A 180,000-nucleotide genomic window follows, 5' to 3' on the forward strand; every position below is an offset into this window, starting at 1 on the left:
CAATCATTTTAGCAAAACTACAAACAATTATCCACCCGATGGACATCTCTCTTACTAGAAAAAAGTGCCAATCGCTATTGACACTGCAAAGGTAAGAGTTGTAATCTTCTTATATCTGGATTCTGTTTTCAAACATAAGCATAAATTGATTCATAATAAAGCCCCAGTTTGAAATAGGCATTGTCCATTTCTTTTCAATCTCCATAAGCGAAAGATATACGGTCTTTTTTACGGCATCGTCCGAAGGGAATGAAAGCTTTGATTTCGTGTACTTTCTGATTTTTCCGTTCAGGTTCTCAATGAGATTTGTGGTATAGATTATTTTTCTGATTTCCAGCGGAAACTGGAAGAAAACAGTCAGGTCATCCCAATTGTTCCTCCATGAACGTATGGCGTATGGATACTTTCCTCCCCATTTCTTTTCCAGATTGTCAAGTTCTGCGGCAGCAACCTCTTTGTTGGGTGCTTATAGATATTCTGGCTGTGTCCATAATATTGTGTAAACGAGGAATACGGAACTAATTTTAGAATCCCGTATTCCTTCGTTTACACAAAACTTTCGATAGTGCCATAAAAAAGTCGATATACCTGTAAACCACCGTAACATATTTACATTATCGGATTTCTTCATCGTTAATTACCGTACCCCCGTTATTTTATATACATTCCGCTTCCTTTTGTCCAAAAAGATGTATCTTTGTAGACTTTCCGTTATTTACTAATTATTATTTACATAATTACAGAATTAAAACATTTAGCGACAAAAGAATTTTTATGATGAGAAAAGACTTCAAAACCGCCGCAGCCATATTCGTCATGGCAACCACTGCGCTTACGGCAACAGCACAGATACCGGCCGGATATTATGCCTCACTGAAAGGCAAGAAAGGCGCCGAACTGAAAAATGCAATACATGAGATAATCAAAAACGCCAAAGTTCTCGACTACGGAAACGGCAACGGAACGACATGGTACGGTTTTTACTCCACAGACCAAGCCGAAGACGGTATGGTCATAGACAGGTACAGCAACGACAAGCGTTACTTCGGAGCAAAAGGAAGCGCTGTCAGCGGGATGAACATCGAGCACTCTTTCCCCAAGAGCTGGTGGGGCGGAAGCAAAAACCAGGCATATAAAGATCTGTATAACCTCATGCCTTGCGAAGAAAAGATCAATTCGAGCAAGCAGAACTATCCCATGGGAAAGGTAACGACCGTCACGACAGACAACGGATGCACCCGGATTGGCACGGGAACCAACGGTTATCAGCTGTGGGAACCGGCCGACAAATGGAAAGGCGATTTCGCCAGAGGCTACATGTACATGGCAACCGCATACCAGAACATGACATGGAGCGGGACACAAGCCAACCAAATACTGACCCAAGGCTACTACCCTACTCTGAAAGAATGGGCATACACGCTATATATAGAGTGGGCGAAGACAGATATCGTGGATGAACTGGAGATCAAACGAAATAATGAGGTATCAAAAATACAAGGCAACCGCAACCCGTTTGTCGACTTCCCTAACCTTATGGAATATGTATGGGGTGACAGCATCACATACGCTTTCGACCCGGAAACCACTGTCAAAGCTGACGAATATATCGACGATGGTGGCGGCGACAATCCCGATCCGAACGAAGAAAATATACTTCAAGTGGATTTCACCACCGACGGAGGCGGCTTCACGCAGAATGCATCCACCCTTCCATACGAAGGTTTCAATGTATGGAGACGCGACAACCAGTACGGTTGGATAGCCACGGCATATTACGACAACAGCGGTCACGACTCCGACGCCTCTCTAATCTCGCCCGAGATAGACCTGACGGAATACGCAGGAGCAAGCCTTTCGTTCACGCACGCCGTCAACCACCGCAGCACCCATGCCCCACAAGATGTTCTTGACGTTGAAATCATCTGCGACGGGCAGGCCACCCCACTCACCGGTTTCACATGGCCGGCAGGAAACAGTTGGGCGTTCAACAACTCGGGAGACATCTCACTCGACGCTTTCGCCGGCAAGAAAATACGGGTGGCGTTCCACTACCGCAGCACCACGGCCGAGAACATGCAATGGGAAATTAAAAACATAAGCGTCAGCGGCACCGCGTCGACATCATCCATAGGCGATGTCACGGACAGAAATACCGGCATAGACTTCGACCGTAAATACGAAATGTATTCTCCCGACGGCCGCAAGCTCGACAAAACGATACCGCACAGCGGCATCATAATAATCAGGCAAGACGGCAAAACGATTAAAGCCGTGATGAGATAAAACGTTCGTGCGCGACTGCCAGGCAGTCGCGCACGAATCATCATGTAAGCCACCGGATATGCTGTCGCAAATCACAGGGAGCCCCACAGAAGAACGCTTACTGCTCCGGAGCCTTGTCTATCAAATCCATAAACTGGTCGAGTTTCGGAGTTATGATAATCTGTGTACGGCGATTACGCTGTTTTCCCATCTCTGTGGCATTGGTCGTCAGCGGATTATACTCGCCCCGGCCTCCTGCCGTGAGACGTTTCGGGTCTACACCATAATGGTCTTGCAGATACTGAACCACACTCGATGCTCTAAGACAACTCAGATCCCAGTTGTTGCGGATATTCTGCCGCGAGATAGGCACGTTGTCGGTGTTTCCTTCCACGAGCACGTCATAGTCCTTGTAGTCGGTTATGATCTTTGCTATTTTCGACAGCGTCTCTGCCGCACGGTCATTGATTTCATAACTGCCGCTCTTGTACAGCATGTTATCGGCCAGCGAGATGTACACCACACCTTTGAGCACCTGCACATCCACTTCTTTCATCTCTTCTCTCGACAGCGAGCGTGTCAGATTATTAGTCAGTACCATATTCAGCGAGTCGCTCTTGCTCTTGACCTCCACGAGGTGGCGTATATACTGGTTTGACTCGTTTATCTGATCAACAAGCTTAGAGATGTTCACGTTGTTCTGACTGGTAGACGTAAGACTCTTGTCGAGCGAACGTTGCAGAGCCGCATAGTCTCTCTTCTGCTGTGCGAGTTGACTTTCAAGACTTGCCACACGCGTCTTGCTCGCGGCCAACTCCTCGCGCGTATCCTGATACTTGCCCGTGAGCTCCTTATTCTCAGCGCGACAGCCTTCCAACTCCTTCTTGCTTGCGCAGCCCGTGGCGAGCATGCAGCCGGCAACAAGCGACATAATAACAATGTTCTTTTTCATATTATTCCCTTTCCTTTGTTTTATTGTTTTCCGTATATATTTATATCACATCCATATATTAAGGTATTACCTTAATTATATACAACACGCAATAATCTCTTTCCGCCCTGTCCACAATCCCGTAAAAGATCCGTCCTTGCCTCTATCCTGACATATATTTCCGTAATCTCGCCTTGCAAATTTATATATTTATGACGCAGGTGTAGAATAAACGTAACACATGTTTAATGTTTTTTAACTTCAAACACACCTCTATTCATTTCTTTAACGAAACCATTGTGTCTGAACCACCTCAGAGCCACGGCAGGAAAATGTAATAAAAACATCACGATTTTAACACTTTGTTTTTTCATGAAATAGAAAAACCGGCACTATACAATACACTATATACAATACGATAGTCCGGCCGATTTTCCGCAACGGGACGCTCGTTGGAAAGCGATTAGCGGCATATTGCAAAGCGTTTAGCAACTAAACGGAAGCCAACGGGCATCTAAATGCAAGGCAACGGGACGCCAATCGCATCATTTCCGCCTCCACAAAACAGAATATCCTGAGCCGCAATACGTTTAAAACGGCATACATCACTGATATACAACAAGTTACCCAAACAAGCCCAAAGCCCGCTTATTTGCGGCCACGGATTTTAAATTCCAAAACAATCGAAATATGAGAGGACTTTTGTAATGATTATTCCGAAACTTTAAGATTGTAATCAACACACGACAATACGGGAGGCTCAAACCACACGTACATTGTCTCGGTACATAAATGAAAAAGGAGATGGGATTTCTCTTACATAATCAATGCAAGTATAACAAAACGGATGTAAATTCATGGGATAAGAAACAAAAATATACCCGGAAAAGCATGAGAAAAAGCCAAACAGCATAATTGATTAAAAAAACTCATAAAATGTTTGTGGAAAAAGAAATAAATGTACTACATTTGCAGTGTAATATCAAAGTAGTACGCAAATGCACATTGTCATTTAAAATGCAATTATATCAATGCAAAGCGAAAAACAGCCCGGCGGGAGAGAATCACACTCCGCTAATCAGACTTGGGACAAAGCCGTCTGAATGCCGAACAGCACAACCCTGATATAAATATCATTGATAAACAAAACAAAAAAAACGCTGCATACATGCACACATTTCGTAAAATTAATATGCCATGAACACCGGCAAACGCCACAAGGCCAAACCGGCATGAGAGGGTGAACACAGCCTAAAGGTGTAAGAAACACCACAAAACAAAGTCAGACAGAACGATAATAATAAAATTGACAAACCCATAAAATACAAATATATGATTGAAATCAAAAACATGAGTTTCAAATACGCCAACCACACCGGGTTGCCGTTTGTAAAGAAACAAAAGACACCGAACAACAGAAACGTGTTCAGCAAACTCAATCTCACGATTGAGAAAAACAGGATTTACGGACTGCTGGGTAAGAACGGTACCGGCAAGTCGACTCTGCTCTACCTCATCTGCGGACTGCTCCGCCCCACGGCCGGAACGGTGACGTTTGACGGCAATGAGACGAAGAAGCGACTGCCCGAGGCGTTGAGAGACATGTTCATCGTTCCCGAGGAATTTGACCTGCCGCCCGTGTCGCTCGACACTTTCATCAAACTGAACGCACCTTTCTACCCCAACTTCGACCGCAAGGTGCTCGACAGTTGCCTGCGCGATTTCGATATGCCTGCGTTCGCCCGTCTCGACGAACTGTCGATGGGCCAGAAGAAGAAAGTCTACGTGTCGTTCGCACTCGCCGCCGGCACCCGCCTGCTGCTGATGGACGAGCCGACAAACGGTCTCGACATTCCGTCGAAGAGCCAGTTCCGCCGGGTGGTGACAGGAAACATGAGCGATGACCGCACGATAGTAATCTCAACCCATCAGGTCCACGACGTGGAACAACTGCTCGACCACATCCTGATAGCCTCGCCCACAGGCATGCTGCTCGACAGCCCGGTGGCCGACATCTGCGAGAAATACACCTTCGAGTACCGCATGCCGGGCGAACAGGCCGACGACGTGATATACGCCGAGCCCACATTGCAGGGCAACGCCGTCATGGCGCGCAGAAAAGAGAACAGCCCGGAAACGTCCGTCAACCTCGAACTGCTCTTCAACGCCGTGACGAAAATGTGCAAAGAAAGCACTAATGCGTAAATCGGGAAAGACGTGTCTGCCCGTTACATGACAATCCGAGACAAAATACAAACAAAAGAAAAAAACAAAAGAAAATGAGAAATATAAATCTAAACCGCCTGCTGCTCACCATCAAGTGGGATTTGGTATCAAACTGGAAAGTGACCCTCCGCATGACACTGTCCATCATGTTCGGTATCCTGTGTTTCTTCGCCATCGACATATTGAGTACAAGAGGCGACACATACAGTCCGGAATATTCTACCGACAAAGCACAAGCACTGGCTGCGTCCTTGTCTTTCATAGCAGTACTGTTCATGTCCGTATGCGCATCGATGATATTCACCACGATGAAGACCAAGCAACAACGGATAAGCCTGCTGATGCAACCGGCCTCAAACATGGAAAAGTTCATTGTCAAGATACTCTACTCGTCGGTAGGTGCCTTTATCGTGTTTATCGCCGCACTGTTCGCCGCCGACCTGCTGAGAGCATTACTCGACTTCATACTGAACCAGCGCTACATCGGCATGGTATCGTTCTGGTTTCTGAAAAACATATTCTTTTTCTGTGATGGCATAGTTTTCTTCAACGCCGGCATAAGCCAACAGATAAACGACATGGCCACATGGCTGCTGGTTATCGAAATCATAGTCACCGGATACATGACATTCATTCTCGGAGGAACGCTCTTCCGCCAACATTCGTGGCTATGCACGATGGGCATGGTATTCATTATAGTATACACGGCGGGCTACATCCTCATCGAACTGGACTTCACGTCCTATGTACACAGGATATTCTTCCAGCACAATCCGATAAGCCCCACGACCCTATTCATACTCACCGACATGGCGCTTGCCGCATTGATAGCCTTCGAGCTGTGGGCTTCCTACAAACTGTTCTGCCGCATGCAAGTAATCAACAACAAATGGACAAACTTATGATTTTCAACAACGACAAAGCTATATACATCCAGATTGCCGACCGCCTGTGCGACGAAATCATTGCCGGAACCTATGGTGAAGACAGCCGCATACCGAGCGTTCGCGAATACGCAATGCTATTACAGGTGAACACCAACACGGCAGTGAAGGCTTACGACGAGCTTGCCCGCAAAGGAATAATATACAACAAACGGGGCATCGGATATTTCGTATCATCGGGAGCAAGGACGCACATTGCCGACACGCGCCGCACCGACTTCATGGAACGCACCCTGCCGACAATCTTCCACGACATGCGCCTTCTCGGGATTGGCATCGACGAGGTGACGAAAGCATGGAAGGAAAGCCGTGAATCCTGACCGTACATAAAACCCCAATCCATCGTCGGCCGACAGTAAGAAGTACCGTTTGTAAAAATCAACAAGCAGACACCGTTGCCTTAATTCACTTCATTTCCGCTCTGCACATCATACAACAAACTAATCTTCTTACGGTCGGCCGGCTGCAGGATTGACATCTGCACACGCAAATATCAACATACAATAAAAACACGGCGTTTTTACACTAATTTAAAATTATAAAATGCGTTTTGTTTTCACATTGCAACAAATCGGTTAACATTCCTTACACTTCTGTCCTAAATATCCTTATTATTGTCAATATTGTCCAATAAAGATAAAAAAGATGACTGCCGAATAGGAAAAAGTCGTATATTTGCATTAACCTTTTAACTAAAAAGTACCGCGTATGATAAACTCTTTGAACATGGAGAAAATCCAAAGTTGCCTTGACGACTATATGGTTCGTATAGGGAAAGTGGAAATCAACGAGATTGAGGCCAATCGCGAACTGGCCCGCACGGGTATCATGACAGACGACATGGTATCTCCAGGCAAGCCGTTGAGAAACTTTCTCAGAAAGCTCCGCGACACCAACCTGTTGCCCAAAAACATCCGTCAGATTAACTGCGCATGGTTCATCAAGCACTCAAAGCTGGTGACCAAGGTGCAACAAATATTACCTTTCCTATAACCTGCTTCCCCTGTCTGTGCCGTTCACAGAAAGGGGAAACTTGTTTTTGCTTACGCTTTACACAAGCAAAGGCCATTTAAAAGTAAAAAGGTAAAAAGCAAATAATACGATATAGACATTTTTTTGCTGGTGCATCATAAGTCCGGCGGGATGAGCCAGGACGACGGGTGCCGAGGGCATAAACGTGGCACCTCACCCAACACTTAAAGCCATTGTCATTCAACCTCCGAGCGAGTTTGCGAGCTATAACTTCCTTAACGCCTTTAATATCCCAAAGAAACAACCTTAATTCTCAAAAGAATTGCTTCATTGTTCCCAAGCAATTCTGCTTACTACATAAATACTTACTCCCCAACTCCTAAAAAGAATTACATAACTATTCACAAGCAATTCTACTTACTACATAAATACTTACCCCTAACTCCTAAAAAGAATTACATAACTATTCCCAAGCAATTCTACTTACTACACAAATACTTACCCCCAACTCCTAAAAAGAATTACATAACTATTCCCAAGCAATTCTACTTACTACACAAATACTTACCCCCAACTCCTAAAAAAAATCATGTCACGGTGTCACAAAACACCGCCATAATCGTTTTATTTATGAAAGCGATTATGAAGATAGAGACGTTCAACAGCATAACGACACCAATCAGACCAAGGCTCGTGGCACGGGCACGCACACTGACTGGAGATGACGACACCGCAGAAGACATAGTGCAGGAAGTCATGCTCCGCCTGTGGAACATGCGCGACAAACTCGAAAATCACGGCAACATAGAGGCTCTGGCAATGACAATCCTTCGCAACAAGACCATCGACTCGTGGCGCCGCAAGAGGTTTGAACAGGACAAGACAAATGCCTATGCCGAACCATACACGGAAGACAACACAGTGGAAGAGACCGACCAAGTGAGGCTGATAAGAGCCATCGTAGACCGGTTGCCGGCACTGCAAAGCACTATTTTCAGAATGAAAGAGATAGAAGGATATGAAAGCGGCGAGATAATGCAAATCACCGGATGCACAGCCGAGAGCCTGAGGCAAAGCCTGTCGAGGGCAAGACGCAAAGTAAGGGAAGAGTTCATAAGGATTTCCGCCATGCGTAGATAAAGCCCGCAAGCCTGCAAAAGCCACAGGCACATCACGGAAAAAGACATCTGACAAATAAAAGACAGAAGTGAGAGGAACAATATATGACACAAGAAAGCATCGCGAAACTAATAGAGAGATACATGGACGGAGACACCACCGGATCGGAGGAACAGGCTCTCAGAGAGTATTTCAATACGGCAGGCGACAGCATTCCGGACGAATGGGAGCCGCTACGGGCTATTTTCGCCTTCGTGACGGCAGAGCGGAAAGAAACCGCCACAAGCCAAACGGCACACCAACCGGAACGGCACAAACAGCAAGCCGAACGCACGTTACATCGCGTCATGATGTATGTCTGCCCAGCGGCGGCAGCGGCAATGCTCGTTTTCGGCATCGTCAGGCATCGACCCGCGACAGCGATAAACCATGTGGTGATAGACGGTATCGAATATACGGACAACGACCTTGCCATACAAGAAGCCGAACAAGCACTCAAACTCGTATCAAGCACGGACGACGACCCGTTTGAAGCACTGAAAATGATGAGCAGATGATGATTGACAGGACATCACCCGCAAGAAAGGCAACAAGCATACTCATTTTCACTAAAATATGATATAGAGAATATAAACATTTTAAAGAAACAAAAAAAACGACATAACATGAGACAACGCAACATCTTCAAAAGACTGTCAATGCTCCTGTTGATGGCTGTCATGGCTACAGCGACCGCACTGGCACAAGGCGATCTGAAAACAGGAAAGGCCTTTGAACAATATGGTCACGCCAAAGGTTGCAAAATGGTGGAACTGCACGACACCCGACTGAAAGGCTACAAGCTCAAAGTCTACAAGAGCCTCACCTACAAAAAATATGGGGAAAATATCGCCACGCTGCTCAAAGAAGACCGCAAACGGGCCAAGAAAATCCGCGAAGTGGTGGAAAACGGACGCATCGTAAGCGGATACTACATGATGCCGGCGGAAGAAAAAAACATCAACCGGTACATCCTTTTCAGCAATACCGACAGTAACCGCGGTGCGGTAATATACATAGAGGGCAAACTTTCGCCACAGGACATCATGAGCATCTGCTACTCAAAATGACAATAAACATACAGAAAACCCAAAGAACAAATATAATGAAAAAAACAACTCTTTACTTTAATAGCCGCCGCTGTAATGGCCATAGGCGCACAAGCAAACGACAGCATAGCCACAACGACAGTGAAAACAGACACGGTGGTGAATACGAAAGACAGGAAGATAGTAGTGTCGGAAGACGGGGATATGATAAAAGTAAGCGTCTTCAAGAACGACAGTACAGGCATGAGGATGGTCAAGGAGACGACATTCGCCGACGGACAGGAAGTGGAACAGGTATATGTATCGTCGCCGTTTCTGCCCAACACGTGGAACGCGCGAGGAAAAAACAAGTTCAACGTGCATCTGCCCGACTTCTTCTTCAACTCCGCGTTGTGGAACGACAGCCGCCTGTCGTTCGGCAACTCAAACGCGCTTCACACAAGAAACACCAAGTCATACGAAATAGGATTTACGCTGATTAACGCCAACATATCGTTCAACGCCTCAAAAACATTCGGCATAGGCATGGGAGTGCAGTATGTATTCACCCACCACCACCTCGACAAAGGCTGGACAATGACATTCGACGGCAACCGCAGCGAGCTCGTGCCGATAAAAGAAGGAGAAGTGAAAAACAGCTACATAAGCTATCAGAAGATCAAGCTGCCTGTCGTATTGGAGTGGCAGACCCGGCTGGGGACAAGCAATCACGAAATGTATATCGGTGCGGGAGCGTCCTTGGAAGCGCGCTTCAACGAGCTAAGCAGATACAAAACGGAGCAAGGAACGGTGACACCGTCAAAGAACTTGAAAATGAATCCGATGGGCGTCAACGCCGAGCTCTATGCCGGCTACAACAACCTGATGGTTACCATGAGCGTAGGACTCACTCCACTGTTCAAAAAAGGGAATGCGCCAGAGTGCTACACGACGTCTGTCGGCCTCGGAGTGATACTGTAAGCAGGACGGGGCAACCCACCGGACGCCGGACAAAAAGGCGCCAACCGGAGATAAATGGCAACATAACCATAATCAAAACCAAAACGCAGGCCATGCCGGCATAAACGCTTTAGCATGACAAGCGGCAAACAAACAACAGACAATGAGAAGTATTATCATAGCCATCGTAGCATTACTGCCATGCACAATGAACGCCACCGAGGCGACAGACACCACGGTAAACTATCAAGGACGGAAGTTCGTCATCGGCTCAAACGACACCGAGACAAAGATAACCGTATACCAAAATGACACGAACAAGATAAAAGAAAGCGTGTTTGTAAACGGCAACAACGTCGTAAGGACATACGTAAGCTCGCCTTTCTCGGGCGAGAACGAGTTGCAGACAATGGGCGTGAAAGGGATGTTGCCCACCGTATGGGTCGGCATCAACAAACTTACCGATGGAATTGGAAGTAGCGGCAACCCCATGGGCAGCAACATGTGGGGCTCGTTTGAGGCGGGCGTCACACCGCTGCGGACAGCCGTCTCGCTCGACAGGGCCAAGACATTCGGACTGATATCGGGCCTGCAACTCGTGTTCTCCCGATACCGCTTCGACCACAATTACGGCATGAGAATGAACAACGGACTTGTGGAACGCATCGGATGCGACGCCACAACGGCAAACAATATGTTCTTCGGTTCGGTGAGAGTACCGCTCCTCTTCACCCTGCAAGAGCCTCAAATGCCGGGCGCCATGTCGTTAGGCGTGTCGTTCGAGGCACGCACCAACGCCAAGTATAACTTCAAAGCGTCGGACAACACAACCGGGATGTCCGACGGATTGAAACTCAACCGCTTCGGAGTAAACTTGGAAATGTATATCAACTACGGCCCCGTGTACCTCGGATTGAAAACCGGTCTCACACCGATATTCAAGACAACAGACGGCGTGAAGGCCAACATGACCTCGATAAGCATAGGCACCGATATAGACAAGGTATTCAAACTGTTCAAGAAGAAATAACCCATATCTTGGAACGAAACAACCCATACATTAAAAGCAAACGACCCATATATAAAAAACAAACGACCCATATCATGACAAACAAGATACTCACAGCACTGCTTTGCCTTGCCGCCATTGCGGCACAGGCAGAAGAAACCAACGACACCACCGTCATTTACAAAGGCAAGAGAATAGTAATCGGCGAGCGGGGAGGTGAGCCTGACTTCAAGGTATTCGACCGAAAGGACAACTATCTGACCAAAACGAAAGAGAGTGTGTTCACCGACGGTACCGAAGAGGAATGCGTATTCTCCGGCATGGCGATGACGGGCATCAAGGATTTAGACAAGCGGAAGTTCGACCCGGGCATGCCGACGGTATGGTACGGCTTCGGAAGTATGGTCACAAAACCGCTCGGCAGCAGTTACGACGGCACACGGGCACACCGCACCGGGTCGCTCGAAATAGGCCTGACACCCTACTCCGTCGCTTTCGCCATGAACAAATCGAAGACCATCGGCATATCGGCCGGCGTGCAACTGGTATACTCACGGTACAGTTTCGACAAGAACCATGCCATGAGTCACGAGGGCGACATGGTGAAACGCACGGACAACCCCGCGACAACGGAGAACAACATACACTTCGGTTCGTTGCGGCTGCCGGTGATGTTCCGCATCCAAAGCATCGACGACATATACTCCTGCAACATCGGTCTGTCGTTAGAGGCTCGCACAAACGCCAAGTATAACTTCAAGTCGACCGACGCAACGGACGGCGTGACCGACTACCTGCGGCTCAACCGCTTCGGCATGAACATGGAACTGGACATGCAGTTTGGCGTGCTGAACGTCGGAACGACTATCGGACTGACACCCCTCTTCAAGACCACAGACGGTATCAAGCCGTCGGTATGCACCGTGAAAGTGGGTGTCGACCTTTTGAAAACATACCGTTTGGCAGCCAAACGCAAGGCTAAAGGCAACTGAACGCGATACAAAAAAGACCTTTTAATATTTTGCTCTCTCCTTATTTTGATGTAACTTTGCGGGCAAATACGTATTTTTCCCCTAATTATAAAATATAAGGCATGATTCTTTTTTTCAAGACTCCGCAGAAGAGCGTAATAGCGACCGAGACAGACCATCGGTTGAACAGCGACGAAATCAATGAGCTTTGCTGGCTGTACGGCAACGCCGAGCCGGTAGAGGGCGACAGTATGGAAGGATTTTTCATCGGTCCGCGCCGCGAAATGATAACACCATGGAGCACGAATGCCGTAGAGATTACACAGAACATGAATCTCAACGGCATTTCTCGTATAGAAGAGTTCTTCCCCGTGGAATCGAAAGAGGCCGAACATGACCCGATGTTGCAACGCATGTACGACGGACTCGACCAGTCGGTGTTCACCGTCGACCTCGCCCCGCAGCCCATCAAGCATGTGGACAACCTCGAAGAGTACAACGAGCAGGAAGGACTTGCGCTCTCGAAAGAGGAAATAGAGTATCTACACAAGATAGAGAAAGAGCTCGGCCGGCCACTCACCGACTCCGAGATATTCGGTTTCGCGCAGATAAACTCCGAGCACTGCCGCCACAAGATTTTCGGCGGCACGTTCATCATCGACGGCAAAGAGATGGAGTCGAGCCTCTTCGCTATGATTAAAAAGACAACACAGGAAAACCCGAACAAGATATTATCGGCATATAAAGACAACGTGGCCTTCGCCCAAGGACCGGTCGTCGAGCAGTTCGCTCCCGCCGACCAGACTACCAGCGACTACTTCACCGTCAAGGACGTGGAGAGCGTTATATCCCTGAAAGCCGAGACACACAACTTCCCCACCACCGTGGAGCCTTTCAACGGTGCCGCTACCGGTACGGGAGGAGAAATCCGCGACCGCATGGGCGGCGGAACAGGCTCATGGCCAATCGCCGGAACAGCCGTATACATGACTTCTTATCCGAGACTCGCGGAAGACGAGCTCTCGGGCGACCGTGACAGAGACTGGGAAGACATACTGCCGGTACGCAAATGGCTCTACCAGACACCGGAGCAGATTCTGATCAAAGCCTCCAACGGAGCGAGCGACTTCGGCAACAAGTTCGGCCAACCGCTGATATGCGGTTCGCTGCTCACATTCGAGCACTGCGAGGGCAACGAGAAGTACGCTTACGACAAAGTGATAATGCTCGCTGGCGGAGTAGGCTACGGAACGAAGCGCGACTGCCTCAAAAAGGAGCCGCAGAAAGGCAACAAGGTGGTTGTCGTGGGCGGCGACAACTACCGCATCGGACTGGGCGGCGGCTCGGTATCGTCGGTAGATACGGGCCGATACTCAAACGGAATAGAGCTTAACGCCGTGCAGCGTGCCAACCCGGAGATGCAGAAACGCGCCTACAACCTCGTCAGAGCATTGTGCGAAGGCGATGTCAACCCGGTGGTCAGCATCCACGACCACGGTTCAGCCGGTCACCTCAACTGCCTCAGCGAGCTTGTCGAGGAGTGCGGCGGACGGATAGACATGGCCAAACTGCCTATCGGCGACAAGACCCTCAGCTCCAAAGAGATTATCGCCAACGAGAGTCAGGAACGCATGGGACTGCTCATCGACGAGAAACACATAGACGACGTGCGTAAGATTGCCGAGCGGGAGCGTGCCCCTATGTACGTGGTCGGCGAGACTACGGGCGACGCCCACTTCTCATTCGAGCAGGGCGACGGCATCAGACCGTTCGACCTCGATGTGGCCCAGATGTTCGGCCACTCACCGAAAACCATTATGAAAGACAACACGGTGCGGCGCAACTACGCTCGGCTGGCTTATGACAACTGCACGGACAAGACACAGGCGGACAACGGTTGCCAACAGGCAGCCGGACACACGCAACTGGACACTTACGTGTCTCGCGTGTTACAGCTCGAAGCCGTGGCCTGCAAAGACTGGCTGACGAACAAAGTCGACCGCTCGGTTACGGGCAAGATAGCCCGCCAGCAGTGCCAGGGCGAGATACAGTTGCCGCTTAGCGACTGCGGCGTGGTGGCTCTCGACTACCGTGGGCGCAAGGGTATCGCCACCGCTCTGGGCCACGCCCCGCAGGCAGGCCTGGCTTCGCCCGAGGCAGGCAGCGTGCTATCCGTGGCCGAGGCTCTTACCAACATCGTGTGGGCACCGCTCCCGGAAGGCATGGACAGCCTCAGCCTCTCGGCCAACTGGATGTGGCCCTGCCGCTCGCAGGAGGGCGAGGACGCCCGCCTTTACAGTGCTGTCAAGGCCCTTTCCGACTTCTGCTGCGCCATACAGGTGAATGTGCCTACCGGTAAAGACTCGCTCTCCATGACCCAGCAATATCCCGACGGCAACAAGATCATTGCCCCGGGAACGGTCATCGTGAGTGCCGGCGGCGAGGTAAGCGACATCCGCAAGGTGGTATCGCCCGTAATGGTGAACGACAAGAACGCATCCATCTACCACATAGACTTCTCTTTCGACGAGCAGCGCCTCGGCGGAAGCGCATTCGCACAAAGTCTCGGCAAGGTGGGCGACGATGTCCCCACGGTGAAAAATCCCGAGTATTTCCGCGACGCCTTCCACGCCGTTCAGGAGTTGATAAACCGCGGTTGGATAATGGCAGGTCACGACATCAGCGCCGGCGGACTGATAACCACACTGCTCGAAATGTGCTTTGCCAACACTAAGGGCGGCATGCACATCAACCTGCACGACCTGTGTACCGACGGAGACATCGTAAAGACACTCTTCGCCGAAAACCCGGGAGTGATAATCGAAGTATCAGACGAGCATAAAGAGGAGTTCCGCACATTCATGGACGAGCACGGAACAGGCTTTGCCAAGATCGGCTACTCAACGCCAGACGACCGCAACATCACAGTGAAATGCGGCGACTTCGAGCATAAGTTCGACATCGACGCACTGCGCGACACATGGTACAAGACATCATACCTGCTCGACCGCAAACAGAGCATGAACGGCTGCGCGGCCGAGAGATACGCCAACTATAAGAACCAGCCTTTGGAGATGAAGTTCAACAAATACTTCACCGGCCGGCTGTCGCAATACGGCATCGACCCCGACCGCCGCACACCATCCGGCATCAAAGCCGCCATCATACGTGAGAAAGGCACCAACGGCGAGCGTGAGATGGCATACTCGCTCTACCTTGCCGGATTCGACGTGAAAGACGTGATGATGACCGACCTCATCAGCGGCCGCGAGACACTCGAAGACATCAACATGATCGTGTTCTGCGGAGGCTTCTCAAACAGCGACGTGCTCGGCTCGGCAAAAGGTTGGGCAGGCGCGTTCCTCTTCAACCCGAAGGCCAAAGAGGCGCTCGAAAAGTTCTATGCACGCGAAGACACCCTGTCGCTGGGTATATGCAACGGCTGCCAGCTCATGGTAGAGCTTGGACTGCTCGATGGCAAACCGACTTCCGACATCAAGCAAATACAGATGAAACACAACGACTCGCACAAGTTCGAGAGTTCTTTCGTGAGTCTCGCCATACCGGAGAACGACAGTGTGATGCTCCGTTCACTGGCCGGAAACAGACTCGGTATCTGGGTTGCTCACGGCGAGGGCAGGTTCTCCCTGCCCGGAGACGAGAGCCAATACAACATAGTGGCTAAGTATAACCGTGCCGAATATCCCGGAAACCCGAACGGAAGCGACTTCGCCGTGGCGGGAATATGCAGCGCCGACGGTCGTCATCTGGCCATGATGCCCCACCTGGAGCGCGCCATCTTCCCATGGCAGAACGCATGGTATCCTGCCGACCGCCGTGCAGACGATGTCACCCCTTGGATAGAAGCGTTCGTGAACGCCAGGGAATGGGTAAAAGCAAGACAATAATTTTTTAGAAACCAGAGGAGCTAAGGGAGTTATGCAGGCCACCGCCTGTGGGGTTAAAGACAAATGCTTAAAGTTGTATCAAGTTCATATAACAGCTATATATATTATAATCAGTATTGTCCTTAACCCCACAGGCGGTGGCCTGCATAACTCCCTTAGCTCCTTTAACTCCTAAAAAAGCCTCTCCTAAAAAAACATGCTCTTACAATCCTTTAAGACGTTCTTCAAGATAGGACTGTTCACCCTTGGCGGCGGCTACGCCATGATACCGCTGATCGAAAAAGAGATAGTGGACCGCCACCGGTGGATGGCCCGCGAGGAACTTATGGACGTGATCGCCATAGCACAGAGTTGTCCCGGCGTGTTCGCAATCAACGTAAGCACCTTCGTGGGATATCGTCTGCGCAAGACACGCGGAGCCGTGTGCACCACACTCGGCACCGCCCTGCCCTCATTCGTCATCATACTTCTCATCGCCATGTTCTTCCGCCGTTTCCAAGACAACGCCATCGTGGCGGCAATGTTCAGAGGCATACGCCCGGCCGTGGTGGCGCTAATCGCGGTGCCCACGTTCAACATGGCCCGCAGCGCACGGATAAGCATCACCAACTGCTGGATTCCGATAGTGTCGGCACTCGCAATATGGGCACTCGGCGTGTCGCCGATAGCCGTCATCATCATAGCAGGAACCGGCGGATGGATATACGGCAGATACATCTGCCGGACCAAAGAGAAAGACGGCAAGCACACCGGAACAGACAGCCCGCACACTGACGGCACACACGACAAAACCGCAAGATCATGATTTTCACAGACCTATTCGTCACCTTCTTCTTCATCGGCCTTTTCGGTTTCGGCGGCGGCTACGGCATGCTGTCTCTCATACAGGCCGAAGTGGTGCACAACCATGGTTGGATGACCACGAGCGAGTTTACCGACATCGTGGCAATCAGCCAGATGACACCCGGCCCGATAGGCATCAACAGCGCCACATACTGCGGATATACCGCCGTACACAACGCCGGACTTGGCGAGCCGCTCGCCATCCTCGGCAGTCTCACTGCCACGGCGGCCCTCGTTCTACCATCGCTCATACTGATGATCGTCATCAGCCGAATGTTCCTCAAATACATGCATACCCCGACGGTACAGTCTGTATTCGCCGGACTGCGCCCCGCCGTGGTGGGACTTCTCGGGGCGGCCACTCTGTTGCTCATAACCCCCGACAACTTCTCCACACCCTCGGAAAACCCGTGGCGGTTTTTCATCAGCACAGCATTGTTCGCGGCCACCTTCGCCGGAACCATGTTTTTCAAAATCAATCCCATACACATGATCGCATACAGCGCCGCGGCCGGAGCCTTACTGCTATATTAAGAATATACATACATGAGACAAACCGCACTATCCCTATTCGCACTGATCGCCGCAACGGCAACCGCACAGCAGAGCATACAGACATGCAATCCGATGGTACACGACCCGGTAATGGCCGTGCAAGACGGCACATACTACATGATGAGCACAGGACACGGCTTGCAGTTGGCTACATCTGCAGACATGAAAGAATGGACGGTGTGGAGCCGCACCCCCGTACTCGGGTCCATTCCCGGGTGGACGCACGACTCCGTGCCCGGATTCAGAGACCACGTGTGGGCACCCGACATCATCCGGTTCCGGGGCCGCTGGTGGCTGGCATACAGTTGCTCCACATTCGGAAAGAACACGTCGGCCATAGGACTGGCCTCGGCCGAAAGGCTCGTGGCACCCGACGGCAGAGGAGACGGAGGCACACAATGGAAAGACGAAGGCGCACTGGTGTGCTCGCGCGGCGGGCGCGACAACTGGAACGCCATAGACCCCAACTTCATCATCGACGAGAATGGCCGTCCATGGATTGCGTTCGGTTCTTTCTGGGACGGCATACAGCTCGCCCCGCTCGACTCTACCATGCACATAGCGAGCCGTGACAGCATCCGCACGATAGCCCGCCGCAAGACCGGCGGCCGTGAAAATCCCGTGGAGGCTCCGTTCATCTTCCGCCACGGAGAATATTTCTATCTCTTTGTGTCGTGGGACTACTGCTGCCGCGGAACGGAAAGCACATATAAGGTGGCGGTGGGTCGCAGCCGCAACGTGGCCGGCCCGTATCTCGACCGGGATGGACGAGACATGCGCGATGGTGGCGGCACCGTCGTCATCGAGGGAGACAAACGCCTGTTTGAGGCTGTGGGACACAGTGCGGCGTATCATTTCGGAGACAAGGACATATTCATCTGCCACGGATACAGCACCACCGACAAAGGAGCGCCGGTGCTCGTTCGCCGCAATATGGAGTGGACGGCAGACGGGTGGCCGCTGGTCTCCGGGCAGTAAACATACCGGGCAACAACATCCCGCCATGACATCACCTATCGCCTTACCAACTCCCGACACAAAAAGGCGATAGCAGGACAGAACCTATGTATGTAAGAATAAAGTCACGAAATTAACACTTTGTTTTTCCACGAAATAGAAAATAAAAAGCGCCCGACTTGTCGTTGCAAGACCGGAAACACGGCATTTTTTTGCAACGGGATACTCGTTGCTCCATGATTAGATACCCGTTGCATTGCGTTTGGATACCCGTTGTGTCGCAACGGGTATCCAAACGCGACCCAAAACCATATATAAACACACCCGACGGGGTGCCCTTCACACGGTAAAATACTGTCAAAACATGTCCACATAAACATAATCACCTGACTGACAGGCCGTTGCCGAAATCGCAAAATACTGTGATATTTCAGCCCACAGGCTTTTAATTTCAAAAAAATCGAAATATAAACGACCTTTTGTAAACATTATTCACGACAATCACCGGCAACGCACCGCACCAGGCCGATAGCGATAAACTATATCAAACGGCCGCAAAATATATTCCACCGGCAAAACCGACACACGAGACACATCAACCCTGATAAACACACAACCCGACGCTGAAAGTATATTTGTATCGCAAAAAAGGTTAAAAGAACCCTCTGTTGAAATATTTTCACATCTGTTTTTTTTGAATATTATTAACTATCTTTGTTCGCGAAATTAAATTGACATAATATAAATCTATTAACAAATTAAAATGAAAAGAATACTGAGTTTATTAATGCTCATTGCATGCGGAATCGGCATGGGATGGGCACAGACAACAACTATCGGACTTACGCAGAGTCTTGATGACACAAACAAAACCGTAGGTGAAAAGACATGGACAAGCATGGAGAATGTTACCATTGAAAGTGTTATTGGTGCGAATATAAAAAACATCACGAACGACACTAAATCAAGAAAGGTAAGTCTCAACGGCACGCAATATGAAGCTAAGAATTCATGCTGGAGGAAAGGTGTTGCCAGTGTATATACCGACCAACACCCACGGTAAATGCTATGTCTTTCAACAATCAGGATGCAGATAAAGTTGATACAAAAGCAAAGACCTTGACATACACATATACAGGAACAGAAAACACACTTACCATTACTGACAACGGACAGGTCCTCTATCCAAGCATGATAGCAGTAAAATATCCTCATACTACCAAAAGCTACACCCTCACCACCACCGATACAGACTTCTACAGCCTCTATCTCGACTATAACGCCACTATCCCCGCCGGCGTGACGGCATACAGGGGCGAGTTAAGTGCCGACGAGACGACATTGACCGTGAGCGAAATCACGCTCGATTTCATCCCGGCGAATTACGGCGTGCTCGTGAAAAGTAATGAGGCAGGTGAGTTCACATTCGAAGAAGCGACATCAACAGGCGTCATGGTAAGCGACCTCAAAGGCGTGACCGAAGACACAGACATAACCGTACTTGCCGCCGAGCCGGGTAAGACCGTGCTCACTCTCGGAATGAAAGACGGAGTAGCCGGATTCCGCCAACCAGCCGGCACTCAGATTAAGGCCAACAGGGCGTATCTGCTCGTCAGCGGCACGAACGCAGCCAAAGGCGTGAAGATTGCTTTCGACGGTGAGACGACAGGCATCAGCGACATCAACGCTGCCAAATACGAGGCCGACGCACCGGTATACGACCTCACGGGTCGCCGTGTTTCGGCAGATGCCAAAGGGCTGCTGATAAAGAACGGCAAGAAGTTTATCAACAAAAAATCAAATCATCAACAAACAAATACAACGAAAAGACATGAAAAAGTATATCAAACCATCAACATACGTGCTCAACATAGAAATTTCACCAATACTCGCCGCAAGCGCATTATTGGATGTAGACCCGTCAGGCAACAATGACACCGACCGCTCGAAAGACCATGCTTTCGGAAGTTTCGACGTATGGGGCATGGACGAGGAAGACTAAGGATACGGTTGATGACAATAATCCGTCACGCACGGCAGTAAACGGCCGGCACGCCAACGAATGTTTATAAGAAGCGTGAGGCGGGGCGGAAGGGAAATGATTAAAACATTTCGTTTTAATTAATGTGGTGAATACCACTTTTACATTAGGTCGAACGCCGCCGCTTGTGAAAGCGGCGGCGTTTTATTTGTAGCTGGCACCGAATATCAGCGCATCGCATACCGGCAAAGACACGGGATCCAATCCACAAACAATAAAACGCATATCGCTTTATTGAAGAAATAGCGCCAAACAATCATGCTACTTTCGAGAAATAACACTATCTTTGCAAACACAATCACAATGACAATGAGAGTACTGACAGTCAACACGAGTGAATGCACCGGCGGAGCGGCCGTGGCGGCCAGACGGCTGACCGAGGCACTGAACAACAACGGCATAAAGGCACGCATGCTGGTGGCAAAAAAACAGACTGGCGCACTATATGTGGCGCAATGCGGCGGCGGAATGAGGCACAAGGCGGCATTCCTGTACGAGCGGCTGGTCATCTGGGCCAATAATCTGTTCAGCCGGAAGAACCTCTTCGCTGTGTCGACGGCCGACGCCGGAATGGACATCACGCGGACGGCGGAGTTCAAAGAGGCCGACATCATACACCTGCACTGGATAAACCAGGGCATGCTGTCGCTGAAAAGCATCCGCAAGATACTGTCGGCAGGCAAGCCCGTGGTATGGACAATGCACGACATGTGGGAGTGTACGGCCATCTGCCATCACGCACACACATGCGGCAAATACACCACAGAATGCCGAGAATGCCCGATGCTGAGGTTTCCGGGCACCAAGGATTTGGCTTACAGGACATTCATACGCAAACGGGACCTGCTCGAAGGAGCACGCATAAATTTCGTGGCCGTAAGCGGGTGGCTGGCAGACAGGGCACGCTCGAGCGCGCTATTGCATGGCCAACCGGTAGATACGATTCCCAACTCGCTGCCCCTTTCAAAATTCAAACCGCTCGACCGGAAAACATCACGCACAGCGCTGGGTATCGCCCAAAAACATGTCATAGCATTCGGAGCCGCCCGAATAGATACACCCATCAAAGGATTTCATTTCCTGAAAGAGGCACTGGCATGCCTCGTGAAGCGCCACGGATATGCAAGGACAGACGTATGCCTGCTGCTTTTCGGAGCGATAAGAGACAAAAGCATACTCGACGACATGCCCGTGGAATACAAACACACAGGATCCGTGAGCGACGAGGACACGCTGTCGAAGATTTATTCGGCTGCCGACACGCTTGTGTCATCATCACTTTATGAGACATTCGGGCAGACACTGATAGAAGCGCAAGCCTGCGGCTGCCTTCCAGTATCGTTCGACAACAGCGGACAGACAGACATAATAAGACACAAAAAGAACGGCTATCTCGCCAAATACCAATCTACGGACGACCTCGCGGCCGGCATTGACTGGTGCATAAAGACGGACATCCGGAGAGAAGAACTCCGCAACGAGGTGCAGAGAAGGTTTTCAGAGAGTGCCGTGGCAAACAGATATATAGAGATATACAACCGACTAATAAACGACAAAGCCTGAAACCGTATGATAAGACTAAGCATCATAACCGTCACTTATAATGCACAGGAGACGTTGCCACGCACTTTAAAGAGCGTGCTCACACAGAATTATCACAACATCGAGCATATCATCGTAGACGGAGCGTCGACAGACGGAACCGTAAAAATGACCAAAGAATACAAGCGAGACAGCTATACTATACACAACAGGCGCAGGGTAATAATCGTGTCGGAACCGGACAATGGACTTTATGACGCTATGAACAAAGGATTGACAATGGCCACCGGCGACTACATCGTATTCATGAACGCCGGAGATTTCTACCCCGAAGCCTCAACCGTATCGTCAATCATAAGAAAAGCAAAGGCTAAAAAAGCGGCTATTGGCAAACTGCCCGCCGTATTGTATGGCGATACGGACATCGTGGACAGCAACGGGGTGTTTCTGCGCCGCCGGCGACTGACACCGCCGAAACGACTCACATGGCGATCGTTCAGGCACGGAATGCTCGTGTGCCATCAGGCTTTCTACGCAAGAAAGGACATAGCCAGAGGCATCGCTTACGACCTGCGATACCGCTATTCGGCCGATGTAGACTGGTGCATCAGAGTGATGAAAGAGGCTGAAAGCAGGCAACTGCCGCTCCTCAACGTACAGGCCACGATAGCAAACTACACCGAGGAGGGCCTGTCGACGAAGCATCGCCGCAGTTCCCTGAAAGAGCGTTACCGCATAATGGAAGCCCATTACGGCAGGTTCGTCACTTTGGCGATGCACTGTTGGTTTGCCGTAAGAGCGGTGATGAGGGTATGACACACGACCGGAGGCCGACTTTTGAAGATTAGCGGAATGCGGCTTTCACCATTTCGACGGCTTACACTCTCTTTTAACTCCCTTATCTTTATATTCTCATTTTTATTCACTAACTTTGCAAATTGCTGCGCACACTACCGAAAACAGCATATCTACAATATAAAATAACATAACAAACAAAGAACATAATGACATGAAAAAGTTATTGATGACACTGTCGTTCATCGCCACGGCAACACTTGCCATGGCCGTTCCGGCACAGCGCGGCATCTGGAAAACCGTGCGGCTGGCTGATGGAAGGGAAGTGAGAGTGGAACTGAAAGGCGACGAATTCGGACACTATTGGCAGGCGGCCGACGGAACCGGATACGTAAAGAAACAAGGAACCGAGGTTTACGAGATTGCCAACAAAACCATGATAGCCGAAAGGGCGATGGAGCTGAGAAAGGAAGCCAATACAAAACGTATGTTGGCAAAAGCCGGACAAGGCCAGATGAAAGCGACTATCGGAGGAGACCACCCCGCATATACAGGTACGAAGAAAGGTCTGATAATACTCGTGGAGTTTGCCGACACCAAGTTTAAACCCGGCCACGACCAGGCACTGTACGACAGAATAGCCAACGAGGAAGGGTTCACGAGCAACGACGGATTCGTGGGCAGCGTAAAAGACTATTTCCGTGACCAGAGTGAAGGACAGTTCACACTCGACTTCGATGTGGTTGGTCCGATGACGATGCCAAAGGGATATGCCTATTACGGTGCCAACGGATACAACGGAGCCATTGACCTTAACGTGCGCAGCATGGTTGTCGAAGCCTGCCAACAAGCAGACAGCCAGGTGAACTTTGCCGATTACGACTGGGATGGCGACGGTGCCGTGGATCAGGTGTTCATCCTCTATGCCGGACGCGGCGAGGCAACAGGCGGCGACGAGAACACCATCTGGCCCCACGAGTCGCAACTCGGCTACGGAATAAAGCTCGACGGAGTCGTCATAAACACATACGCATGCAGCAACGAGATGCGCAGCGACACGCAGCCGGAAGGTATCGGAGTGATCTGCCACGAGTTTTCACACTGCATGGGACTGCCCGACATGTACGACACTCAGTACGGCGGTAACTTCGGCATGGGAGTGTGGGACATCATGGACTCGGGCAGCCATCTCGACAATGGTTTCACACCGCCGTCATACACAAGCTACGAGCGGATGTACTGCGGATGGAAACAGCCGATAGAGATTACCGGCGACACCGTCATCACCGACATGAAAGCAATCGGCGAAGGCGGCGATACTTACATAATGTACAATCAAGGAAATAAAAACGAGTATTACCTGTTTGAAAACAGGCAACAGACCGGATGGGACAGCGAGCTTTACGGTTCGGGACTGCTCGTGCTGCACGTGGACTTCAACAAATCCGTATGGAGTTACAACATGGTTAACTGCACCACAAACCCATATATCAACGATCACCAAAGGTGCACCATCATCCATGCGGACAACAAAGACGGAAGCACATCGGCAGCTGATTTTGCCGGCGACCCGTTCCCTTACGGCTCGGTAAACTGCATCACGGCTACCACCACACCGTCAACCATGTTATACAACAAAAACACTGACGGTACTTACTATATGGACAAATCCATTCTCAACATTGCCCGTCATAACAATGGAACGGTATCGTTTGAGGTGAAAAAGAACGAAAATCAGAATATAAACAAACCTGATGAAGCCATTTTCTATGAGTCGTTCAGTATGTGTAGTGGAGCCGGAGGAAATGACAACATATGGAGCGGAGAGAATGTAGGCAACAATTCTTTCATTCCAGACAACACTGGATGGACAACAACAGTCATGGCTGGAGCCGACAAATGTGCTTTGTTCGGAAACAGTTCGCGAAACGGAGAAGTTACCACACCGGAATTTGAAATAGACGGAGAGACAACCCTCATGTTTAAAGCCGCGCCATGGACCGGTGACGGAACAACAATCGTATTATCAGTAAGCGATGGAAACGCGAAATTGGCAAAAACATCTTTTAGGTTGGAACAAAATCAATGGAACGATTGTAACACTATCATTACAGGTAGTGGAAAAATTAAATTAACTCTCAGATCCATCCGGCGCCGTTTCTTCCTTGATGAGGTTCTTGTGACGCCTACCGACATCAACGGCATAGAAGACATCAAAACGACCGCAACCGAATACCGGAACGGACATATATACACAATTGACGGACGGTACATGGGAACAGATATAAACAAAGTGGGCAAGGGTATATACATTGTCGACGGACACAAGTTTGTCAAATAACCCGCTTTTTACGTATTCTATAAAATGTTAACGGCGCAAAGTCTGACGATCAGACTTTGCGCCGTTAACATTTTAAATACACTTTATATATGCCTCACAGTTGTTTTACATACGCCTCACATTCGCAAATGTTACCGACCGGACAATACCAGTGACGGCAATTCGCTAATGTGCGACAACCTGACAATCCGCTCATGGGCATATTCCTCCGTCTTTTCCAACTGCCATGTGACGTGAAACGGGATATGAACAGCACGGGCGCCGATAGCCACCGCAGGAGCTATATCGCTGCGAAACGAGTTGCCAACCATGAGAACACGCCCAGAAACGACGCCGAGACGATCGCACAGAGCGGCATGCTCACGCTCGGTCTTGTCAGAAACAATCTCAACATGCTCGAAAAAACCGGCCAGTCCCGAACGGCGCAACTTATTTTCCTGATCGAGAAGCTCGCCCTTGGTGAACACTGCCATACGGTAACCGGACAGTCGGGCCAACGCATCGTAAACTCCGGGAAGCGGCACTGCCGGCATGGACAACAGCGACTTACCCATCCTCACAATCTCTCCGACCACATCACCGGACACCTTTCCACCACTGACCCGCACTGCATTTTCTATGAGCGACAGCGTGAAAGCCTTGGTGCCATAGCCGAGCAGAGCCATGTTATCCCGCTCTGTACGAAACAATTCGCCGGCCACCGTCTTCTCATCACCATACGACGAGAGCAACTCGCAGTAGCGGCGCTCTACCTTCTCGAAATGCGACTGACAGTCCCAAAGCGTATCATCGGCATCAAACACGATGACCTCTATACCATCCGAAAACATATTATCCATTCCTATACTTTTGATTTTACAGGAAGACAAAATTACTTAAAATATAATTAAAAGACAAATAAATACCTCCTTATATACCATTTACCGATAGCCGCTATTCACAATAACGCATCCAAATCATTTTCCGCCCGACAATCATGCCGTAACTTTGCCGGATGAATATAAAAAACGATAAGTTATGACAACAGCTATATTACTATCCTACGAAGCGCTGCCAATATACGGATGCCTCATTTTCGTGGCTTTCGTGGCATTCGGCGACACAGTGTGCAAAAAATTAAACTCACTGAACAAGAAACACCATCTCATATCATGGGACAACGACACCATATATTCAACAGACGATGACGACAATTAAACACACAACCACCGACAGGCATGAGCTTGAAACATTCCTGTGCGACTATGCCGCGACACTGCTTGAATGCGGAGCCACTACGGTAAGGATAGAGAAAAACGTTCTACGCATGGCAGAGGCATACGGCAGCGAGACGGAAGTGAACATCTATCCGCGCCACGTGGAAGTAGTGGTAAAAGACGAGGCGGCAGGCAGCATCATCGTCAGGAGCAAGGCTACATGCCTATGCGCCGTGAACTATTCCACAGTGAAAGCGCTAAGCAAACTAAGCCTCCACTGCCGTGAGCGACATCTGCCGCTCGGCACGGCAATCATGCTATACCGAAAAGTGACAGGCACGCCAAGAATACCTTTTCCGGCAGTGACCGCCCTCACTTCGCTCGCCAATGCATCGTTCTGCCGCCTGTTCGGAGGCGACGGCATGGCAATGCTCATAGTGCTCGTTGCCACGGCCTGCGGTTTTTACGTCAAAGACGCCTTGCACAGAAAGTGGCATATCGACCCACGCCTATCCATCATAGCCGCAAGCTGCATATCTGCCGTAATGTCGTGTTCCGCACGTGTTTTCAGTTGGAGCGACACTCCAGATACAGCACTGGCCACAAGTGTGCTCTACCTCGTGCCGGGAATACATTACATGAATGCCGTGAGCGACCTGATCAACGGTCACCACATCTGCGCCATGAGCCGGTTCATCACAGCCTCGATCACCACCATTTGCCTGTCTGCCGGGTTATACCTCTGCTTATTGATAATGAACATCAACATCATGTAAACAAACATAAGGATGACATACATTTTAGAAGATTGCATCTTTGCGGCGATTGCCGCCATCGGTTTCGGCAGTATAAGCAATGTGCCTGTCAGAAACTTTTCAGACTGCGCCCTGCTTGCCGCCGCAGGCCACGGCACGAGAACACTGCTGACCGACAGGCTCGACATGTCCGTCATTACGGCAAGTTTTATCGGCAGCCTCGTTATCGGCCTGCTGGCCGTGCCTCTATCATCACACAGGAAAGCCCCGGCCGAGAGCATCTCGTTTCCGGCTTTGCTGCCAATGATTCCCGGCATGTACGCTTACCGCACGATACAAGCTTTCCTGCTCTGCATACGCCACGCTTCGGAAAACGACTTCATGCACCACCTATATCAACTGAACTACAACGGCTTTCTATGCTGCTGCATCATCGTACTTATGTTCATCGGAGTGACCGTGCCCATATTCTGCATCGGCAAATATTCCCCACAGGACACAAAGTTAAAATGACATTATAAATGCCGGACGAAAGTTTTTTTGAGCAAAACGATGTATCTTTGCACATAGAAAAACCTAAGAAACGACCATTAATACATGGAACTAAGACACCTGAAATCATTTATACAGGCGGCGAGAACACTGAATTTCTCTGAGGCCGCACGCGCCACATGCGTCACACAGAGCACTTTCTCGCAGACTATAAAGCAACTGGAAGACGAGCTCGGCTGCGCCCTGTTTTTCAGAAACTCGCACGAAGTGACACTCACCGAACCGGGAAAGGAACTGCTCCCATTTGCCGAGAGAGCCATACAGACAGCCGACGACTGCGCCAACCGCATGGAAGATCTGAAAAACATGAAATGCGGTACATTGAACATCGGAGTGACACACTCGTTCAACATGGTGATGCACGAGACCATAAAAGACTTCATCAAACGCTATCCGGAGATACGCCTGAATGTGGTATACATGCCCATGGCCGAACTGATAGAAAGACTGTCGAAGAGAGAACTGGACTTCGTGCTGTCTTTCCGGCCGCAAGGCCACTATCCGCAGATAGAATCGCATATCCTTTTTGAAGACCGCCTGTCTGTGATCGCACGGAAGGACCATCCTCTGGCCAGAAAAGAAAGCATATCGCTCACCGACCTTTCCGACTATCCGATAGCATTGCCGGCCAAAGGACTGCAAGCGCGCAAAGTGTTGGAGAGCATATTGCCCGATGGCAACGCCGAGCTTAACGTGCATATAGAGATGAACGAGGTGACACCGCTTCTGCGCATTGTCCGCAACACCGGTATATGCACAATACTATCCGGCTCGGCCACCGAAGACGCGGAAGACCTTAAAGCCATTCCAATCTGTCACGAACGATGCAGGATGGAAGGTTCCGTGCAGACATTGAAAGGATGTTACAGAAAGGCGGCCGCCAAAGAATTCATACGTATTCTCAGTGAGACCTCATTGGTAAGAAAACGTATCAGCGAATGGCTTGCATGACAACCGTCCGCCATAGACAACAATAAAGCCACGTATACCGACACCTTCATTTTATCGAGACCGGATATTTGCCTTCCACAATGATTATTCACCGCTTATTTCTGCGTTTTGAGAAAAAACAAGTAACTTTGTAGCCTTGATATCGTTATGAACGGTTGAATTATAAATATTACTAATAAAAAGGATCATATTTAAATCATGAGAAGAAAATTCTTTGGCATGGTCGCTGCTGTCTTTGCGGCATGGTGTGGAAATAGCAATGCCGCACCGCTGACAGTATGTGACTTCGAGAACTACGCAGTAGGCACGGAATGGGTATTATGGCGAAACGGCGACGGAGAGATCGCGTCGACGGCAAAAGTGGAAACAGACCCGGCAAACCCGAACAACAAGGTACTGCACGTCGTGTTGAAAGACTGGGGATGCCATCCCGAATTCATATTGCCCACAGAGCTGAGGGGCAAAGCGCTTACAGACCGCTACCAGACAGTGAGATACGACCTCTACCGCAGCACCGAAGAGGTTGACGACTGGAAACAGTTTGCCGCCTTCATCGGTACGCAAGAGGTATACCGTGACGAAGGTTACCCGCACCAAGGCGACAAGGGGAAATGGCAGACCAAGGCATATACTCTGAAAGAAGTGGCCGAAGACAATAACTCTGGCGTAATCCGCCTCGGCATACACCACAACAATTCAGACTTCTACATAGACAACATACAACTGGTGGGAGAGCTGGACGACTACATCACCCCGGAAGACGGAGAGACACTCGATTATTGCGTCAAAAACTCGTCAAGCTCCTACAAGAACATATCGGACAACATATACATCCCTGTCGGGCAGACGGCCAACGTCCGCACATCCCGTTACTCGGAGTGGACCGGCAAAGTGGCAGGTGGCGGAACGCTGAACATCTATGCCGGAGGCGAACGCTCATACATAGGAACGGCTAACAGCAAAGGCGCCACATATCCAGAGTGGAATGCCATGACTGGCGACATACACGTGTTCCCATACAAAGGAATGGAAGCAAACTGCGGTTTCTACGGCTTGCTGCTGAGCAGCGGAACATTCCAACCCGACAATATCGAGGCTTCTCGCGGCAACACCATATTCGCCGACAAGAAAGTGGTGCTGCACAATGGAGCGACAATAGCCGTGGAGTCGGGCACAAGAGGCATCAGAATAGGTGAGCTGAACACGGAAGAGGGAAGCGTGCTCGACGGATATTATAAGAAAAGCTCGGCCAACTCCTACTACGTTATCGGCGCAAACAATACCGATGCCGTTCTCGCAGGAAAGATATATGCGTCAAACGAGGGCAACAAGATAGGACTGATAAAGGAAGGCAAGGGTACATACACCATCACCGGCAACGACAATAACATCAGTGCCGGAATACGCCTGCTCGACGGAACATTGGTTATCGACAACGACGCGGCGGCGGCACAATCCGGCAAAAAGAGCGGAGCCGTGGGCGGCAGCGGCACTGTGTTCGTGTTCAAGGGTACTACACTGGCCGGCAACGGAAACGTGGCCGCACAGACAGAGGTATACGGCAATGTAGCTCCCGGCACCAAGAATCCGGGCACTCTGCACATCGCCAACTACGCGGCGGCATCAGACGTAAACATAACCCTACACCCGGAGGCAAACATCATTTGCAGAGTCAAGAACACCGAAGAGCACGACCTGCTCGACATAAAGGGTACACTGGCATACAACAACAAGACACAGGACTTCGAGACATCGGAGAAAATGCCACGCCTGACAATAGCGCTCACAGAAGATGCCAAACTGACGGTGAACGATGAGATTACACTGCTCACCGCAACGAAGAAACAGGGTAACGACTGGGGCTTCCGGTTCAGATATCCGAAAGACTACACATGGGTCGTGGAGCAGCGCGAGAATACCGACGGCTCTTACAGCGTGGTGGCAAAGGTGACCTCGCTGGATTACAGCGGCCAGGGCGAAGTGGAAGATGATGACGACGACACAGGTAACAAAGGCGAGTATCCGGATGACGACTGGACGGCAGACATGACTGACGACACCCCGCTGCGCACATACGCACAGAAGCTCGGCAAGAACATCGGTATGGCCGTGGCAAGCTATCGCTACGATTGCAGCCGCGACGACGGTGAAGCCGGACTGGCGGGCAGGGAGTTCAACATCATCGTAGGTGAGAACGAGATGAAATTCGACGCCACGGAACCGAGTCAGGGCAACTTCAACTACGGAGGTTCTGACGCGGTGATGTGGGTGGCCGACCGATTCGACCAGGAAGTGAGAGGGCACACACTGGCATGGCACCAGCAGGTTCCCACATGGCTGAGCAAAGACGGAAAGAAGAACGACCATAACTTCACCAAACGCGAGTTGCTTGACATACTGAAGAACCATATCTTCAACGTGGTGGGCAACTACAAGGGAAGAATCCGCGAATGGGACGTATGCAACGAAGTGCTCGACGACGACCAGAGCATCGTGCGCACAGACCCCGACGCATACAAGCTCAGACCATCAATATGGGCGACATACATCGGCGAGGAGTTCATCGACTCGGCATTCGTATGGGCGCATCAGGCCGACCCGCAGGCAAAGCTTTACATCAACGAATACGGCGCCGAGTTCATGGGCGGCACGAAAACCGAGGCATACTTCAACCTCGTGAAGAGACTGAAAGCGTCGAAACTGCCGATAGACGGTGTCGGACTGCAATGCCACCTGACTACCGGAGAGCTTGACACGCTAAAACTGGAAAAGAACATCAGACGTTACGCCGACATCGACATGAAGTGCATCATCACCGAACTTGACATTGCACTGGCCAATCCATACGCGTCGGACGCTCTCGACATACAGGCAAAAGAATACGGAGCCATCACGCGAGTATTCCTCAGAAACGAGAACTGCCCGTCGATGCTGATATGGGGTATATCGGACAATCACTCATGGAGACAGAACCAACCGCTGATGTTCGACAGCAACCTGAAAGCCAAACCTGCATATTACAACGTGCACGCACAACTGAGACTCGCTGCGGAGAAGATGCAGGAAGACAGCATCGGACAAATATCCGACAATGACAAAGCGGGCATTCCGGTTTCCGTCATCCGCATGAATGCAAACGGACAAATCGTGAACACGGCCAAAGGGCTCGTAATCGAGAAGCGTATCTACTCTGACGGCAGCTGCAAAGTGGAGAAGAAGATATACAAATAAAAAAAACGACATAAAAAAATGCGGGCGTACTAATAATCGGTACGCCCGCATTTTTATGTCAAACGTTCATCATGCAACGGTCGGACACCGCGTTCACAGGGTTGTAAGCTCACCCGTGGTAGAGTCCATTATATAACCGGCCACGCGAATATCGGCCGCCATCAACGGATGATTGGCTATAAGATCGACGGTTTCAAGCACGGCATCGGCACTGTTTTCAAATCCGTGAAGCCATCCGTCAAGGTCAATACCGCAATGGCGCATCAAAGTGATATGCTCCTCACTGATGCCTCGCTCACGCATAAGGTCAAGCATCTCGGCTGCGTTCATACCCTGCACTCCGCATCCGGTATGCCCTATCACCATTATCTCGTTTACTCCGAGTTCATATACGGCCACCAGAAGCGACCGCATCGTAGAGTCAAACGGATTGACAATCGTACCTCCGGCGTTCTTTATTATCTTCACATCGCCGTTGCGAAGCCCCAATGCCGCCGGCAACAGTTCCACGAGCCGGGTATCCATGCAAGTGACGATGGCAATACGCTTGTCCGGATATTTCGACGTGACAAACCTCTCATACCCCTTTGAGGCGACAAACTCCCTGTTGTAATTCAAAATCTCGTCTATCATAAATTAATGTAATGTCAGCTATGTTATCGGAAAACAAAATTACGCAAAATATCCCATACACCAAATGACTGCCGCCTGTTTTTTATTACCGACCTGCAATATAAATGCTTAAAACGGTCAAGGGCCTATCACTACCATGATGAGGCAATTTTTACCAGGCAATACAGGCTGTGCCTTACATCACAAAAAACATCGTCATAAAGTAATATGGCTTCATGTTATATCGTAACGAAATGGCCGCATGACGATAAAAAACGAATTAAACAGGCAATAATAAGCCAGCTTTTGAGTAACTTTGCCTAAAAGGTCATATTTTATAAAAACAATGTCTTCTACAACAATAACAATTACGGGAATAATCGTTCTTGTGTGCCTGAATACATGGAACATTATGATTTATCATCAGACACTCACCGATTGGACACCCATTCTCGCCATTGCGACAGCGGGCACGGCGCTCCTGTGGCTACCGACAAAAAAAATATGGAAACGCATGTTCCCATCAACAAAGACATGGGTACGGGCCACGGCGCATGCCATCACGGCGGCCAGCCTCATCGTCTTTGTCATATTGGCGGGAAATTACTATATTGAAGACGCTTCGTCCGAACACCGGGAAGAAGTTACCGTGCAGCGGAAGTTCAGCAGGAAACGCCAACAGACACGACGCATACGTGGACGGGTATATTCAAGCGGAAAGACTTATTACGTGTATTACATGACAGTAAAGTTTGACAACGGCCGGACAAAAGAGATGCAAATAAGCCTGAAACAATATAACAGGATACGAACCGGAACACGATATCACCTGCAAATAGGTAAAGGCGCTTTCGGGCTGCCTATCATCAAGAGCAGGAACATAATGTGATTTTTCACAGTGGGAGCCATAATCAATTTGCAGGTATGCCATTTCCCGCAACTTTTCAAACAGTTTTTATCAATAAAGGCCCGACAGTATTAAAATAGAAAATTAAAAAGGCTTTCTTGCACGCCGTACATGGCTGTTTGGCAAATATAGATGATGTTTTAACTTTACGTATACAGGTGGGTGCCTACCGCAATGCCCACATGTATTAAACTTACACTCCCCTCTCTGCCCAGTCGCCCCTGTCGAGATTTCTATATCCGATGGCCTCGGCAAGGTGATGCGACAATACATCGGCCGACCCTTCGAGGTCTGCTATTGTCCGGGCCACTTTGAGTATCCGGCTGTACGCCCGGGCTGAGAGAGACAGCCTCTCCATTGCCATGCGGAGCATATCGAGCGACGACGCATCGGGTTCCGCATACCGATGAATCATGCGCTCGGTCATCTGTGCGTTGCAGTGTATGCCCTTAAAGTCTTTAAAGCGCCGCTCCTGAAGATGGCGCGCGGCAATGACGCGCTCGCGGATGTCGGCCGACGGTTCGCCCTGTTCTCCCTTCGATATGTCGCTGAACGGCACCGGCGTTATCTCCGTCTGTATGTCTATGCGGTCAAGCAACGGTCCGCTGATTTTGTTCATATATCGCTGTATCTGTCCGGGAGAGCACACGCAGCGGTGCGTCGGGTCGCCGTAATACCCGCACGGACAGGGATTCATCGAAGCCACGAACATAAACGAGCATGGATATTCCACCGTATATTTTGCCCTGCTTATTGTTATATGCCTGTCTTCAAGCGGTTGCCTCATGACTTCAAGCACCGTACGGTTGAACTCCGGCAACTCGTCGCAGAACAGCACACCGTTATGGGCAAGCGAAATTTCTCCCGGCTGGGGATTGTGCCCGCCACCGACAAGAGCAACCTGCGATATGGTATGATGAGGAGCGCGAAACGGCCTCTGGGTAATCAGGGACGTGTCACGGCTGAGCTTGCCGGCGACACTGTGTATCTGCGTTGTCTCAAGACTCTCCGAGAGAGACAGCGGCGGGAGTATCGACGGCAACCGTTTGGCCATCATCGACTTGCCGCTGCCCGGCGGGCCTATCATTATCAGGTTATGACCGCCGGCGGCGGCCACTTCAAGCGCCCGTTTCACGCTCTGCTGTCCACGGACATCGGCAAAATCAAGCTCAAAAGTACTCTGCCGCTCATAAAACTCCTTGCGGGTATCCGTCACGGTGGGCTCTACCGACGTGTCACCATTGAAGAATGCTATGACTTGGGTGATGTTTTCCATACCGTACACGTCGATATTGTTCACCACGGCCGCTTCCCGTATGTTCTGCTTCGGCACTATAAGCCCTTTGAAACGGTCGGCTCTGGCCTTTATGGCTATGGGCAACGCTCCGCGCACAGGCTGCAAGCGCCCGTCCAACCCCAGCTCCCCTATCATCATATAATCACCGAGCCGACAGGCGTCTATCTTCCCGTTGGCCGCCAATATGCCTATCGCCAACGGCAGGTCGTAGCCGCTTCCCTCCTTGCGGATGTCGGCCGGCGCCATGTTCACGGTTATATCAGCCACCGGAAACTTATATCCGTTGTTTTGAAGAGCCGCAACAATGCGGTCGTGACTCTCCCTGACAGCGACATCCGCAAGCCCCGTGAGGTGATACATCACCCCTCGTGACATGCAGACCTCTATGGTGACGGTTATGGCTTCAAGTCCGGGCACCGCCGCACAGTATGTTTTTACAAGCATTATCGTGTTTTATTTCAGTATCGATTCGGTTTTCTCTTCCAGTTCACGGGCGGTCAGGTTTGAGGCTATGACCTTGCCTTTGGCATCGAACACAATGTTGCCCGGCACGGTGGAAAGTCCCAGGCTGCTTATCACAGGGGAGTCCCACATACGGCCGTCGCAGATATTGGGCCAGTCTACGGAGTCTCTTTCAAGCGCGGCGTTGCAGTCAGCGGCCCGGGCATCGACGCTGATGCTCATCACAGACATGTCCGCCCCGTACTTCTTCTTCAATCCTTTTATCCGCCTCAACATCGCCTGACTGTCGTAATTCCACGACGCCCACAGGCAGACGATGTTCACTTTGCCGTCCATCATCGCCCTGTCCACTATCTTTCCGTCCGTATCCGTGGCACGGAAGTCGACCGGCCTGCCGCCTTTCCGCGCCGCTTGCAGGCTTTTCAACTGCTTGTTGAGCGCGGCCAGCCTACGGTTGGCGTTATTTGCCTTAATCATCAGGGCGGTCAGCTCATACGCTTTCCCGTAATCGGGCGTCCCTTTCATGATGATGTATCGCTCCACGGCATACATAGCGGCCGACGACAACGGATTTTCCCTTACGAATTCTTCCACGGCGGCGGTAATCTCCGGCGGTGACAACTTGTTAATCCGCATGCGCAAATCGGTCATCAACTCATTATCGGCCGTGCCCTCGATCTCCATTTCCTTCAAGTTTGACACGTCGCCGCTGATTGTAGCCGTGGCTCCCGGCTCTCCGAACACCGCCTGCTCCGAGAAATTGGGAAACACGATGACGAATGTGGCGGGTCTTTCGAGGTCCGTCTCATACGCAAAACGGCCGTCGGCGACTTTTATCGTGTCCATGCCGTCGGCCGCCCCGTCCCTGCTGTATACATAGAACTCACCCTGATTCAAGTTTCTGAACCGGCCTTCGATACGGAAACGTCCGCTCTCGGCACCGCATGAAACCAGTATCAGGGTGAGCAATAAAAATCCGGTAAACCGCATTTTTCCTTATTTGCTGATGTTCCTTAGTTCGAGATCAGCGGCCGCATACCTGGCCAGCGAGGCATCCTTTGCCACAGCAGTGCGCAGTGCGGCTGCCGCTTCGGTGTTATTGCCTTGGCGAGCGTTGAGCACCGCTTTAAGATACGATGTCATGGCGTCGGCATTCTTCACGTTGTTCAGCGTGGTGGCAGCGGCAGCGTAGTTCTTGTTCAGTATCTGCGCCAGTGCCGCACTGTTGGAGCTCACCTTGCCGAAGTCGCGCTCAGCCTGTGCATAGTTACCTTGCGCAAGATGCAGGTTACCGAGCGCCTCGGCATATCCGCTTGCTCCCGTGCCTTTTGCTATATATCCTTCGGCAGCGTTCAGGTCTCCTTCCTGCAAGGCCATGAGTCCGAGATTTATGTTAGCCTCGGCACTGTTGGCATTGATTGCCGTGGCCTTTGCTATGTATCTCTTTGCCTCCACGTTGTTACCCTTTGCCATTTCCATTGCCGCAATGTTGTTGTATGCACGGCAATCATTGGGATATATCTCAGTGGTCTTCTTGTAGATGGCTTCCTGCTCAGCGGGGTTTTCGGACAGAGTGGCGGCATAAAGCATCTCTTCCACGCTGAGTTGCTTGGCGTCTTTAGACAACTGTGCCATGATCTGCTCGTCATCACGACCTACAACCTCGTAATTGATTGTAAGGCGCGCGCGGCGCAACTGCGGCAGAATGCCGTCGGCAAGCTCACGGAACGCCTGGCTGATATTCTTTATCTGCTGTTCTCTCTCCTCGGGATCTTTATACATCGAGAGCACTCTCAGTATCACGTCCTTGTCCTGTATGTCAGACGCTTTGACCAGTTCCTGAAATCCTTCCCAGTCCTGTGCCGTATAGCCGCCGTCCACCGGAGCGTCAAGTTTGGCGCTCTTCAACTGCTGCTGCACATATTTCTCCGATGTCTGGCGACGCTTGTCGGCCAGTTTCTCGTTTAGTTTGAAGCCTCCGTCGGGCGACGCGTATGCCGATACCTCCACGTTGTTTAGAATGAGTCCCTCCTGATTGTCGTTTATATCCTTGAGCAGTCTGACAAACTCGGTCACCGAGTTGTTTTTCAGCTCGCTCTTGCGTAGTGTGGCCTGCTGGATGAGGAACTTGATGTTGGCCTCCTGCTTCTGCTGTGTCACACGCTGGAATGCGTCGGGAGCTATGCTGCTCTCGGCCGTGCGCACTGTCGTCTTGCACAGCTCTGACGTGGCTATGACACCTGTTGCCACCTTAACCGCAGGTACCTCTACCTCTTTCTTGCCCACACGGGCGTTGAAAGTGAGATACATGTCGCTCTTCTGCATTTCGGGAACGTACTTGAAACTGGTCTTCATCGTGTAGTTTCCGCCCACGAGATATGATATTGTCTGGTCGTTACCTTCCACTTTCTCGCCTTGGAACGTAGCGCTCGCGCCCCGGGCCACCATGCCGTCGGCATATCGCAACTCGGGCGTTACCGTCACCACAGCCTTTTTCTTCATGTACTTCTCGGGGAACATACCGTTTATCGTGGCAGGCACCTGACCGGAATGGGCTTCCAGCGGGTCGGGAACGACCTTGAAATTGTCTGCCGAAAGCGCCCCGAGCTTTGAGGAGCATGACGTTGAAAGCAGCATCATCGATGCCGCGGAAAGTAATAATAGATTATTCTTCTGCATATTTATTAATGTATTAAGTTATTCAACTGTTATGCAAAGATAAACATCTGCGATGATTAAGCACCCCTTTTAATGTTTTATTTTACTTTATTAGCACTTTTAAAGGTAAAAAAGTAAAAAGGGTAGAAAAGTAAAAAGGTAGAAAAGCTTTGGAGACGGCTTGTCCAACAGCATGCCGCACGGCTTTTTTACCTTTTTACTTTTTTACCCTTTTACCTTTACACACCGTGCCGCGAGCGGGACTCGAACCCGCACGGCCATCACTGGCCAAGGGATTTTAAGTCCCTCGTGTCTACCAATTCCACCATTGCGGCATCCATGTATCAGTGAGCGGAAAACGGGACTCGAACCCGCGACCCCGACCTTGGCAAGGTCGTGCTCTACCAACTGAGCTATTTCCGCATTCTTATTGCGGGTGCAAAGGTAGCGCTATTTATCGTAACGGCCAAACGTTTTTACAAAAAAAATCAGTTGTATACCGTCATCTCAACGCCGTTATAACCAATCTTGTATCGCATCAGCGGCCTGCCGCCAGTCTCCGTCGGCCGGCCGTCGTAGTTCAGCTCATAGCTCCGCTTGCATTTGCCGCACGTCACGGCCTGCCCGCCCCTCGTCCATGCCAGCAGGATACTCACTCCCGAGATGTCGCCGGTAACAATGCAGTTGGGACACTGGCTGTCGTAGGCACACGGTCCGTTAAACACCGAGCAGCCTACGATTATACTGTTTGCCGCCCCCACGTTTCCTATCCTGTAGTTTTCTCTGTCTGTGGTGATTGGCAGGTCTTCGGTATCGATGCCGTTGTTGGACGATATGGACAGCCTGTTTATACCCTGCGTCTTGCGCACGTCGACCCGCACGAACGAGCCGGGGTTGTCCATCACCCGCGTAAGCAGGCTCGTAGGGTGCAGCCGGGTGTCGAAAGCGAAAGCACACGGATAGTTGCTTCCGTATGTCTCCTCCGCTTTGTCGCACGAGCAGAGCGACGCGACGGCGAGCAGCACAGGAAGAACGGTATTGATGATTGTCTTGCGTATTGTCATTGCTGTTTTTATCTTGTAATGGTTCCGACAAGAATGTTTTTCCCGATCTTGTTTCTTAATGCCAAATCCCCGTGAAAGCGTACTCTCCCGCGACCCGGGAACCGGAAAGCTATCTCGAAAGCAGTGTTCGCTCCGCCTCCTCGGCCTTGTCGAAACCGAAGCCGGCCATCGTGCCGGCCATCATAGCCCTTATGCTGTCGTTCATCAGGTTGCCGATGCTCCCCTCATGCGTATGGCGGATATTGCGGTCGGGCACGAACGTGCCGGCCTCGATGTCCAGTCCCACCTTCTTATATGCGTCACGGAACGGCATTCCGGCGGCCGCGAGGCGGTTGACCTCCTCCACAGAGAACATCGGGTCATACATCTTGTCATCCAGCACACCCTCATTCACCTCGATACGGCTGATGATATACGCCGCCATGCGCAGACAGTCTTTCAGCTCGCCGAACGCAGGCAGAAACGTCTCCTTTATTATCTGCAAGTCACGGAAATAGCCGGTGGGCAGGTTGTTCATTATCAGCGTTATCTGTTGCGGCAGCGCCTGCAACTTGTTGCTCTTGGCACGTATAAGCTCAAACACATCGGGGTTTTTCTTGTGCGGCATTATCGAGCTGCCCGTGGTGCACTCCCGTGGCAACCTGACGAACCCGAAGTTCTGGCTGTTGAACATACATGCGTCATAAGCCAGCTTGGAAAGCGTGCCCGCTATCGAGGCCATGGCGAAAGCCACATTACGCTCCGTCTTGCCCCGACCCATCTGGGCGTATACCACGTTATAGTCCATCGAGTCAAACCCGAGCAGCTCGGTGGTCATCGTCCTGTTCAGCGGAAACGAGCTGCCATAGCCCGCAGCCGACCCGAGCGGATTGCGGTTTGCCATGCGGTAGGCCGCCTGCAAGAACAGCATATCATCGGCAAGGCTCTCGGCGTGCGCTCCGAACCACAACCCGAACGAGCTTGGCATCGCCACCTGCAAGTGTGTGTAGCCCGGCATGAGCACGTTCTTATACTCATCGCTTTTGGCCAACAGCTCGTCAAACAGGCCGCCGGTTGCCATGGCTATCTCTTTCAACTCGTGGCGGATGAACAGTTTGAGGTCTACCAGCACCTGGTCGTTCCGCGACCGCCCGCTGTGTATCTTCTTTCCCATATCGCCGAGACGGCGGGTGAGCATCAGTTCTACCTGTGAGTGCACGTCCTCAACACCATCCTCAATCACAAAACCGCCACGCTCGCACAAATCGTATATCCGCCGAAGCTCGGCCAGCAGTTCGGCCAGCTCGGCCTTTTCCAGCAGTCCTATGCTTTCGAGCATCTTGATGTGAGCCATGGAACCGAGCACATCGTACCGGGCGAGATAGATATCCATCTCGCGGTCGCGCCCCACAGTAAAGCGCTCTATCTCACTGTTTATCGCAAAATCCTTTTCCCAGAGTTTGTTTGCCATTGCCATTATTCTATAAAATATGTGTCGCCGACAGTGGCGACAACGGTTTCCGATTGCAAAAATAAGAAATAAAATCGAGACGGCGGGCAAAGGCAACAGCCTATTTTCAGGATTTGCCCCACGCCAATCACACATCGGGAAAAAACAACCGCAAAAGTCACAGCTCCGTTATCCCTCCGCCTGTCGACATGATTACTGTGCGCTTTATGTTCTCCGCGGTTGTACGAGAGGTACGTCACAGTGTCATGATTTTATCACTAATTTAACACTTTCTTTTTCCATGAAATAGAAAACGGAAACGATACCGATTGCGATATACAACACGATAGAGCGCCCGGCAGAAAACCGAAAATCCGTCTTTTTCCCGCAACGGGGCACCCGTTGGAAGCCGTTTGGCAGGTAATCGCGAGCCATTTAGATACTAAACGGAAGCCAACGGGATACTAAATGCAGACCAACGGGACGCTAATCGGATTGCACAAACCTTGAAAACGAAGAGTGCTTGACATGCGGACGAAACAAAATTCACGTATGACACTGACTATCAACCAATTGCGCAAAATATCAAAATACCGCGATATTTACGGCAACAGGATTTCCATTTTTAAACGGGCAAGTTTTGAACAGCGTTTTGTAAATATTATTACCAACGTCCATAAGAGTTTTTTACATCCCGCCACTTTTGTTTTTTATCAAACCATCATCCAACACAAGTTTATACAAGAGGCTTATACACTTTGTTAAAACGTCAAAATCCTTTTTTTAAAAATAAAATGCAATCTTTTGTCAACATGGAATAGTTCTTTGTGAGGTTCCATTTCCATCTACCAAGCTATTATTAAAATTGAAACAGAAGAAACAAACCTGCATTCAGATTACTTGTCGTATATGTTTTTCATATATCCAAACTATCCTCATCGAGCAGGAAATCAAATAGTCCGATAGTGAGTATTCCCTCCTCATTCCGGCGAGGCATAATGTGGTCTTTGACAACAATAATTTTCTTAAAAGAGTCATTGATGTTTATCAACGAACGAGATTCCTGTATCTCCTTTTCTCTATCAGGGATAGATAGAGCCGATTGCACATAATACTTCTTACTACCGAGAGTGGCGATAAAATCCACTTCCAGTTGGATGCGAAGCCACTTGCCGTCCTTATCAGGCTTCTTTATTTCCACCATTCCTACATCAACACTGTAACCACGGACAACCAATTCATTGTAGATGATATTTTCCATGATATGCGTTTCCTCCTGTTGACGCATATCAAGAATGGCATTTCTCAAACCAATGTCTGCGAAATAATACTTAGAAAGCGTGTTGATATACTTCTTTCCTTTTATATCATATCGCATTGCCTTATTCAAAAGAAACGATTCTGATAAGTAGATAAGATAATTAGAAATGGTCTGACTACCAATCTTTACATTTTTTACGCTCTTAAAAGTATTCGACAACTTTGTAGGATTACATGACGCACCTATACATGATGCCATTATAAGCACCAGCTCACGCATCTCATTCCCATTCTTTATTTTATGCCTCTCAATAATGTCTGACAAATAAACAGTCTCAAACAAATTCTTCAAATAGTTTATCTTCTTTTGTTCCGTATCAAAAGATTGAATGAGAGGCAAGCCGCCATAAGTATAATATTCTCGCCATACGTCTTGCTTATCCCCACCTACAGCAGAATAAAATTCTGAAAAAGAAAGAGGATTAACATGGATTGTCTCCCCTCGGCCACGAAACTCTGTCGGGATGTCGGATGATAAAAAGTGAGAGTTACTTCCTGTCACATATGTATCGGCGTTTTCGATATGGCGGAAACTGTTCAAAACATCAACGAATTCATCCATCAGTTGCACCTCATCTATAATGATATAGTAGAGTTCCCTGTCTTTAATTCTATCATGGACATAATGGAGCATCGTATCTGGATTCCTCAAATCCTTGTTCATTCGATCTTCAAGATCAACACGGATGATATGGTCATTTGTCACACCATTTTCCAACAGATAGTGATAAAACAAAACATTCAAGAGGTATGATTTGCCGCATCTGCGAATTCCCGTTATAATCTTGATGAATCCGTTTTGACGGCTTGCTATCAATTGCTGGAGATACCTATCTCTTTTTATTTCCATAACTTACATTAAATTTTTGCCAAGATTGGCGTTTTTACAACGCAAAGATATATAGAATTCATTGATTTGCACAAATTATTATAATAAAAAATCGCCAAAGTTGGCAGTTTTTATTTTTAAACGGGCAAGTTTTGAACAGCGTTTTGTAAATATTATTACCAACGTCCATAAGCGTTTCTTACATCCCGCATCTGTCATTTTTTTATATTATTCATATATCCGGAATCGCACTGATTGCATATCTGCAAGCTGTCGAATAAATTTACAACTGTACAAAAAAAAACACATATAATATTTCTGCGTTCGGAAAATATTTCGTATATTTGCCAACCGAAAACGAATAACTATTTAACTGCTGACAAGCATACCGATGAACAACTTTAAACCGTATACAGGCTGTCCGACGATTGTCGGTACAACCACCCTAAGCCATAGGGGTGGGATAAGAAGTTGTGACAACATTTCCAATTATGCCGCCAGCGGCAAACGAACCGACGGGTATGCACGCCACACAGAAAACCAAGCGTATTGCGCCGCAGACCCGAAAATAACCCGACAACACCGAAACACAAAGCATAGCGAAGCGAAAAGCTCCGCCCAACTGTCGTGTACGTACACCAGCGGCATACAAGACAGACACTCAACACTCAAAATTTATTCAATAACTAATAACTTAATCTTTATGAAAAGAAATTTACTTAAAACATTGCTCGTGGCCGTCGGATTGGCCATGGGGGTGACAAACATGTCTGCTGCATTAAAAACTGTATGGTCAATAGACTTTACAGAAATTGGCAAAAAATATTCAGACAAAACAGGCATTACCATTCTTACCGACAACACCATTAATGTCGGAAATACGGTATTAGGGACCTGCAAAGCAAATGAAGACGTTTTAGATACAAAATTTCTTTTGCAAACAGGAACGAACTGGTTACTAAGACAGTCAAACGGACTGTACCAAGCTAATAGTGGAGGTCGCGCATTCGGACTTTCCGACTGCAAAAAAGGCCAGAAAATAACCATAGAGGCAACAGGAGCACCAACCATTGGCTCCAATCTTACGGAAGAATCAAGCGGCAATACGTCTGTATTTACAGTACAAGAAGATGGAGCTGTCAAATTCAACTTCCCAAGATACCTATATATTAAAAGAATCATAGTAGAGGAAAATGAAATATCCGAAGATGCAAAACCAACAACTTATACAATCAAATTTGTAGATCAGAGCAACAATACAATAAAAGAAGATATACAAATAGAAAGTCACATCGGTGAAGAAGTAAGCGCAAGCGAATCTATGCTTAATTCATTTAATACGGATGACAAAAAGTACATATACGTAAGTGGTAATAATACTATCACATTGGTTGAGGATACCGAACAGAACATTATCACTCTCATTTTCCGTGAAGCTGCGACTTGGAACTATACCGTAAATACCGTTGTAGCAGGAAATACCAATAAAATCGCCGAAGGTTCTGACTTTGAAGAAGAGATTGCCTATGTAAACTATCCACGCTATTATAATATTGACGGAATCCTATATTCACATGAAGCCAAAGGTAACAACGGATATTATTCACATAGCTTCACGATAAAATCAAACAATCAAATAGAAAATATCAATGGATATCAAGCAGTAAAAGAGAATATAGTATATTATAATGAAGCTGAGTCTATCAACGGATTGACAATGTCTTCTGCCGCTAATTCAGACATCCGTTGCTCTAATGGAAAATGCGCTTACAACGCAAACGAGGAAGCTGTAGCAATCGTTACTCTACCAGCCGGCAAATATAGGCTTTATACTTCCATTTGGGGAAGTGCCGGAACTGAATTCATATTCAAAGCAAATGATGTAAAAATAGAATCTTCTTATATTTGTAGTGATAAAGATCCCGGTACAAGCGGATTGTTCGCAAGTAAAGGCTATATACAAGATTATGAAAGCAAAGAGTTTACACTCTCAACAGAGACAGCCATAACTCTTGAAACAACAACAGACGGAAGTCGTGGCATAGACTTTATCTATATCCAGAGAACAGGCGACGCCACAGAGACCGTATCAGTCACAGACGCAGGTATGGCTACATACTGCCCGGCAGTGGCATTGGATTTCACCGGCGCCACAAAGATTGCGGCATATAAGGCAAGTGTAAGCGGAAACACAGTGACACTGACTAAGGTCAGCACGGTGGCCGCAGGCGAGGGAGTGCTGCTCCGCGCGCTCAATGACGCTGCGACTACGGAAGACATCGTCATAGCTGCCGAGGCCGAACGCAATGCCGGAAACGACTTTACAGGCGTGCAAGCTGAGACCACACTGAACGAGACCGATGGAGAATACACCAACTATGTGCTCTCGAAAGAGGGTGAGACCGTGGGCTTCTTCAAAGCCAGACCCGAAGCAGACGGAGGTACAAAGCTCGCGGCAGGCAAGGCATACCTGAAAGTGCTCACGACAAACGCCGCCAAAGGCATAAAGGTAATCTTCGACGGAGAGACCACAGGCATCGGCACGATAAAGGACAACACCGCGAAAGACAACGCAATATACAACCTCAACGGACAGCGTGTAGCCTCTCCGTCGAAAGGCCTGTATATCATGAACGGCAAGAAGATTATAGTGAAATAAACGGCAAGCGTACAATATCGGAATATAAAATCAACAAACAACAAATAAAAACAAGCAATATGAAAAAGCAATATATGACACCCCTAACAGAGGTAATGACGATAGAGACTGAACAGATAATGGCAGCAAGCATAATGTTCGACGAGAGCGGAAACACCGGCTCGGCCATATTCGGCGACGGACACGCGAGCGGTGAGGGTCTGTCGAAAGACCATCTCGACCTCTGGGGAGATGACGAAGAATAAAACGTTTTTTTAAAAAGGTAGAGAGCTACCGGTTGGAGAATATGGTCTCGAGAGAGACTGGATTTAAAGAAAAACACAACGTTTGTTGTGATTAATTAAAAGTGAAAATAAAAATGCGGCTGCCCGTGATGGGCAGCCGCATTTTTATGTGCTATAAAACAATGTTTTCTCTCTCCACCGGCCTGTGGTATGGGAATGAGCCGCACGATTATTCGTAAGGCACCATCGCCAGCGCATCGGCGATCTTTTCAAGACCGTCGCGCAACGGCCCGGACACCATTCCCTTTATAAACGGGTTGATGTCGGCTTCGAGCGTTAACTTCATCTTGCTCGAAGTGTCGGTCACGGGCAGCACCTGTATCCACAGGTAGAAAGGGATTGGCGACTGTACGGCCTCAAACTTCACGCACTTCGGCTCCTCACGGCTTATTATCTGCATGCGCAACTCGCCCACGGGAGCCACGTTCACACTCACCGAGTCGTGGTCGAAACGGAAATCCTTGACCTTGTCTTCGGGCACGCGGTCGCGCACCTTCTCCAGATTTTCCAAGTTGCTGATACCATTGTACACCGCCGTTTGCGAATAAGGTATCTGCTTTATGCTGCTTTCAAATTTACTCATAGGACATGATTTTTAATTAACATAGTATTCCAGCCTGTCCGAGATATCTTACTTACGCCACTCGGCAGGATTGCTCCGCCACTCGTTAAGCACCTCTATGTCGGCATCGGCGATATAGCCTGTGGCCGCCGCGCGAGCCACCACATGCTCGTAGTCGGTAAGCGTCACGAGCTTCACACCGGCATCGGCAAACGCCTTCTCTGCCACCGGGAAGCCGTAAGTATAAGATGCCACCATGCCCACTACATCGCAACCATGCTTGCGCAGAGCCTCAACGGCTTTCAGGCTGCTGCCTCCCGTGGAGATGAGATCTTCCACGACAACCACTTTTGCGCCGGGTTCGAGATCGCCCTCGATAAGGTTTTCCATACCATGATCTTTCGGCTTGCTGCGCACGTAGGCAAAGGGCAGGTTCAGCTCGTCGGCCACCAGCGCCCCTTGGGCGATGGCGCCCGTCGCCACTCCGGCCACGGCCTCTACGCCGGGAAAGTTCTCCTGTATGGCATGGCACAGTTCGAGCTTCACGAAGGTGCGCAGGCCGGTATATGACAGAGTCTTGCGATTGTCGCAATAGAAAGGCGACTTCCATCCAGATGCCCATGTAAACGGATTACCGGGCTGCAACTTTATGGCTTTGATGTCGAGCAGTTTCGACGCGAAAATGTTTTTAATTGTATCCATATCTATTATATTTTGATGTTTATTTTCATTATCGTTCAGGCGGTGCGCATCGGTACATGCTTGCGGTCCGGAGCGCTGCCGCTTACGGACATCAACCGTATACGCATGCAAAATTACACAAAATATGCGAGATTAAGCATCGGCGGAGTGAAGAAAGGACAGACGTAGGAAAAAGAAAGGCTGTCTCTCAAATAGAGGAATACATACAACAGACCGCCAAAAGCCGGCTTCCTTGCTTCAAGCTGCCGTTCAACCATGTGAAAACGACAGCGCAAGCACACTGACAGTGACACCATCCGCCTCACTGACGGCACGGACACAAGACATCATCGTGGCTCCCGACGTTATGACATCGTCGACAAGCAGAACATGGCGGCCGGCTATACGCCCGGGGGCTTTCAACCGGAAGGTACCCTCCACGTTGTCCATTCTCTGCCCACGGCTCAGTTTTGTCTGGCTCACCGAGAACCCCTTGCGCTCAACAACGGCCGCATCAACAGGCAAACCGGCTACCTCCGCCACTCCACGGGCAAGTTCCTCACTCTGGTTGTAGCCTCTCGCACGGCGGCGCTTGCGGGTCAACGGTATGGGAACTATGATGTCGATACCGTCGAAAAAGCCGTCGGCCGCAAGCTCGGCCGCCATCATCCGCCCCATATACCGGCAGGCTCCCACATCTCCACGATACTTCATCTCATATACGATGGCGGCCGACTCTGCTTTCGGCCTGAAGAAAATAAACGCCGACGCTTTCATGACCGTCACCCGTCCCCAGAACAGCCGGGCCACAATATTGTCTTGCGGACGGGCATGATAACCGGTGCGCGGCAGATGAAGGACACACGACGAGCAGATAAAACGCTCCGAAGCCGCCAGCCGGGAGCCGCACACGGCACACGCACGGGGAGCGACCAGGTCGAGCAGACGGGTGAGAAAGCTTATACGCATCACTCCTCCGGGCAATCGACGCAATGCCTGATAATATCCATTGTAAAGCCGCGCCCCATGGCAAAACGCATCAGCTTCATGTTCATCTCATAGTCGCCCGACGCCTTTATGCCCTTGCGCTTGCTTTGAAGGAGAGATCGCAGCACGGCTATATACTCTCCGTCGTCGACCTCATCGAGCACCATGCGGCGTATATCGTCGTCTATCCGCTTCTGCCAGAGAGCCTGCTCTATCTTGCGCCGGCCCCACTTGCCGTATTTAATCTTGTCTGCCACAAAGGCACGGGCATAGCGCTCATCGTCCACGAACTTTCCGTCGGTGAGATATTCCATCACTCTTGCCTGCTCATCGTCCGTCAACTCCCAGCGGCGCATCTTCTCCCGCATCTCGTGGGCGCAGTGCTCACCCCGCGCACAGAGGCTCGTCAGCCTCAACAGAGCATCTTTTTCTGTAATCTTGGTCATTTGTCTTTATGGGGTTTGATGATATTTGATTCTTCGCCAACCGTCTTACATGCAACGGCGAAACGCTCCTTGCCGTACCCGTCTTCCACTATGCGCACACGGCCTAAGCCCATGCCGCGCAGCATGACAGCAAGCTCATCGGAATATATCGGGTTTATCTCAAAATACAGCCTGCCGCCCGGCTTGAGAGCCTTCACGGCATAGGCGGCGATAGAACGATAGAACAGCAGCGGATTGTCATCGGGCACAAAGAGCGCGGTATGAGGCTCGTGCTCAAGCACATTACGCTCCATTGACACACGCTCATTATCACATATATACGGCGGGTTGCTCACTATCACATTCCATTTGTCCGCATCGTCGGGCGGACTCAACGCGTCTTGAAGCGCAAAGAGCACATTCGCGCCAAGCCCACCGGCATTACGCTCCGCTATGGACAGCGCCTCGCCGGATATATCCCATGCCGTGACCGACGCTCCGGGAATATCGGCCGACAAAGTGACGGCTATACAACCGCTGCCCGTACCGATGTCGAGGACCGAAAATGGAGAAAAGGTGGACGGTCTGTCGTCAGCGCTATCACCCACCACCATCCTCACAAGCTCCTCCGTCTCCGGCCGCGGAATGAGCACGCCGGGAGCCACACGGAACGTGCGCCCGCAGAAATCGGCACAGCCGAGAACATACTGCACAGGCTCGGCGGCAGACAGGCGGACGATGATTTTCTCGAGTTCGAGACACTCGTCTGCGCTTAATTGTGTAACTTTGCCACAGTAAACATCGGTAGCCGACAAGCCGAAACGCATGTCGAGCACATACCTGACGATGGCTTTCGCCTCGCCTTGGGCATATATCGGAGTCAGCTTACGCCACAGTTCTTCGTATGTCATGATATGCAAAGGTAGTAAAAATATGCGCAACGGCGATGAAACGGATTGCCAAAAGCGACCGGACAGGCGGGAGAAGGCATCAAAAACAGGTTGCCGGCGACAACTGAAAGAGATAGAGAAGATAAGCGATGAGCAGAATAACGGAAGATGAAAGATACATGCGCCGATGCCTGCAACTGGCACGTTGCGGGCTGATGGAGGCGAGACCGAACCCAATGGTGGGCGCAGTGATAACGCACCGTGGAAGAATTATCGGTGAGGGCTACCACATAAGATGCGGCGAAGGACATGCCGAGGTGAACGCGTTCGCCTCGGTCAGACCGGCAGACGAACAGCTGCTGGCCGAAGCCACGATATACGTAAGCCTCGAACCGTGCGCCCACCACGGCAAGACACCGCCATGCGCCGAACTGATAATAAAGAAAGGCGTGCGACGGGTGGTGGTTGGATGCACCGATCCTTTCGCCCGCGTACAGGGCCGCGGCATCGAGATGATACGCCGTGCCGGGATTGAAGTGACGGTGGGAGTGCTCGAAAGCGAGTGTGCCGAGTTGAACAAACGCTTCATGACATACCACAGCGAGCACAGGCCTTACATCATACTCAAATGGGCACAGACATCAAACGGATATATAGACGACAACTTCCGGCCCACGGCCATATCCAATGCGTTCACCAGCATGCTCAGCCACAGACTGCGGGCTGAGAACGACGCCATTCTCGTGGGACGAACGACGGCCGAACGGGATCGCCCCGCACTGAACGTGCGGCACTGGACCGGGCGTGACCCAATGCGGATAACGCTCGGCCACGACACAGACCTGCACAGCCTGATGGACGACCTGCACGGCAAGAGCATACAGTCGCTGATCGTTGAGGGCGGAGCAAAAACGCACCGATCGTTCATCAGTGAGGGACTGTTCGACGAGATAAGGGTAGAGATATCGCCGGCAACAGTAACGGGAGGTACACACGCTCCCACCCTGCCAGACGGTATAAGGCTGTGTGAACAACGGCAATACGACGGAAACATAATTGCCACATACAGACGGACGGAATATAAAAACGGCAATACGACGGAAACGTAATTGCCACATACAGACGGACGGAACATGAAAAACCGTTGCAAAACCGATGTGAACGGTATTTTGCAACGGTTTTGCACGTTATCGTTATTTCCTTCCGAAGTCGGCGGGCACCTCGCCCCACTTCTTCGTTTCCCATTTTATTATCGGGTTGGTATAACTATGGGTAGCCAACCAATGCTCCGCACGCGCTATCACCCCGAACAGCTTTTCCGTATCGGCGTTGCGCTCGAGCTTTGTCTTACACTTACGCTTGCTCACCCACAGTATGGCATTATAGCTATCAGAATATATCGCCTTGTTTATTCCCTGCTGCCGCATAAGCGCCAAGGCATGAACAATGGCAAGAAACTCACCGATATTGTTCGTTCCGTGCACCGGGCCGTAGTGGAATACCTGTTGTCCGGTGGCAAGATCGATGCCTCTATACTCCATAGGTCCGGGATTACCGCTGCAAGCGGCATCCACGGCCCATGCGTCGGCACGCACGTCTAAATGAAGTGGCAGTACTGTGTCGTGCCGCCAGTCGGGCGGATTGATCGGCATGTCGGGCATATTGAATTCTATTTTATGAAGTTAAGGAATTAAGAAGTTAAGCCAAATGCTTTAAGTGTATGATTACGAACGATGAGCAAGAAGATGTCATGACCTCCAAATCTTAAAAGCTATGGCATCCCCCCTTGCTCCTCTAATTTCACATGACAAAGCATTTGGCTTAACTTATTAACTCCCAAACCTAATATATTAATTCCTAAAAAAACTACATCCTCTCAGGCACCTCAATACCCAACAGCGACATGCCGTTCTTTATAACCTTTGCCACATTGCGGGCGATAACGAGACGCATGAGTTTCTTGTTACCGTCTTCTTCTCTCAATATGCTGTAATCATGATAGAACTGGTTGAACTCTTTTGTCAACTCATAGCAATAGTTGGCAATGCCGCTCGGACTGTAATCCTTGCCGGCCTGAGCCACAACGGTGCCATAGTCGTTCATCTTCTGGATGAGGGCTATCTCCTTTTCATTCAGGTCTGTTGAGATACCGGCCGCAGAAATAGCCGAATCCAGACCGGCCGCGGCCGCCTTGCGCATGATACTGCGTATACGGGCGTATGTGTACTGAATGAAAGGCCCTGTGTTGCCGTTAAAGTCAATAGACTCCTCGGGATTGAAAAGCATGTTCTTACGGGCATCGACTTTCAGTATGAAGTATTTCAACGCTCCCATGCCCACAACGCGGGCAATCTCGGCACGCTCGCCCTCTGTCATGTCATCGAACTTGCCTGCCTCCTCACTTGTGCGGCGGGCATCGGCCACCATCAGTTCCATAAGGTCGTCGGCATCTACCACCGTGCCCTCGCGGCTCTTCATCTTACCGTTCGGCAGTTCCACCATTCCGTATGAGAAATGTACCAACTCGCGGCCCCACTTGAAGCCGAGACGGTCGAGCAGTATCGAAAGAACCTGGAAATGATAGTTCTGCTCGTTGCCAACCACGTATATCATCTTGTCTATCGGGAAATCCTTGAAACGCATCTCGGCAGTGCCGATGTCCTGGGTCATATACACGCTGGTGCCGTCGCTGCGCAGAAGGAGCTTCCGGTCGAGTCCCTCGTCGGTGAGGTCGGCCCACACGCTGTTGTCCTCGTGACGCTCGAAGAGACCTTTCGCAAGTCCCTCTTCCACTTTGGCCTTACCCTTAAGATATGTCTCGCTCTCGTAATATATCTTGTCGAAACCAACGCCCATGGCTTTGTATGTCTCGTCGAAGCCGGCATACACCCAGTCGTTCATCTTCTTCCACAAGGCGCGCACCTCGGGGTCGTTATTCTCCCACTTCACGAGCATGTCGTGAGCCTCCTTTATCAGCGGAGCCTCTTCCTTGGCTTTCTTCTCGGCCGCCTCGGCCTCCATGCCTTCCGTGAGATACTGTTCTTTAAGCGAGGCCACCTCCTTGCGATAATGTTTGTCGAAAGCCACATAATAGTCACCAATGAGATGGTCGCCTTTCTTACCGCTTGTCTCCGGTGTCTCACCGTTACCGTATTTCAGCCATGCCAGCATAGACTTGCAGATATGTATGCCACGGTCGTTTACGATGTTGGTCTTCACCACCCTGTTGCCGTTGGCCTCCATTATGCGGGCGAGACTCCAACCGAGCAGGTTGTTGCGCACGTGGCCGAGATGGAGCGGTTTGTTGGTGTTGGGAGACGAGTATTCAACCATCACGAGCGGCGAATCGGCCTTGACCTCACGGTGCCCGAAAGTGTCGGCCGAGTCGATGTCGGCCAGCAGGTCGAGCCATGCTCCGCATGCTATACATAGATTCAAGAAACCCTTCACCACATTGAACGACGCCACCGCCGGGCAGTGCCCGACAAGATACGCTCCAATCTCGGTGGCAGTATCCTCCGGCTTCTTCTTCGACATCTTCAAGAAAGGGAATACCACGAGAGTAAGATTGCCCTCAAACTCCTTCTTTGTCTTCTGCAACTGCACCATTGCCTCCGGCACTTCCTGGCCGTAGAGAGCCTTGACGGCTTCGAGCGCGGCTCCGCAAATTTGCTTTTCTATACTCATATTCTTATTTTATTATTGTCTTTTCTTTAATTCTGTAATCGAATGTTACGACTGCAAAGGTACTTAAAAAATATGACATACAAAAAGATGCACACAATAACCTACCGACCACAAGAAAACCGTTTATAAAAAATCATTTCACCAAACAGCCATGAATCAACATAACAGAAAACCGCCGAATACCCGATCACCTTGAGAATTGAAATCAGGCGGCCGAAGAAACACGGGGTCCAGAGCCTCCTGCGCAATGACTTTATTTTTACGTATTGCACCAAACCTGCCCGGTCCGGCCGACCCACAAAACTGCATACCGATTTACATGGCAATGACACGTAAGCCCCAAAAAGCATCGCAATAACGATGAGAACGGTTCAAAATGAACATTACGAAACCAACACACGAACAAATTGCAATGATTTTTCACAATTATTTCACAAAAAATTAAACTTTAAAAGAGAATTAATGTATATTTGTCACCGAAAATATGATTTAAAAGTGAAGAGTGAACCAACGGTATACTCGGAACGGAAACAAAAAAAACAACAATTATGAACAAAAAGACTACTATTGCGGCAGTTGCCATGCTGGCGATGGCAGGAGTCACGGCCACGGCACAGACACAGGTCGTGGTGACGAAGCACAGCGGCGAGCAACAGAAGTTCGAACTGGCTGACATCGGCAAGTTCTACTTCGACGAAAGCGCGATGAATGTTGTCACGCTGCCGGCAAAGACCGTAACGGCCTTGAACCTCGCCGACCTTGTCTGCATTAAGTTTGTGAACAAGACCGATGCCATCGACAACATCACCGGCAACGACAACCAAAACATCAGGTTTGCTTACGACGGCAACATGCTGTCGGCAAGCGGAATCAGCGAAACCGCCCAGGCCTCCATTTTCAGTGCAGACGGCAGGAAAATGATGGGTACGGAACACTGGGACGGCACACCCGTTGAAACATCCACCCTGCCCAAAGGCGTATATATATTCAAGGTAAACAACAACACATTTAAATTCATAAAGAAATGAAAAAATATATCTTACTACTCATTATGGCTCTCATAACACTGGCAGCCGACGCACAGACCGCAGAGCCGAACAGAATGATTGTCTTCAACAAGCAAGGACGGTTCAAGTCATGGAACATCAACGATATAGACAGCGTGGGATTCTTCAGGACAGAAGGCCGTGTGGCCGCCGACGTGAAAGTGAACAAATTCGCGAAAGGACAAGCCGGCCAGAGCGATACCCTGTGGATTGAGGCTATCAAGACCGAGGCATGCCGCACGTTCAAAATAACCGTGATACCGACAAACACCGCAAATACACTCACAACCGACCTGATAGCAGCAACATTCATAGAAGAGAACGGTGGCATCGGCCCATTTACGGATGACTTCCCCAACGGACAGATGACCGGTTTTGAGACACCTTTCAAGTCAGGAACGTCTTACACCGTGATGACAGTGGGTTACGATGGTTACGGAACGGCCTGTGAGGCTTCAAAGGCCGAATTTACAGTACCTCAAGTTCCGCTTATCGGCAATCCCGACGTGGCATACACTTTCACTGACATCACTCCAACCTCGTTCAAGTGCAAGTTCACCCCCAACGAAGACGTGGCCGCATACGCCATCTGCCAGTTCAATAAAGGCGATGCACAGAATCAGTTTGAGATGTGGGGACCGATGATGGGCTTCGACAATATGGGCGACATGATCAAGCAATTCAGCCAGGTATCGTTCGACGGTGAGTATGAGACTGAATGGAAGAATCTGAAACCAAACACCGACTACGAAGTCGCGATACAGGCATGGGACGCCAACGGCACATACGCCCCGATAATCTACGCATACGTGACAACAGCCTCACAGGGGGGACCGGGCGAGGCTAAGGTTGACATAACAATCGGTGAGTTCGGCCAAGAAGGAGGTGAATACTACCAATGGATCAAATTCACACCAAATGACCAGACTTTCGTTTACCACCTGGTAGTGGCCGAAAACAAAGAAGAAGACACAAGTGCCCAGGATCAGGAGATAGAAAACTATCTGAAAAACGAGAAAAATCCGAACTATCCCCCAATGTTTGACGATCCGAACTGGGATGTAATAGGAGAAGACAACGACCGTTGGGCACTTGAACCGAACAAGACCTACACCGCTTATGCAATAGCGATGAACGCCAATAAAGAGTGGGGACCGTTCACAAAGGTTAAGTTCACCACACCTGACGTGGCAAACGCTCCAAGCACAGCGAAAACCAAGAAAGCGGACAAGCACGCCACACGTTTCGGCAAAAAGATTGATACCGGACAGATGATGACTGCTCCCAAAATCATGTTACCGGCAAAGAAAACAGGCATGCGGTTGATTAACAAATAACCCAGACCGGCTGTTAAAGATACAGACAAACATGCAATAAAGCCGTTAAGCCGATGAAAAGGCACAACGGACATCAAAAAAAACGGGGCTCGCTTCATAGTATTGAAGTGAGCCCCGCTTTTATGATATAATAAATGTATTTGTCTGATTACATGCACATCCCGCTGCCGCTCCGAATGACTTACAAGAAAGCGGAACGGGCGGTGACATATATCGCGGCACTATCCCAACCGTTGCTTCAAGTCGGATATTTTTGCGATGCGGTCCATGTCGTATGTCTTATCATGCCTGTCTACAAACATGAAAAGGGCAAGAGCCTTGTCGAGCAGCATCCTGCGCATGGGGCCGGTCTTCAAGTCGGCCTCGACATAGTACAATCTGGCGAGCATCTCCATGCGCGGCAGTCGCTCGTCTTCAGGAAACTGCCCGAAGCTGTCCATGACATCTTCCAATGCCGCCGTGTGATAAAACTCATAAGGGCCTACATAGCCGTTATACATATGCTGTATTTCTTCCTGTTGCTTCCTCACACTCTTATTCAGCAGTAGAGCGACAGCCTCTCCAAACTCACGTACAAGGCGCATTATATAGTCTTTCTCCAGCATAACACCATCTTTCTTTACTTAAACACCGACGCTTTACTATGGCATAAACATACTTCCGCAAGCATCCACAGCTATTCGTATACGGCACAAAGATACGTTTTTTTATCCTTACAGCCTATCATTTTACTATTAAGTTTCATTTCATACTTCACGTTGGAACATAAAAAAGCGCAAAAAACATAATGTTTCCCGCGCCTTATGATTTTAGCTACAAAGACAAAAAATACCGAAAGTCAACAGTCTTTCGTTATCAAAGCCACAGCGTACGCACTTATTCCTTCCTCACGGCCGGTAAATCCGAGACGCTCGGTGGTAGTGGCCTTGATGGAAATACAGTCCTCATCCGTTCCCATGACCTCGGCAAGACATTTACACATCGCCGGTATATGCGGATTCATCTTCGGACGCTCGGCACATATCGTACAATCTATATTACCCACGGAGTAACCTTTGGATGCTATGAGACCGATTGTCTTGCGGAGCAATATCTTGCTGTCTATATTGAGAGTATCCTCCGATGTGTCGGGAAAATGGTAGCCGATGTCACGCATATTGGCCGCACCCAGCAGGGCATCGCACACGGCATGTATCAGCACATCGGCATCGCTGTGTCCGAGCAGGCCGTGAGTATGGCCAATCTTTATACCGCCCATCCAGAGTTCGCGGCCCTCTACGAGCTTGTGCACATCGAAACCGAAACCTATTCTGTAACCGTTCATAATCATATTGTTTACCGCCAACAGGCGAATTTCATTACCATTAAAATAACATTACCATTGTTTATAAGCGATATGATTATCACTCAAAAGCTACATGGCTGCCATACGGAAGTAAAATGACACTCAACATAAAACGGAATGATACTCATCCGAAGGCAAAATAATGTCCTGCCAGACGGGATATAACACCCGAATCCAAAGACTGACGTATCAGCATGTCCCGGTAAAAGGCATCTTACCGTCTGAAGAGGTCTTTAATGCCATCCATATCAAACGCCAGAGAAAAGCGCAGGGTCTGGTCGAGCGGGTTGCTCTGCGCCGTGGAAATCACATATCCCACGTCAAGCGAAAACACATTCATCCGGAAACCGCCTCCGAGAGTGAAATACTTCCTGTTTCCTTTACTCTCGCTCTCATGATGATAACCGGCACGCAGAGAGAACTGATCATGATAAACATATTCGGCTCCCACGCTCCACTGTATCTCCTCAAGTTCTTCCTTGAATCCGCCGGGAGCATCACCGAAACTCTTGAATATACCTGATATCGAACCGACATCACTATATTCGCGGATTACACGGTCCTGATAGTCAGACGCGCTCTCGCCTTCCATCTGCTTCGGCACCGTGGGCACGAGCAGTTTGTTGGCGTCCGCCGCTATGGTGAAACGGTTATACTCGTCTATCGGCACCATCAGCGCCGCTCCGATACGGAGGTTTGCAGGAATAAACTGGCTGCGGTCATCGCCGTAATAGGTTATCTTGCTACCGATATTGCTTATATTCATACCCAGACCGAGCTGACACTCACGGCTGCCAATGTTCAGATAGTTATTATAGTACATGGCAAGGTCGGCGGCAAAGGCTGACGCAGGCGAAGAATCTTCAGAATAGTCATAACGCAGGTCGGAGTAGATCCAGCGTATCGCGGCGGCTATCGAGAACTTCTCGCTCAGCATCAGCGAGTAAGCCACGTCCATAGACATCTCGTAAGGCTTGACACTCATATCGCCTTCACCGTCGGAACCTACGTCGGTGAACACCTCACCGAGAGAGAAATATCTGATAGAACCTGACACCGCACTGTAATCTCCGATACGATAATAGCCGGTAACATAGGCCAGATCGATGTCGCTCACAAGCTGACGCAGCCATGGGGTGTAATTGAGCGACACTCCGGCACGGCTGATACAGAACGGGTATTTGGCCGGGTTCCAGAACTGGGACGTCACATCCGGGTCGGTAGCCGCACCCACATCACCCATACCGGCCGCACGTGCGTCGGGGGCAATGGTCTGTGAAATCACGGCATGCTCCACCGGATTGAATTGTTGCAATTTATCGTCTTGCGCCTCTGCACAAAGGCAAATGAGCGTCAACGCCGAGAGTATGGATATTCTGAGTCTGCTGTTCATCTGTGATATTATGGTTTGTAATTTACGAAATGGTTTATTATTAAGATGCCGCACCGCCGATTATGAATTGCGAAACCGCCGATTATAAATTGTCGGATTTGCAGGGCATAAATCTCCTGATGATTGATTATAATTCATGAAATGTTCATAAACACTAATCTATAAACGTGGCGACAGGCCTATTTATTGCTTATTACAATCAATTTCTTGGCCTTTGAAGTGTAGGAGCTGCCATCGCCCGAGATATTCACCCGATACAGATATACCCCCGTACCAAGCGGCCGTCCGCCGTCGATGGTGAGGTCCCAGTCTATCGTCATCGTATTGTCTGCCTGCATTCCGTCTCTCGCATGCGTCCAAAGCAAGCGTCCCGACATGTCGAATATCTCTATCAACGCATTCACATGGCATCCCGCACGGTCATGCACTATGCGGAACGATGTGGACGTTGTGGCGGGATTGCGTGTGCAATCGACATTGATGATATTAGGACCAAGCCCTTCCACGACATTGAACGTAAGCTCTGCCACAGACGAATTGTTGAGGATATCCCACGCCCGGAAAAGCAATCTATGGCGCCCCGGCTCCAATCTGGGTATACTGTAACCGAGAGTTCCGTTCTTATAGCTTCCGAAATCGTATGTGAAACAATCGTTGAGATTATACGTTTTCGACATATCTCCGTCTATTATAAGTTCAAGATCATGGCCTATTCCGCCACCGGAAGAGTTTATTCCGCTCTCATCGTATATCTCGGCAAAGAAATGCGGCGTGGGATTGACATTATCACCGTTGGTAAACGCTGTCGAATTAAGATAACAATATATCGACGGGCCTATCGAGTCGGCGGCGGCCTCTACCGAGCCGTTGAGCATGAAGCCGTCGTTCGAGCCGTGAGCGGTCTTCGTCTTGTCGCCGTTTACGGCATAAATGATTATCTGCCCGTTTCCATTCTTGTATTTAATGTCTTTCGGAATGATAAAAGAGAATTCGATACGACCGTCTCTCACGCTATCCGCTCCATGAAAGATTATGCCGGTACGGTCTTCATACTTAAACGCCCTTGACGTGTTTCCGGTCTCATTGGCACGGCATACGATTGTCTCTTTGATGTCTTTCACCGTGGCGGCCATGACTCCCTTGAAGTCTGTCAGCGTATGTCCCTTGTCTTTCACATGGGCAATCACGGTCACGGCCTGGCCGGCCCTAAGGGTGACCGGCTCGCTGCCGTCGGCTTTCTTTCCTCCGATACTGTCTATCTCGACCGCGAATGTGGGCTTGCACAGTTTCAAGGCCGGGTCTCCCAAAAGCGCGAAATGCAGCTTATTGTCTGTGTAATCATTGGAGTATCCTCCCGAGGAAGGGCTTACCATGTCATTCTTGGCTCTGCGAAGGGCCTCTCCTATCGAGATGTTCTCATCCGCATTACCGAACATTTCGATGATGAACGCCTTGTTGAGATATTCGTTATAGTTGGCATATACCGTGCGTGTGGTGCCGATGAATGCCACGGCGCCACCGTTTCTGTTCAGCATTGCCGTCTCACCGATATTGCTTTCCTGCCCGTCGAACGGCATTATATCGCACGCGGCGGTAAACCATAAGGGCAGATTTGCTGTCGAAGTACTTGCGAAATCGTGCAGTTTCACCACCTGCTCATGCGACAACAGCACTGGCGAGCCGTGTCCAGTATAGTTAATCAGAAGCGCGCCATCCGTCATATACTGCCTTACGGCACGCTCAACATCAGGATATCTCGAGCCCGTCGATGATGTCTCACGCTTGTATGCGTCCCACATTATTTTCTTGATGTCAAAACTCTGAGTCCTTGCCTCCAACGTGCCGGCCGTTTTGTCCGCTCCGTCCATGTGTATGTTGTTGTCTCCGTCGTCGCCAAGAAAAACGGTCGTGTTCTGCCATGAGCCGGCTGTGCGGTTGCCGATATACGCCTCAATCTTGTCTATAATGACAGAAGCCTCTTCCGGGGTACGGACCGGCAACCGTCCGACAGCCACATCAGGCTTACCCCTGAAATTATACCGGTCGGCATCAGGATTTTCAACAGATTCCGTTTCCGTTCCGTTGAATATCCTTTCACCGTCATCGAGCAGGCAGAAGAAATCGTCGGAGATATAGCTGTGCGTCTTGCTCACCGAGTTCCTGCTCTGAAACGACAGCAGGAAATCATCGGGAGAGTAGTTACGCCATGTGGAAGTAAGCATCCTGTTGTCCCATGCCGCATCGCCAAAGAGCAACAGATACTTGGGCGCGTCATCATCGGTCGCCGCCCTGTCGTAGAGCATTTTCATATATCTGCGGTAAGCCGTGGCATCCGGCGTGCCGCTCGAAAACTCATTGTACAGCTCATCTGCCGGCACTATGCGCACCCTCATGCCGTCGTTAAGCTCATGTATGGCTTTCAAGCGCTCGGCTTGCGCACGCATCTTCTGTGTCGTCGGAATTATTATCACCATGTCGGCCGGGCCGTCCGCATGCAAATCCTGATTGGTGATGCGGTGCACATACTCCGGCACCGGCATGTTGTCTACCGCCGGATCGGGCACCGCCCTGGGCTTGTAGGTATGCAATGTCATATAGTCCAGACGCATGACACCGCCCCGTGTCTGCGTTATTGTAATCTTGTTGGCTGGTTTCAGGTTGAGCACGTCAAGCACCACACTGCCCCTATTGGCCAAGCCATTGGGGTCTTTGGTTGTCCCTACGGTAATCGTCCCGGCCAGGCTGTCGTTCACATGTATGGTGGCGGCAGACGACACATCGGCCGTCATCACCACCCTCAGCCTTCCGACAGCCGACGGTCCGGCTGCGTCAAGCGAATAATCATTAGGCGTGTTTACGGTAAACACCCGTGAATCATAAAGGTTGCGACCGCTGTGATACCACGAATAGTCGTCTACCTCATACAGCGTGTTATAGTCCTCGCCTGCCGGATAAAAACCGCCGAAAAAGGCCGCGCTGTCCGCAGTGAGTGCCTCGCCGTCGCTTTCGGTGATGAAATAATATCCGTAGTCCGAATAAGGATTGCGCTCACGGTCGTTACCATCAACCCATCGCACCGGGCCTCGGGCATAGAAAAAACGCTTGCCGCCGGCTGTATACGTAGCCACTTGCCGCAGGTCGTCCGTCGCCGCGAGATAATCACCGTCCAACCGCTCCGGCTGCATGTATCCGCCATATCCGTAAACCCTGATCTTCGACATGTCTGAAAATCCGGCCTGGCGTATAAGGGCATCCGAGAGATGATATACTCCGCTTGCCGGCACACGGATTTTCGCCCATGTCCCACTCCCGAGCACAGAGTGCCCGGCATATCTTTCTGCCGGATCGTTATAGCGCATTGACTTGCCTACCCCCCGAACGGCGTTCTTTGCGGGCAGCGCTTTAAAGGATAGCATGAAACTGACGAGCTTCTTGTATCTGCCGTCACGAAACACAAGCGGCACGAACGACACGTCGAGCGAACCGCGTTTGCGCGATACCGATACCGACACATTCACCTCAGGAAGCTCCGGAGGCAGGTCGCCCGTGATTTTACGGTATTTATCTATATCGTCATCGGCCATGTCGATAAACTCGGGATACTCTATTTTCACGTCGTATACCGAGTCCGGATAATGATAACCGAGGTCTTTCGAATAACTGAAATGAGGCAAGAGGGTGTCTATCCTGACTTGCTCGGCCGTCAGGTTGAAAAACTCCTGCGCAGCCGTTTTCACGATACCGCACAGAAATATGGCAAATATCAGGATTTGTCTTTTCGTCATTTACAGTTGAATTCCAGTACTTTTCTGTCTTCTATATATCCCGTCAGACGGTCGTCGATATGCACCGGCCCTATTCCGGCGGGCGTTCCCGTGTATATGATGTCACCGGTCTTCAAGGTGAAAAATCTGCTTATATAGGCCACGAGCTCGTCTATGCGGAAGAGCATGTCGCTCGTACAGCCTTCCTGTACCGTCTGTCCGTTTATGTCGAGATGGAAACGCAGGGCTTGTATGTCCCTGAACTTATCCTTGCCGACCCACTCCCCGATGGCCGCCGAGCCGTCAAACCCCTTGCATAAGTCCCATGACAGCCGGGCATCACGCAGTTTTTTCTGCAAATCGCGTGCCGTAAAATCTATTCCCACCGTCACGGCATCGTAATAGCGATGGGCGAATTGCTCGGGAATACTCTTGCCGAGGCGGCATATACGCACCACAATCTCGGTCTCATAGTCTACCCGCCCCATCCAGTCAGGAATGAAAAACGGTTTCTTGTCTTTCAGCAATGCGGAGTCGGCCTTGGTGAATATAACAGGACTCTCCGGTTTATATAACGCTCCGTCCAGCTCTTTATTGTGCTGGATATAGTTCATTCCTACCGCAAATATTTTCATAATTCGTTTTGTTTTGAAAGTTTTTTAAGACGTTATGCAAGTGGTTTTTGGAAGTTAAGAAAGATTTTTTTGGGAAGTGAAGAAAGGGATTTTGGAAGTTAAAGGAGGAATTTTTAGAAGTTAAAGAAGTGAAGGAAGTTAAAGAAGTTAAAGGACAATACCTACTGATACATCCTTTCCGCTTCCTATCAAGTTTCGCCATATTATATATAGTTTCTCTTCATAAGCTATTGTCCTTTAACTTCTTTAACTTCCTTCACTTCTTTAACTTCTAAAAATTCCTCCTTTAACTTCCAAAATCCCTTTCTTCACTCCCCAAAACTACTGACTTCACTTCCAACAATGACAAAAAGAGCCAAGAAGCAGAGCTTGCGCCCGGCCGCTTGACCCTCTTATCATTCTACTTTCCGTGCGTACACGGAACTGGTTTTATTCAGCGCGCAGTGTGAAACGCTTGAACGCAACGACAGTAAGTTCCTTGTCGCAAGCCTTCAAGTAGTCCGTAACTGTCTGCTTGCTGTCCTGGATGAACTCCTGGTTGAGCAGACATGAATCCTTGAAGAACTTTGCCATACGTCCCTTTGCGATGTTCTGTACCATCTGCTCGGGCAGGTTGGCAGCTTTCTGCTCGGCTGTCGTCTTCTTCAGCTCGCGAATCTCGTCGGCCTGAGCCTCGGTGATGTTACCTTTGGCGATGCCTTCGGCGAGGTGCTCCTCGTTCTCTGCGATATAGAGGTTGAAACCGGCTTTCTTCAAAGCGGCCTCCACAGCCTTTGCCACCTGCTCTTCCTTGGTCTTCTCGATAGCTACCTTCAGCTCGGTGTCTTTCACCTCCTGAGGTACGCTTGCCTCGTCGAGAGCGACAGGGTTCATGGCAGCCACCTGCATGGCGATGGCGTGAGCCTGCTCCTCTGCGGGTTTGTTGGTCTGAACCATGGTGCAAAGCAAGTGCTTGTTCATGTGGTCGTATACAGACACGTTGTCGCCCTCAATGAAGTTGTAGCCGTCAAGCTCCATCTTCTCACCGGTGATACCAGAGCGTGCGATAACCGCCTCCTGCACCTTTGTGCCGTCGGCGAGTGTCAGCTCGAGCACCTCTTCGATGTTCTTGGCCTTTGCGGCAACAGCGGCATCGAGGATGTCCTGCGTCAGTTTGATATAGTCTGCGCCGTTGGCCACGAAGTCTGTCTCGCACTTCAAGGCTACTATTGCCGAGAAGCCGTTCTCTGACTTGACGAGAACACAACCGTTTGAAGTCTCGCGGTCGCTGCGCTTTGCGGCGATAGCCTGACCTTTCTCACGGATTTTCTCTACTGCCTTGTCGAAATCTCCCTCAGCGTCGTTGAGCGCTTTCTTGCAGTCAGAAAGACCTGCGCCGGTCATCTTGCGGAGTTTCTGTATATCAGCTATTGATACAGCCATAATTGTTCTTTTTGATTTAAATGATGATTAATGATGTTTCCTTGTCGGCAGGGCTGTTACGCCTCCTCTGCCTTGGGAGCGTCCTTGCGGGCCTTGCGTGCGCGGCGGGGCTTCTCCTCGCCTGCTTCAGCCTCGGCCTGTGCCTGAGCGGCATTCTCGTCGGCTTTCTCTGCCTTGCGCTCTTCGAGACCCTCGGCTATCGCCGCGCAGCAAGCAGCGAGAATTGTCTCCACGCTGTCTTTCGCGTCGTCGTTTGCCGGGATGAGGAAGTCAACGTTCTTCGGGTCAGAGTTTGTGTCTACGATACCGAATACAGGTATTCCCAGACGGTTAGCCTCTTTCACGGCGATAGCCTCTTTCATCACGTCCACAACGAAAAGCGCGGAGGGCAGGCGTGTCAGGTCGGCGATAGAACCGAGGTTCTTCTCGAGCTTGGCGCGCTGGCGTGTGATTTGCAGAAGCTCACGCTTAGAGAGGTTTGAGTATGTGCCGTCGTTCATCAGCTTGTCGATGTTCGCCATTTTCTTCACTGCCTTGCGGATTGTGGGGAAGTTGGTGAGCATACCGCCCGGCCAACGCTCGATAACGTAAGGCATGTTTACGCTCGTTGCCTTCTCGGCCACGATTTCCTTTGTCTGTTTTTTAGTAGCGACGAACAGGATTTTCTTTCCTGACTTGGCAATCTGCTTGAGTGCCTCGGCAGCCTCGTCAACCTTGGCTACGGTCTTGTGGAGGTCGATGATGTGGATTCCGTTACGCTCTGTGTAGATGTAGGGAGCCATTGCGGGGTTCCACTTGCGGCGCAGGTGACCGAAATGACATCCGGCCTGCAACAACATATCAAAATTTGTTCTTGACATTTTCTTTGTTTCTTTAAATTGTTGTTTACTTTCTTTTTTAATTCTTGTCTGTTAGAATCAGCCTGCGGGTAGTCTCGCGGCACGCCAATCCACATTATAATAATATTAATGGGAGGCATAGCACTACAAGTGCCGGGGATTGCCGCCCGAATCCCGCCGGTTTAGATGCTAAACACGTTCAGCGCGGCCGGCAATGAATATCCGCAGGATACTACCGGTCGGCACGCAACGCATGACATTAACGCTTGCTGAACTGGAAGCGACGACGAGCCTTCGGCTGACCCGGCTTCTTACGCTCAACGGCACGAGAGTCGCGAGTGAGGAATCCGTGATCTTTGAGGTTTTTCTTGTCTTCAGCGTTGATTTTCACGAGGGCGCGGGCAATAGCGAGACGCAGAGCCTGGCTCTGGCCTGTGAAACCGCCACCGTCGAGATTTGCCTTTATATCATATTTCTCGAGCACTTCGAGCAGTTCCAGCGGCTGTTTCACCACGTACTGCAAGATGGCTGAGGGGAAATATTCCGTTACGTCTTTCTTGTTGATCGTAATCTTGCCTGTTCCTTCGCTTACGTAAACACGTGCCACGGCACTCTTACGGCGACCAATTGCATTAACTACTTCCATCTTCCTTAGCTTTATTTATACTGGTTAATATCTATTGACTTCGGCTTCTGTGCCTCGTGCTTGTGCTCTGTGCCCTCATATATGTAGAGGTTGCCCATCAGGCTGCGGCCAAGGGGACCCTTCGGCAGCATACCCTTCACGGCGTGACGGATGATACGCTCGGCGCCATCCTCGCGCTTGCGAAGCTCGGCGGGCGTATTGAAACGCTGTCCGCCGGGATAACCGGTATAGCGTGTGTAAACCTTGTCTGTCTCCTTCTTGCCGGAGAATACAACTTTCTGTGCGTTGATGATAATCACGTTGTCTCCACAGTCCACGTGGGGAGTGAAAGTAGGCTTGTACTTTCCGCGGAGCAACTTGGCTACCTTCGAGCAGAGACGACCCACAATCTGGTCGCTTGCGTCGATTACAACCCACTCTTTCTTAGCTGTTTCCTTGTTTACGGAAATAGTCTTGTAACTTAAAGTGTTCATTTCAGTTTTTAAATTTTACTACTAAAAAACATTTTCTTTTATTCATCGGCGCCACGCATGATAGTCTGTTCAAGCGTGCCGCATGGACGGCGATTCACTAACCGTCGTGTCCGGCCAAAGACACGGCTATTAACACTCCGCCCGCAGGGTTCTAAGAGTTCCCCTGAATAATCGGACTGCAAAGTTACTTCTTTTTCTCATTATTTAATATATACCGACTTGCGCAAAACAAATATTTATTGTTTTTTAACATGGAAAACCGTTTGCAATGCAGTAGCCGCCATGTCTCTCCCGAACCGTTCCCACCCTTTACTTGTATTACTTTTAACCAAAAAGGAAAGCCGGCATTCAACCGCAGCCAAGGGGTCACAACGACAGACGGAATGGGACGCGCAATGAACGTGAAACAGGAAGAGCGGCGGGTAGCCGAGGGCTGTCGTCCGACGGAGCCGGGACGCAGCGTCAGCAGGCTGAGACAGAGGGGGAAATAATGGCAAAGGTGGCTTTCAGCCGGTAGCGAAACCGCCTCCCGGGCACGATTCCGGGAGGCGGTTGCATGACATGAAAAAAAACTTGAGGATGATTATTTTGCCTCATTCATGATATAGTATAGTCCCATCTCATATTTAAATCCGTCTTCCTCGTCAATCTCCACATCGCCCAGAAGACACGTATTGTCCAGGAACCTGACATACACCTCGCCGCTTGTCCACTCATCGTAAAAGTCGTTAGGATTCCATGAATAGCGCAGTATGCCGGCAGCCTCATTCTGCCACTTCCATGTGGATACGGCCAGCTGGTCGTCCTCATAGAGCACCATGTAGGTTCCGGTCTTGGTGAATATGATCTGCTTGGCGCCTATCACATTATACTCAGACTCCTCGAACACCCATTCAGACGGGTCAAACTCTTCGTCATGGGCCTTGGCATAGTCGCGGAGCTGGTTGAAAATGTCTCTCAGCGTCTTGCCCTTGAAGTCGATGATGGTACGCCCGTTGATTTTCTGTATGGCGCGGTATCCGTTCAGAGTCCACGTGCGGCAGAGCATATTGGACTTGGCGCTGTTGATATCGGCATTCTGCTGCGTCACCCGCACATCTTTCGGCGCACCGCCGTTGACAGCGATTGTGAGCGACATGGCGCGTCCCTGTGAGTCGCGTGTGACAGTAACGGTGCCGAACCCGGCAAGGTTATAGCTGTCGGGACCCGTCTTGGTGTATTTGCCGTAAGCTATATTGGAGTAGTGGCGGGTACGTGCCTCCGACACGCAAGCCGATTTCATCAGTTCCGGAACAGGCACCTTATGGCCGCCAATGGTAATGGTCTTCGGGGTCTTGACGGTCGCCGGAGGCATACCGGCCTGTGAGTCGCGCAAAGTGACGATATAGTTGCCGGATGCCGTAAGCTCTATCGACTCCATATTCTCATCGGCGTCGTTCACGACATACTTGGCCGCGTCGGCCTCATACTTGGGCACCTCGAACGACGAGCTGCCGTTTCCGCCATCGCCTCCATCACCGTCGTCATCGCTCGAACAAGCCGTTACCGAACATACCGCCATTGCGGCAAACACGAAAAATCTGCCTGTACGGAGCAGATCTGTCACAAATGATTTACTTCTCATGATTTCCTTTAGTTTTTATTGGTTGAATTAAAATTGATATGTAAGTCCTGTCTGTTTTATATTATTGCAGTCTCGTCCGGCGCACGCCTCATGCCATATCATGGCAAAACGAGCGGCGCACGCATGTCATAGTTTATGGCAAAGGTATATAAAATAATCCTTTTTTACCGCAACCGAATGTTAAATTGAATTAAAAAAAATAATGCAGGACATACAATAGTATACCCACCCACACATCATCCTCACCATCGGATAAAGTATCTCCACCCTCAATATATTCCGCCAAGGCCCCGAAAAGAGCAAAAAAAATGCCGCCACTCTCATCGAGCAACGGCATCCGTTCCTATGTACAATATTTGTTTTCTAAAAACACTTTGGCCTCTTGCCAAAGCCTGCCGCCGCAGTTACACGGCCGACAGTAATAACTAATACTGATACTAACATTCTTCTGAAAGTTAAGGGAGCCTCACGGCTGCCTGTGTTACCTCTGAAACACTTTCTTTTTACCAATAACTAAAAACCTAAAACTATAAATATTACTACTAACCTAAAACAATCTATTAACCTTTTGACAATGCAAAGATACTGCGATTGGCGGTATCCTGCTATATTTTTTACCGCAAAAATGAATAAATATACATCCTTATTGACCTAAATCAACCACTGTGTGCGCAAACAGTGCTTATTTGCACGTTTTTTGAGCATTTACAGGTCAATACTCGGTCTTGTCTTCCTTGGCAATCCAAAGACGGAAAGCACGGGCGGCCTCGTCAGGCATCAGCTCCTCCATGGGCTTGCGCCTGTCTTCCGGATCAAGCTCGATCTCACGGTATATGAATTCGTCGTCGAAACCGGCCATGGCGGCATCCATGCGGTTGTTGCCATAGTATATCTTATCAAGGTGCGCCCAGTATATTGCGCCGAGACACATAGGGCAAGGCTCGCACGAGGTGAAGATCTCGCAACCGCTCAGGTCGTGGGTACCAAGGCGCCCGGCAGCCTGTCTTATGGCGCTGACCTCGGCATGCGCCGTGGGGTCGTGGTCGGTGGTGACACTGTTGGACGCCTCGGCGATAATCTCACCGTCGCGCGCTATCACCGCGCCGAACGGACCGCCTCCAATGCGTACGCTCTCTTCAGACAGCTCTATGGCTCGTTTCATAAGTTCAATTCTGTTCATAATGCGTCTATTTTTTCCTGGTATGTAATTCCGTTTCCATCGTTATGTGGCAAATATACGGCTTTTATCCCGTTCACGCCAATTTCCACGGCCGATGTTCATCTTTCTTGTATTTCTTTAACGGGAGTTGGAAATAAAACACGTAATCCAGAAGTCTCTCTATTACCGGATAATGCCTTGACTTGGAAAACTTTCCGGACGTACTCCAAAAACCGTCACAAACGGCTTTTGAAATAATCTGACAAACAGCCTCTCATATTACGCCCGCTTTAAAATTAAAATCCCGTGGCCGAAAATAAGCGAGTTTCGGGCAGCTTAATACAATCACCTGTATATCAACCCGATACACACACCACACCCACTGCCGCCACAAAACAAGCCCCACCTGCCCGACGGATATTTTCCGTTTAGCGTCCCGTTGGCTTCCATTCAGACGCTAAACGCAAGCCAACGAGTATCCAAACGCGACGCAATCAGCGGCCAATCGCGGTCCAACTGGCATCCCGTTGCGGGAAAATACACCTTTCGCCAGCCTTTTAAAAGTCGCATATCGCCTTGCATACATCGACTGGTATCGCCTTCGTTTTCTATTTCACGAAAAAACGAAGGGCAAAATCCGTGACTTTATAATTACAATACAATAAGACTCCCGCATCTGAGCTGAATAAAAAGGATACGGGAATAACGCACAGACAGTGGTTTCAATGCAACGCAACGATACTCATGACACACGGGCGAGAAACAAATAGGGTGGCACCCGCATGAGCACCACCCTATCTCCGTTTATCGTGATAATATCCCAAAAGAGATATCACTCTCTTACTTCCGTATATGATTATTTCTTGATGAACTTCTTGCCGTTACGGATGAGAAGACCCTTGGCGGTAGCGGCGTTAACCTGCTGGCCCATCATGTTATAAGTCTTTGAGTTCTTGCCTTTCTCCTCAAGAGCGACATTCACATCCTTGATGCCGGTGATGAAATGACCGTCAAGCATGGCAACCGTGGCATCCTGGAACCAACCGCGTGAATATAGCTTTTCTTCAGCATCGGGTTTTGTCGCAACAGCAAACATACCATAATCATTGGCAAACGAGATTGTATCGGCATCCAATACACCTTTCACTTCCTTTATGTCCCAATCCATTTGTATAGGTCTGTCACCCTGTGAATTCGGCTCGCCAACCAATACACCGACTACATTTAATGTGCCATAGACACCGTCCGGATCCTGAGAGGACGCCAATTGATCCAAAGGCTGTCCGGTCGCCATAGATACAGACAGGTCTTCCGCAATTTCCATGGAAACCAGACCCATACCACAGAAACCATATACATCCACGGCGGTCTCATAGTCCTCAACATACAAAGGATACTTAGTCACCGCCCACTTTTTACCTGTGTTAGAGCTGTTTTCATAACCGATCTGAATGGCATTCATAGGATATATGTTAGCTTCCCATCCGAAGTCCCAGATTTGCAACTTACCTTCCTGCTCTGAATAGTCGGCCATGATTATGACATAATCTGTCTGAACGACCGATATGGTCTTATCGTCGTTAACCTGGAAACTGAGTTCCTCACCCAAATTGCCTTCTTCAGTCACACTGTAAATCTCGAATTTGCCATAGGTCTCATGATTGTAACATACCTGCGCTCCACATTCGATAAGGCCGGTCTCGGCATTGTACTCACCGACAACCTCGGCATAACCGTTACAGATGGTAAGCAGAGCCATTGTCTTGCCATTCACTTCTGCCGTCTCTATCTTTACGGGAGTACATGTATGTATCTCATCATATCTGTCTTCGATATAGTCTCCGTTCAAATCGGCGGCAGCCGGAGCCTTGGCCGAAACGGCCATCTGCGCTTTCAGCGCACCCATATCCTTAACGGAAGCCTTCACGGCGGAAGACATAGTTACCTTCTCTGCAAAAATCGATTTGTATTGCTTTGCCATGACAACACTGTTCGATACGGAATTCAGCTGCTGTGCATTAACCGAAACTGCGGCGAATGCCAAACAAGCAAAAAGTAAAACCTTCTTCATAATCAATAATTTTTTAAATATTAATATAAAATCCTTTTTAGTTATCTCTCCTAACTATATCTTCGAAAAGCATACCGACCGAACAGCCATTCAATCGGCAAGCTTTCCAAAGTTTATTCTTTAATCCTTATCGGCATCAAGATCGCCATAAGGATAATTCTTCTGCTCCTCCCAAAGCTTAATCACATTGGTGGGCTCATCCATATCCGTGAGAATGATATACGAAGGATGGCGCTCACTGTCTGAAGACAGTTTGAATTTACGGCCTCTTGTTCCCATAAACGGCTCCAAGGCACCTTTCAGACCATACTTGTTGAAATAGGTCTTACCTATATTATTGGCATCAGCAGGTTTTGAAGTAATCTCCACTTCGTCCTCTGCCTCGTTCAAAGCCTTAATATTCAGACCCCAACGCACATTGTCGTTGCCGGCCAACATGTGGAAACCGATCTTATTGGTATACGTACCTATCAACGCCCAATACAGACGGTTCTTGGTATTGTTTGGACCGGCGGTCTTCAAGTGCTCGCGCATTTTGTCCCAAGCGGGTTTCGCAAAGGAACTCAAATCCTCGTAAGTGATAAACCACATACCGGTCTCGAGCGCCTCTTTCAGGGTCGGCACATAAGTATAAAGACGCGCGCCGGGCACACCGCTGATGTTGAAGTACTCGTCGGTGGTGCCACGCTCTATCATGCTTATATCCACACCTGACATCCTCAACGTCCTATACATCTTATAACCGTCTTTCGTTATGATAAACGGAGCGGCGACACGCTGGTTCTCTCCTTTCTCATCGGTATAGCTGAAGATAAGCGAACGGTAATTCGATGTCACATCAACAGTCTCTTCCACACCGTCAACCACAAACTGGTAGGAACGGGATTTCATGAAGTCCTCTGTCGCCGCAATCTCGGCCATCACGGTTTCCCATGCCTTGCCTTCCTCTATCGGGTACATAACGATTCGTGACTCGTGCTTCTTTCCCACCAGCTCGACCTTCTCGGGAGTGGCAGAAACCACACGGAACTCAAAGTCGCCCTCCATACCTTCACCGGCCACTCCATAATCGGGATTCTTCGGATCGGAGAAATAATGGAACACATCGTTATACTCATCGAAAGAAAGCAAAACTCCCTGACTCTGAATAATAGAGAAATGTGAGGTCGCTGTTATGACCTTGCCGTCAGAACCGACACCGGCATTCTGGGTCGAGCCGGCTTTCTCGCTGGCTACAGTCACATTGTCTCCTTCAAACTTACACAACACGTTATATCCACCGTATGTACGCGCGGCATAGTATTCCATACGCCATCCGTTAGGAGCGGAAGTGAGCACCTCACGGCATTCTTTCATTTTCATCTCGACACGCTCGGCTGCGCTTTGGTCGAAAGCATCGTCCACTTCCGGTGTACATGCGGCAAACGACACCACACCGACAAGCAGCATAAAGATATTATATAATTTCTTTTTCATCATTGTCTTAGTCTAAATTACGTAAATCAAGTGTTGCCACTTCTGACGAACGTCTGAGGACAATATCTCGAACCTCATCTATATCTATCCCCCAGCTCCCCTGGAAATACTCTCTGACCATAGCCAGCTTTTTGTTGATGATAGCGGCGCCGTCAGTTCCGGCGGTATCGATAATCTTCTGCCAACCGGCCGGCGACATGGTTATGTAAGTAGCGTATGTCTCGGCAAAATCCTCATTGTACTCGCCACTGGCATATCCTGATACAAAACCTTCTTTGGCCGCTTTGTCATCCTTTACATTAACCCAGTCGGCAGAGTGGTACTGTCCCGCACTGATAGTCTGGAAATCGGTAGAGTAATTCTTCTTCTGTGTCAGGATATGGCAGAACTCATGATGCATCGTATGGAAGAACCAGTAGTTAAGGTCAAGCGGAAGAGCGTCATGCTTTCTGTAAAAATCGTCCACGTTAATGTACGGATTATCTATATCAAGATTATTCACACCATAAAGCATTACTTTCAATCCGCCCTCGGCCGTTCCCAATACGATCTCTCCGTTGGATGAGTATTCGTTTGAACCGATAAGCTGAATCACACGCGGAGTATACGAGCGTATAAACTCGGGACTGACACCTTCATTGTAAACTTCAAGCCACATATGTCTCACGAGCTTCGCGATAGCCACCGACTTGTCGTATTCCGCAGGAATCACATTATACTGATGGTCTGTCTCCTTGTCGTTATAACGATACTGGAAACGGATGTTATATACATCTGTGTAGTTTCTCAACAACCATCTGTCAAATTCATTCTGTTCCGAAGGCGTGAAATCGAACACACTGGTCGAATTTAGCTCGTCTTCCTTGCATCCGGTGAGAAACATTGTCGCCGCAAGCAGCAGCATTAAACCGAAATATTTCATTTTCATAATCTCAAAGTCTTTATATTATTCCACATCACGCGGATTAGCCTCGATACCCGCCATGATTACATCGTCAGGCAACTGAATCGCTCCACGCAGGTCTCCGGCCTTGAACGTAACCGGATCCTCGCCTGCCACAAGGTGGCTGTACTCTATTCCATAACGCTTAAGATCAACAAAACGCATACCCTGGAACATAGTCTCTATACGACGCATGTGGAGAATGAGTTGCAACATATTCTCTTGTGTACCGGCCTCGACCGTGAAACCCTGCGGGTTGAATGTCTTACGCATTGAACGGTCGCGTGAGCCTTCCGGAACAACCGGAGCATATTCAAGAGACTCTATAAAGTTATCCACATCCTGAACTGTCAGCACAGGACGCATAAGGACAGTACCGCCATCCTCGTCTTTCTCCTTGCAGTGAGTGGATATCCAGAGGTTTATATCGGCAACCGCCTTGTCATAATCCTTCTTCAAGGCATAAGCCTCGGCACGACAAAGCAATGTCTCGTCACCGGTGAAGATGTTGTCAACAACATGGGCGAAACCGGTTCCGTTTATCTTATCGGTAAACTCGAATATCTCATCAAACTTCGGGAATGTGGCACACTGGTTGTTTCCATATATCATGGATGCATAATAAAGCGTGTTCAGACCGGCGGAACCTCCGGAGCCACTACCCCAAGGACAATCTACCCAATATGTCTCATAAGCGATGATGGTATAATTATGCTTAAAACGCGGCGAGTATCCTGAACACAGATAACGGCCTGCACCCGAATTGACAGCCAAAAGCATGAGATTGGCTTTTTCCGATGACCGTATATACTGGCTTGCGATATCTTCTCTTCCGAACTTTGTATAAGGCTCGAAGTCACGCAGAACGGATGTCGGCTCGTCGCCCAACACTTTCGAAGCATACTCCACGCACTTGTCATAGTTCATGTAATAAAGATTGAAACGAGCGGCAAACGCATAAGCGGCCTTAACGTTGAAGTGATACTTCGGAACACTGTAATGGTCTTCGCTAACATAAGGAAGCGCATCCTCTATATCCTTATTTATCTTTGAATACAATTCACGCAGGGTTCCGCGGGTATATACCTCATATATATTCTTTGCCGGTTCGAGCGGATAAGGCAATCCGAGATACTCATCGGCCTTTTCGGGATTCCATCCCATACAGAACGTATTGGCCAGCATGAACATAGACAACGCACGGCAGAGTTTTGCCTCGGCCCACTGCGGTCTCATGGCATCGGGTCCTCCCAATCTGTTTATCGCGGCAAGAACCTCATTGGCGGTAGCAACTGACTCATAGTATCTGTTCCACAAAAAATATGGTGAGTCATTATCCTGATCTTCCACTTTCTGGAAACGGTACAACTGCTCCATGAGAAGCGTGGTACTGTATGATGAGCCATTATCCGTCATGTTATCTGAACTTGTCTCCATGACCATGGCGTTTGTTGCCGACGGATATGCCGATACCAAAAACTTGTTTATCTTTTCCTCTGTGTTCAGCTCGGCACGGTCATCAGGCAGTTTGTCAAGAAAATCATCACATGATGTCATCGACAAAACGGCGCAAGCCGATATTGCGGCATATTTAAATATATTATTCATAATTTTTAATTTCATATTTTAATTATATCCCCAAACGCAACGTGAATGTAAACTGTCTTGCCATAGGCAGAGCCACACCACCGGAATTAAAGAACTCGGGATCCTGTCCGTTAAGCTTATCATCCGAATATATCAGGAACAGGTTTGTAGCCTGCAACTTGGCACTGGCACTGGTCAGTCCGAGATGTCCGATCCAATTCTTCGGGAAATCATAAGAAAGCGAAATCTCCTTCATACGGATGAAGTCACCCTTTGCCACGCGGTCTGTCGAGTTGTTGTATGCATTGTATGCCTTATAGAGATACTGGTCGTTCTGCTGCTGACGCAAGTCGGCAATCGCAGGTATTGTGGTTCTCTTCTCGTCTCCCTGCACCGTCCAACGGTTGGCAAACTCCTTAGGCATGGCCGTAAGGTCTGAGTAAGAAGACGCAAACGACGGGTCAAGACGAACGACGTTTCCAAACGAATATGTCATGAAGACATTGAGGTGCCATCCTTTATAAGAGAATGTATTACCAAACGAACCTGTAATGGTGGGATCTGTAGGTCCTTCATAAACAAGGTGGTCCGTAGTATAAGACTGGAAGTCTATGTCGCTCACCGTAACCTCTCCCTTCTCGTTCACAAACGTAGGCATACCGGCCTCGTTCAATCCTCTGAAATCGAATGAGAAAAGCGAGCGGTAGGGATATCCGGCCGAAGTAAATCCGGTATTCGACACAAGGTCGATAACACGGTTACGCGCGTCAAGCTCCGTAACTTCGCTTTTGGTATGTGAGAAGATAAAGTCTGATGACCATGTGAAGTCTTTGTTCACGATATTCTTCGTGCTAAGAGTAAATTCCTCACCGTATGACTTCATTGTGGCCACGTTAGCGAATTTCAGGATAGAGCCGTCAACACCCGATGTTCTCTTTGGACCGATAAGGTCGTAATTGTTACGAGTATACCAATCGAACGAAACATTAATACGGTTTTTGAGGAAGCCAAGGTCTACACCGATGTTGAACTCATGCTTTTTCTCGTATGTAAGGTCGGGATTGGCAAAATCATAAATCTGAAGTCCGGTCTCCTTGTCTTGCGAATAAGGACGCCATGCGTTATAGCTGGTGATAATTATCTGCGAGTTTGTCACAGCCGGCTTGTCACCTGTGAGCGAGTAAGAAGCTTTCAACGTAGCATGTGTCAACACGTTCTGCTTTTCGAACCATGGCTCCTCGTGGGCATTCCATGCTCCTGATATATTCCATGTCGGCAACCAGCGTGCGCTGCGTGACTTTCCGAGTCGGTTGCTACCCTCATAACGCATTGTTCCGTTGATGGTATAACGGCCTTTATATGAATATGTGGCTGTCCCGAAGAACGAAACCTCACGGTTGTATGTGTTTGACAGCGAGTAGTACATTGAGTTCTCTTCGCTCGCCTGCTTAAAGTAATTATAATCGTAACTACCGAGCATACCCATACCATACTGCATTCCCACACCGTTAAAGTATGAACGGCTACGGTCTGTATTGTTTATTTCCATACCGCCATAAAGGTTGAGTATATGTATATCGTTGTATACATCATTGTAGCTTGCCGTGGCACGGAAGTCCCAGCTGTTCATCTTATACTTCGTCTCACGATAGAAACCGCCTTGAGGAAGGACTGTCTCTGGCAGACTGTTGGCGTGATCCGGATCTTTATACAACCAAGGGTTATTGTCACGGATTGTAGCGTCGTCCATGGCGCGGAATGCCATTGCCTGATTTGAGTTCTCGGTGATGTTATGAGCCTGTGTGGATGTAGACACCTTGTATGCCACAAGAGCGGACAGTTCAACTTTTCTCACCGGCTTATACTTCAACTCGCCTTGGAATTTAAGGTCTATCACATCAAGATCCATGTAGTTGTTGTTCAATTCGTCGAAGATATTGAACGGAGCGTAGTTTCTAAGATAGAACTCATTGGGGTCGAGTGTGCGAGAAGTATTTATCGCATAAGAATACGGGTTGATATCGAAATCACGAGACACGGTACCGGTAAAAGCGTCAACACTTCTGTTCGCCGTTCCGGGAGCTTCCTGCTTACGGTAACTTGCGTTGCCGATCATGTTAAGAGTAACCTTGTCGCTGATATTGTAAAGGGCGTTGATATTTGCGGTATAACGCTCCACTTTTGATTTCTTAGACCATCCCGGATCGTTCATGTAGCTGAAAGACGTGTAATACTGGGCTTTGTCGGTACCTGAACTCATACTGATAGAGTGGTTCTGAGAAATCGCATTTGAGAAAAGAAGATCAAACCAATCTGTATTTCTATACTCCGCCTCACGCAAATACGCATTCATGGCCTCAGGCGTATTGGGCAATCCGAATTTTCCCGACGAGGCATCATACTCGTTCATCAAGTGATACATCTTTCCAAACACACCGCTGCTCGATGCACGGTAAGAGTTCATAAAAGAAAAATATCCGCTGTTGTACATCTCCTTATATACAGACATCTGCTCCTGAGAGTTCATGATGTTGAACTGCGTATAACTCGGCTTAAGACGCATTGTGAACTCACCGGTATAACTGATTTTGGATGTACCGGCCTTACCACGCTTTGTAGTAACAACAATCACACCGGCCATGGCACGTGCACCGTATATAGATGTAGCCGAACCGTCTTTCAATATCTGAAAACTCTCGATGTCGTCGGCATTAAGTCCTGCGATGGCACTTGATATCAATGTGGCGGCATCTCCTGATGAAAGAGCGTCCGCATCGACTTCCGTAACGTCTTCCATGATTACTCCGTCGACCACCCACAACGGTTTTGAACTACCGTAAATAGATGTCGCACCACGGACACGGATTTTGGGAGCCGTACCGAACGTACCGCTAACATTCTGCACAGACACACCGGCGGCACGTCCTTCGAGCGAGCGACTCACGTCGGCCACACCATCAAGCTTTGCAGATGAAGCATCGATCTTTGTGGTAGAACCGGTAAAAAGACGCTTGTCCATCTTTTGCATACCCGTCACGACAACACCGTCAAGTTGTGTGGCATTGCCCGACAGGGATATTCTCACACCGTTCTTTCCCTTTACCTCTTTCTTGTCATAACCGATGTAGGAAACGACAATTGTTTTGCCTGCGGAATTTGGCAAGGAGAACTTACCGTCGATGTCTGTCACGACACCCGTCTTTGCTCCCTTGACAAGCACTGACGCACCGATAACGGGTTCTCCGTTCTCGTCCACAACAGTACCGCTCACGCTTCCGCCCTGAGCAAAAATTGCGCTTGTGCTTATCAGCACGCACAACAATGTCAATAAAAATTTCTTCACTTGTAAATCCTTAAAAAACTAAATTACCTTAATTTTATTAGTGTGCAAAGTTAGCTTTTAATTGTCTTTTAACAAAAAAAAAACGCAGAAAAACGTCTTTTAACCGTCATATTTTAACAAAACGACACAAAAAGGGGCGAAAAGACTGTAAATTTCAACCTATTGCGAAATAAATATTTCATTTTGAACGATTTTGTTTTGCATATTATGTGCATAAAGATTTTGGGCAAACGCTTCGCAAGGCGCATCGCGACAATATGCCCGACAGAGGGGGCTTCTTTTCCTGCATATCTGCACCCGAAAACAAACCACAAACGCACAACGGCAATGATAAATATTTACAAACAGAAAGAGAGCGACACAAAAAGCGGCACCCGAATATGCATATTTATGCACTTATCAACGGGTGGCGCACAACAAGCGGCCTATACAATACACAAGATAACAGAATTCCCTATTTATCCCTTGAATGAAAAGGGGCAAACAAATCACTTTTGCATATAAGAACGACCTGTTCTGCATAAATATGCACCCGCGACATCATGACTTTATTTTAACAAGCAAACTTTAATCCGACAAGCAAACTGATTTACAGCCATCCAATACGGACAGCAACGGGAGACAGCAGGGTATGGCACGATATATAAACAAAAAAATATGTACGGCAAAGGCATAAAAAGCATACACGCTTGCCATGACAGAATGTCCACTCCGCATGTAAAACAACGCACACGGATTATCCTTACTTATATAATCCGATGATTAAAACGTATGCTTTTTTCGCAGAAATCACGTTTTTTTATTAACTTTGCAGGGTATAAAGCCAGCCTGCCACAAGCCGGCAGGTACGGCAGGCGGTACGGATGAATATCATCCGGCAAACTGTCGGCATCATGTTTGCGTATATAGGCCAAGAAATGTGACAGTTATCGGTGTGAACTCACAACATCAATATTTCATGTCTGCTATATAAAGACAAGGAATGTGACAGAAAGAGGGACAAGACCGACATGCCACAGTTACGTTTCCACGCTGTCGCGCACACAATATATTAATTACGAACAAAATATAAAAAACAACCATAATGAAAGAGCAACAGTTTAAACGCACCACCGTGACGGCGGCACTGCCCTATGCCAACGGCGGTGTGCATATCGGGCATCTGGCCGGAGTATACGTGCCGGCAGACATCTATGTGCGCTATCTCAGACTGAGAAAGCAGGACGTGGTGTTCATCGGCGGCAGCGACGAGCACGGCGTGCCAATCACCATCAGGGCACGCAAGGAAGGCATCACGCCGCAAGACGTGGTAGACCGCTATCACGGAATGATTAAAAAGAGCTTCGAGGACTTCGGCATCAGTTTCGACATATACAGCCGCACGACATCGGAGACACATCATAAATTTGCCGCCGACTTCTTCCGCAAACTATATGACGACGGCAAACTGACGGAGAAAGAAAGCGAACAGTACTACGACGAGGAGGCAAAACAGTTTCTCGCCGACCGATACATCACGGGCGAGTGCCCCCACTGCCACAACCCCAAGGCTTACGGAGACCAGTGCGAGAAATGCGGCTCCGACCTCGACCCGACAGAGCTGATAAACCCGCAGTCGGCAATCAGCGGCTCAAAACCGGTGCTGCGCAAGACTAAAAACTGGTATCTGCCACTCGACGAGCATCAGGAATGGCTCAAAGAGTGGATACTCGAAGGCCACAAGGAATGGCGCCCGAACGTGTACGGACAGTGCAAAAGCTGGCTCGACCTCGACCTTCAACCCCGTGCGATGACCCGCGACCTCGACTGGGGCATCCCCGTACCCGTAGAGGGCGGCGAGGGTAAGGTGCTCTACGTGTGGTTCGACGCCCCGATAGGCTACATATCGAACACCAAGGAACTGCTGCCCGACACGTGGGAGAAGTGGTGGAAAGACCCCGAGACACGCCTCGTGCACTTCATCGGCAAGGATAACATCGTGTTCCACTGCATCGTGTTCCCGACAATGCTCAAAGCGCACGGCGGATATATCCTGCCGGACAACGTGCCGTCGAACGAGTTTCTCAACCTCGAGAACGACAAGATATCAACCTCCCGCAACTGGGCCGTGTGGCTGCACGAGTATCTCGTAGAGATGCCGGGCAAGCAGGACGTGCTGCGCTACGTGCTCACGGCGAACGCTCCTGAGACGAAAGACAACAACTTCACATGGCGCGACTTCCAAGACCGCAACAACAACGAGTTGGTGGCGGTATACGGCAACTTCGTCAACCGCGCCCTGCAACTGACAAAGAAATACTGGGACGGCGTGGTGCCTGCATGCGGCGAACTGACAGACACCGACCGGGCCACGCTCGATGAGTTCAAGGACGTGAAACAACGGGTGGAGGAACAGCTCGACATATTCAAGTTCCGAGAGGCACAAAAAGAGGCTATGAACCTCGCCCGGATAGGCAACAGGTACATCACGGAATGCGAGCCGTGGAAAGTATGGAAGACAGACCCGAAACGGGTGGAGACCATTCTGTACATATCGTTGCAACTCGTGGCCAACCTTGCCATTGCGTTCGAGCCGTTCCTGCCTTTCAGCAGCGCACGGCTGCGCAAGATGATAAACATCGACAACTTCGAGTGGGACAGTCTCGGACGCACCGACCTGCTCACGGCTGGCCATAAGCTCGGCGAACCGGAACTGCTGTTCGAGAAGATTGACGATGAGACCATCGGCTATCAACTCAACAAGCTCGAAGAGACGAAGAAGGCAAACGAGGCCGCCGCATACAAGGCCGGTCCGATAAAGGATACCGTGGCTTTCGAGGATTTCGAGAAAATAGATATCCGTGTGGGCCACATCAAAGCATGCGAGAGGGTGAAAAAGGCCAACAAACTGCTGAAATTCACGCTCGACGACGGCTCGGGCACCGACCGCACCATAGTCAGCGGCATAGCGAAATACTACGAACCGAAAGACCTAATAGGCCGCGACGTGCTCTTCATAGCCAACCTCGCGCCCCGCAAACTGATGGGAATAGAGAGCCAGGGCATGATACTCTCGGCCGAGAACTTCGACGGCGACCTGAGCGTTACCACCATACTGCGCGACGTGAAGCCAGGAAGCAAGGTGTGCTGACACCAAGCATTGCACCTGCCGGACAAGTGCCTCAACGCCTTAAAGCAGGCGGAAAGACAGCAATGATAATACAAGCAAAATCATTATACTCTCGGAAAAGCGGTTGATTACAACCGCTTTTTTCATATCCTGAGTAGAAAGCGGACGGGCATTGACACCGATATACGGCTTGTCAAAGAGCTGTCCGAAGTAATGGTGCGGCCCTCCGAAACGACAGTCGAGGGCCCCGGCGAGCGCAGCCTCGGGCCAACCGCTGTTCGGACTGGCATGGCAACGGCCGTAACGGGCCACGAAACGGAAGTGAGACATGCGGGCACCGCAAGACAATACCATTAGAAAAGCCGTGATACGGGCTGGCAACCAGTTGGCTATATCGTCGAGACGGGCGGCAAAACGGCCGAAGTCTATATAACGCTCGGTGCGGTAACCAACCATGGAATCGAGCGTGTTTATCATCTTATATGCCATCATACCTGGCACACCGAGCAGCAAATACCAGAAAAGAGGAGCCACCACACCGTCGCTCAGGTTCTCGGCAAGGGTTTCAAGAGCGGCCGTACGCACTTCTTGGGCGGTCAGTTCCGACGTATCGCGCCCCACGATACGGGCCACCTGGCGGCGGCCGTCGTCAATAGAGCGGTCGAGAGCCGTGAAAACCGCACGTACCTCACGAACCAACGTAGTGCCCGCAAGGCAGTAAAACACAAGGACAGACCGCACGGCAATTCCGGCGACGGGCGACAACAGGTCGGCAAGTGCCGTCAGCCACCACACCGATACAAATACCGCCGCCACGAGAAACACAGCCATCAAGGCACCCGCAATACGGCGGTTATACCCCCGCCGGTTGAAACGCCGCTCGCAACGGGATACCATCCGGCCGAAAAGCACAACGGGATGCGGCAACCAACGAGGATCGCCAAGCGTCAAATCAAGCGCCCAACCGATCACCACGGGGGCAAAAGCACACATTATTATATATATATGGTCTGTCATACCAAGTTGTGTTTAATATGTAACAACTGTCGTTTCGAAGAGAAATAGTTGCCGGTTCCCAATGTAATTATTCTTTTTTCGTAATGTAATCATTGTTTTTTCGATAAAGAAGGAAACCCCATTCTATGAATGGATAGTCCTTTTCCGAGGAGTGGTATGTGTGGAAACGAACTTCCTTACAGCCTCAACGAGCGATGCATTATCCTCTCGCGAGCGGGCGGCCACCCTGAAATATCTGCCGTCAAGCCCTGTGATGTTCGAGCAGTCGCGTATCAACATGCCGTATTCGACGGCAAGAAATTCTTTCAGTTCGGCCGCCGTGGCATCAGAAACGCGGCACAACATGAAGTTGGCAGATGTGGGTAAGACGTCTATTCCGTCAATTGCGGCCAGCTCCGAACGCAGCACCGAGGCATCCGCAAGATAAGAACTAAGGTCGGGAATGACGGAGCCTCCGTCACGCAGCAGATACATTCCTGCCTCTATCGCCAGAGCGTTGACAGACCACGGATGGCGGAATGCCCGAAGACGGCCTATCATCCCGGCACTTGCCGTGACATATCCGAGACGCAATCCCGGTATGGCAAAGGTCTTTGTCATAGAGTGGAGAAGTATCACTCCCGGCATACGCAAAGCCTCCGGGACACACAGCAACGGTTCTGTGGTATAGTCTTCGTATGACTGATCAATGACGGTCACTCCGCCCATGCCGCATATCCGCCGCATGTAATCAACACCGAGAACTTCTCCCGTGGGATTGTTGGGGTTGCAAATCCAACGAAGGATGTCACCAGGAGCGTCAAAAGCGGCATCCGCCTCGGCATAGCCGAACATCCGGCAGGCATCCTCATACTCGCTGAACGTGGGGCGACGGACGGCATACCGGCTCATATTCCGATAAGCACGGGCTATGAGATAGATAGCCTCCGTGGCTCCGTTGGTCACCATAACGCACTCACTTGGTATGCCGATACTGTCAGCAAGCATCCTTTCGAGTGTGTAAGGCTCCGGTTCGGGATAAGCACTTATCACGTCGAGACGGTCTGACAGATAAGCCTTCAACCCGTCAAGATTTGCCGAATAATAAATATTCGAACTGAAATTCAACTTAATCCTGCCGCCGTAGCGGTACATATCATCACCGTGTCCTTCTATCATCTCCTTGTCCCCGTATCCCGTTTAAGCGGTTTATATATCCTGATTTACAAATCACCACATTATGCCTGACAAACACCAATATTACGCCAGACAAACATTTATATGCCGTTCAATCGGCATTATATTTTCCTTTAAGTATCCCATATACCTTATCCATGTCCACATTACGGCGCACATGGTCGGCAAGCAGGTCGTATTGCCCGTTCTTGAAAGCCTCATAATCAAATGGACGTTCGGTCCGCTCAGTCTTCGACGCATGCGGACCGAGAACGAAATCCACGAAAGCGGCATTGTCGAGAATGCCGTGCAGATATGTACCCATGCACTTACCGTCCACAAAACAACCGTCTGCCGAACCATCATCAAGCGCTGCCAGAGGCACCGCCGAAGCATCATCGGCAATCGCCGTGGCACCCATGTGTATCTCGTAGCCGTGCATTCCGATATCCGACATACCGCAGGCCACAGCCCCGTTCATCGTGAAATCCACCCGGCGGGTTATCTTTCCCGATGTCATTGTGGTACTGACGGGCAGCAGTCCCAGTCCGGGCACACGCCCGATATCGCCCTCCACCCCGTCGGGGTCGAGCACTTCGCGCCCCATCATCTGAAAACCTCCGCATATCCCGAGCACGGTGGCGCCATTACGGCGCGCCGTCCTAATGGCATCCGCCACACCATTGCGCCTCAACTCACACAGGTCGTCTATCGTACTCTTAGTGCCGGGCAGTATGACAATGTCGGCCTTCTCTATATCGGCGGTGTTATTGGTATAGAAAAGATGCACACGGGAATCGTGCTCGAGAACATTGAAGTCGGTGAAGTTGCTCAAATGGCGCAACAGCACAACCGCGACGTTCACCCGCCCGTGCATGGCAGACATCGACTTGCGGGCCAACGCCACGCTGTCTTCCTCCTCGATGTATATGTCTTTATAGTAAGGGATGACCCCGAGAACGGGCACTCCGCACAAATCTTCTATCATCCTGATGCCCGATTCGAACAGCCGGATGTCTCCCCGAAACTTGTTTATGATGATACCTTTGACCAGCCGCCGCTCCTCAGGACGAAGCAGGGCAATGCTTCCGTATACAGAGGCGAACACTCCGCCACGGTCTATGTCGGCCACGAGAATGACATCGGCACCCGCATGGGCGGCCATCGGCAGGTTGACGAGGTCTATATCCCTGAGGTTCAGCTCGGTCATGCTGCCCGCTCCTTCCATGACTACAGGATTATAACGGGCAGCGAGACGGTCGAACGCCTCGCATACGGCAGCCTTAAGCTCAGCCCTACCCTCACGACGGAAATACTCCGAGGCACTGCGTGTGCCCACCGGCCGACCGTTAAGCACCACCTGCGACGTGTGGTCCGACTGTGGTTTGAGCAGCAGCGGGTTCATGTCCGTATGGCAATCCACTCCGGCGGCCTCGGCCTGCACGGCCTGCGCACGGCCAATCTCCAAGCCGTCGAGCGTGGCAAACGAGTTTAATGCCATGTTCTGCGCCTTGAACGGTGCCGGCGTATATCCGTCTTGAAGGAATATACGGCAGAAAGCGGCGGCCACGACACTCTTTCCCACGTCGCTGCCTGTGCCGGTAAACATTATCGGATGTAGTTTTTCTTTCATCTGTTCACATTGTTTTCCGTTGCCTGCCGCGGCGTATATTCCACCGACAGGGCAAACAACCAGTCGGACAACCGATTCATAAACACCAATATCCCACCGTCTATCGTAGCCGTGCGGGCAAGCGAAACCAGCCGGCGCTCGGCGGTGCGGGCTTGCGTGCGGGCGGCGTGCATGAACGCCGTGACGGTGCTTTCGCCCGCCAGCACAAAACCTCCGCCACCACGTTGAGTATCTATATACCGCTCCATGCGCAGCGTCAAATCATCCACACCGAGCCTGCGGGGATTTGCGCTCCCCCCCGGCGTGGCCACATGGCTCATCACTACCATCAGTTCGCGCTGTATGTCGCGTATCATCACCGCAGCCTCACTCTCTGCCGGAAGCAGCGAGCGCACTATGCCGAGCAGCGAGTTGAGGTGGTCTGTCTGTCCGTTGGCCTCTATCCTCGGGTCGTCCTTGTACACCCTGACACCTTCCCTGATGGCTGTTGTCCCGGTATCACCGGTCTTTGTATATATACTTTTCATTTTCCGTTATTCATCCACCGCCCCGAAAAAGTCGGTCGGCGCAATTTCTCCGCCCCAATACACATGCGTATATCCGGCTATCACGTTGCCGGTGCGCAATATTGCCGAACTCACAGGCTCGCCGGCGGCGTTATACACCTGAGTGATGCTCTGCGGCTCACCGCCAGCAAAGCGCGAGTAGTGAAACTCATGACCGCTTACCGTGCGGCCGGCGAGGGCAAACCGCCTGTAACCGAGCGACAGACGGCGGTCGGCCGTGCGTGCCGTAATATCGTGCGGCAGCACTCCCGCCATTTCATGCACACCGTCGTCGGTGGCTATCGAGCGGCACAGGTACATCATTCCTCCGCACTCGGCAAGCACACGGCCGCCACGTCCGGCATAAGCGCATATTGAATTTATCGTGCGACGTGCGGCGGACAACTCTGACGCACGGTTCTCCGGATAGCCTCCCGGCAGATACAACAGCGAGGTGTCGGCCGGCAACGGCTCGTCGCTCTCGGGGTCGAGCACGGTCACCCGTCCCATGGCACGCAACATGTCGATATGTTCCTGATACAAGAATGAGAACGCCTCGTCGCTCTGCGCCACCACGATATTGCCGCCTATGCACGGCAATCCGCTCCACGGTGACACCTTGTCAGGACACGGGCGGGATACGGCAGCAAGCAGATGCCGCCAGTCTATGTTGTCATCTATTGCCGCCGTGACGCCATCGGCAGCCCCGACACTGAAATCGAGACCAAGATAACGCGACGGATGACCGCCCGACGCACGGCGCGGCAGAAAGCCGAAGCACTCTATCCCGAGGTCGGAGCACACCCGGCGGAGCATCTGCCTGTGACGCTCGGAGCCTACTTTATTAAATATTACGCCGGCCACGGTGACGCTACTGTCGAACCGTGTGAAACCATAGAGCAACGGGGCAAGCGAGTAAGCGGCACTGCGGGCATCGGCCACGAGCACCACCGGCAGCCCAAGCACCCGGGCGATGTCGGCCGTCGAACCGAGACTGCGGTCATATCCGTCGTACATGCCCATCATTCCCTCCACCACACACACATCGGCACCGGCCGAATAGTGACCGTACAGCGCCCTTACATGCCGCTCGCCGGCCATGAACAGGTCGAGATTGACCGACGGACGGCCGCAGACGGCCGCATGAAACTTGGTATCTATATAGTCAGGACCGCACTTGAACGGCTGCACCGCAAGCCCATGACCGCGCAGCAGACTCATCAGTCCGCGCGCCACGGTGGTCTTACCCGCACCCGACGACGGAGCCGCAATGACAAACTGAGGTATATTTCCCATACGGTGCAAAATCATTAATCGCAGTTATCAATGACAACCGACAGAACTTTCACGCTCTATCATAGCAGTAATATCCGCTTTTAAAATGCAAAAATAGGTCTTTTCCACCGCTTTTCCAAAGGAAAGCAAGGGTATTTCCGCAGCCTTTCCAAGATTTTTCTCTATACAACGAATATTACTGCGATGATTGAAAGTTAACACATTGAAAAACCACCTCCCGCAAAACAAGAAACAGAAAGACATTAACAAGGGAATGACGCATATGCAACAAACATCGGGCGAGATATAATACATTTGGCGAAATCAAACATCGCCATACACTCAACGAGGTTGGCAACGTTGCAGATAGATAAGCGTATTAAGAAAATACAAAATGTCTCAGTCAATAAACATCATATATTAGTCAAGCAATTAATATCTATTTACGCGAGTTCGGTATAAGATTTGTTCAAAAGAGTGTGAGTTGTTTTGATTTTTCCACATGTACAGGTAGCGATTCCGGTTTGTTTCCGAAAACAGCCGGACAGGTGCTGACGTATATAAAAGAGGTAGTGGTGCTTGAAATTGGCGAACGAGCCGAAGTGACAACAGACAGGTATTGTCATTATCTCACTATGGCTTAACTGCCCCTTACGGTTGCGGTGACGGTGCGTCTTGTCTTCCAAAAGGAAGTTTCTGTCACACTCGGATGCAAAATTCTTGCAAAACTCATCCATAATACAGAAAATCTCTATAACTTTGTCCTCGGTAATCATCGCTTATATCTGTTGTAACATCTTGTACTTTAACACTATAAAGTGTACAACATATTTACGGGATTACCAATTTTAATGGGCAATAATCTTATACCGAACTCACGTATACATGGTAGTTTTGCCTGAATCAACAATGTGAGCTATGAAGGCGCGTAACAGAGTTTTAGACGAGAAAACATACGGCGGTAATAATTTTATTAGTAATAACGGTATTAGTAATAACAATATTTTGTACCTTTGCACTTGAATAAAACTGAAGATTATGGAGAACAAGCCTTTTATATTTGGCGTTGCCACATCGGGCGATAATTTCACCGACCGAGAGAAAGAAACGGAGCGTCTATTACTGAATTTTCAACATGGTGTAAATACAGTACTGATCTCGCCTCGTCGTTGGGGTAAGACCTCATTAGTACAGAAAGCGTGTCATTTGGCTCAATCCGATAAACTGAAAGTTGTGTATCTCGATATTTTCTCGTGCCGCAGTGACAGGGATTTCTATGATGCCTTTGCGGCTGCTGTCCTCAAACAAACATCTTCCAAGTTGGATGAGTGGTTGGAAAACGCCAAGCTGTTCCTTTCTCGTATCAGTCCTAAAATCTCAATAGGGACAGATCCGATGACCGATTTTTCCATTTCGCTTGAAATGAATCCCAAAAGCAACGATGTTGATGAAATTTTGCAGCTTCCGGAAAAAATAGCGCAGAAAAAAGGTTGTAATATCGTGGTGTGTATCGACGAGTTCCAGCAGATTGCAGAGTTCAAGGATTCCAAGACGTTCCAAAAACGGCTGCGCACCGTGTGGCAATTACAAAAGTCGGTATCCTATTGTCTATTCGGCAGCAAGAAGCATTTGATGAATGAACTGTTCGAGAAAAAGAGCCTGCCCTTCTATAAATTCGGTGATGCCATTTATTTGTCGAAAATCGGAACATCGGATTGGGTAGATTATATATGCGGTCGTTTTGAAGCTACTGGCAAGCAGATTTCAAGAGGGTTGGCTGAGAAAATATGCCAAATAGTAGATAACCACTCGTCTTATGTTCAGCAATTGGCGTGGTTGGTATGGATTCATACGGATGAAACTGCCGCCGAGCAGGATTTTGAGGCGGCATATCAAGATATTATCGACCAAAACACTCCATTGTTCGAGAAGCAGACCGAAAGCCTTACTACCTATCAGTTGAATTTCCTACGAGCTGTTTTAGACGGGATTCATAGTGAATTTACCACACAAGAGGTTTTACAAAAATACCAACTCGGCTCGTCTGCAAATGTAAGTATCGTAAAGAGGGCGTTAGTCAAAAAGGAACTTATAGAGATAGAGAAACGACAAGTTGTTATTCCTGATCCGGTGATGAAAGTGTGGCTGAAAAGGTCGTTGGCATTATAATTAACAGACTTTACCCGTTGGCGGAATTAATTTAGTGCGTACTTAATCCTCCCAATAGGTTTTCCTTTAATATAGTTGCCATATTGTGATACGGTCAGCGCACTGATTTTGCCAATAATTCCGGCAAACAGGCCGTTTGTCATTGTTGCATAGTTCCTGGTAATGAGGAATTGCCCTGTCTGTTGCGAGAAAAGTGTTTCTATTCTTTTTCCGACTTCGGCAAATGGTATCAGTGTCGGGAAACTTGCCCTCGTATTCTTTGAGCCTTGATTCAAAACAGCCGGTTCTCGCTGCCGATACTTTCTGATTCTGCGGCAAGAAACAATGCCACAACCTCCAATTCAGAGAATTTGGGAACAGGACCGCGACGCGGGATATTTCCTTTCTCATCCACAAATTTATTGGAAAATTGCTTGCATATCCCAAGAATTCTGACGAACTTTGTATATAAGTTGTGCATATGGTGATTTGTACTTAATAGTCTGAACACCACTAAGTCACTAAGAAATCAACGATATATACAACTTTTAAACATAAATATTACAAGTTTTTAATTCCGCCAACAGGTAGAATAATAACAGAATATGAACTATAATAAGAAAATTGAATACGGTTAACGATAATTAGCATAATCATGCAGGTTATCGTGCATGGAAAGCTCGTCGGGGCTGACTGCTCAGCCCCTTGCCGCATGGCGTTCCCTCCGCAGATGAGTATTTATGGTCTTTCGGACTTGAACCCATCGACATACGGTATTCCTTGCTTGACCACCGCAAAGGCTTGCCTTACAAGTTTGTTGGCTACAGCGACGACCGCCACCTTACCCGGCTTGCCATTAGACCGCAAACGGTCGAAACATTCCTTGCACTCGGTATTACACCTGAGTGATGAGAATGCCGCTACATAAAGCTGGCTTCTGAGGTTTGAATCCCCGTTCCGGTTGATGTGACCTTTGACATTGACTGACGTACCGGATTGTTGGTAAGTAGGTGACAAGCCCAGATAACGGGTCAGTTGCTTGGCGTTATCAAAGTAGGTGAATCCTCCGGTGGCTACGATGAGTGCGGCTGCCAACGTGACACCGATACCTTTGATGGAAGTGAGCAAGTCCATCTGTTTCTTGTACTCGCCTCGCGCCAAGGAAGTGATTTTCTCTTCCATTGCCTTGATTTGTTTCTCGAGGAAAGCAATTGTCTTTTCGATGGTTTTCTTGCATTCAGGGTCGAAAGAAGGAAGAACTTCCAGCGAGCCTTTGAGGTTGCGTGTTGCCACAAGTTGCTTTTTAAGCTGGCGTAGCACCGTGCGCTTCTGCTTCAAAACGAGGATCGAATCGCTGCGTAGCTTGTAAGGTACAGGCTGCATCCTCTCACCGTACAGGGCTATCAGGCGGGCATCAATCTCGTCCGTCTTGGTGACGGTTAGCATGGCACGGGCGAAGTTCTTTATCTTCAGCGGATTCTCAAGGCTGACGGTTATCCCGGCTTCGGAAAGCAGATAAACGAGCAGCGCACTGTAATTGCCGGTGGCTTCCAGAACGCAATGATGCTCTGCTGCCGAAATAGTCTGGATGAACTCATGGACACCTTTGACGGTGTTCTTGAATGTTTTTGTCCTGCCTGTCCTGGCAGACGAATAAGAGACAACGAAAGTCGCCTTGCTGACATCGATTCCAATGTAGGTCATAGTCTATAAACTTTAATTAAACAACATCATTACATCGTGAGCCATCATTGCGAATGCGGGGTCTGAAAGCCCATTGAACTATCCGGTTTCTGATGTAAGAGTATGGGGGCAAAACATATTCTACGGTCTTTATGACTAATGAAAACTCTGCCTTATTCCACACTCCGATGTTGAAACTTTATGCAAAAGTATAACGATTAAATAATATACAATGAGAAATAAAAAATATATCGCGACACTGTTCGCATTCATCGGATTCCTGACATCTTTTGCAGAGACTTCCAATCTCATAGGGGCATGGAAAGGCCCGAAGGATTTGATGGTCAATCTCTGCATTGACAATAATAAACAGTTGTATGTGGGATATTGCGGCATTCTCCGCACCTACGGCTGGGTGGATTTCTCAACAAGTCTCACGCCTGATTCACTCATAATGAAGTCTACCGATATCGGAAGTCCGTTTGAGGGACGCTTCAAAATCGAGTCGGGCAATAGACTGGTCGGAAAACTTGAAATGGGCAGTCCCGGCGATGATTGGTATTTCAACGGCAATGCCGAGCTTGTGAAAGAGATGCCCGTCATGCCGGAAAATCTTAACCCAAAACTTGAAGGCATAGTCAATCCTTCGGATTACAGCGCATTGTCACGAAGCAAGAAGATGGTATGGGAGGTTCTCTCGACTCTGGATTCAAAATCCTACGGATATAATGAGCGAAAAGTAGTCGAACGACTCCTGACTGCCAAAAACTATTCGCTCACTCCGGAGGATATGATTGGTTTCAGACGGGTTCGTTCTATTCAGCTTGATGCCCGTGACGGCATATTCTCTTATCCGTATTTCAGTTGCCGTTTCAAGGAAATCGATGGAAAGGTATTCTTTGAGAAGACTACCGGTAGCCAGCGTAAATCAGGCTATGTCTATCAAAACAGCCCGAAGTCGTTGGTTTTTCTCGGAGGTTGGAGTGTGAACAATGATTCTCAGACATCATATGGCAGCAACAACTCCGTCGCAGGTATGATATACAAAATCGGTCCGCGCAAAGCCATCATGATATTCCCTACAACAGAAGAACGAGTAGAGATTTACGAACTGCTTGCATATCCCAAGAATTCTGACGAACTTCGTATATAAGTCGTGCATACGGTGATTTGTATTTAATAGTCTGAACACCACCAAGTTACTAAAAAAACGATATGTACAACTTTTTAAACATAAATATTACAAGTTTTTAATTCCGCCAACGGGTTGTTTACATAAGATAATATCCTCGTGACGTTCCTTATAATCAAGATATGTAAACCAACGCACACCTTTTACACGAATGTATTTTTCCTGTTTCATCTATACCGAAGCCTGCCGCTCTCAACTCATAGGTATCAGGAACCCAAAATTTCTATCTCCACTATGTATGCTTGCCCCAGCCATATCTTATTTTGCATAATTAATGGAAATATTTCCTCATATGAAATTCCAAAAGCACCGAGATTAATTTTATCTTTTGCAAATATAGTAAAAATTATTCACTTGACAAAAGGTATATAACATTTTCCATGACACAAAATCTATCTGTATCAGCATATAAAAGTTTAGGTTTCAATTCGTAACCTGTCATTGAAAAATGAATATGTGAAACCACTGATATATAGCCGTTTCAAGAGTTAAAAATCGAGACGTGAGATATTAAGATTACAATCCGTAATATTTTACGGGCATGAAATTATAGTTTTACGGATAAAATGGGAACAACGAGGTAAAGCCCTTAAAAAAACAGTTTGAGAAACGGATGAATGAGATATTTGTTATCTCATAACGAAATATAAAGACATTTGTAACAAAGAATTAACCGCGAAGTAATTAATATATCGTAAAAAGTAACGGAGTATTAATTATAAGGCAGAAATGTATTAATTGCAAGATAAGGGCGTATTAAATACAAGATAAGGAGATATTAATTGCAAGATAAGGATATATTAACTGCAAGGGAAAGAAGTATTAACTGCAAGGTAAGGAAATATTAACTAAAAGACAAGGAAGTATTAACTATGAAATAAGGAGATATTAATTATCAATGAAAACAGGCTTCATCCGGAAAAAAGGACATAAAAAATCCCGCATTCCGAATATTCGGAATGCGGGTTACGGATGTCGGATGTGTGCAAAAGCAGACATCGTATTTTCATAAAATCATAAGTGGCGCTGATTTATGGTTGCGCCTCAACCTCGTCTTCGTCGGTTATCACGGCGTTTTTGGGGAGCTCGGCCACGGCGCAACGTCTCAGCAGATCCGTGACACGGCGGTTGGTGCCACTGTCCTTGTATGTCTCGGGCATGAAATTGATGTGCATGCCCAAAACGTTTTTCTGCGAGCTAAACTCTTTCGGCGATACGGAAGGCTTCGTTTTAAGTCCAATCTTGAACGAGCCGAGCCCGTCTATCTTCACGCGCTTCGAGTCTTGCATGGCACGCGTCATCGTGGGAACGAGCTCACGAAGCACAGCTTCGATATCAGAACGTTTCACAGTACAGTTCTCCTGCATTATCTCGGCCAACTCACGGGTAGACATCGTGTCGACCATCACCGCACGGGCATACCATTTCTTGTAAACACGACTACGCTTGTTGTTGTTCTGATATAATCTGTAAAATACCGACATTGGTTTTCTATTTTGGGTTGTTAATCATTTGTTTTGTCATTCTCTTCCGTCAAACACTCCTCGTCAGGAAGTCGGGCGTCCCCATTGTTTGACGATGCAAAGATAACACAAATGACATTACATGTCAAGGCGCATCACGATACACTTCACGATAAATATATAGATACACATTGCAAGAATGCCACAAAATAGCTCTTTTATGCAAAACAAACGGATAAAAAACATCAGTCAGGCGGAGAAGCAACGGCCGGACTCATCGATAAGTAAAACAGTAAGTTCGCCGCACGGGAAGAGCGGCCGGCAGTGGTCCACGCAGTGCGATATGACCACACGGCAGAAGTCGCCGAGGCGTTCTTGCGGCACGATCGTCCACAACTCGCGGGCAAGCGTAATGCCGCGGGCGGCCGAGATGACACCGGCCGTACAACCGGCTTCGGCAAGCATGGACGCGATAAAGTCCTTGTCCATCGTGGCCTGGCGACTGTGGGTGTCGAGCCGGCCGGCAGCCAGTTTCACGGCCTTGCCTATCATTACGCCAAGCGTAAGCCTCGCCACGCCCAGTTCGGCGGCTATCGAGATGGTATCGCCTATATAATTGCCATATTCCACAAACGCCTGCGGCGGCAGTTCGGGATATATGGCCCGCACGAAACGCTCGCTCTTGGCTCCCGAGTTTATCACCACACGCTCTGCCCCGCTCGCCACGGCCACCTGCATGCACTTGCGTATCGAGCCGACAAAACTGTCTTTCGAGAACGGTTTTATGATGCCCGACACCCCGACAATGGATATTCCGCCGACGATACCGAGCCTGGGATTGAACGTGCGGGCGGCTATCTCCTCGCCGCCGGGCACTGAAACCGTTACCGTCAGAGGGACATCGGGGTGCAATAAAGCCATGATGTTATTGCGTATCATCTCCCGAGGCACACGGTTTATAGCCGGACTGCCCGGCGGGAAATCAAATCCGGGCAGAGTGACAGTGCCCACTCCCGGGCCGGAGGAAATCGTTATCAGAACGTTTTTTTCGTGGAGCGGGGAATGTGGAGCGGGGAGTGAGATATGCTTCTGAGTATAACAATCTTTTATGTCACTATCCTCGCTCCCCGCTCCACATTCCCCGCTCCACGAAACTACCGCCGCCCTTATCTCCATTCCGTCCGTCACGTCGGGGTCGTCGCCACTGTCTTTAATCACGGCGGCATATCCGCCGCCATATATTACGTCCACTTCTATCGTCTCACCGTTGGGCAGAATGACGGGAACGGCAGGCGGAGTATCGCCGCGCAACAGGCGGATGGCGGCGGCCAGGGCGGCAGCCGTGGCACAAGTGCCGGTTGTCAGTCCGCTACGTAGAGGATAAAAACCAGGAAGAAGACGCTCGACAGCGCGACGCAAGCCGTGCTCACCGTTGACAACGACAAACGACGGCGGTGTTTCCGGCCGCTTGATAGCGACCACACGTACGCCAAGGTCAATGGCAGTCGATACTTTCTCCGCGAAACCACCCGTCTCGCCGCTCTCCTTCACCAATATGGCATCGGGACGAAGACGGGCGAAAAGTCCGCTATTGGTCTCGCCCTCGCCGTAAAAACACAGTTCGTCGGCAGTGGCGCCGAGGCGGCGGGCGATGATGAGAGAACTCTCACGATTGAGTATCCGGTGATAGAGACGCACGCCACGGGATTTCAACACAGCCAGACGACCTATCGACTGCACGCCCGTGGTGGCAATCACACAACGGCAACCCGATAACCTTTCAATGGCATCATCATATCCGTCGCACCATTCTATACGCTCCGTATCCCGCTCGGGAAATATCCGTTCGAAGCGCACGGCAGGAATATCGAGGGCCGAAGCCACCGTAGCCACCGTGTCATGAAGCAACGCGGCGAAAGGATGGGCGGCATCGACAATCAATCGTATGCCGTTGTCACGGCAGAAACATGTCATGCCACCGGCATCCATGGCACCGCAAAGACGCGTGCCATAGCTCATGATCACAGATTGCTCGGTACCCCGTGTTGAATAGAAATATGGGCTGCCGGCCTCTTCGAGCGCCTTGACTGCCTTCAATCCCTCGGTGGTTCCGCCGAAAACGAGAATCATTCCTTTGCCTTTCGATATAAATGTGTGAAATGACTGGAATACAGCTCGGACAGGCCGTGACGGTTGTCGATGGCCTCTCCGATGACAAGAAGCGTGTCGAGCCGCAGACCGTTGCCCCTGACAATGGCCGCAAGGTCGGCCAGCACGCCACGATATATACGTTGCCCGGGCCACGTCAGTTTGTGACATACAGCCACCGGTGTGTCGGCAGGATACTCACGGAGCAACTCTTCCTGCACATTCTCCACTATATCGGCACTCAGGTAGATGCACATCGTGGAGCGGGAGCGTGCCAGCAGATGCAGTTTCTCGGTATCGGGCATCGGCGTCCGTCCCTCACCGCGGGTCAGGATTATTGTCTGTGTCTTGCGGGGTATGGTGAACTGGGAACGCAGTTCGGCCGCCGCCGCCTGAAAAGCGGAGATGCCGGGAGTGATATGGTAGCGCATCCCGTGTCGGTCAAAGTGGTTCATCTGCTCCTGTATGGCTCCATACAGGCACGGGTCGCCGGTATGCAGGCGCACAACGAACTTTCCACGGTCGTAATATTCCTTCATGATTGCTATCTGCTCTTCGAGCGCCAGCGACGCCGAGCTGCGCACCGTGGCTCCCGGTTTGGCACAGTCGGTAACCGAACGCGGCACGAGACTACCCGCATAGAGTATCAGATCGGCCCGTTCGAGCATCCGCCGGCCACGCACCGACACCAGATCGGGATCGCCCGGTCCTGCGCCCACAATCTCTATGTGGCCCTCACGTATGTAATCACCGGCTATCGCGGCGGCAACCGTCCAGTCACCGCCTTTGGTTTTCGGCATTATAAGCCGTCCACCGGCCGATGCAAGCAGGGCGGCGGCCTCGCTCACGCTTGCCGTGCCCATGTGTCTCATCACCGTGTCGCTCGGGTTCGGCACCTCAATATCTTTCAGTTCATCGGCGGTAAAGAGCCTGACGGGATGCCCCTGCCCCGCAAGAAACGACAGCACAGGCTCGTCACGCTTCTCTTCTATCGTCGATATGCCGGCTATAGCCTCACCGGGAATGCCGGCCGATGCCAAAGCGGAGAATATCTCGGACACCACACGATCGGCCGGCGCAGCCTGACGAGCCAGGCCGACGCCGACATGTACACACCTGGGAATATAGTGCAGGCAAGGCAACGGAATGTCTTTGGGACACCGCACGCCCACGACTATCAGCAGTTCAAACTTATCCGGGTCTATATCTTCCGCCCGAGAGAATACCGTCACATGACCGGGGAGGTGCTGTTCCATCCATTCGGTGCCCCGATCGCGCACGGTAAGGAGCAGAGCTGTTGGTTTCCTGGCGGTGAACAGCGCTATTTGAGTGTTCATCCCAGCCGGAACGGCCGTCCATCCGAACTTGCCGGGCATGGTATCGAGCGCCCACAGGCCGAGCCTGTCGCTCAACGTAGTCACCACCGGAACGGCACCCAGAGCCGAGGCTATATCCATAGCTGCCTTGTTCGCTCCTCCCAAGTGTCCCGACAGCACGGGTATGACCGTTGCTCCGGTACAGTCGACGCAAATCACGGCCGGGTCGGAATGCTTGTCGACAAGCAACGGGGCTATGCTTCGCACGCAGATACCCATCGCCCCGACGAAAACAAACGTGCCGGCAACAGTCCAGAGTTCGGCAAGCAGTCCGCCGATAGTGTCTATATGCGTAGTGTCCGGCTCACCGTGCATCGAGAAAATCTCGCCGCCAAGCTCCGCCCTGATAGTCTTTGCCGTGCCGTATCCGGCCTCGGAAACAAGTATTATGCAGGTTTTCATTATGTCGTTTGTCATTTTTTTGAAGATTTTTTACGTCAACCATAAATATGGCTGTCATATCATTAAATATGCTTCACTTTATATCATTGTATGGCCTGCTATCCAAACAGAACCTATTAGAATTCCCGTTTCGGCATACGGCGTGGTATTTGAAGAGAGGCCATAATCCTGCTATCATCGGTATGCCCCGTCATTGGGGCATGTTTCACGCTGAAGCACAAACCGCCCCATCGCACTGCAAGAATATGACTAACTCTTCTCCGCCTTCAATATATCTATCGGATTATAGTCGTCAAGAGCGACATGGGCGACAGGACGAAACGTCAATCCAAGTTCACGTGCCGTCGCCTCGAAAGCCTTGCGGCTGTCTTCGCTCACCGAGTTCATCACTATCACGCCGCCATGTGTCATCGTCCGCAAGCCGTCAGGACACCTGCTGCCGGCATCTGGTAACAGGTAGGCCACACGGGCCATGATCTCAGAGAGCCGACCACCATGCCCTCCTATGAAAACAGCGTCAGGACGGGGCAATACCGACAGGTCGGCATCAAGGAAATCTCCTATAACCGTCTTTATCCCCGGTATCCCGAATCGGCGGCTGTTGGCCTCGATGAGTGCCTTTCCCTCACTTCGCACCTCGAAAGAGACCACTTCGAGATGCGGGAATTGCATCTTGGCTTCTATCGATACCGATCCGGTACAGAAACCGATGTCCCACAAGACCGACCGTGACGGCAGGCCGAGAGCCTGCAACGCTAACAGCCGTATTGGCATCTTGGTTATCATCCGACTGCGCCCCGGCAGATGGTCGAACTCCGTGTCGGGTATTCCGAAACGACGTTCTCGCCGGTATGTGGCGGTCAGTATAATGCAGTTGGGAGAGGAGAACTCACGTTCAGCGGCCTCTCCCACCGTCTGCGTGGTGATGCGCTCACGCTCTGCGTTACCCAAATTCTCACCCACTGTCATCAGATAATTATCGTATCCGAAGTCCATCATGCGGCGGGCAATGGCAGCGGGAGTGCGCTCACGGTCTGTAAGGACACCAATCAAAGGACAGCACTTTATCAACGCACGGTCAAGCCCGTGCCAAGGGCGGCCGGTGAGCGACACGACACGCATGTCGTGATATGGGATCACCATGCGGTGGGCAAGCGTTTGCAGGGAGTTGAACGCCGGATAAAGCCTTATCGGCACGAAAGGAAGCTTCCGCCTGACGGTATTCGCAAAACCGAAGAACAGCGGATCGCCGGAGGCGAACACAACAATGCGCTCACGATAGTTCTCGTAAACACCGAAAACAGCGTCTATCGGCACGGTAATATCTATCCACTCGGCATCTTGCGGAAGCATGGCCGCAACTATCTCATGGTGACGCCGTCCGCCGGAGAACACCCTGGAAGATTTTATTTCCGAAACGACCTCGGGCGGAAACCACGGCGAACGGTTGTCTGTAAGACCTATGATGACAAACTCCCTATCGCCAGCCGAGCCCATCGGGCTGACGGCCGGCCGCATTTCGCCACTAATCATGCTCTGCTCCATGCACCGTCACACGTCTCTGCCGGGGCGAAGAGCCTCAGCGTCGTTAAAACACAGAATGGCGTTGACAAGCGTTGCGGCGATGCTGCTGCCGCCCTTACGTCCTTCAACTATTATCTTGGGAATACCGGCAAACGTCTTGACCATGTGCTTCGACTCCCTGACATGCACGAAACCGACAGGTGCGGCTATCACTCCGGCAGGCCGTGCCTTGCCTTTCCGAATGAGATCGCACAGTTCCATGAGTGCCGTCGGGGCATTACCGAACACAAACAAAGCGTCGGGATGCTCACTAACGGCGAGCCTTATCCCGGCCTGCGTGCGGGTGATTCCCTCACGAGAGGCCATATCGGCCACCCTCGGGTCGCCAAGATAGCATTTGGCCTCGACACCGAGACGGGCCAACGCACCTTTCCTAATGCCGCTCGTGACCATCGTCACGTCGCTGACAATGGTTGTCAACCTACCAGTGCTCACCATGCCATATAACGCCTCCACCGCACCTAGGTCGGTGTGGAGTATGTTTTCCATATCAAAGTCGGCCGTGGTGTGTATCGCATGCAGCAAAGCCCACTTGCGGCCGAGACTTATATCATTGTCCTTCAGTTCGCTCTCTATCGTCAGGAAACTGCGTATCATTATGTCCTGCCCCACCCGTCCGGTGGCCGCGGCATCGTCACTATAATATCCGCGAGGAGTGATGAAACGCCCGTCGCGCAGATACGACTGCGAGTTTCCTATCAGAACGACAGTGAACATATCGGCATCATCGGGGTTAAAATCGCCCAATGAGACGAGTACGGCCGTCTGCTCCGGACGGCCTGCCTGCCGCACAAGCCCCACAGGAGTGGACAATGAACGCCCGGAAGCGATAAATATCTCTTTCAGACGGTGCAGTTGCCAGTAGCGGCCATGACTGCGCGGGTTATATACAGCCGTGACAAAATCGGCGGTGGCGGCGGCGGTGACGCGCTTCTCTATCACCTCCCACGGTGTCATGAGATCGGAAAGGGAAATCACGCAGAAATCGTGCCCCACGGGAGCGCCAAGGATGGAGGCCGCTTTCTGAAAGGCCGAGATACCCGGATAGGCAGTAATCTCCACATCACTGCCCCGTTCGAGTTTCATCTCGTATATGAGCGGAGCCATTCCGTAGATGCCGGCATCGCCCGAACTGATGACAACCACCGTGCGGCCGCTCTCGGCCAGTTCGAAAGCCTGCCGCGCCCGCTCACGCTCCTGTCTCATGCCGCTGTCCACACACACGGCATCCGGCTTCAAATAAGGTTCGATGAACCGGAAATAATATTTATACCCCACCACGATGTCGGCCTCGCCGATTGCCGAAAGCACTGCCGGCGTGATATCTTCGGCACTGCCGGGACCTATCCCGGCTATCATAATTCTTGGTTTGCTCATAACGTCCGCATTGTCTTTAACGCCACAAAGTTACATCAAAAAAACGAGACATCGGCCGCAAGTCCGGAAGAAACGACACACACGCCACCATTTGCCTGCCTGGCAAAGCGATATGTCAAAGCATATATTATTCGTCTTACAACACCCATGCGCCAACAGCCATTAAAAGCTATCGCTCTATCAATATACCGGCTTGATTATGAAAGTGAAATCATAGTCACCATAAGGTACGCGGTATTGGCGTAGCGGGCGGGCACCCCAACTGTTGACACAGGCAAGTCCGGCCTGCCGCTGCTGGATATGCACCTGAGTGACACCGCTCTCGACCAGGTCGCCACTGTGCCGGCCGTGACGGTGTTCCTTGACCGGACCGTCATCGAGATCTTCGGTCAGATAGTTGAGCGCTCCGCACTCCATTGGAGCGATACCGTAGAATGCCAATCCACGGCCTGTTTTGCCGTCATATACCGTAAACCGGCGCACGTCGGTGTGGTTGCCGCTCTCCTGGGGACGGATGTAGGGGAAGTATTGCGAAGCCACGGTGGTATCCTCCTTGATGACAAACTGGCTGCTGTTGCGGTCGGCATAGTTCTCCACCGGCCCACGGCCATGATAGCTGACGCGGTCGAAACGCTCCGGCATACGCAACTGCATGCCGTAACGAAACATCTCGGGCACCTTGGCCGAGCGGTCGGCAGTCATCTTCTGGTTCACTATCAGTTCGCCTGTTGCGGTGAGAGTGTATGTCATCGTGAGCACGGCCGATACAGACGGCATGTCAAACACGGCCTTGACTGTATGCGCCCCTATGGTGTCGGCAGCCGTGACAGACCGCAGTTTGTAAACGGGCGAACGCCACACAGCGTATTCACGTTGAAGTTTGGCCCCATAGTCGTTGTCGGTGGGAGCCCGCCAGAACTCGGGGGTCACAGCCTCACGGTCGGCAAGCATCGCCACTCCGCCTGCGTCGAGATAGTCAATCCATCCCGAATGGCGCCCGATGGTCACATCCGTACCTGCCGCCGACATCTTTATATAAGACTCTGTCTCGGTCACTTTCACCGCCACTGGATTTTGGCCCGCTCCACGAGCGATTACGGCCGAGGCCGTGGGGAAGGTGTAGGGCCGCACGACAAACTGCCTTCGGGCCACAGTCTGCCCCTTGTCGACGAGCGGAGCCGCCTCACGGGTGCGGAAAGCAAAGTTTACCACAATCTCGGAACGGGCGCAAGTACCCATAATCTCAGCCAGCTTGTCGCGCAGCGACGCGCTCTCTATCTGCCTGCGGGCCTGCGGCGCGATGCCGCTAATGTCTATCGTGACCACGGCCGACGTGTCTTCACCGCAGTGTCTGACTATCGTGGCCTCAAGAATGAGGTCGTCGAGCGTCTTGAAGAAATTCTCGTTGTACACCTCTATACGGCCGTCGCTGATGCCTTTGTCCTCCACCCATGCGTTCTGATAGTAGTATTGCACTTCATAGGCATGGGGATTGAGGCGTCGGTCGGGCGCGATGATACCGTTACAGTTGAAGTTATAGTCACTCGCCGGATAGCGGCCGTAGTCGCCACCATAGGTGAATATCTCCCGGCCTGTGATGCGGCTGGTGTCCCTGAGTCCCTGATCCACGAAGTCCCAGATGTATCCGCCCTGATATTTGGGGTATTTGCGCACCAGGTCCCAATACTCCTTGAAACCTCCCATAGAGTTACCCATGGCATGGGCATACTCACACTGTATGAGCGGTCGGGGATTGTCACCGCGCGAGTATTCCTCGCACCACTTGTAGTCGAAGTACATCGGACAGAAAATATCGGTCTTGCCGTTCTGCCCCGCCTGCTCATACTGCACGGGGCGTGTATTGTCGAGCTTCTTCACGAGGTCGTATGCCTTCTCGAAGTTTGGTCCGTATCCGGCCTCGTTACCGAGGCTCCACACTATGACCGACGGGTGATTGCCGTATACACGCACATTGGCCTCATTGCGTTCGAGGTGTGCCGATTCATAGTCGGGCCGGCGGGCCAGCGTGTTCTTGCCGTATCCCATTCCGTGACTTTCTATGTTTGCCTCGGCAGTCACGTATATACCGTACTCGTCACAGAGGTCATACCAGCGTGGGTCGTCGGGATAATGGCATGTGCGAACGGCGTTGATGTTGAGGCGTTTCATTATCTTTATGTCCTCTATCATGCGCTCCACACCAACCACGTAACCCCCGTCGGGATCCAGCTCGTGGCGGTCGGCCCCCTTGATGAGCACCGGTTGCCCGTTGACGAGCAACTGCCCGCCACGTATCGCGATGTTCCTGAAACCGATCTTGCACGGTATCACCTCCACTATCTCTGTCCCGCGACGCAACGTCACGTACAGGGTATAGAGATAAGGTGTCTCCGCCGACCACGGACGCACGCCGCCGATACGTGCCACCCCGCCGGCCTTGCCCTCGGCAACAGTAGCCCCGGAGGCGTCCGCGAGGCGGTAGGTGACGGCGGTGTTCTTTCCTCCTGTCACGTCGGCGACCACCCCGAGCAATCCGGTGCGGCAGTCGTCGGCAAGGTCTTGCGTAATCCTAAGGTCGGCAATGCGTGCTTTCGGACGCGCATACAGATACACCTCACGGGCTATTCCGGTGAAGCGCCAGAAATCCTGGTCTTCCAGATACGAGCCGTCGCACCACCGCATCACCTGCATGGCGATGAGGTTACGTCCCGGACGGAGGTATTTCGTGATGTCGAACTCTGCCGCCACTTTCGAGTCTTCACTGTAACCGACGTACCGCCCGTTGACCCAAAGTGTGACATTGCTCGTGGCCGAGCCTATGTGGAAGAACACATCGCTGCCCCGCCACGACTCGGGCAGAGTGAACTCGCGGCGGTATGAGCCGGTATAGTTGTCGGTCTGGCCGACAAACGGAGGGTCGCTTCTGAAAGTGGTGCACCACGCATATCCCACGTTCTTATATATCCGATCGCCATATCCGTGTATTTCAAAAAGCCCCGGGACGGGAAAATCCGCCCAAGCCGAGTCGTCATAACCTGTCTTGAAAAAATCTTTCGGGCGGTCGCCGTGGTTCCGCGCAAAGTTAAACTTCCACTTGCCCTCCATCGACAGATATCGGGCTGAGCGGTGTTTGTCGCCCGCCGTGGCGAGGTCTGTACTCTCGTAAGCGAAAAACGACGCGCGCCGTGGCGCACGGTTATCGCTGTTCACTGTCGGATTAAGCCACGCAGGCACTTTCTCCGCGGCGGCCGCCAGAGATACGGCAACGGCCATAAACAATAAAATCTTTCTTAACATGTCATTCGGTTAATAATCGTTTAAACGTTCAGTAAAGATATATATAATCGCAATTATGTAACACCCGGCAAGACATAATTTAATCTCTTTTAACGAACACCGGACACAAAGCGATCCGCATGCCGTCGTCTCGCCGGAGACAGGCATACGGATCGCCATCCTTGATATAATCGGACTTATGCCGTCAATACCCGTCCGGAACGCTGTCCGGCGGGCGCTCAAACACTCATTACTTGAATGTGAGGCGCAGCCCGACCGTCAGCATGCGGCCCGGGGAATACAGGGCATACTTGCGCATGCTGCTGTCTATGCGGTCGTCGACACGGTCGAAGATATTGTCGACACCAATGCTCGGCTCGAGCAAAAGGTTTTTCAGGCCGTCGAAAGTATGTCTCGTGTTGATGTTCCACACTCCGTAGCCCGGAGCGTTCTCGTATGCGGCATAATAAGTCTTGCTCTGCATGCGGCCGTTGACATTGACATTGAGCCCGTAGCCCCGCCACTTATGATGATAGTTGGCAGCCACTGTCACCGTGTTCTTTATCGAGCGGTCTATCAACTGCCATTCGTCACCGCTCTTGCTGCGCGCATATATATAGGCGTAATTGGCGCTGACATCAAACCCGGGAAGCACATTCACCTGCATGTTGGCCTGCAATCCCTTCACCTCACCCTTGTCACTGTTCATGTATACGGCATACTGCGTCATGCCCTCGGCCTGCTTTTCCGTCATCTCGGGAAACTCTTTCATCAGCATTTCACGCCCCGCGTCATCGAGGGGCACGCTCCCTTTGATTATCATGTCGTCCACAAAGTTCATGAATCCCGTGATACCGACAGTCAGTCTGGCCGTGCGATACTCCGCTCCGACAGAGAAATAGTCGCTCTTCTCGGGCGAAAGGTCTTTGTTTCCGAAAGAGACCTGGGCCTTGCCGCGGTTCACCGAGAAATAATGATAGAACAGCTCGTCAAGCCCCGGGGCTCGGAAACCGCTGCTGTAATTGGCACGGAAGATGAAATTACCCGGTGAATACAACACACCCACCTTCGGACTGAAACGGCTTCCGGCCGTCTCATGATATGTATATCGCACTCCGGCCGTCGCTTTAAGGTTGCGTACGATGCGCTGTTCGTGCTGCGCATATCCCGCCACGGTGTATACGTCGCTGTTGATATTGCCCGATGTGGCGGTGAGATAATCCCTGCGCCAGTCCGCTCCGACCACCGTCGTTCCTCCGTCGACAAGCCCAAGTATCGCTTTCACCTCGGCATCGAGCGTCTTTTGCTTCTTAGACTGGTCGTAATCACCTTTTTTGAAATCCTTGGTATCCACGTCATACTCCTTGCCGTAGCGGTAACGGTCTACCGAGAAGTCGGCCTGCAACGAGTTGCGGACACCGAACTTGTATATACCGCCCACGTTCCAGCGCAGCCCTTTGTAGCGCATCTCGTAGTCGAGACCGCCCGCGATGTCGTCTCTTGTCTCAGGGCGGTCGGTTATCTTGTATGTCCCCTCGATGCCGGCGTTAAGCGCAAGCCGGTCGTCGGGCGAGTAAGTGAACCGCTGGCTGAGCAGATTAGAGCGGTATCCGCTGTACAATGGCGCCATTGTACGCTCCGTCTCGGTGTCGCTTCCTTTCTTGTATATGAGGTCGTTGGTGCGGTAGCTGTCCGCCTCATCGTGCACGAACGACGTTGACGAGCCGAAACCGCGCTTGAATATGTCGACGTTCACAGACTGCGTGAACTTCCCCTTGCCCGACACCCTGGTGTCGCTCACCGCCGACAGCATGTCGCTTGTGGGTTGCTCGGTGATGATGTTTATCACGCCGCCTATCGCGTCGCTGCCATATAGGGAGGATGCCGCACCGTCGAGAACCTCTATGCGCTTCACTCTCGACATGTTGATACGGTTGATGTCGATGTTGTTGGATATGTCACCGCTGAGTTTCCGACCGTTCACAAGTATCAGAATGTACTTGTTGCCAAGTCCGTTGAGCCTCAACTGCGAACCCATGGCATTGGGAGCGAGCGATATTTGCGGTATCATCCGTGTCACGGCATCTTCAAACGTGGACACGCCCTGCTCCCGGATGTCTCTCGCCGATATCACGGTTACAGGCGTAACGGCCGACCTGAGGCGCTGATGGTGTCCGGACCCGGTGACAACCACGGGGTTGAGATTTACCGTGCGGTCTGTCTTTGCCGTATCTCTCTTGGCCACGTGTATCTGCGCGGCCGCACTTGTACCGCACAATATGGCGACCATGAGTAATGTTTTCTTATTCATTGATTAAACAAATTAGAATTTTATCTTGCCATGATTATTCGTCACCGGCCTTATTATATTCCAAAGGTTCTCCGTCGATTGCCGCCTGAGTGTGGCTCATCCAGATCCGGCGGATGTTGGGATAGTCGAGAAGTCCTTCGAGAGTATAATCGTTTCCGTATCCTTTCCCGGTGAAATAGCTGCCCCAATCTTCCACCATATCATTGTGCGCATGGTCTCCCGCGATAGACATAAGCGGATGGCAGTGTACCTTTCCGCCCGTAATGCCCCGTGCAACCATGCGGGCATGCACGTCGTCCACAAAATTATCCTTCATGTCCACCGTTCCCACGAAATAGTTTCCATTGAGTTTTTGCAGTTCCTCTTCAAGCTGCGTGTAGCGTATGTTCGCACTGTAGGTGTCGTAAATATCGGGATTTCCGTGCCCCATCAGAGCCACGATATCTGTCGCCGCCACCGCGCCGAGATTGTCGTCGATGGCCTTTGCCACGTCTTTCACATCGTCAACGGTAGCCATCAGCGGCGCACCGAGATACAAATCGACACTCGCCAGATATCCCGGTTCCATCTCCCTGTACTTGTCATTGCAGAAATCCTTTATGTCATTGACCACACGCGTGTACTCCTCCCCGGGGATGACTTGCAGCGACTGCACCACAATCTCCTTGTAACGGGACTTCCCGAAGGCACGGAGGTAATTCTCGGGGGCATAGTAATTCCTTATCTCCGTATTCTCGTATTTATGCTCTCCCGTGGCGGCACGGTTGCGACAGATAGCCGAAGAGAACGAGATGTACACGTCGTAGCCTGGGAAAGCCTGCTTGTATGCCGTCACGGTCTTGTCGAAAGTGTCAAACGCTTTCTGCCACGTCGACCCGAAAGCGACTATCAACAACGCCTTGTCGCCTTTCTTGTTGGCTTTCACTTCGGCATTTACCGTCTCCTGATAAAGCGCCATATTGTCTTTTATCATGGCCTCGTCGTCATCTCCGCACGCCGTAAAACCTACAGATACCGCCACAGCAAGCATGGCGATAATCAAATGTTTAATCTTCTTCATTGTTTTGATGTTTAAATGTTTAATCTTCTTCATTGTTTTGATGTTTGGTTCCTATCTTATTATAATTGTTCCGCAATTTCTTTCCGTTGTTGAAGCGCAGGGTCAGCGAGGCATACACCGTCGTTCCGGGCGTATTCGTTCCGAGATGCAGGCCATGCGGCGTGCGGTCCACGTAATTGAAGATATTGTCCACTCCGGCCTCAACGCGGCAGGTCGTCTTCCCTGACAGCACAATGTCGTGGCCTGTGTTTATCCTCCATATCTGATAGCCCTTGCCGTTTCCGTTTATCTGGTAATACCTTTTCGACGACATGCGCCCCGATACGCCCACCGTCAACCTGTAAGCATCACCGAAAGCCTGGCTCCACATGGCAAAGATGTTGGCCTTGTGGTGCGCCATGCCGTCTATCGTGACATCGGCAAGCGTCTCCTTCTCTTCATCATATATCCTCGCTCCGGTGTCGAGATAACTGTATCCAGCTCCCGCCGTGATATGCCTGCCGGCATACCGCACGCTGACGTCCGTGCCGTAAGTCTTCGCACTTTCGAGGTTTCTATATTGGCGCACCTTTACCGGCCGGTACTGCAGAAGCAGATCCGACGGCGCTTCCACCGACGGTATGGTCACGAGGTTGATCATGTCGTCAACCCTGTTGTGATACCCCGTGACGGTGACCGTCACCCGGCCTGCCGTATACTCGCCGCCGATGGAGAAATAATCTGATGCCTGTGGCTTGAGCGACGTGTTGCCGAGATACAGATACGTACCGCTCATATACCGCACGTAGTGATAATACAGTTCTTTGGGAGTGGGGGTCTTGAACCCGCGGCTCCACGTACCGCGCAGACGGAAATCGCCGAGGCTGAGCATTGCCGATATTTTCGGCGTCAGGCGCAGGCCGAACTCCTTGTTGCCGGTCAGGCGCAGGCCCGCAGTGATGTTGATAGCCTCCGTCGGACTGTACTCGTCCTGCACGTAAGCGGCTGCGGTATAGTCGCTCACCTTGCCGTCGTCCACCCGCACGGGCGCCTTCAGATAGTCGTAGCGCCACTCCGCCCCGGCACTCAGCCTGTTGCCTCCAGGCAGGGAGAACACCCCTTTCACCGTTGCCATGGTGCGCCGCTGGTCGCTCTGCACCTGCTTCTGTCCGGGGAAATAGGGCACATCGTTCCTGATCGCGCCGTCTACAATACCGTCTGTCAGCGTCACGGCGGTAAAATAATGATAGTACGCATGTCTGTTCCAGTCTACATCAAACCGGATGAAATCATCGTCCCTGAGTTTAAGTTTTCCTCCCGCAGCCAGCGAGCCGTTGTCATATTGAAGATCGTAAGTCTTCACGTCGCACGACGCATACTTGCCGCTCGGGCGGTAGATGCGCTTCCAGTATACCGTCCCGTCGGCATACAGTTCGAGCTTCGGCGTCGGGTTCCACGTCAGCCGCTCGGCAATCTGCCAATTGGTGTGCCGGTTCACGGTCTTGTTTCGCGAGTCGGTGATGAGGAACTCGGTCTGCGCCGGGTCTTCGACCGACGTGTTCTGCCATCCGTCGCTGTGTTGAAGTTGGAAATTGGTGTACGAGCTCACCTTGCCAAGCCTCACGGCGAGGCCGTTGTGCTGCCTGATGTCTCCGTAGCTGCCGGCTCTGGTGGTGTTCTCTATCAGCAGTCCGCTGTCGTGCCTGCGTGTGATTATATTTATCACGCCCGCTATCGCGTCGCTGCCATATAGTGCCGACGACGCCCCCTTGACAATCTCTATACGGTCGATGTTGTGCGGGTCGATGAGACTCAGGTCGTTCTCGCCGCCCACATCGCCGTGAATGCGTTTCCCGTCCACGAGTATCAGTATATAGCTGTTGCCCAGTCCGTTCATCTGCATACCGCTGCCCATGTCGCTCTCGTTGAAGGAGAACGATGACGCCAGTCCGGAGAGAATGTCCTCCAGGCTTCGACCGGCATATCCGGCGAGCATCTTCCTGTTTATCACTTCTGTCTGCACCGGAGCGTTTTTCAGCAGATGCTGCGTGCCCGTTCCCGTCACCACCACCTCGGCGATACTGTCTCCCCTGAGCGTTTGCTGCGCTCCGGCTGTCACCGCGATGCCTAATACGGCGGCTGTCAATATGTATTTGTTGCTCATGCGGGTTTTGGTTTATCGTTTTACGGGATATTGGGGAAAGCCTGTTTCCCATATCCCAAGCACGCTCACAGAATAACGGCATCACCGATACTATATGCCCACGAAAGTATTTGCTTTCAGCGCAGCTTCAAATCCTGGAAGCGGCATGCTTTTTCTCACACGGATAAACGGCAGGTATTCTGGCTTTCCCCTGTCTGCCCTGCCTTCCCGCTTCGCATACGAAGCAGTGGCGTTATACGGGCAGACCGTAGTTAAAACGGGGATTACAGCTGCAGGAACAGCTCCGGTCTTTCACTCGGATTCCCTTTCATCAAGCGACATCGGCCGCATGATTGCCTGTTTTCCGTTTGCAAAGTTATAGTTTAATATCGGAACGAGCAAATTTTAACGGCGTTTTTTTATTTTTTACAGTCCGATATGATGCACGGCAAGTCTTCGGGCACACGTCAGCATGTAAACATATTATCATAAAAAAACGCCTTTCATTTTTCTCGTTCCAGAAAAACGACTCTATATGCAACACGATACACAACGTGATAGAACACTTCTTGCCAAATGATAATTTTACCGATTTTCCGCAACGGGATGCCCGTTGGGAGCCGTTTGGCAGGTAATCGCGATCCGTTTAGCGGCTCGTTGTCTTCCATTTAGCATCCCGTTGCGAGGTAACGGGACGCTAAATGGAAAAAATCAGAATGGCAAGTGAAGCCTGTCTTGACCGGAGAGCAGAAACAACGGGCGTATCACGCTGACACACAAACGGTTGAATAAAACCGTCCATAACCGGCGTATTTCCGACCGCCGGATTATTAATTTCAAAACAAGCGAAACATGAAAGGCGTTTTGTAAATATAATTACAATAAAATGTCTGATTGGAAATGTCCGGCAAGCCTCCGTATGCCGCACTCCCCGTCATCCCCTGCGCTTGAAAAGGATGAAAGCCACGACAGGCGCGCCGACCAAAGCGGTGACAGAGTTTACCGGAAGAGCACCCTCGAAGCCGGGAATGCGGGCTATCAGGTTGCAGAGCAGGGCAAGAGCGGCGCCGGTAAGCATGGTGCCCGGCATGAGTATACGGTGGTCGGAAGTACGGAATATTGCACGGCAGAGATGCGGAACGGCCAGGCCGATGAACATGACCGGACCGCAATAGGCCGTGACGATGGCCACAAGCACGCCCGAACTGACGATCACCCTCATGCGGGCACGGCGCACGTCAAGACCGAGATTACGGGCATAGTCGTCGCCGAGCAACAGCAGGTTCATGGTCTTCACGAGCAGGAAAGCGGGCGGCAGGAGAACGGCCATAAGCACGATGAAGAGCATCATGGCATCGCCGGACACACGGGCGAAACTGCCAAGCCCCCAGACCACGTATGCCTTGACATCCTCTTCGGCGCTGAAAAACTTCATCACGCCGATAATCGCGTTTGCGAGATAGCCGATCATCACGCCGATGATAAGCAGGGTGACGTTGCCCCTGACCTTCTGCGCGACATAAAGGATAAGGGACATCACGGCAAGCGATCCGACAATGGCGGCCACCGACATGGCCACGTCGCCGATATAGCCCATGCGGCTGAGAGCCACACCGCCCAATGAGCCGGAGAGCAACACCACAAAGGCCACGCCGAGACTGGCGCCGCTGCTGATACCGAGCACCGACGGTCCGGCAAGAGGATTGCGGAAAACGGTCTGCATCTGCAATCCGGCAACCGAAAGACCCGCCCCCGCGGCTATGGCGGTGAGCGCCTGCGGCACGCGCGACTTGACAATGATGTTTCTCCATATCTCCGACACGCCGTCGTCACCGACCAGTATGCGGCATATATCGGCCATGGGTATTCGTATGGTACCGATGAACACGTTGACAAGAAAAAGCAACGCTATCACGGCGGTGAGCATAATGGTGAGCGGCAACGGGCGGCGCATTGTCATCTGAGGAGTCTGTAGAAGGTAGGTTTATAGTCTTTCGGCATCAGTTCGGGATGAAATACGGCCACAAGGTCTTTCAGCACCACGTCGGGCTGCACGGGCGTTATCTCGTAATATGGCGTGCGCCGCATGTTACAGTATATCACCCTGCGCTCACGGAACGCCTTGAAGTCGGCATTCCTCGGCTCCGACGAGCGCAATGCCTCATAGGAGAAGTCGCCCGGAAAACTGTTGAGAATACGCCAGTAATCGGCCTCGGCGGCCAAGGCGTACATCTTCTCGAACTCTATCGGTATGCCGCCGGTATTGTCATCGTCGCGCAATATGTAGTCGGCGCCCGCATCGCGGAATATCTGCGCCAGGTAGCTTCGGCCGCCCACGGCATACCAGTTGCCGCCGTGCATCTCGCCGCTGAACACCGTCGGACGATGTTTCGCCCCGGCGGCAATGGCCTTCACCTCGGCATAACGGCGGGCGATGCCGTCGAACACGGTGTTCGCTTCCGCCTCACGGCCTATGAACATGGCGATGAACTTGATCCACTCGGCCTGCCCCAGCGGGTCAAGCTCCTTATAACCGAGATGCGGCACAAGGGTGACGCCCGTCTCCTTGACGGCATCATAGCCGCCACGCTTGAACGGAGAGATGAATATCACGTCGGGATTGGCGGCCATCACCACCTCGGCATCGAAGTTACCTTCCGTCCCTATCTTCACGATGCGGCCATCACGGACACGCTTCAGGATGTCGGCATTATAGAGATTTTTAGTTCCCGTCAGTCCGCTCACGAAGTCGTGGGCGCCCAAAGCGGTGAAATTCGACAGTTGGAGCGACGTCATGCAGATTGCCGAGCGTATAGGTACGGCGACCCCGGTGTACCCTTCGGGCACATCGGCCTTGATTCCCCGTGGAACGAGAGCGAAATGATAGGTCTTCGCTTTCTTGCCGCTTTTCTGCGGGTCGGCCACGTCGACGAGACGAACGCCGTTTTCCAGGCACTTAACTGAAAAGCCCTTGGCATACCGGGGCACGACCACCGCCGCCGAGTCGGCGGGCACCGAAGCGCCCGCCGTGCCACCGTTGTTCTTTTTCTCCACCGCCGTGCAGCCGCAAAGCATCATCGCCACGACCACCGTCACGCATATAAATAATGTCTTCATCTGCATATCCGTTTACTTTCAAGGCAGAGGCCGGAGCCTCTTTTCACGCCGCAAAATTAATAATTATAGTCCATTTAGCGGACAAAAAGAATGTTTTTCTTTGTTTATCGGCTGATTAATAGTAATTTTGCGCTACAAAGCGGAAACAGCATCAATACATTGCGATAGCGGCGCCGCACCGCAAAAAGAAACAAAACACACCGTATATGAAAAGAAACATTGCCGTGATACTGGCCGGAGGCGTGGGCAAGCGGCTTGGCCTTTCGACACCCAAACAGTTCTTCAAGGTGGCGGGCAAGATGGTCGTAGAGCATACAGTGGACGTGTTCGAGCGCAATCCGCGCATCGACGAGATTGCGATTGTATCAAACCAATACTTCATTTCCGAATTCGAGAACATCACCCTGCGCAACGGTTGGCGCAAGGTGAAGCGCATACTCAAAGGCGGCAAGGAACGTTACGACTCGAGTCTGGCGGCCATTAAGGCCTATGCGGATGAGGATGTGAACCTCATTTTCCACGATGCCGTGCGGCCGCTGCTCAGCCAGCGGGTGCTCGACGACGTGATAGACGCACTCGGCATCCACACGGCCATCGACGTGGCCGTGCCATCGGCCGACACGATAATAGAGGTGGAGGGAGACTTTATATGTTCCATTCCCAACCGTTCGAGACTTCGCCGAGGACAGACACCGCAGGCATTCACCATCGACACGATACGCCGTGCATACGAAAAAGCGCTCACCGACCCCGATTTCCGGGCCACTGACGATTGTGGCGTGGTGCGCAAATACCTGCCGGAAACACATGTATATGTGGTGAGGGGCGAGGAGACGAACATGAAACTGACATACAAGGAAGACACTTACATGCTCGACAAGTTCTTCCAACTGCGCAACAGTGAGCCGGTGAACACCGAGCTTGGCGCCATCGACTTCGCCGGCCGGGTGGCGGTGGTATTCGGAGGAAGCTACGGGATAGGCGCCGACACGGTGCGTATGCTGCGTGAAAAAGGCACTACGGTATACAGTTTCTCGCGCAGCGAGACAGGCAGCGACGTGGGACGGCGCAGCGACGTGGAAGCGGCTCTGCGCAAAGTGGCGGCCCAAGAGGGGCGCATCGACTACGTGGTGAATACCGCCGGCGTGCTGAACAAGGAACCGTTGGCGGCAATGAGCGAGGAAACGATAAGCACGGCGATAGCCACGAACTATACGGGAACGGTGAACGTGGCCGTGGCGGCATATCCTTATCTCAAAGAAACGAAAGGGAAACTGATATTCTTCACATCGAGTTCGTACACAAGGGGCCGCGCGTTTTACAGCATTTACTCGTCTACCAAGGCGGCGATAGTGAACTTCGTGCAGGCGATAGCGCAGGAATGGGAATGCGACGGGATTAAAATCAACTGCATAAACCCCGAGCGCACCAAGACTCCGATGCGCGTGAAAAACTTCGGCAACGAGCCGGAAGACTCGCTACTGGCGGCCGACAAAGTAGCCGAAGCCACCCTGCGGGCACTCGCTTCCGACTATACGGGACTGGTGATAGACGTGAGAAGAAAAGGAAATGAGGAGGAATGAGAATTTGAGGAGATGAGGAGAAAGGAGTAAGGAGATAAGTAGTAAATAGTAGAGGGAAGAGGAAACATTATCATCTCCTCGGCAATAACAACCCGCTTCCCAACTCCTTACTCCTTTCTCCTCATCTCCTTACTACTTACTACTCAACTCCTAAAAAATAACAACATGCAAAACAAATATCTGGAAGAGTTCAAAAAGGACCAACTGAGGAAGTGCCAGCTCAAACAGCTGGGCATTCTCGAAGTGATAGACGGCATCTGCCGCAGACATGGAATAGAGTATTGGCTCGACGGCGGGTCGCTGCTCGGGGCGGTGCGCCACGGCGGTTTCATCCCGTGGGACGACGATATAGACATCGCCATGCGGCTTGAAGACGTGAAACGATTCTGTGAAGTGGCACCGAAGGAACTCGGAGAGGGGCTCATGTTGCAGACAAGGGAGACGGAGCCGGACACCAAGGAACCGATAATAAAGGTGAGAGACCTCAACTCTTTCTACGTGGAGGGAGGCGATAACTTCGCCGCCACGTATCAGAAGGGTGTATATGTGGACATATTCCCGTTCATACCATACCCCACCCTGCCACGGAAGACGGTGCGTTTCCTCACCCGCGGCATTTCGAGAAGCAAGGCAATACTGGCCAAACCCCACCGATACTCGATACGGGCGGTGGCGGAATTCTTCTATTTCAATGCCAAATTCGCGCTCTGCCGCACCGTCTGGGCGTTGCTCTGCCTGTTCAGAAGCCGCGGCGAATATATGTCGAACACGCTCAACAACAACGGTTATGGCATCATGCACCGCACCGACAGCATCTTCCCCCTCGGCAAAATAGAGTTTGAAGGCAAGGAGTTTCCCGCCCCGGCAAACCCCGACGCATATCTCACCGACCTCTACAAGAACTACATGGAGATACCGCCCGAGGACAAACGGGTGATTCACTCGGTATTCATAATGTCCGAACTGATAAAAGAGAAGTAGTTTTTGAAAGGTAAAGAAGATGGTTGTGGAAGTTAAAGAAGATATTAGGGAAAGGTAAAGAAGATACTTTGGGAAGTTAAAGAAGTTAAGGAAGTTATCGCAGGCTGCCGCCTGCGGGAAGTTAAAGGACAATACCTAAGGATACAAGGAGGATATAATAATGAGATGAGGAGGAAACGGTTTATATATGATAAGTAAGGATTTGACGAAGAAGTAGAAATAAAACGCTTTTAAAAGAGATATACATTAATACCTGTCCTGTACGCCAATAAGCGAGAGGACAGGTATTAATTATTATAATTCCAATATTCTCAATTCATTTCCTCCTATCGACGAGGCCATGACAGAGAAGCTGCTGCCGGCCGAGCCGTATATCACGGCGGTGCGTGAGAGGGTGTACATATCCGTAAGCCCGTCTCTGATGCCGGCCACACTGTCACGGCTCGCGGGACGTTCGGATGTTATCAGCCGGTCACCGAGAGCCTCGCGCATCTCACTTTTCACGTCGTCGCTATCCGTGGCGAGGTATATCATCGTAGCGGGGAAACGCCTGAGCTCGTCTCTCGCCGCATCTACAAACAGGCTCGTGGGGCTCTTCTCTATCGACTCGGCACTGTCGGTGCGCCTTATGTGCATGCCTATCGCACGCTCGCCGAACCGCCGCTCATTGCTCTCCACCGCCTCCATGACGCTGCGCACGGGACGGAATATTTTCCCGTAAAGGCTGTTGGAGAACGTGCCGAACTCCTGATAACAACTCATGTAGCACTTCTTCCCGACAAGCCAAGACTCGAAGTCGAACCCCGCCCGCTTGCGGGGTGTCACCGTCTGCTCGTATATTCTGTCTTGATAAACTATCCGTTGCGGTAATTTCGGTATCCAGAAATTACGCTTTCGCGGTCTGTCGTTGATGAGATAATCGAGCGGGCGGGCCTCACGCAGCGAAAAAATGGAGCCGTCTACCGGCTCGAATATATCGGTGAAAGCGGCATTCAACGCCCAGTCACGGAACCAAACGACCGTCATCCGCCCCCCCACTTTCTCGCAGAGGCTGTATGCCGAGACAATGGCACGCATCCTATTGGCCAGCCCTCCCGCTGGAACGAGCAACAAACTACTTTTCAACATCATTTTATTTATATATCCAGGGCAAAGATACAACAAAGAAACGAAAGTGAATGCGAAATGAGGTAAGAATGTTGTCTGTTAGTGATTTACTGGTGTTTGACAAGATGTTGCTGTGCCATCAAAAGCCAACGAAAAGCCAAGAAATGCCGGAGTTTCGTTACTATACCGTTACTTTGATTCTTGATTTCAACAGGTTTGTTTGATTGCCTTAACAGATTGAGAAACGATGTCAGTATGACGATTTAGGATGCAAATATAGGGAAGTTTCTCATATCTTCGTTACGATTTCGCTTCGGCAGATTCTTTTGCACCGATACGCTGTGTTTTGCTTACCGTCACTCAACTCTACCAGAAATAATTTTGCAATCAAAAAAAGTAGAGTTATGAGCAGAAGCACTTTCAGAGTATTATTCTATCTCAAACGCAATGCCCCGAAGAAGAACGGGCTTGTGCCTGTGATGTGCCGTATCACAGTGAACGGCAAGATTTCTCAGTTCAGTTGCAAATTGGACGTGGAGGAAAAGTTATGGAATGTCAATCTCGGCAGAATGTCGGGAAGAAGTGTTGTGGCACAGGAAGCCAACCGAATGTTGGATAAAATCCGAGTTAGCATCAACAAGGCTTATCAGGAGATTATGGACAGAGACGGTTATGTGTCAGCCGAGAAAGTAAGAAACGCATTCTTGGGTATGGGACAGAACCATAAGACCCTGCTTGCCGTATTCCGACAGCACAATGAGGATTATGCCAAACAAGTGGGCAAGATGAAAAGCCAACGCAGTTACTGGAAGTATTGTACCGTTTACAACCATTTGGAGGAATTCATCAAACATCGCTATAAGGTAAGCGATATTGCCTTGCGTGAACTATCCACGGCATTCATCACAGACTTTGAGTTATTCCTTCGCACCGAGAAGAATCATTGTACCAATACCGTATGGTCGTATATGATGCCGTTCCGCAGTATTATATACACCGCCATCAACAACGGATGGTTGCAACGTGACCCGTTTTATGCTTATCGCATCACAAAGGAGGAGACCAAAAGAGGTTTTCTGACCAAAGAAGAGATAACGATGCTAATCAACGGAACATTCAAGAAAAAGAGTTACGAACTGATTCGAGACCTTTTCATTTTCTGTTGTTTCAGCGGATTGAGTTGGAGGGATATGTATAATCTCACAACCGATAATTTGCAGACATCATTCGATGGGCATTTATGGATTAAGACCAACAGGCAAAAGACTGGAACAGAGACCAATATCCGACTGCTTGATACTGCCAAACATATCATCGAAAAGTATCAAGGTATGGCAGAAGGCAAAAAATTATTGCCTGTACCATGTTATGCCAATTGCCGACATGGAATAAAAGTTGTGGCTAAGTTATGCGGAATTCCAAAAAACGTCTGTTGGCATCAAAGCAGGCATTCATACGCCACGACCATTTGTTTATCCAATGGAGTGCCTATTGAAACACTATCCAAACTGATGGGGCATACAAGTATACGAAGCACTCAAATCTATGCCAAAATTACAGCCGAGAAGGTAAGCAATGATATTGAGAATCTATCCAAGCAATTAGAATCTATGGAGAGTTTTATTTGTCAAGCCATTTAATAACCTCTAAAACCAAGAAACGATGAAACAAGAAAGAAACATCATAACAATGGACGAATACGGTAAAATCCATTTTCCTAATAACTCTGACAACATTTTGATGAGTACAAACGAATTGATAGAGCTGTTTGGTATCACATACCCTACTTTGAAAGCCAACATCAAAGCCATATACAAAAACGGTATCTTAAACGAATACGAAGCACAAAAGTGTATCAAACTATCCAATGGCAATAATATCGATGTTTACTCACCGCCGTTTATTGTCGCTTTGTCTTTTCGGTTGGATACATTGGGGGCATACAAGATGCGAGAGTATGTTATAAACAAACTCACGACCAATCCGAGAAATGATATCGTATTTATGAATGTGCGTACGCGTGAATGTATGAATGAAAACAGGTATAGGCATAATTGAGAATTTTATTCATACATACCTTTTGGTAAATTCCCATCATGCGTTCATTCCTATATGGCTACAAAGATATGTTGCGAACATTATCTGAAATTTGCAAGTTCAAGCGTCAAGCCGTTTTCGGAACAATCTTCCTCTCATACTTCGAGAGTATTGATCCGAAAAAACTTGCATCTTTCAAGTCCGCACACATAAAGTACCCATAGAGGAGATGACCGACCGATGGGAAACAGGAAATTCAGACGGATGGCAGAGCATGGATTGCTCCGCTATCCGTTTTTTGCATTTGAGAGGGAGAATCCCTCCTTCAAAGAAACAGCAAACGAGCGAGATATACAAAGCTTGCTTTGATATTTCATAGCGAGTGCAGTATTTCTTCGCGGTAACGCAAAGAAACAAAAATCAGCAATATGGTATTTCTAACAGACCGACCTACATGCCGGCTTGCAGACCTGCGGGCTTTACGGCAGGTCGGCTTGCGAGCCATACAGCCTTATTACCCGCAAACTTGGCAAACTGCCATATTGCTTGCCGATGCTATGGCAATCCCTCCGTTTACAAACCATGAATTGAAACTATAGGCTTGTATTCTTTTGAACACAGCAAGGTATGTTTTCAGCCGCTCCAAATGAATTGAGCCGCTGCAAACTTAATGTTCGCAGGAACATGGCAAGGTATGTTTTGAGTTACTCAAAACGTTTCGTGTTACATCCGAAAACCTTGCCTCATTCCGCGAACTTCTCCCTCCGAAGTCTGGAGAATTAAGGGCTAATGAAATTTTCTTTGGCAAATATTCTTTTGTTCTCATTAAAATAAATACCTTTGCGTTAGATTCAATAGATTGATTATAATGGAGGATATAAATCGTCTTAAAATAGTGCTTGTAGAAAAGAAGAAAACAGGCAAATGGTTGGCAGAGCAATTAGGTAAAAATCCGTCAACCGTATCAAAATGGTGTTCCAATGTGGCACAACCAGATTTGGCTACATTAATAAAGATTGCAACCTTATTGGAGGTTGATGTTCAATATTTGATAAATAATGTAAGATAATAATATGGCTAAGAAGAAAGTTCAATCAATAGAGCCTAACATTGCAGACCTTGCGAATGGTTGGTTAAAATCCTATAAGTTGGATTATAAATTGGAACAAGAATCTCTGAATACAGAGATAGACAAGGCATTGCATGACTACTTTTCTAAAAATGGAGGTAATGGTGCAAACCGTCCTGATGCCAAATTATTGCTTAAAGATAGTAAGCTTAACTATTATCCTATTTTGATAGAATACAAAGGTTACAAGGATAAATTGGTTAAACTTGACTCATCTAATCAAGTTGAAAATAAAACGACTAAGAACGAGCCAAACTTCAAACATATTAATTCTTATGCTGTCAATGGTGCTGTGCATTATGCCAACGCATTGCTTCACCATACAAGTTATACCGACATTATAGCAATCGGTATGACTGGATATAAAGACGAATTTGGAAAAATCCAGCATCAAATAGGAGTTTATTATGTGTCAAAAAAGAATTTAGGCGCAGGGCAGAAAGTCGGTGAGTTTACTGATTTTTCATTTTTAGCTCCTAAAAATTTTGATTCATTTATTGAACAAGTAGAAGCATTGAGTTTAACCCAAGAAGAATTGGATAAACTTAAAGAAAAGAGAGAGCAAGAAATTACGGCAAGCCTGACCAAATTAAACAACGATATTTATCAACATGAAAAAGGACTCGGTGAAAATGACCGAGTATATTTGGTTGCAGCGTCTATCATTGCAACATTGGGTATTCCTGGTAAAGTTGCACCTCTTGAGAAAGAAGAACTAAGGTCTTTGGAAGAGGAAGGCAATACAGATGGAGATGTTATACTTCGTAAAATCAAAGCTTTTCTTAAAGAGAAACAGTTGCCTCAAGCTAAAAAAGACTTGATTATTCGCACATTGCAAAATACTCTTACCTCTGAAAATATTAACAAAGCAGAAAATGGAGAAAGTCAGTTAAAACGAGTGTTTGTGAAAATTGTGGATGACTTAGGCATTTATTATAAAATTGGATTAACTACCGATTTTACAGGTAAATTATTCAATGAAATGTATGGATGGCTTGGATTCTCACAAGATAAACTCAACGATGTTGTTCTGACACCTTCATATGTTGCCACGCTATTGGTTAAATTGGCTCGTGTAGATAAAGATTCTTATGTTTGGGATTTTGCCACAGGTTCAGCAGGTCTGTTGGTAGCTGCTATGAATGAGATGCTTATTGACGCTAAAAACAGTATCAACTCTCCCGAAGAATTGGCAAAAAAACAAGCTGAAATTAAGGCCGAACAACTTCTCGGCATCGAATTATTACCAAGTGTATATATGCTTGCTATTCTTAACATGATTCTTATGGGAGATGGTAGTTCCAACATTCTCAATAAGGATTCATTGACAGATTTTGATGGTAAATATGGCTTTGGCAAAACAGATGAAAACTTTCCGGCGAATGCTTTTGTACTTAATCCGCCTTATTCGGCTGCGGGTAATGGTATGAATTTCGTTGAAAAGGCTTTAGGAATGATGAATAGAGGATATGCTGCCATCATTATTCAAAACTCAGCCGGTTCAGGAAATGCGATTGAATATAACAAACGCATATTAAAGAAGCATACCTTATTGGCAAGTATCAAAATGCCTATCGACCTATTTATAGGTAAGGCAAGTGTGCAAACTCATATATATGTATTTAGGGTAAATGAAGCACACAAGAAAGACGATATAGTGAAGTTTATTGATTTCTCTAATGACGGGTATACTCGTTCTAATCGCAAAAAAGCGAGTTGCAACTTGAGAGATACTGACAATGCCAAAGAACGTTATGAAGAAATAGTAAACCTTGTTCGCTTTGGTAAAAATAAGTTGCACTATTTTACCGACAAAGAATATTATGAGGGAACTATAGATCCTAAGAATGGGGCTGACTGGAATCAATCTACACCAATGGATTCAAGACCTACTTTAACAGATTTCAAGAAAACGATCGCTGATTATCTTTCATGGGAAGTATCAAATCTTATTAAGACACAAGAATTTGGGGAGGATTGCTTGGGAAAATAGATTCCCCACTTGACAAAAAACTTTTAGAAGTTAAGTGGGGAGAGTTTAAATTAAAAGACGTATTTATTGTACAGTCATATCAAAAACGATTTGACGCAAATAAGGTTCATATTTTAAGTTCGGGTAAATATCCATATATTGTCCGAACTGCTCAAAATAATGGTCAAAGAGGATTCATTGAAGAAGATATTGTGTATCTTAATGATGAAAATACTATTTCGTTCGGACAAGATACAGCAACTGCTTTTTATCAAAAGCAGCCTTACTTTACAGGCGACAAGATAAAAGTGCTAAAAGCAAAGGACAATCGGTTTAATCGAAGTAATGCGCTCTTTTTTTCAACTGCTATAACTAAAGCATTTAGTACTTTTGCTTGGGGACAATCAAGTTTTAGCGAGGAAATTTTAAAACAGCAAACTATACAACTTCCAATAACAGTGGATGGTGAAATCAACTTTGATTTTATCAGCTCCTTTATAGCGGAGCTGGAAGCGGAGCGTATAAAGGAGCTGGAAGCGTACTTAAAGGTTACAGGGTTTAATAATTATGAATTAACAAAAGAAGAGCAGGATTCATTGGCTGTAATTGAAGCGAAAAATGTGCAATGGCGTGAATTTAAAATGGAAGAACTATTTGAAAAGATTTCTACCATTAAATTGCCGTATAAAGCTAAGGAACTTCCGGAAAAAGCTACTGATAATTTCGTCCTACCTTGTTTAACGTCAAGTTTCAAGAATCAAGGTCTAAATTATTATGCTCCAAAGGATGGTGCTACAATACTGAAAGATGTTATTAGTATCCCGTCTAATAGCGATGTCTATCGAGCTTATTTCCAATCGAAAGAGTTTACCGTTCTGTCCGATGCTTATGCTATTCGATGGAAAGACAAATCTACGCACGTAACACAAAACCAATATCTGTTTATGGTTATGTGCATCAATAAGTTTACAGACTTGCCTATATATTCCTATAAAAACAAGTTAGGTGGTTGGAATGTGGTAAAAAACAAGTATGTTCTACTTCCTACAAAGGGAAATAGAATAGACTTTGATTTTATGGAGACATTTATCAATGCTATAAAGAAATTAACATTGAAGAGTGTTGCTGAATATGCAGATAAGAGGATTGCTGCGACAAAAGAGGTGATAAGTAATTATTAGAATAACTATGACTGATATGTCTATTTTAAGGGGAAACACAATCGAACTGCATTATTGGTTTAATGACAATAGTCATACAATGAATGCAATCGTATTCAACAAGTGCGAATACGAATTTCTTGGTATTGCCAAAGAAATTTCTCAGAAGCTAAAAGTCGATGTTGAAATAGAAACAGAACCGCTTGGTGAAGGCGGTTTGCGAAGTTGGTTTAAATTCAAGTCTAATGATAAAAACGCCCTTAAAGTTGGTGTGGCACTTTTTCTTATAACAAATGTTCTTGGCACACCTCTTACTACAACCTTGGAAGAATTGACTCGAATGGCGATTCAATCTGTGTTTGAGAGTGAGGAAGTAAAACAACTTAAGGAACAGAAAAAAATAGCTGAACTTAAATATGATATAGCTAAAATAGAAGCAGAAACAGCGCGGTTAAGTCGTAGTATTGACGAAAATGTAGTAAAGAAAAAACGCTCCAATTATTATGAAACCATAAGTGCTTGTAATAAAATAGAGAAAGTTACCGTTTCTATTACAGATGGTTATAAATCTAACTCATATTTCCAAAAGGAAATAAACAAGGTGGATTTCCCTAATTATATAATGACATCTGATGAAATAGAACCTGATAATGATGAAAATGCTATAATTGAGATTGTATCTCCTGTATTGAAAAAAGGGAAATACAAATGGACAGGTATATACAATGGTGAAGTGATTTCGTTTACAATGAAGTCAAACGAGTTCAAAACATTGGTTCAGACTGGTAAGGTTTTATTCAAAAATGGTTCCTCTATCAATTGTCATTTGATAACGCATAAAAAAATAAATGCAGAGGGAGAGGTGCGTATATCTGGCTATGAAGTTTTATTGGTTAATCATTATTTTGAAAATGATAAACCTGTTGAAACGCCAGAAGGTAAGCGTAAGAGACAAATTAGAGAAGATGAAGAGAAACAATTAAAACTATTCTAATTGGGATAATCCACATATTGAAATTAACTGTCAATATTAAAAATAGCTTATTATGGAACAATATATTACAGCTGGTTTAATAGGTTCATTAGTTACAATAGTAATACAAGCCATCATTAATGCAATCTCAGAAAGAATTAAACATAAACGAGAATTGCGCTCTTTGGTGTTTCAACGCAAGTTGGAAGTAGTTGAAAAGGCTATGTCGTGGTATCAAGAAACTCTTGACATGTATTATATGCTTCAAACTGCTTTAAAAGAGTATGACAAAGATTGTAACCTTATCACAGTGCAAAAGATACAAGTGGCTTGTATGAAATCCAACAAACTATTTCAAGAAACAGAAAGCCGGTTGAATTCAATTTACTTGTACTATGATTTTTCTGACATTGAAAAGAAATATCATGGAAGAGAATCCATGGAATGTATAAATAAGCTGCTTACTCTTGTTGCTGAAATTGGGCATAAAATAGCAACCGTTGAACCGTCTGAATTTGCAGAACAACTATGTGCTGCATTGCATGAGCAAAGAGTAAAAGCCTCTCATATGTTAGCAGATGCCATAGACAACCAAGTGTTCATAATTGCAGAGATTGGACAGAAATTAAGAACTGAGTACAAGGAATTTTTAAAATAGAATTATGACTTCAAAAGAACTTCAACAATATTTACTTCGCGAGTTCCCACAGGAAAATGCCTGCTGTGAATGGAAAGAGATGAAGAATTTGAAAAACTCCTTTGCCGGAGACGAAAAGAATGATGTCATCTCTTATGTGTCTGCCATTGCCAATATGGAAGGTGGGCATCTTGTGATTGGTGCGCAAGACAAGACTTTAGAGGTAGTGGGAACAGACCTTACGAAGTTCAATCTAAATGCCCAGTCTGCTGTTTGGAAGTTGATAGAACATTGCACAAACCTTTCATCAGAAGGTTTGAGTATCAATGAATACACAACAGAGGATACGCAGAAAACAGTTTGGGTGATTCATATCCCTAAACATTTGCCTCGACGTCCTGTGTATGCCCATAAAAAGGCATGGCAACGTGTTGAAGACTCATTGGTAGAAATGACTCAAGAAAGACTTGCAGCGATTCTTGAAGAACCTATATTTGAAGCTAAGGATTGGTCTGCCGAGATTGTTCCCAATGCTACATTGGCGGACTTGGACGAATTAGCTATTGCCAAGGCGCGTGTAATGTTCAAAAAGGTTCATGCTTCTAAAATCCCGTCAGAAGAAATTGATGCATGGTCTGTGGAAGAATTGCTTTGCAATAGTGGTATCATGATTGATGGTAAATTGACACGTGCTGCTATTATTCTTCTGGGTAAGCCTGTGTCTGTTTTTAAACTTCGCCCTGCTGTGGCAGAGGTAACTTGGACATTACGTGATGAACATCAAGAGGTTGTAGATTACGAACATTTTACAGTTCCGTTCATTTTGACCGTAGATCAGATTCTGGGTAAAATCCGAAATCTGACAATGAGAGAATTACCCGGAGGAACATTGTTCCCTGATACGATGAAGCAATACGATGATTATACGATTCGCGAGGCACTTCACAATGCTATAGCGCATCAAGATTACACCCTGCAACAACGTATCAATTTTGTGGAAAATCCGGGCTATCTGTATTATGAAAACGGAGGTAGCTTCATTCCTGGTACTTTGCAAAAAGCATTGGCAACCAAAGGACCACAACGCCATTTCAGAAATGAATGCCTTTGCCGGGCAATGGTGAACTTCAACATGATTGATACTGTAAGTAGAGGAATCAAGAAGATGTTCAATGAACAGTGGCGACGTCATTTCCCTATGCCCGATTATGAGATAGATGCAACGAACAAGGAGGTAGGTGTAAAAATATATGGTAATTCCATCAATGAGAAATATACCAAACTCTTAAAGGAAAATGACACTTTGACTTTGGAAGATTGTATATTGTTGGATGCCGTACAAAAAGGGCATCGTATTTCGGAGGACAATGTAGTGACGCTATTGGAAAGAGGCTTGTTAGAAGGAGATAGTTCCGAGTATCGTATTTCGCTTGATGTAGCAAAGAAGACACACCAATTACCTGAATATACACGTAACAAAGGTCTTGACAAATCTAAAATTCAACAAATGATTTTGCAGTATTTGCAAAACGCAGGTACTACAGGAGCAAAGCGTGATGCCATATTCGATTATTTGAAAGAAGTATTGCCGCAAAATAAGACACATGAGCAACAAGAGCGAATGTTGGGCAACATTCTTTCAGAGATGAAAGAAAACGGATTAATCGTTCCTGAAGGTCGAACTTGGTTCTTGAAGTCGTAATCCAAAATTATGACTGAAATACGACTAATTATGACTATTTATAACTATAAAAGGGGATATAACTTAAATTGTAGCCAAACTCTTTGTTCAATCAAGGAATTTGGCTACTTTTGTATCAGAGTTGTTTGACAAAGTATAATGCAGAAGATTGGTGCAACCCCAAAGTCGCCAAATCGTTACCAACAACTTTCTATCATAGCATTCGCTATTTGTGTATCAATCAGATACGGAATAATTGATTATCCGCGGCAAAGATAATAGAATTATTTTTATATATAAAACAATTACAATCAGATTACGATAGATTTTTAAATGAGACCAACAAAACAAGCAAAAACAAAACATACGACAACAAGATTATCACAGGTACTTATCTATCAGATGTGTGCCTGCACTTTCTTCTTTATAAAAGAACTATCAAATTACAGAAAAAAGTAATTCTTTTCGTCAAAAATTGTTTGTCTTTTCGTATATTTGCCCTATCTAAATAATACAAACATACGAATAATTATGAAACACTTTATTTTATCATTAGTGGCATTTGCAGCCTATTCTTGTCCCGTTCTATCACAATTAAACGTGTATAGCAACGGTAATGTAGGCATAGGAAGAACCACAGGAAGCGCAAATGCCAAGTTATCAATCGGCAACGGGACGGTATATAGCAATTACAACATCGATTTGCAAACAGAAACGCCTTTAAAATCCGGATTATTCAATATAGCGATAGACGGCATCGCAAAGAATTCAACCGCTCTTAACAGCGGACGCTCCATCGGATTACGCGGCATGGCGGGAAACGCCACGACAGGATATAACTACGGAGTACTCGGTTGTCTTTGGGGTGCACAACATGGAGCAGGAGTATTCGGCACTACCTCAAATATAACAGGAGTCAGGATTCCTGGTGTTTTTGCCGGATATTTCGACGGAGATGTATGTGTCACCGGTGATCTTTCGGTCAACGGCTCTTTAACAGGAACTCTCATTACCCCAACTTCCAATAACATCAACGCCGCAAAAGCCATCAGCAACTGCGACGGAAACGAGAGTACTTCAAAAAAGATTTCCAACCTGAATGTGATATCATACTATAATCCAACACCGGCAATGCAAACGGCAGAAAAAGACGACACTATAACAACAACACGCAAACCGGCAAAAATTGAGGCACAAAGTATCACGAAAATGCACTATGGCTTATTGGCAGAAGAAATAGAATCCGTATATCCCGAACTTGTATATGAATATGAGAATGGGACAAAAGGCATTAATTACACGGAATTGATACCATTACTTATACAGTCGATAAAAGAACTGAAAACAGAAATAGACGAACTAAAACACGCATACAACACACACGGAGGACAATCTGTCACCGGGATAAAAAACACAGACGACAGTCCTGTCGCATCTCTTGGACAAAACGCTCCAAATCCATTTGATTATACGACAGACATAAAAACATTCATTCCCGTTTCCGTCAAGAATGCCAAACTTTGCATTTACGACCTTAACGGAAAACAGATAAGACAGATAACGATAGGCGAACGTGGAGAAGCCACAATAAAACTAAACGCAAACGAGTTGCAATCCGGCATATACATGTATAGCCTGATCGTGGATGACAGACTTGTAAACACGAGGAAAATGGTATTAAACAGATAACGAACAAAAACATTATGGCCATGAAAAAAAAGAAATTATCAACAATACTCGCCATTATGGCGTGCTTAATCTGCCCGCAAGTAAAATCGCAAATAAAAAAAGGCACACAGCCACCATGGAAGAATAACTACATTAAAGTACACCATAACCACAATAAAGAAGTTACAAACATTTCAATAACACATTCTACCGGACATACACGTAATGTCTTTCCAAAGGCTGCAAACGAAGTCTTATATATCCAAAATCAGACATTTACAAACACAAACAATATCAATGCGACATACGTTTTCATCGGAAGCAACGTCACATCGGAAAAAGAAAGGGGAGCTGTCATTGTCGAAAATGGGAATACAACGATAAAAGGATATAACGAAGTAAAGATAGAGGGTGAATTTGAAGTTAAAAAGGGAGCTGCGCTCATCATCAACAATAATATATAGCATTATTGTATCTATCTTGTAAATATAACTTGGTTATATGGCAATAAATTCGTAATTTTGTTATTATTAAAACAATAACATATTGTGTCTTATATACACAACATATATTATTACGCCAATGAAACATCCCGCAAAGACAGACGTCGCCGTGCTGCTGATATTCTTCGCGCGCCCCGACACGTTCCGCCTCGTATTCGACGAGGTGAAAAAAGCACGGCCGTCACGACTGTTCCTATATCAGGACGGAGCGAGAGGAGAAAGAGACTGCGAGGGAATTGCCGCCTGCCGAGCCATTGCCGAGGATATAGACTGGGAGTGCGAGGTGCACAGAAAATATCAGGAGCGCAACTACGGGTGCGACCCCTCGGGCTTCATCGCCCACAGTTGGGCGTTCTCACTGGCAGACAAGTGCATCGTGCTTGAAGACGACGTGGTGCCGTCGCAATCGTTTTTCCCGTTCTGCAAAGAGATGCTCGACCGCTACGAGCACGATGAGCGGATAACGATGATTGCGGGGTTCAACACCGACGAGACGACCCCCGACACACCCTACGACTACTTTTTCACCTCTGTCTTCTCCGTCTGGGGCTGGGCCTCGTGGCGGCGTGTGGCCGAAAAATGGGACAACGAATACTCATTCATCAAAGACCGATACGCCATGAAGCAGCTTGGCGCACTGGCAAGGCAGCGCAAGTACAGGCCCGACATGATTGACATGTTCCGCGACCACTCGGAAACGGGCAAGGAATACTTCGAGACTATCTTCTGGGCCACGATGCTGTTCAACTCGGGTCTGGCCGTCATGCCCACGAAGAACATGATTAACAACGTGGGACTGACCGTTGACTCTACGCACTACTCGGCATCGTTCGACACCATGCCCCGTCGCCTGCGCCGCATATTCACCATGCGCCGCCACGAGACAGACTTTCCGCTGCGCCACCCGCGCTACGTCATCGAGGACGTGGAATACAAGGAACGGCTCTACAAGCGCAACGCATGGGGACACCCGTGGATAAAAATCCAATACTCAATCGAGGAACTTGCACGGAACTTACTGCACGGAAACTTCGGGGTAGTCGCAAAGGCGCTGACACGAAGAGTAAGGAAGTGGACTGGAAAAGAGAAGCATGTGTGAGATCCGCGTCATTCCATATTCCGATAACGCATAAACACGCAGATGAAAGAACATGTCAATCATCCCGGAAGGTTGTCCTAATCGGGATGATATTTATTTGGACTTCAAAGTCTCGGCTTCGGGATTTTACCGATAACCTTAGCAAACAGCCATGCCAGGGCCACGGCACCTATAACATAAAGCAACAGTCCCGCATACACATCGCCGCGGATAGACACGGGGATGAAAATCTTGCGGGCTATGGGGTGCGTGACAAACATGGCCGCCGACACACCGCCCACCCAAAGCAAGGGCGGCAGCACACCGGCAGGCAGCGCCTTGACGAAAAACACCGTGGCAGCCACGGCTGTCAGCGGCGCCCAAAGCCACGTATGGAAGTTAAAGCACATCAGAAGAAGCACACCCACGGTTGCAGCACAGAGCAAAGCCCACTGCCAACGACACAAGGAAGAGACTACAACCGCATTGCGGGAACGGCCGAGCAACACACCGGCACAGAACGGCAGCATGCCGCCTATACAGTTATAACGCAGACGACGCAGCGCCTCGTCCTCCGGTCCGCACACGGCCTGCAACAGCCAACAGACTATCACAAGGCCTACAACGACCGCAGGGCCGCGCCGATAGATCATAAGCCGATATACGATGTAAAGCTGTATCATCAGCCCGAAAAACCAGTAAGGTCCAGGCCATATACTGCGCGACGGCCAAGGCAGCAGGTTTATGTACATCAGCAACTGGGCGACAATGTCACCCGCCGTGTAATGGAACGGCCGAGGAGTGGCAACATCCACGAGCGTGAAAGCGGCGAAACCGACGAAAAGCATCGTGAGCAGCTTGAGATAATGGTAACGCACGAAGCGGAATACCGGCAAATCGGGCACATGGTCGTACTTCATCACAAGGCCGTAGCCGCTGAGAAAAAGGAATACCGGCACGCCGTAATGGCCGAAATACGAAAACAGATGCACCGGCAGCAAAGCATCGGGATCGGTGAGTATTTGGATAAGTCCCTCGTTATTGGACACACGATATAGATATTCGTTCTCTTTTGCCGGTATGGCAAGCCAGTGGCAGAAGTTGTGCAGCATTATCGCCAGTATGGCAATGCCCCTCAACGCCGAGCATTCCGCCCGGCTGAGCCATGTGTTATTTTCCATAATCATTTCTCAGTTTATCGTAATCGGTGGTGTTTTTAAGTATTCTCGGATTGCCGGCATTATACTCCGCACTCAACGGATTGCAATCTGGCCGGTATGAAGGACATGATATTCCGCCGAGATAAATCAGCAGATGAGGGAGCCGGTCGGTCATAAACGGTTTGTCCGCAGCCTCCCTTATCTCCGACATAACGTCAGGATGAGCGGCCTCATACTTTTCAGAGCACCATATCCAGAACGGCACTTCGTACTCTTCGTAGGCCGTCTCGTAAGACGGACGGTCCGAATGCGTGCGTCCGAACTTGTCCCTGTCGAACCCGAAACAGCTCTCGCCATGGTCGGACAGATATACGACAACGGCCTCACGGTTTTCAAACCGCTTTATCACGGCGTCAAGTATTGAGTCGTTATATAGCGTGGCGTTGTCGTAGTCGGCCAACACCCAGCGCGCATGGTTGTTTACATTGCGGTGCTTGTAGTCTGTGGGTTTGAACACCTTGCGGTCGCGCGGATATTTGCGCCTGTACTCGGCATGCTGCCCTTTGAGGTGGAATATGGTGAGATTTCCTTTTGCCGACGGGCGCCGCAAAGTGTCGTACTCGGCGAGCAACCCCTCGTCAAACTCATGTATGTTGCTGTTTCGCACATCAAAGAGTCTGGAACTCAATTCCCGATCGGTCATGAAAAAGCCTCCGCTGAAATTGCATATAGACTCGGCGGCATCTGCCACAAACTGGTTTGTGACGAACGTAACGCCGTAACCGGCCGCACGGAATACTTCCGGGAAAAGCGGATAGTCGCTCCACCCGGCGGCATCGCCTATGACCTGCAACGAAAACATGTTCTTGAACACAAAGCTCGTGAGGTTCCACGGGCTTACCACATCGCTGAAAACAACGAGCCGCCCCTCGTCGGCTCTCGCTTTCTGTCGCGGGCTTACAGCCTTTTCGTAGCCATAGAGCTGGGAGTGGTGCCGGTTATGGCTCTCTCCTATCACAAGCACTATATCGGGAGATCGGAACGAACAGCTGTCTACCCGGGAGCTGCCGACGCTCTCCGTAAGTTTCACAAGCTGACCGGACGCAAGACGATTGGCATAGACGCTGAACGCAAGACGATACACAGGGAGATAAAGCTCCGCCTTATTTTCGTCGAGAAAAGCGCGCTCCACCTTTCCGAGATCGCCGGCGGAGAAAAGTTTAAACAAGGCCGACTTATTGGGCAACGTGGCGGCAATGCCCCATATCAGCAACGCAGAGACTGCTATTGCCGACGGAAAACGGTAAAGACACGAGCATCTGGCGGCTATCTCCTCGTTTACACGTGGCAGATGACGCGCACGGCGCATGACAATACCGACAATGCCGGCACCCAGATGCAGGAACGCAAGAGCCAGAAGCCAACCTACATGCGATGCCAACACTTCCCATCCGACGTATGAACTGAAAAACTGTGACGCCTCGTCATAGTTCGTCTCGCCGACAAGCAACAGCATTGTGGGCGAAAGCGGGGTATTGAAACGCTCGAAACAGTATACATCGGCTATTGAAACGGCATAAAACGCCACTGCGAGCAACACTCTCGGCACACAGCGCATACGGCGGGGAACAAGGCAAAGCAACGCACAGAGCGCATACAAGTCCACAAAAAGCTCCAACGGCGCATACCTATAAGAGGGCGGAATACCGTCTGGCGACTCCGTAAAGATGACACACAGCCACCCGAGGACGTACATAAAAACAAAAAAAGAGGCATTGCCGGTTATCGGGGCGAGCAACAATCCCGCCGCCTCACGACATGCCTTCGCCATATTTCTCATAACATTCTATTATCTTGTCTTTCACCACGTCGGGCACCATGCCGTCTATCGGCTCGCCACGGACTATACGCTCCCGTATATCCGTGCTGCTGACATCGAGCAACGGGACATCCGCAAGCGTCACTCCATGAGGCAGCGACGAGCGGTCGACCACACTGCCGCGACGCGGATATATCACGACGGGATACCTGTCGAGTATTCTCTCGTGCTCGTGCCACTCACCGAAACGCAGCCAATTATCCGCGCCTATAAGCAAGGTGAAACGCCGGTCAGGCATATCTGCCGACATACGGCTCAAAGTATTCCACATATACGACGGGCGCGGCAAACGGAACTCGTAGTCGCATACCTCCATACCAAGTTCCTCCGCGACTGCCATGCGGGCTATGTCAAGCCGTAACGGGTCGTCGAGCAACCGCATGCCTCGCTTGAAAGGGTTCTGCGGAGATACCACGAACCATATATCGTCAAGGCCGGCGGATTCCAACAGCCGTCCGGCAATGGCTATGTGCCCGTTGTGTATCGGATTGAACGAACCGCCGAATATTCCTGTCGAGATAATGCCCATGACGCTACGGTATCACGAAATGAAATCCTTTATAATCATGAATGCCTCACGGCAGGCCGCATCGAGATTGTCATTAACCACGATACGATCGAACCTCGGCGCGAAACCAAGCTCAAACTCGGCACGGGCAATGCGGCTGTCGATGACCTCGGGTGTCTCTGTGCCACGGGTCTCGAGCCGCCGACGCAACTCATCAACCGACGGCGGACGCACGAATATGCTCAATGCACGCTCGGCATAGTATTCTTTTATTGCGCAACCGCCCTTAACATCGACATCAAGCACCACGTTCTGGCCTTCTTCCAGTTGTTTCTCAACCTGCGATTTCAACGTGCCGTAATATCGTCCGGCATATACTTCCTCGTACTCCAGAAACTCGCCGGCCCCTATCTTTGCCCTGAACTCATCGGGAGTCACAAAAAAATAGTCCTTTCCATGAGTCTCTCCCGGGCGCGGACTGCGGCTCGTGCACGACGTAGAGAAAGCCATGCGAAGCTCCTCGTGCTCCATGAGCCACCTTATAATTGTACTCTTTCCCGTTCCGCTCGGAGCGGAAAATATTATCACCTTACCTTTACAACGCATTCAGAACCTGCTCTTTTATCTGCTCCAACTCGTCTTTCATCATCACTACGATATTCTGCATCTCCGCCAGGTTGCTCTTCGAACCGGTGGTATTGATCTCACGTCCCATTTCCTGGGCTATGAAACCGAGCTTCTTTCCCTGTCCGTGCCCTTCCTCCATTGTCTCACGGAAGTATTTAAGATGGTTGGCAAGACGCTGTTTTTCCTCACTGATGTCAAGTTTCTCTATGTAGTATATCAGTTCCTGCTCAAGACGGTTCTTATCGTATTCCACGTTGGGAATAGAGCTGAGGCCGTCTACGATACGGGTACGTATCTTTTCCACACGGGCTTTCTCGTAAGGCTCTATCGAGGCGAGAAGTGCCGATATGTTGTCGAGCTTCTCGTTAAACTTGCGTTGAAGAGCCGCGCCCTCCTGGTTGCGGAACGCCGTTATCTTGTCTATAGCGGCGGAAATGGCACTGCAAGCCGCGCTCCATTCCCCGTCACTGAGCTCTTCCTGCTCGGTGCGTACCATGACATCGGGCATGCGCAACAGCGTGGCAAACCAGTCATTAGGCATGGGTATGCCGGCTTTATCTGAAATGGAACATATCTGACGATAGTAATTCTCCACAAGAGCACCGTTTATCGGCGTGGCGTCCGTACCGGCTTCTTTCTCTATCCAGATGCAAAAATCCACCTTGCCACGCTCCAACGCACCCGACAACATCTGACGTATCTCCATCTCTTTCTCCCTGTATAGCGGGGCTATACGGGTAGAAAGGTCGAGAGCCTTGCTGTTGAGTGACTTTATCTCTACATTGATTTTCTTCTCTCCATAGGCCACAACCGCCTTGCCGTAGCCCGTCATTGACTGTATCATAATATATTGTTTAAGTTTCGCTATACTCTTTTATTTTCCGCTCTTTCACGTCCAACCGTTACATATATCCGAGCCAGCGGAGTATATCGTTAAGATTTGCCACCACCATCAGCAGGATGAGTATGCCGAAACCGATGTATTCGGCTCTTATCATAAACGTCTCGCCCGGTTTGCGGCGTGTGATAATCTCGTAAAGGAGGAACAGTACGTGTCCTCCGTCGAGAGCCGGAATGGGCAGTATGTTCATGAAAGCGAGGATGATACTGAGAAATGCCGTCATCTTCCAGAACATATACCAGTCCCATGTCGGCGGGAAGAGACTTCCGATAGCCCCGAATCCGCCTATAGACTTGGCTCCGTCGGCCGTAAACACATATTTCATGTCGTCCACGTATGTCGACAACACATGAAAACCATACTTAACTCCGGCCGGGATGCTCTCGAAGAAACCGTACCGGCGTGTCACCGGCTTATAAAGTGCGGCATACGTTTTTGCGGTAATGCCGAGTTTGAGGTCGGGCGAAAGCATCACTACAGCCGTGTCGGCAACTCCTTGCCGCAACGTGACAATCGTAGCCGTGCGTGCCTTCATACTGTCGGCACTCGTCGTGGCAACGGCCATGACATCACCAAGCTTACCCATTTCGTCGATAAACGTATTGTAACTATCTATCGCCTTGCCGTTGAACGCTATTATCCTGTCGCCTTTCCGCATCCCGGCTTTCTCCGCCGCCGTGCCCGGCACGACGCTGTCGAGCACCGCCGGCGTGAGAGGACGCACGAACGGGGGCACTGTTTTGAGCATACCGAGCAGATTTATATCGCCCGGCAGACTTATGCTCACCGGCTTTCCGCCGCGAATAAGGTCTACACGGTGTGCTTCGGATATGCCACGGAGCATGTCTGCGCTGAAATCCTTGAAATCGCCCTTGTCCGTTCCTATGAGAATATCGCCGTCACGGAAACCGAGCGCCTTTGCCTCGGTGTTGAATTTCATGCCGTATGTCATGTCCTTGGCGGGAATATAGGTGTCTCCCCACACGAAAAGTATCATAGCATAGATAAACAGCGCAAGCAGAAAATTGACCAGAACGCCGCCTATCATGACAAGCAACCGCTGCCAGGCGGGCTTCGAGCGAAACTCCCACGGTTGTACCGGCTGCTTCATTTGCTCGGTATCAAAACTCTCGTCTATCATACCGGATATCTTGCAATAGCCGCCCAGAGGCAGCCAGCCCATGCCGTATGTGGTGTCGCTGTTCTTTGGCTTGAACTGGAACAGGTGGAACCAAGGGTCGAAAAACAGGTAGAATTTCTCTACCCTGATACCGAAAAGTTTCGCAAAGAAAAAGTGACCGCCCTCATGGAGCAGTACCAAAATAGATATTGCGAGCATGAACTGCAACGCACGTATTAAGAATATTTCCATTTATGAATTATGTATTGTGATTTGATTATCGTTTATGGACTGCAAGGTTACATCCCTCCATTCAGCCGCGGCTGTCTATCAACCCGGCAGCCACACGCCTCGCCTCCTCGTCTGTTGCCACATAGGTATCGTAAGTAGGGTTTGAGTCGAACGCCACACGGCTCATTGTCTTCTCTATAACATCGCTCATCTGCAAGAATCCGCAACGATCTTCAAGAAAGCCGCGGTTCACTATCTCGTTGGCGGCATTGACAATGCAAGGCATATTGCCGCCTTTCCTTATCGCTTCGAACGCCAGGCCAAGACAGCGGAACTTCTCCGTGTCGGGCTTGAAGAACTCCAACGGATGGCTGAAAAGGTCTAACCGTTCCGATGTAAGACGCAGACGGTCAGGATAAGAGAAAGCATATTGTATTGGCATACGCATATCAGGCACGCCGAGCTGTGCCTTTACGGCTCCGTCGCAGAACTGGACCGCACTGTGAACGATAGACTGCGGGTGTACAAGCACCTCTATCTTGTCGGCATCCACACCGAAAAGCCATTTGGCCTCGATAACCTCAAAACCCTTGTTCATCATCGTGGCACTGTCTATCGTTATCTTGGCCCCCATGTCCCAGGTGGGGTGACGCAGTGCGTCTGCCTTAGTCACGGCTGCCAATTGCTCCATGGTGAAATTACGGAACGGACCTCCCGATGCCGTGAGGAGTATTTTCTCGACCTTATTGTCTCCCTCGCCGGCAAGGCATTGGAATATCGCCGAGTGCTCACTGTCTACCGGAAGTATCGGCGTGCGGTATTGCGCCGCCAGTTCGCAGATAAGCTGTCCTGCCACCACAAGCGTCTCCTTATTCGCCAGACATATCGTCTTGCGGGCCTTTATGGCATGTATCGTAGGCGAAAGACCGGCAAACCCTACCATCGCGGTAAGCACCATATCTATCGGTCCGGCCTCCACTATCTCGTCAAGAGCTTTCGCACCGGCATAAATCTTTATGTCCGGCTCGTCGGCCAACAGCGCTTTCAACCTGTCATAACGCTGTTCATTGGCTATGACAACGGCGGCAGGCTTGAACTTCCTCGCCTGTGCCGCAAGCTCCTCCACCTTGTTGTTCGCCGTGATACAATACACCTCATACAGTTCGGAGTGCTCCTCTATCACCCGAAGAGCCTGCGTTCCTATCGAACCGGTTGAGCCGAGTATCGCTATTTGTTTTTTCTTCATTTCCTTTTTCTTTTATAATGCAGGGATGCTTATACATAGAACACGCAGCACCGGCCTGTCACCGGAGCCGGGGTCAGAATCCCTATCCGACGCCATCAATATCGAGAAGTCCGTCCGGCAGGTTCATGGCTATCACTCTCCTATCCGTGTCCACGCTGTCGATAAGCTCGTCTTGCGCCGGAATGAGCTGCCCGTCTTCAAGCTCGAAGAGCGTGTTTACCGTGGTGTCATCGACCGAAACGATCCTGCCCACAGACTTTCCGCTGCGCGAGTCTAACACGTCGAAACCCACTATCGCCGCCCATGAGAGGTTGTCACCGCCTTCATCGGATATGCTTCGGGGAAAAAAGACGTCGGTATTTGTCAGTTCCGAGGCGCGCTCCTGCGTGTCTACATCCTCAAATTTCACGAGTGCGGTCTCATTGCTTCGAAACCGGTACTCATCAATAAAAAACGGAACGAGTATTCCGTCTATCGAGAGTATGAGGTAGTCGCAGTCCGTGCGGTCGAAGATATCATCATCGAACATAAACGTTATCTCGCCCTTCACACCGTGCGGCTTGCCCAACCGTCCTATCTTATAAACATCGTCTTCCCTTATCATACTATTATTCTACCCTCGGTTATGAATATATCTCACATGGGTTGCTCCCTTATTATCCTTGCGCCAAGGCCGTTGAGCCGCGCTTCTATATTCTCATAGCCGCGGTCTATCTGCTCTATATTGTCTATACGGCTCGTCCCATGGGCACTCATGGCCGCTATGAGCAGAGCTATTCCGGCACGTATGTCCGGACTGGACATGCGTCCCGCGCGCAGTGTTATCTTACGGTCGTGCCCCACGACCACGGCCCTGTGCGGGTCGCAGAGGATCACCTGCGCCCCCATATCTATAAGTTTGTCTACGAAGAAGAGCCTGCTCTCGAACATTTTCTGATGAAACAGCACACTGCCTTGTGCCTGTGTGGCCACCACTATGAGCACCGACAGCAGGTCGGGAGTCAGTCCCGGCCAAGGTGCGTCGGCTAGAGTCATTATTGTCCCGTCGATAAACGAGTCTATCTGATAATGATCCTGTTTAGGTATTATTAGGTCTTCGCCGTCGTGCTCTATTTTAACACCGAGACGGCGGAACGCCTCCGGTATGATGCCGAGGTTTCCGGGAGACACATCCTTTATGCGGATACCGTCGCCCACCATTGCCGCCATGCCGATAAACGAGCCTACCTCGATCATGTCGGGCAATATCCTGTGCGTAGTGCCGTGCAGCCTATCCACTCCCACGATTGTAAGCATGTTCGAAGCTATACCGCTTATACATGCGCCCATATTGTTGAGCATGTGGCACAACTGCTGTATATACGGTTCGCATGCAGCGTTGTATATCGTCGTGGTACCCTCGGCAAGCACCGCCGCCATTATGATGTTGGCCGTTCCTGTCACCGAAGCTTCGTCGAGCAGCATGTAACAGCCTTTCAGCCGGTCTGTTCCTATCTCGTATACCCCCCTTTCCTCAACGTGACGGAACTTAGCCCCGAGACGTTCAAAACCGAGAAAGTGCGTGTCGAGACGCCTGCGCCCTATCTTGTCGCCGCCCGGTTTTGTGATTACGGCCTTGCCGAAACGGGCGAGCAACGGGCCTATCATCAGCACGGAGCCGCGCAACGAAGCGCATTTTCTGACAAACCCGTCGCTTTCCATATAGCCGAGATTCAGTTCGTCGGCCTTGAACGAATAGTCATTCGTCGTCAGCCTCTCCACCTTCACTCCTATATCTTTGAGCAGAAGTATGAGGTTTTTGATGTCGAGAATATCCGGAATATTGCTTATCCTCACTTCCCCGGCCGTGAGCAGCGATGCGCATATCACTTGAAGAGCCTCGTTTTTGGCTCCCTGCGGTGTTATCGTTCCGCTTAGCGGATGACCGCCTTCGATGATGAATGCCGACATACCTTAATTATATATATGTGTCACTTGCGTTTCTTTCTTCTCTGGTTATCGCCCGAGCCGCCTGTGCTTATCTTGTCAAACCTGAATGTATTGAGGTCAAGCTGTATCTTACCGTCAGTGAAGCGGGCCAGGTCGGAAGCCACCTTCTCGTCGTCCATAGAACCGTGCCCCCATGTTGTCAGGTCGCGCTTCATCTGGTTGGCCACCATCCGTGTCAGCTCGTCGCGCTCGTCGCCCTCCGGCATGGCCTTCAACTTATCGAACATTTCTTCAAGCAGATGCCCGTAGTGGCGCAGCCTCACCCTGTCGCCCTTGCCGGGTATCTGCATCGGCGAGGGCTTGTCGAGTATCTTCTCGGCCGCCTTCACGTCATACGGCCACTCTATATCAAGTTCCCTGCGGCTTATAAGATACAGATGGTCCCACAAAGTGCGCTCGTAGTCGGCGTTTTCACGCAGTTGCGGCACCTTGGTGGCCATCATTCTCACGATGGCCTCGGCACAGGCCTGGCGCTCCGCCCTGTCGGCCAGCGACACGGCATAGTCTACCATCTTCTGTATCTCACGGCCATATTCCGGCATCATCAGCGGTTCGCGCTGCGTGTTGTAGTCTAATCCTTTTATTTCCATAAATACGTTAAATCAGCTTTTTACTTTCCTTGGCCACGAAGTCTTTCAGATAGAACGGCACAAAATACGCCGTATCTTCCGTCTTGCCCTCCGCCATGCGCTTCTCCGCAAGCGGAAACATCCACTTGGCCAACGGCTTGACGCCCTCTATCAACCGGGCGTTCGGGTGAGCTATCGTCTCCATGCACTTGCATGCGCCGCCACCGAAGAAATATACGGGTCGCCCGTCGAGCAGCCCTTTGTATGTATCGGCAGTCACGATGTCGGCTCCCACTGGGCGTACAGCGGTCAGCGCACGGTCGTATATCCCGGCATACACTTCCATCCTGCGGGCATCTATCATCGGACATACAAGCGCATCGTCCTCAATATCATCATGCCCCAACAGCACGGGTACGCACATCAGTTCAAGCGTGGGCACGGCAATCAACGGGATGTCACGGCCGTAGCATACGCCCTTTGCCATCGACACTCCGATACGCAGGCCTGTATACGACCCCGGGCCGCAACTTACCGCCACGGCGTCGATACCTGTTCCCGCCTCATCGCAGAACGAAAGAGCCTCGTCCACAAACACGCCGAGTTTCACTCCGTGGTTCGGGCCGTCGTGATCTTCCCTGTTAAAAATACACTCGCCATCGTTGCTGACGGCCACGGAACACACGTCCGTGCTCGTCTCTATATGTAATATGCAAGACATAGTCTGACTATCCGAATTATTATAATTTGCAAAAATACGCTTTTTTTCCGTAATCATGCTTCCATTTATCAGAAATTAACGCACGGCACGCAGCTTTTACGACAACAGCCATACAAAAGAATCATGACAATGCGCCATTATGCGTGGCGGGCTGTACACATCCGCACACGCAGGCTGCCATTTTCAGGTATACGGAAATGCCGTATATGCGGATTTATGAGTATCTTTGCGAACATTAAGACTACCATCAACCAAAAAGCAATACAATGAGAAGAATATTACTGGCCGCAGTCCTGGCGATGCTCGGCACGTCTTTGCCCGCAAGCGACAAGACAATGGACGGCTTCATATCCGGACTGATGCGCAAGATGACCCTGCGCGAAAAGATAGGGCAGCTGAACCTGCTTCCCGCCGGCGAGATAGTGACAGGAGCCGAGATTAACACCGAGGTCAGCGGAAGCATCGCCGCCGGCGACGTCGGCGGAGTATTCAACGTCAAGGGAACAGACAAGATAAGGGCATTGCAAGAGATAGCCGTGCGGAAGAGCCGGCTCGGCATCCCGCTCATCGTCGGCATGGACGTGATACACGGATACGAGACGATATTTCCAATCCCGCTCGCCCTGTCGTGCTCGTGGGACACGGCGGCCGTGGAACGCTCGGCACGCATCGCCGCCCGTGAGGCCAGCGCCGACGGTATCTGCTGGACGTTCAGCCCGATGGCCGACATCGCTCTCGACGCGCGGTGGGGACGCATCAGCGAGGGTAACGGTGAGGATCCGTATCTCGGCTCACGCATGGCAGCCGCCATGGTACGCGGCTATCAGGGCGACTACAGCCGTGCCGACAACATCATGGCATGCCTCAAACACTATGCCATGTACGGTGCCGCCGAGGCCGGCAGGGATTACAGCATGGCAGACATGAGCCGGGTGCGGATGTACAACCAGTACCTGCCGCCATATAAGGCTGCCGTGGAGGCGGGCGTGGGCAGCGTGATGTCGTCGTTCAACGTGGTCGACTGCATCCCGGCCACGGCCAACAAGTGGCTCATGACCGACGTGCTGCGCGGAGAATGGGGATTTGACGGGATGCTGGTAACCGACTATGAGTCGATAAAGGAAATCATAAAGCACGGCACGGCGGAAGACCTCGCCGACGCTTCGGCACAGGCTCTCAACGCCGGTACAGACATGGACATGTGTTCCAGGGGATATATCGGCACGCTTGAGCAGAGCGTACTCGACGGACGTGTGAGCGCCGAGGCCGTAGACAGGGCATGCCGCAGGGTCCTGGAAGCGAAATACAGGCTCGGACTGTTTGACAACCCGTATAAATACTGCGACCCGAAACGTCGCAAGAAAGACATATTCACCGCCGAAAACAGGGCTGCGGCACGTGACATAGCAGCCGAGACTTTCGTGCTGCTGAAAAACGACAACGGCACGTTGCCGCTGAAAAAAGAAGGCCGGATAGCGCTCATAGGGCCGTTGGCCGACACCCGTTCGAACATGGCGGGCACGTGGTGCGTGGCATACACGCCCGAACGGTACTCGACTCTGAGAGAGAGCATGGCACAAGCACTCGGCGGAAAGGCCGAACTGCTATACGCACAGGGCTGCAACATCACAGCCGACGAGCGGCAACAGAAAGACGGTGAGTTCGGAAAGGCCATAAAGCGAGGCGACGACGCGCTCATGAAGGCGGAGGCGCTGGCAGTGGCACGGCAAGCGGACGTGATAGTATGCGCCATGGGCGAGACGGCGGAAATGACGGGCGAGAGTTCGAGCCGCGCCAAGCTGGCCATGCCCGACGTACAGGCGGCGCTGCTCGCCGAGCTCGTGAAAACGGGCAAACCGGTAGTACTGCTAAATTTCTCCGGACGCCCGACGGTACTCACATGGGAGCAAGACAACGTGCAGGCGATAATGAACGTATGGTTCGGTGGCTCGGAGGCGGCCCACGCAATATGCGATGTGCTGTTCGGCGACAAGACGCCCTGCGGCCGGTTGACGGTGTCGATGCCCAGAGCTACCGGCCAGGAACCGCTGTACTACAACCACCTCAGCTCGGGACGACCGGTGGAAGAGGGAGCGAAGCGCTACTACAAGTTCCGCAACAACTATCTCGACGTGCGCAACGACCCGCTATATCCTTTCGGCTACGGGCTGAGCTACACCTCCTTCGAATACGGCGAGCCGCGCCTCAGCGCCGCGACCATGGAGCGGAACGGAGGCGTTAAAGCCACTGTGACAGTGAAAAACACGGGCGACAGGGATGCCGACGAAGTGGTGCAGTTATATATCCGTGACCGTGTGGCGTCGATAAGCCGCCCCGTAAAAGAGCTGAAAGGCTTTCAAAGAATACACCTCAAAGCGGGAGAGAGCCGCGAGGTGACGTTCGACATCACGCCCGACATGCTGAAATTCTACAACAGCGAGTTGAGGCACGTGCTCGAACCGGGCGATTTCAGCATCATGACAGGTCCCGACAGCCGACGGCTGAAAACGGTGAAACTGACGGTGAGATAAACAAAAAAACATGCGACATGTAAGAATAATGTCATGGATTTAACACTTTGTTTTTTCTTGAAATAGAAAACGGAAACGATAAACACCGATATATACAATACGATATGCCGCCTTCCGGAATATGTCGGGAGGCGGCTTTTTCTGCAACGGGATGCCCGTTGTAGTGCGATTGGTTGCCGGTTGCGTTGCGTTTAGCGTCCCGTTGGCTTCCATTTAGACGCTAAACGCAGCGCAACGGGACGCTAAACGGAAAAAACATGCCTGACAGATGAGGCCGGTCGTGTACCGCAAGCAGGCGCATGCCATGTACGACACTGGAATACAGGCACTTGAACAAAAAACTCTCATAACCCGTGTTTTTGCGACCACGGGACTTTAATTTTAAAACAAGCGAAACATGAGAAGCTCTTTGTAAATATTATTCCGAATCGGAAGCGGCCTCCTCGCATATCATGGAGACAGCGATTTTGTCGATGCGCACCTTATCCATATCGACCACCTCGAACTTGAAACAGCCCCAAGTGAACACGTCTCCTTCGGCGGGCACACGGCGCAAGCTCTCCATCACAAGACCTCCCACGGTGGTGTAAGACGCCGGCTCGTAGAGATCTTCCCTGTCGAAATAGGAGAGAAAATCGTATATCATGCACTGCCCGTCGACGAGCCACTCCTCTCTGTCGTGGCGTTTCACGATGGCCGGCCCGTCGATGCCCTGCGGAATGTCGCCAACAAGGCCTCCGAGAATGTCGCGCAGCGTGACTATACCTTGGAAGCAGCCATACTCGTCGTATACGAGACCTATATGCTCGCCACCCCGCTTGAACGTGTCGAGAGCGTCGTAGACGGTCATCGTCTCAGGCAGGAACATACCGGGCGTCAGCTCTTTCTCTATGTTGAAGTCGGCAGACCCGAGCGTGAGCATGAGCCTCTTTAGAGATATGACGCCGCAGATGTCTTCCTTTTCCTTGTCAAACACGGGATAAGAGGAGTGCAGATCTTCGGCGAGAACCTTGCGGACACTTTCCTCATCCATGTCTACCGTAAGACACGACACATCCTTGCGGCTCGTCATGATGACCTCTATACTGCAGTCGCCGAGCACGAGGGCACGCTCCATGATGTCCTGTTCCACCTCACGCACCTCTCCCGAGTCGGTTCCCTCCTGGATGAGCGACTTGATTTCATCTTCCGTCACCTTCGACGTGTTATCGCCGATGCACAGCAACTTTACTATAGCGGATGTGGAAAAAGACAGAAGCCACACTATCGGGAAAGTGAACACGGACAGCAGCTTCATCGGGCCGGCCACAATCTTGGCTATGGCATCGGCACGGCCGAGACCTATACGCTTGGGGACAAGCTCACCGACGACTATAGACATATAGGTGACCACGGTGACTATCACAACTTTCGAGAGGCTCAACGCCAGTTTCGGAGCTACACCCAGACCGGCAAGATAATTGCCGAGGTCGGTAGCGATAGTGGCGCCTGAAAACAAACCGGTAAGTATGCCTATCAACGTTATTCCTATCTGTACGGTCGACAGGAAACGGTCTGGTTCATTTGACAGTTCAAGAGCCGTTGCGGCATTTCTGCTGCCGTCCTTGGCATCGGCCGCGAGCTTGGATTTCCGTGCCGATATAAGAGCGACTTCCGACATGGAGAACACGCCGTTGAGAAGTATGAGTGCGATGATTATTATAATATCGTCCATATATTATGTTATAAATCGAAATTACGAAAAGAACATCACCGGCCGCAACGGGCGGATGTACGTCGCCCGAAACGACAATCCGGCAGTATATCCGCGGCCGGCAGCGGCCTCGCATCGTCCACTGGCAAAGCGGCCGAGACAGCCCCGGGGAATTTCTTTGCGTGCAAAAATAGCACTAAAATCGCACACAATGAAATAATTGGTCTGATATTTCCCTTACATTATAGACTTTTTCGTTAAAGCAACTTAAATATTCCGGACCGCTGACAGACCAAAGCCGGGACACCTGATGCCGCTTCAAGACAGCGGCAGAGAGCACATTGATACCGCTATGGCATGAATTGCCGCGGCCGGCTTATAAAGGCATTTATTACAAGCGGGACATGTTTTAAATTAAAATGAAAAGCCGGCATAAAACTTACAAATCACTACTTTTTGATTAAAAGTTGATGAAAACGCCGCCATTTAAGCCAGTTTTATCGCCAATCTCTGTAACTTTGCGGCATGAACGAATAACAAAACGGTGTTTAACGTCAAAAAGTTTACGGCATGGCACATACTGTCAGATTTACGAAGATGCACGGAGCGGGCAACGATTATATATACGTGGACACGTCGATATACCGCATCAGCAACCCACAGGCCGTGGCAAAGGCATGGAGCAGGCCGCACACCGGCATCGGAAGCGACGGGCTTGTGCTGATAGGCAGAAGCGGAACCGGAGATACCGGCTTCACGATGAGGATATTCAACGCCGACGGTTCGGAAGCCCTCATGTGCGGAAACGCGGCCCGCTGCATCGGCAAATATCTCTACGACAAAGGCATCACCCGTAAAAAAGAGATAAGACTGCACACTCTATCAGGCATGAAGACACTGCGGCTTCACACAAGGAAAGACGATACGGTGGACAGTGTGACGGTAGACATGCTCGAGCCGGCACTCAGCGACAAGACTAAGGTAGGAAACGAAGAGGGCAGACTGACAGAAGCTGCCATCGAGGCCGACGGCCGCAAATACACAGGCACGTTCGTATCGATGGGCAACCCACACTTCGTTGTATTCACGGATAACATCAGTAGTTGTGACATCGCCCGGAGCGGGGCGGCGCTCGAACGCCATCCCATATTTCCGGAGCGGTGCAATATCGAGTTCGCGGAGGTGCTGCCCGACGGCGACATCCGCACACGGGTGTGGGAACGGGGCAGCGGAATAACCCTCGCCTGCGGCACGGGAGCGTGCGCCACGGCTGTGGCGGCGGCCGTCACGGGACGCGCCGGAAGACGATGCGGCATTGTGATGGACGGCGGACGGCTCGAAATAGAATGGAACGAGACCGACAACCATGTGTACATGACGGGACCGGCGGAGTTTGTTTTCGAGGGACAGGCAGACATTCCGCAGGAAGACAGGCCATGAAGGGCAAGGTCTCCGGCCATGTCCCGCACCAATCATGACAACATACGGCAAAACTTCAAACAACATATAGAAAGGAACGATATGGCATTAGTAAACGAGCACTTCCTCAAACTGCCGGACAACTATCTGTTTGCGGATATCGCCAAGAAGGTGAACGCATTCAAGGTGTCGCACCCGCAGGCCGATCTTATCAGCCTTGGAATAGGCGACGTGACAAGGCCTGTATGCCCGGCGGTGACGGAAGCCATGCACAAGGCGGTCGACGAACTGGGCCGCAAAGACACATTCAGGGGCTACGGACCCGAGCAGGGATATGCTTTCCTGCGCGAGGCGATAGTGAAGCACGACTTCATGCCGAGGGGAATAAGGCTCGACCCGAGCGAGATTTTCATCAACGACGGTGCCAAGAGCGACACGGGAAACATACAGGAGCTGGTCAGGTGGGACAACAGCATAGGCGTGACAGACCCCATATATCCGGTATATATCGACTCGAACGTGATGATAGGACGGGCGGGACTGGTGGAAAACGGCAGGTGGAGCAACGTGATATACATGCCGTGCACGGCAGAGAACAACTTCGTGCCGCAGATACCCGACCGACGGGTAGACATTATATACCTCTGCTATCCAAACAACCCGACGGGCACGGTGATATCGAAAGACGAGCTGCGCAAGTGGGTGAACTACGCATTGAAGAACGACACGCTCATATTCTACGACGCGGCATACGAGGCTTACATACAGGACGACGACATACCCCACTCCATATATGAGATAAAGGGTGCCCGCAAGGTTGCGATAGAGTTCAGGAGCTACTCGAAAACAGCCGGGTTCACGGGCATAAGATGCGGCTATACCGTGGTGCCGAAAGAACTGACGGCAGGGACGCTCGACGGAAAGCGGCGCATATCGCTGCACAGGTTGTGGTACCGCAGGCAATGTACCAAGTTCAACGGCACGAGCTACATCAGCCAACGGGCGGCCGAAGCCACGTACTCGCCCGAGGGAAAGGAGCAGGTGAAGGCCACGATAGGCTACTACATGGAAAATGCGGGGATAATGCTTGAAACGCTGACCGGTCTCGGTCTCGATGTCTACGGCGGACGCAACTCTCCCTATCTGTGGGTAAAGACACCCGACGGAGAAAGCAGCTGGCGCTTTTTCGAGCAGATGCTTTACAACGCCCATGTGGTATGTACGCCGGGAGTGGGCTTCGGCCCGAGCGGAGAAGGCTACGTAAGACTGACCGCTTTCGGAGACAGAGGCGACTGCGAACGGGCTATGGAAAGAATAATGAAAAGGTGCATATAGCACCGGGAAAACGCTTTCGGGACAGTTCCGCCACAATATCTCAACGCCAACAAAGCCTCTACACCACAGCACAAGTATAACATTACAGTCACACAAACACAAAATAAAACACGGTTATCCATCAAAAAAAGCAACGAGAACAATGGTAAATTTAAGATTTAAGGTAGTAGAAGAGGCTTTCAAAAAGCAGGCCGCAGAAGTAAAGACACCGGCGGAACGACCATCGGAGTATTTCGGCAAATACGTGTTCAACAGGCATAAGATGTACAAGTATCTGCCGGCCGACGTATATGCCAAGCTCATAGACGTGATAGACAACGGCACAAGGCTCGACCGCTCGATAGCCGACGCGGTGGCGGCGGGCATGAAGCAATGGGCAACGGAAAACGGGGCGACCCACTACACCCACTGGTTCCAGCCACTGACGGAGGGAACAGCCGAGAAGCACGACGCCTTCACGGAGCACGACGGAAAGGGAGGCATGATGGAAAACTTCAGCGGGAAGCTGCTCGTGCAGCAGGAACCGGACGCAAGCTCGTTCCCCAACGGAGGAATAAGAAACACGTTCGAGGCGCGGGGATACTCGGCATGGGACCCCACTTCGCCGGTATTCATAATGGATGACACGCTCTGCATACCCACGGTATTCATATCATACACAGGAGAGGCGCTCGACTACAAGGCGCCGCTACTACGAGCCCTGCATGCGGTCAATGTGGCGGCGACGGATGTTTGCAGGTATTTCGACCCCGAGGTGAAAGGCGTTCGCAGCAACCTGGGATGGGAACAGGAGTACTTTCTCGTAGACGAGGGACTGTACTCGGCGCGCCCCGACCTGATGCTCACCGGCCGCACGCTGATGGGGCACGAAAGCGCGAAGAACCAGCAGATGGACGACCACTACTTCGGAACCATACCGGACAGGGTGCAGGCTTTCATGAAAGACCTCGAGATACGTGCCCTCGAACTGGGAATACCATGCAAGACGAGACACAACGAGGTGGCGCCAAACCAGTTTGAGCTGGCTCCGATATTCGAGGAGACCAACCTGGCGGTAGACCATAACATGCTGCTCATGTCGCTGATGAAACGTATCGCCCGCAAGCACGGCTTCCGGGCATTGCTCCACGAAAAACCGTTCGCCGGCATAAACGGCTCGGGCAAGCACAACAACTGGAGCCTGAGCGCAGACAACGGAGTGCTGCTTCATGCCCCGGGAAAGTCGCCTATGGACAACTTGCGCTTCGTGGTGTTCATAGTAGAGACGCTGATGGGAGTATACCGGCACAACGGCCTGCTCAAAGCGAGCATCATGAGCGCCACGAACGCACACCGGTTGGGAGCCAACGAGGCGCCACCTGCCATCATTTCGTCATTCCTCGGCAAACAACTCAGCGAGCTGCTCGACCACATCGAGCTGGCGGACAAAGACGACCTGTTCGGACTCATGGGCAAACAGGGACTCAAACTTGATATTCCCGAGATACCGGAACTGCTCATAGACAATACCGACCGCAACCGCACAAGCCCGTTCGCGTTCACCGGAAACCGCTTTGAATTCCGGGCAGTAGGCAGCGAGGCCAACTGCGCGTCGGCCATGATTGTCCTCAACTCGGCCGTGGCGGAAGCGTTATCTGACTTCAAACGCCGTGTGGACGCACTGATAGAGAAAGGTGAAGACAAGACAAGTGCCATCATAGACATTGTGCGCGAGGACATAAAGGCATGCAAACCGATACGGTTTGACGGCAACGGATACAGCGACGAGTGGGTGGAAGAAGCCGGAAGACGGGGCCTCGACTGCGAGAAGAGCTGTCCTGTGATCTTCGAGCGTTATCTCGACGATGCAAGCGTGGATATGTTTGAGAGCCTGAACGTGATGACAAGGAAGGAACTCGAAGCACGGAACGAGGTGAAATGGGATACCTACACGAAGAGAATACAGATAGAAGCGCGTGTGATGGGCGACCTGTCGCTGAACCATATCATACCGGTAGCTACCCACTACCAGAGCCGGTTGATAAAGAACGTGCAGGGGATGCGTAGCGTTTTCGACACTGACAAGGCCGAAAGACTGAGCGCACGCAACATGAGACTCATTGAAGAGATTGCCGAGCGCACGGCAAAGATAGAGCAAGGAGTGGCCGGACTGGTGGCTGCACGCAAGGTGGCAAACCGCATCAGCAACGAGCACGACAAGGCGATTGCCTACCACGACACCGTGGCGTCACGGCTGGAAGACATACGCAAGGAGATTGACAAACTCGAACTGATAGTGGAAGACAACCTGTGGACACTCCCGAAATACCGAGAACTGCTGTTCATCAGATAATTATAGAAAGGTATCGGCTATCTGCCACATTACTGGAAATATCGTGGACAGCCGTTCACCAGACATAAAAGAAAGGAACCGGAAGCCGTAAGAGCTATCCGATTCCCTCGATTATAAAGCTATACAAATTTCTTTTCGAAGTTGTTTGAAGTTTGCCGCGTGGCCGTGTTGTGAAGCACGGTCACGCTTTTTCGTTACTCATAGCCGCCGTAGCCACCCTGCATGTCGTCGTCGGTGCCCGACTCTTCCTGCCGCTGCCTCTTCTTCGAACTGCTCATGTTTCCGAAATTCCACGTCAGCACGAAGTTGACCCTCGGGTCGCGCCAGTTCTTCTGATGACGGGTGAAGTCATCGCCGGCGGTAAACGTCTCCCACTTACGGGTTCCGAACACGTCGCGCCAGTTCACAGACAGTGTGAACATCTTGTTGAACAACGACTTGCGGACTCCCAAATCGAGGCTGGCGGTGGGCTTGCGGTGTCCCTGCGTGATGACACTGCGCGACCGGTAGTTGCCCGTTGCCTGCAAGGATATGTCGTAGGGAAGTATCAAACCGGCCAGAACACGTGCGTCCCACGAGAAATTCTCGTCCGGTTCGCCGGTTACCGTCGCCCCGTCAATCTCGTAGCTGAAACCGTCGAGCTTGTAGTAATAAGCGTTCAGGGTAGTAGTCAGGTCGAGAATGCGGAACAGTTTGTCTTTCAATATCAGCTCCATACCGGCGCTCCGGCTGCCCGTCACGTTTTCGTGTGTCGAGTACATGACACCGTCCACGTTCCAGCGGACGCTCTGTATCACATCCGTAGTGGGACGATAGTACGCTCCCAGAGACAGTGTATGGTCTGTCCATGTCTTCAAGTAGTTGAGCGAAAACGAGTTGGTATACTCGGGTGTCAGTTCGGGATTACCGAAAGACACCATAGACGCGTCGCGCGTGTTCCTGAAATTATTGAGCTGTCCGCCCCAAGGACGGCGCAGACGACGTGTGTAATTAAGCTGCAACTGTGATGTCTCGGTGAGAGGATAGTTGAGGAAAAGGCTCGGGAAGAGCTGGAAGTAGTCTTTCTTGAAAGGCTCGTCGCGCAGCGAAGCGTCGTGTTCCTGGTCGTAATCATAGCTCTCCGTGTTCACTTTCCAGTACTCTCCGCGCAGTCCGGCCATGACGCCGAGCTTGCCGAGCTTCGTCGTCATGGTGGCATACAGCGCGTGGGTATCCATGTCGTAGATGAAGCGGTTGAAGTAATCACGCTTCTGCGCCATGTCGTGTCCGTCCCAGTTGGCATTGTCTTCCCACAGTTCCTGCGGCGTGTTCTCGTGCGAGAAGCGCCCGCTGTATCCCGCCTCGACCTTTATGTTCTCCGTGATCTGGTTCTCATAGTCGAGCTTTGCCTCCCACGAATTGTTGTTGATGAGCATCGGCCTGTACTGGTACGCATACGCCGTGGGCGCCACCGGGTCGAAGTATGTGGTGCTGTCGCGGTAGTAATTGCTGTCATCGTTCTTCCATTTGTTATACGACAGGCTGAAATCTATCTTGTGCTTGTCGGTGAACGTGTGTGTATATCCAAGTTCCGCGTTATACATGTTCATGTCTCCGCTGCCCTCGCTGCGGCGGAACATCACGTGAGAATCCATCGGGCTACCCACCGTTCCATAGTGATATGGAGTGAGAGACAGGTTGTCACGCTTGCCGATCATGGTCATTCCGGATAGCGAGATGTCGTCTTTCTTGGTGAAGTGCCACGTCAGTCCGGCACGGGCGAAAAGGTTCTTTCCGTTGTGGTCGTCTTCAGCCTCATAGTTCTGATACGTGTTTTTTTCCGTATATGTCTGCTCACTGAGGGAGCCGCCCTTGTTTTTGCGCGAGCGGTAGCCGAGGTTCGCAAAGGCATCGAGCACTCCGCTCGAATAGTTTATGTTGGCTCCTGCCTGCCAGCCGCCCATGGTGTTCATTCCCGCACGCGCCGATCCGTAGTATCCCGCCTTGCGGTCTCGTTTGAGCACGATGTTTATTATGCCGGCCGAACCCTCCGGACTGTATTTCGCGCTCGGGTTGTCTATCACCTCGATCTTCTCTATGCTCTCCGCGGGTATCTGCTGAAGGATCTCCGCACGGTTGTCGGTTGTAAGCCCGCTGGCCTTTCCGTTTATCCAGACCTCTACGCTGGAATTGCCCCGCAACGATATTTCGCCGTCGGTGGTTACTTCGACCGACGGTATGCTTTCGAGCAGATCGCTTGCCGAGCCTCCTGCCGCCGCGAGCACCTGGTCTACCGAGAAGGTCTTGCGGTCTACCTCAAGCTTCATCTGCGACCGCTGACCGGTGACCTTCACCTCTTTCAACGTCCGCGAATCCTCACCTATATATATCATGGGATAAGACACGGCCTTTGCCTTGTCTGTAATGGAAAAGTTGCGTGTGGCGTTCTTGTAGCCCACGAAAGACACCGTGAGCACATAGTCTCCCTTTGCCAGTCCGGTGACATTGAAGTGTCCGCGCTCATCGGTTATGGCTCCCTTGACCATCTTGCCGGTGGCCTGCCACGACACACGGATATTCACAAAGGGCAGCACTTCATTGGTCTGCCTGTCTACAACCTTTCCCTTGACGGTGCCTTGGGCCACTGCCGCAACCGCACTCATCATCATCATCAATACCAATACTATTCGATTCATAACGCTTTATTGGACGATGAGAGCGACAAAAGGTTTAAAACATACCATAAAAACCCCGCAGGAATGACTGTTTTGTCATTCCTGCGGGGTATTTCCGTTAAACTGAGCCGACAGTTCAGAGAAAAAATCATGGTTCAGTATTCTGGATATCGAGAAGAGCAACGACACTCCCAAATCATTACGCTTGAAGATATGGTAAACGTTAGAGCGTTCGCAAGGTATTCTCTCTGCCAGCCAGCATGCGTTGTGTCCTTGCTCAAAGAGCACCTCCTTTATTCTGTTTCCTATGTGCATATCTGTTTTATATTAAGGCAAGCCTATTTTTATGTCATTAATTTATGTATGCAAAGGTAACGAATTTAGACATAATTACATTTCACCCCCCCGAAATAACTTTTATTAACATTATTAACGGTCATTGTGACTGTGCGGATCCAACAAGCAAGCACAAAAACAACATCAAGCAGTTGAAATTTCCGGCTTAAGCGACACTACGAACTTGGCTTTCCCGTATTGAACCCCGGAAAATAATTTTGAAAATCCACGCGCTCTTACATCACCACCGCTCCTCCGTTGGGCTGCATGGTGATTTTCAGTTTGCCCTTACCGCTCACTTTCGCCTCCTTAAGCGTCATTTCGGCCTCGATTTCCGTCCTTGCCGGTTTGTCAGAATAAACGCTTACGGCCTTGCCGGCCATCATGGGAAGATCGAGCGTGAGGGTGAGCGGACGGGCTGTGGCGTTCAGTCCGGCCACATACCAGCGGTCGCCCGAGCGGCGCGCCATGACTACATAACGGCCCGGGTACCCGTCTATGAGCCTCGTCTCGTCCCACGCAGTGGGCACGGAGCGCAGGAAGTCAAGCCCGGCTGCGGGCAGTTCGTCGAGATTGTTAGGTTGCAGGGCTATGCACTGCACGCTCGTCTGCGTCACTATTGCCGCCGCCATCTCAAAGACATCCGTCGTGCGGCGCGGATGACGCCGCCTGTTGTCGCGCGACATGTATCTGTTCATTATAGTGCCGCCCCAGTCCATCGCCGCCACGGCATTGCGGCAGAAGGGATGCAGCGTGAGGTCGAAAGCCTCGCGGCCCGCATGCCAGTCGGAGAAATACACATTCTCCGATGCCAGCACGGCCTCGCTCGCCACGAAGTTGGGATACATTCGCTCCCACCCTCTTGGCAGCGTGCATCCGTGGAACACCACTTGCAGGCCGAAGTCGTTTGCGTCATACAGTATGTCTTCATACAACTGCATGGTATGCTGCTTGTCGCCGCCGAAGAAGTCGACCTTTATTCCCTTCACACTGATACTCTTCAGCCATGCCATCTCACGGCGGCGGGCGGCCACGGTGTTCATCCTGTTCTTGGGAGTCTGCGGCGCGTCGTTCTCAAACCCGTTCGAGTTGTACCACAACAGCAGACCCACTCCCTTGCCTAGGGCATACCTGCTCAACTCGGCTATGCGCTCGCGGCCGATGGTAGCGTCCCAGAAGTTGTCCACCAGGCAATACTCGTAGCCCATCTCGGCGGCCAGGTCGACGAACGCCACCTGGTCCTTATAGTTTATGGAGTTGTCCTGCCATATCAGCCAGCTCCACGTGTAGCGCCCCGGCCGGTATTCCTCCGACGGTTCGTATAGCGGCTCCACCACATCGTAGGCCACGGTTGTCTCGGCGATCGGCCGCAGGTTGTCGGCTACGGTGAGCGTGCGCCACGGCGTGGAACCGGGCAGCGCCATGCCGGCCGATGTCGTCCCGATACCGTTTGCCTCGCCAGCCATAGGGAAAGCTATGGCATATCCCGTCTGCGGGTCATAGTCGCTGAGATGGCAGCCCACATATCCGCCCGTGGTGCCGGTCTCGCTGACGAGCACCCATCCGCTATCGCCCACATGAAAAAGGCATGGGAACGTATAGCCCCGGCCATACTGCGAGCGGGTGTCCATCCTCGCATCGGCCGAGAACACCTCCTCGTAGCTCGGCTTGGTGCGCTTCCAGCCCACCATCGGGTCAGACTGAGGACTGATAAATGTGGTGGTGCCTTCGGGCAGGCGGAAGGCCGTGGCCTCGCCCTCCACTACCATACATGCCGTCTCGCCCTGCATGGGAAACGAATATCTGAAAGCCACATCGTTATCGGCCACCCGAAAGTTTATCGTCATGCGCTGCTTTCCGGCGTTCTCGTAGTAGATATCGAGCGTATTGGCCTTATAGCGTATCGAGGACGCCTTGGCGTTTCTCATGACATACGCCGTGTCTATCTTTCCAGAGGCGTGTCCCGTCTGCGTGAGGGCGGCGCTGAAATCGCCGATATCGGCGCGCAACCCGAGCGACGAGCGCTCCACCATCACACGACCGTCATACGTCACGGAATACAGCGCCCGGCCGCCGTCGTCCTCTACCGTCACAACAAGCCGCCCGTCGGGCGATGCCACCTCAAGTGCCCGCGACGCGACGCACGAGGCAAACACCAATACCGCTGTAAGAAAATGTCTCATTGATTTTATATTCATGATTATGTCACTATGATTATTTTCGCAAAGATAACGCTTTTCCGGCAAAAGCCACAAAGACCGCAAGGATAATTATATCTGGGTGCGAAGAGTTCAGCGGTAAGATCCGGAGTGTACGGTTCATTGCAGCGACGGGTGAGCCACCATGCCGTGTAATTATCTTTACAAAACGGCTCCAATAATTCGTCTGTTTCAAAATAGAAATCCGTAGACAGGAAATATGCGGGTTTTGGACAACTTTGCGTAACACACTGTATATCAAATCGGTACAACCTCCGCGCATATTTTCCTCGCAAACCCCGCCTCACCTACCCGACAGTTTTTTCCATTTAGCGTCCCGTTGCGTTACATTTAGCGTCTAAATGGAAGCCAACGGGACGCTAAACGCAACGCAACCGGCAACCAAACGGGCTCCAACGGGTGTCCCGTTGCAAAAAAAAGCCGCCTTCCGTCACATTCCGGAAAGCGGCCTGTCGCTTTGTGTATCGCGATGCGTATCGCTTTTATTTTCTATCTCACGAAAAAACAAAGTGTTAAATACTTGACTTTATTTTTACTTCCGGTTTTCATCCACCGCCCTGTGCGGGCATGTATATTTCCGATCGGCAAAACAGCTGCCGGCCGCAGCGGCACGTACATCAGGCCTTTTAACATCGAGCACAACCCGGCACACGCCAGCCACGCAAAGCCGCCAATCGGCATGATACAAGAACTATCCGACAGCATGCCAACCCGAACGGATATGAAAAAAATAATCCTTTTCTTTCGGTTACTCATTTTTTTACCGTACCTTTGCATCCTGAAAGGCATCATGTCGCCCTGATAGTTCAATGGATAGAACAACTCTCTCCTAAAGAGTAGATCCGAGTTCGATTCTCGGTCGGGGTACACAGCCCACAAGATATCCCCCTTAATCTTAAAATCCAAGATTTCGCAAAGACAACCACCGGCAGGTGTAAGCGGCTCCGCCATACACTGTGCGTATACCGGCGATTCCGTGATACGCGACCCCGATGCCACGCCGCCTCATGGCATGACACCGAATCCGCAAAAAAACAGGCTATCACCTTAAAAGGTGAACAAAAGTCCTTTCTCCCGGCGAAGGGCCTCTTCATAGACACCGCACAATTCGTCATAGGCTTCCAGCCACTCATCACGCTCCACATCATGGAGCAACCCATCCGGTTCTACGGCTTCCGCCCTGTCACGGTTATCCGACAATACCTTCCGGATATCCGGAATCTCATGACTTTCCACCAATCCCAAGCCCATCATACCGGGATCCACCTGCACACCATCCATCATTACACTTCTTCCCAATACGGCTATCCGTGGGTCTTCAAATAGGTCAAGCTGCCCGATGACATCATTCACAGCGTCCCAAAAACAGCCCAAGCCCATATCATCCTCCACATCATAACAGGACGTGAGCATAATGTCAAAATACACCTGAAGGTCAGGTTCGTCAAACTCGTCTTCCCAATCTTCATCCAAGGGCTCTCCCGTATATGGGGATTGCAACCCGTCATAATGCTCACAGATATACTGCCGTGCCACCTCGGGGTTTGCGACGCTGTCCCGCATGACAGGCTCGATAGCGCTGTGGAATGTCTCTGTGTCAAAGATAAACGCCTTATGTTCCATACTCATAACCTTACTTCATTTCAGTATTATAAACTATTGAAATATCAACAGCAACACCGGCAACCTGTCATGCAAAAAGCCAACATGACAAGCAGGCCTGCCGCAACGGCATGTAATATATTTTTTTCATTTTACCCTTTGTTTAATAAAACAATTCGCCGCCATGCACATTCCTTTTACGAAGATTCCGGAAAAGAGCATGATCCTATCACGATTGCAAAATTAATAAAAAGCCGCAAGAAAGATTCATCGCACCCAGAAATCCTCCATGACAGACCGAGCGACACCGCGAACGAGAAGCCGCGGATGCTGTCGCCACCAAGAAGGAAGATTCGGAGCGACACGACCAAAGCGGCGGCCGGCGTATTGACGGCATGAGCCGGTGCCGGATTATGTGCAAAGAAAAAGCCGCCACATCTGTCACAGATGCGGCGGCCGGCATGTTATATATATAAAATCGTATTAGTTATTTCCGACAATCATAGTCGCAAACAGCCACGGCCTATGCCTGCTCTTCGTTGCGGGCACGCTTGCCCATGATGATATAGGCAAGAGGAGCCGCGATGAAAATCGAGGACAGAGTACCGAAGATGACACCGAGCAACATCGCGAACGAGAAGCTGCGGATGCTGTCGCCACCAAGGAGGAAGATGCAGAGCAACACGACCAAAGTGGTAGCCGACGTATTGATGGTACGGGCCAATGTCTGGTTCAGCGAATCGTTGAACAGTGACATGCGGTCACGCTTCGGATAAAGCTGGAAGTTCTCTCGTATACGGTCGAACACCACCACTTTATCGTTGATTGAATATCCGATAACGGTCAGGATGGCGCCGATGAACGTCTGGTCTATCTCGAGCGACATGGGCAGAAGTCCCCAAAGAGCCGAATACAGGCCGATAACCACAAGGGCATCAAGTGCCAATGCTATCGTGGAACCTACCGAATAGGCCACGTTATGGAAACGAACCAGGATATACAGGAAGATGGCTATCAAGGCGAATATAACGCTGACAACAGCTCCATAAGTGATATCCTTGGCCACAGACGGGCCGACCTTCGTGCTGCTGATGATCGAACCGCCGGCACGCACGTCGGGATTCTTGAATGCGTCGACACTCTTCTGGGTAACAAAACCCGACTTTGAAAGAGAGTTGAAGAGGATTGTCTCAGCCTCATCATCGATATTCGGATCGTTAGACTCTATCTTGTAGTTGGTGGATATACGGATAGTCTTGCCGTCTGTGCCGAGAGATATCACGCTCACGTTGGCCTCACCGAACGCACCCTGCAATACGGGACGTATCTGCTCAGGCTCCACGCTTTTCTCAAGTTTCACGACATAGTTGCGTCCTCCGGTGAAATCGATGCTCTTGCTCAGTCCGCGAACTCCGAGACATACGGCGAACAACACTGCCGCCACGCCCCAGATGGTAAACGACTTCTTGGACATGCCCATGAAGTTAATCTTCGTGTTCTGAAGCATGTTGCGCGAGAAAGCGGTTGAGAATGTGAGGTCAAGCCACTTGTCACGGCTCATCTGATGCTCGTAGACAAGGCGTGTCATGTATACGGCGGTGAAGAACGAACAGCAGATACCTATTATCAATGTGGTGGCAAATCCGCGGATAGGACCGGTTCCGAACACATACAGGATGATACCCGTGATGACAGAGGTAAGGTTTGAGTCGAAGATTGCCGAGAATGCGTTGGCATATCCTTTCTTCATAGCCTCACGGACATTGAGACCGGCACGCAGCTCTTCTTTCGTACGCTCATAGATAAGCACGTTGGCGTCTACAGCCATACCGAGCGCAAGCACGATACCGGCAATACCGGGCATGGTAAGCGCGGCCTGGAACGACGTGAGAATACCCAAAGTGAAGAAGAGGTTGAAGAGCAAGGCAATGTTTGCCATCATACCCGGAATGACGTTATACAGCACAAGCATGTAAATCATCAGCAGCACGAAAGCGACAGCAAACGAGATTACACCCTGCTGGATGGACTGCGCTCCGAGCGACGGGCCTACGACTTCTTCCTGCACGATACGTGTAGGAGCGGGCATCTTACCTGAATTAAGAGTGTTGGCAAGGTCTTTCGTATCTTCAATGGTGAAGTTACCGGTGATTTGCGAGTCGCCTCCGGCAATCTCGCCGTTGACGCGCGGCGCACTGTATACAGTGTTGTCGAGGACAATGGCCACCGCACGGCCGATGTTCTGCTTCGTAATCTGTGCCCAGCGGCGTGCGCCGTCGGTGTTCATCTGCATTGAGACGCAAGGATGGCCCATCTGGTCGAAACCGTCTTTGGCGGTCACGATGACATCTCCCTCAAGCGGAGCACGGCCGGAAGGCTCGGTGACCTTGATTGCATTAAGCTCGTAAATCTCCGCACGCTTGTCAAACTCGGCTGGCTTCGCGCTCCAAAGAAGTTTGAGGTCGGCGGGCAATACCTGCGCGGCAATGTCTGAATAGATTATCTTGTTCACCTCGGCAGTGTCGCGGGCAACCGCATAACCTACCACGCTAAGGCTCTGGCCCTGCGAAGGCTGAAGCACTGAGAACAACGGATTCTGTTTCTTCAACAGCTCTGCCTGGCCGGCTCCCGCTGTCTTTTCATCTTTCTTGGTCTTTGCACCGAGAGCGGCTGCCATATCCGCCTTGGCGGTATCGGCTTTCACCGTGTCGGCCTCAACAGCGGCCGTAACAGCCGACGCCGTATCGGCGACATTGCCGGCAGCGGCGTACTTCTGGTTGAGCTGGGCGAGCAGAGGTACGATCTCCTGGCTGTTATATGTCTCCCAGAACTCGAGGTTAGCGCTACCTTGGAGGAGCTTACGCACACGCTCCGGCTCACGGATACCCGGCATCTCGACCATTATACGGCCGGAACTGCCTTCCATTTTCTGGATATTGGGCTGAACAACGCCGAACTTATCGATACGGTTACGCACAACGTTAAACGAATTGTCTACGGCAGATTCCACTTCGGCACGCAAGGCACGCTCCACTTCGGCGTCTGTGCTCTGGGTGCTAACCTTGCCTTTCATCTGTTGTGTAGCGAAGATCTCTGCCAGACGGTGGCCGGGAGCATTCTGCCTGTAGTACTTGATGAACAGAGAGATGAAGTCGTCCTGACTCGTCTCTTCCTCCTTCTTCGCTTGTTGCATTGATTTTACAAATGCGGCATCAGTCTTGTGATCTGCGAGCACTGCGACAACGTCGGGTACCGAAACCTCAAGAATCACGTTCATACCGCCCTTCAAGTCAAGTCCGAGACCGATTTCCATCTCACGACATTGCTTCAACGAGTAAGTTCCGAAATACACTTTCTCGTTTTTCAGTGAGTCGAGATATTCCTGTCCTGCCTCTTCGCCCATCGCGGCCGCCTTGTTTTCATAGTGGCGTGTCACGAAAGAGAATGACAGATAGAATATGCACACGAGCATGAGGAGAAGTGCGATAAACTTTACAATTCCTTTGTTCTGCATTTTCTTAATTATGTTATTTTAATTATTATTTCCCTATTATAGGCAATTTAGCTTGCAAATATAGCTATTTTTTTACATTGTGAAAAATTTATTGCTTATTTTCACGCTTTTTTTAGCGTTTGGGCGGCATTTTTATCCAACAATATATAGGATAGTGGTCGGAAGCGTCAAATTTGCTGTCAACCGTGCAATTATACGGTGTTAAGTCGTTGGAGCACATTATATTGTCTATCCTTACGAAGAAGCCTTTCAGATTATAAGATATGCCCAGCCCGCGGCCGGTGGCCACAAAACAGTCGGTAAGTCCGTCGGCGACAGTACGCCTGGTATACGAAATCGGATTGTCATTGAAATCCCCGCAGACAATGATGGGGTACTGCACATGGTCTACAATGTAGGCATGCACGGCATCGGCCTGGGGCGCCCGAAGGCAAACGGCGTCACTGAGCTTGTTCAGCAGCTTTTTCGACTCTTCCCGAACGGTGTCACGCCCCATCTCTCCTTTCAGCATTGTCTTGTACATGCCCCGCTCGGCAAGCGACAGATGGTTGCTCTCGAAATGATTGTTTATCACTATCAGCGTGTCGCTCCCCCTTTGGAGATAATAGGCCACACTGCCGTTACCGCGGGAATCATATTCGATGCGCTCTTTTCTTATTATCGGATAACGAGTGTATATGCCCACTCCGTTGAGAGCGGTATCTCCCACATGCGTGGTGTCCATGTATTCATATACCTGCCTATACTTTGCAAAGGTGCCGCGCCATGTGTCTATGTCCTCTTGCAGGCACACGATATCGGCATCGCTCCGCTTGATATATTCGTATATCATGTCGAACGAGTTGTCGTAACGCGGACTGCCATCATATGACTGCACGTTGTACGAAAGCACCTTGACCACATCTCCGTCAGGAACTTCCGACGGGATGTTAAGCGGCATATATACGCTGACAGGCCCATAAGCCAACACATACCCCGCAACGGGAATGAGCGCGTACCTGAACTTGAATATAAGCCAAAAGAAAAGGAAAGCAAGGTTTATCAGTAAAAAAACGGGAAACGCCAACCCCAAACATGAAAGCACGGAGTGGCTGACAGGGTCGAAGCGGTCTGCGTTACCCAACACAAGCATGACGGCGACCGTAGCGATATTTGCCCCGGCCACCATCCGCAATGTAAAGGTCTTAAGCTGCTTAATCATTATTGCTGTTGTCGAAGAGCTTTTTCTTCTCCTCCTTTGTCAGACTGTCGTATCCGCTCTTGCGGATCTTATCCAGAATGCGGTCTACTTCTTCCTGCTCGGCTTTCTTGCGGGCGTTGTATTCCCAGTCGGTCTCCTTGGCTCCGCCTTTCTCTACGCGCATGGTTACGGAGTCACGGCTCTTACGCTTTTCGAAATTGTGCTTCAGCCTGTCGAAAAAACCATTGCCCCCGTCGCTGCCATGGAATGTATACTGACGACCGCGCCAATACCTGATAAGCAAAAATCCGAAAAGCATTCCGCCGAGATGGGCCATGTGAGCCACACCGTCGCCACGCGAGCCAAGCGCCGACCACAACTCGATAAGTACATAAAACATCACCAGCCACTTGGCTTTCACCGGCACAGGAAGAGGAAAGATGAACATTCTCTCGTTTGGGAAAAGCATTCCGAAAGCCAGCAATATGGCATAAACGGCACCCGAGGCCCCGATCGTGGTCCAAAGGTTAAGCTGCCCGGAAAGCATCCCTCCCACACGGAAAAGGTCAAAAAAGCCAACGACAGGCTCTTGGGCGCTCACCATAAAATAGAAAGAGACGAACTGCGCCAGCTCCTGCATCACTCCGGCACCGATGCCGCAAACCATATAATAAAGCAGGAAACGACGCGGCCCCCATACATTCTCTATCACACAGCCGAACATCCAAAGCGCGAACATATTGAAAAGCAAGTGCATGAAACCGGCATGAAGGAACATATAGGTCACCAACTGATAGACACGGAAGTCACTCGCCATAAAAAAATGGAGCCCGAACAAAGACGCCAGATCCATGCCGCGCAACGCCAATACCTGCGTGGCAAAAAACACCAGTATGTTGATTATCAACAAATTTTTCGTTATCGGGGGAATATTGCGCATACCTTAATATATTTCTTTATTTAGACATAAATCCTTTTAAGCAACCGCAAAATTACGAAAAATATCCGTCAAACAGCATCCAAGCCCCTATCCGACTATTATTTTTCCATAAAAATGTCACTTTTTTAATTATTTTGTTTGTATTCTGAATTGTTTACCCTATATTTGCCATGCAAAAGTGTGCAATTATATTTTAAACATCAATATTCAATTTAAAACAAGGTTATGAACAAAACAGAATTAATCGAGAAGATCGCAGCAGGTTCAGGTCTTGCCAAGACCGACGCCAAGAAAGCTCTTGACGCTACCGTTGCCGCAATCAAAGAGGCTCTCGTCGCAGGTGACAAAATTGCCCTCGTAGGCTTTGGTACATTCAGTGTAAACGAGCGTCCCGCACGCGAGGGTATCAATCCCGCCACAAAGGAGAAGATACAGATTGCAGCCAAGAAAGTGGCTAAGTTCAAGGCCGGTGCCGAGCTGGCTGACGCTCTGAACTAATCAAAATAACACAAACATAAAATGCCGGGGAGTTTCCGTCTGAAACTCCCCGGCATTTTATGTTGGATACAAATATTTTAATCCGTATGAGAACGTCCGTCCGGCTATCACCACCGGACGGACGGGTTCTTACTGTTTGCCCACGGCTACGGTCTTGCCGCCTACTATATATATTCCGGCAGGAAGTCCGGCAGTAGCGGCACCGGCATCAACCCTACGGCGCAGACATATTCCCTGCAATGTATACACGTCAACGAGAGCGTCCGTGCCTGTCATTATATCTTCAATGCCCGACGGCTCCGAATAATCATCCGAATCAGTGAGGTACACTTTGTCTATTACGAGCGGGCTGCCGCCAACCGACCAGAAACCGACTATATACACATGGGAAGGGTCGAACTTGACTTTCGTACCGTCGTCATTTGTCTTATAGGCCTCATGCAACTTCACAACAACCTGCCGGCTGCCTTTGATATCATAAGTGGCCGGCTTTGTCCAATAGCTGTTCTCGTCGAAAAGCCGCAACGAGAAACTGCCTGTTTCTGTATTTCCGAATTTCGCGACAAGATATTTGTAGCCCGAGAGATCCACCCCATTGCCGTATGTCCATCCGCCAAAACCGTATCTGCCGGTTATCAATGTGCGTATATTCTCATTGAAAGAGCCTGCCTCCCAGATATTCGGATTAAACAGACTTTCCGACAATGGGAATGTGGTGGCTATGACCTGCGTTGTATAAGAGCATCTGTGACCGAGCGGCCCCGTATAGCTTACGGTGACCGTGCTCTCACCGTCTCTTAATGCCTGCATACGGCCATTAACGATATGTATCACCTCCGGATTGGCGCTACAGTACTCGGCGGCCATTGTTACATCTTCCGTATGGCCGTCAACGTATACAGCCTTTATCGTCACGGACGAGGATGTGCCTGTAAGCAACGTAACCTTATCACCACCATCGACGGCCAGCTCTTTCAGCGTGAGCGACTCCTCACTGTACCCGGCAAAGGAACTGTCATAATACACGTCCTCATCATAAGCCGGCTCGGTGGAGAACCAATCCACGTCAACATATCCGCCGGAGTCTATTGTGGCATAATTGAATATAGCGAACTTGTTGCCCGTGAACACCGTCAGGTTGTATTTCATCTCAAATTCATCTCCAAACCGTTTGTAGTTTACGTTATCCGTACTGTACCAGAACGTTGCCTTGGATGTATTGTAGTTTGCGACGGCACGGAAATACACGATGTCTTTATCCACAACCGGCCCCACAAGCTCTTTCTTTCCTTCTCCGGATGTCAGGGAAGAAGAGCCGTATACGATATGCTTTTCGCCTCCTGCTACCTTAACCCCGACAAAAGCATAAGGGTCCTGGAATACGGACAAGCCGGCCACATCACCGTCTTTCATTGAAGAGATGTCCATCTTCACCGTGCCGTATGAATGGGCAAGGTCGTCCGCATATCCCATTATTCGCTGGGTGAGGGTATTTTTCGCCTCATGCAATCCCCCGCACGTGCCGGCCGTATACAGCCTGAGATACCCGGCACGCTCTGTAAGCGACCACCTGGACCTGTCGGGATTGTGGTTCCATCCCCACTGCATGCCCAACTTGTAGTGTCTGAAATTATCGTTGGTAGGCAGCTGGCATATAGGATATTCCCTGCCAACGTCAGGTTTTCGGTATGTCGCCACCCCCTTTCCGTTCTCTCCTATCTCGGGCCAACCGTCTTTCCAGGAAACAGGTTGCAGGTTCGGCAGGCGGCCGTAGGCGCCGCGGTCGGCGAAAAGCATCGTCCACCACTCTCCTGCCTGTGTCTGCACCAACGCTCCCTGATGGATGTTGCTGTCGTCTATGAGTTTCTTCTCCTCGTAAGGGCCGTATATGTCCTTTGACCTGAACACCGTCTGGAATGCCGGCCAACCGCCATAAGTGGCATAAATATAGTAATAACCGTCTTTCTTATACAGTTTGCTGCCTTCCAATCCCTCACGGAAAGAGTATGACGCCACCTCTTTGTCGCCGCCCGGCACCTTATTGAAATCGTCGTCCACCTCGGCAATGCGCAACTTGTTAATTCCATACACAACGTATGTCTTGCCATTATCGTCAAACAGAATGCCCGGGTCATAGAAGCCTTCCTTCAATTTTCTCATCTCCCACTCACCGTCTATATCCGTTGTCGTGAGCAAATAACCGCCTTCATCAAGAGTAGAGAACAACATATAGAACTTTCCGTCACGATACTGCAGTGCCGTGGCCCACTGGCCGCGCCCATAGCGGTTTTGTCCGTTTTCAAGGTTATATGCGTCAGACAGCTCTATACGTTCGAGCGGATTGCAGCAATACTCCCAGTTGACAAGGTCGCGCGATTTCAGTATGGTTGCGCCCGGGAATATATGCATCGTTGTGGAAACCATGTAATACCAGTCGTCGACACGGATCACATCTGGGTCGGGAAAATCTCCGAAGATGACCGGATTGGTATAAGTGCCGTCGCCATTGTCGCTATGTGACAGGAAGGTGAAGTCCGGTCGCGGATAGTTTTCCTCCGCATAATCCAGGTACCAGTGATACACCGGCCACGGGCAAGCCTCCGGGTCGGTAAGGAAAGTATACTCCTCACCCGGAGCCGGAGCCTCATCCTTAAACTTGGCAAGCCATTCCGGACCGGTAAACAGCAGCCAGCTCACATTTTCCGAAGCATCGGTTATCTTCTTGAAATTCGCTCCGAACCCGCTGCCTCCGGCCGTTCCGGTATGCTCTTTACCCCAGGAGGCGTCATATTTCTCATCGGCCCAGTCCATCTCCGTAACACATATAGGCGCAAAATCGGCCACAGGCTTCACATCCTCGTCCCATCCTTTCTGGAAATCAGCATAGCCGTTGCCGCTGCCAAACCATCCCGGATAGATATGCACGGCATAGCCGATGTTGTCTCCCTCAATCGGATTTACGGCGTAGCCCTTGTAAAGCGACTGATAACCGAGACCCGGTATCCACAATATATTATCGCATCCCTGCCCGCGGATGCCATCCACCACCTTCTGGAAATACTCCTTGAGCTTATCAAAATGTGCCTGGGACGACGCGCCGTAAGTACCGTCCGAGCCGAGTATCTGTATCGGCTCATTGGCAAGCTCGAACATAATATTGGGATGGTTCTTCAACTTCGGGTGCGCAGCTACTGTTTTCCATACCCTTTCAAGATATTTGTGATACAAGTCGTTCACCTTTATCTTCTCGGGGCATACCCCCGGCGGGCGCATGATTACATACAGTCCTTTGGATACCGCATACTCAGCCATGGGGATGAATACCAGGTCAAGATATTTCTCAAACCTCACACTACTGTATGCCGAAATATCGCTCTCGCCCGTAGTCGGCAATCCCGGCACATTAGACCAATACGGATCCATGTGCAGACGGATGAAGTTCATCTTCCAGCCGGCTTTGAGAATATCGTCGATGAGTCCCTTGTTGTACCTCAGGCATCCTTCAACATCATAATTGGTCCAGTATTTCCCCCTCTCGTTGAACCACGGGCTGTACGTCTGCGCAAACCCGTGCAGGTTCACGATATTTCCGTGTGTGTCTTTGAGATAGCGGCCTTCCACATGCAGCCGCGGCATTGCCATGTTCTCCCATGCCTCAATGCCTTGGGAAAAGACCAACAGGCACAGAACCGCCATAAGACGGTAAAATGTTCGTTTCATACTATACATTATTTTATTAGCAGTTAATTTCCTTTTTCCACCATGCCGGTATAATGTCTGCAATATTACAAATATAAATCGAGAAAAATGATGACGAATATCACCAATAACCCATGTCACAACATATAATAAAACTTATGCAACATAAACAAATATCATACGGAACATTATAACAAAATTAAGAAACGGCAATTGACGGACATTGGCAATAAAAACAGTACCTTTGCAGATACTAACCAATATGATATTTATATGAGAAGAATAGCAACCGCTTTATTCTGTATGGCGTTGGCCTTGCCGGAAGCGACGGCACAAGACAGGCTTTACCGCAACACTTTCCCGTTAGGACAGGTGAAACTTACGGGCGGCACATTTCGTCACGCCCAGGATCTGAACGTGCGGACACTGTTGAAATACGACACCGACAGGCTCCTGGCACCGTTCTTGAAAGAAGCCGGCCTCAAGCCGAAAGGCGAAAGCTTCGAGAACTGGAAAGACCTGGACGGCCATGTAGGCGGACATTACCTGTCGGCTTTGGCCATACACTACGCCGCCACGGGCAACGAAGAGTGCAAAAGGCGAATGGACTACATGATAAGCGAGCTGAAACGCTGCCAGCAGAAGCACGGCAACGGATACGTGGGCGGCGTGCCCAACGGCATGAAAGCGTGGGACGAGATAAAGAAAGGCAATGTCGGCATAGTGTGGAAATACTGGGTTCCATGGTATAACCTCCACAAAACGTATGCCGGACTGCGTGACGCTTGGGCATACGGAGGCAACGAGGAGGCCAAAAAGATGTTCCTCGACCTCTGCGACTGGGGGATTACGATCATATCCCCGCTGAGCGGCGAGCAGATGGAGCAGATGCTGGGAAACGAGTTCGGAGGCATGGACGAGGTATATGCCGACGCTTACCAGATGACAGGCGACACCAAATACCTTGACGCGGCAAAGAAGTTCTCACACCACTGGCTGCTCGACAGCATGGCCGAAAAGAAAGACAATCTCGACAACAAGCACGCAAATACGCAGGTGCCGAAAGTTGTCGGCTATCAGCGTATAGCCGAGATGAGCGCGGTCGCCGGCCGCAAGGATGACGAAAAGCTCTATACCGATGCAGCCGACTTTTTCTGGAACACCGTTGTCTACAACCGTTCGCTGGCACTCGGGGGCAACAGCCGCCGCGAGCATTTCGCCACGGCAGACGACTGCAAAAGCTATGTTGACGACCGTGAGGGTCCCGAGTCGTGCAACACCAACAACATGTTGAAGCTCACCGAAGGGCTCTTCCGCATGAATCCGTCGGCAAGCTACGCCGATTTCTATGAGCGCGCGATGTTCAACCACATTCTTTCGACGCAGCATCCCGGCCACGGCGGTTACGTGTATTTCACGTCGGCACGCCCGGCACACTATCGAGTGTACTCCGCGCCGAACAGCGCCATGTGGTGTTGCGTAGGCACTGGAATGGAAAACCACGGCAAGTACGGCGAGTTCATATACAGCCACGCAGGCGACTCGCTGTTTGTCAATCTCTTCGTGCCATCGGAAGTGCACTGGAAAGAAAAAGGAATAACGCTCACGCAGGAGACGGACTTCCCAGAAAAGGAAACCACACGCCTTGTCGTACACACCAAAAAGGCCGTAAAGGCGAAACTGCTCATACGCCACCCGTGGTGGAGCGAGAGCGGAAAGATGACGGCAATGATAAAAGGCAAGGATTATGCGGCCGGTTCACAACCGTCGTCATACATCACGATAGACAGGAAATGGAAAGACGGCGATGTCATCGACATTACCATGCCAATGAAGATTACGGTCGAGGAATTGCCCAACGTACCTAACTATATCGCCATCATGCGCGGCCCGATACTCATGAGCGCCAATATGGGCACTGAAAGACTCGACGGCCTCGTGGCCGACAACAGCCGGTGGGGACACATCGCCCACGGACCGCTGAAATCGGTATTCGACACCCCGCTGATAATCGGAAGCCGCGACGACATACGTAAAAAGGTCGAAGCCATGCAGCCCGTGCCGGGCAAGAGCCTGTGCTTCACAGTGCCGGGATTGTTCACAGGCAAGTTTGCCGACCTGGAACTCGAACCCTTCTACCGCATGCACGATTGCCGGTACATGATGTACTGGCTGTCTATGACCGACAAGGAATATGCCGACTACCGCAAAACGGTGAAAGAGGAAGAAGAGCGCCGCCTGCTGCTCGACAAGCGAACGGTAGACGCCGTAGCCACGGCCGAACAGCAGCCTGAGGTCGACCACAAGATGAAACACGACAAATCAAACACCGGTTTCCACGACGGCCGTGCATGGCGCGATGCCCGTGACGGCGGATTTTTCGAGTACAACCTCATCACCGAGGGTCAGAACGACCTCACACTGTGGGTTCAGTATTGGGGAAATGAGAAAGGAAACCGCAGTTTTGACATCCTGATAGACGGCAAACCGCTTGCCGAGGAAAACCTCGCCGGCAAGTGGAACAAGAACAAGATAATGGTGGCCGAGTATCCGATACCCGAAAGCATGACCAAGGGCAAGCAGTCTGTCACGGTGACGTTCCGCAGCAAACCGGGCAATATTGCCGGAGGAATATTCCACGTAAGACTACTGAAAAAACTGTAAATACTTAAAGAGACCGCCAAATGGCGGTCTCTTTAAGTATTTAATCAGGCATTATAAATTATGAATTAAGCAATCAAGGCTGCTTGCCGATGTAGGCGAGGATACCGCCGTCCACATAGAGCACGTGGCCGTTGACGGCGTCGGAAGCCTTCGATGCGAGGAACACTGCCGGTCCGCCCAATTCCTCGGGCTCGAGCCAGCGTCCTGCCGGGGTCTTGGCGCAGATGAAACTGTCGAACGGATGGCGGCTGCCGTCTGCCTGGCGCTCGCGTAGCGGAGCTGTCTGCGGAGTGGCGATATAGCCCGGGCCGATGCCGTTGCACTGGATGTTGTACTCTCCATACTCCGAGCAGATGTTGCGTGTGAGCATCTTCAGTCCGCCCTTCGCTGCCGCGTATGCGGATACTGTCTCGCGACCCAGCTCGCTCATCATAGAGCAGATATTGATGATCTTGCCCTCGCGACGCTCCATCATCTCGGGAAGCACGGCCGAAGCCACGATAAACGGCCCTACGAGGTCTATGTCGATGACCTGCTGGAACTCGGCACGCTTCATCTCGTGCATCGGTATGCGCTTGATGATTCCCGCATTGTTGACGAGGATGTCGATGTTACCCACCTCTGCGTGGATTTTCTCCACAAGAGCCTTGACATCGTCTTCCTTTGTCACGTCGCACACATAACCGTGCACATTCTCTATGCCGGCCTCTTTGTAGTTTGCCAATCCCTTTTCGAGAGCGGCCTCATTAATGTCGTTGAAGATGATGTTCTTGATGCCTGCGGCCACAAACGCCTTGGCGATGTTGAATCCGATACCGTAAGAAGCGCCGGTGATCCAGGCATTTTTACCTTCCAATGAAAAAATGTTCATGTTAAATATTAAATGTTAGATGGTAGATGTTAAATAGTAGATGTCAAACGCTATATGGCAGACGGGAAATGACATGCAGCGTCCAAGCGCTATCATACGCAAAGGCACAACACCTGCCGTTTCCCGTCTCCCGTTTTTATTTAAGGTCGGTGATAAGCGAGAAGTCCTGGTCGCCGTAGTCGAGGTTTTCTCCTCCCATACCCCAGATGAAAGTATAGTTGTGTGTCGCCGCGGCGCTGTGGATGCTCCACTCGGGCGACAGTACGGCCTGATCGCCTTTCATCCATACGTGGCGGGTCTCGTCAACCTCACCCATGAAGTGGCAGACAGCCTGATCTTCGGGTACCTCGAAATAGAAGTACGCCTCCATGCGGCGGCTGTGCACGTGTGCCGGCATCGTGTTCCACACACTGCCGGGAGCCAGTTCGGTCATACCCATCTGCAACTGGCATGTGGGCAGCACCTGACTGACGAGCATCTTGTTTATATCGCGCTCGTTGCTTGTTGCCAGCTCGCCCATGTGCGCCACCACGGCATCTGCCTTTGTCACCTTCTTGCAGGGATATGCGGTGTGCGCCGTCACGCTGTTGAAGTAGAACTTGGCCGGTTTCGAGCCGTCTTTGCTGGCAAAGAGCACGTCGCGGTCGCCGCGGCCGATATACAGAGCTTCCTTATATCCGAGCGTGAACACCTCGTCGCCCACGGTCACAGTGCCCTCGCCTCCCACGTTGAAGATACCGATCTCACGGCGTGTGGTGAAGTACTCGGCTTTGAGCGGGTCGATGGCTTCGAGCTTCAATGTCTCTGCCACGGGCATTGCGCCGCCCACCACCATGCGGTCATACATCGAGTATACCATGTTGACCTCGTCTGCGGCAAACACTCTTTCTATCAGAAAATCACGGCGGATGCGTGCCGTGTCATAGCTTTTCGCGTCTTCCGGATGTGCGGCATAGCGAATCTCATAATTTGTTTTCATAAATTAATATATAAGTTTTTAATTGTAGTCTTCTGCAAAGATAGCGCAAGCCGAACGCGGCGAAAGTTTGTTTTCTGTCGCTGAGGCGAAGCCTATCTTCTGCAAAGATAATAATTTAAAACCGAACACGGGCAATATGCCGGTGAACTTTCATCAATAATATTTATTTAACACCGTGTTCATGACAAAAACAAATGCCGGCACGCCACGATCCGATATCGCGTTGTGCCGGCATCCATTGCCTTTATACACAGTCTATGCATCAGTCTTCATCCTGTCCCCAAAGGTCGAAACCATGGTCTTTTGAGTCTGCCACCGGGGGAGCCGGCTCGTCATTGCCGAAACCAAGACCCGAGTCGCCCCATATATTTTCGATAGACGCCGCTATCATCGACTCCATCTCTACATTCACCACCTCTGTTGCCGGAGCTATATAGTTCTTTTTCATATCTTCAATCGCTTAATAATGTTTGTTTGATTACTTTTCGGAATATTATTTTATTATCACTTTCTTTCCGTTCTTTATGTAAAGACCCTTTGTTGCCTTTGCGCTGTCAACACGCTGTCCGGCAAGGTTGTAAAGAGCGTCGTCGGCCTGCTTCTCCACGAATACGCCGTCTATTGCCGTCACCTCGTTGCCGCCTATCACGAGACGCACGATCCTGGCGTTGGCCGAAGCGTCGTTGGCCTTGATGTAAGCGCGCGTGCCGGCTATGGTAGTCTCTCCAGCGGAGCGGTACACCTTGTCGTCGCTGATGAAATAGTCGCCCTCGGCAATCTTCGTCGTTGCCAGATATGAGCCTGTGAAACTGAAATTAGCGCCCGGCACCACAGCGTCTGCCACGGCCTTTACACTCTTATCGGCAAACTTATATGTGGTTCCGGCAGCAGATGTCTTCAACAGCACGGGAGTGTGAGCCTTTATACCGGCATTCCCTGCAATGTTAAAGGCTACAGCCACTTTATCCGCATCGGCACTGTTCTCCGAGAACTCAGCCACTTTAACGTCATCACCAAACGCAGCCTTGGCCTCAGCATCGGTAATATCGAACGGAACAACAAACGTATTCCATACATCGGCCTTGATGACACGGTTAAGAACAACATCCACATTATCCACGTCCGTATCCAACTTGAATATCTTTTTACCGTCTACTGTTATCGCTCTTCTGTAAAGTTGGAGCTTGGTGATAGTTGTTTCAGGAGTACCCCAATTCATTTTTATTCCCTGCAAATGAATGAAATCCACCTTTTTATCATTATTATTATCCGCTATATGCGGAATATCTTTGATTTTTATGACAAGTTTTCCATTCTCACCAATCACCGCATTCGGTATCTCACAAATAGATCCGGTTTCTACACGGTTATACATGAAACGGAAACTTCCGCCGGGAGTTCCTTCCACACGAATCTCATCATAATCAGTTATATCAGCAAAATTATTATCAGGGACATTACCGCTTCCGTCACCCCAAACTACATTTCCTTGCGCCAATGGAGTATTCAGGTTTACTACACCACCGGCTCCAAGCCCCGTAACGACGGCACCTGCTCCCGGAGTTGTCCAACTTTGATAAAGAGTAGCGTCAAGATTAGTCAGGAATATAGCATCAGGATCTACTGTTGATGCGGCCTTCTTAATCAATTTTATTGAAGTGACAGTACCATTCGGACTGCCCCAATTAGTCTTTATAGAATTAAGATGTACGAATGTCACCTCATCATTATTACCATCAACCTTACACCCTTCAAGATTTATAATAACTTTTCCCGACTCTCCTACCGTATAGTTGTTTTCTTTTAAAGGTCCTTCATTACCTTTACGGTTATACATTACACGAAGCTGCAAACCCGCAGTAGCCTCAATTTGCAGTTCGTCATATTCAGAAATGTCTGCATAGTTCAGATAACCGACACTACCATCTCCATATACCGTCGTACCTCCGCCTATTTCTTTACCTAACTCAAAAGCACAACCAACCACTGTACTTGTTGGCACAGCCGTCTCATCATCCGTCGTCCAGTTTTTAAAGAAACTCTGGTCAAGGTCAACAATGACATCCTCTCCCTGTGCCATCGTTTTTGTCACACACACCGTCATGAGTGCCATAAGCACCATGCACGTTCTTTTTAAGTTTTTCATCGTTTAATTTTTTGATAAAGATAAATGTTAATTACTATACTATAATATGTGCCGCCCGAAATGTAAAAAAACAACTACTGACTACCACGGTGCGGCAGGCCAACGTCTGTTTAGTTCTCAAACTGCCGTTTCGCTTTCGCAAAAATATCTAAAAAGACACATTTTCACCCCCCCTGAATGCAAAAATACGTTAATAGATACATATATAAAACATTTTAAGACCTCAGTGAAACAATATGCGGCACCCGCAAACTTGCCCGACACCCTTTTTTATTATACCTTTGCACACATGCCACCGACAAGGACGGCACATAACCACATACAATCAAGAATACAAAAGGCATGGAAGAGAACAGCGAACTGAAACTGGCATGGGACTTCGTGGAGAAGACCGGGTGCAACATTTTCCTCACGGGGAAGGCCGGAACGGGAAAGACCACATTCTTGCGAAACCTGCGCGAGCGGTCGCCCAAGCGCATGGTGGTGCTCGCCCCCACGGGCATAGCGGCCATAAACGCCGGCGGAGTGACGATACACTCATTCTTCCAGTTGCCCCTGTCGCCGTTCGTGCCTGGCGCGTCGTTCGGAGGCCGCGAGCAGAAACGATACAAGTTCGGCAAGGCCAAGCGAAACATCATCAAGACGCTTGACCTGCTTGTGATAGACGAAATAAGCATGGTGCGCGCCGACCTGCTCGACGCCGTCGACAGCGTGATGCGCCGCTACCGGGCGCACAACCTGCCGTTCGGCGGCGTACAGCTGCTGCTCATCGGCGACCTGCAACAGCTTGCGCCCGTGGTGAAAGACGACGAGTGGGAGATGATGAAGAGCTACTACGACACCCCGTTCTTCTTTTCGAGCAAAGCGCTCAACAATGCAGGCTACCACACGATAGAGCTGCAGAAAGTGTACCGCCAGCAAGACAGCTCTTTCCTCGCCCTGCTCAACAGCATAAGGGAAAACCGGGCCGACGACAGAACACTGGCCGAACTGAACCGGCGCTACATACCGGGCTTCACTCCGCCACAAGGCAGCAACTACATAAGGCTCACCACGCATAACTACCAGGCACAGCAGATAAACGACCGCCAACTGGCACTGCTCGACGGAACGGCATGCGACTACCGTGCCTCCGTGGAAGGCACGTTTCCGGAAAGCTCGTTTCCGGCCGACGAGACGCTGACGCTCAAAGCGGGGGCGCAGGTCATGTTCATCAAGAACGACGTGAACAAGCGCTACTACAACGGAATGATAGGCGAAGTGGCCTTCGCCGGACGCGACATGATAAAGGTGGTGAGCAAGGACACCGGGGAGACGATAGACCTTGAGCCCGCCGAGTGGACCAACTCAAAATACGCTCTCGACGCCAAGACGAAAGAAATCACCGAGACGGTGGAGGGTGTTTTCCTCCAGTATCCGCTACGGCTGGCATGGGCCATCACGATACACAAAAGCCAGGGACTGACCTTCGAGCACGCCATCATCGACGCGTCGCACTCGTTTGCCCACGGACAGACCTACGTGGCGCTGAGCCGATGCAAGTCGCTCGAAGGCATGGTGCTGGGCGCCCCGCTGGGCCGCGCACGCAAGACCAAGCCCACCAAAGCGCCCAAAGAACCCAAAGTGCCCACGGCAAAGATTAGCTATGACATGTTCATATCGGGAATGGCTGTCGACAGGATTGCCGCCGAGCGCCGGCTGACACCGGGCACCGTATTCAACCACCTGGCGCAATATGTGGAACGGGGCCTCTGCCGATAGAGCAGCTGGTGCCTCAGGAGCACATAGATGAAATCAGAAACCACGCCCGCACACACCCGCAAGACACGTCGGTAACACAGATTAAAGAAGCGGTAAGCCAGGCTGTGTCATACGATGAGATAAGGATTGTGAGGAAGGAGATACTCTTTTAGGGAGTTAAGGAGTTAAGAAGTTAAGCCAATAGCTTTTAGCACAGAGTCCTGTGTGGAAAGAACAAAGAGGTTGATACATTCAAGTCTTGAAAGCTATTGGCTTAACTTCTTAACTCCTTAACTTCTTAACTCCCTAAAAAAAGAAACAACCCCTAAAAGTTCTTCTCTATTTCTTTCCTCATCCTGTCCACGCCGGGGAAACCGGTTTGGCGATAGGTGACCTTGCCGTCACGGTCGAGGATGATGTATGTGGGCACGCCGGTTATCTTAAACCGTCTGCGCAGCGCGGCGGACTGCTTCCCGGTGAGGCGGTAGTGCTCGCCGGTGATGTCGGCAACCATGTATCGCCACGTGTTCTCTGGCGACGATTCACTCGCCAGATACACGAAGACAACGTCTTTGCCGGCAAGGTTTTTCTTCATCGGCGCCATACGCTCATGGGCCAAGCGGCACGGACCGCACCACGTCTCCCACACATCTACGACTACCACCTTGCCGCGATAGCGCGCCGCTATGCTGTCGAAGAGCAGGCTGTCGGCCACGGCGGGCACGTCGCGTATGGAATATCCGGTATTGGCTTTCCTCTCTTCCAACGTTTTGAGCAGTGCGTCGTTCCTGTCGCCGATTATCCGGCGGTAGCCCTCGGGCAGCGCCGCGAGCCTCGCCTTCCGGTCGTCGTCGAGCGGCGTGAAGTCGTTGGACACGCAGCGATACAGCTCATCGGCGTCGTTCACCATGAGATATGTGCCCCAGCCGGCACCGAGCAGCGGGGCTATGCGCTCCTTCTCGTAGCTGCCTATGATGCGGACGTACGACGGGGCGAGCACTGCCTGCGGCCTGTCTGCCTGTTCTGCGAGCTCGCGCGGTATGTAGTCGGCGGGCACTGTCTTTGCCAACGAGTCGATACAGTCGGAATAGCGGTCGCCCTGTATGATGCCTTTCTCATATAACGCCCGCGCCAGCCTGCCCGGAGCCGACACCAGACAATTCACCGCCTGATAGCCGGCGTCGAGCATCAGCAGTTCGCGCGCGGCCCGGCCTACGGGCATCCGCTCCACGCCGGCACGCACATCGGCGAGCGCTTTCATCACCAGAGCCTTGTAGCCGTCGACAGACAGGCCGGTGATATCGCCCAACCTGTCCTCCAACTGTGCCCCGCCGGCATGGCAGGCATACTCCTGAGCCACGTCGGCCAGCGGCCCTTTGACATATATCGGCAGTCCGCAGGGCTTGTCGTCCTTATGAAACACCGACTCGCGGCGCGCATATTCGCGCAGGTTGACACACACCTCGGTGGTCTTTCCCGGCTCGACAAAGACTATGACCGGATTTCCAAGCAGCATGTAAATACTCACCGCGGTGGTACCGGCCACGGGCAGGGAGAAAGACAACGTGCCATCGGCGGACACATCAATACTGCGCGGAACGGTGTTCACCTCACGGAATATGCTGCACTGATCGTAGGATACCCTACTGCCCAGCGCGGGTGAATAGTCGAGCAGACGGAGCTTCACCGTCGCCACGCCATAGGCAGACAGCGGTTCGGGCAGGGCGGTCTTCCTGTCGACCTTATAATTACATGCGGCGAAAGCGGCCGGCAGTTCGGGAGCGGGCAACGTCCGGGCACCGTCCAACCGTATGCCGCAGATTGTCCAACCGCCTTTCCCCTCATCCTCGGTAAACGTCACCGTCGCCGCCCAGACAGGCATACTTGCGGCCGTTGTTGTCGGTGAGCGCTGCCGTCTTGGCTATACTTATCCAGTTTTTCGGGGTAAACCTGGCATATACGTGAAGCACGGTGGCCGTGTCGCTCATCGCCACACGGCTCACCTCTATCGCAGGCGTGTTTCCCGTCGTGAAGGCGGGATGCTCTATCACTTTATCCTTAGCCTGCGCCGTGAAAGCGCCGCCCACGAATGCCGCCAGCAATGCCAACACAGGCAGAAATGTTCTCTTGATATTCATAAAAAACAATCGTTAAGTTTATATAACAGTCTGTATCCGAGCTACAAATATACATATTTATCCGGTCACAGCCAAATATCCGACATACATTCTCTCCATGACAGCCCCGGCTCTCTGTCGGAAAATCACGCCACAGGCAAATACCCGGCATGCTATCACGGCTCGGCCGGCCCCATAGCCGCAGCCGGCATGACTGCCGACGCAAACCAAGAATAAACCTGACAAAACGCTCTCCATATTTCGCCCGTTTGAAAATAAAAATCCCGCGGCCCGAAATACGCGAGTTTTGAGTAGTTTTCGCAACCGCCTGTATATCACCGCCTTACGCCTACCACCCCTGATTTCCACACAAAACATACCTCACCTACCCGCCCGCCTTTTCGCAACGAGCACCCCGCCGGAGCGCAACGGCATACTTATCGCACGACTACGACAAACCGAATGCGCCGCAACCGCTATCCGAATGCGCCGCAACGGGCACCCCGTTGCAAAAAGACAAGAAAACCGCCGTTTCGAGACAAAGAGCACGGCGCGCCCCATATCCCGCTCCATATCTCGATGTTTTCTCTATTTCGACGAAAAATAAAGTGTTAAATCCGTGACTTTATTCGTACAAAATTGCCGATAAAGGCATATTTGCGGGGAGTCGGGGAGTAAGGAAACAGACTTTTTGAAGGTAGAAAATAAAAGGATAAAAAAATGAAAAAGCCGCGCAACGAATATCGCTGCGCGGCTTTTTCGGTGTTGGACCAACGGGACTCGAACCCATAATGACAGAACCAAAACCTGTAGTGTTACCATTACACCATGGTCCAATACCAATATTTCGGCTGCAAAGGTAGTGTTTTTTTATGCCACCACCAAATTTTAAGCCTTGTTTTTTATGTCGAAACACGGTTTGGACGTGTTTCAATATGTTTTGCGGCAGTACACGATAACGGCACACTGCCGCCCCGAATCACTTCACGATTACGAGATAATAGTTTTTCTTGCCCCGCTGAACGAGCAGGTATTTACCGTCGATGAGGTCGTCGGCAGTGATGACGCGGTCGAAAGCGGCGAGCTTCTCCTTGTTGAGCGACACGCCACCGCCCTGCACGAGCTTGCGCATCTCGCCCTTGCTTGCAAACACGGCGGCATCTTGCGTGAAGAGGTCGCCGGCCGGCTGTCCGAGCTTGTCGGCCGAAATCTCAAACTGAGGCACACCCTCGAAAATATCGAGAAGTGTCTGTTCGTCGAGCTTCAGCAGGCTGTCTTTCGTTGACTTGCCGAAGAGTATGTCGCTGGCCTCCACAGCAGTGTCGAAAGCCTCGCGCGAGTGTACCATCACCGTGACCTCCTCCGCCAGCCGCTTCTGCAACGAGCGGCGTCCGGGGTCTTGACGGTGTTCCTCAACGAGGGTGTCTATCGTCTCCTTGTCGAGACTTGTGAATATCTTGATGTAGCGCTCGGCATCGTCGTCGCTGACATTAAGCCAGAACTGATAGAACTTATAAGGTGTGGTGCGCTTGGGGTCGAGCCAGATGTTTCCGCTCTCCGTCTTGCCGAACTTCTTGCCGTCTGCCTTCGTTATCAGCGGGCAGGTGAGGGCGTATGTCTCCACTTCGTTGCCCAGTGTGCGGCGGATAAGCTCGGTGCCTGTGGTCATGTTGCCCCACTGGTCGTTGCCACCGAGCTGCAACTTGCAGTTCATGTGTTCGTAGAGATACAGGAAATCGTAGCCTTGGAGCAGCTGATAGGTAAACTCGGTGAACGACAGACCGTCGCGTGCGGTACCGTTAAGGCGCTGCTGCACACTCTCCTTAGCCATCATGTAGTTGACGGTGATATGCTTTCCCACCACACGGGCGAAGTCAAGGAAGGTGAAGTCTTTCATCCAGTCGTAGTTGTTCACCATCTCAGCCTTGTTAGGCTCGTTGCCGTCGAAATCGAGGAACTTGGCCACTTGCTGCTTGATGCACTCCTGGTTGTGGTAGAGAGTCTTGTCGTCGAGCAGGTTGCGCTCCTGGCTCTTGCCCGATGGGTCGCCGATCATGCCGGTGGCTCCGCCCACGAGTATTATCGGCTTGTGGCCGCATCGTTGCAGGTGACGCAGCATCATGATGCCGCACAGGTGGCCTATATGAAGTGAGTCGGCGGTGGGGTCGGTGCCGAGATATGCCGTCACCATCTCGCGTTGCAGGAGTTCTTCCGTTCCGGGCATTATCTGGGCGAGCATCCCGCGCCATTTCAGTTCTTCAACAAAATTCTTTTTCATATCTTGATCGTTATATGTTATTAATCGGTTAGGGTACCGGGTCGTATCCACTGCCGCCCCAAGGGTGGCACTTCAATATCCTGCGGACGGCAAGCCACAATCCGCGTAACGGGCCGTGCCGCATTATTGCCTGGCGGGCATATTCGGAACATGTGGGGGTGAAACGGCAGGCGGGCGGAGTGAGAGGGGACACATACCGCTGATAGAACACTATCGGCAGGCAGAGCGCCCATGAGAGGGCTTTCACGACGGGACGGAACATGGCTGCCATAATCTCTGATCACTCTTCGTTCCGCGGATGGCAGGAAGCGCCACGGCGGTGTTCAAGACGCTCGGCAAGGCGCACGAGCAGCGACTTCACGCAGGCATCTACATCGGCACTGTCATAGAGGCGGCCGGCCTGCCATACAAACGCCATAGCCACCATGGTCTGCGGCATGGCGTCGAGCACTCCGGCAAGCAAGGGCTTGTTCATCCTGTAAGCCTCACGCACCTGACGCTTGACACGGTTGCGCTTGACAGCATGCTTGAAATGCCGCTTCGGCACGCTGATGAGCACCTGGGCCGGCGCATCGCCGGACGCACGCTCAACGGGAAGGTAGACGAGACGCAACGGGAACGCCGCAAGCGAACGGCTGCCGCCCCCGCCGAAGAGCCTTTCTACCAGCTTGCGGCTGACGATGTGCTCACGCTTCGCGAATGTGTGTGTCGCCTGTTCCGGCATGGTGGTTGGATTTATGGTGATACCGCACAGGAAAATTATCCCTGTATCTCGTTGAGATAGTGCAGCAAGGCGCTTGTCATCGAGGGATATTTCTCCGTGGGAGCTTCGAGATCGAGCCGCAGGCCGGCATCTTTCACAGCTTTGGCCGTGGCGGGGCCGAAGGTGGCTATCGCAGTGTTCTTCTGATTGAAATCGGGGAAGTTCTTTATCAGCGAGTCTATTCCGGCCGGACTGAAAAACACGAGCATGTCGTAGTCGAACGTGTCCACTTCATCCTGCGTGAAGTCGTTGCTCACGGTGCGGTACATGACGCATTCCGTGTAGTTAAGCTTCTTGGAGTCAAGCAGGCCTGTGAGATTGCTGTTGTGAACATCGCTCATCGGCACAAGATACTTCTCACCCTTGTGCTTGACCATTGTGGGTATGAGATCGTCTATCTTGCCCGTAGAGCCGAAGAAGACCTTGCGCTTGCGATACTGTACGTACTTCTGGATATACAGGGCTATCGTCTCAGTCACGCAAAAGTATTTCATGTCTTCGGGTATAGTCAACCGAAGTTCTTTTGCCAACTTGAAATAATTGTCTATCGCATGGCGCGACGTGAAAACAACCGCTGTGTAGTCCAACATGTTTACTTTCTGCTGACGGAATTCCTTGGAACTGATTCCCTCGACCTTAATGAACGGACGGAATACCAACTCCACGTCAAACCTCTCCGCAAGATCAAAATAAGGAGACTTATCACTGGCGGGCTTCGGCTGTGAAACCAAAATCTTCTTAATCATCGATGTCCTAAAAATTTATTTCCAAATAGTTGCCTGTCAGTACCAACGCACCCCATAAGACTGCGATAGGCACGGCTTCAAGGGCACAAAAGTACAAAATTATTTGCAGAAAAGCCGTTTTCCGACGGAAAAAGATGGAATAGCACTTATAAAATGTCAGTATTTTAACGAAAACCAATACAATTACAAAGTAAATGATGACATTATGTATCGACAGATTGAAGTACACCTGAAGCAGGACGACAGGCAACAGCAGTATGCCCTCGGACGATGATATGAACAGAAGGGATTTGAGCCACTGGAT

The 180,000-nt window shown here is 50.3% G+C and carries 140 protein-coding genes, 4 tRNA genes, 5 pseudogenes and 1 riboswitch (1 of these 150 only partly in view); of the genes and pseudogenes, 61 read left to right on the plus strand and 88 right to left on the minus strand.

What is annotated here, in order from left to right; genetic code table 11:
• Nucleotides 1-109: 109 nt before the first annotated feature.
• Nucleotides 110-480, minus strand: a pseudogene (locus HPS53_RS09885) (transposase); the annotation flags it as partial.
• A 294-nt stretch (nt 481-774) separates the two neighbouring features.
• On the opposite strand from HPS53_RS09885, the gene HPS53_RS09890 reads away from it, so the two are divergent.
• A complete protein-coding gene (locus HPS53_RS09890) occupies nt 775-2,286 on the plus strand; it encodes an endonuclease (RefSeq protein ID WP_172205957.1) in 1,512 nt (503 codons plus the stop codon).
• A gap of 97 nt (nt 2,287-2,383) precedes the next feature.
• Here the strand turns inward: HPS53_RS09890 and HPS53_RS09895 are convergent, their stop codons facing one another.
• Nucleotides 2,384-3,217: an OmpA family protein gene (locus tag HPS53_RS09895; RefSeq protein WP_104368553.1), complete on the minus strand. Its 834-nt coding sequence runs from the start codon at nt 3,215-3,217 to the stop codon at nt 2,384-2,386.
• Nucleotides 3,218-4,528: 1,311 nt separating this feature from the next.
• On the opposite strand from HPS53_RS09895, the gene HPS53_RS09900 reads away from it, so the two are divergent.
• From HPS53_RS09900 to HPS53_RS09990, 19 genes are all read left to right on the plus strand, one after another.
• Nucleotides 4,529-5,401 carry an ATP-binding cassette domain-containing protein gene (locus tag HPS53_RS09900; RefSeq protein ID WP_172205959.1) on the plus strand — a complete coding sequence of 291 codons (873 nt, stop codon included), beginning with the start codon at nt 4,529-4,531 and terminating at the stop codon, nt 5,399-5,401.
• 74 nt (nt 5,402-5,475) lie between these two features.
• Nucleotides 5,476-6,327 (plus strand): hypothetical protein, encoded by an 852-nt coding sequence (locus tag HPS53_RS09905; RefSeq protein WP_104368551.1) that lies wholly within the window; start codon nt 5,476-5,478, stop codon nt 6,325-6,327.
• Nucleotides 6,324-6,686, plus strand: coding sequence for a GntR family transcriptional regulator (locus tag HPS53_RS09910; protein ID WP_172206141.1), 363 nt, complete (start codon nt 6,324-6,326; stop codon nt 6,684-6,686). Before HPS53_RS09905 ends, HPS53_RS09910 begins: the two co-directional genes overlap by 4 nt.
• Before the next feature lie 388 nt (nt 6,687-7,074).
• Nucleotides 7,075-7,359: a hypothetical protein gene (locus HPS53_RS09915; RefSeq protein WP_172205961.1), complete on the plus strand. Its 285-nt coding sequence runs from the start codon at nt 7,075-7,077 to the stop codon at nt 7,357-7,359.
• A gap of 609 nt (nt 7,360-7,968) precedes the next feature.
• Complete coding sequence (locus tag HPS53_RS09920; RefSeq protein ID WP_253942874.1) at nt 7,969-8,478, plus strand: RNA polymerase sigma factor; 510 nt, start codon at nt 7,969-7,971, stop codon at nt 8,476-8,478.
• A gap of 83 nt (nt 8,479-8,561) precedes the next feature.
• Complete coding sequence (locus HPS53_RS09925; protein WP_172205965.1) at nt 8,562-9,014, plus strand: hypothetical protein; 453 nt, start codon at nt 8,562-8,564, stop codon at nt 9,012-9,014.
• Between the two features lie 108 nt (nt 9,015-9,122).
• Nucleotides 9,123-9,566: a hypothetical protein gene (locus HPS53_RS09930; protein WP_172205967.1), complete on the plus strand. Its 444-nt coding sequence runs from the start codon at nt 9,123-9,125 to the stop codon at nt 9,564-9,566.
• A gap of 75 nt (nt 9,567-9,641) precedes the next feature.
• Nucleotides 9,642-10,505 (plus strand): hypothetical protein, encoded by an 864-nt coding sequence (locus tag HPS53_RS09935; RefSeq protein ID WP_172205969.1) that lies wholly within the window; start codon nt 9,642-9,644, stop codon nt 10,503-10,505.
• Nucleotides 10,506-10,647: 142 nt separating this feature from the next.
• Nucleotides 10,648-11,514: a hypothetical protein gene (locus tag HPS53_RS09940; protein WP_172205971.1), complete on the plus strand. Its 867-nt coding sequence runs from the start codon at nt 10,648-10,650 to the stop codon at nt 11,512-11,514.
• 74 nt (nt 11,515-11,588) lie between these two features.
• The gene (locus tag HPS53_RS09945; RefSeq protein WP_172205973.1) at nt 11,589-12,485 is read left to right on the plus strand and encodes an outer membrane beta-barrel protein; all 897 of its coding nucleotides are present in this window, start codon (nt 11,589-11,591) and stop codon (nt 12,483-12,485) included.
• A gap of 101 nt (nt 12,486-12,586) precedes the next feature.
• The gene (gene purL, locus HPS53_RS09950) at nt 12,587-16,372 is read left to right on the plus strand and encodes a phosphoribosylformylglycinamidine synthase (protein WP_172205975.1); all 3,786 of its coding nucleotides are present in this window, start codon (nt 12,587-12,589) and stop codon (nt 16,370-16,372) included.
• 196 nt (nt 16,373-16,568) lie between these two features.
• A complete protein-coding gene (locus tag HPS53_RS09955) occupies nt 16,569-17,177 on the plus strand; it encodes a chromate transporter (RefSeq protein WP_104368543.1) in 609 nt (202 codons plus the stop codon).
• Nucleotides 17,174-17,749, plus strand: a complete 576-nt coding sequence (locus tag HPS53_RS09960) for a chromate transporter (protein WP_104368542.1) — start codon at nt 17,174-17,176, stop codon at nt 17,747-17,749. Before HPS53_RS09955 ends, HPS53_RS09960 begins: the two co-directional genes overlap by 4 nt.
• Nucleotides 17,750-17,761: 12 nt before the next feature.
• A complete protein-coding gene (locus tag HPS53_RS09965; RefSeq protein WP_104368541.1) occupies nt 17,762-18,748 on the plus strand; it encodes a family 43 glycosylhydrolase in 987 nt (328 codons plus the stop codon).
• 742 nt (nt 18,749-19,490) lie between these two features.
• Nucleotides 19,491-19,790, plus strand: coding sequence for a hypothetical protein (locus HPS53_RS09970; RefSeq protein WP_146078617.1), 300 nt, complete (start codon nt 19,491-19,493; stop codon nt 19,788-19,790).
• Between the two features lie 5 nt (nt 19,791-19,795).
• Nucleotides 19,796-20,662, plus strand: coding sequence for a hypothetical protein (locus tag HPS53_RS09975; protein ID WP_104368539.1), 867 nt, complete (start codon nt 19,796-19,798; stop codon nt 20,660-20,662).
• Between the two features lie 415 nt (nt 20,663-21,077).
• Complete coding sequence (locus tag HPS53_RS09980; protein ID WP_104368557.1) at nt 21,078-22,331, plus strand: glycosyltransferase; 1,254 nt, start codon at nt 21,078-21,080, stop codon at nt 22,329-22,331.
• 6 nt (nt 22,332-22,337) lie between these two features.
• Nucleotides 22,338-23,126 carry a glycosyltransferase family 2 protein gene (locus HPS53_RS09985; protein WP_172205977.1) on the plus strand — a complete coding sequence of 263 codons (789 nt, stop codon included), beginning with the start codon at nt 22,338-22,340 and terminating at the stop codon, nt 23,124-23,126.
• Nucleotides 23,127-23,319: 193 nt separating this feature from the next.
• Nucleotides 23,320-25,446 carry a M6 family metalloprotease domain-containing protein gene (locus tag HPS53_RS09990; RefSeq protein WP_172205978.1) on the plus strand — a complete coding sequence of 709 codons (2,127 nt, stop codon included), beginning with the start codon at nt 23,320-23,322 and terminating at the stop codon, nt 25,444-25,446.
• Between the two features lie 131 nt (nt 25,447-25,577).
• On the opposite strand, the gene HPS53_RS09995 is transcribed toward HPS53_RS09990, so the two are convergent.
• Nucleotides 25,578-26,285, minus strand: a complete 708-nt coding sequence (locus tag HPS53_RS09995; RefSeq protein WP_253942875.1) for an HAD family hydrolase — start codon at nt 26,283-26,285, stop codon at nt 25,578-25,580.
• A gap of 178 nt (nt 26,286-26,463) precedes the next feature.
• Between HPS53_RS09995 and HPS53_RS10000 the strand changes: the two genes are divergently transcribed.
• From HPS53_RS10000 to HPS53_RS10020, 5 genes are all read left to right on the plus strand, one after another.
• The gene (locus HPS53_RS10000; protein WP_172205979.1) at nt 26,464-26,643 is read left to right on the plus strand and encodes a hypothetical protein; all 180 of its coding nucleotides are present in this window, start codon (nt 26,464-26,466) and stop codon (nt 26,641-26,643) included.
• Nucleotides 26,630-27,418, plus strand: a complete 789-nt coding sequence (locus tag HPS53_RS10005; protein WP_172205980.1) for a threonine/serine exporter ThrE family protein — start codon at nt 26,630-26,632, stop codon at nt 27,416-27,418. The genes HPS53_RS10000 and HPS53_RS10005 overlap by 14 nt, the downstream gene beginning before the upstream one ends.
• Before the next feature lie 12 nt (nt 27,419-27,430).
• A complete protein-coding gene (locus HPS53_RS10010; RefSeq protein WP_172205981.1) occupies nt 27,431-27,910 on the plus strand; it encodes a threonine/serine exporter family protein in 480 nt (159 codons plus the stop codon).
• A gap of 84 nt (nt 27,911-27,994) precedes the next feature.
• Nucleotides 27,995-28,900, plus strand: a complete 906-nt coding sequence (locus HPS53_RS10015) for a LysR family transcriptional regulator (protein ID WP_172205982.1) — start codon at nt 27,995-27,997, stop codon at nt 28,898-28,900.
• Nucleotides 28,901-29,098: 198 nt separating this feature from the next.
• Nucleotides 29,099-32,131 (plus strand): endo-1,4-beta-xylanase, encoded by a 3,033-nt coding sequence (locus HPS53_RS10020; RefSeq protein ID WP_253942876.1) that lies wholly within the window; start codon nt 29,099-29,101, stop codon nt 32,129-32,131.
• A 93-nt stretch (nt 32,132-32,224) separates the two neighbouring features.
• Here HPS53_RS10020 and HPS53_RS10025 read toward each other — a convergent pair whose 3' ends face one another.
• Nucleotides 32,225-32,764 (minus strand): carbonic anhydrase, encoded by a 540-nt coding sequence (locus tag HPS53_RS10025; protein ID WP_104368531.1) that lies wholly within the window; start codon nt 32,762-32,764, stop codon nt 32,225-32,227.
• 325 nt (nt 32,765-33,089) lie between these two features.
• Between HPS53_RS10025 and HPS53_RS10030 the strand changes: the two genes are divergently transcribed.
• Nucleotides 33,090-33,632, plus strand: coding sequence for a DUF2500 family protein (locus HPS53_RS10030; protein WP_172205983.1), 543 nt, complete (start codon nt 33,090-33,092; stop codon nt 33,630-33,632).
• 211 nt (nt 33,633-33,843) lie between these two features.
• Here the strand turns inward: HPS53_RS10030 and HPS53_RS10035 are convergent, their stop codons facing one another.
• From HPS53_RS10035 to HPS53_RS10070, 8 genes are all read right to left on the minus strand, one after another.
• Nucleotides 33,844-35,391, minus strand: a complete 1,548-nt coding sequence (locus HPS53_RS10035) for a YifB family Mg chelatase-like AAA ATPase (RefSeq protein WP_104368529.1) — start codon at nt 35,389-35,391, stop codon at nt 33,844-33,846.
• Nucleotides 35,392-35,400: 9 nt separating this feature from the next.
• Nucleotides 35,401-36,399: a TlpA disulfide reductase family protein gene (locus tag HPS53_RS10040; protein ID WP_172205984.1), complete on the minus strand. Its 999-nt coding sequence runs from the start codon at nt 36,397-36,399 to the stop codon at nt 35,401-35,403.
• A gap of 6 nt (nt 36,400-36,405) precedes the next feature.
• Entirely contained in the window at nt 36,406-38,088 is a 1,683-nt protein-coding gene (locus HPS53_RS10045) for a hypothetical protein (protein ID WP_104368527.1), read from the minus strand.
• Between the two features lie 228 nt (nt 38,089-38,316).
• Nucleotides 38,317-38,402, minus strand: a tRNA-Leu gene (locus HPS53_RS10050).
• Nucleotides 38,403-38,417: 15 nt separating this feature from the next.
• Nucleotides 38,418-38,490, minus strand: a tRNA-Gly gene (locus HPS53_RS10055).
• A gap of 65 nt (nt 38,491-38,555) precedes the next feature.
• Nucleotides 38,556-39,131, minus strand: coding sequence for a hypothetical protein (locus HPS53_RS10060; RefSeq protein WP_104368526.1), 576 nt, complete (start codon nt 39,129-39,131; stop codon nt 38,556-38,558).
• A 109-nt stretch (nt 39,132-39,240) separates the two neighbouring features.
• Nucleotides 39,241-40,581, minus strand: coding sequence for an argininosuccinate lyase (gene argH, locus HPS53_RS10065; protein ID WP_172205985.1), 1,341 nt, complete (start codon nt 40,579-40,581; stop codon nt 39,241-39,243).
• Between the two features lie 895 nt (nt 40,582-41,476).
• Nucleotides 41,477-42,730, minus strand: a complete 1,254-nt coding sequence (locus tag HPS53_RS10070; protein WP_104368269.1) for an ATP-binding protein — start codon at nt 42,728-42,730, stop codon at nt 41,477-41,479.
• Nucleotides 42,731-43,412: 682 nt separating this feature from the next.
• Here HPS53_RS10070 and HPS53_RS10075 point away from each other — a divergent pair.
• Both HPS53_RS10075 and HPS53_RS10080 read left to right on the plus strand, forming a co-directional pair.
• A complete protein-coding gene (locus HPS53_RS10075; RefSeq protein ID WP_172205986.1) occupies nt 43,413-45,368 on the plus strand; it encodes a hypothetical protein in 1,956 nt (651 codons plus the stop codon).
• Nucleotides 45,369-45,427: 59 nt separating this feature from the next.
• Nucleotides 45,428-45,613 (plus strand): hypothetical protein, encoded by a 186-nt coding sequence (locus HPS53_RS10080; RefSeq protein WP_146078726.1) that lies wholly within the window; start codon nt 45,428-45,430, stop codon nt 45,611-45,613.
• Nucleotides 45,614-45,821: 208 nt separating this feature from the next.
• Here the strand turns inward: HPS53_RS10080 and HPS53_RS10085 are convergent, their stop codons facing one another.
• Together HPS53_RS10085 and pyrE are read right to left on the minus strand one after the other, a co-directional pair.
• The gene (locus HPS53_RS10085) at nt 45,822-46,235 is read right to left on the minus strand and encodes an SRPBCC family protein (protein ID WP_172205988.1); all 414 of its coding nucleotides are present in this window, start codon (nt 46,233-46,235) and stop codon (nt 45,822-45,824) included.
• A gap of 48 nt (nt 46,236-46,283) precedes the next feature.
• Nucleotides 46,284-46,916 (minus strand): orotate phosphoribosyltransferase, encoded by a 633-nt coding sequence (pyrE, locus tag HPS53_RS10090; protein ID WP_104370136.1) that lies wholly within the window; start codon nt 46,914-46,916, stop codon nt 46,284-46,286.
• Nucleotides 46,917-46,931: 15 nt separating this feature from the next.
• Here pyrE and HPS53_RS10095 point away from each other — a divergent pair, with 15 nt between their 5' ends.
• Nucleotides 46,932-47,084, plus strand: a complete 153-nt coding sequence (locus tag HPS53_RS10095; RefSeq protein WP_172205990.1) for a hypothetical protein — start codon at nt 46,932-46,934, stop codon at nt 47,082-47,084.
• An 81-nt stretch (nt 47,085-47,165) separates the two neighbouring features.
• Here HPS53_RS10095 and HPS53_RS10100 read toward each other — a convergent pair whose 3' ends face one another.
• From HPS53_RS10100 to prmC, 3 genes are read right to left on the minus strand one after another with little or no spacing between them, the layout of a single operon-like run.
• The gene (locus HPS53_RS10100; RefSeq protein ID WP_172205992.1) at nt 47,166-47,864 is read right to left on the minus strand and encodes a ComF family protein; all 699 of its coding nucleotides are present in this window, start codon (nt 47,862-47,864) and stop codon (nt 47,166-47,168) included.
• Nucleotides 47,864-48,328, minus strand: coding sequence for a regulatory protein RecX (locus HPS53_RS10105; protein ID WP_172205994.1), 465 nt, complete (start codon nt 48,326-48,328; stop codon nt 47,864-47,866). The genes HPS53_RS10100 and HPS53_RS10105 overlap by 1 nt, the downstream gene beginning before the upstream one ends.
• On the minus strand, nt 48,325-49,218 hold the full coding sequence (gene prmC / locus HPS53_RS10110; RefSeq protein WP_172205996.1) for a peptide chain release factor N(5)-glutamine methyltransferase: 894 nt from the start codon (nt 49,216-49,218) through the stop codon (nt 48,325-48,327). The genes HPS53_RS10105 and prmC overlap by 4 nt, the downstream gene beginning before the upstream one ends.
• Before the next feature lie 22 nt (nt 49,219-49,240).
• On the opposite strand from prmC, the gene HPS53_RS12715 reads away from it, so the two are divergent.
• A complete protein-coding gene (locus tag HPS53_RS12715; protein WP_256372914.1) occupies nt 49,241-49,369 on the plus strand; it encodes a hypothetical protein in 129 nt (42 codons plus the stop codon).
• The gene (ribD, locus tag HPS53_RS10115; protein ID WP_172205998.1) at nt 49,347-50,306 is read left to right on the plus strand and encodes a bifunctional diaminohydroxyphosphoribosylaminopyrimidine deaminase/5-amino-6-(5-phosphoribosylamino)uracil reductase RibD; all 960 of its coding nucleotides are present in this window, start codon (nt 49,347-49,349) and stop codon (nt 50,304-50,306) included. Before HPS53_RS12715 ends, ribD begins: the two co-directional genes overlap by 23 nt.
• Nucleotides 50,307-50,390: 84 nt before the next feature.
• On the opposite strand, the gene HPS53_RS10120 is transcribed toward ribD, so the two are convergent.
• Nucleotides 50,391-50,858 carry an RNase H family protein gene (locus HPS53_RS10120; RefSeq protein ID WP_371410531.1) on the minus strand — a complete coding sequence of 156 codons (468 nt, stop codon included), beginning with the start codon at nt 50,856-50,858 and terminating at the stop codon, nt 50,391-50,393.
• A gap of 205 nt (nt 50,859-51,063) precedes the next feature.
• Nucleotides 51,064-52,884 (minus strand): arginine--tRNA ligase, encoded by a 1,821-nt coding sequence (argS, locus tag HPS53_RS10130; protein WP_172206000.1) that lies wholly within the window; start codon nt 52,882-52,884, stop codon nt 51,064-51,066.
• 548 nt (nt 52,885-53,432) lie between these two features.
• On the opposite strand from argS, the gene HPS53_RS10135 reads away from it, so the two are divergent.
• Both HPS53_RS10135 and HPS53_RS10140 read left to right on the plus strand, forming a co-directional pair.
• Nucleotides 53,433-53,912 carry a T9SS type A sorting domain-containing protein gene (locus tag HPS53_RS10135; RefSeq protein ID WP_104370126.1) on the plus strand — a complete coding sequence of 160 codons (480 nt, stop codon included), beginning with the start codon at nt 53,433-53,435 and terminating at the stop codon, nt 53,910-53,912.
• On the plus strand, nt 53,909-55,267 hold the full coding sequence (locus HPS53_RS10140) for a hypothetical protein (protein ID WP_172206002.1): 1,359 nt from the start codon (nt 53,909-53,911) through the stop codon (nt 55,265-55,267). The genes HPS53_RS10135 and HPS53_RS10140 overlap by 4 nt, the downstream gene beginning before the upstream one ends.
• A 221-nt stretch (nt 55,268-55,488) precedes the next feature.
• Here HPS53_RS10140 and HPS53_RS10145 read toward each other — a convergent pair whose 3' ends face one another.
• From HPS53_RS10145 to rplM, 9 genes are all read right to left on the minus strand, one after another.
• Nucleotides 55,489-55,872 (minus strand): hypothetical protein, encoded by a 384-nt coding sequence (locus HPS53_RS10145; RefSeq protein ID WP_104370124.1) that lies wholly within the window; start codon nt 55,870-55,872, stop codon nt 55,489-55,491.
• A gap of 233 nt (nt 55,873-56,105) precedes the next feature.
• Nucleotides 56,106-56,591 (minus strand): 2-C-methyl-D-erythritol 2,4-cyclodiphosphate synthase, encoded by a 486-nt coding sequence (gene ispF, locus HPS53_RS10150; protein WP_172206004.1) that lies wholly within the window; start codon nt 56,589-56,591, stop codon nt 56,106-56,108.
• A gap of 235 nt (nt 56,592-56,826) precedes the next feature.
• Nucleotides 56,827-58,005, minus strand: a complete 1,179-nt coding sequence (gene porV, locus HPS53_RS10155) for a type IX secretion system outer membrane channel protein PorV (protein WP_104370123.1) — start codon at nt 58,003-58,005, stop codon at nt 56,827-56,829.
• A 179-nt stretch (nt 58,006-58,184) separates the two neighbouring features.
• The gene (gene porU, locus HPS53_RS10160) at nt 58,185-61,790 is read right to left on the minus strand and encodes a type IX secretion system sortase PorU (RefSeq protein ID WP_172206006.1); all 3,606 of its coding nucleotides are present in this window, start codon (nt 61,788-61,790) and stop codon (nt 58,185-58,187) included.
• Nucleotides 61,787-62,404: a fumarylacetoacetate hydrolase family protein gene (locus HPS53_RS10165; protein WP_104370121.1), complete on the minus strand. Its 618-nt coding sequence runs from the start codon at nt 62,402-62,404 to the stop codon at nt 61,787-61,789. Before HPS53_RS10165 ends, porU begins: the two co-directional genes overlap by 4 nt.
• Nucleotides 62,405-62,833: 429 nt before the next feature.
• Nucleotides 62,834-63,826: a translation elongation factor Ts gene (gene tsf, locus HPS53_RS10170; RefSeq protein ID WP_172206008.1), complete on the minus strand. Its 993-nt coding sequence runs from the start codon at nt 63,824-63,826 to the stop codon at nt 62,834-62,836.
• A 56-nt stretch (nt 63,827-63,882) separates the two neighbouring features.
• Entirely contained in the window at nt 63,883-64,686 is an 804-nt protein-coding gene (gene rpsB, locus HPS53_RS10175) for a 30S ribosomal protein S2 (protein ID WP_172206010.1), read from the minus strand.
• Between the two features lie 238 nt (nt 64,687-64,924).
• Nucleotides 64,925-65,311, minus strand: a complete 387-nt coding sequence (gene rpsI, locus HPS53_RS10180) for a 30S ribosomal protein S9 (protein WP_172206012.1) — start codon at nt 65,309-65,311, stop codon at nt 64,925-64,927.
• Between the two features lie 11 nt (nt 65,312-65,322).
• Entirely contained in the window at nt 65,323-65,784 is a 462-nt protein-coding gene (rplM, locus tag HPS53_RS10185) for a 50S ribosomal protein L13 (protein WP_172206014.1), read from the minus strand.
• A gap of 251 nt (nt 65,785-66,035) precedes the next feature.
• Here rplM and HPS53_RS10190 point away from each other — a divergent pair, with 251 nt between their 5' ends.
• The gene (locus HPS53_RS10190) at nt 66,036-66,275 is read left to right on the plus strand and encodes a hypothetical protein (protein ID WP_172206016.1); all 240 of its coding nucleotides are present in this window, start codon (nt 66,036-66,038) and stop codon (nt 66,273-66,275) included.
• Nucleotides 66,276-66,367: 92 nt separating this feature from the next.
• Here the strand turns inward: HPS53_RS10190 and HPS53_RS10195 are convergent, their stop codons facing one another.
• The 7 genes from HPS53_RS10195 to HPS53_RS10225 all read right to left on the minus strand — a co-directional run bounded on the left by HPS53_RS10195 (nt 66,368) and on the right by HPS53_RS10225 (nt 77,987).
• Nucleotides 66,368-67,408, minus strand: coding sequence for a hypothetical protein (locus tag HPS53_RS10195; protein ID WP_172206018.1), 1,041 nt, complete (start codon nt 67,406-67,408; stop codon nt 66,368-66,370).
• A gap of 712 nt (nt 67,409-68,120) precedes the next feature.
• Nucleotides 68,121-68,588, minus strand: coding sequence for a nucleoside deaminase (locus tag HPS53_RS10200; protein WP_104368863.1), 468 nt, complete (start codon nt 68,586-68,588; stop codon nt 68,121-68,123).
• A gap of 835 nt (nt 68,589-69,423) precedes the next feature.
• Nucleotides 69,424-70,638 (minus strand): hypothetical protein, encoded by a 1,215-nt coding sequence (locus HPS53_RS10205; protein ID WP_172206020.1) that lies wholly within the window; start codon nt 70,636-70,638, stop codon nt 69,424-69,426.
• 120 nt (nt 70,639-70,758) lie between these two features.
• Nucleotides 70,759-72,117, minus strand: coding sequence for a DUF4302 domain-containing protein (locus HPS53_RS10210; RefSeq protein ID WP_172206022.1), 1,359 nt, complete (start codon nt 72,115-72,117; stop codon nt 70,759-70,761).
• A gap of 4 nt (nt 72,118-72,121) precedes the next feature.
• Nucleotides 72,122-73,042, minus strand: a complete 921-nt coding sequence (locus tag HPS53_RS10215; protein ID WP_371741837.1) for a putative zinc-binding metallopeptidase — start codon at nt 73,040-73,042, stop codon at nt 72,122-72,124.
• 18 nt (nt 73,043-73,060) lie between these two features.
• Nucleotides 73,061-74,665, minus strand: a complete 1,605-nt coding sequence (locus HPS53_RS10220) for a RagB/SusD family nutrient uptake outer membrane protein (RefSeq protein WP_253942877.1) — start codon at nt 74,663-74,665, stop codon at nt 73,061-73,063.
• Nucleotides 74,666-74,687: 22 nt separating this feature from the next.
• Nucleotides 74,688-77,987 (minus strand): SusC/RagA family TonB-linked outer membrane protein, encoded by a 3,300-nt coding sequence (locus tag HPS53_RS10225; protein ID WP_172206026.1) that lies wholly within the window; start codon nt 77,985-77,987, stop codon nt 74,688-74,690.
• 1,084 nt (nt 77,988-79,071) lie between these two features.
• On the opposite strand from HPS53_RS10225, the gene metG reads away from it, so the two are divergent.
• Nucleotides 79,072-81,117, plus strand: coding sequence for a methionine--tRNA ligase (gene metG, locus HPS53_RS10230; protein WP_172206028.1), 2,046 nt, complete (start codon nt 79,072-79,074; stop codon nt 81,115-81,117).
• 39 nt (nt 81,118-81,156) lie between these two features.
• Here the strand turns inward: metG and cbiB are convergent, their stop codons facing one another.
• From cbiB to HPS53_RS10255, 5 genes are all read right to left on the minus strand, one after another.
• Nucleotides 81,157-82,113, minus strand: a complete 957-nt coding sequence (gene cbiB, locus HPS53_RS10235; RefSeq protein ID WP_172206030.1) for an adenosylcobinamide-phosphate synthase CbiB — start codon at nt 82,111-82,113, stop codon at nt 81,157-81,159.
• A 123-nt stretch (nt 82,114-82,236) separates the two neighbouring features.
• Entirely contained in the window at nt 82,237-83,271 is a 1,035-nt protein-coding gene (locus HPS53_RS10240; protein WP_104368300.1) for a threonine-phosphate decarboxylase, read from the minus strand.
• A gap of 109 nt (nt 83,272-83,380) precedes the next feature.
• Complete coding sequence (locus HPS53_RS10245) at nt 83,381-84,901, minus strand: cobyric acid synthase (protein ID WP_172206032.1); 1,521 nt, start codon at nt 84,899-84,901, stop codon at nt 83,381-83,383.
• On the minus strand, nt 84,898-85,428 hold the full coding sequence (locus HPS53_RS10250) for a cob(I)yrinic acid a,c-diamide adenosyltransferase (protein ID WP_172206034.1): 531 nt from the start codon (nt 85,426-85,428) through the stop codon (nt 84,898-84,900). Before HPS53_RS10250 ends, HPS53_RS10245 begins: the two co-directional genes overlap by 4 nt.
• 6 nt (nt 85,429-85,434) lie before the next feature.
• Entirely contained in the window at nt 85,435-86,742 is a 1,308-nt protein-coding gene (locus tag HPS53_RS10255) for a cobyrinate a,c-diamide synthase (protein ID WP_172206036.1), read from the minus strand.
• 458 nt (nt 86,743-87,200) lie between these two features.
• On the opposite strand from HPS53_RS10255, the gene HPS53_RS10260 reads away from it, so the two are divergent.
• Both HPS53_RS10260 and HPS53_RS10265 read left to right on the plus strand, forming a co-directional pair.
• The gene (locus tag HPS53_RS10260) at nt 87,201-87,365 is read left to right on the plus strand and encodes a hypothetical protein (RefSeq protein ID WP_158249564.1); all 165 of its coding nucleotides are present in this window, start codon (nt 87,201-87,203) and stop codon (nt 87,363-87,365) included.
• A gap of 394 nt (nt 87,366-87,759) precedes the next feature.
• The gene (locus HPS53_RS10265) at nt 87,760-88,890 is read left to right on the plus strand and encodes an ATP-binding protein (RefSeq protein ID WP_172206038.1); all 1,131 of its coding nucleotides are present in this window, start codon (nt 87,760-87,762) and stop codon (nt 88,888-88,890) included.
• A gap of 26 nt (nt 88,891-88,916) precedes the next feature.
• Here HPS53_RS10265 and HPS53_RS10270 read toward each other — a convergent pair.
• Together HPS53_RS10270 and HPS53_RS10275 are read right to left on the minus strand one after the other, a co-directional pair.
• Nucleotides 88,917-89,414: pseudogene (locus tag HPS53_RS10270) on the minus strand (hypothetical protein).
• A 193-nt stretch (nt 89,415-89,607) separates the two neighbouring features.
• Nucleotides 89,608-90,573, minus strand: coding sequence for an IS110 family transposase (locus HPS53_RS10275; RefSeq protein ID WP_172204761.1), 966 nt, complete (start codon nt 90,571-90,573; stop codon nt 89,608-89,610).
• Between the two features lie 658 nt (nt 90,574-91,231).
• Here HPS53_RS10275 and HPS53_RS12635 point away from each other — a divergent pair.
• Entirely contained in the window at nt 91,232-91,705 is a 474-nt protein-coding gene (locus tag HPS53_RS12635; RefSeq protein WP_233210069.1) for a DUF4893 domain-containing protein, read from the plus strand.
• Here the strand turns inward: HPS53_RS12635 and HPS53_RS12640 are convergent.
• The 13 genes and pseudogenes from HPS53_RS12640 to HPS53_RS10340 form a co-directional block, all read right to left on the minus strand.
• A pseudogene (locus HPS53_RS12640) lies at nt 91,661-91,787 on the minus strand (IS982 family transposase); the annotation flags it as partial. The gene HPS53_RS12635 and the pseudogene HPS53_RS12640 sit on opposite strands and share 45 nt — an antisense overlap.
• Before the next feature lie 5 nt (nt 91,788-91,792).
• Entirely contained in the window at nt 91,793-91,915 is a 123-nt protein-coding gene (locus tag HPS53_RS12805) for an adenine-specific methyltransferase EcoRI family protein (RefSeq protein WP_216651919.1), read from the minus strand.
• A gap of 860 nt (nt 91,916-92,775) precedes the next feature.
• A complete protein-coding gene (locus HPS53_RS10290) occupies nt 92,776-93,228 on the minus strand; it encodes an HU family DNA-binding protein (RefSeq protein ID WP_172206040.1) in 453 nt (150 codons plus the stop codon).
• Nucleotides 93,229-93,456: 228 nt separating this feature from the next.
• Nucleotides 93,457-95,337 carry a cobalt-precorrin-5B (C(1))-methyltransferase CbiD gene (cbiD, locus tag HPS53_RS10295; RefSeq protein WP_172206042.1) on the minus strand — a complete coding sequence of 627 codons (1,881 nt, stop codon included), beginning with the start codon at nt 95,335-95,337 and terminating at the stop codon, nt 93,457-93,459.
• Entirely contained in the window at nt 95,334-97,133 is a 1,800-nt protein-coding gene (gene cobM, locus HPS53_RS10300) for a precorrin-4 C(11)-methyltransferase (protein ID WP_172206149.1), read from the minus strand. The genes cbiD and cobM overlap by 4 nt, the downstream gene beginning before the upstream one ends.
• Nucleotides 97,134-97,382: 249 nt before the next feature.
• The gene (cbiE, locus tag HPS53_RS10305; RefSeq protein ID WP_253942878.1) at nt 97,383-98,666 is read right to left on the minus strand and encodes a precorrin-6y C5,15-methyltransferase (decarboxylating) subunit CbiE; all 1,284 of its coding nucleotides are present in this window, start codon (nt 98,664-98,666) and stop codon (nt 97,383-97,385) included.
• 18 nt (nt 98,667-98,684) lie between these two features.
• Nucleotides 98,685-100,094 (minus strand): precorrin-3B C(17)-methyltransferase, encoded by a 1,410-nt coding sequence (gene cobJ / locus HPS53_RS10310; protein ID WP_172206044.1) that lies wholly within the window; start codon nt 100,092-100,094, stop codon nt 98,685-98,687.
• Between the two features lie 180 nt (nt 100,095-100,274).
• Nucleotides 100,275-103,391: a glycoside hydrolase family 2 TIM barrel-domain containing protein gene (locus tag HPS53_RS10315; RefSeq protein ID WP_172206046.1), complete on the minus strand. Its 3,117-nt coding sequence runs from the start codon at nt 103,389-103,391 to the stop codon at nt 100,275-100,277.
• A 229-nt stretch (nt 103,392-103,620) separates the two neighbouring features.
• Nucleotides 103,621-105,681: a TonB-dependent siderophore receptor gene (locus HPS53_RS10320; protein WP_172206048.1), complete on the minus strand. Its 2,061-nt coding sequence runs from the start codon at nt 105,679-105,681 to the stop codon at nt 103,621-103,623.
• Nucleotides 105,682-105,715: 34 nt separating this feature from the next.
• Nucleotides 105,716-106,741 carry a sirohydrochlorin cobaltochelatase gene (locus HPS53_RS10325; RefSeq protein WP_172206050.1) on the minus strand — a complete coding sequence of 342 codons (1,026 nt, stop codon included), beginning with the start codon at nt 106,739-106,741 and terminating at the stop codon, nt 105,716-105,718.
• 19 nt (nt 106,742-106,760) lie between these two features.
• Nucleotides 106,761-108,884, minus strand: a complete 2,124-nt coding sequence (locus HPS53_RS10330) for a TonB-dependent siderophore receptor (RefSeq protein ID WP_172206052.1) — start codon at nt 108,882-108,884, stop codon at nt 106,761-106,763.
• Between the two features lie 151 nt (nt 108,885-109,035).
• A riboswitch (cobalamin riboswitch) is annotated at nt 109,036-109,228 on the minus strand.
• Between the two features lie 569 nt (nt 109,229-109,797).
• Complete coding sequence (locus tag HPS53_RS10335; RefSeq protein ID WP_172206152.1) at nt 109,798-110,817, minus strand: iron ABC transporter permease; 1,020 nt, start codon at nt 110,815-110,817, stop codon at nt 109,798-109,800.
• A 2-nt stretch (nt 110,818-110,819) separates the two neighbouring features.
• Complete coding sequence (locus HPS53_RS10340) at nt 110,820-111,980, minus strand: ABC transporter substrate-binding protein (protein WP_253942879.1); 1,161 nt, start codon at nt 111,978-111,980, stop codon at nt 110,820-110,822.
• A 206-nt stretch (nt 111,981-112,186) separates the two neighbouring features.
• On the opposite strand from HPS53_RS10340, the gene HPS53_RS10345 reads away from it, so the two are divergent.
• Together HPS53_RS10345 and HPS53_RS10350 are read left to right on the plus strand one after the other, a co-directional pair.
• Nucleotides 112,187-113,563, plus strand: coding sequence for a bifunctional cytidylyltransferase/SDR family oxidoreductase (locus HPS53_RS10345; RefSeq protein ID WP_172206055.1), 1,377 nt, complete (start codon nt 112,187-112,189; stop codon nt 113,561-113,563).
• A 165-nt stretch (nt 113,564-113,728) separates the two neighbouring features.
• Nucleotides 113,729-114,544: a phosphorylcholine transferase LicD gene (locus tag HPS53_RS10350; protein ID WP_172206057.1), complete on the plus strand. Its 816-nt coding sequence runs from the start codon at nt 113,729-113,731 to the stop codon at nt 114,542-114,544.
• 294 nt (nt 114,545-114,838) lie between these two features.
• Here HPS53_RS10350 and HPS53_RS10355 read toward each other — a convergent pair whose 3' ends face one another.
• Nucleotides 114,839-115,675, minus strand: a complete 837-nt coding sequence (locus tag HPS53_RS10355; protein WP_233210157.1) for a hypothetical protein — start codon at nt 115,673-115,675, stop codon at nt 114,839-114,841.
• 380 nt (nt 115,676-116,055) lie between these two features.
• On the opposite strand from HPS53_RS10355, the gene HPS53_RS10360 reads away from it, so the two are divergent.
• The 11 genes from HPS53_RS10360 to HPS53_RS10410 all read left to right on the plus strand — a co-directional run bounded on the left by HPS53_RS10360 (nt 116,056) and on the right by HPS53_RS10410 (nt 128,510).
• The gene (locus HPS53_RS10360; RefSeq protein WP_172206059.1) at nt 116,056-117,291 is read left to right on the plus strand and encodes a site-specific integrase; all 1,236 of its coding nucleotides are present in this window, start codon (nt 116,056-116,058) and stop codon (nt 117,289-117,291) included.
• A gap of 22 nt (nt 117,292-117,313) precedes the next feature.
• Nucleotides 117,314-117,709: a hypothetical protein gene (locus HPS53_RS10365; RefSeq protein WP_172206061.1), complete on the plus strand. Its 396-nt coding sequence runs from the start codon at nt 117,314-117,316 to the stop codon at nt 117,707-117,709.
• 847 nt (nt 117,710-118,556) lie between these two features.
• Nucleotides 118,557-118,757 carry a helix-turn-helix domain-containing protein gene (locus tag HPS53_RS10370; RefSeq protein ID WP_172206063.1) on the plus strand — a complete coding sequence of 67 codons (201 nt, stop codon included), beginning with the start codon at nt 118,557-118,559 and terminating at the stop codon, nt 118,755-118,757.
• A gap of 4 nt (nt 118,758-118,761) precedes the next feature.
• Nucleotides 118,762-120,810, plus strand: a complete 2,049-nt coding sequence (locus HPS53_RS10375) for an N-6 DNA methylase (protein WP_172206065.1) — start codon at nt 118,762-118,764, stop codon at nt 120,808-120,810.
• Nucleotides 120,795-121,970, plus strand: a complete 1,176-nt coding sequence (locus tag HPS53_RS10380) for a restriction endonuclease subunit S (RefSeq protein WP_216651920.1) — start codon at nt 120,795-120,797, stop codon at nt 121,968-121,970. The genes HPS53_RS10375 and HPS53_RS10380 overlap by 16 nt, the downstream gene beginning before the upstream one ends.
• Before the next feature lie 79 nt (nt 121,971-122,049).
• Nucleotides 122,050-122,943 (plus strand): hypothetical protein, encoded by an 894-nt coding sequence (locus HPS53_RS10385; protein ID WP_216651921.1) that lies wholly within the window; start codon nt 122,050-122,052, stop codon nt 122,941-122,943.
• Between the two features lie 52 nt (nt 122,944-122,995).
• The gene (locus tag HPS53_RS10390; protein ID WP_172206068.1) at nt 122,996-123,580 is read left to right on the plus strand and encodes a hypothetical protein; all 585 of its coding nucleotides are present in this window, start codon (nt 122,996-122,998) and stop codon (nt 123,578-123,580) included.
• A gap of 4 nt (nt 123,581-123,584) precedes the next feature.
• Nucleotides 123,585-125,261 (plus strand): RNA-binding domain-containing protein, encoded by a 1,677-nt coding sequence (locus HPS53_RS10395; protein ID WP_172206070.1) that lies wholly within the window; start codon nt 123,585-123,587, stop codon nt 125,259-125,261.
• Nucleotides 125,262-125,771: 510 nt separating this feature from the next.
• A complete protein-coding gene (locus HPS53_RS10400; RefSeq protein ID WP_104368850.1) occupies nt 125,772-126,929 on the plus strand; it encodes a T9SS type A sorting domain-containing protein in 1,158 nt (385 codons plus the stop codon).
• A 20-nt stretch (nt 126,930-126,949) separates the two neighbouring features.
• The gene (locus tag HPS53_RS10405; protein ID WP_146078638.1) at nt 126,950-127,372 is read left to right on the plus strand and encodes a hypothetical protein; all 423 of its coding nucleotides are present in this window, start codon (nt 126,950-126,952) and stop codon (nt 127,370-127,372) included.
• 118 nt (nt 127,373-127,490) lie between these two features.
• Nucleotides 127,491-128,510, plus strand: coding sequence for a hemolysin activation protein (locus HPS53_RS10410; RefSeq protein WP_172206072.1), 1,020 nt, complete (start codon nt 127,491-127,493; stop codon nt 128,508-128,510).
• A gap of 104 nt (nt 128,511-128,614) precedes the next feature.
• Here the strand turns inward: HPS53_RS10410 and HPS53_RS10415 are convergent, their stop codons facing one another.
• From HPS53_RS10415 to tsaB, 11 genes are all read right to left on the minus strand, one after another.
• Nucleotides 128,615-129,670, minus strand: coding sequence for an acyltransferase (locus HPS53_RS10415; protein ID WP_172206074.1), 1,056 nt, complete (start codon nt 129,668-129,670; stop codon nt 128,615-128,617).
• Complete coding sequence (locus HPS53_RS10420; RefSeq protein ID WP_253942880.1) at nt 129,660-131,489, minus strand: phosphoethanolamine transferase; 1,830 nt, start codon at nt 131,487-131,489, stop codon at nt 129,660-129,662. The genes HPS53_RS10415 and HPS53_RS10420 overlap by 11 nt, the downstream gene beginning before the upstream one ends.
• Nucleotides 131,461-132,057, minus strand: a complete 597-nt coding sequence (gene nadD / locus HPS53_RS10425; protein WP_172206076.1) for a nicotinate (nicotinamide) nucleotide adenylyltransferase — start codon at nt 132,055-132,057, stop codon at nt 131,461-131,463. The genes HPS53_RS10420 and nadD overlap by 29 nt, the downstream gene beginning before the upstream one ends.
• 12 nt (nt 132,058-132,069) lie before the next feature.
• Nucleotides 132,070-132,642, minus strand: coding sequence for a guanylate kinase (gmk, locus tag HPS53_RS10430; RefSeq protein ID WP_172206079.1), 573 nt, complete (start codon nt 132,640-132,642; stop codon nt 132,070-132,072).
• Nucleotides 132,632-133,507 carry a YicC/YloC family endoribonuclease gene (locus tag HPS53_RS10435; protein WP_104368857.1) on the minus strand — a complete coding sequence of 292 codons (876 nt, stop codon included), beginning with the start codon at nt 133,505-133,507 and terminating at the stop codon, nt 132,632-132,634. The genes gmk and HPS53_RS10435 overlap by 11 nt, the downstream gene beginning before the upstream one ends.
• A gap of 58 nt (nt 133,508-133,565) precedes the next feature.
• Nucleotides 133,566-134,936, minus strand: a complete 1,371-nt coding sequence (gene rseP / locus HPS53_RS10440) for an RIP metalloprotease RseP (protein ID WP_104368858.1) — start codon at nt 134,934-134,936, stop codon at nt 133,566-133,568.
• Between the two features lie 61 nt (nt 134,937-134,997).
• Entirely contained in the window at nt 134,998-136,161 is a 1,164-nt protein-coding gene (locus HPS53_RS10445) for a 1-deoxy-D-xylulose-5-phosphate reductoisomerase (RefSeq protein WP_172206081.1), read from the minus strand.
• Between the two features lie 82 nt (nt 136,162-136,243).
• A complete protein-coding gene (gene rimM, locus HPS53_RS10450; protein ID WP_172206083.1) occupies nt 136,244-136,765 on the minus strand; it encodes a ribosome maturation factor RimM in 522 nt (173 codons plus the stop codon).
• Nucleotides 136,766-136,797: 32 nt separating this feature from the next.
• Nucleotides 136,798-138,111 carry a UDP-N-acetylglucosamine 1-carboxyvinyltransferase gene (gene murA / locus HPS53_RS10455; protein WP_172206085.1) on the minus strand — a complete coding sequence of 438 codons (1,314 nt, stop codon included), beginning with the start codon at nt 138,109-138,111 and terminating at the stop codon, nt 136,798-136,800.
• A gap of 20 nt (nt 138,112-138,131) precedes the next feature.
• Nucleotides 138,132-138,740 (minus strand): DUF4290 domain-containing protein, encoded by a 609-nt coding sequence (locus tag HPS53_RS10460; protein ID WP_172206087.1) that lies wholly within the window; start codon nt 138,738-138,740, stop codon nt 138,132-138,134.
• 7 nt (nt 138,741-138,747) lie between these two features.
• Nucleotides 138,748-139,440: a tRNA (adenosine(37)-N6)-threonylcarbamoyltransferase complex dimerization subunit type 1 TsaB gene (gene tsaB / locus HPS53_RS10465; protein ID WP_172206089.1), complete on the minus strand. Its 693-nt coding sequence runs from the start codon at nt 139,438-139,440 to the stop codon at nt 138,748-138,750.
• A 266-nt stretch (nt 139,441-139,706) separates the two neighbouring features.
• On the opposite strand from tsaB, the gene bglX reads away from it, so the two are divergent.
• Nucleotides 139,707-141,971 carry a beta-glucosidase BglX gene (gene bglX / locus HPS53_RS10470; RefSeq protein WP_172206091.1) on the plus strand — a complete coding sequence of 755 codons (2,265 nt, stop codon included), beginning with the start codon at nt 139,707-139,709 and terminating at the stop codon, nt 141,969-141,971.
• A 418-nt stretch (nt 141,972-142,389) separates the two neighbouring features.
• On the opposite strand, the gene HPS53_RS10475 is transcribed toward bglX, so the two are convergent.
• Complete coding sequence (locus tag HPS53_RS10475; RefSeq protein ID WP_172206093.1) at nt 142,390-143,685, minus strand: hemolysin family protein; 1,296 nt, start codon at nt 143,683-143,685, stop codon at nt 142,390-142,392.
• 549 nt (nt 143,686-144,234) lie between these two features.
• Here HPS53_RS10475 and dapF point away from each other — a divergent pair.
• The 3 genes from dapF (at nt 144,235) to HPS53_RS10490 (ending at nt 148,750) form a co-directional block, all read left to right on the plus strand.
• A complete protein-coding gene (gene dapF, locus HPS53_RS10480) occupies nt 144,235-145,104 on the plus strand; it encodes a diaminopimelate epimerase (RefSeq protein ID WP_172206095.1) in 870 nt (289 codons plus the stop codon).
• Nucleotides 145,105-145,185: 81 nt separating this feature from the next.
• Nucleotides 145,186-146,418: an LL-diaminopimelate aminotransferase gene (locus HPS53_RS10485; protein WP_172206097.1), complete on the plus strand. Its 1,233-nt coding sequence runs from the start codon at nt 145,186-145,188 to the stop codon at nt 146,416-146,418.
• A 142-nt stretch (nt 146,419-146,560) separates the two neighbouring features.
• On the plus strand, nt 146,561-148,750 hold the full coding sequence (locus tag HPS53_RS10490; RefSeq protein WP_172206099.1) for a glutamine synthetase III: 2,190 nt from the start codon (nt 146,561-146,563) through the stop codon (nt 148,748-148,750).
• Between the two features lie 194 nt (nt 148,751-148,944).
• Here the strand turns inward: HPS53_RS10490 and HPS53_RS10495 are convergent, their stop codons facing one another.
• From HPS53_RS10495 to HPS53_RS10505, 3 genes are all read right to left on the minus strand, one after another.
• Nucleotides 148,945-151,425, minus strand: coding sequence for a TonB-dependent receptor domain-containing protein (locus HPS53_RS10495; protein WP_172206101.1), 2,481 nt, complete (start codon nt 151,423-151,425; stop codon nt 148,945-148,947).
• A 75-nt stretch (nt 151,426-151,500) separates the two neighbouring features.
• Nucleotides 151,501-151,719 carry a hypothetical protein gene (locus HPS53_RS10500; RefSeq protein ID WP_104370107.1) on the minus strand — a complete coding sequence of 73 codons (219 nt, stop codon included), beginning with the start codon at nt 151,717-151,719 and terminating at the stop codon, nt 151,501-151,503.
• 257 nt (nt 151,720-151,976) lie between these two features.
• The gene (locus HPS53_RS10505; RefSeq protein WP_172206155.1) at nt 151,977-153,923 is read right to left on the minus strand and encodes a glycoside hydrolase family 97 protein; all 1,947 of its coding nucleotides are present in this window, start codon (nt 153,921-153,923) and stop codon (nt 151,977-151,979) included.
• Nucleotides 153,924-154,754: 831 nt separating this feature from the next.
• On the opposite strand from HPS53_RS10505, the gene HPS53_RS10510 reads away from it, so the two are divergent.
• A tRNA-Arg gene (locus HPS53_RS10510) sits at nt 154,755-154,826 on the plus strand.
• Between the two features lie 180 nt (nt 154,827-155,006).
• Here the strand turns inward: HPS53_RS10510 and HPS53_RS10515 are convergent.
• Nucleotides 155,007-155,588, minus strand: a complete 582-nt coding sequence (locus tag HPS53_RS10515; protein WP_172206103.1) for a hypothetical protein — start codon at nt 155,586-155,588, stop codon at nt 155,007-155,009.
• 30 nt (nt 155,589-155,618) lie between these two features.
• Between HPS53_RS10515 and HPS53_RS10520 the strand changes: the two genes are divergently transcribed.
• Nucleotides 155,619-155,960, plus strand: a complete 342-nt coding sequence (locus HPS53_RS10520) for a hypothetical protein (protein ID WP_172206105.1) — start codon at nt 155,619-155,621, stop codon at nt 155,958-155,960.
• Between the two features lie 124 nt (nt 155,961-156,084).
• Here the strand turns inward: HPS53_RS10520 and secDF are convergent, their stop codons facing one another.
• From secDF to HPS53_RS10535, 3 genes are all read right to left on the minus strand, one after another.
• Nucleotides 156,085-159,075 carry a protein translocase subunit SecDF gene (gene secDF, locus HPS53_RS10525; RefSeq protein WP_172206107.1) on the minus strand — a complete coding sequence of 997 codons (2,991 nt, stop codon included), beginning with the start codon at nt 159,073-159,075 and terminating at the stop codon, nt 156,085-156,087.
• Nucleotides 159,076-159,187: 112 nt separating this feature from the next.
• On the minus strand, nt 159,188-160,276 hold the full coding sequence (locus HPS53_RS10530) for an endonuclease/exonuclease/phosphatase family protein (RefSeq protein WP_172206109.1): 1,089 nt from the start codon (nt 160,274-160,276) through the stop codon (nt 159,188-159,190).
• Nucleotides 160,269-161,195, minus strand: a complete 927-nt coding sequence (locus tag HPS53_RS10535; RefSeq protein ID WP_172206111.1) for a rhomboid family intramembrane serine protease — start codon at nt 161,193-161,195, stop codon at nt 160,269-160,271. Before HPS53_RS10535 ends, HPS53_RS10530 begins: the two co-directional genes overlap by 8 nt.
• 225 nt (nt 161,196-161,420) lie before the next feature.
• On the opposite strand from HPS53_RS10535, the gene HPS53_RS10540 reads away from it, so the two are divergent.
• On the plus strand, nt 161,421-161,693 hold the full coding sequence (locus HPS53_RS10540; RefSeq protein WP_104370102.1) for an HU family DNA-binding protein: 273 nt from the start codon (nt 161,421-161,423) through the stop codon (nt 161,691-161,693).
• Between the two features lie 129 nt (nt 161,694-161,822).
• Here HPS53_RS10540 and HPS53_RS10545 read toward each other — a convergent pair whose 3' ends face one another.
• Nucleotides 161,823-165,422 (minus strand): family 43 glycosylhydrolase, encoded by a 3,600-nt coding sequence (locus tag HPS53_RS10545; protein ID WP_371741840.1) that lies wholly within the window; start codon nt 165,420-165,422, stop codon nt 161,823-161,825.
• Nucleotides 165,423-165,665: 243 nt separating this feature from the next.
• On the opposite strand from HPS53_RS10545, the gene HPS53_RS10550 reads away from it, so the two are divergent.
• Nucleotides 165,666-168,056, plus strand: coding sequence for a beta-L-arabinofuranosidase domain-containing protein (locus HPS53_RS10550; protein WP_172206115.1), 2,391 nt, complete (start codon nt 165,666-165,668; stop codon nt 168,054-168,056).
• A 73-nt stretch (nt 168,057-168,129) separates the two neighbouring features.
• Here the strand turns inward: HPS53_RS10550 and HPS53_RS10555 are convergent, their stop codons facing one another.
• The 4 genes from HPS53_RS10555 to HPS53_RS10570 form a co-directional block, all read right to left on the minus strand.
• Nucleotides 168,130-168,927 (minus strand): gluconate 5-dehydrogenase, encoded by a 798-nt coding sequence (locus tag HPS53_RS10555; RefSeq protein ID WP_104370100.1) that lies wholly within the window; start codon nt 168,925-168,927, stop codon nt 168,130-168,132.
• Between the two features lie 136 nt (nt 168,928-169,063).
• Nucleotides 169,064-169,906, minus strand: coding sequence for a 5-dehydro-4-deoxy-D-glucuronate isomerase (gene kduI, locus HPS53_RS10560; protein ID WP_172206117.1), 843 nt, complete (start codon nt 169,904-169,906; stop codon nt 169,064-169,066).
• A 262-nt stretch (nt 169,907-170,168) separates the two neighbouring features.
• Nucleotides 170,169-170,354 (minus strand): hypothetical protein, encoded by a 186-nt coding sequence (locus HPS53_RS10565; protein ID WP_172206119.1) that lies wholly within the window; start codon nt 170,352-170,354, stop codon nt 170,169-170,171.
• A 45-nt stretch (nt 170,355-170,399) separates the two neighbouring features.
• Nucleotides 170,400-172,052 (minus strand): hypothetical protein, encoded by a 1,653-nt coding sequence (locus HPS53_RS10570; protein WP_172206121.1) that lies wholly within the window; start codon nt 172,050-172,052, stop codon nt 170,400-170,402.
• A gap of 342 nt (nt 172,053-172,394) precedes the next feature.
• On the opposite strand from HPS53_RS10570, the pseudogene HPS53_RS10575 reads away from it, so the two are divergent.
• Nucleotides 172,395-173,633, plus strand: a pseudogene (locus HPS53_RS10575) (ATP-dependent RecD-like DNA helicase); the annotation flags it as partial.
• 108 nt (nt 173,634-173,741) lie between these two features.
• Nucleotides 173,742-173,965: pseudogene (locus HPS53_RS12645) on the plus strand (helix-turn-helix domain-containing protein); the annotation flags it as partial.
• 152 nt (nt 173,966-174,117) lie between these two features.
• On the opposite strand, the gene HPS53_RS10585 reads toward HPS53_RS12645, so the two are convergent.
• The 8 genes from HPS53_RS10585 to HPS53_RS10620 all read right to left on the minus strand — a co-directional run.
• Nucleotides 174,118-175,674, minus strand: a complete 1,557-nt coding sequence (locus tag HPS53_RS10585) for a TlpA disulfide reductase family protein (protein ID WP_172206127.1) — start codon at nt 175,672-175,674, stop codon at nt 174,118-174,120.
• The gene (locus tag HPS53_RS10590) at nt 175,634-175,930 is read right to left on the minus strand and encodes a hypothetical protein (protein WP_172206129.1); all 297 of its coding nucleotides are present in this window, start codon (nt 175,928-175,930) and stop codon (nt 175,634-175,636) included. Before HPS53_RS10590 ends, HPS53_RS10585 begins: the two co-directional genes overlap by 41 nt.
• A 744-nt stretch (nt 175,931-176,674) precedes the next feature.
• Nucleotides 176,675-176,745 (minus strand) — tRNA-Gln (locus HPS53_RS10595).
• A gap of 143 nt (nt 176,746-176,888) precedes the next feature.
• Nucleotides 176,889-178,187: a tyrosine--tRNA ligase gene (gene tyrS, locus HPS53_RS10600; RefSeq protein WP_172206131.1), complete on the minus strand. Its 1,299-nt coding sequence runs from the start codon at nt 178,185-178,187 to the stop codon at nt 176,889-176,891.
• A gap of 28 nt (nt 178,188-178,215) precedes the next feature.
• Nucleotides 178,216-178,458 carry a membrane protein insertion efficiency factor YidD gene (gene yidD, locus HPS53_RS10605; protein WP_104370274.1) on the minus strand — a complete coding sequence of 81 codons (243 nt, stop codon included), beginning with the start codon at nt 178,456-178,458 and terminating at the stop codon, nt 178,216-178,218.
• Nucleotides 178,459-178,467: 9 nt separating this feature from the next.
• Nucleotides 178,468-178,911, minus strand: a complete 444-nt coding sequence (locus tag HPS53_RS10610; protein WP_172206133.1) for a ribonuclease P protein component — start codon at nt 178,909-178,911, stop codon at nt 178,468-178,470.
• 35 nt (nt 178,912-178,946) lie between these two features.
• On the minus strand, nt 178,947-179,696 hold the full coding sequence (locus tag HPS53_RS10615; RefSeq protein WP_104370272.1) for a uroporphyrinogen-III synthase: 750 nt from the start codon (nt 179,694-179,696) through the stop codon (nt 178,947-178,949).
• A gap of 7 nt (nt 179,697-179,703) precedes the next feature.
• Nucleotides 179,704-180,000, minus strand: the end of a protein-coding gene (locus HPS53_RS10620) for a DUF4271 domain-containing protein (protein WP_172206135.1). Its footprint extends 720 nt past the window's final position; 297 of the gene's 1,017 nt are visible here — the last part of the coding sequence; its start codon lies beyond the right edge, outside the window — the gene reads right to left on this strand; the stop codon is at nt 179,704-179,706.

The organism is Prevotella sp. PTAC (assembly GCF_013166535.1).
Taxonomy (GTDB): domain Bacteria; phylum Bacteroidota; class Bacteroidia; order Bacteroidales; family Bacteroidaceae; genus Prevotella.

Excerpts from the sequence above, each read along its gene's own strand:
- HPS53_RS09890 (WP_172205957.1), top strand. The coding sequence starts at position 775 with ATGATGAGAAAAGACTTCAAAACCGCCGCAGCCATATTCGTCATGGCA.
- HPS53_RS09895 (WP_104368553.1), bottom strand. The coding sequence starts at position 3,217 with ATGAAAAAGAACATTGTTATTATGTCGCTTGTTGCCGGCTGCATGCTC.
- HPS53_RS09900 (WP_172205959.1), top strand. The coding sequence starts at position 4,529 with ATGATTGAAATCAAAAACATGAGTTTCAAATACGCCAACCACACCGGG.
- HPS53_RS09905 (WP_104368551.1), top strand. The coding sequence starts at position 5,476 with ATGAGAAATATAAATCTAAACCGCCTGCTGCTCACCATCAAGTGGGAT.
- HPS53_RS09910 (WP_172206141.1), top strand. The coding sequence starts at position 6,324 with ATGATTTTCAACAACGACAAAGCTATATACATCCAGATTGCCGACCGC.
- HPS53_RS09915 (WP_172205961.1), top strand. The coding sequence starts at position 7,075 with ATGATAAACTCTTTGAACATGGAGAAAATCCAAAGTTGCCTTGACGAC.
- HPS53_RS09920 (WP_253942874.1), top strand. The coding sequence starts at position 7,969 with ATGAAAGCGATTATGAAGATAGAGACGTTCAACAGCATAACGACACCA.
- HPS53_RS09925 (WP_172205965.1), top strand. The coding sequence starts at position 8,562 with ATGACACAAGAAAGCATCGCGAAACTAATAGAGAGATACATGGACGGA.
- HPS53_RS09930 (WP_172205967.1), top strand. The coding sequence starts at position 9,123 with ATGAGACAACGCAACATCTTCAAAAGACTGTCAATGCTCCTGTTGATG.
- HPS53_RS09935 (WP_172205969.1), top strand. The coding sequence starts at position 9,642 with ATGGCCATAGGCGCACAAGCAAACGACAGCATAGCCACAACGACAGTG.
- HPS53_RS09940 (WP_172205971.1), top strand. The coding sequence starts at position 10,648 with ATGAGAAGTATTATCATAGCCATCGTAGCATTACTGCCATGCACAATG.
- HPS53_RS09945 (WP_172205973.1), top strand. The coding sequence starts at position 11,589 with ATGACAAACAAGATACTCACAGCACTGCTTTGCCTTGCCGCCATTGCG.
- purL (WP_172205975.1), top strand. The coding sequence starts at position 12,587 with ATGATTCTTTTTTTCAAGACTCCGCAGAAGAGCGTAATAGCGACCGAG.
- HPS53_RS09955 (WP_104368543.1), top strand. The coding sequence starts at position 16,569 with ATGCTCTTACAATCCTTTAAGACGTTCTTCAAGATAGGACTGTTCACC.
- HPS53_RS09960 (WP_104368542.1), top strand. The coding sequence starts at position 17,174 with ATGATTTTCACAGACCTATTCGTCACCTTCTTCTTCATCGGCCTTTTC.
- HPS53_RS09965 (WP_104368541.1), top strand. The coding sequence starts at position 17,762 with ATGAGACAAACCGCACTATCCCTATTCGCACTGATCGCCGCAACGGCA.
- HPS53_RS09970 (WP_146078617.1), top strand. The coding sequence starts at position 19,491 with ATGAAAAGAATACTGAGTTTATTAATGCTCATTGCATGCGGAATCGGC.
- HPS53_RS09975 (WP_104368539.1), top strand. The coding sequence starts at position 19,796 with ATGTCTTTCAACAATCAGGATGCAGATAAAGTTGATACAAAAGCAAAG.
- HPS53_RS09980 (WP_104368557.1), top strand. The coding sequence starts at position 21,078 with ATGAGAGTACTGACAGTCAACACGAGTGAATGCACCGGCGGAGCGGCC.
- HPS53_RS09985 (WP_172205977.1), top strand. The coding sequence starts at position 22,338 with ATGATAAGACTAAGCATCATAACCGTCACTTATAATGCACAGGAGACG.
- HPS53_RS09990 (WP_172205978.1), top strand. The coding sequence starts at position 23,320 with ATGAAAAAGTTATTGATGACACTGTCGTTCATCGCCACGGCAACACTT.
- HPS53_RS09995 (WP_253942875.1), bottom strand. The coding sequence starts at position 26,285 with ATGGATAATATGTTTTCGGATGGTATAGAGGTCATCGTGTTTGATGCC.
- HPS53_RS10000 (WP_172205979.1), top strand. The coding sequence starts at position 26,464 with ATGACAACAGCTATATTACTATCCTACGAAGCGCTGCCAATATACGGA.
- HPS53_RS10005 (WP_172205980.1), top strand. The coding sequence starts at position 26,630 with ATGACGACAATTAAACACACAACCACCGACAGGCATGAGCTTGAAACA.
- HPS53_RS10010 (WP_172205981.1), top strand. The coding sequence starts at position 27,431 with ATGACATACATTTTAGAAGATTGCATCTTTGCGGCGATTGCCGCCATC.
- HPS53_RS10015 (WP_172205982.1), top strand. The coding sequence starts at position 27,995 with ATGGAACTAAGACACCTGAAATCATTTATACAGGCGGCGAGAACACTG.
- HPS53_RS10020 (WP_253942876.1), top strand. The coding sequence starts at position 29,099 with ATGAGAAGAAAATTCTTTGGCATGGTCGCTGCTGTCTTTGCGGCATGG.
- HPS53_RS10025 (WP_104368531.1), bottom strand. The coding sequence starts at position 32,764 with ATGATAGACGAGATTTTGAATTACAACAGGGAGTTTGTCGCCTCAAAG.
- HPS53_RS10030 (WP_172205983.1), top strand. The coding sequence starts at position 33,090 with ATGTCTTCTACAACAATAACAATTACGGGAATAATCGTTCTTGTGTGC.
- HPS53_RS10035 (WP_104368529.1), bottom strand. The coding sequence starts at position 35,391 with ATGCTTGTAAAAACATACTGTGCGGCGGTGCCCGGACTTGAAGCCATA.
- HPS53_RS10040 (WP_172205984.1), bottom strand. The coding sequence starts at position 36,399 with ATGCGGTTTACCGGATTTTTATTGCTCACCCTGATACTGGTTTCATGC.
- HPS53_RS10045 (WP_104368527.1), bottom strand. The coding sequence starts at position 38,088 with ATGCAGAAGAATAATCTATTATTACTTTCCGCGGCATCGATGATGCTG.
- HPS53_RS10060 (WP_104368526.1), bottom strand. The coding sequence starts at position 39,131 with ATGACAATACGCAAGACAATCATCAATACCGTTCTTCCTGTGCTGCTC.
- argH (WP_172205985.1), bottom strand. The coding sequence starts at position 40,581 with ATGGCAAACAAACTCTGGGAAAAGGATTTTGCGATAAACAGTGAGATA.
- HPS53_RS10070 (WP_104368269.1), bottom strand. The coding sequence starts at position 42,730 with ATGGAAATAAAAAGAGATAGGTATCTCCAGCAATTGATAGCAAGCCGT.
- HPS53_RS10075 (WP_172205986.1), top strand. The coding sequence starts at position 43,413 with ATGAAAAGAAATTTACTTAAAACATTGCTCGTGGCCGTCGGATTGGCC.
- HPS53_RS10080 (WP_146078726.1), top strand. The coding sequence starts at position 45,428 with ATGAAAAAGCAATATATGACACCCCTAACAGAGGTAATGACGATAGAG.
- HPS53_RS10085 (WP_172205988.1), bottom strand. The coding sequence starts at position 46,235 with ATGAGTAAATTTGAAAGCAGCATAAAGCAGATACCTTATTCGCAAACG.
- pyrE (WP_104370136.1), bottom strand. The coding sequence starts at position 46,916 with ATGGATACAATTAAAAACATTTTCGCGTCGAAACTGCTCGACATCAAA.
- HPS53_RS10095 (WP_172205990.1), top strand. The coding sequence starts at position 46,932 with ATGTTTATTTTCATTATCGTTCAGGCGGTGCGCATCGGTACATGCTTG.
- HPS53_RS10100 (WP_172205992.1), bottom strand. The coding sequence starts at position 47,864 with ATGCGTATAAGCTTTCTCACCCGTCTGCTCGACCTGGTCGCTCCCCGT.
- HPS53_RS10105 (WP_172205994.1), bottom strand. The coding sequence starts at position 48,328 with ATGACCAAGATTACAGAAAAAGATGCTCTGTTGAGGCTGACGAGCCTC.
- prmC (WP_172205996.1), bottom strand. The coding sequence starts at position 49,218 with ATGACATACGAAGAACTGTGGCGTAAGCTGACTCCGATATATGCCCAA.
- HPS53_RS12715 (WP_256372914.1), top strand. The coding sequence starts at position 49,241 with ATGCGCAACGGCGATGAAACGGATTGCCAAAAGCGACCGGACAGGCGG.
- ribD (WP_172205998.1), top strand. The coding sequence starts at position 49,347 with ATGAGCAGAATAACGGAAGATGAAAGATACATGCGCCGATGCCTGCAA.
- HPS53_RS10120 (WP_371410531.1), bottom strand. The coding sequence starts at position 50,858 with ATGCCCGACATGCCGATCAATCCGCCCGACTGGCGGCACGACACAGTA.
- argS (WP_172206000.1), bottom strand. The coding sequence starts at position 52,884 with ATGAGTATAGAAAAGCAAATTTGCGGAGCCGCGCTCGAAGCCGTCAAG.
- HPS53_RS10135 (WP_104370126.1), top strand. The coding sequence starts at position 53,433 with ATGAACAAAAAGACTACTATTGCGGCAGTTGCCATGCTGGCGATGGCA.
- HPS53_RS10140 (WP_172206002.1), top strand. The coding sequence starts at position 53,909 with ATGAAAAAATATATCTTACTACTCATTATGGCTCTCATAACACTGGCA.
- HPS53_RS10145 (WP_104370124.1), bottom strand. The coding sequence starts at position 55,872 with ATGCTGGAGAAAGACTATATAATGCGCCTTGTACGTGAGTTTGGAGAG.
- ispF (WP_172206004.1), bottom strand. The coding sequence starts at position 56,591 with ATGAACGGTTACAGAATAGGTTTCGGTTTCGATGTGCACAAGCTCGTA.
- porV (WP_104370123.1), bottom strand. The coding sequence starts at position 58,005 with ATGAACAGCAGACTCAGAATATCCATACTCTCGGCGTTGACGCTCATT.
- porU (WP_172206006.1), bottom strand. The coding sequence starts at position 61,790 with ATGACGAAAAGACAAATCCTGATATTTGCCATATTTCTGTGCGGTATC.
- HPS53_RS10165 (WP_104370121.1), bottom strand. The coding sequence starts at position 62,404 with ATGAAAATATTTGCGGTAGGAATGAACTATATCCAGCACAATAAAGAG.
- tsf (WP_172206008.1), bottom strand. The coding sequence starts at position 63,826 with ATGGCTGTATCAATAGCTGATATACAGAAACTCCGCAAGATGACCGGC.
- rpsB (WP_172206010.1), bottom strand. The coding sequence starts at position 64,686 with ATGTCAAGAACAAATTTTGATATGTTGTTGCAGGCCGGATGTCATTTC.
- rpsI (WP_172206012.1), bottom strand. The coding sequence starts at position 65,311 with ATGGAAGTAGTTAATGCAATTGGTCGCCGTAAGAGTGCCGTGGCACGT.
- rplM (WP_172206014.1), bottom strand. The coding sequence starts at position 65,784 with ATGAACACTTTAAGTTACAAGACTATTTCCGTAAACAAGGAAACAGCT.
- HPS53_RS10190 (WP_172206016.1), top strand. The coding sequence starts at position 66,036 with ATGGAAAACCGTTTGCAATGCAGTAGCCGCCATGTCTCTCCCGAACCG.
- HPS53_RS10195 (WP_172206018.1), bottom strand. The coding sequence starts at position 67,408 with ATGAGAAGTAAATCATTTGTGACAGATCTGCTCCGTACAGGCAGATTT.
- HPS53_RS10200 (WP_104368863.1), bottom strand. The coding sequence starts at position 68,588 with ATGAACAGAATTGAACTTATGAAACGAGCCATAGAGCTGTCTGAAGAG.
- HPS53_RS10205 (WP_172206020.1), bottom strand. The coding sequence starts at position 70,638 with ATGAAGAAGGTTTTACTTTTTGCTTGTTTGGCATTCGCCGCAGTTTCG.
- HPS53_RS10210 (WP_172206022.1), bottom strand. The coding sequence starts at position 72,117 with ATGATGAAAAAGAAATTATATAATATCTTTATGCTGCTTGTCGGTGTG.
- HPS53_RS10215 (WP_371741837.1), bottom strand. The coding sequence starts at position 73,042 with ATGAAAATGAAATATTTCGGTTTAATGCTGCTGCTTGCGGCGACAATG.
- HPS53_RS10220 (WP_253942877.1), bottom strand. The coding sequence starts at position 74,665 with ATGAATAATATATTTAAATATGCCGCAATATCGGCTTGCGCCGTTTTG.
- metG (WP_172206028.1), top strand. The coding sequence starts at position 79,072 with ATGAAAGAGCAACAGTTTAAACGCACCACCGTGACGGCGGCACTGCCC.
- cbiB (WP_172206030.1), bottom strand. The coding sequence starts at position 82,113 with ATGACAGACCATATATATATAATAATGTGTGCTTTTGCCCCCGTGGTG.
- HPS53_RS10240 (WP_104368300.1), bottom strand. The coding sequence starts at position 83,271 with ATGATAGAAGGACACGGTGATGATATGTACCGCTACGGCGGCAGGATT.
- HPS53_RS10245 (WP_172206032.1), bottom strand. The coding sequence starts at position 84,901 with ATGAAAGAAAAACTACATCCGATAATGTTTACCGGCACAGGCAGCGAC.
- HPS53_RS10250 (WP_172206034.1), bottom strand. The coding sequence starts at position 85,428 with ATGAAAAGTATATATACAAAGACCGGTGATACCGGGACAACAGCCATC.
- HPS53_RS10255 (WP_172206036.1), bottom strand. The coding sequence starts at position 86,742 with ATGGGAAATATACCTCAGTTTGTCATTGCGGCTCCGTCGTCGGGTGCG.
- HPS53_RS10265 (WP_172206038.1), top strand. The coding sequence starts at position 87,760 with ATGGAGAACAAGCCTTTTATATTTGGCGTTGCCACATCGGGCGATAAT.
- HPS53_RS10275 (WP_172204761.1), bottom strand. The coding sequence starts at position 90,573 with ATGACCTACATTGGAATCGATGTCAGCAAGGCGACTTTCGTTGTCTCT.
- HPS53_RS12635 (WP_233210069.1), top strand. The coding sequence starts at position 91,232 with ATGGTATGGGAGGTTCTCTCGACTCTGGATTCAAAATCCTACGGATAT.
- HPS53_RS12805 (WP_216651919.1), bottom strand. The coding sequence starts at position 91,915 with ATGAAACAGGAAAAATACATTCGTGTAAAAGGTGTGCGTTGGTTTACA.
- HPS53_RS10290 (WP_172206040.1), bottom strand. The coding sequence starts at position 93,228 with ATGTCGGTATTTTACAGATTATATCAGAACAACAACAAGCGTAGTCGT.
- cbiD (WP_172206042.1), bottom strand. The coding sequence starts at position 95,337 with ATGATTCTCGTTTTCGGCGGAACCACCGAGGGATTGAAGGCAGTCAAG.
- cobM (WP_172206149.1), bottom strand. The coding sequence starts at position 97,133 with ATGAAAACCTGCATAATACTTGTTTCCGAGGCCGGATACGGCACGGCA.
- cbiE (WP_253942878.1), bottom strand. The coding sequence starts at position 98,666 with ATGATTAGTGGCGAAATGCGGCCGGCCGTCAGCCCGATGGGCTCGGCT.
- cobJ (WP_172206044.1), bottom strand. The coding sequence starts at position 100,094 with ATGAGCAAACCAAGAATTATGATAGCCGGGATAGGTCCCGGCAGTGCC.
- HPS53_RS10315 (WP_172206046.1), bottom strand. The coding sequence starts at position 103,391 with ATGTTAAGAAAGATTTTATTGTTTATGGCCGTTGCCGTATCTCTGGCG.
- HPS53_RS10320 (WP_172206048.1), bottom strand. The coding sequence starts at position 105,681 with ATGAATAAGAAAACATTACTCATGGTCGCCATATTGTGCGGTACAAGT.
- HPS53_RS10325 (WP_172206050.1), bottom strand. The coding sequence starts at position 106,741 with ATGAAGAAGATTAAACATTTGATTATCGCCATGCTTGCTGTGGCGGTA.
- HPS53_RS10330 (WP_172206052.1), bottom strand. The coding sequence starts at position 108,884 with ATGAGCAACAAATACATATTGACAGCCGCCGTATTAGGCATCGCGGTG.
- HPS53_RS10335 (WP_172206152.1), bottom strand. The coding sequence starts at position 110,817 with ATGCGCCGCCCGTTGCCGCTCACCATTATGCTCACCGCCGTGATAGCG.
- HPS53_RS10340 (WP_253942879.1), bottom strand. The coding sequence starts at position 111,980 with ATGAAGACATTATTTATATGCGTGACGGTGGTCGTGGCGATGATGCTT.
- HPS53_RS10345 (WP_172206055.1), top strand. The coding sequence starts at position 112,187 with ATGAAAAGAAACATTGCCGTGATACTGGCCGGAGGCGTGGGCAAGCGG.
- HPS53_RS10350 (WP_172206057.1), top strand. The coding sequence starts at position 113,729 with ATGCAAAACAAATATCTGGAAGAGTTCAAAAAGGACCAACTGAGGAAG.
- HPS53_RS10355 (WP_233210157.1), bottom strand. The coding sequence starts at position 115,675 with ATGATGTTGAAAAGTAGTTTGTTGCTCGTTCCAGCGGGAGGGCTGGCC.
- HPS53_RS10360 (WP_172206059.1), top strand. The coding sequence starts at position 116,056 with ATGAGCAGAAGCACTTTCAGAGTATTATTCTATCTCAAACGCAATGCC.
- HPS53_RS10365 (WP_172206061.1), top strand. The coding sequence starts at position 117,314 with ATGAAACAAGAAAGAAACATCATAACAATGGACGAATACGGTAAAATC.
- HPS53_RS10370 (WP_172206063.1), top strand. The coding sequence starts at position 118,557 with ATGGAGGATATAAATCGTCTTAAAATAGTGCTTGTAGAAAAGAAGAAA.
- HPS53_RS10375 (WP_172206065.1), top strand. The coding sequence starts at position 118,762 with ATGGCTAAGAAGAAAGTTCAATCAATAGAGCCTAACATTGCAGACCTT.
- HPS53_RS10385 (WP_216651921.1), top strand. The coding sequence starts at position 122,050 with ATGAATGCAATCGTATTCAACAAGTGCGAATACGAATTTCTTGGTATT.
- HPS53_RS10390 (WP_172206068.1), top strand. The coding sequence starts at position 122,996 with ATGGAACAATATATTACAGCTGGTTTAATAGGTTCATTAGTTACAATA.
- HPS53_RS10395 (WP_172206070.1), top strand. The coding sequence starts at position 123,585 with ATGACTTCAAAAGAACTTCAACAATATTTACTTCGCGAGTTCCCACAG.
- HPS53_RS10400 (WP_104368850.1), top strand. The coding sequence starts at position 125,772 with ATGAAACACTTTATTTTATCATTAGTGGCATTTGCAGCCTATTCTTGT.
- HPS53_RS10405 (WP_146078638.1), top strand. The coding sequence starts at position 126,950 with ATGAAAAAAAAGAAATTATCAACAATACTCGCCATTATGGCGTGCTTA.
- HPS53_RS10410 (WP_172206072.1), top strand. The coding sequence starts at position 127,491 with ATGAAACATCCCGCAAAGACAGACGTCGCCGTGCTGCTGATATTCTTC.
- HPS53_RS10415 (WP_172206074.1), bottom strand. The coding sequence starts at position 129,670 with ATGGAAAATAACACATGGCTCAGCCGGGCGGAATGCTCGGCGTTGAGG.
- HPS53_RS10420 (WP_253942880.1), bottom strand. The coding sequence starts at position 131,489 with ATGAGAAATATGGCGAAGGCATGTCGTGAGGCGGCGGGATTGTTGCTC.
- nadD (WP_172206076.1), bottom strand. The coding sequence starts at position 132,057 with ATGGGCATTATCTCGACAGGAATATTCGGCGGTTCGTTCAATCCGATA.
- gmk (WP_172206079.1), bottom strand. The coding sequence starts at position 132,642 with ATGCGTTGTAAAGGTAAGGTGATAATATTTTCCGCTCCGAGCGGAACG.
- HPS53_RS10435 (WP_104368857.1), bottom strand. The coding sequence starts at position 133,507 with ATGATACAGTCAATGACGGGCTACGGCAAGGCGGTTGTGGCCTATGGA.
- rseP (WP_104368858.1), bottom strand. The coding sequence starts at position 134,936 with ATGGAAATATTCTTAATACGTGCGTTGCAGTTCATGCTCGCAATATCT.
- HPS53_RS10445 (WP_172206081.1), bottom strand. The coding sequence starts at position 136,161 with ATGAAGAAAAAACAAATAGCGATACTCGGCTCAACCGGTTCGATAGGA.
- rimM (WP_172206083.1), bottom strand. The coding sequence starts at position 136,765 with ATGATAAGGGAAGACGATGTTTATAAGATAGGACGGTTGGGCAAGCCG.
- murA (WP_172206085.1), bottom strand. The coding sequence starts at position 138,111 with ATGTCGGCATTCATCATCGAAGGCGGTCATCCGCTAAGCGGAACGATA.
- HPS53_RS10460 (WP_172206087.1), bottom strand. The coding sequence starts at position 138,740 with ATGGAAATAAAAGGATTAGACTACAACACGCAGCGCGAACCGCTGATG.
- tsaB (WP_172206089.1), bottom strand. The coding sequence starts at position 139,440 with ATGTCTTGCATATTACATATAGAGACGAGCACGGACGTGTGTTCCGTG.
- bglX (WP_172206091.1), top strand. The coding sequence starts at position 139,707 with ATGAGAAGAATATTACTGGCCGCAGTCCTGGCGATGCTCGGCACGTCT.
- HPS53_RS10475 (WP_172206093.1), bottom strand. The coding sequence starts at position 143,685 with ATGGACGATATTATAATAATCATCGCACTCATACTTCTCAACGGCGTG.
- dapF (WP_172206095.1), top strand. The coding sequence starts at position 144,235 with ATGGCACATACTGTCAGATTTACGAAGATGCACGGAGCGGGCAACGAT.
- HPS53_RS10485 (WP_172206097.1), top strand. The coding sequence starts at position 145,186 with ATGGCATTAGTAAACGAGCACTTCCTCAAACTGCCGGACAACTATCTG.
- HPS53_RS10490 (WP_172206099.1), top strand. The coding sequence starts at position 146,561 with ATGGTAAATTTAAGATTTAAGGTAGTAGAAGAGGCTTTCAAAAAGCAG.
- HPS53_RS10495 (WP_172206101.1), bottom strand. The coding sequence starts at position 151,425 with ATGAATCGAATAGTATTGGTATTGATGATGATGATGAGTGCGGTTGCG.
- HPS53_RS10500 (WP_104370107.1), bottom strand. The coding sequence starts at position 151,719 with ATGCACATAGGAAACAGAATAAAGGAGGTGCTCTTTGAGCAAGGACAC.
- HPS53_RS10505 (WP_172206155.1), bottom strand. The coding sequence starts at position 153,923 with ATGAGACATTTTCTTACAGCGGTATTGGTGTTTGCCTCGTGCGTCGCG.
- HPS53_RS10515 (WP_172206103.1), bottom strand. The coding sequence starts at position 155,588 with ATGAGTATGGAACATAAGGCGTTTATCTTTGACACAGAGACATTCCAC.
- secDF (WP_172206107.1), bottom strand. The coding sequence starts at position 159,075 with ATGCAGAACAAAGGAATTGTAAAGTTTATCGCACTTCTCCTCATGCTC.
- HPS53_RS10530 (WP_172206109.1), bottom strand. The coding sequence starts at position 160,276 with ATGATTAAGCAGCTTAAGACCTTTACATTGCGGATGGTGGCCGGGGCA.
- HPS53_RS10535 (WP_172206111.1), bottom strand. The coding sequence starts at position 161,195 with ATGCGCAATATTCCCCCGATAACGAAAAATTTGTTGATAATCAACATA.
- HPS53_RS10540 (WP_104370102.1), top strand. The coding sequence starts at position 161,421 with ATGAACAAAACAGAATTAATCGAGAAGATCGCAGCAGGTTCAGGTCTT.
- HPS53_RS10545 (WP_371741840.1), bottom strand. The coding sequence starts at position 165,422 with ATGTATAGTATGAAACGAACATTTTACCGTCTTATGGCGGTTCTGTGC.
- HPS53_RS10550 (WP_172206115.1), top strand. The coding sequence starts at position 165,666 with ATGAGAAGAATAGCAACCGCTTTATTCTGTATGGCGTTGGCCTTGCCG.
- HPS53_RS10555 (WP_104370100.1), bottom strand. The coding sequence starts at position 168,927 with ATGAACATTTTTTCATTGGAAGGTAAAAATGCCTGGATCACCGGCGCT.
- kduI (WP_172206117.1), bottom strand. The coding sequence starts at position 169,906 with ATGAAAACAAATTATGAGATTCGCTATGCCGCACATCCGGAAGACGCG.
- HPS53_RS10565 (WP_172206119.1), bottom strand. The coding sequence starts at position 170,354 with ATGAAAAAGAACTATATAGCTCCGGCAACAGAGGTGGTGAATGTAGAG.
- HPS53_RS10570 (WP_172206121.1), bottom strand. The coding sequence starts at position 172,052 with ATGAAAAACTTAAAAAGAACGTGCATGGTGCTTATGGCACTCATGACG.
- HPS53_RS10585 (WP_172206127.1), bottom strand. The coding sequence starts at position 175,674 with ATGCCTGTCTGGGCGGCGACGGTGACGTTTACCGAGGATGAGGGGAAA.
- HPS53_RS10590 (WP_172206129.1), bottom strand. The coding sequence starts at position 175,930 with ATGAATATCAAGAGAACATTTCTGCCTGTGTTGGCATTGCTGGCGGCA.
- tyrS (WP_172206131.1), bottom strand. The coding sequence starts at position 178,187 with ATGAAAAAGAATTTTGTTGAAGAACTGAAATGGCGCGGGATGCTCGCC.
- yidD (WP_104370274.1), bottom strand. The coding sequence starts at position 178,458 with ATGGCAGCCATGTTCCGTCCCGTCGTGAAAGCCCTCTCATGGGCGCTC.
- HPS53_RS10610 (WP_172206133.1), bottom strand. The coding sequence starts at position 178,911 with ATGCCGGAACAGGCGACACACACATTCGCGAAGCGTGAGCACATCGTC.
- HPS53_RS10615 (WP_104370272.1), bottom strand. The coding sequence starts at position 179,696 with ATGATTAAGAAGATTTTGGTTTCACAGCCGAAGCCCGCCAGTGATAAG.